General features: G+C 73.9%; 165 protein-coding genes and 2 pseudogenes (1 of these 167 running past the window's edge). 85 read left to right on the top strand and 82 right to left on the bottom strand.

Annotated features, from left to right (window positions below; genetic code table 11):
- The 9 genes and pseudogenes from ABD976_RS11620 to mftA form a co-directional block, all read right to left on the bottom strand.
- A pseudogene (locus ABD976_RS11620) lies at nt 1-280 on the bottom strand (hypothetical protein); the annotation flags it as partial.
- A gap of 6 nt (nt 281-286) precedes the next feature.
- Nucleotides 287-586 (bottom strand): ferredoxin family protein, encoded by a 300-nt coding sequence (locus ABD976_RS11615; protein WP_345361691.1) that lies wholly within the window; start codon nt 584-586, stop codon nt 287-289.
- An 8-nt stretch (nt 587-594) separates the two neighbouring features.
- Nucleotides 595-1,896, bottom strand: coding sequence for an FAD-dependent oxidoreductase (locus ABD976_RS11610; RefSeq protein WP_345361688.1), 1,302 nt, complete (start codon nt 1,894-1,896; stop codon nt 595-597).
- On the bottom strand, nt 1,886-2,896 hold the full coding sequence (locus tag ABD976_RS11605; protein ID WP_345361685.1) for a mycofactocin-associated electron transfer flavoprotein alpha subunit: 1,011 nt from the start codon (nt 2,894-2,896) through the stop codon (nt 1,886-1,888). The genes ABD976_RS11610 and ABD976_RS11605 overlap by 11 nt, the downstream gene beginning before the upstream one ends.
- On the bottom strand, nt 2,893-4,845 hold the full coding sequence (locus ABD976_RS11600) for a mycofactocin system FadH/OYE family oxidoreductase 2 (RefSeq protein ID WP_345361682.1): 1,953 nt from the start codon (nt 4,843-4,845) through the stop codon (nt 2,893-2,895). The genes ABD976_RS11605 and ABD976_RS11600 overlap by 4 nt, the downstream gene beginning before the upstream one ends.
- Nucleotides 4,842-6,818 carry a mycofactocin system FadH/OYE family oxidoreductase 1 gene (locus tag ABD976_RS11595; RefSeq protein WP_345361679.1) on the bottom strand — a complete coding sequence of 659 codons (1,977 nt, stop codon included), beginning with the start codon at nt 6,816-6,818 and terminating at the stop codon, nt 4,842-4,844. The genes ABD976_RS11600 and ABD976_RS11595 overlap by 4 nt, the downstream gene beginning before the upstream one ends.
- The gene (gene mftC / locus ABD976_RS11590) at nt 6,779-7,969 is read right to left on the bottom strand and encodes a mycofactocin radical SAM maturase (RefSeq protein WP_345361676.1); all 1,191 of its coding nucleotides are present in this window, start codon (nt 7,967-7,969) and stop codon (nt 6,779-6,781) included. Before mftC ends, ABD976_RS11595 begins: the two co-directional genes overlap by 40 nt.
- Nucleotides 7,966-8,253 (bottom strand): mycofactocin biosynthesis chaperone MftB, encoded by a 288-nt coding sequence (gene mftB / locus ABD976_RS11585; protein WP_345361673.1) that lies wholly within the window; start codon nt 8,251-8,253, stop codon nt 7,966-7,968. Before mftB ends, mftC begins: the two co-directional genes overlap by 4 nt.
- A gap of 8 nt (nt 8,254-8,261) precedes the next feature.
- Nucleotides 8,262-8,366, bottom strand: a complete 105-nt coding sequence (gene mftA, locus ABD976_RS11580) for a mycofactocin precursor MftA (protein ID WP_345361670.1) — start codon at nt 8,364-8,366, stop codon at nt 8,262-8,264.
- 85 nt (nt 8,367-8,451) lie between these two features.
- Here mftA and mftR point away from each other — a divergent pair, with 85 nt between their 5' ends.
- From mftR to ABD976_RS11560, 4 genes are all read left to right on the top strand, one after another.
- Entirely contained in the window at nt 8,452-9,075 is a 624-nt protein-coding gene (mftR, locus tag ABD976_RS11575) for a mycofactocin system transcriptional regulator (RefSeq protein WP_345361667.1), read from the top strand.
- A gap of 85 nt (nt 9,076-9,160) precedes the next feature.
- Entirely contained in the window at nt 9,161-10,750 is a 1,590-nt protein-coding gene (locus tag ABD976_RS11570; RefSeq protein ID WP_345361664.1) for a phytoene desaturase family protein, read from the top strand.
- 83 nt (nt 10,751-10,833) lie between these two features.
- Nucleotides 10,834-12,123 (top strand): metal-dependent hydrolase family protein, encoded by a 1,290-nt coding sequence (locus ABD976_RS11565; RefSeq protein ID WP_345361661.1) that lies wholly within the window; start codon nt 10,834-10,836, stop codon nt 12,121-12,123.
- An 89-nt stretch (nt 12,124-12,212) separates the two neighbouring features.
- Nucleotides 12,213-13,637, top strand: a complete 1,425-nt coding sequence (locus ABD976_RS11560) for a sugar porter family MFS transporter (RefSeq protein ID WP_345361658.1) — start codon at nt 12,213-12,215, stop codon at nt 13,635-13,637.
- Nucleotides 13,638-13,660: 23 nt separating this feature from the next.
- Here ABD976_RS11560 and ABD976_RS11555 read toward each other — a convergent pair whose 3' ends face one another.
- The 8 genes from ABD976_RS11555 to ABD976_RS11520 form a co-directional block, all read right to left on the bottom strand.
- Complete coding sequence (locus ABD976_RS11555; RefSeq protein WP_345361655.1) at nt 13,661-14,500, bottom strand: SAM-dependent methyltransferase; 840 nt, start codon at nt 14,498-14,500, stop codon at nt 13,661-13,663.
- 343 nt (nt 14,501-14,843) lie between these two features.
- Nucleotides 14,844-15,866: a pyridoxal-phosphate dependent enzyme gene (locus ABD976_RS11550; protein ID WP_345361652.1), complete on the bottom strand. Its 1,023-nt coding sequence runs from the start codon at nt 15,864-15,866 to the stop codon at nt 14,844-14,846.
- Nucleotides 15,779-16,774, bottom strand: a complete 996-nt coding sequence (locus tag ABD976_RS11545) for a GHMP family kinase ATP-binding protein (protein ID WP_345361649.1) — start codon at nt 16,772-16,774, stop codon at nt 15,779-15,781. The genes ABD976_RS11550 and ABD976_RS11545 overlap by 88 nt, the downstream gene beginning before the upstream one ends.
- The gene (locus ABD976_RS11540; RefSeq protein WP_345361646.1) at nt 16,771-17,565 is read right to left on the bottom strand and encodes a Rossmann-like domain-containing protein; all 795 of its coding nucleotides are present in this window, start codon (nt 17,563-17,565) and stop codon (nt 16,771-16,773) included. Before ABD976_RS11540 ends, ABD976_RS11545 begins: the two co-directional genes overlap by 4 nt.
- Nucleotides 17,562-18,278: a methyltransferase gene (locus ABD976_RS11535; RefSeq protein ID WP_345361643.1), complete on the bottom strand. Its 717-nt coding sequence runs from the start codon at nt 18,276-18,278 to the stop codon at nt 17,562-17,564. Before ABD976_RS11535 ends, ABD976_RS11540 begins: the two co-directional genes overlap by 4 nt.
- Nucleotides 18,279-18,303: 25 nt before the next feature.
- Nucleotides 18,304-19,296: an ABC transporter substrate-binding protein gene (locus ABD976_RS11530; protein WP_345361640.1), complete on the bottom strand. Its 993-nt coding sequence runs from the start codon at nt 19,294-19,296 to the stop codon at nt 18,304-18,306.
- Nucleotides 19,293-20,072, bottom strand: coding sequence for an ABC transporter ATP-binding protein (locus ABD976_RS11525; protein ID WP_345361637.1), 780 nt, complete (start codon nt 20,070-20,072; stop codon nt 19,293-19,295). The genes ABD976_RS11530 and ABD976_RS11525 overlap by 4 nt, the downstream gene beginning before the upstream one ends.
- A 1-nt stretch (nt 20,073) precedes the next feature.
- The gene (locus tag ABD976_RS11520) at nt 20,074-21,153 is read right to left on the bottom strand and encodes a FecCD family ABC transporter permease (protein ID WP_425570086.1); all 1,080 of its coding nucleotides are present in this window, start codon (nt 21,151-21,153) and stop codon (nt 20,074-20,076) included.
- A 115-nt stretch (nt 21,154-21,268) separates the two neighbouring features.
- Here ABD976_RS11520 and ABD976_RS11515 point away from each other — a divergent pair, with 115 nt between their 5' ends.
- The 14 genes from ABD976_RS11515 to ABD976_RS11450 all read left to right on the top strand — a co-directional run bounded on the left by ABD976_RS11515 (nt 21,269) and on the right by ABD976_RS11450 (nt 35,521).
- Nucleotides 21,269-22,513, top strand: coding sequence for an MFS transporter (locus ABD976_RS11515; protein ID WP_345361635.1), 1,245 nt, complete (start codon nt 21,269-21,271; stop codon nt 22,511-22,513).
- A gap of 75 nt (nt 22,514-22,588) precedes the next feature.
- Nucleotides 22,589-23,176, top strand: a complete 588-nt coding sequence (locus ABD976_RS11510) for a DinB family protein (RefSeq protein ID WP_345361632.1) — start codon at nt 22,589-22,591, stop codon at nt 23,174-23,176.
- Nucleotides 23,177-23,303: 127 nt separating this feature from the next.
- The gene (locus tag ABD976_RS11505) at nt 23,304-24,155 is read left to right on the top strand and encodes an SMP-30/gluconolactonase/LRE family protein (protein ID WP_345361629.1); all 852 of its coding nucleotides are present in this window, start codon (nt 23,304-23,306) and stop codon (nt 24,153-24,155) included.
- Between the two features lie 69 nt (nt 24,156-24,224).
- A complete protein-coding gene (locus ABD976_RS11500) occupies nt 24,225-25,088 on the top strand; it encodes a class II glutamine amidotransferase (protein WP_345361626.1) in 864 nt (287 codons plus the stop codon).
- Between the two features lie 61 nt (nt 25,089-25,149).
- Nucleotides 25,150-25,572, top strand: coding sequence for a PPOX class F420-dependent oxidoreductase (locus ABD976_RS11495; protein ID WP_345361623.1), 423 nt, complete (start codon nt 25,150-25,152; stop codon nt 25,570-25,572).
- Nucleotides 25,573-25,643: 71 nt separating this feature from the next.
- A complete protein-coding gene (locus ABD976_RS11490; RefSeq protein ID WP_345361620.1) occupies nt 25,644-25,952 on the top strand; it encodes a hypothetical protein in 309 nt (102 codons plus the stop codon).
- A 264-nt stretch (nt 25,953-26,216) separates the two neighbouring features.
- Nucleotides 26,217-27,410, top strand: a complete 1,194-nt coding sequence (locus ABD976_RS11485; protein ID WP_345361617.1) for an ROK family transcriptional regulator — start codon at nt 26,217-26,219, stop codon at nt 27,408-27,410.
- Nucleotides 27,411-27,431: 21 nt separating this feature from the next.
- On the top strand, nt 27,432-28,712 hold the full coding sequence (locus tag ABD976_RS11480) for an ABC transporter substrate-binding protein (RefSeq protein ID WP_345361614.1): 1,281 nt from the start codon (nt 27,432-27,434) through the stop codon (nt 28,710-28,712).
- Nucleotides 28,713-28,717: 5 nt separating this feature from the next.
- Nucleotides 28,718-29,626: a carbohydrate ABC transporter permease gene (locus tag ABD976_RS11475; protein ID WP_345361611.1), complete on the top strand. Its 909-nt coding sequence runs from the start codon at nt 28,718-28,720 to the stop codon at nt 29,624-29,626.
- 101 nt (nt 29,627-29,727) lie between these two features.
- Nucleotides 29,728-30,504 carry a carbohydrate ABC transporter permease gene (locus tag ABD976_RS11470; protein ID WP_345361730.1) on the top strand — a complete coding sequence of 259 codons (777 nt, stop codon included), beginning with the start codon at nt 29,728-29,730 and terminating at the stop codon, nt 30,502-30,504.
- 28 nt (nt 30,505-30,532) lie between these two features.
- Nucleotides 30,533-31,633: a Gfo/Idh/MocA family protein gene (locus ABD976_RS11465; protein WP_345361608.1), complete on the top strand. Its 1,101-nt coding sequence runs from the start codon at nt 30,533-30,535 to the stop codon at nt 31,631-31,633.
- Nucleotides 31,630-32,373, top strand: a complete 744-nt coding sequence (locus tag ABD976_RS11460) for a ThuA domain-containing protein (protein ID WP_345361605.1) — start codon at nt 31,630-31,632, stop codon at nt 32,371-32,373. The genes ABD976_RS11465 and ABD976_RS11460 overlap by 4 nt, the downstream gene beginning before the upstream one ends.
- Entirely contained in the window at nt 32,370-33,482 is a 1,113-nt protein-coding gene (locus tag ABD976_RS11455) for a Gfo/Idh/MocA family protein (protein WP_345361602.1), read from the top strand. Before ABD976_RS11460 ends, ABD976_RS11455 begins: the two co-directional genes overlap by 4 nt.
- Nucleotides 33,483-33,565: 83 nt before the next feature.
- Nucleotides 33,566-35,521, top strand: a complete 1,956-nt coding sequence (locus ABD976_RS11450; RefSeq protein ID WP_345361599.1) for an aconitate hydratase — start codon at nt 33,566-33,568, stop codon at nt 35,519-35,521.
- An 8-nt stretch (nt 35,522-35,529) separates the two neighbouring features.
- Here ABD976_RS11450 and ABD976_RS11445 read toward each other — a convergent pair whose 3' ends face one another.
- The 3 genes from ABD976_RS11445 to ABD976_RS11435 are packed head-to-tail and all read right to left on the bottom strand — an operon-like array spanning nt 35,530 to nt 37,674.
- A complete protein-coding gene (locus tag ABD976_RS11445; RefSeq protein ID WP_345361596.1) occupies nt 35,530-35,754 on the bottom strand; it encodes a hypothetical protein in 225 nt (74 codons plus the stop codon).
- 1 nt (nt 35,755) lies between these two features.
- Entirely contained in the window at nt 35,756-36,817 is a 1,062-nt protein-coding gene (locus ABD976_RS11440; protein ID WP_345361593.1) for a bile acid:sodium symporter family protein, read from the bottom strand.
- The gene (locus ABD976_RS11435) at nt 36,814-37,674 is read right to left on the bottom strand and encodes an isocitrate lyase/PEP mutase family protein (protein WP_345361590.1); all 861 of its coding nucleotides are present in this window, start codon (nt 37,672-37,674) and stop codon (nt 36,814-36,816) included. The genes ABD976_RS11440 and ABD976_RS11435 overlap by 4 nt, the downstream gene beginning before the upstream one ends.
- A gap of 429 nt (nt 37,675-38,103) precedes the next feature.
- On the opposite strand from ABD976_RS11435, the gene ABD976_RS11430 reads away from it, so the two are divergent.
- The 11 genes from ABD976_RS11430 to ABD976_RS11380 all read left to right on the top strand — a co-directional run bounded on the left by ABD976_RS11430 (nt 38,104) and on the right by ABD976_RS11380 (nt 50,737).
- The gene (locus ABD976_RS11430) at nt 38,104-38,238 is read left to right on the top strand and encodes a hypothetical protein (protein WP_345361587.1); all 135 of its coding nucleotides are present in this window, start codon (nt 38,104-38,106) and stop codon (nt 38,236-38,238) included.
- A gap of 171 nt (nt 38,239-38,409) precedes the next feature.
- Nucleotides 38,410-39,696 (top strand): erythromycin esterase family protein, encoded by a 1,287-nt coding sequence (locus ABD976_RS11425; protein ID WP_345361584.1) that lies wholly within the window; start codon nt 38,410-38,412, stop codon nt 39,694-39,696.
- Between the two features lie 228 nt (nt 39,697-39,924).
- Nucleotides 39,925-41,160 carry a cytochrome P450 gene (locus ABD976_RS11420; protein ID WP_345361581.1) on the top strand — a complete coding sequence of 412 codons (1,236 nt, stop codon included), beginning with the start codon at nt 39,925-39,927 and terminating at the stop codon, nt 41,158-41,160.
- A gap of 319 nt (nt 41,161-41,479) precedes the next feature.
- Nucleotides 41,480-42,706, top strand: a complete 1,227-nt coding sequence (locus ABD976_RS11415) for a hypothetical protein (RefSeq protein WP_345361578.1) — start codon at nt 41,480-41,482, stop codon at nt 42,704-42,706.
- 88 nt (nt 42,707-42,794) lie between these two features.
- Nucleotides 42,795-43,550, top strand: coding sequence for a transglycosylase SLT domain-containing protein (locus tag ABD976_RS11410; RefSeq protein ID WP_345361575.1), 756 nt, complete (start codon nt 42,795-42,797; stop codon nt 43,548-43,550).
- Between the two features lie 15 nt (nt 43,551-43,565).
- The gene (locus tag ABD976_RS11405) at nt 43,566-44,684 is read left to right on the top strand and encodes a CHAP domain-containing protein (RefSeq protein WP_345361572.1); all 1,119 of its coding nucleotides are present in this window, start codon (nt 43,566-43,568) and stop codon (nt 44,682-44,684) included.
- Entirely contained in the window at nt 44,681-44,980 is a 300-nt protein-coding gene (locus ABD976_RS11400) for a YbaB/EbfC family nucleoid-associated protein (RefSeq protein ID WP_345361569.1), read from the top strand. Before ABD976_RS11405 ends, ABD976_RS11400 begins: the two co-directional genes overlap by 4 nt.
- Nucleotides 44,977-45,327 (top strand): hypothetical protein, encoded by a 351-nt coding sequence (locus tag ABD976_RS11395; protein ID WP_345361566.1) that lies wholly within the window; start codon nt 44,977-44,979, stop codon nt 45,325-45,327. Before ABD976_RS11400 ends, ABD976_RS11395 begins: the two co-directional genes overlap by 4 nt.
- A 286-nt stretch (nt 45,328-45,613) precedes the next feature.
- Nucleotides 45,614-47,647 (top strand): putative bifunctional diguanylate cyclase/phosphodiesterase, encoded by a 2,034-nt coding sequence (locus ABD976_RS11390; RefSeq protein ID WP_345361563.1) that lies wholly within the window; start codon nt 45,614-45,616, stop codon nt 47,645-47,647.
- Between the two features lie 123 nt (nt 47,648-47,770).
- Nucleotides 47,771-49,375, top strand: coding sequence for a catalase (locus ABD976_RS11385; RefSeq protein WP_345361560.1), 1,605 nt, complete (start codon nt 47,771-47,773; stop codon nt 49,373-49,375).
- 120 nt (nt 49,376-49,495) lie between these two features.
- Entirely contained in the window at nt 49,496-50,737 is a 1,242-nt protein-coding gene (locus tag ABD976_RS11380; protein ID WP_345361557.1) for a PAS domain S-box protein, read from the top strand.
- A gap of 110 nt (nt 50,738-50,847) precedes the next feature.
- Here ABD976_RS11380 and ABD976_RS11375 read toward each other — a convergent pair whose 3' ends face one another.
- From ABD976_RS11375 to ABD976_RS11360, 4 genes are all read right to left on the bottom strand, one after another.
- Nucleotides 50,848-51,618: an aminoglycoside phosphotransferase gene (locus ABD976_RS11375; RefSeq protein ID WP_345361554.1), complete on the bottom strand. Its 771-nt coding sequence runs from the start codon at nt 51,616-51,618 to the stop codon at nt 50,848-50,850.
- 306 nt (nt 51,619-51,924) lie between these two features.
- Nucleotides 51,925-52,200 carry a hypothetical protein gene (locus ABD976_RS11370; protein ID WP_345361551.1) on the bottom strand — a complete coding sequence of 92 codons (276 nt, stop codon included), beginning with the start codon at nt 52,198-52,200 and terminating at the stop codon, nt 51,925-51,927.
- 10 nt (nt 52,201-52,210) lie between these two features.
- A complete protein-coding gene (locus ABD976_RS11365) occupies nt 52,211-52,402 on the bottom strand; it encodes a hypothetical protein (RefSeq protein WP_345361548.1) in 192 nt (63 codons plus the stop codon).
- A 278-nt stretch (nt 52,403-52,680) separates the two neighbouring features.
- Nucleotides 52,681-53,736 carry a LacI family DNA-binding transcriptional regulator gene (locus tag ABD976_RS11360; RefSeq protein WP_345361545.1) on the bottom strand — a complete coding sequence of 352 codons (1,056 nt, stop codon included), beginning with the start codon at nt 53,734-53,736 and terminating at the stop codon, nt 52,681-52,683.
- Nucleotides 53,737-53,938: 202 nt separating this feature from the next.
- Here ABD976_RS11360 and ABD976_RS11355 point away from each other — a divergent pair, with 202 nt between their 5' ends.
- Both ABD976_RS11355 and ABD976_RS11350 read left to right on the top strand, forming a co-directional pair.
- A complete protein-coding gene (locus ABD976_RS11355) occupies nt 53,939-57,115 on the top strand; it encodes an arabinosyltransferase domain-containing protein (RefSeq protein ID WP_345361542.1) in 3,177 nt (1,058 codons plus the stop codon).
- Between the two features lie 61 nt (nt 57,116-57,176).
- The gene (locus ABD976_RS11350) at nt 57,177-57,731 is read left to right on the top strand and encodes a sugar O-acetyltransferase (RefSeq protein ID WP_345361539.1); all 555 of its coding nucleotides are present in this window, start codon (nt 57,177-57,179) and stop codon (nt 57,729-57,731) included.
- 44 nt (nt 57,732-57,775) lie between these two features.
- Here the strand turns inward: ABD976_RS11350 and ABD976_RS11345 are convergent, their stop codons facing one another.
- Nucleotides 57,776-58,648, bottom strand: coding sequence for a hypothetical protein (locus ABD976_RS11345; protein ID WP_345361536.1), 873 nt, complete (start codon nt 58,646-58,648; stop codon nt 57,776-57,778).
- Nucleotides 58,649-58,926: 278 nt separating this feature from the next.
- Here ABD976_RS11345 and ABD976_RS11340 point away from each other — a divergent pair, with 278 nt between their 5' ends.
- Complete coding sequence (locus tag ABD976_RS11340; RefSeq protein WP_345361533.1) at nt 58,927-60,381, top strand: ArnT family glycosyltransferase; 1,455 nt, start codon at nt 58,927-58,929, stop codon at nt 60,379-60,381.
- Nucleotides 60,382-60,454: 73 nt separating this feature from the next.
- Here the strand turns inward: ABD976_RS11340 and ABD976_RS11335 are convergent, their stop codons facing one another.
- The 3 genes from ABD976_RS11335 to ABD976_RS11325 all read right to left on the bottom strand — a co-directional run bounded on the left by ABD976_RS11335 (nt 60,455) and on the right by ABD976_RS11325 (nt 62,921).
- Nucleotides 60,455-60,934 (bottom strand): SRPBCC family protein, encoded by a 480-nt coding sequence (locus tag ABD976_RS11335; RefSeq protein ID WP_345361531.1) that lies wholly within the window; start codon nt 60,932-60,934, stop codon nt 60,455-60,457.
- Complete coding sequence (locus ABD976_RS11330) at nt 60,931-61,254, bottom strand: ArsR/SmtB family transcription factor (RefSeq protein WP_345361528.1); 324 nt, start codon at nt 61,252-61,254, stop codon at nt 60,931-60,933. Before ABD976_RS11330 ends, ABD976_RS11335 begins: the two co-directional genes overlap by 4 nt.
- Nucleotides 61,255-61,316: 62 nt before the next feature.
- Nucleotides 61,317-62,921 (bottom strand): GMC oxidoreductase, encoded by a 1,605-nt coding sequence (locus tag ABD976_RS11325; protein WP_345361525.1) that lies wholly within the window; start codon nt 62,919-62,921, stop codon nt 61,317-61,319.
- A 455-nt stretch (nt 62,922-63,376) separates the two neighbouring features.
- On the opposite strand from ABD976_RS11325, the gene ABD976_RS11320 reads away from it, so the two are divergent.
- Nucleotides 63,377-64,174 (top strand): PIG-L family deacetylase, encoded by a 798-nt coding sequence (locus ABD976_RS11320; protein ID WP_345361522.1) that lies wholly within the window; start codon nt 63,377-63,379, stop codon nt 64,172-64,174.
- On the opposite strand, the gene ABD976_RS11315 is transcribed toward ABD976_RS11320, so the two are convergent.
- The 3 genes from ABD976_RS11315 to ABD976_RS11305 all read right to left on the bottom strand — a co-directional run bounded on the left by ABD976_RS11315 (nt 64,175) and on the right by ABD976_RS11305 (nt 67,133).
- On the bottom strand, nt 64,175-64,570 hold the full coding sequence (locus tag ABD976_RS11315; protein ID WP_345361517.1) for a GtrA family protein: 396 nt from the start codon (nt 64,568-64,570) through the stop codon (nt 64,175-64,177).
- A 2-nt stretch (nt 64,571-64,572) separates the two neighbouring features.
- Entirely contained in the window at nt 64,573-65,589 is a 1,017-nt protein-coding gene (locus ABD976_RS11310; RefSeq protein ID WP_345361514.1) for a glycosyltransferase family 2 protein, read from the bottom strand.
- A 125-nt stretch (nt 65,590-65,714) separates the two neighbouring features.
- The gene (locus ABD976_RS11305) at nt 65,715-67,133 is read right to left on the bottom strand and encodes a glucosyltransferase (RefSeq protein WP_345361511.1); all 1,419 of its coding nucleotides are present in this window, start codon (nt 67,131-67,133) and stop codon (nt 65,715-65,717) included.
- A gap of 184 nt (nt 67,134-67,317) precedes the next feature.
- Between ABD976_RS11305 and ABD976_RS11300 the strand changes: the two genes are divergently transcribed.
- Nucleotides 67,318-69,540, top strand: a complete 2,223-nt coding sequence (locus ABD976_RS11300) for a hypothetical protein (protein WP_345361508.1) — start codon at nt 67,318-67,320, stop codon at nt 69,538-69,540.
- A 112-nt stretch (nt 69,541-69,652) separates the two neighbouring features.
- Here the strand turns inward: ABD976_RS11300 and ABD976_RS11295 are convergent, their stop codons facing one another.
- Nucleotides 69,653-70,729, bottom strand: coding sequence for a class I SAM-dependent methyltransferase (locus ABD976_RS11295; RefSeq protein WP_345361505.1), 1,077 nt, complete (start codon nt 70,727-70,729; stop codon nt 69,653-69,655).
- The gene (locus ABD976_RS11290; protein ID WP_345361502.1) at nt 70,726-73,368 is read right to left on the bottom strand and encodes an HAD family hydrolase; all 2,643 of its coding nucleotides are present in this window, start codon (nt 73,366-73,368) and stop codon (nt 70,726-70,728) included. Before ABD976_RS11290 ends, ABD976_RS11295 begins: the two co-directional genes overlap by 4 nt.
- A 422-nt stretch (nt 73,369-73,790) precedes the next feature.
- On the opposite strand from ABD976_RS11290, the gene ABD976_RS11285 reads away from it, so the two are divergent.
- Nucleotides 73,791-74,684: an alpha/beta fold hydrolase gene (locus tag ABD976_RS11285; RefSeq protein ID WP_345361499.1), complete on the top strand. Its 894-nt coding sequence runs from the start codon at nt 73,791-73,793 to the stop codon at nt 74,682-74,684.
- Between the two features lie 30 nt (nt 74,685-74,714).
- On the opposite strand, the gene ABD976_RS11280 is transcribed toward ABD976_RS11285, so the two are convergent.
- The 5 genes from ABD976_RS11280 to ABD976_RS11260 form a co-directional block, all read right to left on the bottom strand.
- Nucleotides 74,715-75,446, bottom strand: coding sequence for a dienelactone hydrolase family protein (locus ABD976_RS11280; RefSeq protein ID WP_345361496.1), 732 nt, complete (start codon nt 75,444-75,446; stop codon nt 74,715-74,717).
- Between the two features lie 121 nt (nt 75,447-75,567).
- Nucleotides 75,568-76,161, bottom strand: coding sequence for an MSMEG_1061 family FMN-dependent PPOX-type flavoprotein (locus tag ABD976_RS11275; RefSeq protein ID WP_345361493.1), 594 nt, complete (start codon nt 76,159-76,161; stop codon nt 75,568-75,570).
- A gap of 133 nt (nt 76,162-76,294) precedes the next feature.
- A complete protein-coding gene (locus ABD976_RS11270; protein WP_345361490.1) occupies nt 76,295-77,311 on the bottom strand; it encodes an iron-siderophore ABC transporter substrate-binding protein in 1,017 nt (338 codons plus the stop codon).
- Nucleotides 77,312-77,440: 129 nt separating this feature from the next.
- Nucleotides 77,441-78,055, bottom strand: coding sequence for a sigma-70 family RNA polymerase sigma factor (locus ABD976_RS11265; protein ID WP_345361487.1), 615 nt, complete (start codon nt 78,053-78,055; stop codon nt 77,441-77,443).
- Between the two features lie 149 nt (nt 78,056-78,204).
- Nucleotides 78,205-79,002, bottom strand: coding sequence for a hypothetical protein (locus tag ABD976_RS11260; protein WP_345361484.1), 798 nt, complete (start codon nt 79,000-79,002; stop codon nt 78,205-78,207).
- Between the two features lie 437 nt (nt 79,003-79,439).
- Between ABD976_RS11260 and ABD976_RS11255 the strand changes: the two genes are divergently transcribed.
- Nucleotides 79,440-80,099: a fasciclin domain-containing protein gene (locus ABD976_RS11255; RefSeq protein WP_345361481.1), complete on the top strand. Its 660-nt coding sequence runs from the start codon at nt 79,440-79,442 to the stop codon at nt 80,097-80,099.
- 106 nt (nt 80,100-80,205) lie between these two features.
- Here ABD976_RS11255 and ABD976_RS11250 read toward each other — a convergent pair whose 3' ends face one another.
- The 12 genes from ABD976_RS11250 to shiA form a co-directional block, all read right to left on the bottom strand.
- Nucleotides 80,206-80,676: an Asp23/Gls24 family envelope stress response protein gene (locus tag ABD976_RS11250; RefSeq protein ID WP_345361478.1), complete on the bottom strand. Its 471-nt coding sequence runs from the start codon at nt 80,674-80,676 to the stop codon at nt 80,206-80,208.
- Nucleotides 80,677-80,758: 82 nt separating this feature from the next.
- Nucleotides 80,759-81,316 (bottom strand): anti-sigma factor, encoded by a 558-nt coding sequence (locus tag ABD976_RS11245; RefSeq protein ID WP_345361475.1) that lies wholly within the window; start codon nt 81,314-81,316, stop codon nt 80,759-80,761.
- The gene (locus tag ABD976_RS11240; protein WP_345361472.1) at nt 81,313-81,873 is read right to left on the bottom strand and encodes an RNA polymerase sigma factor; all 561 of its coding nucleotides are present in this window, start codon (nt 81,871-81,873) and stop codon (nt 81,313-81,315) included. The genes ABD976_RS11245 and ABD976_RS11240 overlap by 4 nt, the downstream gene beginning before the upstream one ends.
- Before the next feature lie 75 nt (nt 81,874-81,948).
- Nucleotides 81,949-82,824 carry an NAD(P)H-binding protein gene (locus tag ABD976_RS11235; RefSeq protein WP_345361469.1) on the bottom strand — a complete coding sequence of 292 codons (876 nt, stop codon included), beginning with the start codon at nt 82,822-82,824 and terminating at the stop codon, nt 81,949-81,951.
- Between the two features lie 72 nt (nt 82,825-82,896).
- Entirely contained in the window at nt 82,897-83,742 is an 846-nt protein-coding gene (locus ABD976_RS11230; protein ID WP_345361466.1) for an SAM-dependent methyltransferase, read from the bottom strand.
- A gap of 113 nt (nt 83,743-83,855) precedes the next feature.
- Complete coding sequence (locus tag ABD976_RS11225) at nt 83,856-85,586, bottom strand: glycoside hydrolase family 15 protein (RefSeq protein WP_345361463.1); 1,731 nt, start codon at nt 85,584-85,586, stop codon at nt 83,856-83,858.
- Nucleotides 85,583-86,593, bottom strand: coding sequence for an SDR family oxidoreductase (locus ABD976_RS11220; RefSeq protein WP_345361460.1), 1,011 nt, complete (start codon nt 86,591-86,593; stop codon nt 85,583-85,585). Before ABD976_RS11220 ends, ABD976_RS11225 begins: the two co-directional genes overlap by 4 nt.
- Nucleotides 86,590-89,556, bottom strand: coding sequence for an FAD-binding and (Fe-S)-binding domain-containing protein (locus tag ABD976_RS11215; RefSeq protein WP_345361457.1), 2,967 nt, complete (start codon nt 89,554-89,556; stop codon nt 86,590-86,592). Before ABD976_RS11215 ends, ABD976_RS11220 begins: the two co-directional genes overlap by 4 nt.
- 11 nt (nt 89,557-89,567) lie before the next feature.
- On the bottom strand, nt 89,568-90,674 hold the full coding sequence (locus ABD976_RS11210; protein WP_345361454.1) for an enolase C-terminal domain-like protein: 1,107 nt from the start codon (nt 90,672-90,674) through the stop codon (nt 89,568-89,570).
- Nucleotides 90,671-92,467: a thiamine pyrophosphate-requiring protein gene (locus tag ABD976_RS11205; RefSeq protein WP_345361451.1), complete on the bottom strand. Its 1,797-nt coding sequence runs from the start codon at nt 92,465-92,467 to the stop codon at nt 90,671-90,673. The genes ABD976_RS11210 and ABD976_RS11205 overlap by 4 nt, the downstream gene beginning before the upstream one ends.
- 122 nt (nt 92,468-92,589) lie before the next feature.
- Nucleotides 92,590-94,410, bottom strand: a complete 1,821-nt coding sequence (locus ABD976_RS11200) for an asparagine synthase-related protein (RefSeq protein ID WP_345361448.1) — start codon at nt 94,408-94,410, stop codon at nt 92,590-92,592.
- A gap of 346 nt (nt 94,411-94,756) precedes the next feature.
- Complete coding sequence (gene shiA / locus ABD976_RS11195) at nt 94,757-96,073, bottom strand: shikimate transporter (protein WP_345361445.1); 1,317 nt, start codon at nt 96,071-96,073, stop codon at nt 94,757-94,759.
- Between the two features lie 386 nt (nt 96,074-96,459).
- On the opposite strand from shiA, the gene ABD976_RS11190 reads away from it, so the two are divergent.
- Nucleotides 96,460-96,819 carry a hypothetical protein gene (locus tag ABD976_RS11190; protein ID WP_345361442.1) on the top strand — a complete coding sequence of 120 codons (360 nt, stop codon included), beginning with the start codon at nt 96,460-96,462 and terminating at the stop codon, nt 96,817-96,819.
- Here the strand turns inward: ABD976_RS11190 and ABD976_RS11185 are convergent.
- Nucleotides 96,791-97,567 (bottom strand): bestrophin-like domain, encoded by a 777-nt coding sequence (locus tag ABD976_RS11185; protein WP_345361439.1) that lies wholly within the window; start codon nt 97,565-97,567, stop codon nt 96,791-96,793. The two genes, ABD976_RS11190 and ABD976_RS11185, sit on opposite strands and share 29 nt — an antisense overlap.
- A gap of 379 nt (nt 97,568-97,946) precedes the next feature.
- On the opposite strand from ABD976_RS11185, the gene ABD976_RS11180 reads away from it, so the two are divergent.
- From ABD976_RS11180 to ABD976_RS11165, 4 genes are all read left to right on the top strand, one after another.
- The gene (locus tag ABD976_RS11180; RefSeq protein WP_345361436.1) at nt 97,947-99,227 is read left to right on the top strand and encodes a hypothetical protein; all 1,281 of its coding nucleotides are present in this window, start codon (nt 97,947-97,949) and stop codon (nt 99,225-99,227) included.
- Nucleotides 99,228-99,304: 77 nt separating this feature from the next.
- A complete protein-coding gene (locus ABD976_RS11175; protein ID WP_345361433.1) occupies nt 99,305-99,607 on the top strand; it encodes a hypothetical protein in 303 nt (100 codons plus the stop codon).
- Between the two features lie 63 nt (nt 99,608-99,670).
- Nucleotides 99,671-100,933 (top strand): nucleotide sugar dehydrogenase, encoded by a 1,263-nt coding sequence (locus ABD976_RS11170; RefSeq protein WP_345361430.1) that lies wholly within the window; start codon nt 99,671-99,673, stop codon nt 100,931-100,933.
- A 148-nt stretch (nt 100,934-101,081) separates the two neighbouring features.
- Nucleotides 101,082-101,621, top strand: coding sequence for an EF-hand domain-containing protein (locus ABD976_RS11165; protein ID WP_345361427.1), 540 nt, complete (start codon nt 101,082-101,084; stop codon nt 101,619-101,621).
- A 395-nt stretch (nt 101,622-102,016) separates the two neighbouring features.
- Here the strand turns inward: ABD976_RS11165 and ABD976_RS11160 are convergent, their stop codons facing one another.
- The 6 genes and pseudogenes from ABD976_RS11160 to ABD976_RS11135 all read right to left on the bottom strand — a co-directional run bounded on the left by ABD976_RS11160 (nt 102,017) and on the right by ABD976_RS11135 (nt 107,599).
- Entirely contained in the window at nt 102,017-102,436 is a 420-nt protein-coding gene (locus tag ABD976_RS11160; RefSeq protein ID WP_345361424.1) for a DUF6917 domain-containing protein, read from the bottom strand.
- A 5-nt stretch (nt 102,437-102,441) separates the two neighbouring features.
- Nucleotides 102,442-103,356: pseudogene (locus tag ABD976_RS11155) on the bottom strand (Gfo/Idh/MocA family protein); the annotation flags it as partial.
- The gene (locus ABD976_RS11150; protein WP_345361421.1) at nt 103,353-104,456 is read right to left on the bottom strand and encodes an Ldh family oxidoreductase; all 1,104 of its coding nucleotides are present in this window, start codon (nt 104,454-104,456) and stop codon (nt 103,353-103,355) included. The gene ABD976_RS11150 and the pseudogene ABD976_RS11155, both read right to left, overlap by 4 nt.
- Entirely contained in the window at nt 104,453-105,745 is a 1,293-nt protein-coding gene (locus ABD976_RS11145; protein WP_345361418.1) for a M20/M25/M40 family metallo-hydrolase, read from the bottom strand. The genes ABD976_RS11150 and ABD976_RS11145 overlap by 4 nt, the downstream gene beginning before the upstream one ends.
- A complete protein-coding gene (locus tag ABD976_RS11140; protein ID WP_345361415.1) occupies nt 105,742-106,593 on the bottom strand; it encodes a sugar phosphate isomerase/epimerase family protein in 852 nt (283 codons plus the stop codon). Before ABD976_RS11140 ends, ABD976_RS11145 begins: the two co-directional genes overlap by 4 nt.
- Entirely contained in the window at nt 106,583-107,599 is a 1,017-nt protein-coding gene (locus ABD976_RS11135) for a Gfo/Idh/MocA family oxidoreductase (protein WP_345361412.1), read from the bottom strand. The genes ABD976_RS11140 and ABD976_RS11135 overlap by 11 nt, the downstream gene beginning before the upstream one ends.
- A gap of 281 nt (nt 107,600-107,880) precedes the next feature.
- Here ABD976_RS11135 and ABD976_RS11130 point away from each other — a divergent pair, with 281 nt between their 5' ends.
- The 9 genes from ABD976_RS11130 to ABD976_RS11090 are packed head-to-tail and all read left to right on the top strand — an operon-like array spanning nt 107,881 to nt 118,712.
- Nucleotides 107,881-109,095: a DegT/DnrJ/EryC1/StrS family aminotransferase gene (locus ABD976_RS11130; protein ID WP_369774500.1), complete on the top strand. Its 1,215-nt coding sequence runs from the start codon at nt 107,881-107,883 to the stop codon at nt 109,093-109,095.
- A gap of 5 nt (nt 109,096-109,100) precedes the next feature.
- Entirely contained in the window at nt 109,101-110,225 is a 1,125-nt protein-coding gene (locus tag ABD976_RS11125) for a DegT/DnrJ/EryC1/StrS family aminotransferase (protein WP_345361724.1), read from the top strand.
- Nucleotides 110,226-110,241: 16 nt separating this feature from the next.
- Nucleotides 110,242-111,219 (top strand): UbiA family prenyltransferase, encoded by a 978-nt coding sequence (locus ABD976_RS11120; RefSeq protein WP_345361409.1) that lies wholly within the window; start codon nt 110,242-110,244, stop codon nt 111,217-111,219.
- Nucleotides 111,216-112,568: a protoporphyrinogen/coproporphyrinogen oxidase gene (locus tag ABD976_RS11115; RefSeq protein WP_345361406.1), complete on the top strand. Its 1,353-nt coding sequence runs from the start codon at nt 111,216-111,218 to the stop codon at nt 112,566-112,568. Before ABD976_RS11120 ends, ABD976_RS11115 begins: the two co-directional genes overlap by 4 nt.
- Before the next feature lie 11 nt (nt 112,569-112,579).
- A complete protein-coding gene (locus ABD976_RS11110) occupies nt 112,580-114,160 on the top strand; it encodes an AMP-binding protein (protein ID WP_345361721.1) in 1,581 nt (526 codons plus the stop codon).
- 1 nt (nt 114,161) lies between these two features.
- Nucleotides 114,162-115,001, top strand: coding sequence for a methyltransferase domain-containing protein (locus tag ABD976_RS11105; protein ID WP_345361403.1), 840 nt, complete (start codon nt 114,162-114,164; stop codon nt 114,999-115,001).
- A complete protein-coding gene (locus ABD976_RS11100) occupies nt 114,998-116,608 on the top strand; it encodes a CoA transferase (protein WP_345361400.1) in 1,611 nt (536 codons plus the stop codon). Before ABD976_RS11105 ends, ABD976_RS11100 begins: the two co-directional genes overlap by 4 nt.
- Nucleotides 116,608-118,266, top strand: coding sequence for a class I adenylate-forming enzyme family protein (locus ABD976_RS11095; RefSeq protein WP_345361397.1), 1,659 nt, complete (start codon nt 116,608-116,610; stop codon nt 118,264-118,266). The genes ABD976_RS11100 and ABD976_RS11095 overlap by 1 nt, the downstream gene beginning before the upstream one ends.
- Entirely contained in the window at nt 118,263-118,712 is a 450-nt protein-coding gene (locus ABD976_RS11090; RefSeq protein WP_345361394.1) for a carboxymuconolactone decarboxylase family protein, read from the top strand. Before ABD976_RS11095 ends, ABD976_RS11090 begins: the two co-directional genes overlap by 4 nt.
- Nucleotides 118,713-118,760: 48 nt before the next feature.
- On the opposite strand, the gene ABD976_RS11085 is transcribed toward ABD976_RS11090, so the two are convergent.
- Entirely contained in the window at nt 118,761-119,912 is a 1,152-nt protein-coding gene (locus ABD976_RS11085) for a YncE family protein (RefSeq protein WP_345361391.1), read from the bottom strand.
- Between the two features lie 154 nt (nt 119,913-120,066).
- On the opposite strand from ABD976_RS11085, the gene ABD976_RS11080 reads away from it, so the two are divergent.
- Entirely contained in the window at nt 120,067-120,327 is a 261-nt protein-coding gene (locus ABD976_RS11080; RefSeq protein ID WP_345361388.1) for a hypothetical protein, read from the top strand.
- A 20-nt stretch (nt 120,328-120,347) separates the two neighbouring features.
- Here ABD976_RS11080 and ABD976_RS11075 read toward each other — a convergent pair whose 3' ends face one another.
- Both ABD976_RS11075 and ABD976_RS11070 read right to left on the bottom strand, forming a co-directional pair.
- Nucleotides 120,348-121,130, bottom strand: coding sequence for an ion transporter (locus ABD976_RS11075; protein ID WP_345361385.1), 783 nt, complete (start codon nt 121,128-121,130; stop codon nt 120,348-120,350).
- Nucleotides 121,131-122,180: 1,050 nt separating this feature from the next.
- Nucleotides 122,181-123,644 carry an MFS transporter gene (locus ABD976_RS11070; protein WP_345361382.1) on the bottom strand — a complete coding sequence of 488 codons (1,464 nt, stop codon included), beginning with the start codon at nt 123,642-123,644 and terminating at the stop codon, nt 122,181-122,183.
- Nucleotides 123,645-123,740: 96 nt separating this feature from the next.
- On the opposite strand from ABD976_RS11070, the gene ABD976_RS11065 reads away from it, so the two are divergent.
- From ABD976_RS11065 to ABD976_RS11020, 10 genes are all read left to right on the top strand, one after another.
- Complete coding sequence (locus ABD976_RS11065) at nt 123,741-124,436, top strand: TetR/AcrR family transcriptional regulator (RefSeq protein ID WP_345361379.1); 696 nt, start codon at nt 123,741-123,743, stop codon at nt 124,434-124,436.
- 471 nt (nt 124,437-124,907) lie between these two features.
- Complete coding sequence (locus tag ABD976_RS11060) at nt 124,908-126,299, top strand: FAD-binding protein (RefSeq protein ID WP_345361376.1); 1,392 nt, start codon at nt 124,908-124,910, stop codon at nt 126,297-126,299.
- Nucleotides 126,300-126,838: 539 nt separating this feature from the next.
- Nucleotides 126,839-127,843 (top strand): GNAT family N-acetyltransferase, encoded by a 1,005-nt coding sequence (locus ABD976_RS11055; protein WP_345361373.1) that lies wholly within the window; start codon nt 126,839-126,841, stop codon nt 127,841-127,843.
- Complete coding sequence (locus ABD976_RS11050; RefSeq protein WP_345361370.1) at nt 127,840-130,494, top strand: aldehyde dehydrogenase family protein; 2,655 nt, start codon at nt 127,840-127,842, stop codon at nt 130,492-130,494. The genes ABD976_RS11055 and ABD976_RS11050 overlap by 4 nt, the downstream gene beginning before the upstream one ends.
- 2 nt (nt 130,495-130,496) lie before the next feature.
- The gene (locus ABD976_RS11045) at nt 130,497-132,167 is read left to right on the top strand and encodes a thiamine pyrophosphate-binding protein (protein WP_345361367.1); all 1,671 of its coding nucleotides are present in this window, start codon (nt 130,497-130,499) and stop codon (nt 132,165-132,167) included.
- Nucleotides 132,151-132,711 (top strand): hypothetical protein, encoded by a 561-nt coding sequence (locus ABD976_RS11040; protein ID WP_345361364.1) that lies wholly within the window; start codon nt 132,151-132,153, stop codon nt 132,709-132,711. The genes ABD976_RS11045 and ABD976_RS11040 overlap by 17 nt, the downstream gene beginning before the upstream one ends.
- On the top strand, nt 132,708-133,814 hold the full coding sequence (locus ABD976_RS11035; protein ID WP_345361361.1) for a beta-ketoacyl synthase N-terminal-like domain-containing protein: 1,107 nt from the start codon (nt 132,708-132,710) through the stop codon (nt 133,812-133,814). Before ABD976_RS11040 ends, ABD976_RS11035 begins: the two co-directional genes overlap by 4 nt.
- 174 nt (nt 133,815-133,988) lie before the next feature.
- Entirely contained in the window at nt 133,989-134,714 is a 726-nt protein-coding gene (locus ABD976_RS11030; protein WP_345361358.1) for a phosphatidylserine decarboxylase, read from the top strand.
- On the top strand, nt 134,711-135,655 hold the full coding sequence (locus ABD976_RS11025; RefSeq protein ID WP_345361355.1) for a dimethylarginine dimethylaminohydrolase family protein: 945 nt from the start codon (nt 134,711-134,713) through the stop codon (nt 135,653-135,655). The genes ABD976_RS11030 and ABD976_RS11025 overlap by 4 nt, the downstream gene beginning before the upstream one ends.
- 88 nt (nt 135,656-135,743) lie before the next feature.
- The gene (locus ABD976_RS11020; RefSeq protein ID WP_345361352.1) at nt 135,744-136,724 is read left to right on the top strand and encodes a hypothetical protein; all 981 of its coding nucleotides are present in this window, start codon (nt 135,744-135,746) and stop codon (nt 136,722-136,724) included.
- Between the two features lie 4 nt (nt 136,725-136,728).
- Here ABD976_RS11020 and ABD976_RS11015 read toward each other — a convergent pair whose 3' ends face one another.
- The 5 genes from ABD976_RS11015 to ABD976_RS10995 all read right to left on the bottom strand — a co-directional run bounded on the left by ABD976_RS11015 (nt 136,729) and on the right by ABD976_RS10995 (nt 139,607).
- Entirely contained in the window at nt 136,729-137,421 is a 693-nt protein-coding gene (locus ABD976_RS11015) for a type 1 glutamine amidotransferase domain-containing protein (protein ID WP_345361349.1), read from the bottom strand.
- A 22-nt stretch (nt 137,422-137,443) separates the two neighbouring features.
- Complete coding sequence (locus ABD976_RS11010; RefSeq protein WP_345361346.1) at nt 137,444-138,238, bottom strand: SDR family NAD(P)-dependent oxidoreductase; 795 nt, start codon at nt 138,236-138,238, stop codon at nt 137,444-137,446.
- A 74-nt stretch (nt 138,239-138,312) separates the two neighbouring features.
- A complete protein-coding gene (locus ABD976_RS11005) occupies nt 138,313-138,525 on the bottom strand; it encodes a hypothetical protein (protein WP_345361343.1) in 213 nt (70 codons plus the stop codon).
- Nucleotides 138,525-138,707 carry a hypothetical protein gene (locus tag ABD976_RS11000; RefSeq protein ID WP_345361340.1) on the bottom strand — a complete coding sequence of 61 codons (183 nt, stop codon included), beginning with the start codon at nt 138,705-138,707 and terminating at the stop codon, nt 138,525-138,527. Before ABD976_RS11000 ends, ABD976_RS11005 begins: the two co-directional genes overlap by 1 nt.
- Nucleotides 138,708-138,791: 84 nt before the next feature.
- Complete coding sequence (locus tag ABD976_RS10995) at nt 138,792-139,607, bottom strand: SDR family oxidoreductase (RefSeq protein WP_345361337.1); 816 nt, start codon at nt 139,605-139,607, stop codon at nt 138,792-138,794.
- A gap of 203 nt (nt 139,608-139,810) precedes the next feature.
- Between ABD976_RS10995 and ABD976_RS10990 the strand changes: the two genes are divergently transcribed.
- The 3 genes from ABD976_RS10990 to ABD976_RS10980 all read left to right on the top strand — a co-directional run bounded on the left by ABD976_RS10990 (nt 139,811) and on the right by ABD976_RS10980 (nt 142,354).
- Nucleotides 139,811-140,380: a DJ-1/PfpI/YhbO family deglycase/protease gene (locus ABD976_RS10990; protein WP_345361334.1), complete on the top strand. Its 570-nt coding sequence runs from the start codon at nt 139,811-139,813 to the stop codon at nt 140,378-140,380.
- A 35-nt stretch (nt 140,381-140,415) separates the two neighbouring features.
- Nucleotides 140,416-141,408, top strand: a complete 993-nt coding sequence (locus tag ABD976_RS10985; RefSeq protein WP_345361331.1) for a zinc-binding dehydrogenase — start codon at nt 140,416-140,418, stop codon at nt 141,406-141,408.
- 121 nt (nt 141,409-141,529) lie between these two features.
- Nucleotides 141,530-142,354, top strand: a complete 825-nt coding sequence (locus ABD976_RS10980; RefSeq protein WP_345361328.1) for an SDR family oxidoreductase — start codon at nt 141,530-141,532, stop codon at nt 142,352-142,354.
- A 66-nt stretch (nt 142,355-142,420) separates the two neighbouring features.
- On the opposite strand, the gene ABD976_RS10975 is transcribed toward ABD976_RS10980, so the two are convergent.
- The 7 genes from ABD976_RS10975 to ABD976_RS10945 all read right to left on the bottom strand — a co-directional run bounded on the left by ABD976_RS10975 (nt 142,421) and on the right by ABD976_RS10945 (nt 150,818).
- Entirely contained in the window at nt 142,421-143,908 is a 1,488-nt protein-coding gene (locus ABD976_RS10975; RefSeq protein ID WP_345361325.1) for an MDR family MFS transporter, read from the bottom strand.
- A 403-nt stretch (nt 143,909-144,311) separates the two neighbouring features.
- Nucleotides 144,312-145,772: a GntP family permease gene (locus ABD976_RS10970; protein WP_345361322.1), complete on the bottom strand. Its 1,461-nt coding sequence runs from the start codon at nt 145,770-145,772 to the stop codon at nt 144,312-144,314.
- A gap of 57 nt (nt 145,773-145,829) precedes the next feature.
- Entirely contained in the window at nt 145,830-145,973 is a 144-nt protein-coding gene (locus tag ABD976_RS10965) for a hypothetical protein (RefSeq protein ID WP_345361319.1), read from the bottom strand.
- Nucleotides 145,974-145,985: 12 nt separating this feature from the next.
- Complete coding sequence (locus ABD976_RS10960; protein ID WP_345361316.1) at nt 145,986-147,572, bottom strand: aldehyde dehydrogenase (NADP(+)); 1,587 nt, start codon at nt 147,570-147,572, stop codon at nt 145,986-145,988.
- Complete coding sequence (kdgD, locus tag ABD976_RS10955; protein WP_345361313.1) at nt 147,569-148,498, bottom strand: 5-dehydro-4-deoxyglucarate dehydratase; 930 nt, start codon at nt 148,496-148,498, stop codon at nt 147,569-147,571. Before kdgD ends, ABD976_RS10960 begins: the two co-directional genes overlap by 4 nt.
- A gap of 164 nt (nt 148,499-148,662) precedes the next feature.
- The gene (locus ABD976_RS10950) at nt 148,663-150,063 is read right to left on the bottom strand and encodes an MFS transporter (protein WP_345361310.1); all 1,401 of its coding nucleotides are present in this window, start codon (nt 150,061-150,063) and stop codon (nt 148,663-148,665) included.
- Between the two features lie 158 nt (nt 150,064-150,221).
- Nucleotides 150,222-150,818 carry a TetR/AcrR family transcriptional regulator gene (locus tag ABD976_RS10945; protein WP_345361307.1) on the bottom strand — a complete coding sequence of 199 codons (597 nt, stop codon included), beginning with the start codon at nt 150,816-150,818 and terminating at the stop codon, nt 150,222-150,224.
- Nucleotides 150,819-150,960: 142 nt separating this feature from the next.
- On the opposite strand from ABD976_RS10945, the gene ABD976_RS10940 reads away from it, so the two are divergent.
- Nucleotides 150,961-152,526, top strand: a complete 1,566-nt coding sequence (locus ABD976_RS10940; RefSeq protein ID WP_345361304.1) for an acyl-CoA synthetase — start codon at nt 150,961-150,963, stop codon at nt 152,524-152,526.
- An 18-nt stretch (nt 152,527-152,544) separates the two neighbouring features.
- Nucleotides 152,545-153,741, top strand: coding sequence for an acyl-CoA dehydrogenase family protein (locus ABD976_RS10935; protein WP_345361301.1), 1,197 nt, complete (start codon nt 152,545-152,547; stop codon nt 153,739-153,741).
- 6 nt (nt 153,742-153,747) lie between these two features.
- Here the strand turns inward: ABD976_RS10935 and acnA are convergent, their stop codons facing one another.
- The 5 genes from acnA to ABD976_RS10910 form a co-directional block, all read right to left on the bottom strand.
- On the bottom strand, nt 153,748-156,402 hold the full coding sequence (gene acnA / locus ABD976_RS10930; protein ID WP_345361298.1) for an aconitate hydratase AcnA: 2,655 nt from the start codon (nt 156,400-156,402) through the stop codon (nt 153,748-153,750).
- 122 nt (nt 156,403-156,524) lie between these two features.
- Entirely contained in the window at nt 156,525-157,433 is a 909-nt protein-coding gene (locus tag ABD976_RS10925; RefSeq protein WP_345361295.1) for a GntR family transcriptional regulator, read from the bottom strand.
- 47 nt (nt 157,434-157,480) lie between these two features.
- Nucleotides 157,481-158,986 carry a tripartite tricarboxylate transporter permease gene (locus tag ABD976_RS10920; protein ID WP_345361292.1) on the bottom strand — a complete coding sequence of 502 codons (1,506 nt, stop codon included), beginning with the start codon at nt 158,984-158,986 and terminating at the stop codon, nt 157,481-157,483.
- Nucleotides 158,986-159,498: a tripartite tricarboxylate transporter TctB family protein gene (locus tag ABD976_RS10915; RefSeq protein WP_345361289.1), complete on the bottom strand. Its 513-nt coding sequence runs from the start codon at nt 159,496-159,498 to the stop codon at nt 158,986-158,988. Before ABD976_RS10915 ends, ABD976_RS10920 begins: the two co-directional genes overlap by 1 nt.
- Nucleotides 159,495-160,490, bottom strand: coding sequence for a Bug family tripartite tricarboxylate transporter substrate binding protein (locus ABD976_RS10910; RefSeq protein ID WP_345361286.1), 996 nt, complete (start codon nt 160,488-160,490; stop codon nt 159,495-159,497). Before ABD976_RS10910 ends, ABD976_RS10915 begins: the two co-directional genes overlap by 4 nt.
- 278 nt (nt 160,491-160,768) lie before the next feature.
- Here ABD976_RS10910 and ABD976_RS10905 point away from each other — a divergent pair, with 278 nt between their 5' ends.
- From ABD976_RS10905 to ABD976_RS10890, 4 genes are all read left to right on the top strand, one after another.
- Nucleotides 160,769-162,052 carry a cytochrome P450 gene (locus ABD976_RS10905; protein ID WP_345361283.1) on the top strand — a complete coding sequence of 428 codons (1,284 nt, stop codon included), beginning with the start codon at nt 160,769-160,771 and terminating at the stop codon, nt 162,050-162,052.
- 86 nt (nt 162,053-162,138) lie between these two features.
- Complete coding sequence (locus ABD976_RS10900; RefSeq protein WP_345361280.1) at nt 162,139-162,798, top strand: TetR/AcrR family transcriptional regulator; 660 nt, start codon at nt 162,139-162,141, stop codon at nt 162,796-162,798.
- A gap of 94 nt (nt 162,799-162,892) precedes the next feature.
- A complete protein-coding gene (locus ABD976_RS10895; protein WP_345361277.1) occupies nt 162,893-163,696 on the top strand; it encodes a thioesterase family protein in 804 nt (267 codons plus the stop codon).
- A 59-nt stretch (nt 163,697-163,755) separates the two neighbouring features.
- Nucleotides 163,756-164,283, top strand: a complete 528-nt coding sequence (locus ABD976_RS10890) for a GNAT family N-acetyltransferase (protein WP_345361274.1) — start codon at nt 163,756-163,758, stop codon at nt 164,281-164,283.
- On the opposite strand, the gene ABD976_RS10885 is transcribed toward ABD976_RS10890, so the two are convergent.
- Nucleotides 164,249-164,947 (bottom strand): GntR family transcriptional regulator, encoded by a 699-nt coding sequence (locus ABD976_RS10885; protein WP_345361271.1) that lies wholly within the window; start codon nt 164,945-164,947, stop codon nt 164,249-164,251. The genes ABD976_RS10890 and ABD976_RS10885 overlap by 35 nt on opposite strands.
- A gap of 93 nt (nt 164,948-165,040) precedes the next feature.
- On the opposite strand from ABD976_RS10885, the gene ABD976_RS10880 reads away from it, so the two are divergent.
- The 7 genes from ABD976_RS10880 (at nt 165,041) to ABD976_RS10850 (ending at nt 173,502) form a co-directional block, all read left to right on the top strand.
- Complete coding sequence (locus ABD976_RS10880) at nt 165,041-165,472, top strand: VOC family protein (protein ID WP_345361268.1); 432 nt, start codon at nt 165,041-165,043, stop codon at nt 165,470-165,472.
- A gap of 416 nt (nt 165,473-165,888) precedes the next feature.
- Nucleotides 165,889-167,214, top strand: coding sequence for an extracellular solute-binding protein (locus ABD976_RS10875; protein ID WP_345361265.1), 1,326 nt, complete (start codon nt 165,889-165,891; stop codon nt 167,212-167,214).
- 25 nt (nt 167,215-167,239) lie between these two features.
- Entirely contained in the window at nt 167,240-168,148 is a 909-nt protein-coding gene (locus tag ABD976_RS10870) for a carbohydrate ABC transporter permease (RefSeq protein ID WP_345361262.1), read from the top strand.
- Nucleotides 168,141-168,989: a carbohydrate ABC transporter permease gene (locus tag ABD976_RS10865; protein ID WP_345361259.1), complete on the top strand. Its 849-nt coding sequence runs from the start codon at nt 168,141-168,143 to the stop codon at nt 168,987-168,989. Before ABD976_RS10870 ends, ABD976_RS10865 begins: the two co-directional genes overlap by 8 nt.
- 47 nt (nt 168,990-169,036) lie before the next feature.
- Complete coding sequence (gene arfA, locus ABD976_RS10860) at nt 169,037-170,566, top strand: arabinosylfuranosidase ArfA (RefSeq protein WP_345361256.1); 1,530 nt, start codon at nt 169,037-169,039, stop codon at nt 170,564-170,566.
- A gap of 231 nt (nt 170,567-170,797) precedes the next feature.
- Nucleotides 170,798-172,744, top strand: coding sequence for an FAD-dependent monooxygenase (locus ABD976_RS10855; RefSeq protein ID WP_345361254.1), 1,947 nt, complete (start codon nt 170,798-170,800; stop codon nt 172,742-172,744).
- Between the two features lie 119 nt (nt 172,745-172,863).
- Nucleotides 172,864-173,502 (top strand): pyridoxine/pyridoxamine 5'-phosphate oxidase, encoded by a 639-nt coding sequence (locus tag ABD976_RS10850; RefSeq protein ID WP_345361251.1) that lies wholly within the window; start codon nt 172,864-172,866, stop codon nt 173,500-173,502.
- A gap of 48 nt (nt 173,503-173,550) precedes the next feature.
- Here ABD976_RS10850 and ABD976_RS10845 read toward each other — a convergent pair whose 3' ends face one another.
- Entirely contained in the window at nt 173,551-174,924 is a 1,374-nt protein-coding gene (locus ABD976_RS10845) for an L-serine ammonia-lyase (protein ID WP_345361248.1), read from the bottom strand.
- A gap of 116 nt (nt 174,925-175,040) precedes the next feature.
- Here ABD976_RS10845 and ABD976_RS10840 point away from each other — a divergent pair, with 116 nt between their 5' ends.
- The 5 genes from ABD976_RS10840 (at nt 175,041) to ABD976_RS10820 (ending at nt 180,786) form a co-directional block, all read left to right on the top strand.
- Nucleotides 175,041-175,706, top strand: a complete 666-nt coding sequence (locus ABD976_RS10840) for a GntR family transcriptional regulator (protein WP_345361245.1) — start codon at nt 175,041-175,043, stop codon at nt 175,704-175,706.
- A 22-nt stretch (nt 175,707-175,728) separates the two neighbouring features.
- Nucleotides 175,729-176,094: a hypothetical protein gene (locus tag ABD976_RS29610; RefSeq protein WP_369774501.1), complete on the top strand. Its 366-nt coding sequence runs from the start codon at nt 175,729-175,731 to the stop codon at nt 176,092-176,094.
- An 86-nt stretch (nt 176,095-176,180) separates the two neighbouring features.
- Nucleotides 176,181-178,361: an RNA polymerase recycling motor ATPase HelR gene (gene helR, locus ABD976_RS10830; RefSeq protein WP_345361242.1), complete on the top strand. Its 2,181-nt coding sequence runs from the start codon at nt 176,181-176,183 to the stop codon at nt 178,359-178,361.
- 268 nt (nt 178,362-178,629) lie between these two features.
- Nucleotides 178,630-179,622 (top strand): TerC/Alx family metal homeostasis membrane protein, encoded by a 993-nt coding sequence (locus ABD976_RS10825; RefSeq protein WP_369774535.1) that lies wholly within the window; start codon nt 178,630-178,632, stop codon nt 179,620-179,622.
- A gap of 267 nt (nt 179,623-179,889) precedes the next feature.
- On the top strand, nt 179,890-180,786 hold the full coding sequence (locus tag ABD976_RS10820; RefSeq protein WP_345361236.1) for an SAM-dependent methyltransferase: 897 nt from the start codon (nt 179,890-179,892) through the stop codon (nt 180,784-180,786).
- Between the two features lie 46 nt (nt 180,787-180,832).
- On the opposite strand, the gene ABD976_RS10815 is transcribed toward ABD976_RS10820, so the two are convergent.
- Together ABD976_RS10815 and ABD976_RS10810 are read right to left on the bottom strand one after the other, a co-directional pair.
- Nucleotides 180,833-181,207: a nuclear transport factor 2 family protein gene (locus ABD976_RS10815; protein ID WP_345361233.1), complete on the bottom strand. Its 375-nt coding sequence runs from the start codon at nt 181,205-181,207 to the stop codon at nt 180,833-180,835.
- A 52-nt stretch (nt 181,208-181,259) separates the two neighbouring features.
- A complete protein-coding gene (locus ABD976_RS10810) occupies nt 181,260-181,616 on the bottom strand; it encodes an ArsR/SmtB family transcription factor (protein ID WP_345361230.1) in 357 nt (118 codons plus the stop codon).
- A 51-nt stretch (nt 181,617-181,667) separates the two neighbouring features.
- On the opposite strand from ABD976_RS10810, the gene ABD976_RS10805 reads away from it, so the two are divergent.
- The 3 genes from ABD976_RS10805 (at nt 181,668) to ABD976_RS10795 (ending at nt 183,602) form a co-directional block, all read left to right on the top strand.
- Nucleotides 181,668-183,005: an MFS transporter gene (locus ABD976_RS10805; RefSeq protein ID WP_345361227.1), complete on the top strand. Its 1,338-nt coding sequence runs from the start codon at nt 181,668-181,670 to the stop codon at nt 183,003-183,005.
- Between the two features lie 126 nt (nt 183,006-183,131).
- On the top strand, nt 183,132-183,338 hold the full coding sequence (locus ABD976_RS10800; protein ID WP_345361224.1) for a heavy-metal-associated domain-containing protein: 207 nt from the start codon (nt 183,132-183,134) through the stop codon (nt 183,336-183,338).
- A gap of 15 nt (nt 183,339-183,353) precedes the next feature.
- Nucleotides 183,354-183,602, top strand: a complete 249-nt coding sequence (locus ABD976_RS10795; RefSeq protein ID WP_345361221.1) for a CDGSH iron-sulfur domain-containing protein — start codon at nt 183,354-183,356, stop codon at nt 183,600-183,602.
- A gap of 378 nt (nt 183,603-183,980) precedes the next feature.
- Here the strand turns inward: ABD976_RS10795 and ABD976_RS10790 are convergent, their stop codons facing one another.
- Nucleotides 183,981-184,454, bottom strand: partial view of an alkaline phosphatase PhoX gene (locus tag ABD976_RS10790; protein WP_345361218.1) — the end only. It continues 909 nt past the right edge of the window; only the last 474 of its 1,383 coding nucleotides appear in the window; its start codon lies off the right edge, out of view; the stop codon is at nt 183,981-183,983.

Genomic DNA, 184,454 nt, shown 5'->3' with positions numbered 1-184,454 from the left:
GTCGCGGCGCGGCCGCTTCCGCGCGGTGCACCCGCAGCGCCCCGTCGGCGACCGCGGCCAGCGCCGCGAGCAGCGCCCCGGCCGCTCCCGGCGGTCCCACCGACACCGCCAGCACCCGTCCGCCGCAGCGCTCGGCCAGCCGCAGCCCGTGCTCCAGCGCCGCCTCCTCGGCCGGGCCCGGACCCCGGTCCCGCTCGTCGGCGGTCGCCGTCCCGGTCAGCGGGTCCACCGCGACGCGGCGCCACGACCAGCTCAGCGCCACCACGATCAGCGCGGCCACGCTCCCTCACCCCCGCCGGAAGACGACGCCGTCGCCGCCGTCGGGGTAGGACCAGGACAGCGCGCCCTCCCGGTTGCACACCTGGTAGCAGGTGCCGCACTCGAAGCACTGCTCGTAGTTGAACAGCACGCCGCCGTCCGAGGTCGGCACGAACAGGTCCGCCGGGCACGCCGTCACGCACGCCTTGGTGGTGCACGACCGGCAGACCTCGGTGTCGACGGTGATGTGCGGGCGCCGCCCGACGCGGAACTCCACCGAGGCCATCCGGTCGGCGAACGCGATGTCGTCGTAGTGCCGCGAAGCCATCTCTCCTCCTATCCGAAGATCCGCAACGCCCGCCAGGCGTCGGCGGCGAGCCGGGGCAGCCCGATGCCGCGCCGCCGGGCGCCGCGCCGCAAGGACCGCAGCAGCCCGGGTTTCGGCTCGGGGTTGCGCACCGTGAAGACCTCCTGGGCCAGGTCGCAGACCAGACCGGGGTAGGCGCGCTGCACCCGGTCGGAGAGCACGAAACCCGGTGCGCCGCGCAACCGCCGGTGGTCGGCGAGCACGAACGAGTCGGCCAGCCGCGCGCGGTACCCGGCCAGGCCGCGTCGCGAGGTGTCGCCGCCGCCGATCGCCTCGGCCGCCGCGCGGCCCGCCGCCAGCCCGGAGCCGATCGCGAAGTTCACCCCCTCCAGCCAGAGCCCGGCGGCCAGGCACATCGACGCGGCGTCCCCGGCGATCAGCAGCCCGTCGGCCGCCAGCGGCGGCATGGTGCGGTAGCCGCCCTCCGGGATCAGGTGCGCCGAGTGCTCGACGACCTCGGCTCCGCGCACGTAGGGCGCGATCGACGGGTGCCTGCGCAGGTCGGCGACGACCTCCTCCGGGCGCTTGCCGGAGGCGGTGAGGCCCGGCAGCGACAGGACCACGCCGAGCCCGACCGTCTCCCGGTTGGTGTAGAGGAATCCGCCGCCGGGGATGTCGCCGGTGCAGCCGATCATCTCGATGTCCACGCCCTCGTCGCCGCGCAACCCGAACCGCTCCTCCAGCACCGGGCGCGGCAGCGCCAGCGTCTCCTTCACCCCGAGGGTGAGGTGCTCGGGGTCGGTCCGCGGCAGCAGCCCGGCTTCCTTGGCCAGGAACGAGTTCACCCCGTCGCAGGCCACCACGAGGCGCGCGGTCAGCTCGCCGCGATCGGTGCGCACGCCGGTGATCGCGCCGCCGGCGTCGCGCAGCAGTCCGGTGGCGGTGGTCGAGGTGATCAGCTCCGCCCCGGCGGCCACCGCCTTGTCCGCCAGCCAGCCGTCGAAGTCCGCGCGGTAGGCGGTCATCCCGTTGTGCGGTGCTTCGCCCCACGCGGTGCTGCGCACGTCGACCGAGACCGAGCCGGTCGGCGTCATCATCATGGTGCTGCGGCGGGTGACCCAGCGCTGCACCGGCACTTCCTCCCACCAGCGGGGGATCACCTCGTCGAGCACCCGGCCGTAGACGACGCCGCCGTAGACGTTCTTCGAGCCGGGGAACGGTCCGCGTTCCAGCAGCACGACCTCGGCCCCGGCCCGGGCCAGCTCCAGCGCGGCGGCGGCTCCGGCGGGCCCGGCCCCGACGACGACGGCGTCCACGGCGTCAGCGGTCATGGTCGCCTCCCGGCAGGCCGAGCCGGTGCTCCAGTTCAGCGAGCACGGCGGGGGCGTCGGCCACGATGCCCAGGTCCGCCAGGGCCGTCATCGGGCACGACGGGTCGGTGTTCACGCTGATCACGTGGCGCGGCCGGCCCAGTCCGCCGACGTGCTGGGCCGCACCGGAGATGCCGAAGGCGAGGTACAGCTCGGGATTGACCACCACGCCCGTGGTGCCGATCTGCCGGTCGTGCTCGGCCCAGCCGGCGTCGGTGACCACCCGGGTGGCACCGGCGGAGCCGCCCAAGGCGGCGGCGACGGCGGTCAGCCGCGCCATCACCGCCCGGCCGTCCGCACCGGTCGGCACCGCCCCGGCCCCGGCGGCCAGGATCCGCCGCGACTCGGCGAGCTCGGTGCTCCCCGGCTCCGGGCCGAGCACCGCCACCACCTCCGCGTCCACCCCCCGGACGGGTGGTGAGTGCGGGGCACCTTCATCCGGCTTGCTCGGATGAAGGTGCCCCTCACCTGGGTCGACAGCACCTGATCGGGTGAGGTCGGTGGGGTGCGGGGGTGGCACCGGCGGCGGGGTGCCCCGGACCCCGGGGCGCAGGGTCACCACGACCGGACCGGTGAACTCGGCGCGCAGCTCCACCCGGTCGTCCAGCCGGGTCAGCACGGCCTCCTCGCGGGTGCAGCGCACCGCCCCGGCCAGCAGCGGCCGGTCCCACGCCAGCGCCAGGTGCGGGGCCAGATCCCGCCCGTCGGGCGAGGCGGGCAGCACCACCACCGGGACCTCGGCGAGCAGCGGCCGGACCGCCGCGGCCACCGCGTGCGGGCCGGTGCCGCCGAGTTCGAGGCACCACACCTGCCGCGCGGCGGTCAGCGACCGGGCGGCCTCGCCGGTCCCGGTGCCGGTGAGCAGCACCGCGCCGGCGCACTCGGCGGTGGTCTCGTCGGCCCCGGCGGGCAGCTCGCCGTCGCGCACGACCACCAGCGCCACGACCTCCGCCCCGATCACAGCGCCGCCCCGATCCGCTCGCCCTCGACCACCGCGGCGTGCGCGCGGCGCGGCGTGAGGCAGTCGCCGACGCGGTGGACGGCGAACGGCGCGTCGGCGAGCTCCCGCCACAGCGCGTCCTCCGGTTCCTGGTGCGTCGCGCAGACCACCCAGTCGGACCGGACCTGCCGCATGGCCCCGGTGGTGTGGGTGAGCACGTCGAGCACGACCGCGTCGCCGTCGGCCGCCGCGCCCAGGACCACCTCGTCGGTGCCGCCGGTGATGCCCTTGTCGTGCGCGCGCAGCGCGAAGGTCTCCAGGTCCAGCGTCACGCCGAGGTCCTGCCCGACCACCATGCCCGGGGTGCTGATCCGCACCGCGCAGCCGCGGTCGGCCAGCAGTTCGGCGACCGAGGTGGCCTGGTGGAAGCCCAGCTCGTCGACCACCAGCACGGCACCCGCCGGGCGCGCCCGGTCCTCCAGCACGTCGCGGACGTCGACGACGCGCGCCAGCTCGCCCGCCCACCACGGCCGCTGCGGCCGGGCGCCGGTGGCCAGCACCACGGCGTCGGGTCCGGCGGCGCGCAGGTCGTCGGCCGCGACCTCGACGCCGGTGCGGAGCTCGACCCCGCGGCGCAGGCACTCGGCCCGCAGATTCCGCGTCACGTCGAGGAATTCCGCGCGGCTGGGCACCGAGGCGGCGACCGCGACCTGACCGCCGGTGGTGGCGGAGCGCTCGAACAGGGTGACCCGGTGGCCGCGCTGCGCCGCCGTCGCGGCGGCCTGCAGCCCCGCCGGGCCGCCGCCGACCACCAGCACCCGCTTCGGCCGCCGGGGCGCGGGCAGCGGGGTCGCCTCCCGGCCCGCCCGCGGGTTCTCGATGCAGCCCAGCCACCGGTTCAGCCCCATCCGGCCGACGCACTCCTGGTTGCACGACAGGCAGGTGCGGATGTCCCCCGGGTGGCCGGAGCGCGCCTTGGCGGCGAAGTCGGGATCGGCGATCTGCCCGCGGACCACCCCGACCAGGTCGCAGTGCCCCTCGGCGAGAGCGCGTTCGGCCTGGGCCGGGTCCTTGATGCGGCCCACGCCGACCACCGGCAGCCGCACCGCGCGGCGCAGCGCGTTGGCGATGGGCAGCGCGTAGCCGGGCGGGATCGCCATCGACGCCTCGATCATGTACAGCGTCGAGGTCGCCACGCCGACCGAGGTGTTGAGGTAGTCCACCGCTCCGGTGGCCTCGACCAGCCGCGCCACCCGGACCGCCTCGTCGAGCGTGGTGCCGCCGTCGATCAGCTCGTCGCCGCAGAGCCGCACGCCGAGCGCCCGCTCCGGACCCAGCACGTCGCGCACCGCCGCGATGATCTCCAGCAGCAGCCGCGCCCGGTTGGCCAGCGGACCGCCGTAGTCGTCGGTGCGCAGGTTCGTCGCGGGGGACAGGAAGCCCCGCACGATCGAGGAGTGCGAGCACTGCAGCTCCACGCCGTCGAACCCGCCCTCGGCGCAGTGCGCGGCGACGGTGGCGTACCCGGCGACGACCTCGGCGATCTCGGCGCGGTCGACGGCCTTGGGCACCTCGCGGAACAGCGGGTCGGGCACCGGCGACGGCGCCCACACCGGCCGCCGCGAGTACATCGAGGACGCCTGGCCGCCGTTGTGGTTGAGCTGGGCGAACACCGGTACCCCGTGCGCGTGCACCGCGTCGGTGATCCGCCGGTAGCCGGGGATCGCGGCGCGGTCGAAGCCGTGGATCAGCTTCTCGTAGGGCCAGTCGGTCGGATGCGTCGAGTGCTCCTCGGTGATGACCAGCCCGGCCCCGCCCGCGGCGCGGGCCCCGTAGTACGCCGCGTGCTGGGCGCTGGGCAGGCCGTCCTCGGCGTAGTTGGTCAGGTGGGCGGAGAACACGATCCGGTTCCGCGCGGTGACCGGGCCCAACCGCAGCGGGGTGAACAGGTGGCGGTACGCGGCGCTCATCCGGCCGCCTTCCCGGCGGTCACCGGCGCGGCGGCCCCGGCGGCCAGCGCCGCCCGCCTGCCCTCCAGCACCGCTTCGTGCAGCGTCCGGGGCGCGGTGCGGTCCCCGGCCCGCAGCGGTGCGTCCAGCGCCTCGTCGGGCAGCCGGTGTCCGCAGTGGACGACCGCGGCCGCGGGCAGCTCCTCGCGCACCCCGGTGAGCACGTGCTCGGCGAGCACCGCCCCGGCCGTCACCGCGCGCGGCACCGACCGGGTGCGCAACCGAACCCCGGCGCGCTGCAACCGGGCGTTGGCGTCGGCGAGGTCGCCGGTCAGCGCGAGCTGGGTGCCCGCGACCGGGTCCGGGGTGAGCAGCGCGGTGTCCCGCCCGGCCGCCGCGAGCAGCTCGGCGACGCCGACGCCCACCGCGTCGCCGACCGGGTCGAACACCGCGACCGGTCCCGCAGGCAGCACCTCGTCCGCGGTGCCGCCGCGGTCGAGGTGGGCCAGCAGCGCCGCGGCGTCCAGCGCGGTCCCGCCCCGCACCGGGTAGCCGCGCGGCCCCGGTACCGAGCCGGTGGCCAGCACCACCTCGCGGCCGCCGAGGTCCGCCGCCGCGACCGGGGTGCGCAGCGCGATCCGCACGCCGAGCCGCCGCACCTCGGCGACCAGCCAGTCCACCAGCGCCCCGAGCCGGTCGCGGCCGTGCACCCGGGCCGCCCACCGGGCGGCGCCGCCGAGCTGCCCGCCGCGCTCGGCGAGCAGCACGTCGTGGCCGCGCAGCGCGAGCACCCGCGCCGCCTCGAGCCCCGCCGGCCCGCCGCCGACCACCAACACCTCGCGCGGCGCGGGGTCGGTGCCCGACACCGGCGGGTCCTCGGTCTCGTGGCCGCTGCGCGGCTCGCCCACGCAGGACACGACCGGGTTGCGGGCGTCGCGCACCCGGCACTTCTGGTTGCACAGCACGCAGGGCCGCACCCGCTCGGGACGACCGTCGCGCACCAGCGCCACCAGGCGCGGATCGGCGATCTGCGCCCGGGTCATCTCCACCAGGTCGGCGACCCCGTCGTCGAGCGCGCGCTGCGCCTGCTCGGGGGAGACCACGCTGCCCTGGAGCACGACCGGCGTCCGCCCGGCCACCGCGGTCCGGACGTCCCGGCACAGCCCGGTGTTGAACCCGGGCGGGGTGTGCAGGTCGGGCCGGGTGGCCGAGGTGCCCATCGCCGACCCGCGCACCACCACCAGGTAGTCGACGGCGGCGGCGAACTCCGCGGCCAGCTCGGCGCCGCGTTCGGGGGTGATCCCGGCCCACGGCGCGAGTTCGTCGCAGGACAGCCGCAAGCCGAGGACGCCGTCGCCGAGCCGCTCCCGGACCGCGCCCAGCACCTCGCGCAGCAGCAGCGCCCGGTCCTGCCCGTGGGCGTCGGTGCGGTGGTTGGTGAGCCCGGACAGGAACTGCCGCAGCAGCGAGTGCTGCCCGGCGGCGATCTCCACGCCGTCCAGCCCGGCGGCCGACGCGGTGGCCGCGGCCTCGGCGAAACCGGCGACCAGCCGCCGGATCTCGTCCGCTTCCAGTTCCACCGGCAGTTCCCGGGACGCCACGTCGGGCACCCGCGAGGGCGCCCACAGCGCGCGCTGGTGGTACGCCGAGGAACCCTGGGAGCCGGTGTGCCCGAGCCCGGCCAGCACCAGCGCCCCGTGCGGGCGGCACGCCTCGGCCACCGCCGCCCAGCCCGCCGCGCAGTCGGCGGCCAGCGGGGCCCGCTCGTAGGGGTGGTCGGAGGGGTCGACGGAGGCCACCTCGGTGACGATCACGCCCGTCCCGCCCGCCGCCCGCTCGGCGTAGTAGGCGACGTGCCGGTCCGACAGCGCCCGCCCGCGACCCAGGTTCGTCACGTGCGGTCCGAACAGCACCCGGGACGGGGCGGTGCGCGGGCCCAGCCCGACCGGACCGGTCAGCTCCACGTCGCCCCCGACAGCGGGCTGGAGTCGCACGGCTTGGCGGGCACCCGGACCGAGGGCATCCCGAGCCGCACGGGGCGTCCCCGGGAGTGGTCCTGCGTCGGGCGGGGCAGCACCGCGGGGTCCACGGCGGACGGATCGGCACCGCCCCGGACGCACTCGGGATCGGGGCCGTCCAGCGGCAGGCCGGTGAAGAACTTCGCCGCCATGCAGCCGCCCCGGCACGCGTCGTAGGCCGAGCAGGACGCGCAGGCACCGGCCGACGAGGGCCCGCGGAGCTCGGTGAACAGCTCCGATTCCCGCCACACCCGGGCGAACCCGCCCGCGTCGCGCACCGATCCCGCGCGGAACGCGTCGTGGATGGCGAACGGGCAGGCGTAGACGTCGCCGACCGGATCGATCAGGCAGACCACCCGGCCCGCCCCGCACAGGTTCAGCCCGGGCAGCGGGGACGAGCCCAGCGCGTTGAGGTGGAAGAAGGAGTCGCCGGTGAGCACCGAATCGCCGTGCTCGGTCAGCCAGCGGTGCAGGACGTGCTGCTGCTCGGCGGTCGGGTGCAGCTCGTGCCAGACGTCGGCGCCGCGCCCGGAGGGCCGCAGCCGGGTGATCCGCAGCTGCGCCCCGAGGTCGTCGGCGATGGCCTTGAACTCGTCGAGCTGGCCGACGTTGTGCCGGGTCATCACCACCGAGATCTTCGCCCCGGGCATCCCGGCCTCGGCCAGGTTCTCCAGCGCGCGCATCGCCATGTCGTAGGAACCCGGTCCGCGCACCGCGTCGTTGACCTCGCGGGTCGCCCCGTCCAGCGAGACCTGCACGTCCACGTAGTCGGTGGCCGCCAGCCGGGCGGCGCGGTCGCGGTCCAGGCGCAGGCCGTTGGTGGAGAACTTGACGCCGACCTGGTGGGCGACGGCGTAGTCCAGCAGTTCCCAGAAGTCCGGGCGCACGGTCGGTTCGCCGCCGCCGACGTTGACGTAGAAGACCTGCATCCGCTGGAGCTCGTCGATGACGGCCTTCATCTCCTCGGTGCCCAGCTCGTCGGGATCGCGGCGGCCGGAGGAGGACAGGCAGTGCTCGCAGGCGAGGTTGCAGGCGTAGGTCCACTCCCAGGTCAGGCAGATCGGTGCGTCGAGGCCGGAGGTGAAGTGCTCGACGAGGGAGGGCACGCGTTGCGCGGTGGCGGTCATCGGGACTCCTTCGGTCCGTCGCGGACGGGAACGATCAGCCCGGAGTCGGCGAGGGAGGCCAGCGCCCGCCGGAACGCGCCGCGCCGCTCCGGCGGCACGGTCTCCAGCGCGGCGTCGACGCTCGGGTGCTCGCCGAGCCCGCGCACCAGGTCCACCAGTTCGGGGACCTTGAGGAAGGACAGCCGCCGGTTGCCGAAGTGGTAGGCGAGCGCCCCGAACGGCTCGGGGCGCAGCGCCACGTCCGGGCTCAGCCGGTAGCCGGAGCCGGTGTCGAAGGCGGTCATCGGGCGGTTCAGTAGACGCCGCACATGCCGTCGATGGAGACCTCCTCGACCAGCAGCTCCTCGTCGACGGTCGGTTCGGTGTCGGACGTGCGGGCGGTGCTGTCCTCGCTCATGGCGGGCTTCCTCTCACCTGGGGGCGGTGCCGCGGCCGTCGTGGGGGAGAGTATGTGCACCCAGTGCAGGAAGGGAAGGATTCCGTTGCCGCGTGACACGTCCGGCCCAACCGGGCGCCCGGGCCGCCGCCGCGCCACCTCGCGCGCCGAGCTGGAGCACGTCGCCTTCGAGCTGTTCGCCGAGCAGGGCTTCGAGCGCACCACGATCGACGACATCGCCCGCGCCGCCTCGATCGCCCGCCGCACCTTCTTCCACTACTTCGCGTCCAAGAACGACGTGCCGTGGGGCGCTTTCGACGAGCAGTTGCGGTGGCTGCGCGAGGAGCTGGACCGCTACGGCCCGGACGTCCCGCTGATGGAGGTGATCCGGCGGGTGCTCGTCGACTTCAACCGGGTGCCGCCGGAGGAGGCGCCGTGGCACCGCAGGCGGATGGAACTGCTGCTGCGGGTGCCCGCCCTGCAAGCGCACTCCACGCTGCGGTACCAGGCCTGGCGCCAGGTGATCGCCGAGTTCGTCGGGCGGCGCCTCGGCGAACCGGTCGACGCGCTGGCCCCGCAGGCCATCGCCTACGCCGTCCTCGGCGTCGCGCTGGCCGCCTACGAGCAGTGGCTGGACCGGGACGACGCCGAACTCGTCGCGCTGCTGGACACCGCGGTGCGGGCCCTGGCGAGCGGGTTCGGCGCCTCCACCGAAGGCCCGGCCCGGTGAACCGATCCGCTGACGCGGCCGCGGAGGTCCCGTCCGGGTGAGGGCGGCGGTGTAGCGGGCGAGGCGTCCGGGTAGGCCGATCGGCGTGGAGGACTCGGTGGACGCCGTGGTGGTCGGAGGCGGTCCCAACGGCTTGGTCGCGGCGAACCTGCTGGTCGACGCCGGCTGGGACGTCCTCGTGCTGGAAGCCCTCCCGACCCCGGGCGGCGCCGTGCGCAGCGCCGAGCTGATCGAACCCGGGTTCCGCAACGACGTGTTCAGCGCCTTCTACCCGATGGGCGCGCTGTCGCCGTGGGTGGCCGGGATGGGGCTCGCCGAGCACGGGTTGCGCTGGCGGCACGCCCCGGCCGCGCTGGCGCACGTGCTGCCCGACGACCGGTGCGCCGTGCTGTCCCGCGACCTCGCCGAGACGACGTCCTCCCTCGCCGGGTTCGCCGGATCCGACGCGCGGGCCTGGCGCGCGGAGTTCGCCACCTGGCGGCGGATCCGCGACGACCTGGTCGGTGCGCTGTTCGACCCGTTCCCCCCGGTGCGGTCCGGGGCCAAGCTGCTGCGCTCGCTCGGCGCGGCCGACGCGCTGCGGTTCGCGCGGCTGGCCACCACCCCCGCCGCGGCCCTCGGCGCGGAGCGGTTCGCGGGGGAGGGTGCCCGGCTGCTGCTGGCGGGCAACGCGCTGCACACCGACCTCGGTCCGCTGCAGGCGGGCAGCGGGCTGTTCGGCTGGCTGCTGTGCATGGCGGCCCAGGACGTCGGCTTCCCGGTGCCGGCGGGCGGTGCGGGCGAGCTCTCCGGGGCGCTGGTCCGGCGGCTGCTGCACCGGGGCGGCCGGATCGACTGCGGACGACCGGTGGCGCGGGTGCTCACCGCGCGCGGCCGGGCCGTCGGGGTCGCCGACGGCGCGGGCGGGCTGGTGCGCGCCCGCCGCGCGGTGCTGGCCGACGTGCCCGCGCCGACGCTCTACCGGCGGCTGGTCGGCCCGGACGCGCTGCCCGCCCGGCTGCTCGACGACCTGGACGCCTTCCACTGGGACGACGCCACGCTGAAGGTGGACTGGAACCTCGACGGCCCGATCCCGTGGCGCAACCCGGCGGCCGGCCGCGCGGGCACCGTCCACCTCGGCGCGGACCTGACCGGGCTGGCCGACTTCGCCACCCGGCTGGCCACCGGACGCGTCCCGGAGGAACCGTTCCTGGTGCTCGGCCAGATGAGCACCTCGGACCCCGATCGCTCGCCGGCGGGCACCGAGACCGCGTGGGCCTACACCCACCTGCCGCGCGGCGTCCGGTGGACCGCCGACGACCTGCGCCGGGTCGCCGACCGCGTCGAGCGGACCGTCGAGCGGCACGCTCCCGGGTTCGGCGCGCTGGTGCGCGGTCGGCACGTGCAGGGGCCGGCGGACTTCGAGCGGCGCGATCCGGCGCTGGTGGAGGGCGCGCTCAACGGCGGCAGCGCCGCGCTGCACCAGCAGCTCGTCTTCCGGCCGGTCCCCGGGCTCGGTCGCGCCGACACCCCGGTCGACCGGCTGTACCTGGCGGGTGCCTCGGCGCACCCGGGCGGCGCGGTGCACGGCGGCCCCGGGGCCAACGCCGCCCGCGCCGCGCTGGCCCGCGACGGCGTCCTCGGCGAGGTCTACGGCGCGGTCGTGCGCGGGCTGCACGGCGCGCTGCACCGCTGACCCGTTCGCGTGGCGGTGCGGATGCGGTCCGGCGAGCGCGGGCGCAGGCTCCGGCGCGGGCGGCGTTGCGCGGAGGAGGCGGCATGGACCAGCGGCCGGAATCGCTCCTGATCACCGGGGTGCGGGTGTTCGACGGCCTCGGCGACGCCGCGGAGCCGGGGGCGGTGCTGGTCGAGGGCGACCGGATCGCCGCCACCGGGGCGGAGGCGCGGGAGCGGGCGCCGGAACGGGCCGAGGTGCTCGACGGCGGCGGCCGGGTGCTGCTGCCCGGTCTCACCGACGCGCACGTGCACCTGGTCGCGCTGGGCACCGAGCCCGCCGGGCTCGCGACGGCGAGCGCGGGGCTGCCGCACCTGCGGGCGCTGGAGGCCGCGCGCCGGATGCTGCTGCGGGGCTTCACCGCGGTCCGCGACATGGGCGGGGACGTCGCGGCGGTCAAGCAGGTGATCGACGAGGGGCTGTTCCCGGGCCCGCGGCTCTACCCCAGCCAGGCCGCGCTGTCCCAGACCTCCGGGCACGGCGACTTCGGCGCCGTGCACGAGCCGCCGGTGGCGCTGGGCGGGGCGCCCTCGCGGGCCGAGGAGATCGGGTTCATGCGGGTCGTCGACGGTCCCGACCGGGTGCTGGCCGGGGCCCGGGAGCAGTTGAAGAAGGGCGCGAGCCAGCTCAAGGTGATGGCCGGCGGCGGGGTGGCCTCCCGCTACGACCCGCTCGGCACGCTGCAGTTCACCCCGGAGGAGCTGCGGGCGGCGGTGCGCGCCGCCGAGGACTTCGGCACCTACGTCGCGGCCCACGTCTACGGCTCGGCGGGCGTCCGGCGAGCCCTGGAGGCGGGCGTGCGCTGCATCGAGCACGGGCAGCTCGCCGACGAGCGCACGATCGGGATGCTCGCCGAGCACGACGCCTGGCTCAGCACCCAGCCCTTCGACGTCGACGACCACCACTACCCGACGCCGGAGCTCGCCGCGAAGAACACGATGGTGTGCGACGGCGTGGAGCGCACCCTGCACCGGGCGCGGGAGCACGGGGTGCGGCTGGCCTTCGGCACCGACCTGCTCGCTCCCGCCGAGGCGCACCGGCAGGGCGCGATGCTGGCCCGGCTGTCCCGCTGGCTGAGCCCGGTCGAGGCGCTGCGCATCGCCACGTCCGGCAACGCCGCGCTGTTCCGGATGGCCGGGGAGCGGGATCCGTACCAGCAGGTGATCGACGGTCACCCGACGGCTCCGTTGGGGGTCATCCGACCGGGCGCCTTGGCGGACCTGCTCGTCGTCGAGGGGGACCCGACCCGCGACCTCGGTGTGCTCGCCGATCCCGCGGCCAACCTCGCGCTCGTGGTCAAAGGCGGTCGGATCTGGAAGAACTCGCTGGACTGACGCCGGTTTGCCCGCCGGGGCGGCGGACCGCAAGCTGAACCCGTTGCGGACCAGCAGGTCCGGGCCGCGTCGGCACGAAGGGGTGTGGGATGCAGGCGTTCTCCAGCGAACCAGGAACGGAGGGCCCGCTGCGAGCGGTCCCGGGCCCCGCGACGCGCACGGTCTGGATCTGGGCGTCGACGATCGCGGTCGGCGGGTTCCTCTTCGGCTTCGACACCGGCGTCATCTCCGGTGCGCTGCTGTTCATCAAGCGCGAGTTCGGCCTGACCGCCTTCGAGCAGGGCAGCGTGGTGAGCGTGCTGCTGCTGGGCGCGATGGCCGGTGCGCTGGCCGCGGGCTGGCTCGCCGACCGGTTGGGACGGCGCGCGGCGCTGGGCGTCGAGGGGCTCGTGTTCCTCCTCGGCACCGCTCTCGCGGTCACCGCCACCGGGTACTGGACGCTGGTGCTGGGCCGGGTGGTGCTCGGCGTGGCGGTGGGGGCCGCCTCGGCGACCGTGCCCGCCTACCTCTCCGAGATCGCCCCGAAGCGGATCCGGGGCAGGCTGCTGACCCTGAACCAGCTCATGATCACCTCCGGGATCCTGGCCGCCTACCTGGTGAACCTGGCGTTCTCGGCGGGCGGGCGGTGGCGGGAGATGATCGGGGTCGGCGCCCTGCCCGCGCTGGTGCTGCTCGCCGGGGCCGCGTTCTGGCTCCCGGAGGCGCCCGCCTGGCTGATCGCGCGCGGCCGGGTGGACAAGGCCCGCGCGGTGCTCCGGTCGATCGCCCACCCCGAGGAGGTCGACGACCTCGTCCACCGGTACCGGTCCGGGGGTCGGCCCGGGCCGGACGCCGATCCCGGGCGCTCCGGCTGGCGGGTGCTGCTCGCCGCGTCGGTCCGCCCGGCGCTGGTGGTGGGGCTGCTGCTGGCCGCCGTGCAGCAGTTCGGCGGGATCAACACGATCATCTACTACGCGCCGACGGTCATCGAGGGCACCGGGATCAGCGCGGGCAACTCGATCTTCTGCTCGGTGTTCATCGGCGTCATCAACCTGGTGATGACGCTGGTGGCGATCCGGTTCATCGACACCCGGGGCAGGCGCCGGCTGCTGCTGGTGTCGCTGGCCGGGATGACGGTCTCGCTGGTGCTGCTGGGGCTGTCCTTCGTGCTCGTCCTGGACCCCGCGCTGTCGCTGGTGTTCATGGTGCTCTACATCGCGGCGTACTCGGCCGGGCTCGGCCCGGTGTTCTGGGTGCTGATCGGCGAGGTGTTCCCGCCGCACGCGCGGGCGGTGGGCTCCGCCGCGTCCACCACGGTCAACTGGCTGGCCAACTTCGTGGTCAGCCTGACGTTCCTGACCGTGGTGAACTCGGTCGGCACCGGTCAGACGTTCTGGCTGTTCGCGGTGGTGTGCGCGTTCGCCCTCTGGTTCGTCGCCCGCTACGTCCCGGAGACCGGGGGGCGGGAGTTCGACGAGGTCGACACCGCGCTGGCCGAGCGGTTCGGCAGGCGCCGGCCGCAGCGGACCGCCTGAGCCCCACGGCGCGTCCGATGTGGTCAGCGGGGGTCGATCCGGCGGAATCCCAGCAGCGCGACGGCGGCGGTGCCGGAGTGCAGGGCGTCGAGCTCGTGGCGCAGCACCCGCTCGTACCCGGTCACCAGGTCGTGGCCCCAGCGCCGGTGCAGCTCCTCGCGCTGCCCGGTGAGCCGTCGCAGCCACTCCCGGTGGGTGCGCACCGCGTCGTCGCGCAGCAGCACCGAGTGGGTGGGCTGCCAGAGCCCGAGGCAGCTCGCGCCCAGGTCGCTCGGCCGCACGAAGCAGCGGTGCCCGCCGACGCCCTCGATCAGCCGCTGCTGGGCCGGGGACGGGGTGGACCACCGGACGTCGGGCATCGCCAGCACTTCCAGCGCGAGCTTGGCGCCGCGCCGGGTCCAGTCGTGCAGTCGCTGGAAGAAGTCCCGGTAGCGCTCCAGGTGCCGGCCCGCGCGCGCCTCGGAGTAGCGGGTGGTGTGCTCGAGGAGCTGGGCGCAGACCACCGCGTCGAACCGCTCGGCGGGCGCGTAGTCCCGGTAGTCCGCGCACTCCACGTCGATCACGCCGGACCGGGACGCCGCGTCCCGGCAGTAGCGCGCGGACCGGTCGACGCCGACCGCCACGGCGTCGCGCCGGACCGCGAGGTATTCCAGCAGTCCGCCGGAGCCGCACCCCACGTCGAGCACCCGCGCGCCGGAGCGGACCCCGGCGAGGTCGGCGAGCCGGGCGAACTTGGCGGTGTGCGCGGCGCCGAGGTCGGTGGCGTCCTGCCACAGGCCGCAGCTCGTCGTGGCGCGCTGGTCGGTCCAGGCGCGGAGGAACGCGGTGTCGACGTCGTCGAGCGCGGTGGACATCTCGGGCATGGGTTCTCCTGGTGTTTCAGCCCGTCGGGAGTTCCGCGGCGACGGCCGCTGGGTCGATTCAGAACCGCAAGCTAGCAGTCCTGCCGCCGCCGGTGCGGGCGCGCGCGCAGCGTCACTCGAACGCCACCGGTACCCCCGGGTTTCCATGCCAATGAGTTAAATCCGATCGTGTTGCCCGAGTGCGCGGACCATTCTCTTCGCCTGAAACCGGTTGTAAAGTAGGCAGAATCCAGCGCAATCGACAATTTTTCCCGCTGTCCGAAGGGGAATGGTCACCCGAGGGCGGCGACACCGCGCTGGAGGGGAACGTCGCGGGGGCCGTGCGGCGCACGGCCCCCGCGCGTCATCCGGCCAGGAGCGGCTCGACGGCCCCGGGAGGGGCGGGCGCGCGGTTCCACGCCATCCGCGACCACGGCCGCGCCAGCGCGGTGAGGTCGCCGATCCGCTTCGGCGCGAGGTCCTCCGGCGCCGCGGCCTCGGCGTGCCGCGCGAACACGCCGTCGACGTAGCGGTGGCCGGTGTCGGCGGCGACGAACACCGCGGTGCGGGCCGGGTCCTGCTCGCGTTCCCAGCGCGCGGCGAGGTAGGCGGCACCGGAGGACAGCCCGGCGAACACCGCGTGCTCGCGCAGCAGCGCGACGCTGCCCGCCAGCGCGGCCTCGAAACCGACCCAGTGCAGCAGGTCGTAGCGCTCGTGCGCCACGTTGCCGAACGGGATCGAGCTGCCGATGCCCGCGATGATGATGTCCGGGTCGGCCACGTGCTCGCTGCCGAAGGTCACGCTGCCGAACGGCTGCACGCCGACCAGCCGCACGTCCCGCGAGCGCTGCCGCAGGTACCCGGCCAGCGCGCCGGTGGAGGCCCCGGACCCGACCCCGCCGACCAGCAGCAGCGGGCCGGGCACCTCGGCGGCGATGCGGTCGGCCACCGCCCGGTAGCCGAGGTAGTGCACGTCGTCGTGGTACTGCCGCATCCAGTGGTAGTCCGGGTGCTCCCGCAGGATCTCCTCGATGCGGGCGACCCGCCTGCTCTGGTCCAGCCGCAGGTCGGTGGACGGCTCCATCTGCTCCAGGTCCGCGCCGAGCACCGCGAGCTGGGTGCGCAGCGCGCGGTCGATGGTGGTGGACCCGACGATGCGGCAGCGCAGCCCGTAGCGGTGGCAGGCCAGCGCCAGCGCGTAGGCGTAGATGCCGCTGGAGCTGTCCAGCAGCGTGTCACCGGGCCGCACGGTGCCCGCGTCGAGCAGCCGGCGCACCGCGGCGAGCGCCGAGACCACCTTCATCGTCTCGAATCGGAGGCAGACGACGCCGGAACCGGTCCGCACCAGGTCCGGCCTGCCGATGGCTTCGGAGATGTGCTCGTCCACGCTCGTCCTCCGCTCGCGCGTTGCTGGGCCCGGAAGACCCGGGTCGCGGTGATGCCTTCGCGCCGCAGCCCGCGCACCCCGGCGCGGACCCTGCGGTCGAAGTCGGGGGTGGTGGCGTCGAACAGCAGGCCCGCCACGTTGCCGCTGTGCGCCACCTGCACGCCGACCGCGCCGACGTGCTCGGCCAGCCGCTCCAGCGCGGGCAGCTCGGCCTTGGCCAGCACCCGCTGGTTGAGCCGGGCGCTGGCGGTGCTGACCCGCCCGAGCAGCGCCGCGTCGCCGTCGGCGACCGCCGTCCGCAGCGCACCGCGCAACCGCTCGTAGCCGGCCACGTCGGCGGCCCGGTCCGCGGCCAGCGCCAGGGTGTCCACCGGCCGCCCGCCGCCGGTGAGGCACCCGACGACGGCCAGCGGCGGCAGCGCCGCGCCCAGCTCCTCCAGCACCTCGCCGTCGCGCTGGGCGAACAGCAGCGGTCCGCCGCCGAGCATCAGCGGATCGCACGCGCGCTCGGCGCGCACCGCGATCCGCGCCGTGGTGCCGGGGTCCGCGACCAGCCCGAAGGCGGCGAACACCGCGCGCACCGCGGCGATCACGTCGCTGGTCGACGACCCCATGCCCAACCCGACCGGCACGCCCGCGCCGAGCTGGAGCCGCCCGCCACCGGGCGGGCAGCGGCGCCGCCGGGCGCATTCCCAGAGCGCCAGCTCGGCGGCCCGCCGCGCCTTCGCGCGCTCGCCGGGCACCGCGAGCAGCGGGCCGCCCTCGGTGCGGGTGAAGTGGGCCCGGGTGCCGGGCCCGGTCATCGGCAGCGTCACCAGACCGCGCCGGGTGGCCCCGGTCGCGTCGCGGAAGAAGCCCTGGAGGAGCTCGCCGTGGTGGCAGGGCGCCCAGCCGATGCCCTCGGTCATGCGGCACCCGCCGAGCGGTACCGGTAGAGCACCGTCGGGTCGGCGCTGAACTGGGAGAACGGGAACGGTTCCGCGGACAGCGCGGTCACCCCCGAGCCGAGGAACGCCCGCGCCACCGCCGCCGCGGACTGGGCGTAGACGATCAGCGGCAGGCCCCGTTCCCGGCAGGTCCGCAGGATGGCGTCGAAGGTGCCGTTGCCCAGCGTCATGCCGGTGGCGACCACCGCGTCGGCCGCGGCCAGCACCTCGGCGGACTCGCGGGCCACCGGCTCGCCCCACCGGGTCTCGCGCAGGTTCAGATCGCACGGCAGGCATCGCCCGCCGCGCTCCCGGATCGCCGCGACCAGCGGGTTCACCACGCCGATCAGCGCCACCGCAGCGCCCGGCGCGACGTCCAGCAGCCCGGCGACGGCCGCGTCCCGCGCGGCCGCCCGCACCTCCGGGGTGCCCGCGGGCAGCGTCACCGGTTCGGCCTCGGGGGAGTCGCGGTGCGGGCGGCGATGCGCCAGGTGGGCGTCGAGCGCGGCGATGCGCAGCGGCAGCGGTGCGTCGGCGAGCAGCTCGGCCAGCGGTGCGCCGGAGGCCTCCGCGCACACCGCCGGATCGAGCTCGCCGGTCTCGAAGGCGCAGGCGCCGAAGGAGTCGCCGACCCGGACCAGCACGTAGCTGTTCCGGTAGGTGGTGCCGGACCCGGCCAGCCGGGTGCCGTGGTGCAGCCAGAACGCGCTGGTCGCCACCACCTCGCCCGCCTCGTCCCGGGCCGCGTCGAGCAGTTCGGCCACGCCGGTCATGCGGCACCTCCCCGGTGCAGCCGGAACAGGTAGGTCAGCACGCCGTCCTGCCAGTCGTGCCGGTGGTGGACCTCGGCGGTGAACCCGTGCTCGGCCGCGTCCCCGACGATCCGCCGCAGGTCGGCGGTGTTGGAGGCGACGAGGAAGACCTCGCCGCCGGGGGCGAGCAGGTCGCGTCCGGCGAGCTGGCGGAAGAACTCGGCCAGCAGCGGCGCACCGGCGCACACGTTGCGCACCACGTCCGGGTCGTCGCTGACCGGTTGGCTCACCGCGGGCGGGTTGAAGGTGACGACGTCGAAGGCGGCGCCGTCCGGGACGCCGTCGAAGACGTCGGCGACGACCGGGACCAGCGGCGGGCGGTCGCCGACCAGCGCGCGGTAGTGCCGCGACGTGGTGGCCACGCTCTCGGCGTGCACGTCGATCGCGTGGATCTCGCGGGCTCCGCGCACCCCGGCGGCGACCGCCTCGACGCCGAGGCCGACGCCCATCGCGGCGTAGCGCCGGTCGCGGACCTCGATGTCGCCGTCGAGGATGCGCTGGTGGATCATCCGGCTGGTCGCGCCGGGCAGGAACACCCCCGGCGGGACCTCGAAGGTCCAGCCGTTCCACTCGTGGTGCCGGGTGGTGCGCAGGTCCTGCTTCGGCCGGTTCAGCGCGACGATCCGGTCGGCGGGCAGCGGGGGCGGGAGTTCGGTGAGCGGCGTGCCGGGCACGGGGGGCTCCTTTCCGGTGGGTGGGTCAGCGCCCGATCGAGCGCAGGTAGGCGGCGAGGTCCTCGGCGGCGTCGATGTTGCGCGGGCCGCTGACGGCCTCGCCGTAGTCCATGACGTGGAACCGGTCGTGGCGCACCGCGGGGGTCGAGGCCAGCGGCGGGAAGGACTTCAGGAACGCGATCTTGTCCTCGACCGGCTGGTCGCCGTAGTCGACGACGGTGATGACCTCGGGCTGCGCGGCCACGACCGGCTCCCAGCCCACGGTGGTCCAGCGCTCGTCGAGGTGGCCCATCACGTTGCGCCCGCCCGCCAGCGAGACGATGGCGTCGGGCGAGGCCTGGCGGCCGGAGGTGAACGGTTCGGTGGTGCCGGAGTCGTAGATGAACACCCGCGCCGGTTCCCCGGCCGGTCGCGAAGCGCGCAGCGCCTCGGCCCGCTGCCGCAGGTCGGCGACCAGCGCGGCGGCCCGGTCCTCGACGTGGAAGATCCGGCCGAGCTGCTCCAGGTCGGTGTAGAGGGCTTCCAGCGGCGGCACCCGCACCGGGTTCGCGCCGTAGTTGAAGCAGCTCTCGGTGTGCTGGAAGCTCTTGATCCCGAGCTCGGCCAGCTTGGCGGGGGTGATGCCGCGGTCCTCGCTGAAGCCGGAGTTCCACCCCGCCAGCACCCAGTCGGCCCCGGCGGCCACCACGGTCTCCAGCCCGAGGACGTCGGTGGACAGCGTCTCGACCGAGCGGTAGTCGTCCAGGTACGGGGAACGTTCGACGGCCGGGTCGGCGGTGCTGGGCATCACGATCCCGCGCATCCGGTCGGCCAGCCCGAGCGCGAACATCTTCTCGGTGCTGCTCATGTCGTAGGCCACGGCCCGCTCCGGCAGCGGGTAGGTGATCCGCTGGCCGCAGTTGTCCACGGTCACCGGTTCGGGGCCGCGATCGGTCCGCGGTGCGACGGTGGCGCCGCAGGCGGTGGCGAGCAGGCAGCAGGTGAGCGCGGCGGCCAGGGCCGCGCGGCGGTGTGTCACGGTCGGTCTCCTCCGGGAAGTGCGTAGAGCAGTTGGGGGGCACCGGTGTGCGGGTGGCGCACCACGGTCGGCCGCACGCCGAACACGTCCTCGACGAGCTCGGGGGTGAGCACGTCGGCGGGCGCGCCGGTGCCGACCAGCCGGCCGTCGCGGAGCACGGCGATCCGGTCGCAGGTGGCGGCGGCGAGGTTGAGGTCGTGCAGCGCCACCAGGACGGTCAGCCCGCAGTCGCGCAGCAGCGCCAGCAGCGCGACCTGGTGGCGGACGTCGAGGTGGTTGGTCGGTTCGTCGAGCACCAGCACCCGGGACTCCTGGGCCAGCGCGCGGGCGATGAGCACCCGCTGCCGCTCGCCGCCGGACAGCGACAGCACCCCGCGCTCGGCCAGGTGCTCGACGTCGGTGCGCCGCATCGCCTCCGCGCACACCGCGCGTTCCCGCTCGCCGAGCCGGTGGCCGCCGCGCTGGTGCGGGTAGCGGCCGAGCGCGACCACCTCGGCGACGGTGAAGTCCAGCTCGGTGTGCTGCTCCTGGGTCACGGCGGCCACCGCGCGCGCCCCGTCGCGCGGGGACATCGCGGCGAGCTCGGTGCCGTCCAGCAGGACCGCGCCGGTGCTGGGGCGCAGCGCGCGGTAGGCGCAGCGCAGCGCCGTGGACTTGCCGCTGCCGTTGGGTCCGACCAAGCCGACCACCTCGCCGGGCCCCGCGGTCAGCACCAGGTCGCGGACCAGCGTCGTCCCGGCGATGTGCACCGAGACCTGGTCGAGCTCCACCCGCATGTCAGCGACCTCCGAACAGGTAGCCGCGGCGGCGCAGCAGGAAGACGAACACCGGCACCCCGATCAGCGCGGTGATCACCCCCAGCGGCAGCTCCCGGGGCGCGAACAGGGTCCGGGAGGCGAGGTCGACCCAGACCAGGAAGATCGCGCCGATCAGCGGGGCGAGCGAGAGCACCCGCCGGTGGTCGGCGCCGACCAGGATCCGCACCAGGTGCGGCATCACCAGCCCGACGAACCCGACGGCACCGCTGACCGCGACCAGCGCGCCGGTGACCACCGCGGTGAGCAGGAACAGGCCCCGGCGCAGCGCGGCGGCGTCCAGGCCGAGGCTCGCCGCGGTCTCGTCGCCCATCGCCAGCACGTCCAGCGAGCGGCTGTGCCGCAGCAGCAGGGCGATCGCGCCGGCCACGGCGGCGGCCGCGATCGGCAACGAGCCCCACGCCGCACCGCCGAGGCTGCCCAGCAGCCAGAACAGCACCGACCGGGCCGCCTCGCCGAACGGGGCGAAGAACACGATGACGCTCATCAGCGCCTGGAACCCGTAGGCCAGGGCGACCCCGATGAGCACCAGCCGCAGCGGGGTGAGCCCGGCACCGCCCCGGGCGGCGAGGTAGACCAGCGCGGAGGCCAGCAGCGCGCCGAGGAACGCCGCGGCCGACAGCGCGTAGATGCCCAGGCCCGCGAACAGGCCGAAGGACACCACCGCGCTGGCGCCGACGGATGCGCCGGAGGACACGCCGAGGACGAACGGGTCGGCCAGCGCGTTGCGCACCATCGCCTGCACGGCGACCCCGATCGCGCTGAGCCCGGCGCCGACCACGGCGGCGAGCAGCACCCGGGGCGTGCGGACCTGCCAGACGATCGAGTACCCGGTGACCTCCTCGGCCCCGATGGTGCCGCCGGTGAGCGCGGCGCCGAGGTAGCGCAGCACCTCCGGCAGCGGCACCGTCGCGGGACCCAGCGAGATGCCCGCGATGGCCGACCCGGCGAGCACGACCGACAACCCGGCCACCGCCCAGGGCAGGCGGCCGGTCCGCGTCGTGGTGCGGGTCGGGGGTGGCGCCGTGCCAACCGAAACCACAGCTACCTCCACAGTGGATGGTCAGGGGGACGTTCGAGGGGGGCGGTGCCGACCGACCGCCCGGCGGGAGCGATACTACAAATGAAAACCATTATCGTCTAGCGTGGTGGAGATCATGCCCGGACCAGCAGAGGAGAGCGAGCCCGTGACCGCACCGCCCGCCCGCGCACCCGCCCGGCACGTCCTGCGCGACCCGTCGTTCCTGCGCTTGTGGTCGGGCAGCACCGCATCGGGCCTGGCCACCTGGGCGCTGCCCTTCGTGCTCGGGCTCGCCGTGCTCGACCGCGACCTCGGCGCCGCCGGGCTCGGCCTGGTGCTGGCCGCGCGCACCGCCGGATTCCTGGTCGCGGTGCCGATCAGCGGGGTGCTGGCCGATCGCTACTCGCGTCGCGCCGCCGTGCTGTGGGCCGGTCTCGCCGCGGCGGTGGCGACCCCGCTGGTGGCGCTGGGGCTCGGCCGGTCGGTGGCGCTGATGGCGGTGGCCGCCGCGGTGGTCGGAGCCGGGCAGGGCGCCTGCCGCCCCGCGTTCCAGGCGCTCACCGCCGAGGTCGTCGACGAATCCCGGCGCCAGCGGGCCAACGCCGCGATGACCTTCGCGGTGCGGGTCACCACCCTGGTCGCCCCCGGGCTGACCGCGCTGCTGGCGACCGCGCTGAGCACCACGGCGCTGCTGCTGCTCACCGCCGCGCTCTGGCTGGTCACCGCCCTGCTGCCGCCCGCCGGGCGACCCGGCCCCGCCGGACCGCACCACCGGGTGCCGTTCCACGTCGAGTTCGCCGAGGGCGTCCGCGAAGCGCGGCGGCACCCGTGGTTCCTCGCCGGGCTCGGCGCGCTCACCGCCGTCATCGCCACCGGCTACTCCGCCACCGGGGTGCTGCTGCCGCTGATCAGCCGCGACACCTTCGGCACCGAGGCCGTGCTGGCCGCCGCGCTCACCGCCTACACCGCCGGAGCCCTGCTCGGCGCGCTGGTCGTGGCCCGGTGGCGGCCGCGGAACCGGGGCTGGGCGGCGCTGGCCGGGCTCGCCGCGTACGGGTTCGCCCCGCTGAGCCTGCTGCTGCCGGTGCACCCGGTGCTGGTGGTGGCGGCCTACGTGATCGCGGGGATCGGCATCGAGCTGTTCAACGTGCCGTGGTTCACCGCCGCGCAGCGCGAAGTGGCCCCGGACAAGCTGGCCCGGGTGTCCTCCCTGGACTTCCTGCTGTCCTACGGGCTCGCGCCGCTCGGGCTGGCGCTGATCGCCCCCGCGGTGGACGTGCTCGGCCCGGTCGCCGTGCTCGGCGGCTGCGCGGTGCTCTGCTTCCTCGCCCCGGCGCTGGCCGCGCTGGTCCCCTCCAGCAGGCGCTTCTCGACGAGCTGAACGACTGCGGGCGGGGCCGGTGGCGGAAACCGCCGTTCCCGCCCGGCTGTCGGTGCCCGTCGGCAGGATGTCGGCATGACCGAACCGAAGGCGGACCTGCACCGCTACCTGCAACAGGCCCGTGACGTGCTGCTGTGGAAGCTGGAGGGCCTCTCCGAGTACGACCTCCGGCGTCCGCTGACGCCGACGGGCACCAACCTGCTGGGCCTGATCAAGCACGTGGCCAGCGTCGAGCTGGGCTACTTCGGCTTCTCCTTCGGGCGCCCGCCCGAGGAGCCGATGCCCTGGCTGGCCGAGGACGCCCCGCTGAACGCCGACATGTGGGCCACCGCGGAGGAGTCGCGGGAGGACCTGGTGGCGCTGTACCGCCGGGCCGCGGCGCATTCCGACGCCACCATCGAGGCGCTGGACCTGGACTCGCCCGGTCGGGTGCCCTGGTGGCACGAGGGCAAGGCCGACGTGACGCTGCACCACATCCTGGTGCACGTGATCGCCGAGACCCACCGGCACGCCGGACATGCCGACGTGGTCCGCGAGCTGATCGACGGGCAGGTCGGGTTGCGGCGGGACAACGACAACATGGCGCCCGGGGACGCGGCGTGGTGGCGGGACCACCACGCCGAGGTCGAACGCGCCGCGCGGGACGCCGCCGGGCGGAGCTGACCGGGCGCCGGCCGGCTCCGTTCTTGACGCGCGCCCCGCCATCGCCAACACTGGCTGCCCGCGGGCCCGCCCCCCGCGTGGTCCGAAGTGGACGGACCGGCGGGTCGGGCGGCGCGGAGGAGGTCCGGTGGAGGTCGAGCAGGTCACCGATCCGTGCGCGCACCACGGCGAGGGCCCGGTGTGGCACCCGGCGTGGCCCGGGCTGCGCTGGGTCGACCTGCTCGCCGGCGACGTCCTCACCCTGGACCGGGGGACCGGCGAGGTCCACCGCGCGCACGTCGGCCGGGTGGTCGCGGCGCTGCGGCCCCGGCGGTCCGGTGGCGCGGTGCTGGCGCTGGAACGCGGCTTCGCGCTGGCCGACGACGACCTCACCGACGTCCGCCCGCTCGGCGACCTCTGGGACGACCCGACCGTGCGGATGAACGACGGCGGTTGCGATCCCGAGGGCCGCTTCTACTGCGGGTCGATGTCCTACGCCGAGGAGGCGGGGCGCGGAGCGCTGCACGTGCTGGAACCCGACGGCCGGGTGCGGACCGCCCTCGACCGGGTCACGATCTCCAACGGTCTCGCCTGGAGCCCGGACGGCGCCACCGCCTACTACGTCGACACCGCCACGCGCCGGATCGACGCCTTCGACCACGGGGGCGCGGCGCTGCGCGCCCGGCGGCCCGCGGTGCGCATCGACGCGGACCTCGGGGCGCCCGACGGGCTCACCGTCGACGCCGAGGGGCACCTGTGGGTGGCGCTGTGGGGCGGCGGAGCCGTGCACCGGTACTCCCCGGCGGGCGAGCTGCTGGACCGGATCGAGGTCCCGGCCTCGCAGGTGACCGCCTGCACGTTCGGCGGTCCCGCGCTGCGCGACCTCTACATCACGACCTCCGCGGTGGATGCCGACCGGCGACGCCATCCGGAGTCCGGAGCGCTGTTCCGGGTCCCCGGTGCGGGGCTCGGGATGCCGGTGGCGGCGTACGCGGGATAGTTCCGCACCGCTCGGGAGTTCCCCGCGGCGGCGCCTTTGGGTGCGGCCCGGACCGGGTATCCCACCGGCATGTGCCGGTTGTTCGGGATGTCCGCCGCCCCGCGCCGGGTGCGCGCCACCTTCTGGTTGCTGGAAGCGCCGGACAGCCTCGCGCGGCAGAGCAGGCGGGAACCGGACGGCACCGGGCTGGGCACCTTCACCGCCGCGGGCGCCCCCGAGGTCGACAAGCACCCGGTGGCCGCCTACCAGGACCGCGCGTTCGTCGAGGACGCCCGGCAGCGGGCGTCCACCACGTTCCTCGCGCACGTCCGCTACGCCTCCGCGGGCGCGGCCGTGCCCCGCGACACCCACCCGTTCCAGCAGCGGGGGCGGCTGTTCGCGCACAACGGCGTGATCGGTGACCTGGCCGCGCTGGACGCCGAGCTCGGCGAGCACCGCGACCTGGTGGTCGGCGACACCGATTCGGAGCGGTTCTTCGCCCTGATCACCCGGCGGGTCGAGTCGCGGGGCGGTGACGTGGCCGCGGGCATCGCCGACGCGGTGCGCTGGCTCGCCGACGCGGTGCCGGTGCTGGCGCTGAACCTGGTGCTCACCACGGCCACCGAGCTGTGGGCGCTGCGCTACCCCGAGACGCACGGGCTGCACGTGCTGGCGCGCACCCGGGGCGGGCCGCACGGCGATCGCCACTTGGACCACGCGAGTCCGGCGGGCCGGATCCGCACCCGCTGCGGTGAGCTGGCCCGGCACCCGGCGGTGGTGGTGGCCAGCGAGCGGATGGACGAGGACCCGGGCTGGCGGGCGCTGCGGCCCGGCGAGCTGCTGCACGTCGACGAACGGCTGCGGGTGCGCAGCCGCGACGTGCTCTCCGGTGCGCCTCGGCACCGGCTCACCCCGGAACAGCTCGACCCCCGCGCGGCGGCCTCGCAGGCGTGAGGTAAGCAGGAGCCGGGTACGGCGGGGTGGAGACCACGTCCGAGCTTGAGGAGGTTGCGGGATGCCCAAGGCACCTGTCCCGGCGGAGGTCGACGCGTTCCTGCGCGCGGCCAACCCGGCGGTGATCACGTCCGTGCGCCCGGACGGCCAACCCGTCTCGGTGGCGACCTGGTACCTGTGGGAGGACGGGCGGATCCTGGTCAACATGGACGAGGGCCGCAAGCGCTTGGAGTACCTGCGCGCCGAGCCGCGCGTCACGCTCACCGTCCTCGACGGGACCGACTGGTACACCCACGTCAGCCTGCAGGGCCGGGTGGCCGAGCTGCGCGACGACCCGGACCTGGTGGACATCGACCGCCTCGCCCGGCACTACACCGGCGGGCCCTACCACGAGCGCGAGCGCCACCGGGTCAGCGCGCTGATCGACGTGGCGCGCTGGCACGGCTGGGGCGCCCACGAGAACAAGGACGTCCACCACCACTGATCCCCGCGACCCGGGTGCGGGCGTACGGTGCGGCGAGGTCGACGCGGGCGCTGTCGCGCGCGGAGGGGGGCGTGGTGGAACGGGACGAGGTGGTCGCCGCGGCCGAGGCGCTGGAGCGCGCCGCCGCGTCGTCGACCGCCGGGGACTGGCGGCTCGGCGGGCTGCTGGCGAGCCGTCCCGAGGTGATCGCGCACCGCGCCGACGGCGGTACCGAGCACGTCGCGGAGGCCCGCACCGCGAGCGCGCGGTGGATCGCGGCGATGTCGCCCGCGCTGGCCGGACCGCTCGCCGCGTGGCTGCGGTCGGCGGCGCGCGTCGAACCGGTCGATCCCGCCGCCGTGGCGGTGGCCCGGGCGCTGCGCGACCGGCTGCCCGGCTGACCCGCCCGGCCGAACCGCGCCCGACGGAACCCCGGCCGACCGAACCCCTGACCGAACTCGGCCCGGCCCGCGCTCGGGGAACGTCCCGCGCCCGGCCGTTCGGGCGGCCCGGCGCGCTTCCGCTCGGCTGAGCGCGTTGCGACGACTTCGACCTGGGAGTGGTCGAAGTCGGTGAATTCGTGCGCAGAAGTCCTTCCGCACCGGGCCGAAGTCGCCTACTGTCCCCGATCGACGCGTGAGCTCGATCACGACGAGGTGGGTGCGGTGGGGACCAGGGTGCGGAACCGGGACCAGGCGGAACTGCTGCGCCTGCTGCGCGACCGCGGTCCGCTGTCCCGCGCCGAGCTGACCGACGGGCTGGCGCTGTCGAAGTCGAAGGTCGCCGTCGAGCTGGAACGGCTGGGCGGCACCGGACTGGTCGAGGACGCGGGTCGGGCCGCCTCGCGCGGCGGTCGTCCGTCGTCGTTGGTGCGGGTAGGCAGCGACCTGCGCTTCGCCGGGATCGACATCGGCGCCACCTCCGTCGACGTGGCCGTGACCGACGGGGCGCTGCGGGTGCTGCGGAAGGTGCAGCACGGGATCGACGTGCGGTCCGGCCCGGAGGAGGTGCTGGGCACCGCCACCGCGCTGCTGCGGGAGCTGTGCCGGAGCACCGGGACGACCGCGCTGGCGGGGATCGGCGCCGGGGTCCCCGGGCCGGTCAGCTTCGCCGACGGGGTCGCGGTGGTCCCGCCGATCATGCCCGGCTGGGACGAGTACCCGGTGCGCCAGCGGCTCTCCGCCGAGTTCGACTGCCCGGCCCTGCTCGACAACGACGTGAACCTGATGGCGGCCGGCGAGTTCCACGCCGGGGCGGCCCGGGGCCTCGGCACCTTCCTGTTCGTCAAGCTCGGCACCGGCGTCGGCGCCGGGATCGTCGTCGACGGCCGGGTGCACCGCGGTGTCGACGGCTCGGCGGGCGACATCGGGCACATCCAGGTGCACGACCAGGGACCGGTGTGCGCGTGCGGGAACGTCGGGTGCCTGGAGGCGTTCTTCTCCGGTGTGGCGCTGCGCCGCGACGCCACCACCGCCGCCGAGGCCGGGCGCTCGCCGTTCCTGGCCGAGCGGCTCACCACCACCGGGGTGCTGACCGGTCGGGACGTCGCCGACGCCGCCGCGGCGGGCGATCCGGTGGCCACCGGGCTGATCCGGGAGGGCGGCAGGCACGTCGGCGAAGTGGTGGCCAAGCTGGTCAGCTTCTTCAACCCGTCCCGGATCGTCATCGGTGGCGGCTTGGCGAACCTGGGGGACCTGCTGCTGGCCGAGGTCCGCAGCACGGTCTACCACCGCTCCCTGCCGCTGGCCACCCGCAACCTGCCGGTGGTGCTGACCGGGCTCGGCGACGCCGCCGGGGTGCTCGGTGCGGTGCGCATGATCAGCGACGACGTGTTCTCCCCGAACCCGGTGGCGGGCTGACCCGAGCAGGAGGGATCGCCGATGGAGCCGACCCGACCGACCCGCGCGCTGGTGCCCGCGCTGGCGCTGGTGCTGACCGGATGCGCGGTGGAGCTGCCGACCGCACCGGCCGACGTGGGCGCCCCCGAGGTGCGCGTCGTCGACCCGGCCGCGGCCGTCGGCGCCACCGGCGAGGTGACGGTGTGCGGACCGCGCGACACCGGCGTCTACACCACGCTCGTCGAGTCGTTCACCGCGAGCCGACCGGGGTTGTCGGCCCGCTACGTCGAACTCGGCGCCGACACCGACTACACCCGCACGCAGGCCATCCAGCGCCTCGAAGGCGGCTCCGCCGAGTGCGACATCTACGTGATGGACGTGACCTGGGTCGGGGAGTGGGCCTCCCAGGGCTGGGTGCTCGACCAGAGCGAGCTGGTGGCGGCCAACCGGCACGGCCTGATCCCCACCACGCTGGACACCGCGTTCTTCGACGGGCGCTACTGGGCGACGCCGTTCCACACCAACGCCGGTCTGCTGTTCTACCGCCGCGACCGGGTGCCGCCGCCGACCACCTGGCGGCAGGTCTACGCCGAAGCCGCCCGGGAACCGGGCAACCGGCTGGAGATGCAGGCCAAGCCCTACGAGGGGCTGACGGTGAACTTCCTCGAACTGCTGTACTCCGCGGGCGGCTCGGTGCTCTCCGACGACGGGGAGGTGACCGTCGATTCGCCGCAGACCCGCGAGGTGCTGCGCACCATGACCGGCGCGCTGCGCGACGGCGCGATCGACCGGGCCTCGCTGACCTACGAGGAGGACAACTCCCGGCGGGCCTTCGAATCCGGGGCGGCGGGCTACCTGCGGCAGTGGCCCAGCGCCCACGCGCTGATCGAGGAGACCGACGTCGGCGACTCGGTCGCCGTCGCCCCGCTGCCCGCGTTCGACGCCGGGGCCGAACCCGCTTCGGTGCTCGGCGGCTGGAACATGGCCATCGCGGCCCGCAGCACCAACGTCGGCGGGGCGGTGGCGCTGATCGACCACGCGACCGGCCCGGAGTTCCAGAAGCGCATCCTGCTGGAGCACTCCCAGGCGCCCGCGATCTCCGCGACCTACCGCGATCCCGAGGTGCTGGCGCGGGTGCCGTTCGCCGCGCAGCTCGCCGAATCGGTCGCCAACGCCCGGCCGCGGCCCCGGTCGCCGGTGTACGCGCAGCTCTCCCGGGCGATCTACACCAACGTCCACGACGCGATCTCCGGACAGTCCGATGTGGAATCGGCGGTGCGCCGGATGGTCGAGGACCTCGAAGCGGCGCAGGAGACCTTCTGATCACCATGGCAGCGACACGACGCGGGATCGGCGAGCAGCAGCGGCACACCGCGCGCTGGATGCTCGCACCGTCCCTGGTGCTGATGTTCCTCGTCTCGGCGGTGCCGATCGGCTACGCGATCTGGCTCTCGCTCAACGCCTACAGCGTCCGGCAGGCCGACCTGTCGGTGTTCGTCGGCCTCACCCACTACCTGAACGCGCTGGTGTCCCCGGAGTGGTGGGAGGCGTTCCGCCAGACCTTCTTCTTCGCGGTCGTCTCGGTGGGGCTGGAGGTGGTGCTCGGCGTGCTGCTGGCGCTGCTGCTGGACCGGGCGTTCCGGGGCCGGGCGCTGCTGCGCTCGACGGTGCTGCTGCCCTACGCGGTGCTCACCGTGGTCAGCGCGATCACCTGGCAGACCATGTTCGAACCCAACTTCGGGCTGGTCACCGGGGTGCTCAACGCGCTCGGCCTGCCCGGCGGCGACCTGGTGTGGCTGGGCGAACCCGGCTACGCGATGGCGGTGATCATCGCCGCCGACGTCTGGAAGACCACGCCGTTCGTGGCGCTGCTGGTGCTGGCCGGGCTCCAGGTCATCCCGCGCGACACCTACGAGGCCGCCGCGCTCGACGGTGCCTCCCGGTGGCAGGCGTTCCGGCGCGTCACGCTGCCGCTGCTGCGCCCGGCGATCGCCGTCGCGACGCTGTTCCGGCTGCTCGACGCGCTGCGGGTGTTCGACCTGCCGTTCGTGCTGACGCGGGGCGCCAACGGCACCGAGACCATGTCCATGCTGGCCTACCAGGAACTGCGCGAGGGCAGGCTGATCGGCCAGGGCTCGGCGCTGTCGATCCTGACGTTCCTCACCGTGATGGCGGTGTCCCTGCTCTACATCCGCTACGCCGGTGGCAACATCCGCGACGTGGCCGAGGAGAAGTGATGGCGACGATCCCGCTCGGCCCGGCGCGCGGCGGCACCGCCGCGCGCCGCGGCGAACCGGCCCGGCTGCACCCGGTCACCTGGGTGTTCGTGCTGCTGGCGATGCTGGTGTCGCTGGTGCCGTTCCTGTGGCTGCTCGGCACCTCGCTGCGCACCGGCGACGACCTGTCCAGCGGATCGCTGGTCCCGGCGAACCCGACCCTGCGCAACTACGCCGACGTGCTCCGCGACGGCGAATTCCTGGTCGCCCTGCTGAACTCGGTGGTCGTCGGGGTGAGCACCACCGCGCTGGCGCTGCTGTTCGCCTCCTTCGCCGCCTACGCGCTGGCCCGGCTCACGTTGCGCCGCAAGGGGTTGATCCTCAGCCTGGTGCTGTCGGTGACCACCTTCCCGGTGATCGCCATCGCCGCGCCGATCTTCACCATCTGGAGCGAGATCGGGCTCTACGACACGCTGATCGGGCTGATCATCCCGAAGCTGACCTTCGCGCTGCCGCTGGCCATCTTCACCCTCACCTCGTTCTTCCGCGAGATCCCGGCGGAACTGGAGGAATCGGCCTACATCGACGGCGCGAGCCCGTTCCAGGCGTTCCGGCGGGTGATCCTGCCGCTGGCGGTGCCCGGCATCGCCACCACCGCGATCCTGGTGTTCATCTCGGTGTGGAACGAGTTCCTGCTCGCCGTGACGCTGACCTCCACCCCGTCGGCGCGCACCGTGCCGATGGCCATCGCGTTCTTCACCGGCGTGAGCGAGTTCGACAAGCCGATCGGCGCCATCAGCGCGGCCTCGGTGCTCGTCACGATCCCGCTGGTGGTCGTCGTGCTCATCTTCCAGAAGCGGATCGTCTCCGGCCTGACCTCCGGGGCGATCAAGGGATGACCCGCCACACAACGAGGGAGGACCGTCCATGACCGGACCAGAGCAGTCCACCGCACCGCTGCGGGTCGGCGTCGTCGGCGTCGGCTGGGCGGGTAGGCAGCACCTCGCCGCCTACCACGAGCTGCCCGGCGTCGAGATCGCCGCCATCGCCGGGCAGGAACCCGACTTGCTGGCCGAGCTCGGCGAGCGCTACGGCGCCGAGCGGTTGCTGGAGCGCTGGGAGGACCTCCTGGAGGTACCGGACCTCGACGCGGTGAGCATCGCGGTCCCCACCTTCCTGCACGCACCGGTCGCCATCGCCGCGCTCAAGCGCGGGCTGCACGTGCTCACCGAGAAACCCCTGGCGCGCAACGCGGTCGAGGGCGCCGAGATGGTCGGCGCCGCCCGCGACGCCGGCCGGGTGCTCGACGTGGTGTTCAACCACCGGCTGCGCGGCGACATCCAGGAGCTCGGGAAGGTGATCGGGCGCGGTGACCTCGGGCGGCCCTACTACGCGCGGGCGTCCTGGATGCGCCGCCGCGGCATCCCCAAGCTGGGGAGCTGGTTCACCAACCAGGAGATGGCGGGCGGCGGTCCGCTGGCCGACATCGGCGTGCACGTGCTGGACTACTCGCTGTTCCTGCTCGGCGAGCCGAAGGTGACGTCGGTGACCGCGGTGACCTACGCCGAACTCGGCCCGCGCGACCTGGGCGGCGATCCGCGGGTGACCGCCGACCGCAGCAGCTCCGCCTTCGAGGTGGAGGACTTCGCCTCGGCGTTCATGCGGTTGTCCACCGGCGGCACGCTGGTGCTGGAGACCTCGTGGGCGGCGTTCCGGGACCCGGTCGACCTGATCGACTTCCGGGTGATGGGCACCGAGGGCGGCGCCGAGCTCAAGGCGGTCGGCGCCACCAAGGCCAAGGTCGCCGAACTGGTCGTCTACACCGACGAGGACGGCGAGATCGCCGACTACGCCCCGCCGGCCGGGCCCGGCACCGACCACGCCGGGGTGGTCGGCAACTTCGTGCGCGTGCTTCGCGCGCCGGAGCTGTGGTCGGCCAACGACGGAACGCTGGCGCTGGAGCGGGCCAAGGTGATCGACGCCTGCTACCAGTCGGCGGCGGAGAAGAAGGAGATCGCAGTCGGATGAACCAGCAGCAACTCCGGGTCACGGTGTGGAACGAGGGCGTCCACGAGGCCCTGAACGACCCGCCGGGCATGGCCGAGTACTACCCCCGCGGCATCCACGGCGCGCTCGCGGAGGCGCTGCACGAGCAGCTCCCCGGCGCTACCGTGCGCACCGCGCTGCTCGACGACCCGGGCCACGGGCTCGACGAGGAGGTGCTGGCCGCCACCGACGTGCTGCTGTGGTGGGGGCACAAGGCGCACGACCGGGTGGCCGACGAGGTGGTGGACCGGGTCCAGCGGCACGTGCTGGGCGGCATGGGACTGCTGGTGCTGCACTCCGGTCACTTCTCGAAGGTCTTCACCCGGCTGATGGGCACCACCTGCTCGCTGTTCTGGCGCAACAACGCCGAGCGGGAGCTGGTGTGGACGGTGGACCCGACGCACCCGATCGCCGAGGGCGTGCCCAACCCGATCATCATCCCGGAGCAGGAGACCTACGGCGAGCACTTCGACATCCCGGCGCCCGACGAGCTGGTGTTCATCAGCGGGTTCAGCGGTGGCGAGGTGTTCCGCTCCGGCGCGACCTTCCACCGCGGCAAGGGGCGGATCTTCTACTTCAGCCCCGGCGACGAGCGCTACCCGGTCTACCACCACCCGGAGGTGCGGCGGGTGCTGGGCAACGGGGTGCGCTGGGCCGCGCGGCCGGGCGTGCCGCGGGAGCAACCGCGGGTGGCCAACGCACCGCAGGACTGGTTCGCGTGAGCCGCGGGGCGGCGATCCTCGGCGGCGGGATGATCGCCGCGGTGCACCGGCGGGCGGCCCTGCTCGCGGGGGCCGAGGTGGTGGGGGTGCTGGCGTCCACCGCGCAGCGGTCCCGGGAGGTCGCGCGGGACTGGGGCGTGCCCACCGGCTACCCCGACGTCGAGGCGGTGCTGGCCGACGACCGCGTGGACGTGGTGCACGTGTGCACGCCCAACGCCACCCACGCCGCGTTCGCGGAGCGGGCGCTGGCCGCGGGCAAGCACGTGATCTGCGAGAAACCGCTGGGCGTGTCGGTGGCCGAAGCCGAGCGGATGGCCGCCGCGGCCGACCGCAGCGGTCTGGTGGCCGCGGTGCCGTTCGTCTACCGCTACCACCCGATGGTCCGCGAGATCCGCGAGCGCAGGATCGCCGGGGAGCTGGGCGAGCTGGCCCTGGTCCACGGCAGCTACCTGCAGGACTGGATGCTGTCCCCGGACGCGTCGGGCTGGCGGGTCGATCCCGAGCTGGGCGGGCGGTCGCGCGCCTTCGCCGACATCGGCTCGCACTGGTGCGACCTGGTGGAGTGGGTGTCCGGCCACCGGATCGAGGAGCTCGTCGCGGCCACCTCCATCGCGGTCCCGGACCGCCCCGCCACCGGCGGCCCGGCCTTCTCCGGGGCCGGCAGCGGCGAGCGGGTGCCGGTGCGCACCGAGGATTCCGCGGCGCTGCTGTTCCGCACCGGCGGCGGCGTGCTCGGGTCGACCACCGTGTCGCAGGTCGCGGCCGGGCGGAAGAACCGGTTGTGGTTCGAGCTCGACGGGGCGCTGGGCAGCGCGGTGTTCGACCAGGAGGACCCGGAACGCGCGTGGTTCGGCGGCGTCGCCGGGAACCGCGTGCTGGTCCGCGATCCCGAGCACGGCGGGGCCGAGCAGCGGCGGCTCTCGCACCTGCCCGCCGGGCACCCGCAGGGCTACGCCCAGTGCTTCGAGAACTTCGTCGCCGACAGCTACGCCGCCGTCGACGGCGAGGCCCCCGACGGGCTGCCCACCTTCGCCGACGGCCTGCGCTCGGCCCGCCTCGTCGAGGCGGTGCTCGCCGCCGCCCGCACCGGTTCCTGGACGCCGGTGTGACCGGACCCCCGCTCGGCGTCGCCGTTTCGCCCGGCGCCGAGCGGGGTATCCGAGGTGGCCGCCGACCGTAGTGGAGGGCCGACATGCCGCGGACCGTCGCGCACCAGCTCATCGCGTCCCACCTGGTCGACGGCGAGCTGAGCCCGGGGGAGGAGATCGCGCTCGCGGTCGACCAGACCCTGACCCAGGACGCCACCGGCACGCTGGTGATGCAGGAGCTCGAGGCGCTGGGGCTGGACCGCACCCAGGCCGAGGTGAGCGTGCAGTACGTGGACCACAACCTGCTGCAGACCGACGAGAAGAACGCCGAGGACCACGCCTTCCTGCGCTCGGCGGCGCAGCGCTACGGGATCTGGTTCTCCAAGCCCGGCAACGGCGTCTCGCACCCGACGCACATGCAGCGCTTCGGCCGTCCCGGCACGACGATGGTGGGTTCGGACTCGCACACCTGCGCCGCCGGATCGCTGGGGATGCTGGCGATCGGCGTCGGCGGCCTGGAGGTGGCGATGGCCATCGCCGGGCGCCCGCTGCGCATTCGGATGCCGGAGATCTGGGGGGTGCGGCTCACCGGGGAGCTGCCGCCGTGGGTTTCGGCCAAGGACGTCGTGCTGGAGATGCTGCGCAGGCACACCGTGCGCGGCGGCGTCGGGCGGATCATCGAGTACCACGGCCCGGGACTGGCCGGGCTGACCGCGATGGACCGGCACGTGATCGCCAACATGGGCGCCGAGCTGGGCGCCACCACCACCGTGTTCCCGGCCGACGACGCGGTCCGCGACTTCCTGCGCGCGGAAGGCCGGGAGGACGACTTCACCGAGCTGCGCGCCGAGGACGGCGCCCGGTACGACGTGCACGACGAGATCGACCTGTCCGCCCTCGAACCGCTGATCGCGCGGCCCTCGGCGCCCGACGACGTGGTGCCGGTCCGCGAGGTCGCCGGGGAACCGGTCAGCCAGGTCGTCGTGGGTTCCTCGGCGAACCCGGGACTGCGGGACTTCGCGGTCACCGCCGCGATGGTGCGCGGTCGCCAGACCGACGCCGCGGTCAGCTTCGACGTGAACCCGACCTCCCGGGAGATCCTGGAGGACCTGACCCGGATGGGCGCCACCTTCGACCTGATCGCCGCCGGCGCTCGCATCCACCAGGCCGGGTGCATGGGCTGCATCGGGATGGGGCAGGCGCCCGCGGTGGGGCAGAACTCGCTGCGCACCTTCCCCCGGAACTTCCCCGGCCGGTCCGGGACCGAGGAGGACTCGGTGTGGTTGTGCTCGCCGGAGACCGCCGCCGCGGCGGCGCTGACCGGGCGCATCGGCGACCCGCGCGACGTCGCGGCCGAGCACGACATCCCGGCGCCCCGGTTGGCGCTGCCCGAGCAGGCGTCGGTGAACACGGCCATGCTGGTGCCGCCGCTCCCCGTCGAGCAGGCCCGGGAGGTGGAGCTGGCGCGCGGGCCGAACATCTCGGCGCTGCCGGACTTCCCGCCGCTGCCGGACCGGATCGAGGCGCCGGTGCTGCTCAAAGCGGGCGACAACGTCTCCACCGACGAGATCTCGCCCGCCGGGGCGCAAGCCCTGCCGTACCGGTCGAACGTGCCGAAGCTGGCCGACTTCACCTTCACCCGGATCGACCCGGGATACCCCGAGCGGGCCCGCGAGGTCCGCGACGGCAGCGGGCACCTCGTGGTCGGCGGGGAGAACTACGGCCAGGGCTCCTCGCGGGAGCACGCGGCGATCACGCCCCGCTACCTCGGGCTGCGCGCCGTCCTCGCGCGGTCCTACGCCCGGATCCACTGGCAGAACCTGGCCAACTTCGGCATCCTGCCGCTGGAGTTCGCCGAACCCGGCGACTACGACCGGATCGGCACCGGTGACGTGCTGGTCCTCGACGGCGTGCGGGAGGCGCTGGAAAGCGGTGACCGGATCACCGCGCGCAACGCCTCCCGCGACGAGGAGTACCCGGTGCGGCATTCGCTGTCGCCGCGCCAGGTCCGGGCCGTGCTCCACGGCGGGCAGATCCCGCTGCTCGCCGCGGAGGGCTGAGCCTGCGCTCAGCCGCCGTCGTGGTCGGCCCCGGCGCTGCCCTCGCCCGAGTCGAAGTTCAGCACCCGGTCGAACTCGATCAGGCTGTCGCCGTTGTTGCTGAACTGGATCAGGGCCAGGCCGCGCAAGGCGCTGCTGCCCTCATCGCTGGCCCCGGCGTGCGCCGGGGCGCTCGTCGCGGCGGAAGCGGCCAGGAAGGCGGCGACCCCCGCCGCGGCGCGGATTGCCCACATGTCAACGTCCTCCTCGTTCGAGTTGTGCCGCGGCGACCGGAGCGACCGCCTCGGCCGCCGGCTCCGCCGACCGGGCGAACCGGCGCGCCATCCAGGCGCAGGTGATGAGTTGCATCTGGTGGTAGAGCATCAGCGGCAGCACGATCAGGCCCGCGTTCGCGCTGCCGGCGAACAGCACGGTGGCCATCGGCAACCCGCTGGCCAGGCTCTTGTTCGACCCGCAGAGCACCAGCACGACCCGGTCCTGCCGGGCGAACCCGCACCACCTGCCGAGCAGCCCGGTGCCGAGCAGCACCGCGGTCAGCAGCACCGCGCACACGGCGAGCAGCACACCGATGTCGCGCGGCGACAGCCGGTCCCAGATCCCGGCCGCGGTACCCCGGCTGAACGCCAGGTACACCACGACCAGGATGACGCCCCGGTCCAGCAGGCCGAGGACGCCGGCGTGCTTGCGCAGCCGGGGACCGACGACCGGCCGCAGCAGCAGCCCGGCGGCGAACGGCGCGAGCAGCAGCACCACGACGTCGCGCAGCGCCCCCGGCGTGATGCCGCCACCGGAGGACAGCACCAGCAGTCCGGCCAGCAGCGGGGTCAGGAAGACCCCGAGCACGTTGGAGAACGAGGCCTGGCAGATCGCCGCGGCCACGTTGCCGCGGGCCACCGAGGTGAAGGTGATCGCGGACTGGACGGTCGACGGCAGCACGCAGAGGAACAGCACGCCCAGGTGCAGTTCCGGTGCCAGCACCGAGGGCACCAGCACCCCCAGCGCCAGGCCCAGCATCGGGAACACCGCGTAGGTGATGAGCAGGACCAGGCCGTGCAATCGCCACTGCCGCACGCCGTCCCAGGCGGCCGAGGGCGAAAGCCGGGTGCCGTACAGGAAGAACAGCAGCCCGATGGCGACCTTCACCGCCACGCCGAGGACTTCCGCCGGTGCGCCTCGGACGGGCAGCAGCGCGGCGACGCCCGCGGCGCACAGCAGCGCCACCACGTAGGGGTCCAGGCGCAGTCGCGCGAGGAGCCGGGAGGGGGAGAGCACGTCGCTGCTTCCGCTCGGGCTCACGCGTGCGCGGAGACGGACCGCGGGTGGTTGCGGCTGATGTTGCGCTCCAGCAGTTCGAGCGCGTCGGCGATGCCGCCCCGACCGTCGATCACCTCGGGCAACCTGCCGTCGGCCAGCCGCAGCTCGCTCAGCGCGGTGTCGATGGCGGTGTGCGCCGCGAACAGGCACGGGGTGCTGTAGATCGCCACGTTCACGTCGAGGTCCTGCAGCTCCGGCAACGACACGCGCGGCGACTTGCCGCCCGCGATCTGGTTGAACAGCAGCGGCTTGTCCCCGATCACCGAGCGCACCTTGCGGATCCAGTCGATGCTGCGCACGCCGTCGACCAGCAGCACGTCGGCGTCGGTGGCCGCCAACGCCTCGGCGCGCCGGAGGATCTCGGATTCCTCGGTGGCGTCGGTGCGGGCGACGACCACGAGATCGCGCCGGGTGGCCAGGACCAGTTCGAGCTTGTCGAGGTACTCGTCCAGCGGCAGGACCTGCTTGCCGTCCACGTGCCCGCAGCGGCGCGGGCGCTTCTGGTCCTCCAGGATGACGCCGGAGGCGCCGACCAGTTCCAGCTGTTCGACGACGTGGCAGGCGACTTCCGGGTCGACGTAACCGTCGTCGATGTCGACCAGCAGGTGTTGCCGCGGGAAGGCGAGCCGCAACCGCTGCACGAAGGCGACGATGTCCGGCCAGGCGATGAACCCGATGTCGGGCAATCCGTAGTGCGACGCCGCGAAGCCGAAGCCCGAAATGAACATTCCCGAATAGTGCTTCGCGGTGATCGACGCGGAGAACATGTCGTAAACACCGATGAGGGGGGTGATCTGCGGGGACAGGATTTCGTCGCGCAGTGCGGTCCCGTGCTTCAAAGCTTCTCCCAATGGGGGCAGTGCGGGGGTGTGCTTCTTCGATGAGAACCGGATTCGGCGGGAACGGACCGCTTCGCGGCATTGCGGGCGGCCGTAATTGATTCCGCACGAGCATGAGGCGCGGCTCTCGGCTCGATACCCTAATGAACGGTGCGGGTCCCGATCAAATCGCTATCGGGTGTATTTGCGCGAACACGAAGGTGTGCAAAATGAGTCGTAACGCGTCGGAATTCGCGAACTGATTTCGCCTCGGCGCGGGATCGCTCCGGCGTCGCCGCGGCGATTCCGTGGGGGTGGCGCGCCGCGGAATCGGGCGCAGCGGACGAATCGTCGCCGCCGGCCGGCTCGGCACCCGGCGTGAACCACGTTTGGCGCGAACACTAGGGTGGATGGTTTCAGCACCCCGGTTCCCGCCCGTAGGCTGCGGACGTGGAGCCCGACGACGAACCCGGTGGCGACCCGGTGTGCTGGGCCGCGCGGGTCTGCCCGGAGTGCGGCGCCTTCGCCGAGGCGGAGCCGCCGACCCGCTGCGCGCGCTGCGGCGCGGAGATCCCGGCGTCCTGAGCCGCCCCGGGCGAGCTCGGCGCTCCGGGTAGGCTGGGCGGCATGGCAGTGGGCAGCCTCTTCCTCTGAATCGCTCCGCGTCGAGCCGCACGACACCCCGGCGACGCCGGGGGCTTCGCGCGCGCTCGCCGGGCCGCTGACACCCACCCCGCGAACCTGGAGCGATCGACCATGACTGCCCCGCACCTCGACCCCTTCGCCGCGTGGCTGCGCGAGCACGCCGGCACCTTCGGCGGCCTCGACCCGGACGCACCGCTGGACGACCTGGAACCGCTGCGCGACCTCATCGGGGACGCGCGGATCGTCGGGATCGGCGAAGGCGCCCACTTCGTCGACGAGTTCACCCGGCTGCGCCAGCGGGTGCTGCGCTTCCTCGCCGAGCGGTGCGGTTTCACCGTGCTGGCCTTCGAATTCGGCTTCAGCGAGGGCTACGCCCTGGACCGCTGGCTGCGCGGCGCCGGGGCGGACGCGGACCTCAGCGGGCTGAGCGGGACCACCGCGGCCGGTGCGAACCAGGGCTTCGCGCGCTGGCTGCGCCGCCACAACGCCACCAGCGGGCACCCGCTGCGCTTCGCCGGTGTCGACGTCCCGACCGCGGCCGGATCGCTGCGCCCGGCGCTGGAGCCGGTCGTCGACTACCTGCGGGACGTCGACCCGGACCTGGTGCCGCTGGCGCGGCGGGCTCTCGAGCTCGGCGACCGGTGCTCGGCGGACTCCGTGGCCGCCGCCGCACCGCTGTGGGCGGAGCTCGGCACCGCCGAGCAGGACGCGCTCACCGCGTCGCTGTCCCGGCTGCTGCTGCGGCTGCGCTCGCTGGAACCGCGCTACGTCGAGCGCAGCGACCAGGACCGCTACGACGTGGCGCGGCGCAGGCTGGAGGCGGCGTGGCACACCGACTACATGTTCGGCGCGATGCGGGACCTCTTCGCCGGTGGCGGGATGCCGGGCGACACCACGGTCCGGGAGCGCTACATGGCCGAGTCGGTGCGCTGGCACCTCGACCGCCTCGAACCGGCCGACCGGGTGGTCCTCGCCGCGCACAACAACCACCTCCAGCGCACCCCGATCAGCTTCGACGGCGAGCTGCTGGCCCTGCCGATGGGGCTGCACCTGCACCGGATGTTCGGCGAGGACTACCGGCCGCTGGCGGTGACGCACACCGCCGACCACGTGCCCGAGATGCATCCGGACGGAGTCGGTGAGCTCGGATACACCATCGCCGAAGCATCGTTCGGCCCGCCGGAGCCGGGCAGCGTCGAGGCCGGGGTGGTCGATGCCGGGTTCGGCGCCGCCTGCACCATCGCCGACCTGCGCCAGGCCCGCCAGGAGCTGCCCGCCGAGGTGCTGCCCGATCGCATCCGCGCGCAGGGCGCTCACGTGCGCACCGCGGTGGCCGAGGCCTTCGACGGCGTGCTGATCACTCCGACGGTCACCACCGACGCCACCGTGGGCTTCTAGGGCCGCTCCCGCCCGTGGCGTGCGTGGCGGTGCCGGGCCGCACCGCGAACGCCGCCTCCTGAGTCGGAGTTCCCGCGCCGGGGTGGTGTTGCGGCAACAGGCGCCCGCGGCCGGGTCCGATCGGTCCGTCCACTGAGGACGGTGGCGCGCGATCACCGGTTCGTGTCTCTTGTCGACGGGTCGCGGCCGGTCGGAGACTGGCAGCACCGACCGGCCGGGGAGGACCGAGTGCTGGACGAACTGCGCACCGCGTTCGCGGGCCGCCACCTGGGGACCCCGGACGAGCTCGACCGGCTCCGGCGGGAACGCCCGGCCGTCCGCGTCGACGGCGGGACGGGGCCGCGGACGTGGCTGCTGACCCGTCGCGAGGACGCCGCCGCGATGCTGCGCGACCCCCGGCTCAGCCGCGTCGCGCCGGTGGCCAGCGCCTATCCCGCGCACGCGGTGGAGATGCTCTCCGGCATCGACGCACCCCGGCACACCGCGCTGCGCCGCGCGGTCGCGGCGGCCTTCTCGGCCGGTGCCGTGGAGCAGCGCCGCCCGGGGATCGAGGCGGACGCCGCCCGGCTGCTGGACGGGCTCCTCGACCGGGGCGGCCCCGCCGACCTCTACGCGGAGTTCTGCCTGCCGCTGGCGACCCGCGCCACCTGGCGGATCACCGGTCTCCCCGAGGAGTTCCAGAAGGACAACGTGCGGTGGACCTACGGCTACCTGGGGATGACCGAGTTCACCCCGGCGGCCTGCGCGTCCTCCGCCGCGGCGCAGGCGCAGCTCGTCGCCGCCGTCGTGGACGCCAAGCGCCGCTGCCCCGGTGACGACCTGGTCAGCGCGTTGCTGGCCCGCCCGGACGTGCCGGAGGCCGACCTGTCCGTGCTGGTGGCCTCCCTGCACGTCAGCGGGCACGTCAAGACGGCGGTGCAGCTCGCGTCGGCGCTGCTGGTGCTGCTGCGTCGCCCCGAGCTGCTCGCCCGGTTGCGGGCCGAACCCGCGTTGGTGCCGGAGGCGGTGGAGGAGGTGCTGCGGTTCGCGCCGGTGCCCCAGGTGACGCACTCGCGCTACGCGACCGGGCCGATGCGGCTCGCCGGGGTGGACCTGGGGCGCGGCGACACCGTCTTCGCCGCGATCGCTTCGGCCAACCACGACGAGCGCGGTTGCCCGGAGCCGCACCGGATCCGGCTGGACCGCACCGCCCCGGTGTCGCTGACCTTCGGCCACGGCAAGCACTCCTGCCTCGGTGCGGTGCTGGCGCGGACCCTCCTGCACGTCGGGGTCGGCGCGTTCCTGGCAAGGAGCGACCGGCTGCGCGGGACCGCCGGACCGGCGGAACTGCCGTGGCTGGACGGGTTCCTCGCGCGGGGGCCGATCGGGCTGCCGGTGGACGTCGCGCCTGCCGCCGGGTCGGTGCGGCCCGACGCGGGCGGGTTTCCCGCGCCGTCCGGCGGAATCGCCTCGGGAACCCGGTAGGGGGCGCGGCTCCGGTGGTGCGCCCGTTGCTCCGTCCGGGGCGCGGCGGCCACGAAGGTGGAATTGAGCGCGGTCGTGCGTTCGCGGCATTCTCGGAGGTGGGAAGCAGGGTTCCGCGGCCCGGGGCTCCCGGTCCGCGGACCGGAGGAGGTGCGTCGATGTCGAAGCCCGGAACCGACCCGGTGCCGGGGTGCGGCGTGGTGCTCCGCCGCCGGGACGACCCCGGACCGGTGCCGGGACCGCGAACCTCGGCGAGGCCGGGAGACGGCGGTGGGGCCGCCGCCGATCCGAGCCGGGCTCCCGCTGCCGCAGGATTCCGATGAACCTGGCCCACCGCGCGTGCCGGGTGCGCGCGCCGTACCGGGTCGAGGTCGGCGCGGTGTTCTCCCGGGACGGCGTCGAGCGCGGTCCGCACGTGCTGACGGTGCTGCGCGACGGCCGGTGGACGCTGCGCCGCGCGGGGCCCGCCGAGCACTCCGGTCCGCCGGTGGCGGTCTCGCTCCCGGACGCCGTCGTCGCCCCGGCGCTGACCGACGCGCACGTGCACCCCCATCCCGGCATGGACTTCGGCGCGTTCCTCCGCTACGGGATCGCCCGCATCCGGGATCTGGGCTCGCTGCCGGACGCCGTGCCCCCGCTGCGGGGTTGTGCCGTGCCGGTTCCCGAGGTGGTCCGCTGCGGAGCTCTGCTGGACAGCCCCGGCCCGCCCCGGTTCTGGCTCGCGACGCCGTGGCGCAACGCCGACGACCTGCCCGGCGTGCTCGACGCCGCGGTCCGGCGGGACGGCTCCTGGCTCAAGCTCTACGCCGGGTTCCCACCGGAGCTCTACGGCGTCGTCGTGCCGCTCGCCCACGAGCGCGGCCTGCGGGTCGCGCTGCACCCGGCGCCCGGGACGGTGGAACCGGCGCTGCGCGCCGGGGTGGACGAGATCGAGCACCTCGGCTGCCTGGTCCCGGGTGAGCTCGGCGGGCCGCGGGGCACCCACCACGCCAACCGCGTGTGGGCGGCGCGGTCACCGGAGGACACCTGGCCGGTGCTGCCGCCGGGAACGGTGCTGTGCCCGACCCTGGTCGTCCAGCGGCGGCTGGTCGTGCACGCGGCCGAGCAGTGGGCCTTCACCGGCATCGAACCGGGGCTGGCCGCGTTCTGGCGGCGGATGGCGGTGGCGTCCCGGCCGTGGACGACCGCCGAGCTGCGCGCGGCCGAACGCGCGGAGAAGGAGATGGGCGCGGTGGTGCGGCGGCTGGTCGAATCGGGCGTCCGGTTGGTGGTCGGCAGCGACACCCCGAATCCCGGCGTGCTGCCCGGCGCCGGGCTGTGGGAGGAGCTCAACCTGCTCGGCGCCGCCGGGCTCGATCCGGCCCGGCTCTACCGGACCGCGTCGGTGACCGGCGAGGGGCTGGCCACCGCGGGGACCGAATCGCTGGCCTTCCTGCCGCTGACGTCGTTCAACGCCTTCCTGCGCGGCCACCCGTACCCGGTCGAACCCGTCACCGCGACCCTGTTCGGCGGCTGCCTGTTCACCCCGCCCGCCGCGAGCGGTTGAGCACCGGGCGCGGCCACCCGGCGGAATCGGCGGACGAGCTGTGCGAAACCGCCCATTCCGCGCGTGTCCCGGGGGCATACTCCTCGACGTGACCACACTCTCACCGGAGCAGATCGCCCAGCACGCCTACGATGCCGGCTTCCGCGGCGATGCCCTGGCCACCTCGGTGGCCGTGGCGCTCGCGGAGTCGGGCGGCAACACCGATGCGCACAACGACCAGCCGCCGGACGACTCCTACGGCCTGTGGCAGATCAACATGCTCGGGGACCTGGGGACGGCCCGGCGGGAGCAGTACGGGCTCGGCTCCGACGACGAGCTGCTGGACCCGGCGGAGAACGCCGCCGCCGCGTTCGAGATCTCCGGTGACGGCAAGGACTTCGGTCCGTGGACCACCTACGCGGACGGCAAGCACGAGAAGTACATGGACGAGGCGGAGAAGGCGGCGCGGGCGGTGTCGAGCGGCGGCGGGGGCAGCGGCGGCTCGGGCGGCGGCTCCGGTGGTGGCGGCGGAGGCGGTGGTGGCTTCTCCGTGGCCCCCGATCGCCTCACGACCTACACCCGGGAGGCCGAGCGGTTCGCCGACAACCTGGAGAACGTCGGGAAGAAGACGCTGAACTCGGTGCGCGGGATCGCCGCGGACAGCTTCGGCAAGGTCGGCGAGGAGACCGGGTTCTCGGCCGCGCTCGGCGATTTCGGCAAGAGCCTGGAGAACCAGGTCAAAGCCGTCGGGTCGAACGCCCGCAAACTCGGCGCGGCGACCTCGGAGGCCGCCAAGACCTACCGGGAGACCGACGAATCGGCGGCCAAGGAACTCACCAGCCTGCTCGGCCGGCTGACCAAGTGATCGGGGGAGCCCGCAGTGGACGTGCAAGGACTGGCGGATCGGTTCGCCGGTGAGCTCAAGGCCCACCAGGGCAAGCTCGAAGGCAAGCAGAACGAGGCGCGCACGGCGCAGGAAGCCCTGGAGTCGGCCGCCAAGGCGATCCAGGACCAGCGCGACGCCCAGCGCAAGGCGGCGGACACCCTGCTCGCGCACTGGGACAGCGAGGCGACGCCGGGTTTCGAGAAGAAGGTCGCCCGGTTCGACGCGGACCTCGACGCGACCGCCGAGGCCAGCCTGCGAGGCGCCCGGATCGTCGCCGAGGTGAGCAAGGCGCTCGACGGCAGGCACAGCGCCGTCGGCAACCTGATCGACGACTTCGCCGGCAAGGCCGGGCAGTTCATCCAGGCCGGGCTGGCGCTGGCCGGGGTCGCCGCCCCCGCCGGGCTGATGAAGGCGATCGCGGGCATCAGCGACCTGGCGCAGAGCTACCTCAAGGAATCCGGCGGGCAGCTCAAGGACGCCCGGGACGAGATGGAGGAGGCCGCGCGCAAACTGCGGGCGCTGCTGCGCGAGGTCGACACCGACGGCATCGCCGACCCGAAGCAGCCCGGCGACGGCAAGCCGGACCGGGAGGGCCAGGGCGGCGGCAAAGGCCCGGGCGGCAAAGGCCCGGACGGCGGCGGTGACGGCGGCGGAGGTGACGGCGGCGAGCAGGACGGCGCCGGGTCGGGTACGGCCGAGGAGATCCTGGACAACGCCCGCCAGCACCTCGGCTTCCAGGAAGGCCCGAACAACCAGAACAAGTGGGGACCCACCGGGCAGCCGTGGTGCTCCTACTTCGCCACCTCCATGTGGCGGGAGGCCGGGGTCGACATCGACAAGCTGGGCTTCACCGGCGACGTCTACAAGTGGGGCCAGGAGCAGGGCACCGCCTACGGCCAGGGCGACATCGCGGAGCAGGCCAAGCCCGGGGACGCGTTGCTGTTCGGCACCGGGCCGTCCTACGGCAACAGCACCCACATCGGCATCGTCGAGAAGGTCGAGGGCAACACGATCACGACCATCGAGGGCAATTCCGGCGACCAGGTGCGGCGGCGGACCTACACGTTCCCGCAGGACGCCGGCGAGTTCTACGGAGGGGTGCACCCGAAGTGATCATCACCGGGAATGCCGAGCGCGGCGGCGTCTCGATCGGCGTGGCGCCCGGCGGCGCGCTGCGGTCGGTCGAGCTGGAACCGGAGGCGCTCCGGCTCGGTCCGGCGGCGCTGGCCGCGACCATCACCGCCCTGGTCCGGGAGGCGACCAGGAACGCCAACCGGGCCGCCGAAGAAGCGATGCGCGACCGGCTCGGCGGCCTGACCGACGCCGACCTGGCCGCGTTGGGGCTGGCCCAGGACGACCCGCTGATCGAGGACGACGAGGAGCCCGGAACCGAGGGGTGGCGGCAGTGAGCGACGACCCGCGCAGCATCGACGACCTCATCGCGCTCGCCGAGGAGCTCCCCGCCTCGCGCGGTCTGGCGGCGGGCATGGACGCCATCCGCGGCCTCGCGCGCGGCGAGGGCATCAGCATGGCGGTGGACCTGCAGGGGATGCTGGTCGACCTGGAGCTGGACGAGCGGGCGCTGGCGCTCGGCCCGGAGGGGCTGGCCGCCGAGCTGTCCCGGCTCAGCGGCCAGGCCTGCTCGGACGCCCTGGAACAGGGGTTGATCGCCCTCGAGGCGTTGTGCGGGACCGAGGTGGCCGACGCGGTCAGCGGTGCCACCGGCGTCGACGTGGACGAGTCGCCGCGCGGCTGAGCACCCGCGCCCCGCCCGTGGCGGCGGGCGTGGCGAGCGGGCGGCCACGGCGTCGGCGAAGGCGGCCGGTGCGGGCCACCGCGGGGCGGCTCCCCCGAACGTCCAGCTCCGCGCGCCCGGGGCGGCTCCGCTGCACGGTCGCCCGGCGAATTCGGGGCGAGCACCTCACCCCTTCGGCGGGACGGGTGGCCGGTGGGGCGGGCCCGGGTTTGGGCGGTCCCGCCCGGGGCTATGCCGAGGACGGCACCGGAGGCTGTCCGGTCCGTCGTGCCTCGGAGGTGGCGTGGTGGTCGGTGACCTGTGGGTGCGCCGGGCCGCGGACCTGCCGCTGCCCGGCGCACCGGCCGTGCTGAGCGCCCCGGGCGGCGTCATCGTGCGGGTGACCGATGCCGCCGTGGACCTGGTCGGGGTCGATTCGGCGGCCGAGCTGATCGGACTGGACCTGGGCGAACTGCTGTCCCAGGAGGATGCGGTGTGCCGGGTGCCCGGCGGTGCCGTGGTCCGACCGGTGAGCTGGCCGCACGTCGTGGAGCCCCGGCTGCTCGTCACCCTGCTGGTCGAGGTTTCGGACCTGGTCAGCCCGCTCGGGGAACTGCCCGCCGAGCTGCGCGGGTGGCCGCTGGAGCTCCAGCGCTTCGCCCGGGTCGGTGCCTACCCGCTGCGGGACGCGCAGCGCCAGGCCAAGATCGGCACCTGGGAGTGGGATCCCACCACCGGCGCGATGTGGCTGTCGGAGCTGCTGCGCGAGCTCATCGGGGTTCCCACCGGGGAGCCGTTCAACCTCGACGACTTCCTCCGCGGGATCCACCCTGAGGACCGGGAACGGGTCCGGACGGCGCTGACCGGCCTCATCGAACGCGACCACAACCTCGTCGTCGAGTTCCGGATGCTGCTCCCGCAGGAACGCGTGTTCCGGGTGCACGGTACGGCGATGCGGCTGTCCGGAGAGCCGTTCGCGCTGGTCGGCACCGCCCAGGACGTGACCGAGCAGCGCAGGCCCGAGCAGGGCGAGGAGGAGCAGCCGACGCGGGACGAGGTCACCGGGCTGCTCGACCGCACCGCCGCGCTCGGAGAGATCGCCCGCCTCGACGCCGATCCGCGCGCCGACGCCGCCGTGCTGTGCTGCGGGATCGACAACTTCAAGCGGGTGACCATCTCGCTCGGCGGGCACGAGGCCGGGGACGAGCTGCTCGCCGCGCTGGCCCGCCGGTTGCAGGACGGCGTGCCCGACGGCTGCGCGGTGGTGCGCGGATCGGGCGAGGACGAGTTCGTGATCTTCTGCCCGGACGTCGCCGCGGTCGGTGGGCTGGGGGAGCTGACCGGCCGGGTGTCCGGGTTGCTGCGCACCACCGTTCCGGTGCACGGCCACCTGATCCAGGTCTCGGCGGCCATCGGGGTCGCGGTCCGCGGTGCCAACGCGACCAGCGGCGCCGACCTGCTGCGCTTCGCCAACGCCGCGATGGTCGAGGCCGAGGGCAAGGGCGGTGCCGGGCAGGTCGCCTTCGCCGGTCCCGCGACGATGGCGGCGGCGGACTGGCAGCTCCCGCTGGAGGAGCGGCTGCGGGAGGCGTTGCACGAGGACGGCCTCGAACTGCACTACCAGCCCCTGGTCGCCGCGGACGGGACCATCCTCGGTGCCGAGGCGCTGGTGCGCTGGCACTACCCGGAGCACGGACCGGTGAGCCCGGCGACGTTCCTGCCGGTCGCCGAGCGCGGCGGACTGCTGCGGGACCTCGACCGGTGGGTGCTGCGCACGGCCCTGCGGGAAGCCGCCGGGTGGCGGCTGCCGGACGGGGGCGGACCGCTCATCGCGCTCAACCTGGCCGAACTGGTGCCCGGCGATGCCGACTTCGTCGGCGTGGTGGAGTCGGTGGTGACCGAAGCCGGGATCGACTGGCACCGGATCATCCTCGAACTCGTCGAGTCCGACCTGGTGGACCTGCGACCGAGGGCGCGGGGCGGGATGCGCGAGCTCGCCGAGCGGGGGGCGCGGTTCGCCATCGACGACTTCGGCACCGGCTATTCCTCGCTGGGCCGGTTGAAGGAACTGCCCGCCCAGATCATCAAGATCGACCGCCGGTTCGTGGCGGCCGTCGAGCAGGACACGGCGGACTTCGCGGTGACCCGGGCGATCGTGGACATGGCGCGCGCGATGGGGCGGTGGTGCGTGGCCGAAGGGGTGGAGACGGCCTCGCAGGTGAGCATCTTGTCCGCCCTCGGGGTGGAGTTCTACCAGGGCTGGGCGTTCTCCCCGGCGGTGCCCGCCGAGCGGTTCCGCGAGCTGCTCGCCGATTCGGCGCTGCCGCCACCGGAGCGGTGATCACAATGGACTGTTCACCCGGACGTGCCGAACTCCCGATCGGTGCGATTTTCCGTCCGGACTGCCGGGTACGTCCGGGGCATGAGCGAGCGCGAGTCCTCTTCGGAACATGATCGTCCTCGGGTGCTGACCAACCGCCAGGGGCACCCCGTCTACGACAACCAGAACCAGCGAACGGTCGGCAAGCGCGGCCCGGCGACCCTGGAGAACTACCAGTTCCTGGAGAAGATCAGCCATTTCGACCGGGAGCGGATCCCGGAGCGGGTGGTCCACGCCCGGGGGTTCACCTCGTTCGGGTACTTCGAGTCCTACGGCGCGTGGGGCGATCGGCCGATCGGCGAGTTCACCCGGGCCAGGCTGTTCGCCGAGCGCGGCAAGCGGACCGACGTCGCGGTCCGGTTCTCCACGGTCATCGGTGGCCGGGATTCGGCGGAGACCGCCCGCGACCCGCGCGGCTTCGCGGTCAAGTTCTACACCGAGGACGGCAACTGGGACCTCGTGGGCAACAACCTCGCGGTGTTCTTCATCCGCGACGCCATCAAGTTCCCGGACGTGATCCACGCGCTGAAACCGGACCCGATCACCTTCCGCCAGGACCCGAACCGGATCTTCGACTTCATGTCGCAGACGCCGGAGAGCATGCACATGCTGGTCAACCTGTTCAGCCCGCGCGGCATCCCGGCGGACTACCGGCACATGCAAGGTTTCGGCGTCAACACCTACAAGTGGGTCAACCAGGCCGGTGACACGGTGTTGGTGAAGTACCACTGGATCCCCACGGCGGGCGTCAAGAGCATGACCGAGGCGGATGCGGCGCAGATCCAGGCCACCGACCTCGGTCACGCCAGCAAGGACCTGTACGAGGCGATCGAGCGCGGTGACTTCCCCGAGTGGGAGCTGCGGGTGCAGATGATGGAGGACCACGAGCACCCGGAGCTCAACTGGGACCCGCTGGATGACACGAAGGTGTGGCCGGAGAACGAGTACCCGGCGCAGCCGGTCGGCCGCATGGTGCTCAACCGCAACGTGGACAACAACTTCGCCGAGAACGAGCAGATCTCGTTCGGCACCGGCGTGCTCGTGGACGGGCTCGACTTCTCCGACGACAAGATGCTGGTGGGGCGCACCTTCTCCTACAGCGATACGCAGCGCTACCGGGTGGGGCCGAACTACCTGCAACTCCCGGTCAACCAGGCCAAGCAGGCGACCGTGCACACCAACCAGCGGGACGGCCAGATGGCCTACGACCAGGACCAGGGCGGGCGCAACCCGCACGTCAACTACGAGCCCTCGATCAACGGGGGACTGGTCGAAGGCGAGTACCCGACGCACGACGAGCAGGGCCCGGAGATCCGCGGCCGGATCACCCGGGCCCGCATCGAACGCCCCGACGACTACGAGCAGGCCGGTCAGCGCTACCTGCTGATGGAGCAGTGGGAGCGCGACGACCTGGTGCGGAACCTGGTCGAGAACCTGTCGCAGTGCGCGCGGCCCATCCAGGAACGGATGGTGTGGCACTTCCTGCTGTGCGAGGACGACCTGGGCCTGCGGGTCGGTGAAGGCCTGGGCATCGCCCCGGCCGACGTCGCGGGTCTGGAACCGCTGCAGCAGCAGGACCTCTCCGAGGCGGATCGGCGGCGGCTGGGCAATCTCGGCGGCAACGGTCCGCGCGAGGTCGGCGACCTGGTGATGACCCACTGCGTGCCCGACGAACGGATGTCCGGTTGAGATCGCGACCGTCGTGCCCGGCCGGTCGGCGGCCCGCGTCGTCCGGGGATCGACGCGGGCCGCCCCCGTGCGGTGGTGCGGCGCGGGGCCCGGGCCGGCGTTGACCGCGGGATCGAAGCCGTGAACGTGGACGGGATCGCCGCGAAGGCCTGGGAGACGCTGTGGGAGCAGCTCGCCGGGCCCATGGCGTTCGTCGACCTGCAAGGGCGCCACCTCGACGTGAACCCGTCCATGTGCCGGATGCTCCGCTACGACCGGGCGGAGCTGATGGAGCTGCGTCCGGCGGACGTCACGCACCCCGGTGATCCGGTGCTCGACAAGGCGTCGATCGCCAGGCTCATCGCCGAGGGCGGCACCCTCTCCTCGGTGGAGAAGCGCTTGGTGCGCTCCGACGGCACGATGGTCTGGGTGCTGATCAACAGCTCCCTGGTGCGCGACGAGGTCGGGAATCCGCTGCTCATCGTGTCCCAGTTCCACGACATCACCGCTCGGCGGCAGTCGGAGATGCTGTGGCACCAGACGCTGGCCAACGCGCCGATCGGGATGGCCCTGATGGATCTCGACGGGCGGTGGATCGAGGTCAACGAACGGTTGGCGTCGCTGGTGGGCTACCGCCGCGAGGACATGGTCGGCCGCCCGTCGCACGAGACCATCTACGACGGGTATCGGCACGATGCCGAGCGGGTGCTGGACGATCTGCGGGAGGGCAGGCGGACCGCCGGGGCGATGGAGATCTGCCTGCGCCACCGCGACGGGCACCCGTTCTGGATGCTGACCCGGTACGGCGTGGTGCCCGGTGCCGACGACCGGCCGGCGTACCTCGTCTCCCAGTTCGAGCCCCTCGGCGATGACCTCGCGATGAGCCCGGAGCGGCTCACCGAGCTGACTCGGATGGCCTTGCGCGACCCGCTGACCGGGCTGGCGAACCGGGCGCTGCTGATCGAGCGGTTCCAGCAGGAGGTGGCGGCGCTGGGCGAGCAGGGGGGCGGGCTCGCGGTGCTCACCGTCGACCTCGACGGCTTCAAGCCGGTCAACGACCGCTACGGGCACCACGTCGGCGATGACCTGCTCCGGGTGGTGGCCGACAAGCTGGTCACCGTGGTGCGCTGCGCGGACACCGTCGCCAGGGTCGGCGGCGACGAGTTCGTCGTGCTCGCCCTGGTCCGGGATCGCGCCCACGCCGACGACCTCCGGGAGCGGGTGGTGCGGCAGGTCAACGCCGACGTGGTCGTGTCGGGCCGGGCCATCGCGCTGCGGGCCAGCGTCGGCATCGCCCACACCGACGACCCCGCCGTGGCGCCCGCCGACCTGATGCGCCGCGCCGACCAGGACATGTACGGGCGCAAGGAACGCGCCCGCTGATCGGAGGTGCGGACGTCGCCCGCGAGCGGTGGTCGCGAGCGACCGCTCCGCGAGCACGCCGGTCCGGAGGCGCTCCCGACGGGGACGGGGCACCGCACCGGCGCGGTCGGTCAGGCCCGGGCGCCCGCGGAACGGGGAGCGGCCGCGATGCCACCGCCGTGCCGGTGGTGGGCCCACCGCGCGGCGGCGTCCCGGAGCTGGTGCGTCCAGCCGCTCGGGTGCTCCTCGGCCGTGGCCCGCCAGAGCCCGGCCTGCGCGGTCGAGAACAGGTTGAGGTCCGCGGCCGACGCGCTCGACCACGAGGGCACCCCCGCGGCCCACCGCTCGGCCTCGCGCGGGTGGTGGCCGGCGGAGATCAACCAGACCACCCAGCACGCCGGGTCGATCCACGCCGCTCCCCGGGTGGCCCAGGCCCAGTCGACCAGCCGCGCGATCCCGCGGTGCCCGGTGCGGGCGATGAGCACGTTGGTGTGGTTCAGGTCGGTGTGCAGCAGCGCTTCCCCCGAGAAGGCCACGGCATCGGCCGGCTCGTCGAGGTAGGTGGCCCACCGCCGTGCCGCGTCCTTGAGCTCGACCTCCGGGCAGCGCAGTCGGCCGAGCGCGGTGAGCAGGTCCACCACGAGCGGGAGGTCCGTCGACCCGGGGCGGAAGTCGGCGCCCCGGCCGGCGAGGTGTTCGAACCCGAGCAGGTCCCAGCCCGCGCTCGTCACCCGCCAGAGCAGGGCGGCGCTCACCGGCCGCACGCGCGGGTTGACCGCCGCCTCGCGCGCCTGCGTCCACGCCCGCGGGTGGTCCTGGCGCAGGCCCTTGACGAAGACCGGCCCGCTGGCGGTGTCCAGGGTGGCGGCGACCTGGCTGTTGAAGCCGTGACGGGTCGACACCGCGCCACGGACCGCGCCCGTGCGTTCGTGGACGGCGGCGCGGAGGGACGGTGGCAGGTCTGCCCAGCTTCGACTTGGTGGCACGCGGTGCAGCATAGGGAGCGGGCGTGCCCCGATCCGGTCGACACGCGAGCGGGCCCCGGCGGTGCGCTGCCGCGATGACCCGGCCGTGCGACCCGGCGGCCCCCGCTTCGCCGTCGAGCAGAGCGCCTCCCGATGCCCATGCCGCGGCCGCCCGCAGCGCTCGGCGCAGCAGCGGCAGCGCAGCCCGCGACCACCGCGCGACCTCGGTCTTCCACCCACCCATCACCTGCTCCTTCCGACCTGGTCAGCGTGCCCACCGGCGAGCACCCGCCGGATCGGCCGAACGGCCGGGAAACCCCCGCCCGCCTCGGCCGACAGGCCGGGTTCCCGGGCACCCACCTGGCCGGGAGGACGACCCCCCGGCGTGTCCGACGCACGTCGTCGAGCGGGCATCGCCCGGGCGGTGGCCATGGGGGAGGACGTGATCGCGTGCCTGCCGCTGGCCCGGCGGGGCTGTCCACCGGCCTCGCCGAGCTGGAACGCCTGCTCGACGGGCATCCGCAGCCGGTCACCTGGTGCTGGAACCCCGCGCGGCACCGCGGCCGCCCGGCAGCTGCTGCGCGGGCTGCTGCGTCTGCTGGGGCTGGAGGTGCCGTTGCTGCTGCTGTCCGACGACCTCTCGCCGGTCGGGGCGCTGAGCTTCGGCGCGCTGGCCGGGGCGGTGGGCCTCCCCGGCGGGCGCGAACTGCTGGTCGGGCACACCCTGTCCGGGCACCATGAGGAGGACGTCGCCGCGCCCGTCCGGCGCACACCGGACGACGACCACCTGTGGCGCTGCCCGTGCGACGTGTGCGCGGGCACGCGGCTCGACCGGTCAGCCCGTCGTCGCCCTGCCCCGGTGCGGTGCCGACCCGGGCGCCGGAAGAACCGTCCACAATGGAACATGCGCCGGTCGGTGCTGAGCACGCCTCCGGGGCGCAGCGTGCAGGTGCGCGAGCGAGCCGCCGAGGCAGCTGATCGCGTCGCGCACGCCCCGGCTCAGCGCGGGGGCGCGGTGCTGTCCCTGGAGACCAGTTCGGTCGGCAGCAGCAGTCGCTTGCCGGTGCCCCCGCGCATCACCTCGACCAGCATGTCGGCCGCGCGGCGCCCCTTCTCCACCAGCGGCTGGGAGACCGTGGTGAGCCCGGCCGTCGCGGCGGCGGGCAGGTCGTCGAAGCCGGTGACCGAGATGTCCTCGGGCACCCGCGCCCCGCGTTCGGCGAGCACGTCGAGCGCGGCGAGGGCGAGCACGTCGGTGCTGGCGAGCACGGCGGTGAACCCGCCCTCGTCGAGCAGCGTGCGGGCGGCGCGCAGCGACAGCGCCCGGTTGAACCCGCCCGCCTCGACGACGGTGGTCCGGCCGAAGTCCAACCCGTGCGCGGCGAACGCGGACCGGTAGCCGCCGATGCGCTCCCGGGCCACGCGGTCGCGGATCCTCCGGAACCGACCGCGCGGGACCACGCCGCGCCGCCCGTCGGGGGCGAGGCGGTCGACGAGGACGCCGATCCGGCGGTGCCCCAGCTCGAGCAGGTGGCGGGCGGCCTGCTCGGCGCCCCGGCGGTCGCGGATGCCCACCGACGGCACGCCGGGCAGCAGCGGGGAGTCGATCACGACCATCGGCGCGCCTCGCCTGCGGACCGCGTCCAGGGCCGGGTGCCGGTCGGGCATCGCGTAGGCGAGGAACCCGTCCACGGCGCTGCGCAGCGCCACCCGCGCGGCGTGGGCGTCGCGCTCGTCGGCGGACCGGGCGATGTCCGCGGCGGGGAAGGGCAGCAGCGTCAGCGCGACCTCGGCGAGCTCGCCGACCTCGGCGATGCCGCGCAGCAGGTACGTGGTCGCCGGGTCGTCGAAGGCGAGCGCCAGCGAGTCGGTCATCATCAGGCCCAGCGCTCCGAAGTGGCCGGTGCGCAGGTTCTGGCCGCCGGGATTCGGGCCGGCGTAACCGATCTCGTCGGCGATGCGCAGCACGCGGTCGCGCAGGGCCGAGGAGATCTTCTCCGGCCGGGTGTAGGCGTAGGACACCGTTGCCTGGGACACCTGTGCGACCTGCGCCACGTCCTTCATGGTGACCAAGGCAACACACCCCCAGCGCGGTGACGCGGTGGTTCCCGCCACCGCGCAGCGCACTGTAGTCCGCACCGCCGCGGCGGGTGCTACCAGGCCGGTTCTGGCGCTGCCGACCCCGGTTATACGTTTCGACGCGTCCTTCCCTACGCTCTTCGGGTCGTAGTTCACCGCACGGATGGGATTCGATCGCGTGGCTCTTCGGTCGCGCCCGGTCGCCGACCGGGACGTATCGCCGCGGACGAGGAAGGCCCGGTGGTGGGCGGCACTGCTCGGGCTGGCGGGTGCGCTGCTCGCGGTGGCGGTGCCCTTCCTGCCGGTCAAGCACGACGTGACGACGCTGCGGTGGCCGACCTCGCACGGCACCGAGTCGGTCGAGGCGCCGCTGGTGACCTACGCGCCGCTGTGGCTGGACGCCGAGGTGCCGTGCGCCGCCGCGCGGGACCTCGACGCGCGCACCACCGGCCCGGCCGTGCTGCTCAGCACCAACGCCCCCGACTCGCCCTACGGCGCGCTGTCCGGGCTCAGCGCCACGATCGACGGCGGGCAGGTCTCGCTGTTCTCCAAGGGGGAGCTCACCGGGACCGCCCCGCTGCCCGCCGGGAACTGCTCGCTCACCGTCCACGCCGACGCCGAGGGCACCGAGGCCGCGGTCGGCGGGGAGCAGCTGGCCGCGCTCACCGGTGATCAGCGCCCGCAGCTCACCGGCGTCTTCTCCGACTTCGACGACGCGGTGGACGACGTGCGGGGCATGTCGGTCGAAGCCCGCGTCGACGACCGGTTCGCCAGCTACGCCACCGGGCTCAAGCTCGCCGTGATGGCGCTGGCGGTGCTGTGCTTCCTCGGTTCGGTGTTCGCGCTGCGGCGGCTGGACGACCGCGGCGGCCGCCGGGCGCCCCGGCTGGCCCCGTCCCGCTGGTGGCGGCCGACCGCGCAGGACACCGTGGTCGTCGGCGTGCTGCTGGTCTGGTGGCTGATCGGCGCGATGACCGCCGACGACGGCTACATCCTGACGATGGCGCGCTCGGCCGAGAGCGCGGGCTACGTCACCAACTACTTCCGCTGGTTCGCCAACCCGGAGTCGCCGTTCGGCTGGCACTACGAGCTGCTCGCGCTGTGGGTGCAGATCTCGACCGCGACGCCGTGGGTGCGCCTGCCCGCGCTGCTGATGGGCATCGGCTCCTGGCTGCTGATCAGCCGGGGCGTGCTGCCCCGGCTCGGCCGCCAGGTCCGGCGCAGCGGGGCGGCGGTGTGGGCCGCCGCCATGGTCTTCCTGGCGTCCTGGCTGCCCTACAACAACGGCATCCGCCCGGAGCCGGTGGTGGTGCTGTTCACGCTGCTGTCGCTGTGCCTGGTGGAGCGCGCGGTGGCCACCCGGCGGTTGACGCCGGCGGTGCTGGGACTGGTCGCGGCGGCCTTCGGGCTGGGCGTGAACCCGCACGGCATGGTCGCGGTGCTGCCGTTCGTGGTGGCGATCAAGCCGCTGCTGGCGATGGTGCGGGAGCGGATCCGCCAGTTCGGCGTGCTGCCGGTGCTGGCGCCGATCGCGGCGTCCGGCCTGGTCCTGCTGGTGGCGGTGTTCGCCGACCAGACCTTCCGCTCCGTGCTGGAGGCCGTCGAGCTCAAGCAGATGTTCGGCCCGAACGGCAAGTGGTACGAGGAGCTCAGCCGCTACACGCTGCTGTTCAGCGGCGGCCAGGACGGCTCGCTGAGCAGGCGGGTGCCGGTGCTGCTGCTGATCCTGTGCGTGGTGACCACCGGTGCGGTGCTGCTGCGGCGCAACCGGATCCGGGGTGCCGCGCTGGGGCCGAGCCGGCGGTTGCTGGCGATGGCCGCGCTGTGCTTCGTGGCGCTGGCGCTGACCCCCACCAAGCACACCCACCACTTCGGCATCCTCGCCGCGGTGTGCGGTGCGATGGCGGCGCTGACCGCGCTGGCCACCAGTTCGACGGTGCTGCGCTCCCGCCGCAACCGCACCGGGTTCTTCGCTTGCCTGATGGTGGTCTGCGCCTTCGCGGTGACCGGGCCGAACGCCTGGTGGTACGTGTCGGGCTGGGGCGTGCCGTGGTTCGACAAGCCGCCATCGCTGGACGGGCGCACGCTGAGCACGGCGTTCCTCGCGGTGGCGGCCGTGGCCGGGATCGTCGCGCTGGTCGAGCACCTGCGCCTGGACGACAACGGCGCGGGCGAGGGACGCGGCCGGGCGCTGCGGCGCGGCACGGCCTCGCTGACCATCGTGTGCTCGCTGCTGGTCGCGGGTGAGGTCGCGACGTTCGTCAAGGGCATCCACAAGCAGTGGGGCGGCTACAGCCTCGGTGCCGACAGCGTCGAGCAGATCGCCGGGGCCAGCTGCGGGTTGTCCGACCACGTCGAGGTCGAGGCGGACCCGAGGGCGGGCGTGCTGACCCCCTCGGCCCGGCAGCCCACCGTCGCGGCGCCCTCGGTGCGGCCGACGCGCACCGAGACCGCCGACGAGTACTTGGCGCCGCGCACCCAGGGCTTCGCCCGCGACGCCCTGCCCACCGGTGACAGCAGCATGCCGGGGCAGCTCGACTGGGATTCGCCGGCCGGGTTCGGCGGTGACGACGCGCCGCTTTGGGGGACCTACCGGCACGGCGACGGTGTCGGCGAGCTCCGCACGCCGTGGTACGACCTGCCCGAACGGGCGGCCAGCGGTGAGCTGCCGGTGGTGCTGGCCTACGCGGGCTCGGCCAGCGGGACCAACCGCCTCACCGTCGAGTGGGGACGGCAGACGGCCGACGGGTTCGAGATCGTCGAGCGCTCCCGGGTCGACGAGGACTCGCCGGACCGGTGGCGGGACCACCGGGCGCAGGCCGAAGGCGCGACCCAGGTGCGCCTCGTCGCCGAGGACCGGTCCGTGGGCCAGCAGGCGTGGCTGGCCGTGAGCGCGCCCCGGGTCCCCGAGTTGACCTCGATGACCGAGCTGGTCGGGGAGTCGACGACGTTCGTGGAGTGGCCGGCCGCGCTGGTGCACCCGTGCCTGCGGATCTCGGAGCTGCGCGGCGGGATCGCCGAGATCCCGGAGTACCGGGTCTCGGGCGGCGGACCGGTGCGCGACATCGGGCAGGGCTGGTCCTCCTCGGACGCCGGCGGCCCGTTCGGCTGGCTCAACGTCACCAGCAGCGTGCGGGAGCTGCCGACGTACCTGCGCGGCGACCTGGACCGGGACTGGGGTTCGCTGTACCGGGTGGAGTCGTTCGCCCCGGAGGCGCTGCCCGCCGAGGCGGCGCTGGAGGTGCACACCGAGACCCGCAACGGCCTCTGGTCGCCCGGACCGCTGGCCACCCCGGTGACGCTGCCCGCCCGCGCCCCGCAGACCTCCGACCGGGACGACCCCGCCGCGGAATGACCGGAGCGCGGGAGCGCGGGGTGGTCGCCGGGGGTGCAGGATCGGACGCGGGAGGTGCCGGATGAGCGGGCAGAAGGAGCGGATGCTGGCCGGTGAGCTGTACCGGGCCGACGATCCGGAGATCGCCGCCGACGCCCGGCGGGCGGCCGAGCTCAGCGAGCGGTTCAACAACTCGTCGGTGTCCGACCTCGTCGCCCGGCGCGCGGTGCTCGCCGAACTGCTCGGCGAGCTGGGCGAGGGCGCCGAGGTCCGGCCGCCGCTGCACGTGGACTACGGCTACCAGATCAGCCTGGGCGCCGGTTCGTTCGTCAACTTCGGCGCGGTGCTGCTGGACGTGGGGCGGATCTCGATCGGCGCCCACGCCCAGTTCGGCCCCCGGGTCCAGCTCCTCACCGCGACGCACCCGCTGGATGCCGAGCAGCGGCGCGCCGGGTGGGAATCGGCCCGTCCGATCACGCTCGGCGACAACGTCTGGCTCGGCGGCGGCGTCATCGTCTGCCCCGGCGTGACCATCGGCGACAACACCGTGGTGGGGGCCGGGGCGGTCGTCACCCGCGACCTGCCCGCCGACGTCGTGGCGGTCGGCAACCCGGCGAAGGTCGTGCGCGAGCTCTGAGCGGTCCTCGGCGGGCGCGCGGTCCGCCCGCCGAGGACCGGCCATCAGCTCGCCGGGACCGAGCAGGTCGTACCGCCGAGGATGAGCACCGAGGTGTCCAGGTCGGTGCGGACGCCGTCGACCAGGACGTAGCTGGCGACCTCCACGCGCCATCCCGAGGTGGCGTTGACGTCCCCGGTCCGCCACTGGTCGGTGGGCACCAGGTCCGCCGCGTCGGTCACCCGGCGCACCGAGATGTCCGCGTACTGCGGCAGGTTCTGGTGCTCCATCGTGGTCCGCGGCAGCCGCAGCGGAACGTCCCGCACCTCGTAGCTCTCGCCCGCGGCGGGCACCGGGACGGCCGCCAGCCCGCGGTCGGGCTGCCGCACCCACATCCCGGAGGCCGCCGTCGATGCCGAGACCCGTTGCGGGGAGCGGCATTCCGCCTCGCTGCGCACGTCGTCGAGGTACAGCCAGCGGTGGTCCTCGGCGGAGTCGCCGAGCGCGTTCTGGGCTTCCAGCAGGTAGTCGGCCGAGACCGTCGCGCTCGGCGTTCCGTCGCCCCGCATCGCCGCGCTGGACTCGAAGTGCGCATCCGCCGTCGCACCGCTGGGCGGGGTGTCGCCGAACACCCCGGCATCGGCGTTGACGTGGATGAACCAGGCGGTGCCGGTGGACATCGGGCCGACCGGGAGGAAGTCCTCAGCGGACTCGGCGGACGGCGGGACGACACCGTTGACGCCGCGCTGCTCGGGGGAGCCGAACACCTCCGCGAAGCGTTCCTGCTCCGCTTCGAACGCGGGGACGTGGTAGGCGCCGGTGAAGGCGTAGGCGACGGGTCCCTCCGTCGTGGCCAGCGCCGGCCCCGCGGCGCCGAGCAGGAGGGCGGCGGAGGCGCCCAGCGCGGCCCACCCTCCGAAACGAGATGCATCCAACACGCTGACTCCTTCAGGACTGCTCCCGGAACGGCTCGCTGGGCCGGTGCGCGGCGGAAGATCCAGGCGTCGCGAGCGGCTTCGCCGCTGTCCGGGAGGACCCTCGATCGATGACAGCCCTGAACACGGTGCGCCACCGGGGGTGGTTGTCCCCCTCTCGCCGAGATCACCCGAGCGGAGCAGTCCCCGGCCGAGCGGGGCCTATGGAATGGGTCACACCGGTGCGCCGACTTCGCGAATCGCCCCTCCCCGCGCGGGGGTCGGCTCATTACAGTCCCCGCGTGCTCCCGAGACCTTTCGCCCGCGGCCCGGTGTGGGCCGTCGCCGCCGCGACGTTCCTGCTGCTGGTGCTGCTCAGCGGTCGGTACGGCTACCTGACCGACGAGCTGTACTTCCTGGCGGCGGGGGCGCTGCACCTGGACTGGGGGTACATGGACCAGCAGCCGCTGGTGCCGCTGCTGGCCGCCGGGCTGGACGCGGCGTTCCCCGGTTCGCTGCTGGCGCTCCGGTTGCCCGCGGCGCTGTGCACGGCGCTCGGGGTGGTGGTCACCGGGCTGATCGCGCGGGAGTTCGGCGGCGACCGGCGGGCGCAGGTGCTGGCCGCGGCGGCCTACCCGCTGTCGCCGTGGGTGCTGCTCAGCGGGCACTGGCTGGCCGCGGCCACGGTGGAGCTGCTGCTGTGGGTCCTGCTGCTGTGGCTGGTGATCCGCTGGGTCCGCACCCGCCACGACGGGCTGCTGCTCGCTGCGGCGCTGGTGGCCGGGGTGTCGGTGCAGACCAAGTTCCAGGTCGTGGTGCTGTGCGCGGCGCTGCTGGTGAGCTGCGCGGTGGTCGGACCGCGTCGGGCGCTGGCGCGGCCGCTGCTGTGGCTCGGCGCGGGGATCTCCGCGCTCGCCGCGGTGCCGACCCTGCTGTGGCAGGCCAGCCACGACTGGCCGGCGGTGCGGATGGGCGCTGTCGTCGACGCGGAGAACAGCAGGTTGTTGCTGTTGCCGACCGCGCTGGTCTACTCCGGTGCCGTGGTCGGCGCCTTCCTGTGCTGCTACGGGATCGTCCGCCTGCTGCGCGGACCGGAGCTGCGGCCGTACCGGTTCGTCGGCTGGGCGGTGCTGGGCGTCGTGCTGTTCTTCCTGGTGACCAGCGGGCGCCCCAACTACCTCATCGGGCTCTGCGGACCGCTGTTCGCGGCCGCCGCGGTCGGGTTGCAGCACCGCCGCGAACGCAGCCCGCGCCCGCGCGGCCGGTGGCTCGCCTGGCCGGCCTACGCGGTGTCGCTGGTGCTGCCGCTGGCGGTGCTGCCGGTCTACCCGCTGGACTTCCTGGCCGAGCACCCGGCGTGGCCGAACCCGTCCCGGCTCTACGAGACCGGGTGGGACGATCTGGTGGACGCGGTCGCCGGGGAGGTCGCCGCACTGCCCGCCGAGCAGCGCGCGCGCACCGCGATCATCGGCGAGACCTACTACCTCACCGGTGCGCTCGACGTGCTCGGCCGCGACCTGCCGCCGGTGTTCAGCCCGCACCGGGGCTACTGGTACTTCGGCGCGCCACCGGAGCGGATCGACACCGTGCTGCACGTGGGCACCGACGACCGGCTCGGGCCGCACTTCGCCGCGCGGCGGTCGCTGGGCACCGTGCGCAGCGAGCACGCCAACATGGCCCAAGGCGTCTCGCTGACCCTCTACGAGGACCCGCTCGACGACTGGGCCGCGTTGTGGCCGCGCCTGCGCACCCGCTGACCGGACCTCGCCGACCGATCGCTCGGGGAACGCCGGCGCAGCGGGTCCCCCGAGCGGGCTCCCGCCGGTGTCCTCAGACTCCGAGCGTGCTCCGGTAGTGGGCGATGAGCTCCTCGTCCGGGCCGGTGTGCGGGGCGGGGCTGCGCCCGTCGAGGACCTCGGCGAGCGCGTCGAAGCAGGTCGTCCAGCCCGCTGCCGTGTTCGCCGTCCAGTCGGTGTCGGCGATGGTGTTGGTCAGCCGCAGCACGCAGCCCTGGTCGTCCTCCTCGAGGGTCCACCGCAGGTGTTCACCGGACCAGGTGAAGGCCAGCGCCGACGGCGGGCTCAGCTCGGTGATCACCGCGACGTCGGGTTCGGGTTCACCGGGGAAGCGGAGGGTGAGCGTGCCGCCCTCCCGCAGGTCCACCTCCACCGAGCAGGGGAACCACCGGCTGAGCTGCTCGGGGTCGGTCAGCGCGGCCCACACCCGGTCCCGCCGGTGCGGGTAGTGGCGTTCCAGGCGCAGCACCGGTTCCGGTGCGAGGTCGAAGGAGGCGGTGGTCGTCGCGGTCATGGCCCCTCCTCGGGGTAGGTCCGGTCCAGGTGAGCGGCGAGATCGTCGAAGCGGCGCTCCCAGAACGCGCGGTGCGGGGCCAGCCAGTCCTCCACTTCGCGCATCCCTCCCGGCCGCAGCAGGTAGCGGCGCTGCTGGCCTTCGACGAGCGTGGTGACCAGCCCCGCGTTCCGCAGCACCTTGAGGTGCTTGGAGACCGAGGTCTGGGACAGGCCCAGGCGTTCGACCAGTTCTCCCACGACGCGCCCGTCGCGGACGCGCAGCTCGTCGAGGATCGCCCGGCGCGCCGGTTCGGCCAACGCATCGAAAACGTCTCGCACGACCCGAAGTATGCCCGCGAAGGAATATGCTCGTCAAGGCATGTTTCCTGATCGAGTGGTGCTCAGCGGATGTCCTCGGCGAGGATCCGCTCGACGTTGCGCTCGGCGAGGGCGGTGATGGTGACGAACGGGTTCACCCCGGTCGAGCCGGGGATCAGCGCGCCGTCGTTGACGTAGAGGTTGCGGTGGCCCCGCACCCGGCCGTAGGCGTCGGTGGCGCGACCGAGCACCAGGCCGCCGAGCGGGTGGTAGGTGAACCGGTCCTCGAACGCCCGGGTGTCGCCGAACAGGTCGTGCCGGTAGACGGTGCCGTTGGCGTGGTTGACCCGGTCGAACAGCCGCCGGGCAGCGTCGATGGACGGCCGGCCCTGCGCGCTGTCCCAGTGCAGGCGGGCGGAGTCGGTGTCCGGGTCGTAGCTGAAGTGCCCGCGTTCGGGGTTGCGGGTGATGGCGAGGTAGACGCTCGCCCAGGTCTCCAGCCCGGCGGGCACCGGGGCGATCTCGGCGAACACCGGGTGCCGCGGATCGTCCCAGGCGTCGATGCCCATCGCGGGCATGCACGAGGCGAGCGCTCCGGTGGGATCCCAGATGTGGTTGGCGCGGCCCAGCATGACGTTGCCGTTCGGCCCCCAGCCCTGCCCGACCTCCTCGCCGAGGCCGGGCAGCGCACCGGTGTCGCGGGCGCGCACCAGGAGTTCGGTCGAGCCGAGGCTGCCCGCGCCGAGGAACAGGTGCCGGGTGCCGATCCGCTTGGTGGCCAGCACGGTGCCGTGCTCGTCGATCTCGCGGACGGTGAGCAGGTAACCGTCCGACTGCGGCACGATGTCGCGCACCTCGTGCAGCGCGTGGATGGTGACGTTGCCGGTGCCCAGCGCGGCGGCCAGGTAGGTCTGGTCCAGCGAGCGCTTGCCGTGGTTGTTGCCGTAGATGACCTCGGAGGCCAGCGCCGAGCGCGGTACCAGCTCGGCCTCTTCCCGCTCCATGTAACCGAAGTCGTAGACGCTGGGCACGAACGCGGTGGACAGACCGGCGCGCTCGGCGTGCGCCGCGGAGACCCGCGCGTAGCGGTAGCTCTCGGCGGTGCGGAACCACCGCCGGTCCACGTGGTTGGTGCCGAGCGCGGCGTTGGCGCGCGGGAAGTAGGTCCGGTACATCTCGTCGGCGTCGACCTCGGGCAGGATCTCCTCGAAGTAGGAGCGCTTCGGCACCACCGCCATCGCCCCGTTCACCAGGGATCCGCCACCGACGCCGCGCCCGAGGTAGACCGACATGTCGCCGTGGTGCACGCGATCGAGGACCCCCGCGTAGGGCTCGATGTCGCGGTTCACCAGGTCGAGCCACAGGAAGGTGGACAGCGGTGCCTCGGTGCGGGTCTTGAACCAGGTGGAGCGCTCGTCGGGCCGGATCATCCCGGGGAAGATCGTGCCGTCCGCGCCGGGCGTGTCCCACAACCGGCCCATCTCCAGCATGACGGTGGGAATCCCGGCCTCGCCGAGCCGCAGCGCGGTCACCGCCGCGCCGTAGCCGGTACCGACCACCACGGCGGGCGAGAAGTCCGAGGAGCGCGCCGCGGCGGAGCCGGTGGAGATCGTCGTCAGGCCGAGTGCGGCCGCCGTGCTGAGGGCGCTCGCGCCCAGGAAGCGCCGGCGGGACAGGGAGGTCGACATAACGCGAATGATACTCACAGTAACTTCGCGTGCACGAGGCGTTCGCGGCAAGCGGTTCCGCCGGGTGCCGCCGCCGTGCTGCCCCTCCCGGCGGTGGTCGGGGCGCATCCGGCCGAGGAGCGCAAGGGGTCATCCGGGAAACGGCTGACCGATCAGCCGACCGGCTGATCCGCTCCGGGATCTCCGACGCGGCGCGGCGGCGAGCCACGCACACCCGCGCTGAAGCCGCGCCCGCGCGGGCGAACCCGGAACGGGTTTCGCGAGGCGCAGCACCGGGTCGGGCCGACGGCCGCGCGCCCCCAGGTGCGCGCGGGAGCGCATTCCCGAACCGGAACGCCGCCCCGCACGGCGAGATCCACTGCCATCCTGGCCGCGTCGCCGCCGGATCGCGGCGGTGCCGATTCCCCGAACACCGGCACGAGCACCGGGAACCTCGGGGTCCGGAGGGGGAGATCATGGCCGTGTCGTTCTTCGTCGCCGCGCACCCGGACGACGCACTGCTGTTCCGGGGCGATTTCGCGTTCACCGACATGCGCTGGTCCGGCGCGAAGATCGTCGTGATCGACACGACGGCGGGCGACGACGGGATCGGGGACGCGTGGTGGCGGGCCAGGGAACGCGGCCTCGTCGACGCCTGCGCCGCGGCGCGCCCCTCGCTCCGGATCAGCGAGGACGCCCCCGTGTTCGCCGGTCGCGCGGTGCAGCGCTACCGAGGGGAGAACTGGACGTGCTACTTCCTTCGGCTGCCGGACGGGAATCTGGGGGGCCAGGGCTTCCCGTCGCACGGGAACCAGAGCCTCCAGAAGCTGCGGGCGGGCCAACTGCCGGGCGGCATGACGACGGTCGACGGTGCCGCCACGTACCCGGACTGGTCGGCCGTCCTGGAATCGCTGCGGCTGATCGTCGACCAGGAACGGCAGGGCGAAGCGGGCACACCGTGGGTCAACGCCTCGGACTGGAACGCCGCCGAGAACCCGGACGACCACTCCGACCACTACGCGACCGGATACGCGATCCGGGACGCGCTCGGCCCGAACGAGTTCAACTTCGCCTGGTGGAAGTCCTACTGCACCCGGGACGACAACCGGTTCCCGCCGAACCTCTCCGGAGTGGTGCTGTCGTCCAAGCGGTTCCTCTTCTACACCTACGCGTGGCGCGTGCTGCCCGCACGTCCCGGCTACCAGGGCGTCATCGACGGCGAATGGGCGCAATGGGGCGCCAAGTCGTACGCGCGGACGGTCACCGCGGGCTGATCATTCCGGTGCCGTGCGGGCGGGTTCGGCCTCGCGCGGCGCCGGGCGGACCAGGATCGCCCGGGACACCAGGAAGGTCGCGGGCACGGCGACGACCCCGCCGACCAGGGTGGCGATCCGGGAATCGACTCCGAAGCCCTCGACCAGCGCCCACACCGCCGCCGTGCTCAGCGCCAGGTTCGTGACGTTGGACAGCGGGTAGAGCAGGAACTTCCGCAACGTGGGCCGGACCCCGAAGGTGTAGCGGCAGTTGAGCAGGTAGGACACCGACATCGCCACCGTCGCCGCGATGAGGTGCGCCACCAGGTAGGGCGTCCACAACCACATCACCAGGTAGACGGCGTAGTGCACGACGGTGTTCGGCACGCCGACGACGATGAACTTGAGGAACGACACCGCTACAGCGCCCCGCTCACCGGCAGTTGGCCGTCCCCGCGCCACCGCTGGTCCGGCGGTGCGACCGTGCTGAACGTGCGGGGCCGGGGCACCGCTTCGGGTTCCGGGGTGCTGTCCTTGACCAGGAACAGCGGTCGCCGCTTGGATTCCGAGTAGATCCGGCCCAGGTACTCGCCGATCACGCCGAGGAACAGCAGGTTGATGCCGCCGATCCCGACCACGCTGACGATGATCGTCGCGTACCCCGGCACCCCGACGCCGTGCAGCAGGGTCTGCGCCACCACGAACCCCGCGTAGCAGAACGCGAGCGCGGTGATGATCAGCCCGAGGTAGATCGACGCGCGCAGCGGTTTGCTGTTGAACGACACGATGCCGTCGATGCCGTAGTTGAGCAGCTTCGGGAAGGAGAACTTGGACTTCCCGGCCGCCCGGGTGGCGTTGCGGTAGCTGATCGTCGCGGTGTCGAAGCCGATCCAGGCGAACAGGCCCTTGGAGAACCGGTTGCACTCCGGCATGGACAGCAGCGCGTCCACCGCTCGCCGCGAGAGCAGCCGGAAGTCGCCGACGCCGTCCTGCAGCGGCACGTCCACCAACCGGTTCACCGCGCGGTAGTACAGCTTCGTCACCAGCGACCGGATCGCCGACTCGCCCTTGCGGTCGCGCCGCGCGACCACCTGGTCGTAACCGGAATCCAGCAGCGGCACCATCCGCGCGAACAGCTCCGGCGGGTGCTGCAGGTCGGCGTCGATGATGCCCACCCGGTCGCCCCGCGCGTGCGTGAGGCCGGCGATCAGCGCCGCTTCCTTGCCGAAGTTGCGGCTCAGCGAGAGCACCCGGTACGCGGGGTCCTCCTCGCTGAGCCGGTGCGCCTCGGCCAGCGTCGCGTCGGAACTGCCGTCGTCGACCAGGATCACCTCGTACTCGTCGGACACCTCGGGCAACACGTGCTGCAAGGCGTTCCGGAGCCCTTCGAGGTTGTCCTGCTCGTTGTAGCAGGGCACCACGATCGACAAGTCCATGCTGCTTCCCCCCTCCGTCCTGCCGCGCGCAGCCGGGTCGCGGCGGGATGGCACCGCACCGACTGTAGGACCGCGCAGCGGGTGCCGCTCGGCGTGCGCCGCCGCCGGAACACGCGTTCGGACCGTCAGCCGCGCACCGCTGAGCACGGCACCACCACGGAGAACTCCGGTGGTCCGGCCGGGTTCAGCGGAGCGATGGCGACGGTGCGCTCGTCCGGTCCGGGCACCAGCGGAACCGAGCCCGCACCGTGGTTCTCCCCGATCGGTGACACGGGTTGCGGGGCGCGCTGCGCCGGTGGCAGCGCGCAGCCCGCCGCCGCGGTCCGCAAGCCCTCGGCCCAGGTGGGCCCGCCGGTGCGCACGCTCGGTGCGGCCCAGTCGCCCAGCAGTTGCGCGCCCAGGAAGCAGCTCAGCGCCACCCAGACCACCGGTGGCCGGGCGGTGCGCGGTGCTGCGGGCACCGCCGCGTCCAGCAGCACGACCACCGCCGCCCACAGCAGGAGCAGCGGAACGATCGTGTAGCGCGAGCCGCCGAGCCCGAAACCGTCCCGTCCCAGGAATCCCTCGGTGCCGCGCAACCCGACCGGCACCACGAGGTAGGCGATCGAGATCAGCACGGTGACCACGGCGAGCACGCCGGTCCGGCGGGGCACCCGGGTGAGCAACCCGGCGAACCCGGCGGCGAAGGCCAGCACGGCCACGACCACCACCGCCATCCCCCACGTCGGGTACACCGCGCCGAGCATCCGGTCGCCGGTGAACGCGCTGAGCACCACGCGCAGCGCGTAGATCTGCGGCAGCTCGCCGACCACCGTCGGGCTGACCCGGTACATGTCCGGGTGCGCCCACCGGACCCAGCCCTGCACCGCCAACGCCAGCACCATCGCCGTCGGCGCCAGCAGCGCGATCCGCCGCCGCACCGCCAGGTAGCCGAACACCGCGGCGGGCAGCACCAGCGCGGTCAGCGGGTCCGACAGCGCCGCCAGCACCACGACCGCCGCCGCGCCGAGCTGACCGCGCAGCGTCGTCGGGGCCGCCAGCAACACCCAGAACGCCGCGCAGGCCAGGTACCAGTGCAGGTCGTTGACCGCCGCGTTCACCTCGTAACCGGCCTGCGGCAGCAGCGGGACCAGCGCGGTCAGCAGCGCCCGCGCCCACCGGGACCGGACCACCCGGGCGCTGGCGAACCACACCAGCACCGAGATCAGCGACACCACGACGGCGGCGACGGCGGCGAACCACAGCGCCGCCCAGGACAGCGGCAGGTGCGCCGCCGGCTGCGCCAGCATCCGGCCGATCACCTGGAAGTACCCCGCGTGCGGTGCGAACAGGTTGTGCCACAACGAATGCCGCAGCGCCTGGTTGAGGAACACGGCACCGTCCTCGGCCCACAGCACGGCAGGCGCGCGGTACCCCGGCCCGCGGATGAGCTGGAGGTAGGTCGCCGCCAGCACCCAGCAGGCGGCCAGCGCGGCGATCGACGTGGTGCGCTTCCGGGCCGGTGCGGCCGGAGCTGCCCCGGCCCGCATCACCTGGTCGGTCACGACGCGCTCCTCTCACCCCTCCGCGCTCACCGGGCACGCGCGGATCCGCGTCGTCATGGTTGGGCTCGTCGCGGTGGGGGGCGAGCCGGGCAGCGCACCGGCCACCCGAACAGATGATGCCCGCGGTGGCGGTCCACCGAGTGCGCTTTCATCTGCTGTGGCGGAGAAGGAGGAGGGGAAGCCGATGCTCAGCACGCCCGCGCGCGCACGTCCCGGCCGGCTGCGCGGGGTGCTGCCGCCGTTGATCGCCTGCGCGCTGGTCGCCGCGCTGGCCCAGCTCCCGCTGCTGCGCAACCCGTGGATCTACTTCTACGACGACGCCGCGATCCAGATCCTGCCGGTGTGGCACCGCCTGGGCGAACTGGTGCTGGCCGGCCGCTGGCCACCGCTGCTGGACGTGGACGGCTGGATGGGCGGCAACTTCGCGGTCGAATCCCTCCACGGGGTGTGGAACCCGGTCTACCCGCTGGTGTGGATCGGCACCGCGCTGGCCCCGGACCTCGCGGTCGCCGGGGCGCTGGTCCGCACCCTCGGGATGGTCGCGCTCGCGCTCGGCGTCCACCTGCTGTGCGCGGAGTACGGCGCCCGGCGTTCGGTCGCCGCCGCGACCGCGGTGGCGGTGCCGCTGGCCGGATCGCTGTACTTCCTCGACACGGTCCTGTGGCCGGCCGCGCTGCTGGCCTGCGCGTGGGTGCCCTACGTCTGGTGGGCGGCCCGGCGGATGGCGCACGGTCGGTCCAGCGCGCTGTGGGCGTTCCTGCTCGGCGGGCTCGGGGTGGCCGCGGGCAATCCCTACGGCATGCTGGCGATCAGCCTGGTGCTGGTGGCGCTGGTGGTGGAGTCGGCGGTGCGGGCGCGCTGGCGCGCGGTGCGGGACCTGGTGCTGCTCGGTGCGGCGGTCGCGGCGGTGGTGCCCCTGGTGTACCTGCCGCTGCTGCTGAGCTCGTCGGTGACCTGGCGGGCCGCGGACGGTTCGGCGATCGGCGACAGCGGCGTGATGGCGCCCGCCCCGCTCGACCTGCTCGGCTCGGGCCTGCCGCACCACGTCCCGGACATCACCGGGCTCGGCGGGGCCGCGCTGGCCGTTCCGGCGGTGTACACCTGCTGGTTCGCGGTGCCGCTGCTGCCCTGGCTGGACTGGGGCGTGCTGCGGCGCCGGTGGCGGGAGCTCAGCGGCTGCGCGGTGGTGGCCGCCGGCTTCCTGGCGCTGGCGATCGGACCGTCGGAGCTGTGGATGTTCCGGTGGCCGCTGCGGGTGCTGCACTACGGGTTCCTCGCGCTGGCGGTGGTGCTGGCGGTGCTGCTGTCCGGCGGGCTGCGGACCGGCCGGGCGCCGGTGCGGGCGGTCGCCTCGGTCGTCCTGCTGCTCGCCGCGTGCGGCGCCACCGGTGCGCTGGAACCGGCGCGGCTGCCGCGCGGCGCGATCGCCGTGCTGTTGGTCGCGGGGCTCACCGCGCTGGCCCTGCTGGCGTTCCGGCTGCGCGGGACGCGGTGGCTGGCCGCCGCGCTCCAGCTCGGCACCGCCGTGGTGTTCGCCGCGCAGGTGACGTGGTTCGTCGGCCCGCCCGGGACCACCACCGCCCACCTGCCGTCGTCGGTGGCCGAGCTGCGGGAGCGGTTCGAGGACCGCTACCGGGGCACCACGTTCCAGATCGCGGTGCCGCACTGGCGGCCCGGCGACGAGCCCGGGGCCGGGGTGTGGCGCGACCTGCTGCCGGGCAGCATGTACCCGGTCGCCGGGGTGCGCAGCATCAACTCCTACACCGGCATCGGTTTCCAGCGGTTCTCCGACACCTTCTGCTTCAGCTACGACGGCGGGGCCTGCCCGGACGCCTACGCGGCGTTGTGGCGCGAACCGGCGGGCACCGGCACCCCGCTGGCGGACCTGCTCCGGCTGGACACCGTCGTGGTGCAGCGGGAACTCGTCCCGGAGCCCGACGTCCCGGCGGGCTGGTCCGCCAGCGAGCGCTCCGACGAGGTCACCGTGCTGCACCGCGACTTCCGGACGCGGTGGCCGCGCGGGACGCTCACCCACGTCGACGGTGCGCGGATCCGCTCGGCGGTCGCCGAAGGCACCTCCGAGGTCGTCGAGTTCGCGCGGGAAGGGCGCGGCCCGGCGCGGCTGCTGTTCGCCCGGCTGGCCTGGCCGGGGTACCGCGCCACCACCGCGGACGGGGTGGAGCTGCCGGTGAGCGCGGGACCGGCCGGGTTGCTGCGCGTCGACCTCCCGCCGGGGCAGGCGGCCGGCGAGGTGCGGCTCACCTGGGCGCCACCCGGTTCGGCGTTCGGTGCGGCCTCGGCCGCCCTCGGGTGCGCGCTCGCGCTGGGACTGGCGTGGGCCCAGCGCAGGCGGCGGCGGAGCCCGCGCCCCCGCGAGCACGACGCCACCCCGGTGCCGGTGTCCTGAACGGCCGGAAGGCCGCCGACCCCTGAAGTCCCCGCTCCTCACCCGTTCGGGAGCTGAGTGCGGGGCACCTTCATCCGACCATGCCGGATGATGGTGCCCCTCACCCAGTCCGTCAGGAGCGGAAGCGGCGTTGCACGGTCGCGGCGGCGGTGCTCGCGAGGGCGCGCAGCAGCTGGCCGACCCGCTGCTCCTCGGCCAGCTGCTCGGTCAGGCGCCGGTTGGTCTCGCGGAGCCGGGCGACCTGCTCGGCGTGCCCGGCGATGACCCAGTCGAGCTTGTCGCGCAACGCCGCGATCTCGGCCTGCTGGGTGCTGACCGTGCCCGCCAGCCGGTCGGCGTGCGCGGCGGCCTCGTACTGCAGGTGCAGCACCTGGGTGTAGAGCGCCAGCCGGTTGTTCTCCATCGCCGCCAGCAGCGACGACCGGCTGTACGGCCGCAGCGCCCGGACCAGCCCGTCGGCGGCGGTGCCGCGGCGGGGCACCAGCACGCCCAGGCCGAACACCGCCGGGACCAGTTCCAGGTGCCAGGATTCGTCGTCATCGGCCAGCGCGTCCTCCACGGCGGTGAGCACGCCGTTGCCCTCGCCGCCGGCGGTCTCGGCGCAGCGGAACGCACCACAGCCCACGAAGCCCGTCGGGGTGAGCTCGTCGTGCCAGATGGTAGGACCGTCCTCGGTGGAGGGTAGCTGGTCCTCCTCACCGAGCTGCGAGGGCTGGTAGTACAGGTCGCGCCGCCCCCACGGCCACAACAGGTCGTGGAACACCACGACGGCCTCCGGCGCGTGGGCCAGGATCCAGTCGAGTTCGGCGCGCACCGTCGCGTAGTTGTGGTCGCCGTCGAGGACGTACAGGTCGGCGGCGGGGAGCTCGGCCAGCGCGGCGGGGGAGGGGCGTTCCACCAGGTGCAGGGCATCGTGCTCGGCGAGCGTCGCGCGCAGCTCCTCGGTCGGGTGCGGCTCCACGCAGTGCACGGCGGTCGCGCCGAGTTCGGCGTAGAGCCCGCTGACCTGCCCCGATTCCACCCCGACCTCGACGACGGTGCGGATCTCGCGGTGCGCGAAGACGATCTCGAACACCTCGCGGAACAGCCCGGTGGAGTGCAGCAGCAGGGGTTGTCGGCGGGCCTCGCGGGCCTGGGCGTGCGGATCGGCACGGGTGCCGATCCCGTTCGGGGTACCGACCAGACTCATGGACGTCCTCTCAATCGGCGGATGGCGATCCGGGCCGCTCCCGCGGCCACCCCGGTCACCCCTCGGCTGCGGTACTCCGCGTGGGCGCGACCGGCGAGCCGGACCAGGCGGGGACCGGTGGGCATCCTGGGTGCCAGCCCGGAGGCCGACTGGGGCAGCATCGCGAAGGCGATGGTGATCTGGCCCGAGGTGACCGGCGTGTCCGCACCGGCGGCCAGCGGGATCCACAGCGCCGAGTGCGGGGCGTGGAACTCGACCATCGTCCCGCCCAGCCAGGTGCACTCGGCGAAGGTGAGCCCGGCGAAGTCCTCGGCCGCTTCCCAGCGCAGCACCCTCGGGGCCGGATCGTCGCCGTGGAACACCTTCGCCTCGATCCAGTCCACCCGCACGATCGCGGCCTGACCCGGGATGGCCAGGGACACGTCCGTCGCCCCGTCGGACTCGAAGCCCAGCCGGGCGAAGGACAGCCCGTTGTGGTTGATCCGCACCCGCTGCCGGGGCCCGTCCCACCACTCGTCGTCGGCGGTGCGCACCCGCAGCCGCGTTTCCCGCGCGGGGCCGGAGGATTCGAAGGCGTCCGGGTTGATCGTGCCGTTGTGCAGCGCGCGCACCGCCGAGCTCAGGTGCCGGTCCGAGGCGGCCAGCAGCGCGGGCCAGAACGCATCGCGCATGTGCAGGTCGTCGAGGTCGTGCGGGGACAGGTACGGCACCGCGGACACCAGGTCCTCGGGCAGGATGCGGGTCACCACCGAGGAACCGAAGTTGTCCTCGTGGCTCCAGTTGCCGAAGACCGCGGCCTCCTCGTCGGTGGGCGCGCGCAGCGCCGAGCCGAGGATGCGGGCCAGCCGGGGCGCCGCCGATTCGTCCAGCAGCGGCCACTCGCCGTCGGCGCCCAGCGCGTACCGGTTCCAGCACTCCTGGAACGCCGCGACGCCTTCCTGCACGGCCTGCCGCTCCAGCGCCTGCGACCGGCTGCTGCCGGACGGGCCGAGCACCGGGGCCCCGTCGGCGTCGAAGTCGACCAGCGAGCCGCACAAGGCGCTGGCGCACTGCTCGACCACCTCGGGACTGCGGCACAGCGCGTCCACGATGTCGCGCGGGTGGCCGGACTGGCCGAGGTAGCCCTCCGCCCGCAGCCCCGCCAGCGCGATCCGGTTCGCGGCCCGCTCGTCGGTGGCCAGGTAGAAGCCGCTCGGGCGGACGCCGGTGCGGCTGCGGTGCAGCACCTGGTGGAGCTGCCACTGGATCGTCCCGCCCCAGCCGAGGTCGACCAGCGGGAGTTCGGGGCGGGCCAGCGCCCCGGCTTCGTGCAGCGACCGCAGCAGCCGCTCCCGCGCGGCGGTCACCGTGGCGGCGAGCCTGCTGCGCAGGTGCGGGGTCTCGGTCAGCGCCAGGGTCACCTGGTCGGCGGTCGTGCTGTCGCTGAGCGAAGCGTCGAGCTGGTGGGCCAGGCAGGGCACGTCGCCCGGGCGCAGCTTCAGCGAGTCGAGGAGCTGGGCGACGGTGAGCCGGTAGCTGCGGCGGATCAGGTCGCGCACCGAGTCGTGGTCGAAGCAGTCCAGCGCGGCGATGGACGTGACGTGCCGGGACAACCAGACCGGTTTCGCGGTGACGTCCCAGCCCCGGGTCCGGGCGGCGTTGTTGACCAGCTCGGAGAGCAGCTCGCCCTCGCGCATCGGGCACCACACGACCGGGTGGCCCGCGATGTGCGCCCGGTGCGCCACCCATTCGGCGAACGCGGTCAGCGGCGGGCCCAGCACCGCCGCCCCGAAGCGCCACGACGTCCGGGCCGAGGTGCCCATCCCGCGCGGTGCCGACTGGAGCACCTTCGCGCGCAGGCTGGTCAGCCCGTGATCGCCGTGCCGGGTGTCCACCGGCAGCGGCCCGGGGTGGTCCTGCGGTTCGCGCTCGCGCTCCAGCATCCGGGCGAATCCCGGGTCGATCCGGGTGTAGTGGATCGTGCGCACGCCGAGCTCGGCGGGCACCGCGCCGTCGGCCTCCTCGTTGTCGCCGAGGTGCACGACCTGCTCGGGGCGCTTGCCGAGCTCCTGCAGCACGATCTTCCAGAGGCCCGAAGCCTTGTCCAGCCCGTGCTGGTGGGAGCGGAAGATCCGGGCCTCGGCGAGCGGTTCCAGCTCCGGGCGGTCCAGCAGGTGGGAGAGCTGGGCCTCGGTGAAGTAGGTGTCCGAGACGAGCACGATCGGCACGCCGTTCTTGTCGGCGACCGCGACGAGGTCGGCGATGTCGAGGTCGACGATGGTCAGCTCCCGCTCCAGCTCGACCTCCTGCCGCACGAGATCGCCGAGCGCCACGTCGCCGAACAGCGGCATCTCCCGCCAGATGTCGAACAACGAGACCTCGTGGGTCGCGCTGCGCCGCCGCGCCCGGTGCTCGGCCTCGATCCGCATCCGGCGGAACGTGGCGTCGGTGATCCACGACGGGTACCAGCCCCGTTCGCGCAACCGGGAGCCGAGCATCCCGAACGCGTCGGTGGGGCGGGGTACCCGCCGCCACAGGACCGTGTCGAACACGTCCAGCGACAGCACGGCGCACGACCTGTCGCTGACCAGTCGCAAGGCCAGCTCGATCTGCCTGTTCGGTGAAGCCGGTTCGGCCCGCACCTCTTCCAGAGTTGGCAAGGATTTCGCCTCCACTCCGCCACGTGGATCGCGGTGTGCGCCTCCAGCCGGCGCGCCCCGAGCATAAGTCCGCGGCATCGAGCGCGATCCGTACCGCCGAGGTGTTCACGCGAATGTGGTCGCACAGCGAAAGATCCGCCGAAGTCTATGGATCTTTCCGTTGCGCACCAAGGATCGTCGTTCGCCGAGGCGTTGACACGGGTGTGGCGGAAGGGCAGGATGAGGTGTGCGACGCCGCGTGCGTCGGGTGTGCCGGGAAGTCTGGTCGGCGAGTTCGGTGAACCATCGACCCCGGGGGTGCACATGACCGCTTCCCGCTTCCACCGCCCCGCGGAGCCGCCGCGCGGCGGTGTGCCGAGAGCCTCGGAGCACGCGGGGGTGCCGCCCGCCGCGGGCACCACCGGCCGCCACCGGAGGGTGTCGTGAGCGTGCGAGCCCCGGTGACCTCCGGGAGCATCTACCGGTCGCCGGGCCGCCGCCGCGCCGTGCACGACTGGTGCCGAGGGGCCTGGGACACCTGGCCCGAGCTGCGGGTGCAGCCGGTCCGGCGGACCGGTCTCGGCGCCACGGCCACCTGCTCCGCGCCCGGCGGGCCGGGCACGCCCGTCGTGCTGCTGCCGGGAACGAACTTCAACGCCGCCACCGCGCTCCCGCTGGCCCGCGAGCTGGCCGCGGACCGGACCGTGCACCTCGTCGACCTGCCCGGACAACCGGGGCTCAGCGCGGGTCGGCGTCCCACCGGGGACCGGACCGCCGCCTACGGCGCCTGGCTGGACGAGCTGCTGCCGCAGCTCACCGATCGACCGGTGCTGGTGCTGGGCCATTCGCTCGGCGCGGCCATCGCGCTGGCCGCCACACCAGGACCTCTGGTCGCGGGGATGCTCCTGGTCAACCCGGCCGGTTTGGCGCGGGCCCGGATCAGCGCGGCCCTGCTCGCGGTCACGGCGCCGTGGCTGCTGGCGCCGGGGGAGCGCACCGCCGCGCGGCTGTTGGGGTTTATGAGCGGACCCGGCCACCACCCCGGGCCCACCGACTCCCGGGCGAGGTGGCTGGCGCTGGTCGGCGCGGCGTGCCGCACCGCCCTCGCGCCCGGTCCGCTACCGACCGACGCGCTGCGCCGGTGGGCCGGGACCCCGGTCGGGGTGGTCACCGGGACGCACGACCGGTTCTTCCCGCCGGAGCGGCTCGCCCGGGGTGCTGCGGCGCTGGGTACCGAGGTGACCGCGCTCGACGGCGCCGGGCACCTGGCCCCCGACGAACGACCGGAGGAGGTGCGCGCGCTGCTCACCGCGCTCGCGGCCCGGGCGGCCCCGTGATGCCCGGTGGGGGGCGGCCGGCGGGGGCGCTCACGCGTCGGGAGCGCGGAGCCGGGCGGCGACGTCGAGGAACGCGGTGGTCTGCGGCCAGGACAGGGCCCAGGCGTCGGCGTTGGCGCGCTCGCCGTGGCGGCCGCGGTCGCTGAACCCGTGCTGGGCGCGGGGGTAGAGGTGCACCACGGTCGCCGCGCTGGTGGCGCGCTCCTGCAGCGCCGACTGCAGGGCGCTGAACCGGTGGTGCGGCACGATGGAGTCCTCGCCGGGGTAGTGCACCATGACCGGCACGTCGAGCGTGCGCGCCGCCGCGATCGCGTCGCGGGTGTGGTTCGGCGGGGTCTCACCGGGGATGGTGGGGTGGTAGGCCACCACGCTGGAGACCCGGTCGTCGTGCGCGGCCAGCAGCAGGGCGAACCGGCCGCCGAGGCACCACCCGATGACCCCGACGTGCTCGACGCCGTGCTCGGCGACGAGGTGGTCGACCAAGGTGCGCTGCTCGGCCAGCGCGGCGTCGTCGTCGAGCCGTCCGAGCATCCCGTGCAGCTCCTCGACCGGGGTGTCGTCGGAGCTCTTGCCGTGCCACGGATCCCAGCACAGCGCGACCGCACCGGTCTCCTCGACGATCAGCCGGGCGTACTCCCGCACCTGCTCGCCGATCCCGGTGATCATCGGCAGCAGCAGCACGGCTCCCGTCGGCCGGCCCTCGGGCGCGGTGACGTGCGCCCGCAACCCGTCCACCTCGAGGTAGGAACTCCGCTCAGCCACCGCGCGGCCACCTCCCCGCGAGGTCGGCACGCCCGGCCGGACCCCGCCGTCGTCGATCACCTTCCACCGCGGCGGACGCTACCACGCACCCCCACCACCGCCGCCGGCTCCGCAGCCCGCCTCAGGTGCGGGCGGTGTCGCGGGCTGCGGCCTGGCTGCTGAACAGGGTTCCCACGCTGGGGACCTCGGCGGTGTCCGGCCAGCTCTCCGGGCGCCAGAAGCGGGACCGGTTCAGCGATTGGCCGCAGTGGACGAACACCTCCCGGACGTGGACCACGACGGCCAGGTGCGGGCGGGTGCCCGCGTCGGCCATCCGGTCGAAGAAGGGGCCGTCGTGCACGACGGTGGCCGTGCCGTTGACGCGCAGCGTCTCCTGCACTCCCGGGACGAGGAAGATCAGCGCCGCGCGGGGGTCGCGGAGCAGGTTGCGCATGGTGTCCAGGCGGCGGTTGCCCCGGCGGTCGGGGATCGCGAGGTCGCGGCCGTCGTCGGAGACCAGCACGCTGCCGGGCGGGTCGCCCCGCGGCGAGACGTCGATGGTGCCGTCGTCACCGGTGGTGGCCACCAGCACCAGCGGTGAGGCCGCGATGAACCGGCGCGACTCCGCGTCGACCAGGGGTGCGGCCTTGTCGGCGATCGCCGGGTGCGGTGTCTCGACGAACTCCCGCAGGTGGGTCTCGTCGGTCACCGGGCGCAGGTCGTGCCAACCGCTCATCTCGTCTCCGCTCGCACGTGGTGGATGCCCCGCGGCCGGACCGCCCCGGGGACAGCGGTGCGCGCGCCGCCCTCCGATGATCGCCGGAGGCCGCCGCGGCGCGGCCACCCGGGTGCGGTCTCCGCGCCCGGCATCACGGGGCCATCGCCGCGGCGAGCCGCGGGACCACCGCGTCCAGCGCGTAGGACAGGCCGTGCACCGAGGCGCTGGCGAAGGCCTGCGACACGGTCGGGTCGTCGAGCACCACGGAGCGCCCCGCCCGCACCGAGGGGACCGCCTGGAACAGCGGGTCGGCCGTGATCTCGGAGGGCTCCACGCCGATCGCGGTCGCCACGGTCAGGTCGGCGTCGAGCAGGCCGAGGCGCTCGTTGGAGATCGGGACGAAGAAGTTACCCGCGGCGAGGTCCTGCACGGCGGGGGAGTTGCGGAAGCCGAGCGCGCGCAGGAAGTCCACCCGCACGTCCCCGTTGACGTAGGCGCCGTAGCCGGAGGTGCTGCGCGCCGCGACGACCGCGGTGGCGTCCTGGAAGGCCGGGTTGGCCTCGGCCGCCCGGCGGAACTCGGCGTCGAGCTCGGCGTGCAGCCGGTCGGCCTCCTCGGTGCGGCCCAGCGCCTGGCCGATCATGGCGAGCTGGTCCTGCCACGGCGTCATGTAGGCGGCGGCGCCCGCCGGCACCCCCACGACCGGGACGCCGAGCGCGCTGAGCCGTTCGTGGCGCGCCGGGTCGCCGCTGGACCGCGTGTCCAGGATGAGGTCCGGTTCCAGGGCCGCGACCTCCTCCAGGTCGAGCTCGGTGGTGCCGAGCATCTTCGGCGGGTTCCGGTACGACAGGCCGGCCTCCTTGGCCCACGGGCCGAGGCCGTCACCGCCCACCGGCAGCCAATCCGCCGCGCCGACCGGCTCGACGCCCAGCGCGAGGGCCGTCTCCGCGTCGCTCCACCCCAGCGCCACCACGCGCTGCGGCTGCTCCGGCACGGTGACCGGGCCGAACGCGGTCTCGATGGTCACCGGGAAGGCGCCGGAGGGGTCCGGCGGCGGGGCGGCGGGTTCGGGGGGCGTGGAGCCGCATCCGGTCAGCAGCACCGCCACGCCGAGCAGGGCGACCAGCGCACCCCGCTTCCGCCGCGGCAGGGATCGAACAGGACGCATGGGCACTCCCCGGGCAGATCGTCTCAGGCTTAGCTGTGCCTACCCTAACTTCAACGTCCGCGCCGGTTGCCATGAGAGGTGTCACCGCCGCCGGACGACCGCGTGGCGCACCCGGCCGGTCGCGGGGCGTCACGGTGGCGGTTCGAGCAGGTCGCGGCGCAGCGCGTGCAGCGCTCCGCGCACGCGGGTCTTGAAGGTGGCGCGGGGAATCCCCAGGAGCGCGGCGGCCTGCGCGGTGGTGCGGCCTCGGCCGTAGGTCAGCAGCAGGGCTTCGCGCTGGAGATCGCTGAGCGCCGCCACGCGGCGCCGCAGCTCCGCGCGTTCCGCGGCGTCGAGCACCGACTCCACCACGTCGTCGAACGGCCTGCCGGGGTGCAGCGCGCCGTAGCGGAGCTCGCGCCGGGCGGCGGCGCGCACCGAGCGCACCCGGTCCACCGATCGGCGGCGGGCCACCGTGAGCACCCAGGTCCGGACGCTCCCGCGTTCCTCCCGGTAGCGGTCGGCGGTGAGCCAGACCTCGACGAAGACCTCCTGGGCGACCTCCTCGGCCTGCGCCGGGTCGCCCACCACCTGCCCGGCCGCGTCGAGCACCTCGTCCCAGAGCAGGTCGTAGAGCCGCACCGCGCCCCGGTCGTCACCGCGGGCCAGCGCGGCCAGCGCCGACGCGAGCTGCGCGTGGCGCGCGGGGGAGGCCGGCAGCGCCCGGTCCGGCCGTCCGGGGGGTGTGCCCGGGAAGGACCGCATACCACCGGTTCGAAGCGGTGGGCGGTCCGGTTTGGTCGTTCCGGCGACTTTCCCCCATCGGTGCGATGCGGTCCCGGCCGAGGACCTGGGTGAGGGGCACCTTCATCCGGCCATGTCGGATGAGGGTGCCCCTCACCTGGTCGCGCGGGTCAGAGGCCGAGGCCGCCCGCCAGGTCGCCGACGGTGGAACCGACGGCACCGACCGGGCCCTCGGCGCCGGTCACCGGAGCGGTCAGGTCGCCCTGCGGGGCGAGCTCGCCGACGACCTCGGTGGGCAGCGCGCCGGTGACGTCGCCGACCTCGGGCACCACGTCGCCGACGCCTTCGAGGCCACCGGTGATGTCACCGCCGCCCACGATGTCACCGACCTGGCCGGTGACGCCCGTGTCGGCCACGACGTCCTCGACGCCGCCGACGACGTCGGTGACGCCGTTGCCCGCGACGTTGCCGAGGTTGAGGTCACCGGCGACACCGGTGACGTCCCCGGTGCTGATGTCGCCGACCAGGCCCTCGGCCTGGATGTCGTTACCGGAGCCGACGGGGTTGTTCGAACCGGTGGTGTCCTCGCTGGAGGACGCCTCGGTCCCCGCCGAGGGCAGCACCGAGTCGACGTCGCCGAGGGCGGAGAAGAGTTCAGGGGTGGGCATGTCGGAAAGCTCCGTATCGTCAGCACCGTTCAGCACGAACGGCATCGGGTAGGTCAGGGCCACGTGCTGACCGCCGACGAGCCGGTCCAGGCCCGGTTGCAGGGCGGCGACGTACTCGTCGACGACGTCGATCGGCACGTGGTCCAGCGACAGCGACGCGGCCTGCGCCACGTCGGCATCGCCGAGCCCGTCGAATCCGGCCGCGTCGAGCAGTCCCCGCGGATCGGCGGTGAACGCCGAACGCGTCTGCGCGTCGACCACGAGTCGGTACAAGAACTCGTGCACGGTCGGCGTGGACATGGTCGCTCCCGCGATGCCGGACTCGATGGGCGGGCGAACGCCGGAACGGATCCCGCCGCGTTCGCCGCTGCCCGGCACCGTAGGGGCGCACCGGCGCGGAACGGCTCGGGGAAGATCCCGCAATCCGCGCGGCTCTATTGGGGGGAGCGTAGGGGGATTCCGCCCGACCGGGCGGAGAATCGCTGGTCGCGGGCCGGTTCGCGGTTCGGTCCGCTGAGGACGGAGCGGTACCGGTGTGCGGTGGAACACGGGACCGCGCGGATTCACCCGCCCGCTCGGGAAAAAACTACCCGACCGACCAATCCAGGTCCAGTCCGGCTCCGAAAGGAGGAGGCTCCGCCCGGGGCGGAAAGTTCCGGCGATCCCGACCAATCCGCCCGGCCCCGGGCGCCGAATCACCGAGGACGAAAGATCGCACCGAGGAGGAACCGATAGCCATGAGGACCAGTCGACTCACCGCGCTGGCGGGCGCCGTCGCCACCTCCGCCGTCCTGCTGGCCGGGTGCGGCGGCGGGATGCAGAGCGCGCCCGAGGAGCCGCCGCCCCCGCCCGCGCCGAGCGAGCCGGAACCGGCCATGGGGCAGGGCGTCACCACCGCCGAGGACGTGTTCGGGCCCGGCTGCGCGCAGGTGCCCACCGATCCCGCCGACGAAGGCTCCGTGCAGGGCATGATCGACGATCCGGTCGGCACCGCCGCGAGCAACAACCCGCTGCTCACCAAGCTGACCGGTGCGGTGCAGGCCGCCGGATTGGTGGACACGCTCAACGACCCGAACGCGCAGTACACCGTGTTCGCGCCCGCCGATCCGGCCTTCGACGCGCTGCCGCCGGAGCAGCTCGACGCGATGCTCACCGATCCGGCGCAGCGGGGCATGCTCACCGACGTGCTGACCTACCACGTCGTGCCGCAGCGGATGGACGCCGAAGCGCTGGCCCAGGCCGGGACGCTGGACACGGTGCAGGGTGGCCAGGTGACCATCGAGGGTTCCGGCGAGGACCTGGCGGTCAACGGCGCCAACGTGCTCTGCGGCAACGTCCCGACGGCCAACGCGACCGTCTTCGTCGTCGATCAGGTGCTGATGCCGCCGCAGCAGTGACCCGATCGCCGATTCCCGGTCGCCGCGCCCGGTGACCGGGAATCGGTGCGTGCATCCCGTCCGTCCACGGCGGACTCCCATCCGTCCACAGCGGACCGGGTCCGGGTCACTGGACCCGGGACGTGCCGGGCTCGGCTTCTTCGGTGGGCAGGTGGATGTCGTTCACCGCGATGTTGACCTCGATGACCTCGAGGCCGGTCATCCGCTCCACGGCCGTGATCACGTTGCGCCGCACCGCTCGCGCCAGGTCCACGATGGACGCGCCGTAGTCGACGACCATGTCCAGGTCGATCGCCGCCTGCTTCTCGCCGACCTCCACCTGGACGCCGGAGGACGTCGACGTGCCGCTGCCGCCGGGGATGCGCTCGCGCAACGCCCCGAAGGTGCGCGACACGCCGCCGCCCATCGTGCGGACGCCGTCGATCTCGCGCGCGGCGATCCCGGCGATCTTCTGCACCACGGTGGCGGCGATCGTCGTGGTGCCGACCGACGAGGGGTCGGCGAGCCGGGCCGGGGTCGATCCGGTGCCCTCCGGTGCGGCCTCGGCCGCGTCGTGGTTCGCGCTGTCGTGCGCCATGAGGTGTCCTTTCGCGGTTCTCGTGCGCGGGTTCCCGTAGGACGCGGGGCGGTCCGGGAACCTCACGCCCGTGTGGTGCGGATCACTCCGGTTCGAGCACGTCGCCGACGCGGACCGACAGCACCGGGGTCGCCGCGCCGAGCGAGCCCTCCAGCCGTTCGGTGATCTGCTCCCGCACCGATTCGGCGAGCACGACCGCCTCCAGCCCGTAGCGGACCGCGATGGTCAGCTCGACCCACCGATCGCCGCCGTGCAGCCCGCGCAGGTGCACGCCGGGTCGCTCCCGGAGCACGTCGGTGGCGACCTGCCGGACGAGCAGCAGCAGCGGCCGGGGCAGGATGCGCAACCGCCCGCCGGGCTGGGCGAGCTCGACCGGTTCGGCGGTGCCGCGCAGTCCGCGCACGGTCTCCAGCGCCCGGGACACCAGGCCCTCGGGCACCTCCACCGGCGCCGCGGCGGCCTGCCGCACCGCCTGCCACTGGCGGTCCAGCGCGGCGAACTCGTCGGTGCAGAACCGGCAGCCGCGGACGTGCTCGCGCAGTTCCGGGTCGGCTTCGGCGGGATCGCCGAGCAGCGCCACGAGCGCCGCGGCCGGACGCCCGCAGGGGAGCACGCGCTGTGGTTCGGCAGGGCCGCTCATCGCAACTCCTCCAGCCTGGCGAGCAGGGTCACTCTGGCGCGGGACAGCCGGGACTGCAACGCGGGCACGCTCACCTGCAGCACTTCGGCGACCTCGGCGTAGCTCAAGCCTTCCAGTTCGTGCAGGACCAAGGGCACCCGCTGGGACGGTTCGAGGGTGGCGATCGCCCGGTGGACCGCCGCGGCCCGCTCGTTGCGCAGCGCGATGGCCTCCGGACCGCTGCGCGGATCGACCCACTGCGCCGCCGGACCACCGGGCTCGGTCGGGTCGACCGGCACCGCGGGTCGGCGGCGGCGCAGGTGGCCCAGCGCGGCGTTGGTCACCACCCGGTACAGCCAGGTCGACACCGCGGCGGAGCCGCGGAAGCCGGACAGGCCGCGCCACGCCTGCACCCAGGCCTCCTGCACCACGTCCTCGGCCTCGACCGGATCGCCGACGATGCGCAGCGCCACCCGGTACAACCGCACGGTGTGCCGCCGCACCAGCGCGTCGAACGCCGTCGCGTCGCCGTCGGCCGCGGCGGCCAGCAGGGCGTGCTCGCTCCCGGGCTCGGTCATCGTCGCTCGCGATGCCCACGCAACGCCATCATGGCGCCAGCCTAGAACCCGTCCGATCGGCGCGGCGGGCCCGGATCAGGTCCACGCCCGGTCGCGGAACCGCCACGCGCTGTCCCGCAGGTACTCGGCCAGGCCGGTGGGCGGGCGGCCGAGCAACCGGGTCACCTCGTCGGTGACCGGGGCGTTGCGGCCCAGCCGGGTGAGCGCGTAGACGATGGACATGAACCCGATGCTGTCCCAGCCCACGCCGCGGCGGCGGAGCCGGGCGGCGAACCGCGGCGGGCTCGGGCGGGTGTAGCGCACCGGACGGCCCAGGGCCTCGGTCAGCTCCTCGGCGACCTGGTCCATCGTCAGGGGCTCCGCGCCGGTCAGGTGGTGCACGACGTCGCGGTGGCGGCCGGGGTGGCGCAGCGCGTCGGCGGCGACCGCCGCGGCGTCGCGGGCGTCGAGGAACGTCGTGCGTCCTCGGCCGGCCGGGATGAACAGCTCACCGCGCTCGGCGATGTCGACGCCGTGGGTGGAGATCCGGCGGTGCAGGTTCTGCGCGAAGAACCCGCAGCGCAGCACCGTCCAGGTCATCGTGCTCGCGCGCAGCGCCGCTTCGACCCGGTGGTGCGGGATGACGGCCGAGCGGTCCGCGCCGACCACCGAGACGTAGACCACGTGGCGGCAGCCCGCGCGCTGCGCCGCCTCGACGAACGGGACGATCGCCTCCCGCGCGGCCTTGCCGCCGGGCAGCGGGAACAGCAGGAACAGCGCCTCCACCCCGGACAGCGCGGCCTGCCACGTGCTCCGGTCGAAGAAGTCGAACGCGACGGTCTCGGCGCCGCTGCCCCGCAGGCGTTCCGGGTGGCGGGAGGCCACCCGCCACGCCACTCCGCCGGAGTCCCGCGCGAGCAGGTCCACGAGTTCGGCCCCGACGTTGCCGGACGGCCCGGTGATCAGCAGCATCGTCCCTCCACCTCCGCGTACGACGACGCGGACGAGCCTAAGGTGTGCTGCCGGAGCCGCAGCGCGGGCGGTCTAGCGGGTGGCGACGCCCGCGGCCAGGATCGCGTCCACGGGCTCGGCGGGCGGATCGGTCGGTTCCGGGCGCCACTGCGCGGGTTGCACCAGGCCGGGTTCCAGGAGCGACCAGCCGCCCGCCTCGATCAGCGCGGCGATGTCCGCGCGGGAGCGCGGGAACATCGGGTTGGCGGTGCGGGCGTAGACCTCCTCCGCGTTGCGGAGTTCGGCCTGCTGCTCGGCGCTCGCCCCGTCGTGGGTGAGGTGGGTCAGGACCAGCCTGCTGCCCGGCGCGAGCCGGCTGCTGAGCTCGCGCATCGTCGCGTGCGGATCGTCGCCGTCGGCGAGGAAGTGCCACAGCGCCACCGTGAGCAGCGCGACCGGCCGGGACGGATCGAGCAACCGGCGCGTTTCGGGCGCGTTGAAAACCGCCTCCACGTCGCGGAAATCCGACTGCACCATGCCCGCGTGCCGCTGGACGCCCTGCTCCTCGATGGTGATCGTGCCGTGCGCGCAGGCGACGTGCTCGTAGTCGACGTACACGACCCGGGTCCGGTCGCCGACGATCTCCAGGGCCTGTTCGTGCACCGTCCGCACGCTGGGGATCCCGGCGCCCAGGTCGAGGAACTGGGTGATCCCGGCGCGGGCGGCGTCGCGCACGGCGCGCAGCAGGAACGTCCGGTTCGACCGGGCCAGCTTCGGCGCTCCGGGCACCGCTTCGATCGCCTTCTCCGCGGCGACGCGATCGGCCGCGTAGTTGTTGGTGTCGCCCAGGAATACGTTGTACATCCGCGCCGCGTTGGGCTTGCTGACGTCGAGCCGGGCCGGTGCGGGCGGTGCGTGGCGGGTGGCGTGCTCGCTCATCGCTGTGGCTCCCCGAGGTCGTAGCGGGTTGCTGCGTACCGTATCGGTTCGCGGAGGCGGCTCAAAGGGCTGACGCGAAACCGGTTCGCACCCCGACCAGCGGGTTCCCGTGCTCACCGCATCCGGCCGGCGCATTCGAGCAGCATGGCGTGCACGAAGGCCTGGGGGAGGTTGCCCCGGAGCTGGCGCTGCTCGACGTCGTACTCCTCGGCGAACAGGCCCGGCGGGCCGCAGGCCGCGCGGTTGCGCTCGAACCAGCGCAGCGCGTCGGCCGGTTCGCCCTGCTGCCACTGGGCCAGCGCCATGACGAAACCGCAGAGCAGGAAGGCGCCTTCGAACGAACCGAGCGGGTGCGGGTCCTGCGGGAACCGGTAGACGTAGCGGTCCACGGACAACCGGGACCGCACCTCCGCGACGGTCCGCCGGGTGCGCGGGTCGTCGGCGCGCAGCGCGCCCCGCACCGGGGGCAGCAGCAGCGCGGCGTCCGGACCGGTGTCGTGCGGGGTGCGCTGCCAGTGCCCGCGCGGGTGCAGGCAGCGCCGCGAGGTCTCGGCCAGGATCGCGTCGGCGAGGGCGAGCATCTCGTTCGCCTCGTGGGCGGTCGGGCTGACCTCGGCCGCGGCGCGCAACCCGGCGGTGCAGGACAGGCGGGAGTGCGTCCACCAGTCCTCGCCGAGCTCCCAGATGCCCGCCTCCGGGCTGCGCCAGTGCTCGGCGACGGCGTCGGCGGCGACGCCGATCGCGCGCCACCCGTCGCCGTCGAGCACGTCGTGCCGCGCCGCGGCGGCCAGCAGTTGCAGCAGTTCCCCGAAGGTGTCGAGCTGGAGCTGCCCGCGCACCCAGTTGCCCTTGACCACGTCCTGACCGCCGGGATACCCGGGCAGGTCCAGCGCCTCCTCCGGCGGCACGGGCGCGCCGTCGACGGTGCAGGCGGGGCTGAGCGAGGTGCCCTCGCGCAGCAGCAGCCCGGTGAGGAACGACGTGCTGTCCGCGAGCACCGAGCCCGGGCCGTGCGCGGCGACCCCGATCCCGGCGTAGCACTGGTCGCGGACCCAGGTGTACCGGTAGTCGAAGTTGCGGCCCTGCTCCGGGCGCTCCGGGAGCGACATGGTGGGTGCGGCGACCATGCCACCGCCCGGCGCGGTCAGACCCCGCAGCACCGCCGACGCCTGCTGGGCGTCCCGGGGGGCCAGGGTCCCCGCCATGCTCGGCACGGCGTCCCGCCAGCTCGCGGCGGTGGCCCGCCACGCCGAATCGGCGTCCACCGCCGGACCGGGCGCGCCGTCGCCGAGTTCCAGCACGAGGTCGTGCTGCCCGCCCGCGGGCACGGTCAGCTCGGCGACCAGCGCACCGTCCTCGGCCACGACCGCCTCCGGCGCACCGGACCAGCGCACCCGCAGGTCGCCGGTGGTGGCGTGCCACCGGCCGGCGGCGTCGCGGTGCGGTGCGCTCATCGGCACCGCGCCGAACCGGGCGCGCGGATCCAGCCGCACCCGCAACCGCACCTCGCCCTCGACCGCCTCGATCCGGCGCAGCAGCACCACCCGGCGCGGGTCGCCCGGGTAGGCCAAGGCGTCGCGGCACTCCACGGCGGTGGACGTGGTGACCCAGCGGTGCCGCCAGATCAGCGAGCGGTCCTCGTAGCTGCCGCCCCAGACGTAGCGCTCCACCGGCGTGATCGAGTAGCCGCCGTCGCCGCCGAGCAGCGCGGTGAACACCGCGTCGTCGTGCCAGCGCGGCGCGCACATCCAGACGATCGCGCCCTGCGGGCCGCACAGCGCACCGCGCTGCCCGTCGGCCAGCAGGGCGTACTCCCGGAGCACCTGCGGCGGGAAGCGGGTCATCGGCGGCCCCCGAGGCCGACCGCGACCCCGGCGGCCACGGCGGAGGCGGTCGCGGCCGCCAGCAGCCGGCCGCGCCGCTGCGACAACCACATCTGGAGGCTGCGCGACCGCGCGGTGCTGGTGAAGACCCCGTGGGCGCCGTAGTCGCGCTTGCCGGGGCCGTCGGCGGGCTGCCAGAGGTTCGCCGCTCGGTGCGGGTCCCGCACCGAGCGGTTCTGCTGCGAGTCGTAGCCGTTGCGGGCGAGGTAGCGGTCCAGCAGCCCGGGGACCACCGCGTTGGCCAGCAGCGTGCCCGCGGTGCTCCCGCCGACCCAGTACTCCCGGCGCCCCGGGTGCTCGGCGGCGTGCAGCACCGCGCGGGCCGCCACCTCGGGCTGGTAGATCGGCGGCAGCGGTTGCGGGTGGCCGGGCAGCCGCGACAGCACCCAGGAGAACTGCGGGGTGTTCACCGCCGGGAGCTGCACCATCGTGGTGCGCACCTGGCTGCGCTCGTGCAGCAGCTCGCTGCGCACCGACTCGGTGTAGCCCTGGATCGCGTGCTTGGCCGCGCAGTAGCCGGCCTGCAGCGGCACGCCCCGGTACGCCAGCGCCGAACCGACCTGCACCACCGCGCCCCGGTCGCGGGGGCGCATCCGCCGCAGCGCCGCGAGGGTGCCGTGCACGTAACCCAGGAACGTCACCTCGATCATCCGCCGGTACTCGTCCGGGGTGATCTCGGTCGCCGGGGCGAAGACCGTGGTGAAGGCGTTGTTGATCCAGACCTCGATCGGGCCCAGCTCCCGTTCGGCCCGCTCGGCGGCGGCGTCGACCTGGTCCGGGTCGGCGACGTCGACCACGATCGGCAGCGCCTCGCCGCCGTAGCGGCGGACCTCCTCCGCCGCGCCGCGCAGTCCCGAGATCCCGCGCGCCAGCAGCGCGACCCGGTCCCCGCGCTGCCCGCAGCGGCGGGCGATGGCGCGACCGACACCACCGCTGGCGCCGGTGACGACCACGACACGTCCGCTCATCGGTGCACCTCCGCGGCCAGCACTTCGGCGAGGTGCCGGGCGCGGCGGTCGCTGCCGTGCGCGATCTGCGTCCGGCAGCTGAAACCGTCGGCCAGCACCAGGGTTCCCGGGTCGGTGCGGCGCAGCGCGGGCAGCAGGGCGTGCTCGGCGCAGGCCATGGACACGTCGTAGTGCCCGCGCTGGAAGCCGAAGTCGCCGGCCAGGCCGCAGCACCCGGAGTCGAGCACGTCCGCGTCGATCCCGGCCCGCCGCATCGCCTGCCGGTCCGCGTCGAAGCCGAGCACCGCGTGCTGGTGGCAGTGGGTCTGCACCACCGCGTCGGCACCCAGCTCGGGCGGTCGCCAGCCGCCGGGGGAGCGCTCGGTGAGCAGCTCGGCCAGCGTGTGGAACTGCTCCCGCAGCCGCGCGGCGTCCTCGTCGTGCGGCAGCAGTTCGCGGGAGTCGGAGCGGAACACCGCCGTGCAGGACGGTTCCAGGCCGACCACCGGGGTGCCCGCCTCGATCCACGGGCGCAGCACCCGCATCGTGCGCCGCAGCACGCGCGCCGCGACGCCGAGCTGCCCGGTGGACACCCAGGTCAACCCGCAGCAGACCGGCTGCTCCGGCACCGCGACGGAGAACCCGGCGTGCTCCAGCACGGCGACCGCGGCCCGGCCGATCCGCGGGTCGAAGTGGTTGGTGAAGGTGTCCGGCCACAGCACCACGGCGTTCGGGTCGCCGGGCCGCGGTGGGGCGCTGCCGCGCCGCCGCCACTGGTGCTGGAAGTCCCAGCGGGCGAACCGGGGTGCGTCCCGCTCCGGCGCGACCCCGGCGGCCCGCTTGGCCAGCTCGCCCAATCCCGGGGTGTGCAGCGCGGCGTTGACCGCCCGCGGGGCGAGTCCGGCGACCTGCGCCAGCGCGGGCAACCAGCCCAGCGAGTAGTGCGCCACCGGGCGCAGCCGGTGCCGGTAGTGCTGGGCGAGGAACTCGGCCTTGTAGGAGGCCATGTCCACCCCGGTCGGGCAATCCGACTTGCAACCCTTGCACGCCAGGCACAGGTCCAGCGCGTCGTGCACGGCGGTGGAGCGCCAGCCGTCGGAGATCGGGGAGTCCGCGTGCCCCTGGAGCATCTCGAACAGCAGCCGCGCCCGGCCCCGGGTGGAGTGCTCCTCCTCGCCGGTGGCCCGGTAGGACGGGCACATCACGCCGCCGGAGGAGCTGCGGCAGTTGCCGATGCCGACGCAGCGCAGCACGCCCTGGTGGAAGCTGCCGCCGTCGTCGGGGTAGCCGAGGAACGTGGCGTCGGTGCGGGGCCGGTAGTCGGGCCCCAGCCGCAGGTCCGAGTCGAGCCGCCGGGGCCGCACCACCTTGCCGGGGTTCATCCGGTCGGACGGGTCGAAGAGGTCCTTGACCTCGCCGAAGGCCCGCACCAGGTCGCCGCCGAACATCCGCACCAGCAGCTCGCCGCGCGCCTGCCCGTCGCCGTGCTCGCCGGACAGCGACCCGCCGTAGGAGACCACGAGGTCGGCCGCGCGGCGCAGGAACCGGCGGAACGCCAGCACCCCCGGCTCGGTCTTGAGCCGGAAGGGGATGCGGACGTGCACGCAACCGTGCCCGAAGTGCCCGTAGAGCGCCGGTCGTTCGTAGCCGAACTCGGCGAACAGCGCGAGCAGGTCCCGCAGGTAGTCGCCGAGCCGTTCCGGCGGGACGGCCGAGTCCTCCCAGCCGCTCCAGCTCTCCGGCATGTCCGGCGGGTTGGCGGTGGCCCCGAGGCCGGCCTCCCGCGCGTGCAGCATCCGCTTCTCGCGAGCGGGGTCGTCGGAGATCGCCACGTCGTCGTCCTGCTCGGACTTGCCGATGCCGGACAGCAGCCGCCGGACCTGCTCGTCGGCCTCTTCCCGGGTCTGCCCGCCGAACTGGGCGTAGAGCCAGCTCGATCCCCGCGGGAGCAGCCGCAGCGAGCCCGGGAACATGCCCTCTTCCCGGATGAAGTGCGCGAGTTCGCCGCCGACCGCCTCCAGCATCAGCGGATCGCAGTGCGCCCGGAGTTCCGTCGCCGCGTCGGCCGCCGCGGCGACGTCGGGGTAGCCGATCACCACCAGCGCCTTGTGCGGCATGGTCGGCACCAGGTCCAGCTCGGCGTGCAGCACCGTCGCGAGCGTTCCCTCGCTGCCCACCAGCAGCGCCGCCACGTCCATGCCGTCCTCGAGCGCCAGCGAGTCGAGGTTGTAGCCCGAGACGCGGCGCGGGATGTCCGGGTAACCCGCGCGGATCCGCTCGCGGTAGCGGTCGCGCACCTCGCGCAACCGCCGGTGCAGTTCGCCGCGCTCGCCGCCCCGCTCGATCACCGAGGTGAGCTCCTGCTCGCTCAGCGGCCCGACCCAGCAGCGCAGCCCGTCGTAGGTGAGGATCTCCAGCCGCCGCACGTTGTCCACGGTCTTGCCGAAGGCCTGGGCGCTCGCTCCGCAGGAGTTGTTGCCGATCATCCCGCCGAGCGTGCAGTGGCTGTGCGTGGACGGCGCCGGCCCGAACCGCAGCGAGTGCCGGGACAGCTCCGCGTTGAGCCGGTCGAGGACGATGCCCGGTTCCACCACGCAGGTCCGGCGTTCCGGATCGCACGAGATCAGCGCGTGGCAGTACTTCGACCAGTCCAGCACCACGGCCGCGTTGGTGCCCTGCCCGGCCAGGCTGGTGCCCCCGCCCCGGGAGAGCACCGGGGCGCCGTGCTCCCGGCACACCCGCACCGCCCGGACCCCGTCCTCGACGGTGCGGGGCAGCACGACCCCGATCGGCACCTGCCGGTAGTTCGACGAATCGGTCGCGTAGGCGCCCTGGGACCCGGCGTCGAACCGGACCTCGCCGTCCACCTCCCGCCGCAGGTCCCGTTCCAGCGCCGCGGTGTCCACCCGGTGCGCGGTGACCGACCAGGTCTGCCCGTCGCGGAGGTCCGCCGCGCCCCGTCCTCGGGTGTGCTGGGTCGCCATCTCTCCTCCGTTCACCGCACCCGGTAGCGTTCGTCGTCCGGTTCCTTGAGGGTCATGCCGTGACCGGGTGCCGAGACGTCCGGCCGCACCACGCCGTCCTCCGGTTCGAGCGCCCCGTCGAACAGCGCCGACTCGATCCGCTCGTGGTCGTGGAACCACTCCAGGTGCCGGACGTTGGGCGTGGCCGCCGCGACGTGCGCGGCCAGGTTCTGCGCGCAGTGCCCGGACACGTCGAGGTTGCGGGCCGCGGCCAGCGCGGCCGTCCGCAGCCACTCGCCGAACCCGCCGCACCGGGTCACGTCCACCTGCAGGCAGTCCACCGCGTCGTCGGCCAGCATCGTCGCGAAGTACGGCAGGTCGTAGCCGTACTCCCCGGCCGCGACGTCGGCGGCGGTGGCGTCGCGGACCCGCCGCAGCCCGGCGCGGTCGTCGCTGGACACCGGCTCCTCGTACCAGGTCACCCCCAGCGCGTCGAGCTCCCGACCGACCCGCACCGCCTGGCCCGCCGAGTAGGCGCCGTTGGCATCGGTGAACACCGCCGCGGGGCCGGCCGCCTCGCGGGCCACCCGCACCCGCCGCAGGTCGCGATCGACCCGGGTGCCGCGCGCCTCGCCGATCTTGAGCTTCACCGCGGGGGTGCCGAGCCGGTCGGCCCACCAGGCGAGCTGGGCGCGCAGCCGCTCGTCGTCGTAGCTGGTGAAACCGCCGCTGCCGTACACCGGGACGGTCTCGTGCGCCCGGCCCAGCAGCGTGCTCAGCGCCAGCCCGCAGACCCGCGCCGCGGCGTCCCACAGCGCCGTCTCCACCGCCGACAGCGCGCACGACACCAGGCCGGGCCTGCCGTTGTTGCGCTCCACCGCCCGCATCGCCTGCCAGGCCGCGGGCACGTCGGTGACCTCGCGGTCCAGCACCGCCTCGCGCAGCTCGCCGCGCACCAGCTCGACGCAGGCCTGGTGCCCGTAGGTCCAGCCCACGCCGACCACGTCGGCGGCGTGGACGGTCACCACGACCGCGGTCGTGGCCGACCACGCGAGCGTGCCGTCGGCCTCCGGCGCGTCCGTCGGGATCCGGTAGGCCCGGGCCCCGACGTCGCGCACCGGGTGGCGCGCCGCGCTCATCGCCGGTCGGATCGCTTCGGCAGGTACTCCTGCGCCTTGGACTTGACGCCTTCCTTGACCACCGACCACGCCTCCGGGTCACCGCGCAGCAACGCCTGGCTGACGTTCTGGATCTGCTCCCAGTTGGCCTCCGGCGGGATCGGCGGCACCGCGGGATCGGTCACGAACTCCACCAGGCAGGGCCGGTCCGACTCGATCGCGCGCTGCCACGTCGAGGTGATGTCGCCGGGGGCGTCCACCTTCATCCCGCGCAGCCCGAGCAGTTCGGCGTACCCGGCGTAGTCGAAGTCGGGCAACCGCTGCGACGGGATGAACTGCGGCGAGCCCGCCATGGCGCGCAGCTCCCAGGTGACCTGGTTGAGATCGCCGTTGTTGAGCACCCCGATCACCAGCCTGGGGTCCGCCCACTCCCGCCAGTAGTGCGCGATGGTGATCAGCTCGCTGATCCCGTTCATCTGCATCGCACCGTCACCGACCAGCGCGAACACCGGTCGGTCCGGATGCGCCCACTTCGCCCCGGTCGCGTAGGGCATCCCCGGCCCCATGGTGGCCAGCGTGCCCGACAGCGAGCAGCGCATCGTGCCCCGGATCCGCAGGTGCCTGCCGTACCAGTTGGCGACCGAGCCCGCGTCGGTGGTCATGATCGCGTCGTCGGGCAGCAGCGGGGACAGCTCGTGGAACACCCGTTCCGGGTTCACCGGGTCGGCTTCCACCTGCGCCCGCTGCTCCATGGTGTCCCACCACTGGCGGACGCCCGCCTCGATGGAGGCCCGCCAGGACCGGTCGTCCTTGCGCCGCAGCATCGGCAGCAGCTCGCGCAACGTCGCCCGCGCGTCCCCGACGAGGTTCACCTCGAACGGGTAGCGCATGCCGATCAAGGTCGGGTCGATGTCGATCTGCACGGCCCGTGCCTTGCCGAACTCGGGCAGGAACTGGCTGTACGGGAAGTTCGCGCCGATCATGAGCAGCGTGTCGCAGTCCCGCATCATCTCCCACGACGGCCGGGTGCCCATCAGGCCGGACACCCCGGTGACGTAGGGCAGGTCGTCGCTGAGCACGTCCTTGCCCAGCAGCGCCTTCGCGACGCCCGCGCCGAGCACCTCGGCGATCTCGGTGACCTCGGGCACGGCACCGCGCGCCCCCTGGCCGATCATGATCGCGACCTTGCTCCCGGCGTTGAGCACCTCGGCGGCGTGCCGCAGCTCGTCGGCCTCGGGCACCACCGTGGACGCGGACATCCCGAGGCTGGAGGGCACCATCTTGAAGGCGTGCGAGGGCGCGGTGTACTCCATCTCCTGCACGTCGCCGGGGATGATCAGCGCGGTGACCGTGCGCCGGGCGATCGCGGTCCGCATCGCGCGGTCGAGCACGTTCGGCAGCTGCTCCGGCGTCGTCACGGTCTGCACGTAGTCGCCCGCGACGTCCTTGTACAGCGAGTGCAGGTCCACCTCCTGCTGGTAGGCCCCGCCCAGCGAGGTGCTGCCCTGCTGCCCCACGATCGCCACCACCGGGACGTGGTCGAGCTTGGCGTCGTAGAGGCCGTTGAGCAGGTGCACCGCACCCGGGCCGCCGGTCGCCGCGCAGACCCCCACGCGCCCGGAGAACTTCGCGTACCCGACGGCTTCGAACGCCGCGAGCTCCTCGTGCCGCGCCTGGATGAACCGGGGCTCGTCCTCGGCCCGCTGCCACGCGGACAGCAGCCCGTTGATCCCGTCACCCGCGTAGGAGAAGACCCTGTCGACGTCCCACTCCCGGAGTCGGCGCAGCAGGTAGTCGGACACCTTTTCGGCCATCGTCAGCTCCTCCTCACGGCGTGGTCGCTCTCCTCGTGGGGTATGCCGCGCGTCGCCGCGCTAAACCCGGTCGATCGACACCTCCTCCGGGGAGGTGGGGGAGCGACCACGCCGCGGGCGGATCAGCCGGTGCCCGCCCGCAGGTCCGGTCGCCGGGGAACGGGACGGGAGGCCGTGGTGCCGCGCAGCCACGTCTCGACGCCGAGCAGGTCCTCCAGGGCGGTGGCGGTCGCGGTGTCCGGGCGGGCGGTGAGCCGCTCGCCGAGCCGATCCACGTCGATCAGCCCCCGGGCGGCCAGCTCGGAGTCGGCGAACAGCTCCACCAGCGCGGACCGGTTCCGGTGGATCCCGGCGCGGACGTCGTCCTCCGGGCCCGCCGAGGAGACCCGCTCCAGCACGGCGGCGGGCACGATCCCGCGCATCGCCTCGAACAGCAGCCGCTCGTCCTGGCCCGGACCGCGCTCCTGCGGTCGCACCGCGAGCACGGCCTCGGCGATGCGGTCGTCGTAGAACGGCAGGTCCAGGTCGAGGCCGGAACCGGCGTAGAGCTGGCGCAGCATCCGGTGCCTGCTCGCCGCGCTCCGCAGCGCGAGCAGGCTCTGGTGCTGGCCCGGGTCGGCGGCCAGCGGCGCGGCGTGCTCGGCGGTCCGGCGCAGGGCGTCCCGGGCCTGGTCGGTGCACGCCCCGGTCACCCAGCCGGGAGCGCGCAGCGGTCGCGGTCCCCAGCCGGAGCCGGGCGGCTCCGGGCCGGTGAGCTGCTCGGCCTGCGCGTGCCACCACGCCGCCGCGGATTCCGGCCGGGCCAGCCGCCCCAGCGCGTCCCACAGCGACCAGCCGCCGGTGGCCCGGTAGCAGCGGACGTGGCGCAGCGCGGTGAGCGGGTGGCGCCGCAGCAACCGGTGCAGGTAGCCGGGGTGCACCTGCAGCAGCTCCGCGGCCCCGCCGCCGCTGAGGTGCCGCCGCGATCCGTGCCGGGCCAGGAGCTGCGCGGTGTAGTGCGCCTGGGCGGTCGTGCGGGCGAACGGGTACGGCTCCTCGGTCCCGGCCGGGACGTGCGGATCGGTGAACGCGGCGGGCAGGTCCCGGCGGGCGGCGCTGAGGTGCTCGGCGTCCTCCAGGCTGCGCACGGCGTGCACGGCGAACGCGGTGTCGCCCCGGTCGTCGGCGGTCGGCCGCCAGCGCAGGGTGAGCAGGTCCGGGGTGTGCCGGTCGGCCAGGAAGCACAGCGACGTGGCGGCGAGGTCGCCGGACAGCTCGGCGCTCAACCGCCCCTGGGCGGGCGCCCGGTGCTCCAGGCCCGCGGTCAGCGCCGCGCGCACCGCGCGGGCCCCCTCGGCCGGTGGGCGCGTCGGCGCCGGGGCGTGCCACCAGCGCCGCTCCTGCGCGTCCTGCCGGTGCCACACCAGGCAGTGGTCGGGGGCCAGCGCCTCGATCCCGGCCCAGGGGGAGCGCTCGCCCAGCGGGGGGATCAGCAGACCGCCGCACGCCACCCGGGCCGCCAGCAGCTCCTCGTCGACCCCGGCGCCGGTCATCGCGGCCAGCACGTCGGCCCGGTCGGCCGCCAACCGCACCGCGCCGACCCGGGCGTGGAAGACCCGCCGCAGCCCGGTCGCGCTGCCCTGGGCGCGGACCTGGCCGTGCACCGAGGCGATCACGTGGCACGAGCCGGGCAGCGCGGCGGCGAACGCGTCCACATCGGAGGTGGTCCGGATCCGCGCGGCCAGCTCCGCGAGCCGCGTGGTGGTCATCGGGCAGAACCCGATCACCGCCACGCGCACCGGGCCCGCGTCGGCCAGCGCGAACCGCCCGGCCGGCCACCGGCCGACCAGCCACGGTCGGCCGGAGGGGTGGGCGATCACGTCGGGGGAGTCCAGCGGGACCACCGCGCGGGCCAGCGACGCCGCGTCGGTGTCGGGCAGGACGACGAACCCTTCGCACCACATCGCGCGGCCCTCAGCGGTTCCGGCCGCGGTGCTGGCGCGCGACCGGGGTCGCTCCGCGTGACTGGTCGTCCATCACAACCTCCTCGACGCCCACGTCGTAGCCGGACGACTACGGGGAACAAGGATCATTGGCCGCGCGCCGGGGCCGGGTCAACGGCCCGGGCGCGACGGTCACCCGCTTTGCGCACCAACGTCAGCCGTACCAGTGAGCCGCGGGCGTGTCCGGAGGTGCGGGAGATCGCGTGGTGCCACCGGGTTTCGGAATCGATACAGCCGGGGTCCGCTGTGGACACGCGACGCGCCTCGCTCCCTTGTGGACGATCGCGGGGCGGGGCGACCGCTCGGGTCAGACGCGCTCGGCGGCGGGGTGCGGGGTGCGCGCGGGGGCCCGCAGGGTCAGCGCCACCGCCGCCGAGACGGCGCAGCCGACGGCGAGGTAGGCGGCCACCCAGTACCACCGCCCGCCGCCCAGCACGACCAGGGCGGTGGCGATGAACGGGGTGAACCCGCCGCCGAGGGCGGCGGCGACCTGGTAGCCGAGCCCGGCGCCGCTGTACCGGTACTCCGCGCCGAACATCTCGGTGAACAGCGGTTGCTGGACGCTGACGACCATGTCGTGCGCGATGTTGACCAGCACCACCGAAGCGACGACGACCAGGACCTCCGAGCCCGCTTCCAGCGCCAGGAAGTACGGCACCGCGGCCAGGGCGCCGATCACCGCGCCGCCCAGGAACACCCGCTTGCGGCCGTAGCGGTCCGAGAGCCAGGCGAACAGCGGGATGGTCACGATGCCCAGCGCGCCGACCAGCAACCCGATGGTGAGCATGAAGCCCTCGTCGAAGCCGTGCTCGGTGGTGGCGTAGGACAGGGCGAAGGTCGTGACGATGTACATGCTCAGCAGCTCGGCCAGCCGCATCCCGATGATCCGGAAGAACGCGCCGGGGTGCTCGCGCAGGGCCCGGACCACCGGCAGCCGCCGCTTCCGCGACGGCTGCTCCTCGACCTCGTCGGTGAACACCCGCGTTTCCGGAACACCCGAGCGGATCCACAGCGCCACCGCCACGAACACGATGCTGAGCAGGAACGGCAGCCGCCACCCCCAGGTCCGGAACGCCTCGTCGCCGAGGACGGGTTCGAGCAGCGCCACCACGCCGGTGGCCAGGATCAGCCCCACGGAGTAGCCGACCTGCACGCCGCTGCTGTAGAAGGCCTTGAGCTTCGGGGGCGCGCTCTCCACGGCCATCAGCGCCGCGCCGCCCCACTCGCCGCCGACCGCGAAGCCCTGCACGGCGCGCAGCAGCACCAGCAGCAGCGGTGCGAGCCAGCCGATGCTCCCGTAGGTCGGCAGCAGGCCGATCAGCGCGGTGGCGCCGCCCATGATCGCGACCGTCCACACCAGCATCCGCTTGCGGCCGATCCGGTCGCCGAAGTGGCCGAAGAACAACCCGCCCAGCGGGCGGCAGACGAATCCGATGCCGAAGGTGGCGAAGGCGGCCAGCGTGCCCGCGACCGGGCTGAACTCCGGGAAGAAGGCCTCGTCGAACACGATCGCCGCGACGATGCCGTAGAGCAGGAAGTCGTACCACTCCACCACGGCGCCGACGAGGCTCCCGGCTGCCGCCCGCCCCGGTCTGGTCGTCGCGGGCCCGGCCGCGTGGGTCATGGAAACCTCCTGTGCGCTCTGCGCACATCCGTGCGCAATTCTGCGGAATGGTGCCTGTCCGCATCGAGGCGGTCAACGCCCACCAGCAGGTGGGACGCCGAGCCGACCGGAGGTGGTGGGGGCGGCTGCCGTTCGGGGCGCGCAGCGCCCGGCCGTGGCGGGACCCGTCGCGACCGGTGCGATGAGGGTAAACACCCGTTCCCCCGCGCGAGGCCCCCGCGGGACCTCGCCTGAGGCCCGGACCACTAGGCGTCCGGCGGGGGACTCGGACGGCGGGGGTTTGGACGGCGGGGGCTCGGACGGCGGGGGCTCGGACGGGTGTTCCGAGGAGGCGGCTCCCGGCGAGCTCGGGAACGGGTGTCGGGTCCGGATGGCAGGCTGGTGGCATGTCTGCCTCCGCACCGGACGATTCGCTGGCGGGCGTCCTGGCCTCCGTCGCCTCGGCCGCGGCGACCCGCTTCCGGGGTCGCAACCTGATGATCCGCACGCGCGGGACGGTGCACGCCGTGATGTGGGCGCCGTGGATGGGCGGGTGGGAGCTGCCCGCGCCCGCCTGCCACGTGGGCGTGTTCGGCTGGGTCGTCGACGACCTGCACCCCACCGCCGACCCGGTGACCTGCAAGCTCTGCCTGCGCGGCAACGGCGGTGCCGGAGCCCGGGCGGGAGCTCAGCAGCTCGCCCTGGACCTCGACACCGCCGGCGCGGGCGCGGAGCCGGTCACGCCCCCGACGTCGTCGTCCGGCTGAAGCCCTCCAGCGTCGTCCGGAACGGGTCGGGGTCGATGCCGAACGGCCCGCTCAACGGGTGCATCAGCGCCGTCGACAGGTAGAGGACGAGTCCCAGGGTCGACGACAGCAGCACCATGCTCGCGATGTTGGCCGGCCGCATGCTCAGCCCCACCAGGAGCGGGAAGGCGATCATCAGCGCCGCGCCGAGGGCGCTGCCGGCCAGCAGCACGGTGTTGAACGTCTTGCTGTCGGTGGCGATGTCGACCCGTTCCCGGTGGCCCTCGTCGATCTGGCGGATGCTCTGCAGCGACTGCTCCCGGGCCGACTTCACCGCCTCGTCGTCGGCGGGCAGGGCCAGGACCTCGCCGCGCAGCGCGTTGAGCAGCCGGTCGACCTCGGGATCGGTCCGGCTCTCGTCCAGCGCGGCCCACTCGTGGTCGACGACCCGCTCCGCGTACTGCTCGGTCAGCGACTGGATCGCCGCTGCCTGCGGGGCCGGCGCGACGGAGGCCTGCCAGTAGATGTCGGTGAGCGCGTTGGCCTCCTGCTTGGCGGCGCTCTCGATGTCGTCGCCGTTCTGCCACGCGAACACGATGTAGAACGCCAGCACCACGGTGAACAGCGCGTTGAGGACGCCGCCGACGAACGACTGCGAGTCGGAGTCCGATCCGCCGTCGGCGACCGCTTTGCGGCGGGCGATCAGCAGCGTGATGCCGGCGACCACCAGCGCCAGCAGTCCGACCGAGACGATGCTGAGGATGCTCAAGGGATTTCCCGTTCCTGGATTGCGAGAGGGTTGCGCGAAGGGGGGGCCGGGGCGACGAGCATGCCCGCACGGATCCCCGGCCGACTGTAGCGAGGTGGATTTCGCTTCGGCAGGCGGTTTTCGTTCCTCACCGCCGAGTTCACCGGATGTGGTGATCTTGACGCGCGGTCCGGCGGCGCCGCGCCGGTCCTCCGACGCTGAAGCCGGTCGCCGTGCGGGTGCAAAGCGCAGGTCACGGGCTCCCAATGGACACTGTGGAGTGTGCTCGAACCCGCCGGGGGCGCTGTTCGGGTGCTGCTACGGTTCCTTCCGCCGTCGCCGCGATGAAGCGGCTTTCGGGAATATTCCGCAAGAAAATCCAGGGAGGAGGTGGACCGTCGTGCGCATCCGGAACACGTCGCGATGGGTGGCCGGGCTGCTGGCCGTGCTGGCGCCGCTGCTCACGTCCGCCTTCGTCCCGCTCGCCGCGCGCACCGGGGCGGCACCGTCCTCGGGTGCGGGGACGACGGGCACGGTGACGGTCGGGGCCGAGTCCGCGGGCGACCGCTCGTCTTCGGTGCTCGACCTGCCGGCCGGTGCGCGGATCGTGTCGGCGGAGCTCCGGTGGAGCAGCGCCGGACCGGCGTGGTGCTGGTTCGACGGTGGCGCCGTGGTGATCCCGGACCTCTGGGCGGGCGCGGTTGCGATCACGGCCGACCGGGTGGAACCCGGCGAGCACGGGGCGACCGCGCGGGCGGACGTCACCGAGCTGTTGCCCGCCATGCTCGGTGCGGACGGCGAAACGCTGTCGCTCACCGGGTTCGCGGCGAGCGCCGACCAGGAGTGCTGGGCCGAGTGGGCGCTGATCGTGGTGTGGTCGCGGGAGAATCCCGCCATCGCGGTGGACAGCACCGTGGCCCCCGCGGTGGCCCGTCCGGGGCAGCGGGTGCGGCAGAGCGCCGTGGTGGGCAACACCGGTGATGTCGCGCTGCGCGACGTCACCGCGACCTTCGCCGGATGTCGCCGCGAGCTGGCACTGCTGCAACCGGGCGACCGCGCCGAGGTGCGCTGCGAACTGCCCGCGCCCGCGTCGGGCGAGCTGCCCGTGGAGGTCAGCGGCACCAGCCCGGCCGGTGAGGTGGTGACCGCGCGGACGTCCGGCGCGGTGCGCGCTCCGGCACCGGAACCCGCGCCCTCCCTGCAGATCCACGTCGACGGGACGCCCCACCCCACCCGTCCGGTGACGGCCGTGGTGCGGGTGTCCAACACCTCGGCGGTGCCGGTGCACGACGTGGCGGTCACCGGATCGCCCGCGTCCTGCGCGCACCGGATCGGTGAGCTGGCCCCCGGCCGGACCTCGGTCCACCGGTGCCGCGTCGGACCGGGCGAATCGATCGACCTGGTGGTCTCCGGCCGGTCCGCGCACGGCGTGGTGGCCACCGCCGAACTGGTGGTCGCCCCCGAGGGCGAACCCGGAACCGCCGTCGCGGCGCCGCCGAGCAGACCGCCGGCACCGCCACCACCGCCCCCGGAAGCGCCGGTCCGCGCCGCGGAGCTGACCGAGGTCGGTCTCGTGCGCGAATCCCCGGCTCGGGCAGCGGGTTTCATCGCCGTGCTCGGCGTGCTGGTGATGATGGTCAGCGTGGGCGCGCTGTCCGCCGCGACCCGCGTCGGCCGGTGACCTCACGCCGGAACGGCAGAACTTCCGTGCTCCGCACGGATTCGCATGACGACAACGATGACAAGGATGTGCCGGAAATGCGTCTTCTCCCCACCGCCACCGCCCTCGCCGCGGGAGCGTTCGCGATGCTCGTGTCCGCCGGTGCGGCTTCCGCGGCCACCGGTGAGGTCGTGGTGTTCGAGACCGAGGTCCAGCAGGCCACGACCTGGGCCAACCCCAACGGGTGCCAGAAGCTGCCGTTGGCCGCCCACGTGCTGGTCAACCAGACCGACCAGCCGGTGCGCATCTACGGCGACCCGTTCTGCCTGACCCCGTCGCTGACCGTGGAGCCCGGATACGGCGCGCACGTCATGCCCGGCAGCGGCAGCTTCTCGGCCTGACGTCCCGGTCACCTCGGTGGCGGGGTGACCCGTCCGCTGTCCCGAATGCAGGAGGAGGTGCGCATGTCCGTCGACCTGGTCGTGGTCGGCCTCGGCTACGTCGGATTGCCGTTGGCCGCCCGGGCCTGCGAAGCGGGGCTCAGCACCGCCGGGCTGGACGTTTCCGGCGAGGTGGTGGCCGGGCTCGTCGCGGGCCGCTCGCACGTCCGGGACGTGCCGGACGCGGTCGTGGCGGACATGGTGGCCACCGGGTTCACCGCGACCACCGATCCGGCCGTGCTCGGCACCGCGGACACGATCGTGCTGTGCCTGCCCACCGGGTTGTCCGGGGTCGGCGAACCCGACCTCTCCGCGGTGCGCGCGGCGGCCACCGAGGTGGCCGCCCGGCTGCGGCCGGGCACGCTGGTGGTGCTGGAGTCGACGAGCTTCCCCGGTACGACCGAGGAACTCGTGCGGCCGATCCTGGAGCGGGGCAGCGGACTGCGGGTCGGGGCGGACTTCCACCTCGCGTACTCGCCGGAGCGGATCGACCCGGGCAACGAATCCTTCGGGATGCGCAACACCCCGAAGATCGTCAGCGGGTGCACGCCGCTCTGCGCGAAGTACGCCACGGCGTTCTACGACCGGCTGGTCGACTCCGTGGTGGTCTCCCGGGGCACCCGGGAAGCGGAGATGGCCAAGCTGCTGGAGAACACCTACCGGTACGTCAACATCGCCCTGGTGAACGAGATGTCGTTGTTCTGCCACCAGGTCGGCATCGACGTCTGGGACGTGCTGCGGTGCGCCGCCACCAAGCCGTTCGGGTTCACCTCGTTCCAGCCGGGGCCCGGGGTGGGCGGGCACTGCATCCCGATCGACCCGGTGTACCTGGAGAGCAAGGCGACCACCGAGGGATTCGCGTTCCGCACGCTCGCCGCCGCCCGGTCGGTGAACGAGGGGATGCCCGCGCACGTCGCGGAGCGGGTCCGCGGTGCGCTCGCCGAACGCGGCGCACCGGTGGTCGGTGCGCGGGTGCTCCTGCTCGGCGTGTCCTACAAGCGGGACTGCGACGACACCCGGGAGTCGCCGGCGTACCCGGTCACGCGCGACCTGCTCGCGGCCGGTGCGGTGGTCGGCTACCACGACCCGCACGTGCCGGAGTTCGCGGTGGACGGGGCGCCGCTGCCCCGCACCGAGGACCTGACCGCCGCCCTCGCGGCGGCGGACGTGGTGGTCCTCATGCAGGACCACCACTGCTACGACGCGGCGGCGCTCACCGCGTCGTGCCGCGCGCTGGTCGACACCCGGGGCATGACCTCGGGTGCCGAGGGGGTGGCTCCGAGCTGAGCCACCGGAAGAGTTCCGCCGGAGGTCGGCCGACTACCGGCGGGGACCGCGCTGGACGCCCCTCACGTCCCGCGCGAAGGTCGCGGCGGTGCCTGACGTGGCCCGCCCGACCGGCAAGGAAGTGTGCACAACTGCGAAGGAGATCATCATGACCGCGGCTACCGACATCGCGAACGAGCGGCTGCGCAAGCGCTTCGCCCGCTGGGACCAGAACAGCAACGGCACCCTGGAGCAGGCGGACTTCGAGAAGGAGGCCGCGCAGATCGCGCGTGCCTTCGGCAAGAGCGCCGACAGCGCCGAGGCGCAGGCGCTGCACGCCGCGTTCGCCGGGATGTTCCGGCACCTCGCCGTCGAGGCGGGTGCGGGTGCTGACGGGATGCTGTCCGAAGAGGACTTCGTCCGGGTGACCCAGAAGCTGATGTTCCAGGACGGCGAAGAGGCCTTCAACACCGTGCTCGGCCCGGTGATGCGGTCCATCGTCGGCCTGTGCGACAAGAACGCCGACGGCCAGATCAACGCCGACGAGTTCGTGGCGTGGCTGGGCGCCGTGGGTGTCGACTCGACCCAGGCCGCCGACGCCTTCCGCCAGGTGGACACCAACGGCAACGGCGAGCTCTCCATCGAGGAGCTGCTCGAGGCCGTGCGGAACTTCCACTTCGGCCGTCTCGAGGTCGAGCTGCTCGGCTGACACCAGCCGTTCGGATCCGGTGGCCGGGGACCTCGACGAGGTCCCCGGCCACCGCGCTGTTCCCGGGCGAACCGCGGAACCGAGGAGCCGACCAGGTGAGGGGCCCGCGTCCGAGCGAGGACCGCTTTCGCCAATGACCTGCGTGGCGGTGCGGGGGCGGAATATCAGCGGCCTTCTCGCTCCGGGAGCCTCTCCTGACGTACCGAACACGTGCACGGTGTCACGGCTGTCCTCCCGTCGTTGGTACATCAGGAGGCGATCCCGCAGCGAGGGGATCGCTGAGGTTCCGCTACCCGCACCGCCACGCAGGCCATTCTGAAAGCGTTCCCATGTTGGACAAGGGGGCCCCTCACCTGGCTCCCCCACGGGTGGTCGGGGAGGTCCGCAGCAGACGGTCAGCGGACCGGTACCCGGGCCGGGTGGAAGCCCACCGGCATCTCCGGGAGCAGGTCCAGGTCCGCGCCGGTGACCGGCACCGGGGCGTGGACGATGATGTTGTAGTGGTTCGGGAAGTGGCAGGCGTCGAAGCCGAGCACGGTGCCGACCAGCCGCTCGCCGATCCGGAACTCGTCCCCCCGGTCGATCACCCCGGCGCAGCCGATCTCGGCGAAGCCGAGGAAAGCCACCCGGTCGATCCGCGCGCCGGGCGCGGTGTCCCGGTGATCGGTGGTGAGCAGCTCGTGCACCTCGCCGCGGCGCACGCACCGGCTGGCGTGCGGCTCCAGCGACATCCCGCGTTCCTCGCGGCGGTGCACCAGCACCTTCACCAGCGTGCCGTGCAGCGCCCGCTTGGGGCCGTCCTCCTCGGGGTTCACGCCCGCTCACCTCCCGGTGCCATCGCCGGCTCGCGGCGGTAGACCTCGTCGACCAGTTCCAGCGCGGCGAGCCCGCCGTCGCGGTGCCCGGGTCCGGCGTCGATCGCGGCGGCGAAGGCGTCCAGGACGCCCACGTACTCGTGCCACAACGACGATTTGAACCCGCGGTGCCCGGCGAGCAGATCCGCCCGGTGCACCGCGCCGTCGGCCAGCCGCACCTCGACGTCCTTGGTCTCGCCCGGGTAGGACCAGTCCAGCTCGACGGTCGCCTGCGCTCCGGCGGCGGTGTCCAGCCGCACCACGGCCTGCCGGTCGGTGCCCCGCTCGTCGCGGGTCACCTCGGCCGCCACCACGGCGCAGTCGCCGAGGAACAGCCGGACCAGGTCGAAGGCGTTCGGGCCGTTGTCGGCGACGCATCCGCCGCCGCAGCGGTCCGCGTCGAGGTACCAGGTGTCGCCGCCGATGTGCTCCTCGATGCGTTCCAGGTACCGCACGGTCAGCGCTGCGATGCCCGTCGGCGGCCCGATCCGGTCGCGCAGCCGCAGCGCGTTGTCGTTGTAGCGGCGGTGGAACGCGGTGAACAGCACGGGACCGCCGAGCTCCGCCAGCGACCGGCCTTCGGCGGCGGAGAGGCCGAGGGGCTTCTCCACGCACACCGGCAGTCCGGCCAGCAGCGCGTCCCGGCACAGCGCGGCGTGCGCGTCGTTGGGCGCGGTGACGACCACGGCGTCGAGCGCGGCCTCGCGCAGCAGGTCGCGGTGGTCGGCGTAGCAGGGGACGCGGTCGGCGTGCGGGGCCAGCGCGTCGGGGCGCAGGTCGCACACCGCGCCGAGTTCCCAGCCGGGCATCCGGTCGATCGCGGCGAGGTAGTACCGGGCGATGGTGCCCAGGCCGATGATCCCGATCCGTCGCGGGCTCACGCGCCTGCCCCCAAACCGAGCTCGACGAGCTCGCGGTGCACCTGGGGCAGCAGCGGCACCCCGGTGCGGTGGCATTCGCGGGCGCGTTCGGCCTCCCACCACCCCGGGTAGCGGACCTCGCCGCCGCCGGCCGCGGGCGGGCAGTCCACCAGGGTGCCGAACAGGGTGCGGGCGTCGGCGGCGAACTCCCCGTCCGGGCGCAGCAGGTCGGGTGCGATGGCGAGGACGAAGAACCCGATGTCGTCGTCGGTGCCGTGCGGTCCCCCGGTGCCCTCCAGCGCGGCGGGCGCCGGGCCGAGGCCCGCGCCGGGCAGCAGGGCGGAGAGCAGTTCGACGACGAGCCCGAGCCCGTAGCCCTTGTAGGCGCCGGTGGCCGGGTCGCCGCCCAGCCAGCGCAGGTGGGCGCTGCCCGCGTCGAACCGGGCCGGATCGGTCACCGCGCCACCCGCGTCGTCGGACAGCCACCCCGCCGGGACGGTCTCGCCGCTGCTCGCGGCGGTGCGGACCTTGCCGGTGGGGACCACGGTGGTGCTCATGTCCAGCAGGAACGGATGGTCGTCGAGGGCGGGGGCGGCGACGCTGAGCGGGTTGGTGCCGAGCATCGCCAGCGCCCCCAGCGGTGGCCGGGCGATGCGCTGCCCGCCGCAGTTGCTCGCGACGACCCCGATCATGCCGCGTTCGGCGGCCCGCAGCGCGTGGAACCCGGCGCAGCCGAAGTGGGTGGCGCCGCGCACCGACACCAGCCCGATGCCGTGCCGGGCCGCGCGGTCGGTGGCCGAGTCCATCGCCTCGGCCGCGGCCCAGAGGCCGAGCGCGCGGCGGGCGTCGACCAGCGCGCAGGCGCCGAGGTCGGTGCGGACGACCGGCTCGGCGTCCGGTGCGGTGCGGCCGGAGGCGAACAGCGGCAGGTACAGGCGGGTCAGGTTGAACGCGCCGTGCGAGTCGAAGCCGCACAGGTCCCCGTGGCAGAGCGCGGCGGCGGCGGTGGCGGCCCGGTGGGGTGGCGTGCCGCGCTCGGCGAACAGGCCCGCGATCAGCGCGTGCAGCTCGGCGTAGGGCACCGCGATCCGTTCCCGCAGATCGTCGGTCAGCAGCGTCATGGTGTGGTGGTTCCCCTTCCGGCACTCCGGTGCCATGCGGCGAATTCGGTGAGCAGGGCGGACACGGCCGCGGCGAACTCCCGCAGCTCGTCCAGGTCGGCGTACTCGCCTTCGGCGTGGGCGTTGTTGGTGTCGAGGCTGCCCGGGCCGAGCACCGCGGTGGCCGCGTCGGCGACGCCGTCCATCCAGATCGCGTCGCAGGTGAACGCCGGTTCGTCGGCCGGCCAGCGGGCGATCCCGGCCCGGTCCAGCAGCGCCTCCAGCCACGGGTCGCCGCAGTCGAGGCTGGGCAGCCCGCTCTTGAGCCACTCCACGCTGGTCAGCGCGTCGGCGCGGGCTGCGGTGCGGGCGAATTCCCGGGTCCCGGCGAAGGTCCGGGCGAACTCGGCGATCCCGGTGCGCACCGCCGCGGTCAGCGCCCGCTGCGCGCCCTCGCCTTCGGCGGAGGAGGCGTAGGAGAGGTTGAGCAGCAGCTCGCCGCTGCCGTAGACCCGGTTGTGCCGGTCCCCGGTGCGCAGCCCCGCGACGCAGCAGCGGCCGGGCCGGTGCGCCGGGTCGAGCGCGCGGGCGAGGTGCTGGGCGAGGAAGCCCAGCAGCACGGAGGCGTTGTCCCCCGCGTCGGGCCGGTCGTCGATCGCGCCGTGCCCGTCGACCCGGACCCGGGCGGTGGCCGAGGCGGTCGCGCGGGACAGGTGGCGCAGCCCGGTCGGTTCGCAGAAGACGTTGAGCCGTCCGACGTAGCCCGCTTCGACCAGCGGTCGCGTGCCGTAGGTGCCCATCGCGCCGCCTTCCTCCCCGGCGACGGCCTGGACCAGCACGGTGAGGTCGCGCCCCAGCGCGGGCTCGCGGGCGACCGCGTCGCGGATCCCGGCCAGCAGCGCCACCGCCGGGCCCTTGGCGTCGATGGCGCCGCGGCCGGTGATCCGGTCGCCGCGCCGGTCGACGGGTTCGAGCCCGGCCACCGTGTCCAGGTGCACGTTGAACATCGCGGTGGCGGCGCGCGGTGACCGCGGACCGAGCCGCAGCACCTGGCTCGGCTGCGCGGTCAGGAAGTCCTCGCGGGCGGCGGCGCGGTGCACGGCCGCGGGAACGTCGTCGCGGCGCAGCACCGCGCGCGGCGGGGCACCGCGGTGCACCACTTCGAAGCCGAGCTCGCGGGCGGCGCGGGCGTAGGCGCGCTGCGCGCGGTCCAGCTCCGCCGGTGGATCGCCCGGATCCGCTTCCAGCGGGTTCACCGTGGGGATGCGCAGCAGGTGCAGCAGCAGCGCGACGTCGTCGTCGGTGATCACGCGGGCACGCTCCCGGCGAGCTCGTGCAGCAGCGCCTCCAGCCGCCGTCCGGCGCGCACGAACGGCTCGGCGTCCTCGGCGCGCACGCCGTCGTGCGGGCGGGTCGCGAGGTGCGGTTCCAGGGACAGGGCGCCGGTGTAGCCGGAGTCCAGCAGCAGGCGCAGGCAGTCCGCGACGCGGGCCGAGCCGTCGCCGGGCAGCACGTAGCGGGCCTGGCCGGGGCCGCCGACGGCGTCCTTGACGTGCACGTGGGCCACGTGCGGCAACAGCGGTGGCAGCAGTTCGGCCGCGTCGTAGCCGTGGTCGACGCCGTTGCCGGTGTCGAACAGCAGGCCCAGCCCGTCGGCCGCGTCGAGGAGCTGGCGCATCCGGTCGGCGTCGGCACCGGCCCACCCGGCGCAGTTCTCGTGCAGCAGCACCACGCCGCGCCGCGCCGCGCGCTCGGCGAGCCGGGCGGTCCGGTCCAGCACGCGGTCCCGCCAGTCGTCGGGGGCGAGGCCGCCGTCCGGGTAGGACATGATCCGGACGTAGCGGGTGCCGAGCGCGCCGCAGCGGTCCGCGAGCACGTCGAGCTCGTGCAGGTCGTCGGCGAACGGCGCGGTGACCGGCCGGGCCCAGTTGCCGATCCGCGAGGCCGCGCACACCACGTCCAGCCCGGCGTCGCGCAGCGCGGTGCGGACCCGGGCGAAGGCGGCGTCGGTGAGGTCGGCCAGCGCGGTGCCGTCCACCGAGCGCAGCTCGACGTGCCGCCACCCGAGCCGCTGGATCGCGGCGATCTGCCCGGCCACCGAGGTGGCCGCTTCGTCGCCGATGCCGGCGAGCGCGCGGGGCGGGGGATCAACCGGCATGCTGGTGCCTCCGGTGCAGGTCGGGGAGTGCGGTCAGGCAGTGCTGCTTGGCGGCCGAGACCAGCCGGAGGATCTCGCCGTGCAGCGCGAAGGTGCCGTCCGGTCCGGGATCGGGGTGCAGGAAGTGCCGGTAGGCGCGGAGCACGAAGGCGGTGAGCGCGTCGTCGCGGAACACCCGCCGCACCCGGTCGCCGGTCGTGGTGAGCTGGGCGTGGTCGTCGTGCTCGCTGAGCGGGAAGTGGCCGGTCGCCCGGCCGCGCTCGAAGTCGAGGGAGATCCGGCGCTCGCGGACCGGAGCGGTGAGGTCGGAGCTGATCTCGCTGAGCACCCCGCCGCGGTGGCGCAGCACCAGGCGCGCCCCACCCAACCGGGGGAGCGTGAAGTCCTCGCTGCGCATGTCGGTCCACTCGGCGTCGAGCAGCTCGGCCGGTCCGGCCAGCCGCAGCACCACGCCGAGCGCGTGCGGGATCTCCACGTCGAACGCGGTCGGGTGGCCCTCGTCGAGGGTGGACCGCTGGAACCGGGGCTTGTCCTGGGTCACCGAGATGGAGCGCAGGTCGCCGAACGCGCGGCGCATGGTCAGCGCCTGCAACCGGTGGGTGAGCTCGGCGTCCAGCCAGTGCGTCACCACGGCGGGGGCCAGGCCGTGCTCGTCGCACGCGCGGCGCACCGCGGCGTACTCGTCGAGTCCGGTGGCCAGCGGTTTCTCCACGATGATCCGGCGGAATCCGAGGTCGCCGAGCTCACCGAGCAGCGCGGCCCGGTCGACCGGCGGGGTGCACAGGTGCACGACGGTGTCCTCGGGCGGGAGCAGGGCGGCCGCGGCGCGCACGGATTCCACGACGGTGACCCCGGGTCGCTCGCCGCGCGCCTCGGGTGCGGGGTCGCACGCGACGACGGGTCCGGGGTGGAACAGTTCGCCTGCGGCGGCGCGTGCCTGGGCCAGGACTCGCAGGTGCAGTCCCGCTCCCGCACGGCCGAGGCCGACCACGAGTGATTGCAGCATCGTACTCCGTAGTGCTTTGTGGACAGGAACTGGCGTCGGAATCGGCCTGGAATCGCGCCATTTCTCCGGATTCCCGCCAGGCGGATCGCGCGGTCCTGCTCGCACACTAACCATTCGGGATCACCCGACCGAAGTCGGGGGAGCACAACGGTTTCCGGTGATCACCGTAAAGGGTGAAACTTTCTCGGGAACGACGTTCGAGCTTTCGGGTGGACCTGATCGTCGGCTAAGTTCTGCGGCCGTCAGCCCCGTTCACCCGTTCTCCCTGGAGCGTAATCATCGTGTCCTCCGGCGCGGATTCCACCAGGACTTGGGAAGACTTACCGGTACCGGCCGCCCCTGACGCCGCGTCGATCCCGTTCTTCTCCCAGGCCCGCACTTTCGACCGGCTCTGGTCGACCATCAGCGCCCGCGTCGGCGAGGTCTTCGACAACGGGAAGTTCTCCCACGGCGCGCAGGTCGCCGAGCTGGAACGCCGCCTCGCCGAGTACACCGGCGCCGCCCACGTGGTCGGCGTCAACAGCGGCACCGACGCGCTGGTGCTGCTGCTGCGCGCGCTGGGCCTCCGCCCCGGCGACGAGGTCGTCGTGCCCGGCTACTCGTTCGTCGCCACGGCCACCTCGGTGGTCCTCGCGGGCGGTACGCCGGTCTTCGCCGACATCGACCCGGACACCTACGCGCTGGACCCCGCCGCGGTCGAGCGGGTGATCACGCCGCGGACCCGGTTCGTGATGCCCGCGCACCTGTTCTGCCAGATGGCCGACATGGCCGCGCTGTCCGGCGTCGCCGAGCGCCACGGGCTGATCCTGGTGGAGGACAGCGCCGAGGGCATCGGGATGAGCCAGGGCGGCAAGCACGCCGGGCGGCACGGTGCCGGCGGGGTGCTGTCGTTCTTCCCGAGCAAGACGCTGGGCGCCCTCGGGGACGCCGGTGCGGTGCTCACCGACGACGCGCGGGTGGCCGAGCTGGTGGCCGGTCTGCGCCACCACGGCCGGTTCGGCCGCACCCTGGACCACTTCCCGGGGATCTCCAACGAAACCGCGCTGGTCGGCACCAACAGCAAGATGGACGACCTGCAGGCCGCCGTGCTACTGGCCAAGCTGACCGCGCTGGACCAGGAGATCACCCGCCGCTCGGTGCTCGCCGAGGCGTACCGGCTGGGGCTCTCCGGAATCCCCGGCGTCGTCCGGCTGCCCAAGGTCGTCGACGCCGGCTCGACCGGGGTGTACTACGTCTACCTGATCGAGGTGGAGCACCGCGACGAGCTCGTGGCGCACCTGGCCCGCAACGGCATCGGCACCGAGACCTACTACCCGGTCCCGCTGCACCTGCAACCCTGCTTCGCCGGACTCGGCCACGCCCCGGGCGACCTCCCGGTGGCCGAGGCCGCCGCGGCGCGGGCCGTCGCCCTCCCGCTCTACCCCGACCTGACCCTCGCCCAGCTCGACCGGGTGTGCTCGGCGGTGCGCGAGTTCTGCTCCCGGAGGTGTGGCTGATGCCGATCGACGTGCCGTTCTTCCCGCCGGACCTGTTCGAGGACGACCGGAAGGTGATGCTCGACCTGATCGGCGAGATCGGTCGCGCCCCGGAGCAGAAGTTCATCCTGGGCGAGCGCACCAAGGAGTTCGAGGAGCTGCTGCGCGAGTCGCTCGGTGCGGCCGACGTGGTCGCCTGCGGCAGCGCCACCGCCGCGCTCGGCCTGGTGCTGCGCGCGGTCGGCGTCGGGGCGGGCGACGAGGTCGTGGTGCCCGCCTTCGGCTGCGCCCCGCTGGCGTCCTCGGTGCTCGAAGCCGGTGCCACGCCGGTGTTCGCCGACATCGACCCGCACCGGCTGGTGGTCGACCCCGAGGACGTCGAGCGCCGGATCACCGCGCGCACCAAGGCGATCATGCCCGCGCACATGTTCTCCATCATGGCCGACATGCCGCGGTTCGCGGCCCTCGCCGAACAGCGCGGCCTGCGGCTGGTGGAGGACTCCGCCGTCGCCCAGGGCGCGGAGCTGCGCGGTGTCCCGGCCGGGCTGTGGGGCGAAGCGGGGGTGTTCTCCTTCGTCCAGGTCAAGTCGTTCGGGATGCCCGGTGAGGGCGGCGCGGTCGTGACCCGGGACCCCGAGATCGGCGCGCGGGTGCGGATGCTGCGCAACCACGGCCAGGGCGCGCAGCGCTTCGTGCACGAAGTCGTCGGCCGCAACAGCCGGTTCGACGAGATCCAGGCGGCGTTCCAGATCCACCGGTTCCCCGGCTTCGCCGCCCGGCTGGAGCGGCGGGCGGCGATCGCCGACTTCTACACGCGGCGGTTCGCGCCGCTGGCCGACCGGGGCGTGGTGGCTCCCCCGCCGGGGCGGGAGGGACGCTGCTACTACGTGTACTGCGTGCTGGCCGACGACCGGGACGGGCTGCGCGACCACCTGGCGGCGCGCGGCATCGCCTCGCACGTCTACTACCCCCAGCCGCTGCCCCGGCAGGCGGCCTTCGCCCCGTGCGCCCCCGCGGACGGCCGCTGGCCCCACGCCGAGCTGGCCAGCCGCCGCATCCTGGCGCTGCCGATCTACCCGCACCTGACCGACGCCGAGGTGGAGCGCGTCGCCGACGCCGTGTGCGCCTTCGCCGAGCGCGCCCCGCAGTGAGGAAGTGACCCCCGAGATGACCAGTGACCTGCACTCCGCGCCCCGGGGCGCGGCGGTCACCCGACCCGAGAGCAAGGCCCGGAGCTACGTGCGGCTGGGCAACCTCGACGTCTACGACTACTACCTCAGCATCCTCGTGGTGGCCTCGGCGGTGCTGGTGCCGCTCTCGGCGGCCCGCCCGGGCACCGTGCCGATGCTGCTGCTGTTCCTGCTCGGCGCGCTCGGCACCATCGTCGCCATGGTGGCCTTCGACGACCTCACCGGCTACCGCGACGGCAGCGACGTCGTCAACTACGGCCCGAACGACCCGCTGCGCAAGAAGCTGCGCAAACCCCTGGTCGCGGGCACCCTCACCGAAGCGGAGGCGCTGCGCTTCGGCTGGATCACCGCGGCCGCGGGCGCGGTGCTGTGGACCGGTGCGGTGCTCGTCGCGCCGGCCGCGCCGCTGTGGACGGTGCTGCTGGTGGCCGCCACCTTCGTCATCGCCCTGCAGTACTCCTACGGGATCAAGCTCAGCTACCGCGGTTTCCAGGAGCTGTTCCTGGTGGCGTTGGGCGTCGCGCTCGTGCTGGCCCCCTACGGCCTGGCCACCGGGCGGTTCTCGGAGTTCGTGCTGGTGCAGGCGGTGCTGTTCGGCATGGGACCGCTGATGTTCGGGGTGTACTCCAACACCAACGACGTCGAGGGCGACCGCGGCGTGGGCCGGGTGACGGTGGCGGCCCTGACCTCCCCGCGCGGCAACGCGCTGTTCATCGGCGCCCTGTCGCTGGCCGAGTTCCTGATCGGCGCGGTGGCCTCGGCGACCGGGCTCGCCCCGTGGTGGTTCGTCCTGCTGATGCTGCCCGCCAGCGCGTTGCGGGCGCGGCAGTACCACCTCGGCTTCCGGGTCGGCGACATCATGCGCGCCCGGCGGGTCGGGTTCGCCGTGCACCGGCTCTGCGTGGCGCTGCTGATCGTGGCGAACCTGCTGGTCGGGCTCGGGGTGGCCGGGTGAGCCCCGATCTGGACGTCGCCGTGGTGGGCGCCGGGATGGCCGGGCTCACGGCCGCCTCCGAGCTGGCCGCCGCGGGGCTCGAGGTGCGGGTGTTCGAATCGGATCGGCAGGTCGGCGGCCGGATGGCGGCCTTCCGGCACGGCGGGTACACGGTGGACACCGGCGCCGAGCAGATCTCCCCGCACGGCTACCGGGCCACCTGGCAGCTCCTGGAACGGCTCGGCGTCAGCGCGGGCGAGGTGCCGGTGATCGGCAGGCCGCTGGCGGTGTGGCGGGACGGGCGCGCGCGGCCGGGAGCGGCCGAACCGCGCGCGCTGCTCACCGGAGCCGGGCTCTCCCGCCGCGCCCGCCTCGACCTCGCCCGGTTCCAGGTGTGGGCGGCCCGCCGTCGCCGCCGGTTCGACACCGACCGGCCCGAACGCGGTCCGCTGGCCGACCTGACCGTCGCCGAGTTCGCCCGGCGCTACCACCCCGACCTGCACGACTACCTGTTCCAGCCGGTGTCCGGGGCGTTCTTCGGCTGGGACACCGCGCGGTCGTCGGCGGCCGTGATGGTCGGCCTGCTGCTCGCGGTGGGCGACGCCGCGGACTGGCGCACCTACCGCGACGGCATGGACACCCCCGCCCGGTTGCTCGCCGAGCGGCTCGACGTGCGCACCGGCCGCCGGGTCCGGGAGGTCGTCGCCGACGGCGACGGCGCCCGGCTGGTCGTCGGCGACGACACCGTGACCGCCCGCGCGGTGCTGCTGTGCGTGCCCGCCCCGGTGGCGCGGCGGCTGCACGCGAACCCGGCCCCCGTCGAAGCCCGCTACCTGGACGCCTGCACGTTCACCCCGGCGCTGAAGGTGAGCTGCCTGCTGGACCGGCCGATCGCCCCGCCCGGCGAGTCCGCGCCGTACCTCGTGCTCACCCCGCACGTCGAGGAGGACGTGCTGTCGGCGATCATCGTCGACCACCGCAAGCACCCCGGGCGGGCGCCCGCGGGCAAGGGCCTGCTGAGCCTGATGCCCCGGGCCGCCACCACCGCAGACCTGATCGACGCCCCGGACCGGGAGATCGTCGGCAGGCTCACCGCGGCGGTCGAGCGCTACGTGCCCGGCTTCGGCTCGGCGAACCGGGAGAACTTCGTGCACCGCTTCCGCTGCGGGCTGCCCGAAGCCACCCCCGAGGCGCTGCGCAGGCGCCCCGCCTTCACCGCGCGCGAGCTCAGCCCCGTCGATTACGCGGGGGACTGGGTGAGCCTGCGCCCGGCGAGCGAGGGAGCCGTGCGATCCGGCGCGCTCGCGGCCTCGCGGGTGCTGAGCAGGCTGCGCGCAACCCGGCGATCCGGCCTAGGAGTTCCGCTGTGAAACCACATGACATGGGCGTGCTGTTCGACGAGTGCGCCGCCCGCCGCACCGGTACCCGGGTGCACCTGGACCGGCCGTTCGACATCGCCCCGGACGGCGGCACCGAGCACGGCGTCGACGACCTCGCCCGGCTGGTCCGCGACGCGGCCGGGTGGCTGGCCGGGGCCGGTGCCGCCCCCGGTGAGCGGGTGGCCGTCGTCAAGGACAACCACTGGGACTACGACCTGCTGGCCTGCGCGGCGGTGCGCATCGGCGCGGTGCCCGCGCAGCTCTCCGCGCACCTGTCCGGGGAGGCGCTGGCGGCGCTGCTCAAGCGCCTGGACGCGGCCGTCGTGGTCACCACGTCCGGGGTGCTCGACCGCGCCGCGGCGGAGGGCGTGGACCTGCGCGCGTTCGCCCGCACCACCGTGGTGCTCGACGGCGGCGTGCCCGGGGCGCAGACCCCCGCGGAGCTGCGCGGCCACCCGGCGCCGTCCCCGCACCGGCGCGGGCGCGACGCCCCGCTGGTGATCAACCACACCTCGGGCACCACCGGGATCCCCAAGCTGGTGGTGCATTCGACCGCCACGCTGGTCGGCGCGCTGGCCCGGTTCGAGGCCACGCGACTGCCCAAGATCGGCATCCGCCGCGACGACGTGCTGGCCAACGCCAACGCCTACGCGCACGGCCGGACCTTCTGCTGGACCGCGGTGGTGCTGAGCATGGCGCCGCGCGATCTGGTCGTGCTCAGCGACGACGACCCGGACCGCGCGGATCCGCTGCTGCGGCAGCACCCGCCGACCTACCTGGAGGCGCTGCCCGCGACGTTCGTGCGCTACCGGACGCTGACCACCCGGCTGGACAACCCGTTCCGGCGGGTCCGCGTGTTCCTCAGCACCTACGACGCGATGCACCCGCCGACGATCCGCGCCTACCTGCGGGCCAGCGCGCGCCGGTCCCCGGTGTGGATGCAGGGCTGGGGTCAGACCGAGACCGGGCCGCTGACCTTCCGCTTCCACACCCGCCGCTCGCTGGCGGGGGAGCGGCGCGGTCGGTCCTCGGCCCGCGACCTCGGGCGGCCGGTGCCGTTCAAGACGCGCCTGCGGGTGGTCGATCCCGAGACGTTCGCGCCGGTGCGGCGCGGTCGCCCCGGCCTGGTGCTGGCCCGCACCGCGGCGCTCTGCCTGGACTACCTCGGCGAGTCCGAGCGCTGGGCGGCCAAGCGCACCGGTCCGTGGTGGAGCACCGGTGACATCGGCGTGCGGCGCCGCGACGGCGCGGTCCACCTGCTCGACCGCGAGGTGGACAGCGTTCCCGGCCTGAGCTGCCTGGAGACCGAGGACCTGCTGGAGGACCGCTTGCCCCAGGTGCAGGAGTGCGTGGTGCTGGCCCGTCCCGGGGCGGATCCGCTACCGGTGCTGATCACCGAGGACGGCGGGTTCCCGGAGCAGGCGTGGGCGCGCGCCACGCGCGGGCTGCCCGCCATGCAGGAGCCGGTGGTGCGGTCCTGGGACGCGGTGCCGCGCACCGGCACCGGCAAGGTGCGCCGGCTGGCGCTGCTGGAGCAGCTCACCGGCAGCACCGAGGTGCCCGGGACCGGCCGGTGGACCTGAGGTGGACCGCGACCCGACGATCCCGGAGGCAGGCCCCGAGCCGATGACCGATGTCCGCACCGACTACGTCTTCGACAACGCCCACCCGCAGGCGGTCCGGCAGCACCGGTACCTCGCGGAGGCGCACGACCCGCTGACCCTCGCGCGGCTCGCCGAGACCGGGGTCGGACCGGGCTGGCACTGCCTCGACGTGGGCACCGGCGGCGGCAGCGTGGCCGCCTGGCTGGCCGACCGCGTCGCGCCCTCGGGCAGCGTGCTGGCCACCGACGTCGATCCCGGGCACGTCCGCCCGCGCCCGGGCCTGACGGCGCTCGCCCACGACATCGCGACCGACCCGCTGCCCGAGGCGAGGTTCGACCTGATCGTCGCCCGGCTGGTGCTGCGGCACCTGCCGGACCGCGCGGCGGTGCTGGACCGGTTGGTGCGGGCGCTGGTCCCCGGAGGCTGGTTGCAGGTCGACGAGTTCGACACCACCTACGAGCCGCTGCTGCTGGCCCCGGACGAGAGCACCGCGCACCTCTACCGGAGGTTCCTGGCGGCCAAGGACGCCGTGATGCGGGCCGGTGGCGTGGACCCGGCGTGGGGCAGGCGGGTCCCCGAGGCGATGCGGGCGGCCGGGCTGGTCGACATCGATCCCCGGCCGCACGTGCAGCTCCGGCACCCCGGGGCCGCCGACCTGCTGCTGCTGGAGCACCACACGCACCACCTGCGCGACGGGCTGCTGGCGGCCGGGATGACCGAGGCGGACCTCGGCGCGCTGCGGTCCGCGCTGCGCGAGCCGGAGCTGCGGGCCTGCTCGTCGGTGATGTACTCGGTGCACGGCCGGAAGCCCGCCCGGTGAGCGCCCCGGTGTCGGCCCGGCCGGGGACGGCCGAGGCCGTCGCGACCGCGCTGCTCCGCGAGGTCGGCGAGGACCCGGGGCAGGTGCGCCGCGAGCTGGACTGGTCCGGCCCGGTGGAACTGCCGTTGCCCGACGAGGCCGCGGTGCAGGCCGCCTGCGGGATCATGCAGGTGCACGGGCGCAGCGCGGGCCGCCCGGTACCGCTGGGCGTGCCCTACGCCTCGACGGTCGCCGGGGTGCTGCTCGCCCAAGGCGCCCTGGCCGTGGCGATCGACCGGGCGCGGGGTGGCCGGATCGATCGGGTGCGCACCTCGGTGGCGCAGTCGGCGCTGCTGGCGGTGCAGCAGTACCTCGCGGTGGCCGGGTGCGCCGAGCCGGAACCGCCCGCCGACCCCGGCGCACCGCCGCCGCTGCGCACCGCCGACGGCGTGCGCTGCGAGCTGGAGACGCTGACCGCGGAGCACTGGCTGGCGTTCTGGACGGCGCTCGGCGTCGAGCGCGGCCCGGTGGCCCGCGGGTGGCGGCCGTTCCAGCAGCGCTTCGGCACCGCGACCTGCGCGCTGCCCTTCGAGCTGCACGCCGCCGTCCGCGCCGCCGGTTACGCCGACGTGCTCGACGCGGCCCGCGCCTCCGGGGTCAGCGTGCTGCCGGTGCGCACCGATCCGACCCCGCCGCTGGACCTGCCCGCCTGCGAGCTGGCGCCGCTGCCCGGGATCGCACCGCGTCCGCTCGGCGCGCCCGGTGCGCTGCCGCTGAGCGGGATCGTGGTGGTGGAGTCGACCCGCCGGGTGCAGGGCCCGGTCGCCGGTCAGGTGCTGCGGATGCTCGGCGCCGACGTGGTGCGCGTCGAGCCGCCGGGCGGCGATCCGATGCGCGGGGTGCCGCCGATGGCGGGGGACTGCTCGGTCCGGCACCTGGCGCTCAACGCGGGCAAGCGGGTCGTCGAGGTGGACATCCGGACCGCGGCCGGGCGCCGGGAGCTGCACGAGCTCGTCGGGGGTGCCGACGCGTTCGTGCACAACTGGGCGCCCGGCAAGGCCGCCCGGCTCGGCCTCGACGCGGCCCGCCTGGCACCTCCCGGGCTCAGCTACGCGTGGGCCTCGGGGTGGGGCGACGCGCTCGGGCCGGAGCCGCCGCTGGGCACCGACTTCCTGGTGCAGGCGCACAGCGGGCTGGCCGCCGCGGTGCGCCCGGGCCGGCCGCCCGCGCCCTCGCTGCTCACCCTCACCGACGTGCTGGGCGGCCTGGTGTGCGCCTTCGGCGTGCTCGCCGCGCTGCTGCGCCGGGTCCGCACCGGTTCCGGGTCCGCGGTGGACAGTTCGCTGCTGTCGGCGTCCGGTGTGGTGCCGCGCGCGCCGCTGCGGACCCCCGTGCTGCGCACGGCCGACGGCCACCTGGTCGTGTCCGGCGACCACGACGCGGTGTTCGGCGGAGCCGATCCGCTCGCGGAGCCCTCGCGGCACTGGGTCGAGCGCGCCGCGCGCGCCGGTGCGGTGGCCACCCCGGTGTGCACCGACCTGCGCGAGCTCGTCGACGACCCGCGGTTCGGCGCGGCGCTGGGCCGCGGCCGGTACGTCTTCCCGCACCCCCCTTGGGAGTTCGGCTGATGTGGACCTCGACCTCCGACCTCGCGATCGGCGACCGGGTGCCGCCGGAACTGCGCGCGGAGTGGGTGCGGCGCGGCGACTGCCCGGGCCGCGACGTGCACGCGCTGTTCACCGACGGGGTGCGGCGGCACCCCGACCGGGCCGCGGTGGTCGACGCCGACGGGGTGCTCGACTACGCCGGGCTGGACCGCGAGGTGCGCCGGGTGGCCGCCGCGCTGACCCGTGCCGGACTCGGGGAGCGCGACGTCGTCGGCATCCGGCTGCCCAACGGCAGGCGCATGGTCGTGGCGGAGCTGGCCGTCGCCGCGATCGGTGCGGTCGCGCTGCCGTACCCGGCGGGCCGGGGCAGCCGCGACACCACCAGCCTGCTCGGCCGGTCCCGGGCGACCGGGGCGATCTTCGGCGCGCGCGACGACGCGGCCGATGCCGCGGCGCTGCCGCACCTGCGCGCGGTGCGCACCTTCGGGGCCGGGCCGGGGGACTGGCCGGAGCTGGACGCGGCGCCCGAGGCACCGGACTGGCGGGCCGCCCCGGTCGATCCCGAGGCGCCGGTGCGCATCCTGGTCACCTCCGGGTCGGAGGCCGAGCCGAAGATGATCGCCTACTCGCACAACGCGATGGTCGGCGGCCGGGCGAACTACGTGCGCGCGCTGCACCAGGACGGGCCGATGCGGGCCCTGGTGCTGATGCCGCTGGCGTCCTCGTACGGTTCGCTGGCCAGCCACGTGGGCATCGCCGCGCTCGGCGCCACGATCGTGCTGCCGGAGCGCTTCGACCCGGCGGCGGCCCTGGCGCTGGCCGCCCGGCACCGGATCACCCACCTGTTCGGCGTGCCGACCATGCTGCGCCGCCTCGCCGAGCACCCGGACGTGCCGGAGCTGCCCGCGCTACGCGCGGTGGTGTCGAGTTCGGCGCCCCTGCCCGAGGTCACCGCGCGCCGCTGCACCGAGCGCTTCGGCCGCCCGGTGATCAGCGTCTACGGCTCCTCCGACGGGATCAACTGCCACACCGCGGCCACCGGTCCGGACCCGGCGGCGGGCACCGGTCGGCCCGATCCGGCGGTCGCCGAGATCCGCGTGGTCGATCCGGCCGGGCGCCCGGTGCCGCCCGGTGAGCCCGGCGAGATCCAGGCGCGCGGGCCGATGACGCCGCTGTGCTACGTGGCCGCGCCGGAACTCGACGCCCGCTACCGCACCGGGGACGGCTGGGTCCGCAGCGGGGACCGGGGACTCCTCGACGAGCGCGGGCGGTTGCACGTGCTGGGCCGGATCAAGCAGGTGGTGGTGCGGGGCGGCTACAACATCAGCCCGGCCGAGGTGGAGCGGGAGATCGGCGCGCACCCGGCGGTGGTCGAGGTGGCCTGCGTCCCGGTGCCCGACGAGGACCTGGGCGAGCGGCTGTGCGCCTGCATCAGCCAGGTCGAGGGCACGCCCGAGCTGACCCTGCCCGAGCTCACCGCGTTCCTGGAATCCGAGCGCGGGCTGGAACGCCGCAAGCTGCCCGAACTGCTCCTGCTGCTGCCCGGGCTGCCGGTCGCCCCGACCGGCAAGGTGTGCCGCCGCACCACCGCGGCGCTCGCCGAGCAGCACACCACCGAACAGGGCGCCACCGCAGAGCGCACCGCCGAAGAGCGCACCACCGCGAAGGGAACGACATGACCACCGCACCGAACCTCGACCTGGCCCGGGTCACCCCGGACAGCTTCGCCGCGCTGCACCGGCTGGCCGCCGACACCGGCGCTCGCGCGCAGGACGCCGGGCTGGCACCGGGGTTGGTCGAACTGGTCCGGCTGCGCGCCTCGCAGCTCAACGGCTGCGGGTACTGCCAGGCGCTGCACACCCGGCAGGCCGCGGAACTGGGGGAGGACGAGCAGCGGGTGGCGGACCTGGCGCGGTGGCCGGAATCCGCCGCCTTCACCGACGCCGAGCGCGCGGCGCTGCGGCTCACCGAGGCGCTGACCCGAGTGGACGGACGCGGCGTCGACGAGGAATTCCGGGCGGCGGCCGAGCACTTCGGCGAGGCGGAGCTCGCCGGTCTGCTGTGGACGATCGCGGTGATCGGGGCCTACAACCGCCTCGCGATCGGCTCCGGGCTCACCGGCTGAGGCCGGGTACGGCCGTCCGGCAGGTGGGATGCCGGACGGCCGGGCGGATCACCGGATGTTGCTGGTGTGGCCGAGGGAGTAGCGGCCGGGCTGGGGCATGTAGGTCAGGCCGTGGGGGCCGTTGCCGACCGGGATGCGGGCCAGCAGCTCCCCGGTGCGGGTGTCGAACACGTAGACCTCGCTGTCGTAGCGACCGGCGAGCCAGAGCTGCGTGCCGTCGGCGGACACCGCGCCCATGTCCGGGCTGCCGCCCCCGGGGATGTGCCACTTGTCGATCGGCTGGTGCGTGGCGGTGTCCAGCACGGTGACGCTGCCTTCGCCGCGGTTGGCGATGAAGGCCCGCTGGGAATCGCGGGAGAAGTAGATCCCGTGCGCGCCCTTGCCGGTCGGGACGAAGCCCTTCTGGTGGGTGGCCTGGCCGTCGAACAGGTAGATGCCGTTGGCGTGCATGTCGGCGACGTAGAACGTCTCGCCGTCCGGCGCCAACCTGCTGTCCTGCGGCATCCCGTTGGGCACCTGGTGGAGGTCGAAGGTGCGCACGTGCTTGCGGGCCTCGACGTCGAGCACGATCATCCGGTTGGCGAACTCGCAGGTCACCAGGGCGATCTTGCCGTCGGTGCTGAAGTCCATGTGGTTGATCCCGGCGCACTCCGGGATGGACAGCGACTGCTGCTGCTCCCACGTCCGCGGGTCGTAGAAGTCCAGCCGCTTGTAGGCCTCGGCGACCACGATCGCGGAGCTGCCGTCCGGGGTGAAGTACAGGTTGTACGGGTCCTGGACCTGGATCGGCTCGCCGGGCTTGCCGGTCTTGGGGTCGATCGGCGTCAGGGTTCCCGCGGGCACCATGTCCGCCGTGACGTACAGCGTCTTGAGGTCGTAGGAGGGCACCACGTGCTGCGGCTCGTCCCCACCGGGGAAGGTGTCGATCACCTCGAAGGTGTTGGGGTCGATGACGGAGACGGTGTCGTCCTGGCTGTTGGGCACGTAGACGAGGTTGCGCACGCCCTCCATCGCGGGGGAGAGCATCCCCGCCCGGGTGTGCGCGTAGACGTCGGTCTGCTCCGGTGGCGGGGGCGGGGTGTCGGAGACCGGTGGCGGGGCCGCTTGGTCCGAGTCGGCGGTCAGCTCCGCGCCGCAACCGGCGAGCAGCAGGCTGGTGACGCCGAGCAGCGCCGCGAGGGGAAGGCCACTTCTGTGCATGGCGCCGGACGCTAGCAGCGGCCCTCCGCGCTGACGTCCATCAACACCGCAGGTCAGAGGATTGCGCCCGTGTGGGTTATGGGGCCTCCGATGTTGCCGTCCCGGTGGGTGGCGGACGACGATGTCCGCGGGAGCGGAGTGGAGGTGGCGTCCGGTGAGCGGTGGACTGCCCGCGAAGGACCGGCCGGGGCGGCAGGCGTGGCTCGGGCCGATCGCGCTGGGGATCGGCCTGGTGAGCTGGCTGGTGCCGGGCGGCATCCCGGTGGCGCTGGTGGCGGTGGCCTGCGGCGCGTGGTCGGTGCGGACCCGGGGCCCGTACCGGATCGACGGCACCGCCGTCGCCGGGGCCGTCGCGGGCGGCCTGCAGGTGCTGTTCTCGCTGCTGCTGCTCGCCGCGGACTCGGCCGGGCGCTGAGGCGCCACCCGGCGTCCCGCCTAGCCGACCCCGGTGCCCTCCCCGCGCACTTCGGCGCGCAGCGCCCGCACTTCCTCGACGAGCTCGTGCAGGACGAGGTCCTCTTCCTCCTGGTCCTCCTGCCGGACCCGCGCCTCCATCGCGTTCACCGCCACCGCGATGAACAGGTTGAGCACGGTGAACGTGGTGGCCGCGATGTAGACGATGAAGAACACCCAGGCCAGCGGTTCCTCGGCCATCACCTCGCGGGCCACCTCCGACCACGCTTCGCCGGTCATCACCTGGAAGAGGGTGAACAGCGACGCGCCGAGGTCGCCGAAGTACTCCGGCGAGACCGTCCGGAACAGCGTGGTGGCGATGACCGCCGCGATGTAGAGGAGCAGCGCCAGCAGCGCCGCGATCGAGGTCATGCCCGGCACGGCCGCCAGCAGCGCGCTCACCACCCGGCGCATGCTCGGGATCGACGAGACCAGCCGCAGCGCGCGCAGCACGCGCAGCGCCCGCAGCACGGCGAACGCCCCGGTCGCGGGCAGCAGCGCGATCCCGATGATCACCGCGTCGAAGCAGTTCCACGGATCGTTGAAGAACCGCGCGCCGTGGGCGTAGATCTTCGCGGCCAGCTCGACCGCGAACACCGCGAGCGCGATCCGGTCCACCGCGTGCAGCACGGCACCGTACTCGGCCACGAGGTCCGGATCGGTCTCGCAGCCCAGCGTGAGCGCGTTGAGCAGGATCAGGGCGATGATCAGGCGCTGGCAGGTCGGTGCGTCGATCACCGCGCGGACGCGTTCGCGCGTGTTCACCACTGAGCTCCCGGTTGACGTCGGTTCGGTGGTGATCAACCTACCGGGTGGCCACCGCGCTGCGTCACGGGACATCAGCGCGCGGTGACCGACCCCGTCCCGGGTGGTCCACCGGGCGCGCGGACAGGTGGCGTTCGACGGGGCCGAGGAGCGCGCGCGACCGTTCCGGGGCGTCGGCGGGCAGCGGCAGGTCGTCGAGGTGCCGCTGGGAGGTGCCAGGTCAAGCGACGGGTTCGGCCGGTGGTTGGCCGCGGTGCGTTCGGAACGGTGTTGCGCCAACGCGACGTTCCACGGTGGACGCGAACACGGCCGTTCCTCGGTGCGGAGGAACCGCATTCCGCACCACGGCCGCGCGCAACCGCTTTTTCCGGGTTCGGCCGCGCGCGGAATGCGCGGGAAACGCGCTCCTCTCTCACTCGGAGGTGCTCTTGATCGACGGCCCGGCGGTGCCGGACACTGGAAATCGCCTGAGGGTGCTCCCGGGACGGAGCAGAACGAAGGAAGCAATGTCCACCACGCACACGACGCGGACCGGGCCGGTGCGGCGGAACGACCTCGATTCCGCCGCACGGCGCCCCGGTCGCCGCTGAGGAACAGGAGGGACGTGGGTCCACCGCATCGACCGCCGCCGACTCGCCGGCGGTCGGGTGCTCGGTCGTTCCGGCGTACCTCACCAGCGATGACACCTCTCCCGCGATCGGCTTCCCCGCCGTCCTCGGCCCGATCCGGGTGAAGGACCGTCGGTCCGGCCTCTCCGGCCGTCCGGTGCCGTCGTCGCGCTGGTGCCGGACTCCGTTGCGGATCCGCCGCGCCCCGTTCGGGAGGGCGGACCGTCGAAGGGATGATTCCGTCGTGAGATAGCCGCGTTTCCCGTGCTCGATTCCGAATCCTTATTCGTGACAACCGAATTCGCCATCCGCGGAGGATGAGCAGCGATGTGGTCCCGCCGCGCCGGGTTTCCGGCGGGTGAAGCGGGACGGGCAGCCCGGGCGATCCGCCGGTACACCGGATCGCCCGGGCCCGCCGCGCGGCGGGTGCGTCGGGCCCGGATCACCGCAGGGATTCGCCCCGCGGTTCCGCGGCGGAGTCCCGCGCCCGGAGCACGGCCAACGCCACCGCCGCCCCGGCGAGGGCGCACAGCGCCGCGGCCAGCATGGTGGCGCTCTGCGCGGAGGTGAACGCGGTCCGCGCCGGACCGCTCAGCGCCGGATCCGCCAAGGCGTCGGCGAGCGGCCGGTCGGGTGCGGGGGAACCGGCGCGGTAGCGCGCGGCGAACAAGCCGCCCAGCGCGGCGACGCCGAGGGCGAACCCGAGCTGCTGGTGGGTGTCGTTGAGGGCGGAGCCGAGCCCGGCGCGCGCAGGCGGTACGGAGCCGAGCACGGTGCTGGTGGTGGCGGGCCCGGCGAAACCGGTCCCGGCCCCGGCGAGCAGCAGGCCGCACGCCAGCACCGGGTACGGGCTGGTCGGGGTGAGCGCGGCGAGGACGGTGAAACCCGCTGCGGCGACGGCGAATCCGAGCGCGATCGCGGCCCGGGCCCCGATCCGGCCGGGAGCCCGGCCGCCGACCGCCGAACCCAGCACGGTGCCCGCGGCCAGCGGGATGACGGCGATCCCGGCGGCGAGCGCGGAGTGGCCGCGCACCAGTTGCAGGTACTGGGTGAGCACGAACAGCACGCTGCCGGTGCCCAGGGTCAGCAACGCCGCCGCCGCGCTCGCCCCGGCGAACCGGCGGTCCCGGTACAGCGCGAAGTCGATCATCGGTGCGCCGTCGCGCCGTTGCCGGTGCGCGAACCACCCCAGCGCCGCGACGGCGACCGCGAGCGCCCCCGGCGCGGCGGGGGACTCCCACCCGCGTTCCCCGGCGATGATCAGCGCGGTGATCAGCGCGCCGGTGCCGAGGATCACCAGCCCGGCCGCGACCGGATCGAGCCGGTGGGCCGCGGGCGCGCGGAATTCCGGCACCAGCCGCGCCACCCCGGCGAGGGCGGCGGCGACCAGCGGCACGTTGATCAGGAAGATCCCCGACCAGCTCCACGCCTGGACCAGCGCGCCGCCCAGCACCGGGCCGAGGGCCATCGCCACCGAGGCCACCGCCGTCCAGACGGCGAACGCCTTCGGCCGCTCCTCGGCCGGGAACACGTGCACCAGCACGGCCAGCGTCGAGGGCATGACCAGGGCCGCTCCCGCGCCCATCAGCGCGCGGGCGAGCAGCAGCCACCACGCCGACCAGGCCAGCGCCGCGGCCACCGAGGCGAGCCCGAACAGGAGCAGCCCGGCCAGCGCGGCCCGGCGGTGCCCGTACCGGTCGGCGGCGGCTCCGGCGGCGACGAGCAGACCGGCGAAGACGACCACGTAGGCGTCGACGACGCCTTGGAGCAGCGCGGTGGAGGAGCCGAACGCCCGCCCGATCGCGGGCAGCGCCACCGACAGCACGGTGTTCTCCACGACGACCAGCAGCAGCGCGGCGCACAACGCCACCAGGATCGACCACCGCCGGGGATGTCCCCGTTCCACGTCCGCCTCCTCTCCGGTCCTACGGCGTAGGACGCGCATGGTCCTACAGTGCAGGACCACCTGGGACGGGCGCAAGCCGCCGCTAGGATGTCGCCCATGAGTCCGAAGCGCGCCGACACCGGCCCGGCCGTGCCGGGGGCGATCTGGCTCCGCGAACGCGCGCCCGGTCGCGGCGGCGGGCTCACCCGGGAGCGGATCGCCGAGGCAACGGTCGCGCTGCTCGACGCCGACGGGGCGGCGGGGCTGAGCCTGCGCCGCCTGGCCGAGGCGCTCGGCGTCCACGCCACCACGCTCTACTGGCACGTGGCCACCCGGGACGACCTGCTCGACCTCGCGCTGGACGCGGTCTTCGGCGAGATCCCGGAGGCGGGCGGCCCGGGGGCGGACTGGACCGGCGACATCACCGGGTACATGCACGGACTGCGCCGCGCGCTGCTGCGCCATCCGTGGTCCGCGGCGCTGGCGGGCAGTCGACCGCTCACCGGTCCGAACGCGCTGGCCCGCGCCGAATCCGTGCACGTCGCGCTCACCGGCGCGGGATTCCGGGGCGCCGAGCTGTCGGCGGCGGCCGCGGCGATCTCGAACCTGGTCATCGGCTCGGTGGCCGTCGAGACCTCCTGGCAGCACGAGGGCGAGGCACCGGCGCGCCGGGCCGTCGACGAACACCTGCGGCGCCACGCCGAGCGCTACCCGACGCTGGCCGCGCACGCCCCGACGCTCGACGACGCCTGGGACGACCACTTCGACCGGGCGGTGCGCTTCCTGGTCGACGGGCTGGCCGCCGCCCGCTGACGGCGTCCGCGGGACTCCGGGTCCACCGGTCACGCCAGGTCATGATCGACCTGCACGGTCGGACCAGCAGGGGGTTCCACGTCGCCGTGGAACTCGTAACGGCCTGGTGTTACGCGTACACGGCCGTTGGTCCACTTCCGCAGGGAAGAGATCGCCCTGCGTGACATCGGTGTCCGATTGATCCGGGAAATCCCGCGATGTTGCTCCGAACGGGAAAGGTGAACGTCGAACCACCTCACCGCCCGTGTCTTTTCGGTGTTCCGGCGCCGAAGGGGTGACATGACGCGCGGTAACGATCGGAGGAGTGCGCAACCCGCCTTCCGGGTGTCACGCTGAACCCGGAAAGCGCCGGTGCGCAGGGGAGAACGACCCGGGAAGTCCCCGGGGGACGCGCCTGTCGGGTGCCGCGCCGGCGCGGTCCGAGCGCGGTCGGCCCGCTCGAAGCCGGCCACGCCGAGGGAGGGGTGCGACGTGACGCGGAACGTGGATGGTTTCGGAGTCCCTCACTACGACGCGGTGCGCGACCGGTGGTCCGGGACGCCGCCGCTGCCCGACGGCGGCGAACTGCTGCTGGACCTCCTCGCGCGGGACCGGGACGCGACGGACCTGGGCAACATCGTCGAAGCCCGCCCCGGGGCGGTGCTGGTCCCCGGTGGTGCCGGCGACGTCGAGGTGATGGTCGCGTGGTGCGCCCGGCGGGGCATCCCGGTGCGGGCGCGCGGCGAACGGCACTCGGTGGGCGGGCAGGGGCTCACCGCGGGCGGTCTGCACATCGACATGCGCGCGTTGCGCTCGATCCGCGCGGTGGGGCCCGAGGGGATCGCGGTCGAGGCGGGCGTCACCCTGCGCCAGGTCGTCGAAGCGGCGTGGGCGCGCGGGCTGCGGCTGGCCTCCGGACCGACCGGATACCTGCGGCTCTCGGTCGGTGGCGTGCTTTCGGTGGGCGGGATCAGCAACCTGCCCGCGGCGGGATCGATCGCCGACTCGGTCAGCGAGCTGGAACTGGTGACCGCCACCGGGGAACGGGTGCGCTGCGGCCGGACCGAGCGGCCCGAGCTGTTCCGCGAGGTGCTCGGCGGTCTCGGGCGCCGAGGCGTCATCGTCAGCGCGGTGCTCGACGTCGTCCCGGCGCCGGCCCGGGTGCGCGGCTGGGTGCTCGACTACGACTCGGCGACCAGCACCCGGGCGCTCGTCGAGGACGTCCGGACGCTGATCGCCGAAGGGCGCACCGACGAGGTGTCGGTGCGGTTCGCGCAGCCCGACGTGCGGACCTACCGGCTGCACCTGGCGAGCTACTACGACGCGGCGCCCCCGGACGCCCCCGCGGTGCTCGACGGGCTCAGCGGTGCGGTGTCCGCGGAGCACGACGCGGACTACCTGGCGCACGTGACCGCCGTCGACCCGCTCTACGACCAGGCGCTGGAAGCGGGTTGGGACGCGGTGCACAAGCCGTGGACCGACCTGTTCCTGCCGGACGGGTCCTTCGTGGACTTCGCCGAAGCGGCGATGACCGTGCTGCGCGACCGCGATGTCAGCCCGATGGCCTACGGCCTGTGGTTCCCGCACCGCCGGGACCGCTTCGGCACCTCCCTGCGGCTGCCGGAGGGCGGGGAGCTGGTGTGGTTGTGGGACCTGCTGCTGGATTCGACGGGGATGCCCCGGCCGAAGCAGTGGCTCGGCGAGATGCTGCGCCAGTGCGGCAGGTTCGCCGACCTCGCCGTGTCCATGGGCGGCATGGTGTACCCGATCGGCGCGCCCGCGAGCCGGGCCCGGCGGCACTGGCCGGCTTCGGAGGGCCCGGCACCGGAGAACGGGGTGTTCGGCGACGGGCCCCTGCTGCCCGCGCCGCGTCCGCGAGGCTGAGCGCACTTCCCGAGCGCGGGGCGCCCTGGTCACCGGGGCGCCCCGCGCCCGGCTTTCCGGAGTCGCCGCGGAATCCGGTAGAACGGATGCGCCGCGTTGAATTCGGATCGCGCATCCGGCATTCCAGAGGGGTTCCCGTCCATTCGGGACGCTTCGATTGCGTCCCCGTTCACCGATGAACGCATTGCCGCGGCGAAGGCTCGTCACCATTTCCGACCGGCTCGCCGCTTTCGCGTCGACACGTCCGTTTCGAGTGCGTCAACGCAGGTCACGGCGCCGAACAGTCCCTGGTTGAGTGATCGGGGGCGGTGCGAAAGGGCCGTTCAGGTGATGTGCGCTGACGGTTCCCGCTTTCGATCTGCGGGGTGTCGCTGAATGGTGTAGAGACCAGTGCGCCCGTTTCCTCGGTTGCCGTACGTTCGGAGCACAGGCCGAATGCGAACTTCGGTGCTCAATTCGTCTGACAGGACGGTGGAGTTGTGCGCGAATGCCTTCCCGACCAGGATCCCCGCATTCCCGCTGCCCGGCAGGAACGTCCCGTGCGCCACCCCGACGGCATCCGAGCGGCCTACGAGTGGCGACCGCTGAGACCGGAGGACGCCGCCTGCTGGGAGAACCTGGTCTACGACTTCGAGGCGGACGAACGGCCGGTCGCCGAGAACAGCGCGGACCAGTTCGTCGCGGTGCTGGCCCAGGAGGTGACCGACCCGGAGCTGGACACCCTCGGCGTCTTCGAGGGCGACGACCTGATCGCGTACTCGATGGTCCGGACCGGTCGCCACTACGACGTCGAGGGCTGCGTGCACCCGGACTTCCAGCGGTGCGGGCTGGGCACCCGGCTCCTCGCCTGGGGCTGCGCGCGGGCCGAGGAGCGCGCCGCGGCAGACGGGCGCCCGGCGGAGCTGCGGGTCTGGTCGGCCGAGAACGACGAGGTGCTGCGCGGGATGCTCGACGGCCTCGGACTGCGCGCGTTCAAGTGGTACTACGAGATCTTCTCCGAGCTGGCTCGGACGCCACCGCTCGCACCGGTGCCGCTGCAGCCCGGCTGGCGGCTCGGGACCTACGATCCCGCCCGCGACGACGAGGTGCGCGAACTGCACAACCGCTCCTTCGCCGGACAGCACGAGGACGGCGATGTCGACGCCGAGCGCTGGCGGCGGGAGTTCACCGGCGGGGCGGATTTCCTGCCGGAGCTGTCGTTGCTCGCCTACGACGACGCCGACCGCGTGGTCTCGCACCTCCTGTCGTACGCCGTGCGCCCCGAGGAGGAGGAGACCTGGCCCGACGACAAGGACTTCTCGGTGGGCTACATCGGGACCCCGCCGGAGCACCGCGGGCGGAGCCTCTACCGGGCGCTGCTGGCCGAGAACGACCGGTTGGCCCGGGAACTCGGCTACACCGGCAGCACTTTCAGCGTCGACCTGGCCAACCCCACCGGGGCGTTGCGGTTGTTCGAGCGCCTGGGCGTCTGCGATCCGACGCGCGACGACATCTCCTGCTGGGTCTGCTACCGGAAGGAACTCGTGCCGGAGGAGCGGCGATGAGCGCTCCGGGTCTGCTGGCACCGGGGGCACCGCCGCTGGACCGGGCGGCCGCGGGCCGCCGGGCCGTCGGCGTCGCCGACGCGCTGCGGGCGCGCGGCGTGCGACCGGCGGACCGGGTGATGGTGCTCGGCGACAACTCCGCGGACTACGTCATCGTCCTGCTCGGCCTGATGCACCTGGGCGCCTCGATCGTGCTGCTCGACCACCGGCAGACCGCCGCCGAGGTGCGCCGCGCGGCGGCCTTGGCCGACGTCCGCTGGCTGGTCGCCGATTCCCCGGGGGCCCCGGGCGAACCGCTGCGCAGGCTGGGGCTCGGGGAGCTCGCCGGTTCCGCGCCCTCGTCCGCCGGGCAGGTGTCGCTGCGCGCGTGGCGGGACCGGGCGGACGCGTTGATCACCTGGTCGTCGGGGACGGAGGGCCCGGCCAAGGGGATCGTCCGGTCCGGCGGGTCCTTCGTGGACAACATCGACCGCAGCAGGCGCCGGATGCGGTACCGCACCGACGACGCGCTGCTGCCGCTGCTGCCGTTCTCCCACCAGTACGGGCTGTCCGTGGTGCTGCTCTGGTGGCGGGTCGGCTGTTCGCTGCTGGTGGCGCCGTACCACCGGGTCGACCACGCCCTCGAGTTCGCCGCGCGCGGCGGGGCGACGGCCGTCGACGCCGCACCGATGACCTACCACACCGCGCTGAACCTGATGCGCAACCGCCCGGCGCTGCTCGAGGCGCTGCGCTCGGTGCGGATGTGGTGCGTCGGCGGGAGCCCGCTGGGTGCGGCGCTGGCCGAGCGGTTCCGCCGGGTCACCGGACGTCCGCTGCTGGACGGTTACGGCAGCACCGAAACCGGCAACATCGCCTTGGCCGCGCCCGACGACCCGGTGGGGTGCGGGCGTCCGCTGGACGGCGTGCACGTCACCGTGCTGGACGAGGCCGGGGCGCCGGTTCCGCCCGGCGTGCTCGGCGAGGTGGTGCTGAGCTCGCCGGACCTGACCTCCGGGTACCTCGAACCGGGTGGCGGCGTCCGACCGCTGCCCGAAGGCCCCTACCGGACCCGCGACCTCGGCCACCTCGACGAGGCGGGCCACCTGTTCGTCGTCGGCCGGGCCGCCGCGGTGCACCGGATGGGGCACGTGCTCTACCCGGAAGTGCTGGCGACCAAGGCCGCCGAGTGCGGTGCGCCGGTGCGGGTGGTCCCGGTCGAGGACGAGCGCCGCGGCTGCCACCTCGTGTTCGTCGTCGCCGATCCGCAGCTGCGCGAGCCGCGCTTCTGGCGCAGCCGGATCGATGCCCTGCTGCCCTCCTACGAGCGTCCCAACCGTGTTGTCGTGGTGGAGGAAATCCCGTTGAACAGCAATGGAAAGCCCGATACCGGCGCGCTCGACCGGCTGGTCCGCCGCAGCACCGGGCACCGCTCGGTGGGGGAGCAGCTCCCCGCGGTGCCCTTCCCGCAGCGGATCGGGGCGCTGCGGGCGGTGGCCGACTTCCTGCGCGACCACCGGGCGGAGGTGCTCGACCTGCTCTGCGAGATCTCCCCGCGCAAGGCCGTGGAGACCGAGCTGGCCAGCTCGCTGGAGGCGCTCACCGGGGCCTGCGAGGAGATGGAGACCTACCGGCCGGGGCGGGTCGGGCGGATGGCGGTGTTCATGCCGTCCAACGTGCTCTGCTACTCCTACGTGCTGTACCTGCTGATCCCGGCGCTCTACACCGAGCGGCTGGTGTTCCGGCCCTCGGCGCAGGTGGCCTCGCTGACCCGCCGGCTGCACGCGATGCTGGCCCCGGTGCACGGGCTGCCCCTGGAACCGAGCGGGCTGAGCCAGCGGCGGTTCGTCGAAGGACCGGTCCCGGAGTCCGACGTGGTGGTGTTCACCGGGACCTACCAGAACGTCGAGCAGATCCGGACCCAGCTCCGGCCCGAGCAGCTCCTGCTGTTCTTCGGCCAGGGCGTGAACCCGTTCGTGGTCACCGAGGGCGCCGACCTCGACATCGCGGTCGCCGACGCCATCCGCATCCGGATGCTCAACGGCGGCCAGGACTGCTTCGGCCCGGACGTGTTCCTGGTGCCCGAGGACGCCGCCGACCGGTTCGTCGAACTGCTGGTGAAGGAGATCGGCGAACTGCGCTACGGCGACTACCGCGACGAGGACGCCGACTACGGGCCGCTGTACTACGACTCGGCGTTGCAGCGGGTCACCGACTACCTGCGCAAGCACCGCGAGCACATCGTGTTCGGCGGTCGGCTGGACCTGCGCGAGCGGCACCTGCACCCGACGGTGCTGCTGCGCCCCTACAGCGAGCGGATCACGCTCGAGGAGATGTTCTCCCCGGTGTTCAACATCGTGGTGTACCAGAACGACCAGCAGCTCAGATCGGTGCTGCGGATGCCGTTCATCGACGACCGGGCGATGGCCGCGATGGTCTACGGCGAGCACCCGGAGCTGGTGGAGATGCTGTCCCGCAGGCACCAGGTGTGCGTCAACCGCACGGTCCTGGACGAGGAGAACGGCAACCGGCCCTTCGGCGGGCACGGGATGGTCGCCAACTTCGCCGCCTACCGGGGCAAGCGGGTCGCCGAACCGCTGCTGATCTCCAAGGCCGTCGCCCAGCACATGACCACCGCGGCCCCGGAAGCCGACGACCGGGCCGGGGGGTGCTGACCGTGGACTGCTTCCCGAGCGCCTGGCACGCCGTCGTCGACCACCTCGGCGCCGCGGGCGTCACCGTCCTGTTCGGACTCCCCGGTGACGACCTGGCGCTGCTGCCCGCGCTCGACGCGGGCGGTCCCCGGCTGGTGCTGTGCCGGGACCAGCGCAACGCGGTGTTCATGGCCACCGGGTACGCGGTGCAGTCCGGTGCACCCGGCGTCTGCGTGCTGGGCAAGGGGCCCGCGGTGGCCAACGCGGTCACCGGCCTGGCCGAGGCGCGCAGCGGGAGCGCTCCGCTCGTGGTGCTCTCCGGTGGCATCCCGGCCGAGCACCGGGGCAGCGGGGCGTTCCAGGAACTCGACCACCTCGGCCTGGTCGCGCCGGTGGTGAAGTGGGCGCACCGGGTGGACCATCCGAGCCGGGTGCTGCCCGCGCTGGAGAAGGCCTTCCTGGTCGCGCGCTCCGGGGCGCCGGGCCCGGTGTACCTGGAGATCCCCGACGACCTCGGCTCGATCGAGGTCCCGGCGCGCCCGTGGTCGCCGCCTCCCGTCCTCGCCCGGTCGGTCCCGCCGCGCGAGGACGGCGCGCTCGACGCGGTGCGCGCCGCCGAACGCCCGGTCGTGCTGGTGGGCGGCGGGATGCGGCACCGCGCCGCCGACGGCGTGGTGGAGCGCTTCGCCGATGCGCTCGGCGCGGCGGTGGTGTGCACGGCGTCCGGGCGGGGCGCGGTGCTGGAGGACCACCCGTCGTTCTGCGGGCTGTCCGGGCTCTACGCGCCCGCCGCGATGGCGCCGCTGTGGGAGACGACCGACCTGGTGATCGCGGTGGGCAGCAGGCTGGAGGAGACCGCCACGTTCGGCTGGCGGCCGGACCTCCCGGTGGTCCAGGTCAACCGCGACGCGGCGGAGCTGTCCACCGAGCACCCCTGTGCGCGGATCGTCGGGGACGGCGCGGACGTGCTCGACCGCTGGACCCGGGCCGTGGCCGACCGCCCGCCGAACGCCGACTGGCGGGCGGCGATCCGCCGCTGCCGCGAGGACCTGCACGCCGGAGCCGAGGCGGAGCTCGCCCGGATGCGCGCGGACCCCCGGTTGCACGTGGCCGAGGTGCTCGCCGCGATCGACGCCGTGGTCCCGCCGTCGCGGGTGCTGGTGCAGGAGAACGGCTTGCAGGACATGTGGTCCTACGCCTTCCCGTACCACGTCTGCCGGTCCCGGGGCGGCAGCGTGGTGCCCTCCGAGCAGACCTCGCTCGGCTTCGGCGCGGCCGCCGCGGCCGGAGTGCGGCTGGCGGCACCCGACCGCCCGGTCATCGCCTTCGTCGGCGACGGTGCCTACACCCTGTTCCGCTCCGATGTGGACACGGTGCGGCGCGAGGGCATCGGCGTGGTCTACGTGGTGCTGTGCAACGGCGGCTACGGCTGGTTGCACGCCCAGCGCGCGGGCCGCGGACTCGACGCCCAGCGCTACCCGTTCGCCGCCGACCCGCCGCCCGACGGCCCGGTGATCACCGACCGGGCACGGCTGGAGGACGCGCTCCGGGAGGCGGTGGTGACCAGCGAGCGGCGCGGGGTCGTGACGGTGCACGTCGCCGTCGAGCTCACCGACACCCCACCCGGGATCGATGAGCCGGACGGCGACTTCGCCGCCGCGGCGGGAGGGACCGGCCATGCCGTCCAACGCTGACCCCGCGCTCGGCCCGGTGCTGGGCACGACCGCCCGGGCCGACGAGTTCGCCACCGCGGCGGCGCGGGTGCGCGGCGGTTACGACTCCACCGCGGCGGCGGTCGTGGACACCCTCGGCGCGGTGCTGTCCGCCGACGACCCGTTGCCGCTGCTGCTGCACGCCGACGCGTACAGCAGGTGGGCGGCCCGCCGGTTCGCCGCCCGCTGCACCGAGACCAGCAGGCGGTTGCGGCCGTCGGACTCGGTCGGGATGGAGACCTCCGAACTGGTCCGCAAGTTCGCCATCGCCAGCGGGTGGCGCGGTCCCTGCTACCTGCTCGGCGGGGTCAGCGCGCGGCGCTTCCTGCGCATCGCCCGCCGGTTCGCCGCCCGCGGACCCGTGGTGCTGTGCGACGTGCTGCCGCTGGACCCCGACGCGCTGGACGACCCCGGGTGCGCGGTCACCGCCGTGCTGCTCGGCGGACCGGAACCGCTGCGCGTCACCGGTCGCCAGCGGGTCCCGCTGCTGCGGGCGCTCGCCGAGGAGCGGGGGCCCCGGTCATGAGCACCGTGATCACCGGGCTCGGCCTGGTCAGCCCGTTCGGCGTCGGGGTCGGGGCGTTCTGGAACGGGTTGCGCTCGGGCGGCAGCGCGCTGGCGTCCGCCCGCCGGTTCACCGGCACCGCGGAACCGGTGGGCGAGGTGCCCGACGACCTCGGCGCGCCGCGCAAGCGGGCGTACCTGACCCGCGCGCTCGGCGAAGCGCTGGTCGACGCCGGGCTCTCCGGCGTCCCCGACGACGCCCTGCTCGTGCTGGTCGGCCAGGCGCCGTGGGAACCGGGCGAGCTCCCGGACTGGGACGAGTTCGTCGGGCCCGCCGCGCCGGAGACGCTCGGCGAGCGGACCAGCTACCTGACCCACGCGTGCGCGTCGGCGGGCTTCGGCGTCGGGTTCGCCCGGGAGGCGATCCGCTCCGGGCTGACCGACACCGTCGTCGTCGCGGGCGCGACGGCGCTCAACCGCTACGAGTACGCCAGCATGAGCGCGGTCCGCGCGGTCAGCGGTGCCGCGGCGCGCCCGTTCGACCGCGCCCGCGCGGGCATTTCGATCGGGGAGGGCGGGGGAGCGGTCGTGCTCGAATCCGCCGAGCGCGCCGCGGCCAGGGGAGCACCCCGCGACGTCGCCGTCGCCGGGGTCTGCTGCCGGGTCGGCACCGGCAAGTCGGCGGCCTCGGACCCGGAGCTGATCGAGGACTGCGTCCGCGACGCGCTCGCCGACGCCGAGGCCGACCGGCTCGACTACGTGCACGCCCACGCCACCGGCACCCCGCAAGGCGACCAGGCCGAACTCGTCGCGCTGGAGTCGGTCGCCGCCGACTGCGGCAGCACCGCGCTGCCGGTGGGCTCGCACAAGGGCGCCGTCGGCCACCTGTTGCACACCTCGTGCCTGCCGGGGATCACCGCGGCGGTGCTGGCCCTGCGCACCGGCGAGGTGCCGCCGACCGCGGGCCTGACCGATCCGGAAGCCACCGCGCGGCTGCGCCTGACGCCGACGCGGCTGCCGGTGGACCGCCCGACGGCGGCCGCGGTGACCAGTTTCGGCTTCGGCAGCAACAACTGCGCGCTGCTGCTCACCCGGGATCCCGGCGCTTCCGGAGGACGGCGGTGAGCGCGGTGCCCGCGCACCGGCACCACCGCGGTCGGGACCACCGGTGGTGCCTCATCCGGGCGTTCCGGCGCCGGCTGCGGCACCGGATGTCGGTGACCTACCACCATCGCCGCCGACGTCGCCCCGGTTCCCAGCACACCTCCGCAACCACTTGGACGAGGCATGGTCAAAGCATTGAGGGAATGGATCGCCGACGACGTCCTGCCGGTACGGGACAAGTCGGTGGAATGGCTGTCGCAGTTCCACTTCTTCCGCGATCCGATCAGACCCATCTACATCGACCCCGACTACTTCTTCGCCCCCGCCGACGGGGTCATCCTCTACCAGGAGGTCGTCGACCCGGAGCACTCCGTGATCGACGTGAAGGGCAGCGCCTACACGCTGCGGGAGGCCCTGCGTGACGACACCTTCTCGCAGCGGTGCCTGGTCATCGGCATCTTCATGACCTTCTACGACGTGCACATCAACCGGGTGCCCTACTCGGGACGGCTGCGCTACCGCGAACTGGACGCCATCGACACGGTGAACCGCCCGATGCTCGACGTCGAGCACGAACTGCTGCACCAGCTCCGGGTCCCGGCGAAGGGCTGCGAGTACCTCCGGCACAACCAGCGCGTGATCAACCGCATCGACGTGCCGGACCTGCACCTGTCCTACTACCTGCTCCAGATCGCCGACTACGACGTCGACTGCATCATGCCGTTCGAGCTGGGGCAGAACAACTACGTCGACCAAGGGCACCGCTTCTCGCAGATCCGCTACGGCTCCCAGGTCGACCTCATCATCCCGCTGTCCGACCGGTACGAGTTCACCACGCTGTGCGAGCCGGAGGAACACGTCGAGGCGGGCATCGACCCGCTCGTGCACATCACCGAGACCACGGAGGAGAAGAACCGATGACCACGGCCGCCCGTCCCGCGCACCCGATCAACCCGACCCAGCACGAAGGCCCGGCGTACCTGCTCAACGCGCCGTTCTCCTTCTCCACCGAGGTGGCCAACAACGTCTGGATGGAGGAGATGCCCCTCGACGAGCGCCGCCCGGACGCGCGCAAGGCGATGGCGCAGTTCCTCCGGTTCTACGGGCTGGTGGCCTCCGAGAGCCTGGTGTACCTGCTGCCCACGCCGCGCCCGGACGGGCTGCAGGACCTGGTGTTCACCGCGAACATGGGCGTCGTGCTGGAGCACCTGCCCGAGCGCGACACCGTGGTCATCTCGAACTTCACCTCCCCGCCCAGAACCGGCGAGACCGAGATCGGCGTGCGCTTCTTCGAGTCGATGGGCTACCGGGTCGTCGTGCCGGAGACCAAGTTCGAGGGCGAGGCCGAGCTCAAGCACCTGTACGACGACGTCTACATCGGAGGGTACGGGCTGCGGTCGCAGCGCGAGACCTACGAGTGGCTCGAGCGCACCTACGACATGACCGTGCTCAAGCTGGCCGAGACCGACCCGTACCTCTACCACCTGGACTGCACGGTCTTCCCGATCACCAAGGAGCAGACCCTGGTGTGCACCGCCAAGTACGAGCCGGAGGAGCTCAGCCTGCTGGAGAAGCACACCGAGGTCATCGACGTCTCCAGCGCCAGCGCGATGGCCGGGCTCTGCAACTCGATGCGGATGAACAACCTCATCGTCAACGCGTCCGACGTCCACGACCTGCGGGCCGGCACCGAGGACTACCAGATGGAGGTGGCGAAGAACCGCGAGCTGGAGGACATCGCCGGACGGCTCGGCTTCGAGGTCGCCCACATCAACCTCAGCGAGTTCACCAAGGGCGGGGCGCTGCTGTCCTGCATGGTGATGCACCTCAACCGGTACTCCTACGAGTTCAGCCTGCTCTGACCACCCGGTGCGGCCGGGACTTCGCTCCCGGCCGCACTCCGCCGGAAACGGGTGGTGCCACCGCCGGTCCGGCTCCTAGGGTCGCCGGATGGGCTCGTTCGCCGATGTGCTGCTGTCCGGACCGCGCGGACGCCGGTTGTGCTGGTGCGCCGCCGGCGGGCGGCTCGACCCCGGCGCGGCCGATGCGGTCCTGCACCGGGACGTCGAGGTCTCCGACCTGCTGGTCGCCTTCGCCGATTCGGTGGCGTGCGCGATGTACTGGCAGGAGCCCGACGACGTGGACCTGGCGCTGGCCGCGCCGGAAGCGGTGCGCGAGCTGCGGCCCGCCGCCGAGGCGGTCGCCGCCGCCTCCGGCACCGGGTGGTGGTTCGAGCCGATCGGCGCGGACCAGCGGTACGTGCGGTGGGTGGATCCCGTCGTCCCCGCCCCGGAGCTGACCGGTGCGGCGGACCGGCTCGCCCGGTGGCGCGCGGCGACCGTCGAGCTGGAGGCGGCCTGCCGCGCGCGCGACGTCGCGCTGGACGCGCCGGTCAGCGGAACCTGGTGGTCCACACCGAACCGGATGGAGATCGTGACCACCACCCGACCGCTCCCCGGTCTCGGGGCGGCCGGCCTCGGGGCGGTCGGGCTGGTGCTGGACGAGGACTCGCTCGGGGTCCCCGAGGCGATCTGCCACCCGCTGCGCCCGGCGCGGGAGTCCCGCGACCACGAGATCCGGATACACGAGATCCGCGGCGCCGCGGACTGGTGCGCGCTGGTCGAACGCTATCCGCTGGAGGTGACCGCGTCCCGGCGCCACGACTGGTGGCGCGCCACGGGGACCGACGCGCGCTGGCTCATCCCGGACTACGCGGCGGTCGCCGCCGACCACGACGCCGTGCACCTCACCGCCGCCGCGTACCTGGAAGCGGCGGGCCGGGCGCTGCCGGTCGGCGACGCGGCCACCGTCCTGGCCGGGTGGAACGCGGACGAGACCTGGTGGCTGACCGACGTCCTCGGCCCCGCGGGCGCCCCGGAGCGCTGGTGCGAGGACGAGGACGACCCGGTGGGCTGGGCCCACACCTCCTGACCGGTCAGGCCAGCGCCTTGACCAGCTCGGTGGCCAGCGGGGCGGCCGAGGCCGGGTTCTGCCCGGTGTGCAGGGTGCGGTCGATGACCACGTGCGGCGACCAGGGCTGGCCTTCCTGGAAGTCCGCGCCGAGCCGCACCAGCCGGTCCTGCAGCAGCCACGGCGCGCGGTCGGCGAGCCCGGTCTGCTCCTCCTCGGCGTTGGTGAAGCCGGTCATCCGGTACCCGGCGAACGGCGTGCCGCCCGAGTGCTCGGTGGCCAGCAGCGCGGCCGGGGCGTGGCAGACCACGCCGAGCGGCGTGCCCTCGGCCAGCGCCTCGTCGAGCACCCGTGCCGAATCGGCATCGCAGGACAGGTCCTGCATCGGGCCGTGCCCGCCGGGGTAGAACACCGCGTCGTAGTCGCCGACGTCGACGTCGGCCAGCGCGATCGGCTCCTCCAGCTCGGTGAAGGAATCGAGGCCGCGGGCGATGTCCTCGGCCTGCCGCTGGCCGCCGTTGGCGTCGGCGGTGAGGCTGCCGCGGTCCACCGGCGGGACCACGCCGCCCGGCGTGGCCACGGTGACCTCGTGGCCCGCCGTGCTGAACACCCGGTAGGGCGCGACCGCTTCCTCGGCCCAGAAGCCGGTCGGATGGGCGGTGCCGTCGACCAGCGTCCAGTGGTCGGCTCCGGTCATCACGAACAGGATCTTCGCCATCGGTGGTCCTCCTGGATGCCGCTCAGCGCTCGCCGGAGCCGGGCCCGGCGAGCTGCCGGTGCGCGGCCGCCTTGGCCCGGTCGGGCACGACGTGCCCGGCGGCGGCCTGCGCCTTGGTCCGCATCGACCCGGCCACGACCTTGCCCCGGCCCGCCAGCAGGGCGCGCAGGCCCTGTTCGGCGACTTCGGCCGGGTCGTCCTTGGTCGACCGGCCGATCCGGGTGTCGTCCATGCCCGCGCGGTGGAAGAAGTTCGTCTCGGTGGGTCCGGGCATCAGCGAGGTGATCGTCACGCCGGTGTCCTTGAGCTCCTCCTGCACCGCCTCGGCGAACGACTGCAGGAACGACTTCGAGGCGTTGTAGACGGCCTGGTAGCTGCCGGGCACCATGGCCCCCACCGACGAGCTGATCAGCACCTTGCCCGCGCCCCGGCGCACCATGTCCGGCAGCAGCAGCTTCGCCAGGTGCAGCGTCGAGCGGATGTTGAGGTCGACGACGTCCATCTCGTCGGTCAGCGCGTTGTCGACGAACGCCCCGCCCTGGCCGACCCCGGCGTTGAGCAGCGCGACCGCCACCGGGCGCCCGGTGGCCCGGACCGCGCCGTGCAGCTGCTCGACGCCGTCGGCGGAGCGCAGGTCGGCGCGCACCGACCGCACCGTGGTGCCGGTGCCGGCGAGCCGGCCCGCCGCCGGTTCCAGTCCGCTGTCCTCGGCGTTGACCAGCAGGTCGTAGCCCTGCTCGGCGCACTGCTTGGCCAGTTCGAACCCGATCCCGCTGGACGCGCCGGTCACCAGCGCGAGTTCTCGCTCCTCACCCATGCACGTCGCTTACCCGATCGGGTCGCCGACCACACCCGGTCACCTGCCGCGCCCCCGCACCGCCACGCCGGGGATCACACCGGAGGTCGGAGGCCGGGCAGCAGGCCGGCCCCGTCGCACTGCGGGCAGGGCCGCCATTCGCCCATCGTCATGCCGGTGGTGAGCTCCTCGGTCGCCTGGATCTCGTACAACCGGGGTTCGCTGATCTTGCGGAACCCGCCGCAGCTGTAGCAGACGGTGTTGCGCCCGCGCTCGAAGGCGGAGCCCTCCGGCTGTTCGGACGGCATCAGCCGGTCGCCCCGCGCTCGCGCGGCTGGTCCGGGCGTTGCCGGCAGTGGCGGCACCGGCCGTCCCCGGCCACCGTCGAGACCTCCCCGCTGCTGGACAGGTACAGGCGCGGGCGGGACACCCGGCCCGTCCCGCGGCAGGCCCGGCAGGGCACCGTCGGGCCGTTCTCGTCGCTGGTCACCGGACACCTCCTGTTGCGGACCGGTGGGCCAGCTTGCCGGACCCGTCCACCGGCCCGCAATCCGGGCCCCGCCCGCCGCGCCGGTCAGGGGACCAGCACCGTGGGCTGCGCCTCCGGGCGCATGACCGCGTCCGTGCCGCCGTCCACGACGAGCACCGCGCCGGTGGTGAAACCCGCTTCCGGGCGCAGGAACTGGTGCACCCAGAACGCGATGTCCTCGGGCCGCCCGAAGCGGCCGACCGGCAGCGGCGTGGCGAATTCGTCCGGGTCCTGCGCCGCCGCGTCACCGGTCGACCCGAGCATGAGCGGGGTGAGCACGGCGCCCGGCGCGATCGCGTTGAGCACCACTCCGCGGCGGGCCCACTCCGGGGTGACCGCGGTCCGGCGCACCCACCGGGCGAGGGCGAACTTCGACGACGCGTAGGCCGCGATGCTCGGCGCGGCCCCGGACGAGGTGGCCCGGGTCGTCGCGGCCCGCTCGCGGGCCCCCGCCTCGTCACCGGCCAGGGCCAGCCGGACCAGTTCCTCGTCCACCGCGGGCACGGTGGTGGCGGAGTTGGACCCGATCACCACCGCGCGTCCCGCGCCGGAGCGCTCCAGCGCCGGTCGCAGTCCGTCGAGCAGGGCCACCGGGCCGAAGTGGTTGATCGACACCACCGCCGCCGCGTCCGGCAGGTCCGGGCCCACCCCGGCGACCGCCGCGACCCCGTCCAGGACGCCCCCGGCGAGCGACAGGACCTCCTCGACCGCGTGCCGCCGACCCGATTCGGTGCCCAGGTCGGCGACCACGTCGGCATCGCGCAGATCGACGCCGAGCACGGTGTGCCCCGCCGCGCGCAGCTCCGCGGCGCTGGCCGCACCCATTCCCGAGGCCGAGCCGGTGACCGCGAACGTTCCCATGTTCCTCATCCCCCGTGGTTCTCGAACGACTCCGGCCACCAGTCAACCAGGGCCCGGGCGCCCACCGCGCAGCGCTGCGTCGCGCGGTGGGCGGCGTTAGCGTGGGATCTCCGCCGGGACGGGGTGCCGCCCGCGGTCCCGGCGCGGAACCCTGCCGGAAGCCAACGGTCTCGCGGTGCCCGCGAGGCGGGGAGGAGCGCGGCATGGCCGACGCGGACGTGACCGGAGGACGGGTGCTCGCCGTGGTGAGCAATCACGGGGTGGAGCAGGACGAGCTCGTCGTGCCGGTGAACCACCTGCGCGAGCGCGGTGCGCTGGTCGACGTGTGCGCGATCACCGGCGATCCGGTCCGGACGCTGGTCGGCGACCAGGACCCGGGGCAGGTGGTCGAGCCCTCGAACGAGCTCGCGTCGGTCGATCCCGGTGCCTACGACCTGCTGCTCGTCCCGGGCGGCACGCTCAACGCCGACGCGCTGCGCCAGCAGGCCCGCGCGGTGGAGATCGCGCGATCCTTCGCCAGGACGGGGCGGATCATCGCCTCGATCTGCCACGGACCGTGGTTGCTGGTCGAGGCCGGGGTGCTCGACGGCAAGAACGCGACGTCCTACGGGTCGCTGGCCACCGACATCCGCAACGCGGGCGGGCAGTGGGGCGACGACGCCGTGGTGCGCGACGACGCGGCCGGGTGGACCCTGATCACCTCGCGCGGGCCGGACGACCTGCCGGACTTCCTCCGCGAGGTCGAGGCGGCCCTCGGCGCCGCCACCGCGTGAGACCCCCGTCCCGGCCGGTGGCCTAGCCTGGCGGGATGAGCAACGGAGGAACGGACATGCGGGCCGCGCTGCTCGACGGACCCGGCGCGCTGCGGATCGGTGCGCTGCCGGTCCCCGACCCCGGGCCGGGGCAGGTGCGGGTGCGGGTCGAGGCGTGCGGGCTGAACCCGGTGGACTACCAGGTCGCCGCCGCGGCTCCCGCCGACTGGACGTTCCCGCACGTGCTCGGCCTGGACGTGGTCGGCGTCGTGGACGCCGCGGGCGAGGACGTGCCCGACGTCCGGCCGGGCGAGCGCGTCGCCTACCACGGTGATCTGCGCAGGCGCGGCGGCTTCGCCGAGTTCGCGCTGGCCGACGCCGCCGTCCTGGCGCCGGTGCCCGCCGGGGTGGACCCGGTCAGCGCCGCCTGCCTGCCCGCGGCCGGGATGACCGCGTACCAGGCGCTGGTCCGCCGCCTGCACGTCGGCGCCGACGACGTCGTCCTGATCACCGCGGCGGCCGGCGGGGTGGGCGGTTTCGCCGTCCAGCTCGCCCGGCTGCTCGGGGCCCGCGTGCTGGCCACCGCCTCCGAGCGCAATGCCGAGCACGTGCGCCGGCTCGGCGCCGACGAGGTGATCGACTACCGGGTCGAGGACGTCGCCGCCCGGGTGCGGGAGCTGACCGGTGGGCGCGGGGTGGACGCCGTGGTCGACACCGTCGGCCCCGAGTCGGCCACCGCCAACCTCCGGCTGCTCGCCCACGGCGGTGGCCTCGCCGCCGTCGCCGGGCGGCCGGACCCGACCGCGGTCGCCCCGTTCACCCTCGCGCCCTCGATCCACGAGATCGCCCTCGGGGCCGCCTACAGCAGCGGTGACGAGCGTTCCCGCGCCGACCTGCCGGTGATGCTCGCCGAACTGCTCGGGCTGCTCGAAGCAGGGCGGGTGGAGCCGATGCTCAACCGCGCGGTCGACCTGGCCGACCTCCCGGCCGCGCTGGACGAGCTGGCCGGTCGCCACGTGCGGGGCAAACTGGTGCTCGCCTTCGGCTGAGCGCGGCGGGTCAGTCCGGGCTGGGCTCGGCGGTCCGCGGTTCGTGGGGCGGTCACCCGTGCAGCGTAGGCTCGCCGACAACCGTCGGGTGATCGACAGGTGTTGACGAAGGAGCGGGCGCATGGGGCAGCAGGTCGTCGTGGTCGTCGGGGTCGGCGGGATGGGCGTGGCGATCGCCCGGCGCCTGGGGTCCGGGGCGCGGCTGCTGGTGGCGGACGTCGACCAGGAGACCTTGGGCGCCGCCACCGGTGAACTCGAGGGCGAGGGCTACGCCGTGACCGCGGCGCCCGTCGACGTCTCCTCCCGCGATTCCGTCGCGGCGCTGGCCAGGCAGGCCGCGTCGCTGGGCGAGGTGCGGACGGTGGTGCACACCGCCGGGCTCTCGCCGGTCCAGGCACCGGTGCCCGCGATCCTGGCGGTGGACCTGCTCGGGGTCGCCCTGGTGCTGGACGAGTTCACCGAGGTCATCGCCTCCGGCGGGGCCGGGGTCGTGATCGCGAGCATGGCGGCGCACGGACACCCCGGCTTCTCCCCGGAGCAGGCCCGGGAACTGGCCACCGCGCCGGCCGACCGGTTGCTGTCCCTGCCGGTGGCGGCCGAGTCGCAGTTCCCGCACGCCGGTGCGGCCTACGGCTTCGCCAAGCGCGCCAACCTGCTGCGCGTCCAAGCGGCGAGCGCCACGTGGGGGGCGCGGGGCGCGCGGATCAACTCGATCAGCCCCGGCGTGATCGCCACGCCCATGGGCCGGACCGAGCTCAGCGGTGAGCACGGCGACTCGATGCGGATGATGATCGAGGCTTCCCACGCCCAGCGCCCGGGAACGCCCGCCGACATCGCCGAAGCCGCCGCCTTCCTGCTCGGACCCGCCGCGAGCTTCATCTCCGGCACCGACCTGCTGGTCGACGGCGGGGTCACCGCGGTGGGAGCCGCCGGCCGGCTCGGCTGAGCCCGCACGCGACGGCCCCCGGGCGAGAGCGCCCGGGGGCCGTTCAGCTGCGCCGAGGGGCGCCCGTCACTCGGACGCCGCGCGGCTCGGCTCCCGCTCGGCCCGGCCGGTGTCGACGGTGCGCGGGGTGGCCGCGGCCGGTCGGCGGACGAACAGCGACGTGACGAACGCCAGCACCCCGATCCCGCCCGCGACGAGGAACGCCAGGCGCAGCCCCGACGCGTCCGGAGCCCCGGACGGATCCGTCGTGCCCAGGGCGGCCACCGTGACGAACACGGCGGTGCCGAACGCGCCCGCGACCTGCTGGAGCGTGGACAGGATCGCGCTGCCGTGGGAGTAGAGGTGGTCGGGCAGCGCGCTGAGCGATTCGGTCATCAGCGGGGTCATCATCAACCCGAGACCGGCCATGAGCAGCACGTGGATGCCGATCACCGAGGCCAGCGAGGAGTCCGTCCCGAGGGTGGCGAACAGCCACAGCGACACCGCCATGGCCAGCGATCCCGGGATCACCAGCGGACGCGCGCCGAAGCGGTCGAACAGCCGACCCACCGGCCGTCCGAGCATGCCGAGCACCAGCCCACCGGGCAGCAGCGCCAGCCCGCTGACGAACGTGCTCGTGCGCAGGACCGTCTGCAGGTACAGCGGCAGCAGGATCGACGCGACGCCCAGCAGGCACAGGAACAGCAACGCGGTCAGCACCAGGGCGACGCTGAAGGAGCGGTGGGTGAACGGCCGCAGGTCGAGCAGCGCGCGGTCCTGGCGTTGCAGGCGGATCTGGCGCAGCACGAAGGCGCCCAGCGCGACGAGCCCGATCACGATCGGCGCCCACGGCGGCACCGCGTGCTCGCCGCCGCCGGATTCCCCGATGGAGGACAGGCCGTAGAGGATGCCGCCGAAGCCCAGGGCCGACAGCACGACCGAGACCAGGTCCAGCGGCACCGCGCGGGTCTCGCCGTCCAGGCGCATCAGCACCGCCCCGGTGGCCAGCGCGGCCAGCGCCAGCGGCAGGACCAGCCAGAACATCCAGCGCCAGCCCAGCGAGGCCAGCACCGCCCCGCCGACCGTCGGTCCCACGGCGGGGGCGACGGCGATGACGATGCTGATCGTGCCCATCGTCGCGCCGCGCTTGTCCCGCGGCACCAGGCGCATCGCCGAGGTCATCAGCAGCGGCAGCATGACGGCGGTGCCGCACGCCTGCACCACGCGCCCGACCAGCAGCACGGCGAATCCCGGTGCGAGTGCGCTGACCAGCGTGCCCGCGCTGAACAGGATCAGCGAGGCGAGGAAGACCTGGCGCGGGGTGAACCGCTCCAGCAGGAAGCCGGTGGTGGGGATGACCACGGCCATGGTCAGCAGGAAGCCGCTGGTCAGCCACTGCACGGTGGTGGTGGGGACGCCGAGGTCGACGCTGAGGGCGCGCAGCGCCACGCTCAGGATCGTCTCGTTGAGGATCATCACGAACGCCGAGATGACCAGCACGCCGATCAGCACGGGAGCGCGCGGCGGTGCGGTGCCGTGGTCGGACGCCGCGGTCGCGGGTCTCGCGTGGGGCATGGTCGGGAACACCTCGCAGGAGTGGTTCGGTTCGGCCGCCGGAGCCGGTCGGCTGATGCGTTCGGCAGGGACGTGCGGGCCGGGTGTCGCCGGTGACACCGGTGCTGCGTCCGCCGCTGCGGGAGGGCGGGTGTCCAGCCGCGCCCTTGCGGCCCCGAGCAGGCGATGGCGCCACCCAGGCGCACCGAACCCCACCCGCGTCCGGGCGGGTGGGGTTCGGTGGCCCTGCGTCGTTCGGTCGCCGTCGTGCTCGGGGCCCCCAGCGCCGTGGCGCAACGCGACGAGGCGTTGCGCGGCAGGCGCACCCCGCACCGCAGAATTGTACTGGCCGGGCCGACAGCGCGGCTCGTCATTTTCCGCGGGGGTCCTCCGGGCACATCGGATGCGCCGGCGGCCGGGTCGATCAGGTGAGCGCGAGCACGCCGCTGAGCGCCGCGGCGATCAGGAAGGCGAAGGTCCCCATGAGGGTCTCCATCATCGTCCAGCTCTTCAGCGTGGTCTTGATGTCGATGTCCATGTAGCGGTTGAACAGCCAGAACCCCGAGTCGTTCACGTGCGACAGGACGGTGCCGCCCGCGGCGATCGCGATCACCACCAGCGCGATCTCCGGCTGGGACAGGGCGTTCTGCTGGATCAGCGGGGCCACGATCGGCGCGGTGGTGACGATGGCGACCGTCTTCGACCCGAGCGCGACGCGCAGCGCCGTGGCGATGAGGAAGGCGAGCACGATCAGCGGCAGCGCGGTCGCGCCGAGGAGGTCGGCGAGCGCCCGGCCGGCCCCGGTCTCCTCCAGGACCGCGCCGAAGATGCCGCCCGCGCCGGTGACCAGCAGCACGAGCGCCACGGGGCCCAACGAGGCGGAGGCGGCCTTCTCGATCTTCGCCATGCTGGCGCCGCCCCGGATGCCCAGCACCCAGAACGAGAGCAGGGTCGCGACGGTCAGCGCGACCACGGGCGCACCGATGAACTCGACGGCGCTGCGCACCGGACCTTCCGGCAGGACGAGCGCGGCGAAGGTGTGCAGCATGATCAGCACGACCGGCAGCGTGATGACCAGGACCGTGGTGCCCAGCGAGGGCGGCGCCTGGGTCGTGACAGCGCCGCCCCCGGTCGAGCCGCCCCCGGGCGCCTCGTCCGGTTCGTCGCCGGACAGGCCCGCCGGGGCCGGGATGCCCAGCCGGTCGCCGATCTTGACGCCGAACACGTAAGCGCCGAAGAACCACGCGGGCAGGCCGCAGACCAGGCCCATGACGGCGACCCAGCCGAGGCTCGCGCCGAGCAGGCTCGCCGCCGCCACCGGACCGGGGTGCGGGGGCAGCACCGCGTGCATGATCGCCAGACCGCCCACCGCCGGGAGCGCGATGGTGATCACCGAGCGGCCGGAGCGGCGGGCGACGGCGTAGATCAGCGGCAGCAGGATGATGAAGCCGACGTCGAAGAACACCGGGATGCCGAACACCAGCGCGGTCAGCCCGACCGCCAGCGGAGCGCGCTTCTCGCCGAACGCCGCGAGCAGCCGCTCGGAGAGGACCCCGGCCGCGCCGGATTCCTGCATCATGCGGCCGAGCATCGCGCCCAGCGCGACGATGATGGCGATCTCGCCCAGCGTCGACCCCATCCCGTCCTCGAGCACGGCGGGCAGCTCCGCCGGGGAGATCCCGGCGGCCAGCCCGACGACCCCGCTGACGAGGAGCAGTGCGACGAAGGCGTGCAGCTTGACCTTGACCACGAGCACCAGGAGCAGCGCGATGCCCCCGGCGACGATCAGCAGCAGCGCCCAGGGCGGCAGGCTCGCCGCGGGCGCCGCTTCGTGGGCGGCGAGCAGGCCGTTCCCGAGCGGGGTTTCGTTCCCTCTCGCAGGCATCATTGCCTCCTGTGGGTATGCGGGGGCCCGGCGGCGGGTGAGTCGCCGCCGGGCCCGTCAGGTCTGGTCGAGGGCCGGGCGCTCGCGGTCGGAGGTCCGGCCGGGGGTGCGGTACCGCGTCGCGGCGCCCGCGCCGGTGCGCCGGCCGCGGGTGACCAGCGGTGCGCGGGCGCCGGCCACCACCGGAGGTGCGGTGGTCATGCGGTCGCCCCTTCAGCGGGTGCCGAGCTCGCCGTCCACGTGGCGCCGGATGCCGTCCGGGTTGCCATCCGCGATCGCGCTCGGCAGCAGGTCCGCGGGGACGTCCTGGTAGGCCACCGGCCGCAGGAAGCGCTCGATCGCGAGGCTGCCGACCGACGTGGTGCGGGAATCCGAAGTGGCCGGGAACGGTCCACCGTGGACCATCGCGTGCCCGACCTCGACCCCCGTCGGCCAGCCGTTGAACAGGATCCGCCCGGCGATGCGCTCCAGCACCGGGAGCAGCTCGGCGGCTCCGGGGTGGTCCGGCCCGTCGGCGTGCACGGTGGCGGTGAGCTGCCCTTCCAGCGCCTCGGCGAGGGCGCGGACCTCGGTGGCGTCCGAGCAGCGGACCACCAGCGCGCTGGCCCCGAAGACCTCCTCGTGCAGCGCCGGATCGGCGGCGAAGCTCGCGGCGTCGGTGACGTGCAGCGCGGGTCGGCAGCCGTGCGGCTGGTCCGCATCGGAACCGCGGGCGAGCACGTGCACCGCGTCGTGGTCGGCCAGGGCGGACACGCCTTCGGCGTAGGAGCGGGCGATGCCCGGGGTGAGCATCGGAGCGGCCGCGGCTCCAGCCAGCTCGGCGGCCGCGACCTCCTCGAACCGCCGCAGCCCGGGGCCGTCCACGGCGATCACCAGGCCGGGGCTGGTGCAGAACTGGCCGGCCCCGAGGGTGAGCGAGCCGACGAAGCCGCGCGCGATCTCCTCGGCCCGCTCGGCCAGCGCTGCGGGCAGCGGGAACACCGGGTTGGTGCTGCTCATCTCGGCGTACACCGGGATCGGGCGCGGTCGCGCGTTCGCCGCCGCCAGCAGCGCGGTCCCCCCGGAGCGGGACCCGGTGAACCCGACGGCCCGGATGCGCGGGTCCGTCACCAGCCGGACGCCGAGATCGGGGCCGCGGCCGAACAGCATCGAGAAGGTGCCCGGGTCGAGACCGCAGGAGGCGATGGCCTCGGCCACCGCACCGGCGACCAGCTCCGAGGTGCCGGGGTGGGCGTCGTGGCCCTTGACCACCACCGGGCAGCCCGCCGCCAGGGCCGAGGCGGTGTCGCCACCGGCGACCGAGAAGGCCAGCGGGAAGTTGCTCGCGCCGAACACGGCCACCGGCCCGAGCGCGATCCGGCGCTGGCGGATGTCGGCGCGGGCCTGCGGCCGGCGTTCCGGCTGGGCGGGATCGATGCGGGCCCCGGCCCAGCTCCCCTCGGCGGCGACCGACGCGAACAGCCGGAGCTGACCCGTCGTGCGGGCCCGCTCCCCGGTCAGGCGGGCCACCGGCAGCCCGGTCTCGGCGTGGGCGCGTTCGATCAGCGGGTCGCCGATCGCCTCGATGCCGTCGGCGATCGCCGACAGCAGCCGCGCCCGCTGCTGCCCCGTGGTGTTCCGGTAGCTGCGGAACGCCTCGTCGGCCGCCGCGCACGCCCGCGCGACCTCGTCGGCGCCGCCGTGGGCGAACTCGGGCTCCAGCGGCTCGCCGGTGCTCGGGTCGACGGCCCGGTACCGCGCGCCACCGCCGAGCACGGGCTCTCCGGCGATCAGCATGCGGCCGGTGGGTGCGGTGCTCATCGACGCCCTCCTTCCGGCAGCGCGGCGACCAGGTCGGCGAGCATGGCGAGTTCGGCGTCGTCGAGGTCCACCAGCGGACCGCGCACCGGCCCCGCCGGGCGGCCGACGACCTTCATCCCGGCCTTGACGATGCTCACCGCGTACCCCGCGCGCCGGTTGCGGATGTCGCAGTACGGCAGGACGAACTCGTCGAGGTAGCGGTACACCGCGGCGCGGTCGCGCTCCCGCACCGCGGTGTGGAACCGGAGGGCGAACTCGGGGACGAAGTTGAACATCGCCGAGGAGTAGGTGCTCACGCCCAGTTCGAGGTAGGGCAGCGCGAAGGTCTCCGCGGTGGGCAGCCCGCCGATGTAGAGCAGGCGGTCACCGAGGCGGGTGTACAACCGGGTCATCTTCTCGATGTCGCCCACGCCGTCCTTGAACCCGACCAGGTTCGGGCACTCGTCGGCCAGCCGGGCCACGGTGGTGTCCTCGAAGACCGCGTTGGCCCGGCTGTAGAGGATCACGCCGAGGTCGGTCGCCGCGCACACCGCCCGGACGTGCGCGGCCACCCCCTCCTGGGGCGCCTCGGTCAGGTAGGGCGGCAGCAGGAGCACGCCGTCGGCCCCCGCCCGCTCCGCGGCCCTGGCGAGCTCCACCGCCGTCGCCGTCCCGTAGCCCGCCGGGGCGATCACCGGCAGGTCCGCCGGGGTTTCCCGGACGGCGGCGGTGACCACCGCCGACACCTCGTCCGGGGTGAGCGAGAAGAACTCGCCGGTCCCCCCGGCGGCGAACAGCCCGGCCGCGCCGAATCCGCCGAGCCAGCCGATGTTCTCGCGGTAGGCGGGTTCGTCGAAGCTCAGGTCGTCGCGGAAGTGCGTCACCGGGAACGACAGCAGCCCGGAAGCCAGTCGCTGCGCGACTTCGGGCGCCGAAAAGCCTGGCATGGCTCGGTTCTCCTCACTGGGTGCGTCGCGGCTCGCGTGGCGCGGCCGGTGTGCGGTGACACTAGGTCCGGTGATCGATGCACGTCCAACTCCGAAGTGGCATCGAGCGATGCCGACGAGGCATCGTCCGCGTGGTGCCCCGCCGAGCTCCCGCCCGCGGGCGGTCACGATTCGCGGGAGCCGCCCTGCAGGTCTTCGAGGCTGCGTCCGGCCGTCCGCAGGCCCCAGAGCGTGAGCACGACCGCGCCCGCCGCCAGCAGACCGCCCAGCATCGCGAACACCCCGCCGAAGCCGAGCCCGGCGTGGAGGTAGCCGATCGCGACGGGGGCCGCGATGGCGCCGAGCCGCGCGATCGCGCTGGCCACGCCCATGCCGCTGGCCCGCAGCGCCGTCGGGTAGATCTCCGCCGTGTAGGCGTACAGCGGCGAGGCGACACCGTGCAGGCAGAAGGACAGCGCGACGGTGCAGGTGAACATCGCCGCGGCGCCGTCGGCCGCGCTGAGGCCCGCCGCGCACCCGACGCTGGCCGCCATGAACAGGACGATGGTCCACTTCCGGTCGAGGTGCTCGCTGAGCATCGCCGCGAGGTAGTAGCCCGGGATCTGGGCGAGCGCACCGGCCAGCGCGAAGCCGAAGCTGGTGGCGAGGGTGAACCCTTCGAGGACCAGCAGGGTGGGCAGCCAGGTCCCGTACCCGTACTGCGCGGCCTGGAAGGTGAACCACAGCAGGCACACCACCGAGCTCCGGCGCGCCATGCCCGGTCGCCACAGGGCGGCGAGCCGGCGCAGCGGCCCGGCGTCGTGCGTGCGCTCCTCGACGGGCTCCCCGGTCGCCGCCGGGGCGGCGACCACGGGGTCCCCGGCGGCCGCGGTCTCCCGCTCGAACCGCGCCACGATCCGCTCCGCCTCGGCGAGACGCCCCTTGCCGATCAGGAACCGGGGCGATTCCACCATCTGCCGCCGCCACCACAGCAGGCACAGCGCGGGCAGGACGCCGAGGACGCACGCGATCCGCCATCCCGACTCGGGGTTCGGGCTGATCACCAGCACCGAGGTCAGCGCGGCCAGCGCGTGCCCGACGCCGAGGAACATCATGGTCCGGCCGATGCTGCGACCGCGGTGGCGTTGCGGGAGGAACTCCGACACGTACGGGACGATGGCCGTCGCCTCGGCGCCGAGCCCGATGCCGCTGAGCACCCGCCACAGCGCGAGTTCGCCGGGGCCGGAGGCCGTCGCCGCGAGGACGGTGAACACGACGTAGACCAGCAGGGCCCACATCAGCACCCGGCGTCGTCCGAGCCAGTCGGCGAGCACCCCGGCGATCAGCGCGCCGATGAGGAAGCCGACGAAGACCGAGGCGAGCAGCCACCCGGACGTGGCGGGATCCAGCGCCCACAGGGCGACCACCGCCGAGGCGGCGTATCCGAGCAGCACGCCGTCGAAGGATTCGAACAGGAAGCCCATGCCGCCCTGGAAGACCAGTCGGCGGTGGGGCTTGGACAGGGGCAGTCGATCGAGCCGGGCGATCAGCTCGGTACCGGTGGACCTCGGGGGCGATGCGGGCACGGGCCGCTCCTCACTGAACGACGATGTCCAGACCGGTCGCACCAAGAAAACAGACAGCATGTCCATTAGGCGACCGTGAGTACAGGACTGTAAGCGGCCCGGGCAGAGCGGCTCAAGAGCTCCACCGGAAGTGCGGCGAACGCCGGGGCGGTGACCGGTCAGTCCGGGGCGTCGAACCCGCTGGCCCAGTAGCGCCCGCGCACGGCGAGTTCGAGCAGCATGCGCGCGACCTCCTCGGCGGGCATCGGCGCGACGTCGTCCGCCGTCCACCACCGCAGGACGGCGACCTGCTCGCCGACCCACACCCGGGCCAGCAGGTCCGCGTCGATGCGCGGCGTGACGCCGTTGCGCTCCGCGCGCAGGCGGAACTCCTCGGCGGTCGCCTGCGCGCAGGTGTCCAGGAACAGCTGCAGGGGTTTGCCGTCGCCCTCGCCGCGCAGCACGATCCGGTACCGGTCGCGCTCCTCGCGCGCGTGCCGCAGCAGTTCGAGCAGCGGCTTGCCGGTGAACCCGACCGCGCTGCCGCTGATCGCCGGGCGCATCCGCGCCCCGAGCTCGGCGAGCAGGTCGGCGGTCACCGTGGCGAACAGGTCCTCCTTGCCCTGGAAGTGGCTGTAGAAGGTGGCGCGCGCGACGTCGGCGCGTTCGGCGATGTCCTCCACGGTGAGCGCGGTGAACCCGCGTTCGAGCACCAGCGCCACCAGCGCGTCGTGGAGCGCCCGCCTGGTGCGCTTGGTCCGCCTGTCCTCGGCCATCGCTGCCCTTTCCGTCCTCGGTCGTCGTGGCGCCGTTGTCGCGCGCGGTCAGTGTAGAGACCCCTTGACACCCGGAACGTTCATGGACACTGTGTCTGCAAATGGTCACTCTGTCGTATGGATCGCCGTGGAGGTCCGCCCCATGAACCTCGGTACCTACCTCGCGCGCAGCGCGAGGCACTGGCCCGACCGCACCGCCCTGGTCTGCGGGGAACGCACGTGGACCTACCGGGAGCTCGACCAGCGCACCGACCGGCTCGCCGCCGCGCTGATCGACGGGCTCGGCCTGCGCCCCGGTGACGCCGTCGCGTCGCTGGCCTGGAACTGCGGTGAGCTGGTCGAGATCGAGTTCGCGCTCTACAAGGCCGGCCTGGTCCGGGTCCCGGTCAACGCGCGGTTGGGTGCGGAAGAGCTCCGGCACGTCCTGCGGGACTCCGGTGCGCGGGTGCTGGTCCACGACGCGGCGCACGACGACGACGCCTCCGCCGCGGCCGGTCCCGGCCAGGTCCGGGTGCTCCTCGACTCCCCGGGCGGCCACCGCGCCGCGGAGACCCCGGTGGGCTACGACGACCTCGTCGCGGGAGGTGACCCCCGGCCGGTGGCCGTCGAGGTCGGTGCGGACGACCCCGCGGTGCTGAACTACACCAGCGGATCGACCGGCGCGCTCAAAGCCGCCGTCCAGACCTTCGGCAATCGGCTCGCCAACATGCGCAAGCAGCTCATGAGCCCGGAGTCGCGGCCGCGCCCGGACACCCGCTACCTCGCGTGCGGCCCGATCACGCACGCCACGGGCATGGTGCTGCTCAGCGGGGTCTTCGGCGGATCCACCACGCACGTCCTGCGCTCCTGGAGCCCGGCGGCGTTCCTGGACGCGGTGGAACAGGAGCGGATCACCGCCACGTTCCTCGTCCCGGCGATGCTGACCGCCGTCCTCGACCACCCGGGCGCGGCCGAACGCGACCTGTCCAGCTTGACCAGCGTGCGCATCGGCGGAGCGCCGGTGCCGCCGCAGCGCCTGCGCGCGGCGGTCGCCCTGTTCGGCCCCGTGGTCGCGCTGGGCTACGGGCTCGCCGAGACCACGAGCGTGGTGGCGGGGCTGGCCGGGGACGAGCTCGCCGCGGCCGTCGAGGGGGACCCCGAGCTGCTGCGCTCGTGCGGGCGCGCGGCCTACGACAGCGAGGTCCGGGTCGTCGGCGAGGACGGTGCCGACCTGCCGCCCCGGGAGATCGGCGAGATCGTCGTCCGGGGACCGGACTGCGTCACCCGGTACTGGAACGAACCGGAGCTGTCGGCGAGCGCGTTCCGCGACGGCTGGGTCCACACCGGGGACCTCGCCTGGATGCGGGAGGACGGCTACCTGTTCATCGTGGACCGCAAGAAGGACATGATCATCTCCGGTGGCTTCAACATCTACTGCACCGAGGTGGAGGCGGCGCTGCACGAACACCCCGCGGTCCAGGAGGCCTGCGTCGTGGGCGTGCCCGATGAGCGTTGGGGCGAGGCGGTGCTGGCGGTCGTGGTCCCGCGCCTCGGCCACCGGCCGACCGAGCAGGAGCTGATCGCGTTCTGCGCGGAACGCCTCGGGCGGTTCAAGAAACCGCGGTCGGTCGAGTTCGTCGCCGGGCTCCCGCTCAACCGCAACGGCAAGCTCGACCGCAAGGCGGTGCGCGAACCCCACTGGGCGGGCGCCGACCGCCGGGTGAACTGACGGGAACCGGAGTCGACGATGACCTTTTCGCTGCAACCCACCTACGCCGACCCGGAGCTGTCCGAACTGGTGCACGGGCTCCGCGACTACCTGGACGGGGAACTCGCCGAGTACGAGCAGGAACGCGGCCTCACCCGCTGGGGCCGCCTCACCCGCGCCGACTTGGAGCCGGTCTGGCGCCGCAGCCGGGAACTCGGCTTCTACGGCGTCCACCTCCCCACGGCCTTCGGCGGTCGGGGGCTGTCGCGCTCGGCGCTCGGCGCCCTCAAGGAGGAGATCGGAGCGAGCGCCCGCGTCCTCGGGCACAGCGTGCTCGGCGACATGGGCGGCCCGCTGCGCGCGGGTGACGTCCTGGAGCAGGCGACCGAGCAGCAGCTCCACCAGTACCTGCTGCCGGTGGTGCGCGGGGAGCGGGCCTGCTGCTTCTCGCTGACCGAAGCCGACGCCGGTTCCGACGTGCGGTCGATGCGGACCACCGCCGCGAAGGTGCCGGGGGGCTACCGGATCACCGGGCACAAGGTCTTCAGCTCGGCCGGCCCCTTCGCCGACTTCGCCATCGTGGTGGCCCGGATGCACGACCGCGAAGCGGCGTTCTCGGCCTTCCTGGTCGATCTGGACAGCGCGGGGTGCGAGGTCGTCGACGGGGCGACGCCGATGTCCGGTGAGCACGTCGAGAGCGACATCGTGCTCCGCGAGTGCTTCGTGCCCGAGGCGAACCTGCTGGGCGAGGAGGGCGAGGGCATGCGGATCGCGCTGGGCCGGGTGACGACCAACCGGCTCCTGCACTGCCCCTCGGTGCTCGGTGCCGTCCGCCGGATCATCGCGCTCACCCGGGAACGCGTCCTCACCCGGAAGGTCGCCGGCGGGCGTCCGCTCATCGAGCTGCAAGCGATCCAGCACAAGCTCGCCGACATGGCCACCGGGTACTACGCGGCCCGGTCGATGACCCGGGCGGCGCTGGAGGCGCTCGACGCCGGGGCCGACGTGCGCACCGAGGCGTTCATGTGCAAGTTGTTCGTCGCCGAGACGGCCTTCCGCATCGCCGACGAAGCGGTGCAGGTCTTCGGCAAGGACGGGCTCACCCAGGGCACCGAGATCGAGTTCCTGTTCCGGAAGATCCGGATGTTCCGGGTGCTGACCGGGACCTCGGAGGTCCAGCGCAACGGCATCGCCAAGGAGCTCGTGCGCGGTGCGCAGGAGCGCACCGGCCGGTGACCGCGGTCAGGTGAGCGCGCCGCGGACCACGTAGGGCAGGGTGCCGCCGTGGTGCAGGTAGTCGAGCTCGCTGCGGGAGTCCAGGCGCAACCGCGTGGTGAGCGACCGCTGCGCACCGCCCTGCCCGGTGATGGTCATCGTGACGTCGTTGTGCCCCACGACGAGCCGGTGCGGGACGGACAGCGCGATCTCGTCGTCGGCGCGAAAACCGTGGTCGTCGGCCGATTCCCCGGGCGCGAACAGCAGGGGCAGCACGCCCATGCCGATCAGGTTGCTGCGGTGGATCCGCTCGAAGTTCTCGGCCACGACCGCGCGCACGCCCAGCAGCGCCTGCGCCTTCGCGGCCCAGTCGCGGCTCGATCCGGCCCCGTAGTTGCGGCCCGCGACGACCACGAGCGGGATGCCCGCCTCGCGGCAGGACATCGCGGCGTCGTGGACGGGCAGCACCCGTTCGCCGGAGGCGTCGTGCGCCCGTCCGCCGAGACCGGGTTCCGCGGTGGGCAGCAGCCGGTTGACCACGGCGCGGTTGGTGAACGCGCCGCGCAGCATCACCTCGTGGTTGCTGCGGCGGGTGGCGTACTGGTTGAGGTCGTGCGGCTGCGTCCCGCGGTCGCGCAGGTAGCGCCCGGCGGCGCTGTCGGCGGGGATGGCCCCCGCCGGGGAGATGTGGTCGGTGGTGACGTCGTCGCCCAGCCACAGCAGGACCCGGCCGTGCCGGAAGCCGAGCTCGGTGCGGGGCGTGCGGGCGAGTCCGGTCAGGTACGGGGGCCTGCGGATGTAGGTGGACCCCTCGTCCCAGGGGAACCGGGTGCCGCTCGGCGCGGACAGCGCTCGCCAGTGCTCGGTGCCCTCCCGCAGCCTGCCCGTGTTGGCCCGGAACAGCTCCGGCCGCACGTGGTCGGCGACCACCTGCCGGACCTCGTCGTCGGACGGCCACAGGTCCGCGAGGTGCACCGGCGCTCCGGTGCGGTCCCGGCCGATCGGGGTGGTCGTGAAGTCGTGCAGCACCGAACCGGCGAGGGCGTAGGCGACGACCAGCGGGGGAGAGGCGAGGTAGGCGAGCGGCACCTTGGGGTTGACCCGTCCGGCGAAGTTGCGGTTGCCGGACAGCACCGCGGTCGGGACGAAACCCCGCTCGACCAGCTCGTCCATCCCGGGGTGCAGCGGCCCGGAGTTGCCGATGCAGGTCATGCAGCCGAACCCGGCGAGGTGGAAGCCGGTCCCGGCCAGCGGCGCGAGCAGCCCGGCGGCGTCGAGGTAGTCGCTGACGACCCGCGATCCCGGCGACAGCGAGGTCTTCACCCAGGGTTTCGCCCGCAGTCCCCGCTCCAGCGCGCGCCGCGCCAGCAGACCCGCCTGCACCATCAGCGTCGGGTTCGCGGTGTTGGTGCAGCTCGTGATCGAGGCGACCGCGATGCCGCCCGCCGGGACCGGCTCGTCGAAGCCGCCCGCCGTCGCGGCCTGCTCGCCGACCGCCGCGCGGAAGGTGCTCGGGACCTCCGACAACCGGACGCGCTCGTGCGGCAGCCGGGGGCCCGCCAGGCTCGGCTCCACGGCGTCGAGGTCGAGGGTGACCACCTCGTCGTAGTCGGGATCGGGTTCGGCACCGGTGCGGTGCAGGCCTTGCGCGCGCAGGTACTCCGCGACCACGTCGCGGTGCGCGGGTTCCCGCCCGGTCAACGCGAGGTAGTCCAGCGCGTTGTCGTCGAACGGGAAGAACGCGCAGGTGGCGCCGTACTCCGGGGCCATGTTGGCCACCGCGGCGCGGTCGGCCCACCCGAGAGCGGTGGCCCCCTCGCCGAAGAACTCGACGAACTTGTCGATCACCCCGTGCGCGCGCAGCACCTCCGTCGCGGTGAGCGCGAGGTCGGTGGCCGTGACGCCGCGGCGCAGCCGCCCGCGCAGCCGCACGCCGACCACGGTCGGGAACGGGATCACGACCGGCTCGCCCAGCATCGCCGCCTGCGCCTGGAGCCCGCCCACGCCCCAGCCCACGACGCCGATCGAGTTGATCATCGGGGTGTGGCTGTCGGTCGCCACCAGCAGGTCCGGGTGCAGCACCGGCGGTGTCCCGCGGGTGTCGGTCCAGACCACCCGGGCCAGCGACTCCATGTTGACCTGGTGGATGATCCCGGTGCCGGGCGGCACCACCCGGAAGTCCGCCAGGCTGCTCTCCGCCCACTTGATGAACTCGTAGCGCTCCCGGTTGCGCCGGAAGTCGATCAGGAGGTTGTTCCGCGCCGCGCTCGCGGTGCCGTACTCCTCGGCGATGACGGAGTGGTCCACGGTGAGGTCCACCGGGATCGCGGGCTGGAGCCGCGCGGGATCACCGCCGAGTTCGGCGACGCCGTCGCGCATCCCCGCGAAGTCGGCCAGCGCGGGCAGGCAGGTGGTGTCGTGCAGCATGATCCGGTTCGGGTGCACCGGCACCTCGCACTGCGCGGTGGGGTCCTGCGCGGTCGGGCGCTGCCCGGTGCGTTTCCGCGCCCGCCGCAGCACCGCCGGGAGCGCGTCGGGAGCCCGCCGCGCGACGTTCTCCAGCAGGACGCGGACCGCGTACGGCATGGCCGCCAGCTCCTGCTCGGAGGCGAGCCCGGCCAGCGGGAGGTACCGGTAGGTGCGTCCGCCGACGACGAGTTCAGCGGTCCTGGCGATGTCCATGACATGATTGTACTTGCGAGCGGACTAGTACAAAATGCGATGCGGATCGCGTTCGGCGCCACCGGCGGTCGGTGCGGTGGAGCTCGGGGCGCTCTCGACGTCCGGAGCGGTGCGCGGGCGGGCTAGGAATCCGCGCCGGGCAGCCCGGTCTTGCGCGCCCGGACCTCGTCGAGGTGGCCGTGCAGGAAGCGCGCCGCCGCCTCGCGGTCACCGCGCTCCAGCAGGTCGAGCAGCGCGAGGTGCTCCTCGGCCTGGCGGACCAGGCGTTGCCGGTCGGTCTGGTGCCGGTATTCGATCAGCCGCCGCACCCGGTTGACCCGGCACACCGACTCCAGCAGGTAGGCGTTCCCGGCGCACCCCACGACCATCTCGTGGAACTCGGCGTTGATGCGGAACAGCTCCCCGCGGGGCAGCAGCAACGCGTCACCTCGCAGCAGGGCTTCCTGCTGCCCGCGGTGCAGCGCGAACTTCTCGGCGTCGACCCGGAAGTCCGGTTCCAGCAACGCGGCCGGCTCCACGATCATCCGGAACCGGTAGCTCTGGTCGTGCGCGGCCGGGGTGGCCAGGGCGTGCTGGAACGCCCAGCCCCGGCCCGGCCTGCGGCGGACCAGGTCCTCCCGCTCCATCCGCCCGAGCACGCGCTCGGCCTCGCGGGTGGTCAGCCCGTAGCGGCGGGAGACCTCGGCGGTGGTGAACTCGCCGCCGAACCGGCCGGTCAGGTGGTCGTCGCCGATCCTGAAGTAGGCGGCCTCCTCGGCGTCCACCTCGGCCGCCAGGTCCACGTGGGCCAGTTCGCCCGCGGCGCGGTTGAGGAAGTAGCCCCGGTTCGGTTCCCGGGTGACCAGGCCGAGTTCGGCGAGGTAGGCCAGCGCCTTGCGGACCGGGGAACGGGAGATCTCCAGCGAATCCGCCACCCACTGCTCCCGCACGTGCGCGCCCCGGTCCAGACCGGAACGCCGGACCAGATCGATGACCTGCATCGCGATGGTGGGGGCCATGGTCTCCTCGTCGCGCTCGTCGCCGTGGGCCATGCTAATCGGCCGCGGCGGACCGGGGCCCGCCGCGGCCGGTCGAGCGCTCACGCCCGGGTCGCGCTCCGCCTCGCGCGCAGCCGCAGGACGAGCAGCACCGCCAGCACGAGGAGCAGGACCGAGTACATCCCCGCGGCGATCGGGCTGTCGAGCAGGACCAGCGGGTCGCCCTGCCCGACGGCCATCGCCCGGCGCAGCTCCTGCTCGGCGAGGGGACCGAGGATCACGCCGATGAGCACGGGCGCCAGCGGCACCCCGGTGCGCCGGAGCAGATAGCCCAGCAGGCCCACCGCGCAGACCAGCACCACGTCCGAGAGCGCCAGCTTCGCCGAGTAGGCCCCGAGCGAGGCGAACACGGCGATCGCCGCGTAGAGGTGGTGCCGCGGGAGGCGCAGCAGCTTCGCCCACACCGGCGCGAACGGCAGGTTCAGCACCAGCAGCAGCACGTTGCCGATGAACAGGCTCGCGAGCAGCGCCCAGACCAGTTCGCCCTCGTCCTGGAACAGCAGCGGCCCCGGTTGCATCCCGTACTGCTGGAAGGCGCCGAGCATGATCGCGGTCGTGGCCGAGGTGGGCAGGCCCAGTCCCAGCAGCGGGACGAGGGAGACGGCCGTGGTCGAGTTGTTCGCCGCTTCGGGCGCCGCCACGCCTTCGATCGCGCCGCGGCCGAACTCCGAGCGCCCCCGCCGCCGGGCCAGGCGCCGCTCCAGGCCCAGCGACAGGAACGTGGGGATCTCGGAGCCGCCGGCCGGGATCGCGCCGAACGGCAGACCGATCGCGGTGCCGCGCAGCCACGGCAGGGACGAGCGGCGGACCTCCGCCCGGCCCAGCCACGGGCGGCCGGTGCCGATGTCCTGCGGTCGCTGCACCCCGCGCGCCCCGGCGGCGACGTGCAGCACCTCGCCGAGGGCGAGCAAGCCGACCGTCACGACCACCACGCTGATCCCGTCGAGCAGGTGGCTCGAACCGAGGGTGTACCGCGCCACCCCGGTCTGCTGGTCGATGCCGACGACCCCGAGGGCCAGCCCGATCCCGAGGGCGGTCACGCCGCGCACCGCGGAGTCGGCCACCACCGCCGCGGTGGCCACGAACGCGATCAGCGCGAGCGCGAAGTACTCGGCCGGCCCGAAGCGCAGCGCGAAGCCCACCAGGAAGGGCGCGCAGAACACGACGGCGACGCACGCGATGGTGCCACCGACGAACGAACCGATCACCGAGGTCGCCAGCGCCTGCGGCGCCCGGCCTCGCCGCGCCATCAGGAAGCCCTCCTGGGCCGTGGCCATCGAGGACGACTGCCCGGGCGTGTTCAGCAGGATCGCGGTGGTCGCGCCGCCGAACTGCCCGCCGAAGTACACCCCGGCGAGCATGATGAACGCCCCGGTCGGCTCCAGCCGGAAGGTCAGCGGGACCAGCATCGCCACGGCCATCGAACTGCCCAGTCCGGGCAGCACCCCGACGGCCGTGCCCAGCACGACGCCGACGAGGCACAGCAGCAGGTTCAGCGGTGTCAGCGCCTCGGCGAACCCGCCGAGCAGCAGCGTCCAGGTGTCCATCAGCGCACCTCCAGCAGCATCCCGACGGGCAGGGCGATGCCGAGCCCGGTGGAGAACGCGACCTGGACGGTGCAGGAGAACACCACCGCGACGCCTGCGTCGAACAGCGGGCGACGGCTGCCCAGCGCCCGCGAGACGCCCCAGAACAGCACGGCGCCCGCCGGGATCCAGCCCAGCAGCCACAGCCCCAGCAGGTGCGCGGCCAGCGACGCCACGACGAGGCCGAGGGCGCGCCGGTCGGTCGCGGGCGCCTCGCCGGTCGCGTCGCCGACGGGCCTGCGCACGGCCTGCACCACCAGCGCGGCGGCCAGCGGCAGGAGCAGCGCGCCCACCGCGATGGGGAACCACTGCGGTCCGAGGTGGCCGACGTCCAGCGGCAACGGCAGCCGCAGCCCGCGTCCGATCAGGAACGCGCCGACCGCGAGGACCAGCCCCGCGAGCAGCCAGTCGGCTCCGGTGGAACCGCCGAGCCGGAGCGGGGATCTCCGCCCGGAAGCAGCCGTTTCGGTCATGCCAGCCCCAAACTCGTCGTGATGCCGCGGATCAGTTCGGCTTCCGCCCGCAGGGTGCGGTCGAACTCCGCACCGGTCTGGAAGGCGTCGACCCAGTTGTTGCGCCGCAGCGCGTCCTGCCACTGCGGGGTCGCGACCAGCCGGCCGACGAAGTCCAGGATGTCGCGCGCCTGCCGCTCGTCGATGCCGGGTGCGGCGACCAGGCCCCGCCAGTTCGACAGCACGATGTCGAAGCCGCTCTCCCGCAGCGTGGGCGCCTCGGGCAGGTCGGGCGTGCGGTGCGGCGCGGAGACGGCGAGCGCGCGCAGTTCGCCCGCCGCCACCTGGTCGCTGATCTCGTTGGTGTTGCCGACCCCGACGTCGAGGTGACCGCCCAGCAGCGCGGCCACCATCTCGCCGCCACCGGAGTAGGCGATGTAGTTGAGCCCGCCGGGCCCGGCTCCGGCCGCGCCCGCCGCGGACCCCGCGAGCAGGTGGTCGAGGCTGCCGATCGAGCCGCCGCCGACCGCGACCGCGCCCGGGTCGTCCGCCCACCGCCGCATCAGGTCGTGGATCGAGCGCAGCGGGGAGTCCGCGGGCACCACGATCGCGTCGTAGTCCTCGGTGATCTTGGCGATGGGCGTGGTGTCCGAGACCTGGTGCGGTGTCCCGTTGATCGCGACGGCGCCGAGCATCGTGGTGCCGGTCAGCATCAGGGTGTTCGGGTCGCCGGACCGGTTCACCACGCGCGCCAGCCCGATCGTGCCGCCCGCCCCCTCGACGTTGAGCACCTCGACGGACTCGCTGAGCGCGTTGTCCTGCACCGCGCGCTGCAGCTCCCGGGCCGTGGTGTCCCACCCGCCACCGGGCGCGGCCGGTGCGATGATCTTCAGCTTGTCCCGCACCCCCGCCCCGGCCTGCGCGGATTCGTAGGCCTGGGTCAGGCCCGCGCAGACCAGGAGTGCGCTGACCGCGGCCGCGCCCACCCGGGCGGCGAGCACGCCGGCCCTCACGCGTCCGCTCCGTCCGGGCAACGATCGACGGTGATCGCCATCTGCGCTCCTGCGTCGTCGAGGCTCCCGGTCGGTGCGCCAGACATCCATCGGGAGCGATTGGTTGTACTAAAACGTGCGTCGAGACAATATTTGCGCGCCCGGGTGCGGTCAACAGTCGAGGTCCTCGGACGTCCGAAACTTGCACTTCATGCATCGATGCACGAAGTGCAAGTTCAGCGGTAGCCTGGCGCTCCCGCCGCGTGCCGCGGCGCCGAGACCACCGGGAGGACGTGCCGATGAGCAGCAGCGACGAGCAGGCCGGGATCAGCGCACCCGCGGAGAGCCCGACGGCGATGCGCCGGGTGCTGCCCGAGGACATGGTGGAGCGCGGCCGGTGCCCGTTCGACCCGCCGCCGGGCCTGGCGGCGCGGCGCGGTGCGGGGGCGGTGCAGCCGCTGCCGCTGCTCAACGGCGCGCGGTCGTGGCTGGTGACCGGCTTCGACGAGGCCCGCTCGGTGCTGGCGGACCAGCGGTTCAGCTCCGACCGGATGCGCTACCGGGACGCGACCCAGTTGCAGCCGGGGGAGGTGGCGGAAGCCGCGCCCCCGACCGGCGCCGCGCAGCCCCGCGAGGACGGCATGTTCGTGTTCATGGACCCGCCCGAGCACACCCGCCTGCGGCGGCTGCTCACCGGCCAGTTCACCGTGCGGCGGATGAAGGCGCTGGAATCGCGGATCACCGAGATCGCGGTCGAGCACGTCGAGGCGATGCGCGCCGCGGGCACCGAAGCCGACCTCGTCCCCGCCTACGCGCTGCCGCTGCCGTCGCTGGTGATCTGCGAGATGCTCGGCGTCGACTACGCCGACCGCGCGGAGTTCCAGGAGAACACGGCGACCTCGCTCAACGTCACCAGCAGCGACGAGGAACGCGCCATCGCCGGTGCGGCGCTCTACGAGTTCATCCAGCGCCTCGTGGCCGACAAGCGGGCCCACCCCGCCGACGACATGCTCTCCGGGCTCGTCCACGACGCCGATCCGCCGCTGACCGACGCCCAGGTCGTCGACATGGCCCTGGTCCTGCTCGGCGCGGGCCACGAGACCACCGCCAACATGCTGGGGCTGGGCACCTTCGCGCTGCTGGAGAACCCCGACCAGCTCGCGGCGCTGCGCGCCGACCCGGGCCTGATCGACGCCGCCGTCGAGGAGCTGCTGCGGTACCTGAGCATCATCCAGCTCGGGGTGACCCGGGTGGCCACCGAGGACGTCACCCTCGGCGGCGTGGACATCCCGGCCGGCTCCACGGTCGTGCTCGCCACTCCGGAGGCCAACCGGGACCCGCGATCCTGGGCCGAACCCGACCGGCTCGACCTGCGCCGCGCCCGGACCCCGCACCTCGCCTTCGGGCACGGTGTGCACCAGTGCCTGGGGCAGCAGCTCGCCCGGATCGAGATGCGCGTCGGGTTCGCCGAGCTGTTCGGGCGGCTTCCCGGGCTCCGGCTCGCGGTGCCCGCCGAGGAGGTGCCGCTGCGCAACGACATGCTGATCTTCGGCGTGCACTCGCTGCCGGTCACCTGGGCCTAGCCGTCGTCGACGGCCGCCGCCGACCGCTCCCGCGCGTGGGATGATGTGCCGCGCAGACGACCAGGTGCGCGAACGCAGGGGGTGGCATGGCTCGTCCCGCGTCGCCGGATGCGCCCGGCGGTGCCGCCTCGGCGATGGGTCGCCGGGAGCGCAAGAAGCGCGCCACCCGGGCGGCCGTGGGCGAGGCGGCGCTGCGGTTGTCGGTCCGCCACGGCGTCGAGCACGTCACCGTCGAGCAGATCGCGGCCGAGGCGGACATCGCCCCGCGGACGTTCTTCAACCACTTCTCCAGCAAGGAGGAGGCGGTGCTGGCCGCCGCGGCCGCCGGCGCCGAGGCGCTGATCGCCGAGTTCCGGGTGCGGCCGCGCACCGAATCGGTGCTGCGGGCGCTGCGCGAAGCGGTGCTCGTCGTCCTGGACCGGGACGACGCGGCCAGCCGCGACTACGTCGAGGCGCTGCGGCTGATCCGCGGCGAACCGTCGCTGCTCCCGCACCAGCTGGCCGTGATCACCGCCCAGGAGCAGGCGCTCGCCGACGCCATCGCCGACCGCATCGGGCCCGACGCCGAGCGGGATCGCCCCGCCTACCCGGCGCTCTGCGCGGCCTCGGCGTTGGCGTCGCTCCGCGTGATCCTGGACCGGTGGCTCGGCCGCGGGGGCGAACCCGGCGCCCTCGACGCGCTGCGCCCGGAGATCGACCGGGCGATCGGCGAGCTCGCCGCGGGCCTCGACCGGCCCGGCCGCTGAGGTTCCGCCACCCGCACCGCCACGCAAGCCATTGGCGAAAACAGTCCTTATAGAGTGCTTCCCGGCCCGCCGAACCACCAGCCAGGAGGCACCCGTGGACGCCAGTGCTTCGAGCAGCTACTTCGAGCGCATCGACGAGCACCGGTACAAGCCGACCCCGCACGCCGGTGGCGCGTGGGATCGCGCCGAGCAGCACTTCAGCCCGCTGGGCGGCCTGCTGGTCCACGCCATCGACGGCTACCGGGCCGGTCGTCCCGACGACGGCATGGTGCTCGGCCGGATCAGCTTCGACATCCTCGGGCGGCTGGCCGCCGACGAGTGCGAGATCCGGGTGGAGACCGTCCGTCCCGGGCGCACGATCGAACTGGTCGAGGCCACCGCGCTCATCGCCGGGCGCCCGGTGGTGCGGGCCCGCGCCTGGCTGCTGGCGACCCTGGACACCGGGCCGGTCAGCGGCGGCGGCGCGCACCGCCTCACCCCGCCCGACGCGCTCGCGCCCTGGCCGATGAGCTCGCTCTGGCCCGGCGGGTTCATCGCCTCCCTGGACGTCCGGCCGCTCGCCGAGCCGCAACCCGGTCGCACCACCGCCTGGATCTCCACCGAGCTGGACCTGGTCGCCGGGGAGGCGGCGAGCCCGCTCGCGTCCTACCTCGCGCTCGTCGACACCGCCAACGGGATCGCCGTCCGCAGGGACCCGACCGAGTGGATGTTCCCCAACGTCGACCTGACCGTCCACCTGCACCGCCTGCCCGAGGGCCGCTGGACCGGGCTGGACACCACCGTCGTGTTCGGCCCGGCTGGCCAGGGCGTGACCAGCACCGTCCTGCACGACATCACCGGCCCGGTCGGGCACGCGCAGCAGATCCTCACCGTCCGGCCGCTGCCCGCCGCGGACTGACCGGCGGCGCGCGGAAATTCCCTTGACCTCCGCCGACGGCGGCGGTGACAGTGCGCGGCGTGCCCCTCCGCTTCCCGCTGCGCAGCGCGCGGCTGCACGTCCGGCCCTTCCGCCCGCAGGACCGCCCCGCCATCCACGAGGTGTACGGCGACCCCGCGGTGATGCGCTACGTCGCCTGGGGCGACCCCGCGACCGAGGACGAGAGCGCGGCGATGGTGCACGAGCACATCGAGCACCAGCGGGTCCACGGCTACGCCTGCTGGGCAGTGGTCGAGAATGCGACCGGCCGCCTCATCGGTGACGCCGGGTTCGAGGCGCGCGCGGAGGGCGCCGAGTTCGGCTACACGCTGGCCCGCCACCGCTGGGGGCGGGGGCTCGCCACGGAGGTCGGGCGGCTGTGCGTCGACGCGGCGTTCCGGGAGCTGCGCCTGCCGCTGCTGACGGCGGTCGTGGACCCGGCGAACCCCGCCTCGGCCCGGGTGCTCGACAAGCTCGGGTTCCGGTTCACCGGCGCCCGTCCGGAGTACGGCCGGACGCACCACGAGTACCTGCTCACCGGTCCGGACCACCGCGCCGCGCGGAGCTGATCCGCGGCGCTTCGTCGCTGAGCACCTCGAACGCGTGACGGCGGTGGTCGGCGAAGAGGTCCAGCGCGGACTCGGCATCACCGGCGCGGAGCGCGGCCAGCAGGCCGCGGTGCTCGGCGGGGACGTGGGCGAGGTAGCCCTCGCTGCTGCGGTTCACGCGGGTCAGCAGGAACAGGTGCACCTGCTCGCGGATCGCCTGCCACGCCTCGGTCAGGCGCCGGTGGTGCGCCGCGGCGTAGAGCGCGTCGTGGAAGGCGATGTCGCAGGCGACCATCTCGTGCGGCGTGGCGGCCCGTTCCATCGCCCGGACGGCGTCGTCCACGGCGGCCAGGTCCGGCTCCTCGGCGCGGGCCAGGACTTCGCGCACGGCGAGCTGTTCGAGCGCGCCGCGGAGGCTGTCGAGCTCGCCGACGTCGTCCGGGGTCAGTTCGGTGACCGTGGCGCCCCGGTGCCAGGCGCTGCGCACGAGCCCTTCGCGTTCCAGCCGGACCAGCGCCTCGCGCACCGGGCCGCGGCTGACGTCCAGCGCCGCGGAGAGCTCGGTCTCCCGCAGTTGGGCGCCCGGGGCGTAGGCGCCGCTGAAGATCGCGTCGCGGATCCGGTCGGCCACCTCCTCGGCCAGTCCTCGGCGGCGGGCGGGGCGGACGCGGTTTCGGTCGGTCATTGCTCCTCCTGGCGATGATGTCCTAATGTTAACATTCAGACATCGCGGAGCCGGATGAGCGGGTCCGCGGCCCACAACGGCGGAAGGTGTCCCATGGCGGTCCTGGATTCCCCGATCCCGCGCTTCCACCTCGCGGTCCCGGTCGACGACCTGGCGGCGGCGCGCCACTTCTACGGCGAGGTCCTGGGGCTGGAGCAGGGGCGCAGCGCGCCGACCTGGGTGGACTGGAACCTCCGGGGGCACCAGTTCGTCACCCACGTGGCGCCCGAGCGCGCCCGGCGCATCCACAACCCCGTCGACGGCCACGACGTCCCGGTGCCGCACTTCGGCCTGATCCTGACGATCCAGGAGTTCCACGAGCTCGCCGACCGGCTGCGCGCGGCGGGCACCGAGTTCGTCATCGAGCCCTACGTCCGCTTCGAAGGCGAGCCCGGTGAGCAGTGGACCATGTTCCTGCTCGACCCGGCGGGCAACGCCCTGGAGTTCAAGGCCTTCGCCGACGACGACCAGGTCTTCGCGCGCTGACCGCGTTCGCGTCGCCCGGACCCGCCGGTCGGCGGGTGGCGGGGGGCTGAGCCGACGACGGGAGGCGGCTCGGCTCCCCGCGGCGGCCGGGGATGTGCTCCGACCGGCGCACGCCCCGTCCGGGATTCGGCCGCTCGCCGACGATGTGACTTGACCCACGGCGGCATCGCGCCGTAGCGTCCGGTCGCACCGCGATGTTAGCGCTCACATCCACGACGACGCGGCCACCGCGGAAGTGGTCGCTCGTGCGGCGTCGGCCCCAGCGCCGCGCCGGAAGGAACTCGTTCGCCGGCCCACGAAGCGACCCGCCCGCCGAGAACCCGCGCCGCGTCCTCGCAGCGGTGCCGGACCACCTGCGCGACCCCCGGAACGAACCGGAACGGGACGCGGAGCCAGGTTCGACCGAGGAGACGACGATGCCTCTTCCTCCCGACCCCGCCGCCATCGCACCGCTGCCCCGCCGCCGGTTCCTGCGCCTCGCGGGCGGTTTCGCCGCCTCGACGACCGGACTGGCCGCGTGCGGCACCGCCGATCCCGGTTCGAGCCTGCGCTACTGGAACCTGTTCAGCGGCGGCGACGGCGAGACGATGGCGCGGATGCTGGCCGGGTACCGCGCCCGCAACCCGCACGTCGACCTGGACGAAGTGACCCTGGAATGGGGCGACCGGTACTACACCAAGCTGGCGATGGCGGGCGCGGCGCAGCGCGCACCGGACGTGGCGATCCTGCACCTCGGGCGGTTGCCCGCCTTCGCACCGGGTGGGCTGCTCGACCCGCTGCGCCCGGACCTGCTGGCCCGCGCGGGCATCGGCGGCGCGGACTTCCCGGCCGGCCTGTGGCGGCGTTCCCACCACGACGGTCGACTGTTCGCGGTCCCGCTGGACACCCACCCCTTCGTCCAGTACTACAACGTCGAGGTGTGCCGCGAAGCCGGACTGCTCGACGACCGGGACCGGCTGCCGCCCCTCGACGGCCCCGAAGCGGTGCGCACCGCGCTGCGCGCGGCCCGGCGGGTCACCGGAACCCCCGGCCTGCTGGTGGAGACCGCCGGGGAAGGGGTCACGCCGTGGCGGCTGTTCTGGTCGCTGTACCGGCAGGCCGGAGGTGACCTGCTCACCCCGGACGGCACCCGCTCGGCCCTCGACGACGCCGCGCTGACCGGGGTGCTCGGGTTCCTGCAATCGCTCAGCGACGAGGGCCTGGCCTCGACCGGGCTGAGCGCCGACGGCGCGATCGCGCTGTTCAGCAGCGGCCGGGCCGGGTTCTTCTGGCACGGGGAGTGGGAAGTGCAGACCTTCCTGAACTCCGGCCTGCCGTTCAGCATGACCCGGTTCCCCGGCGTGTTCGGGCCGCCGCTGGCCGAGGCCGATTCGCACGCCTTCGTGCTGCCCCGGCGCCCCGACCGCAGCGCCGAGGAGCACCTGCTGGCCTACGAGTTCATCGCCGCCCTGCTCGCGCGCAGCGCCACGTGGGCGGAGGGCGGCCACATCCCGGCCTACCTCCCGGTGGCGCGGAGCCCGGAGTACACGCGGATGCGCCCGCAGTCGCTGTACCGCTCGGTGATCGACGACGTGCAGCTCGATCCGGAGGTGTGGTTCGCCGGATCCGGTTCGCGGCTGTGGTCGGAGATGACCGCGATCCTCGGCCCGGTGATGGACGGGCGCACCTCGGTGCCGCGCGGGGTGGCCCGGATCCACCAGCTCGTCCAGGACCTGCTCGACACCCCCAACCCGGTCTCGTGAGCACGCCACCACGGAGGTCCGCGCCATGCCCTCGTCCACCGCGGCGCCCCGCCGCTCGCGCGACATCACCGGCTCCGGGCTCGCCTTCGTGGCCCCCTTCCTGCTGGTCTACGCGCTGTTCCTGGTGGTCCCGCTGGGGATGGGCCTGATCAACGGGTTCACCGACGCCAGCCTGGTCGGCGGGGACCGCGAGTTCGTCGGCGCGGCCAACTTCGCCGAGGCGCTCACCGATCCCGCCCTGTGGCGCTCGCTGGGCGTCACGGTGGTGTTCACGCTGGCCAGCACGCCGCCGCTGATCGCGGTCGGGCTGCTCATGGCGCTGCTGACCCACCACCTGGCCCCGGCGCGCTGGCTGTGGCGGCTGGTCTTCTTCGCGCCCTACGTGCTGCCGTCCTCGGCGATCGCGCTGATCTTCGTGTGGATCTACCAGCCCGGGTTCGGGCTCGCCGATGCGCTGCTGGAGATGGTGGGAGCCGAGCCGGTGGGCTGGTTGTCGCGGCCGGTCGCGGCGATGCTGGGCGTGGTGCTGGCGACGGTCTGGTGGACGGCCGGTTTCAACTTCCTGCTCTACCTCGCCGCGCTGCAAGCCATCCCCGGCGACCTCTACGAGGCCTCGTCGCTGGACGGGGCGAGCCGGGTGCAGCAGTTCTTCGGCATCACCCTGCCCATGCTGCGGCCCACCACCGGGCTGATCGCGGTGCTGCAGCTGCTCGCCTCGCTGAAGGTGTTCGACCAGTTCTACCTCATCACCGGCGGCGGACCGCAGCACTCGACCCGGCCGATCCTGCAGTACGTCTACGAGCACGGCTTCACCAACTACCGGATCGGCTACGCCTCGGCGGTGTCCTACGTGTTCTTCGCGCTGGTGCTGCTGCTGACCGCCGCGCACCTCAGCATCCGACGACGTCGAGAGGGGCGCCTCGGCCATGCCTGAACGTCCGCTGACCCGTTCCCGGGCGCGCGCCGGCAACGCGGTGCTGCTCCTGATCGCGATCGCGCTGGCGGTGGTGTGGGCCTTGCCGCTGGTGTGGGCCGTGCTGACCTCGTTGAAGCCGGAGAGCGAGACCACCGAGATCCCGCTGCGCTGGCTGCCGCGCGAGGTCACCGCGGAGGCCTACCGCAGCGTGCTGGCCACCGAGGAGATCTGGTACTGGCTGGCCAACAGCGCGTTCACCGCGAGCGCGGTCACCGCGCTGGTGCTGCTGCTGTCGAGCACCGCGGCCTACGGCTTCTCGCGCACCCGGTTCCGCGGGCGCGGCGCGCTGTTCGCGCTCGTCCTCGCGGGCGTGCTGGTGCCCACCGAGATCCTGATCGTGCCGCTGTTCCAGGAGATGGTGTTCTTCGGCCTGGTGGACACGCCTTGGGGCGTCATCCTCCCGCAGGCCGTCCTGCCCGCGATGGTCTACATCCTCAAGGTCTTCTTCGACGGGGTGCCCCGGGAGCTGGAGGAGGCCGCCCTGATGGACGGTGCGGGCCGGTGGCGGGTCTTCTGGCGGATCGTGCTGCCGCTGTCGCGCCCGGTCCTGGCCGCGGTCGGCATCTTCACCTTCATCACGACGTGGAACAACTTCCTCTGGCCCTTCATCGTCACCGCCAGCCCCGAGTCGATGACGTTGCCGGTCGGGCTGGCCACCGTCCAGGGCAGCTACGGCGTGCGCTACGCCGAGATCATGGCCACCGTGGTCCTCGCCGCGCTGCCGCTGCTGATCGTCTTCGTCCTGTTCCAACGGCACATCGTCCGCGGCATCGCCCACACCGGGCTGGGCGGCCGCTGAGCGGCGCCGCGGATCCCGGCACCACGAGACCAGCAGGAGGGGAACGCATGACCAGCTCCAGCGACGCCGAACGGGCGGGGGCCGCCCTGACGATCGACCCGGACTTCGCGGTGGGGGAACCGAATCCCCGGTTGTTCGGCTCGTTCGTCGAACACCTCGGCCGGTGCGTCCACACCGGACTCCACGAGCCGGACCACCCGGCGGCGCGCCCGGACGGGCTGCGGCAGGACGTGCTCGACCTGGTGCGCGAGCTCGGCGTGACCCTGGTCCGCTACCCGGGCGGCAACTTCGTCTCCGGCTACCGCTGGGAGGACGGCGTGGGCCCCGTCGGCGACCGCCCGCGGCGGCTGGACCCGGCGTGGCGGTCGGTCGAGACCAACGAGTTCGGGCTCAACGAGTTCATGCGGTTCACCGAAGCGGCCGGGGTGGAACCGATGATGGCGCTGAACCTCGGCACCCGCGGCCCGCAGGAGGCCCGCGAGCTCCTGGAGTACTGCAACCACCCCGGCGGCACCGCCTGGTCGGACCTGCGGCGCGCGCACGGGGTGCCGGACCCGCACGGGATCCGGTTGTGGTGCCTGGGGAACGAGATGGACGGGCCGTGGCAGATGGGCCACAAGACCGCCGAGGAGTACGGCCGCGTCGCCGCCGAGACGGCCCGCCTCATGCGCATGACCGACCCGGACCTCACCCTGGTGGCCTGCGGCAGCTCGAACTCGTCCATGCCGACGTTCGGCTCCTGGGAGGCCACCGTCCTGGAGCACGCCTACGAGCACGTCGACCACATCTCCTGCCACGCCTACTACGAGGAGTCCGACGGCGACGTGGACAGCTTCCTCGCCTCGGCGCAGGACATGGAGCACTTCATCCGGTCCGTCGTGGCCACCTGCGACCACGTCCGCGCCGTGCGGCGCAGCCCGAAGGAGCTGGAGCTGTCCTTCGACGAGTGGAACGTGTGGTACCGCCGCCTCCGCGACCCCGAGGCCGAACCCCGGTGGGAGGTCGCCCCCCGGCTGCTCGAGGACCACTACACGGTCACCGACGCCGTCGTGGTGGGCAGCCTGCTCGTCACGCTGCTGCGGCACTGCGACCGGGTGACGGTGGCGTGCTTGGCCCAGCTCGTCAACGCGATCGCCCCGATCCGGACCGAACCGGGCGGCCCCGCCTGGCGGCAGACCACCTTCCACCCGTTCGCGGACGCGGCGCGCTGGGGCCGCGGCCGGGTGCTGCGCGTCGAACCGCGCTCCGACCGGCACGCGACGGCGCAGCACGGCGAGGTGGACCTGCTGCACTGCACCGCCGTCCAGCAGGAGGACGACGCGGTGGTGCTGCTGGCCGTCAACCGGGCCACCGACCGGCCGCTGGACCTGGTCGCCGACGTGCGCGCGCTGGGTGAGACCCGGGTCGTGGAGCACCGCGCGCTGGCCGATGCCGACCGCCACGCCCGCAACAGCGCGCTGCACCCGGACCGGGTGAGCCCGCGAGCGGTTCCCGGCGCGGCGGTGCGGGACGGCGCGCTGACCGCGCAGCTCCCGCCGCTGTCCTGGAACGTGCTGCGCCTGCACCCGGTGCGCTGAGAGCCGACCCGGTGGCGCGGGGGAGGAACGGCTCCCCGCGCCACCGGTTCCCCAGTCCCGCTCGATCCGGTCGGCGCGGCACGAGGTTCCGCATAGAAGAACGGGCTGTCCCGCAGGGCGCAACTGCCGCACGATGGCACGGACCACCCGGTACGTCCGCGGCGGGGCCGCGCCGCCCCCGCGCTTCCCCCGGCGCCGCCGGGCAGTTCGACGCCCAGAGGAGCCAGACCAGTGCAGTTCTACCTCGACGGTTACCAGCCCGGCGACCCGTTCGTCGCCGAGCCCCACCCGTCCCTGGCCGAGCGTCCCAGCGGCCTGCCGGAGACCGCAGACGTCCTGATCATCGGCTGCGGTCCGGCCGGGCTGCTGCTGGCGGCCCAGCTCGCCGAGTTCCCCGAGATCCGCACCGTGATCGTCGACCGCCGGGACGGGCCGCTCGAGGTCGGCCAGGCCGACGGCGTCGCGTGCCGCACGGTGGAGATGTTCGAGGCGTTCGGCCTGGCCGACCAGCTCGTCCACGAGGGGTACCAGGTCAACGAGGTGACCTTCTGGCGCCCGGACCCCGAGGACCGCTCCTCGATCGTCCGCACCGGGCGCATCAACGACGTCGAGGACGACCTCTCCGAGATGCCGCACATGATCGTCAACCAGGCGCGGATGCTGGCCTACCTGCGCGACCACATGCGTCGCTCCGCCACCCGCGCCGAACCGTTCTACGGCCTGCACGCCACCGAGGTCCGGGTCGACCCCGACACCGCCGCCGAGCACCCGGTCGAGGTCACGCTGCAGCACGTGGCGGACTTCGAGCCGACCGGCGAGGTCTCGACCCTGCGCGCCCGGTACGTCGTCGGCTGCGACGGCTCGCGCAGCGCCACCCGCGAGTCCATCGGCCGCCGCCTGGAGGGCGACACCACCAACCAGTCGTGGGGCGTGCTGGACGTCCTCGCCACCACCGACTTCCCCGACATCCGGCTGAAGTCCGCCATCACCTCCGAGCAGGGCAGCATCCTGATCATCCCGCGCGAAGGCGGGTACCTGGTCCGGCTCTACATCGAGCTCGACAACGACCGCGACGCCGAGATGCTGCGCGACCGCAGCGCGACCCCGGACGAGCTCGCCGCGGTCGCCAACCGGATCCTGCACCCCTACAGCATCGACGTGCAGCAGGTCGGTTGGTGGGCCGTCTACGAGGTCGGCCAGCGCCTGTGCGCGCGCTTCGACGACGTCCCCGACGACGAGGACGGTACCCGCCTGCCCCGGGTCTTCATCGCCGGCGACGCCTGCCACACGCACAGCGCGAAGGCCGGGCAGGGCATGAACGTCTCGATGGCCGACGCCTGGAACCTCGGGTGGAAGCTCGCAACGGTGCTCCGCGGCACCTCGCGGCCCGAGGTGCTGCGCACCTACTCCGAGGAGCGGCAGGAGGTCGCCCGCGAGCTCATCGACTTCGACCGGGAGTTCGCCGCCCTGTTCAGCGAACGGCCGGACGGCGACGAGGCGGACGACCCGACGCGGTTCCAGCGCTACTTCCGCGAGCAGGGCCGGTTCACCGCCGGGGTCGCCAACCGGTACCGGCCCTCCCTCCTCACCGCGGCGCCGACCCACCAGCACCTGGCGGAGGGCTTCCAGGTCGGGATGCGGTTCCACTCCGCGCCGGTCATCCGGATGGCCGACGCCAAACCGGTGCACCTCGGTCACGCGCACCGGGCCGACGGCGCCTGGCGCCTCCACGCGTTCGCCGACCCGGCCCACCCGGGCGCCCCCGGTTCCCGGCTGCGCGCGCTCGCCGAGTTCCTGGCCTCGGCGGACTCGCCGATCGCCCGGTTCACCCCGCCGGGCGCCGACCCCGACTCGGTGATCGACTTTCGCGCCGTGCTCCAGCAGGGGCACCGCGACGTCACGGTCGAGGACCTGCCGCCGGCCCTGCTGCCGCGCAAGGGGCGGTTCGGGCTGGTCGACTACGAGAAGGTCTGCTGCCCGGACCCGGCCCGCGACGTCTTCGAGCTGCGCGGCGTCGACCGGGACGCCGGAGCCCTGGTGGTCGTCCGGCCGGACCAGCACGTCGCGCACGTCCTGCCCCTCGACGCCCGCGACGAGCTCGTCGACTTCCTCCGCGGGGCGCTGGTCGAGGCCGGGACGCCCACCGGCCGCGGGCCCGGCGCGGCGGCCAACCTCTGATCCGGCCCCGGTCGACGAGCGGTTCCCACCGTCGTCCGGCGGCACCCTGACCGGCTGTGCCGTGCGGCGGACCGCGGCCAGGTTCCGCGGTGGTCGCGGCGGGGCGGGAGAATCGTGGCATGACCCGACTCCGGCACTGGCCGTCCTTCCCCGCGCAGCTCCCGCCCTTCGACCCGGGTGCGGTGCCGTCCGCGCCGCACGTGCTGTTCCGCGCGTGGCTGGAAGAGGCGGGGGAGCAGGTGCTCGCCCCGCACGCGGTCACGTTGTCCACGGTGGACGCGGAGGGCGCGCCTGATGCCCGCGTGGTGATCCTGAAGGAGGTCGACGAGTCCGGTTTCTTCGTCGCCAGCAGCGCGCGGAGCCCGAAGGGGCGGCAGCTGGCGGTGAACCCCCGGGCGGCGTTGACCTTCTTCTGGCCGGCCCTGGGCCGTCAGGTCCGGGTGCGGGGATCGGTCAGCGCGTGCGGTGCGGAGACCTCGGCTGCGGACTTCCGCGATCGCCCGCCCGCCTCCCGCGCCGAGGCGCTGATCGGGCGGCAGTCCGAGGTGCTCACCGACCCCGGCGAGCTGGTCCGCGCGGCCGAGGACGCCGACCGGCAGGTGCAGCAGGACCCCGACCTGGTGCCGGACTCCTGGACCCGCTACGTCGTCGAACCCGGCACCGTGGAGTTCTGGCAGGCCGACCACGACCGGCGGCACGTCCGGCTGCGCTACCGCCGTGCCGGAGTCGGCTGGACGACCGAACGGCTGTGGCCGTAGACCGCGTCGAGGTGCTCGTCCGCCGCACCGGCGGGGTGGGGCCGGCGCTCAGCATTCGACGATGTTGAGCGCCAGTCCGCCGCGAGCGGTCTCCTTGTACTTGTCCTTCATGTCCGCCCCGGTCTCGCGCATCGTCTTGATCGCCTTGTCGAGCGAGACGAGGTGCTGCCCGTCGCCGCGCACCGCCATCCGCGCGGCGGTGATCGCCTTGACCGACGCCACGGCGTTGCGCTCGATGCAGGGGATCTGCACCAGCCCGCCGACGGGGTCGCAGGTCAGGCCGAGGTTGTGCTCGATGCCGATCTCCGCGGCGTTCTCCACCTGCTCCGGGCTGCCGCCGAGGATCTCGGCGAGCCCCGCCGCCGCCATCGCGCACGCCGAGCCCACCTCGCCCTGGCAGCCGACCTCCGCTCCGGAGATCGAGGCGTTCTCCTTGAACAGCACGCCGATCGCGGCGGCGGTGAGCAGGAAGCGCACGGCCGCGTCGTCGGAGAACGACGGCAGGAACTTCCGGCAGTAGTGCAGCACGGCCGGGACGATCCCCGCTGCGCCGTTGGTCGGTGCGGTCACGACCCGGCCGCCCGCGGCGTTCTCCTCGTTGACCGCGAGCGCGTAGAGGGTGACCCACTCCATCGCGCGCAGGGCGTCGCCGTCGTCGGCGGCCGACTCCAGGTGCGCGCGCAGCTGCCCGGCCCGCCGCCGCACCCGGAGCCCGCCGGGCAGGACGCCGTCGGTGCGGGTGCCGCGCTCGACGCACTCCTGCATCACCGACCAGATGTGCAGCAGCCCGGACCGGGTCTGCTCCTCGGTGCGCCAGGAGAGTTCGTTGGCCAGCATGACGTCGCTGATCCGCAGGCCGGATTCGCGGGTGCGGCCGAGCAGTTCGTCCCCGGTGCGGAACGGGTGGCGCACGGGGGTCTCGTCCTCGACGAGGACGCGCCGCCCGGTCTCGTCCTCGTCCAGGACGAAGCCACCGCCGACCGAGTAGTACTCGCGGCGGTCGAGCCGGTGCCCGGTGCCGTCCAGGGCTTCGAAGACCATGCCGTTGCTGTGGAAGTCGAGGCGCTTCCCGCGGTGCAGCACGATGTCGTCGTCGGCGGAGAAGGCGATCCCGCGTTCGTCCCCGAGCACGAGGCGGCCCTCGTCGTGCACCGCCCGCACCCGGGGTCGTGCGGCCACCGGGTCCACGAGGTGCGGCTGCTGCCCGGACAGGCCGAGGATGACCGCCGCGACGCTGCCGTGGCCGTGCCCGGTCGCGCCGAGCGAGCCGAACAACTCGCAGCGCACCCGCTCGGTGCGGGGCAGGAGCCCGGCGTCGCGCAGCCGTGCCACGAAGAGGTGGGCGGCCCGCATCGGGCCGACCGTGTGCGAGCTGGAGGGGCCGATACCCACTGTGAACAGGTCGAACGCGGAGAGGGTCATGGACGCTCCAAACCGGGCTGCGAGGGAGTCGACCTGAATACGCGACTAATATATCAAAGGGGGGTCTGCTGCGGGTTGGCCGGGGTCCGGCGGGGCGGGGGCTTAGGATTGACGGCGTGACCGCTACCTCGCAGGAGTCCGAACGCGCGCCCCTCTCGCTGGCCGACCGCGCGTACTCCGCGATCCAGGAGCTGCTGATCATGCTGGACATCCCGCCGATGGCGCCGATCGACGACGGCGCGCTGAGCAGCACGCTCGGCATCGGCCGGACCCCCGTCCGGGAAGCGCTCAAGCGGCTGGAGGTGGACCGCCTGGTCGTCTCCTACCCGCGTCGCGGCACCTTCGCGACCGCGGTCGACATCACCGATCTGGCCTACATCTCGGAGATCCGGGTGCCGCTGGAGCCGCTCGCCGCCCGCCGGGCGGCGCGGATGGCGAGCCCCGAGATGAGTGCCGAGCTGGTCGAGCTCGCGGATCGGATCGAGGCCATCGACGTGCGGACCATCGAACGCGGCCAGCTCATGCGGTGGGACCTGCGCGTCCACCGGACGATCTACCAGGCCGCCGGGAACCCGCACCTGCAGGACACCCTGGTCCGCTACCACAACCTCGCCACCCGCATCCACTGCCTGTTCGTCGACCGGATGTCCCATTTGGACCGGCACATCAGCGAGCACGTCGATCTGCTCCGGGGTATCGCCGCGGGAGAGGTCGACGAGGTCGGCGAACTGGCCCACGAGCACGTCATCGGCTTCGAGAAGGCCATCCGCGCGCTCACCTGACCCCCGGCGACCTCGCCGCTACGTGGACCTCGCGCGCGACGCGACGGTCGCCGATCTCCGCGGGGCCGTCGGGGCGGGGCTGACCTCCGCGGAGCACATCGAGCGCTGCACCACGATCGGCACCGCCCACGACCAGGGCAAGACCTCGGGAACCCGGTCGACGGGAGCCATCGCCGACCCGGTCCGGGTCACGCGTGCACGACCGGCACGTCGAGCGGGGGAGAGCGCCGATCCACGGCGGATGATCGGGGAGGGCACTTCCTCCCACTCCCAACGTATAGCGCACCCGGGGGCTTGCGGCAAGACCCGGGTGCTGCCGCAGAATCGCCGAACCGAGCCGGGAGCCGCGGGAACGGAAGTGCTCTCGGCCGGTCGGCACGTGCGCTGACGGACGCGCCGGTTCTCCGGGGCCTCGGGGAGCGGGTGTCGGCCGCGCTCCCGGACCCATCACCTGTTCAGCCACTGCGAGGGAATGTGTCGACTCGAGATCATCAGGACGAGCTGCGGTCGGAGCGGGACTACGTCGCCGGGCTCTACGCGCGGCTCGACGCCGAGCGCGCGCGGGTGCAGCGCGAGCGCACCGCGGCGTTGCGGGGCCGCGGCGGGACGGCCGTGGAGCGGGACGTCGAAGTGCGGGCGCTGGCCCGGGAAGCCGAGCGGCTGGACGTGGCGGACAACGGGCTGTGCTTCGGCAGGCTGGACACCGCCTCCGGCGACCGGGCCTACATCGGCCGGATCGGCCTGTTCGACGAGGACGACGAGTACGAGCCGGTGCTGCTCGACTGGCGGGCACCGGCGTCGCGGCCGTTCTACACCGCCACCGGCGCGAATCCGGAGAACATGCACCGACGCCGCCAGTTCCACACCCGCGGGCGCCGCGTGCTCGACTTCACCGACGAGGTGTTCGGTCGCCCCGGGGGTGACGAGCGCGGTGACGCGGCGCTGCTCGCAGCGGTCGACGCGCCGCGTGGTGCGGGGATGCGCGACATCGTGGCGACGATCCAGGCGGAGCAGGACGCGATCATCCGGCTCGACCACCCGGGCGTGGTGGTGATCGAAGGCGGCCCGGGCACGGGCAAGACCGTGGTGGCGCTGCACCGGGTCGCGTACCTGCTCTACACCCAGCGGGAGCGGATGGAACGCCACGGCGTGCTCGTGGTGGGGCCCAACCCGGCGTTCCTGGACCACATCGGCCGGGTGCTGCCGTCGCTGGGCGAGTCCGAAGTGGTGTTCCGCACCACCGGCGATCTCGTCCCGGGCCTGCGCGTCACCGCGGAGGACTCCCCGGCTGCCGCGCGGCTCAAGGGGTCGCTGCGGATCCTCGACGTGCTCGCGGCGGCGATCGCCGACCGGCAGCGGCTGCCGGAGCACCCGCAGCCGATCGAGCTGCGCGACGTCGTGGTGCGCATCGACGCCGAGACCGCGGAGTGGGCCCGGGAGGAGGCGCGCGCGAGCGGCCTGCCGCACAACGAGGCCCGCGCCGTGTTCACCGAGATCGTCACCTACGTGCTCACCGAACGGGCGATCGCCCGGATCGGCCGGGGCTGGCTGACCCGGGACGACCGCGAGGCCTGGGAGCAGCTCCGCGCGGACCTCCTCGTGGAGCTCGCCGAGCACGACGCGTTCACCGCCGCGCTCGACCGGCTCTGGCCGGTCCTGACGCCGGAGGCGCTGCTGGCGGGGCTGTACGAGTCCCCCGAGCGGCTGCGCGCGGCGGGCACCGGCGAGGTGCTGCTGCGCGCCGACGGCGCCGCCTGGACGGTCTCGGACGTGCCGCTGCTCGACGAACTGGTCGACCTGCTGGGCCGCGCCGAGCCCGCCGACCGGACCGCCGAGCGCGAGCGCGAGGCCGAGGCCGGGTACGCCGCGGGCGTGCTGGAGATCCTCAACGTGGAGCGCCACGACCTGATGGACGACGAGGACCACCTGCTCGCCCAGGACCTGCTCCACGCCGAGGACCTGGCCGAGCGCTTCGTCGAGCGCGACACCCGCGACCTCGCCGACCGCGCCGCCGCGGACCGGGACTGGACCTACCGGCACGTCGTGGTCGACGAGGCCCAAGAGCTGTCCGAAATGGATTGGCGGGTGCTGATGCGGCGCTGCCCGAGCCGGTCCTTCACGGTGGTCGGCGATCTGGCGCAGCGCCGGTCGGCGGCCGGGGCGACCGCCTGGGGCGCGATGCTGGACCGGTACGTCCCCGGTCGCTGGGCCTACCGGTCGCTGTCGGTGAACTACCGCACGCCCGCGGAGATCATGGCCGTCGCCGCGGCGTTGCTCGCCGAGTTCGCGCCCGGCGTCCGGCCACCGGAGTCGGTCCGCGCGTGCGGGGTCGAGCCGTGGTCCCGGCACGTCACCGAGGGCGCGCTGCCCGCCGCCGTCGAGGAGTTCGTGCGGGACGAGGCCGGGCGGGACGGAACGAGCGTCGTGATCGGTCCACCGGACGTGCCCGGCGCGGTCCCCGCGTCGAGGACGAAGGGCCTGGAGTTCGACGCGGTCCTGGTCGTGGAGCCGGGGCGGATCCTCGCCGACGGCCCGAGCGGCGCGGCCGAGCTCTACGTGGCCCTCACCCGCGCCACCCAGCGCCTCGGCGTCGTGCACCGCGACCCGCTGCCACCGGTCCTGCGCGGTCTCGCCACCGGCGCCCGGCCCGGGTAGCGATGACCCGGGTACCCGGGGCGGGGCGGCGCGAAACCGGGTGCCGGGACGCGTCTGCGGGCTCCGGGGGTGACGGTGGTAACACTGCCGCCCCCGGGTTGCCGATGGTCCGGAGATTCCTCCACACTCGATCGTGAGGGGAGTACTTCCTCGGGCCGGCCCCGGTCAGTACGGGCACGCACAGGTGCCCCCGGGTGGCCACCCCGCGCGGGTGAAGGAGACCTCGGCCGATATGAGGTTCGAGGAGACGCCTGTGTCCGATTCCACGATGGTTCTCGCCGCCCCGGAGCAGTCGATCGGTTCGCCCTGGCTGTGGGGGATCAGCATCGCCGTGCTGCTGGCGCTGCTGGTCACGGACTTCCTGGTGACCCGCAAGCCCCACGAGGTCTCGATCCGCGAGGCCGTGGGCTGGTCGGTGTTCTACCTGGCCCTGCCGTTCGTCTTCGCCCTGGGTCTGTGGGCGTTCTTCGGCGGCGGTCAGGCGCTGGAGTTCACCACCGGGTTCGTGGTCGAGAAGTCGTTGTCCGTGGACAACTTGTTCGTGTTCATGCTCATCCTGTCCGGCTTCGCCGTGCCGTTCGCGTTGCAGCAGCGCGTTCTGCTGTACGGCATCGTCGGAGCCCTGGTGCTGCGCGGTGTTTTCATCGCCGCGGGTGCGGCTCTGCTGCAAGCCGGCACGTGGGCGTTCCTGGTGTTCGGCGTGATCCTGTTCATCACGGCGGCCAAGATCATGCACGAGGCGGTCCGCGGGTCCGCGTTCGACAAGGACGTCTCGGAGATGCGGTCGGTGCGGTTCCTGCGCCGGCTGATGCCGGTCACCGAGGACTACCGCGGTACCCAGATGACGGTGCGCGAGGGCGGGCGACGCGCCCTGACCCCGCTGGCCGTGGTGGTCGTGGCGATCTTCGCCACCGACGTGGTCTTCGCCGTCGACTCGGTGCCCGCCATCTACGGGATCACCGAGGACCCGTACCTGGTGTTCGCCACCAACGCCTTCGCCCTGCTGGGGCTGCGGGCGCTGTACTTCGTGCTGCACCAGGCGCTGTCCAAGTTGGTCCACCTCAACCACGGGCTCGCGCTGATCCTCGCCTTCATCGGCGTGAAGCTGGTGCTGCACTGGGCCCACGGGGTCTGGCCCGCCGTGCCGCAGGTCCCCACGCTGCTGTCCTTGGCGGTCATCGTGGTGATCCTGACGACCGTCACGCTGACCAGCCTCCACGCCCGCCGCAGCGCGAAGGAACCCGCCACCTCCGGGAGGTGAACCATGCTCACCGACGTGCTCGTCGACGTAGGCACGATCGCGCTGGTCGTGGCCGCGCTGATCATCACCTGCGCTGCCCTGTCGGACGCACGCCCACCCCACGGGCGCCAGCACTAGCCGACGGGACGGCCGGGCCCGGGGACGCCCGTTTCGGGCGCCCCCGGGCCGCTGTCGGCGTGACGCAGCGCACAGCGCGGTGCGCGCCCGGGGTTCCGGCGGGTTGTCCGCCGCGCATCGTGCGGTAGCCTACCGGGCAGTATCGTGATCATGGCTTTCGTGAAGGGCGCGCGCATGCACACCCCGGAATCACCGAGTTCAGGCCGCTTCGACACGTGGAGCGCCGCGGTGGACCCGACGGTGGCCAGCGTCGCCCGGATCTACGACTACGCGATCGGCGGCAAGGACAACTTCAAGGTCGACCGGGACGTCGCCCACGCGCTCGTCGCCGAGGTGCCGGAGGCGTTGCTGTTCGCCCGGGAGAACCGCTCGTTCCTCCGCAGGGCGGTGCGCTTCCTGGCCGCCGAGTGCGGGATCCGGCAGTTCATCGACCACGGCAGCGGCCTGCCCACGGCGGACAACGTGCACCAGATCGCCCAGCGCTCCGAGCCGGGGTCCCGCGTCGTCTACATCGACAACGACCCGGTCGTGCTCGCCTACGGGCGGGTGCTGCTCGCCGAGGACGGCAACACCGCGGTGCTGCACGCCGACATGGGCGCGACGGAGTCGATCCTCGCCGAGGAGCGGACCCGGCAGCTCATCGACTTCACCGAACCGGTCGCGGCGCTGTACGTGTCGGTCCTGCACTGCATCCCGGACGACGCCGATCCCGCTGCGGTGGTGGCCCGGATGCTCGAGGCCGTGCCCTCCGGCAGCTACCTGGTGCTGTCCCACATCGTCAGCGACGACGAGCGGGCCGCCGCGCACTTCACCGAGTTCATGACCAGCAGCACGACCTGGGGCCGGGTGCGCAGCCCGGAGGAGGTCGCCGGGTTCTTCACCGGCCTGGAGCTGGTGGAACCGGGACTGGTCGACGTCGTGAACTGGCGTCCCGACCCCGACGATCCGGTGTGGTCGGTGACCGACTCGCCCTTCGGCGAGTTCCCGCCCGACCCCGCGGGGCCGAAGAAGCTCTGGGAGCTGGGCGGCATCGCCCGCAAGCCCTGAGCGGACGGTCGCGGGGCAGGCCCGGAGGTGGGCCTGCCCCTGTCGATCAGCGGATGTCCGACGGTCCCCAGTAGGCCCACATGCGGGTGATCCGGTGCGCGTCGTTGATCTCGAAGACGTCCACCGAGTTGACGCTGCTGGTCGTGCCGTCGATCGTCGCGCTCACCACGATCGGCAGCGCGACGAAGGTGTCCTCGTGGCTGCCCCGGGGTTCGCCGGGCTCCACGCGCGACCGGTAGTTGTCGACGATGTTGCGGTAGTAGTCGCGCAGCGCCGCGTGACCGGTGACCGGGCCGGTGCCGACCGGGTCCTCGATCACCGCGTCCGGTTCGAAGAGCTCCAGGACGGCCTCGACATCTCCCGCGGTGACCCGTTCGCAATAGGCGACGGCGACTTCCTTGCGTTCCTGCTCGGTGGGCATGGCGCCAGTGTGTCGGATCCGGACCGCGGCAAGATCGCCGGGTGCGGGGTGTTCAGTCGTGGTCCGGGGCCTGGGTGAGGTGGTGCTCGGCGGCGTCGACGGCTTCGGTGAGCAGTCGGCGGACGTGGCCGCCGCGGGCGCTGTAGAGGGCCCGGCGACCGTCGCGGCGGGTGGTCACCAGTCCGCTGAGCCGGAGCTTGGCCAGGTGCTGGGAGACCGCGGGTCGCGCGATGCCGACGTGCGCGGCCAGGGTGGTGACGTCCTGCTCGCCGCCGCACAGCAGCCACAGCATGCGCAACCGCGTGGGATCGGCGAGCAGGCGGAAGGCGTCGGCGGCGGCGGTGACCTGCTCGGCCGGAGGCAGCTGCTGCCAGCGTTGCGCACTTGCACCGTTGTCGTGTGCGTACATGGGAACCTATTGTGGCGCCCCGACCGCTTCACCCGCCCGAGGGGGCCGTTGATGCTCGGCGTGCTGCGCCACCGCACCTACCGGCGGCTGTTCGCCGCCCAGGTCATCGCCCTGCTCGGGACCGGGCTGAGCACGGTCGCCCTGGCGCTGCTGGCCTACCGGATGGCCGGACCGCAGGCCGGGATCGTCCTCGGCACGGCGCTGGCGATCAAGATGACCGCCAACGTCCTCGTCGCCCCGGTGGCCACCGCCGTGCTCGGCCGCTTCCCCCGGCGGACGGTCCTGGTCTGCCTGGACGTCGTGCGCGCCGCGGCGGCGTTCCTGCTTCCCTGGGTGGACCGGATCTGGCAGGTCTACCTCCTGGTGTTCCTGCTGCAAGCCGCGTCCGCGGCCTTCACGCCGGTCTTCCAGGCCACCATCCCCGACCTGCTCGACGACGAGGACGACTACACCCGCGCGTTGTCGTTGTCGCGCCTGGCCTACGACCTGGAGCGGCTGCTGTCCCCGGCGCTGGCCGCCGGGGTGCTGGCCCTGGTCGGCCTCGGCAGCCTGTTCCTCGGCACCGCCCTCGGATTCCTCGCGTCCGCCCTGCTCGTGCTCCCGGCCGTGCTGCCGAGGCCCGACCGGGAGGCGGGAACGCTGCTGCACCGCGCCACGGCGGGGGTGCGCCGCTACTGCGGCGTCCCCCGCCTGCGGGGTCTGCTCGCCCTGCACCTGGCGACCGCTTCGGCGGGGGCCGTCGTGCTGGTCAACACCGTCACCACCGTCCGCGGGGAACTGGGCGGGGCGGAGGCGGACGTCGCCTGGGCGCTGGCCTGCTACGGCCTCGGCTCGGCACTGATCGCGGTGACCGCGCCCCGGGTGCTGCGCCACGTGCCCGAACGCCCGCTCATGCTCGGAGGCGGCGCGCTCAGCGCGGTGGTCCTGCTGCTCACCACCGCGATCCCCGCCGGCGCGGGTCCGTGGCGCTGGCCCGCGCTGCTGGCCGCCTGGACGTTGCTCGGCGTGGCGGGATCGCTGGTGCTGACCCCGGCGGGGAGGCTGCTGCGCCGCAGCGGCGATGCCGCCCGGCGCCCCGCCCTCTTCGCCGCCGACTACGCGCTCAGCCACGCGTGCTGGCTGCTCACCTACCCGCTCGCCGGGTGGCTGGCCGAGGCCACCACCGCCTCGACCGCGTTCGTCGCGCTGGCCGCGCTGAGCGCCGCGGGCACCGTCCTCGCCGCGCACCTCTGGCCTGCCCGCGAACCCGACGAGCTGGAACACGACCACCACGGCCTCGATCCGCGCAGCGAGCACCTCCGCGGCGCCCGCCCGGGAAGGACCGCGGGGACGTGGCGCCACGCGCACCGCTACCGGCTCGACGAGCTGCACCCGGCCTGGCCCCGCTGACGGACCGGCGTCCGCTGTGGACCCGCGCGGCCCGCCGGGAGCGTCCTGACGGGGAGATTTGTGCTGCCGCGGATTTCCTCCTACGCTCATACCCTACGGGGGTAGCGTATGAAGGAAGGAAGTTCCATGGGTGAGAGCACCTACATCGTGAAGGGCATGACGTGCTCCGGGTGCATGAACAAGGTGACCGGTGCGGTCACCGGCGTCGCCGGGGTCACCGAGGTCGATGTGGACATCAGCGACGGTCGGCTCACGGTGGTCGGCGACTCCTCGGTCGATCCGGAGGCCATCCGCCGCGCGGTCGGCGAAGCCGGCTACGAGCTGGCGAGCTGACGGGGGACTGGGCGAGTGCCGAGCCAAGACCCGTCCCCGGACGAGCCGCCGGTGGTGATCAAGGCCGTGGACAACGGGCCGTACCAGGTGAAAGTCCCGGTCCGGGTGATCGACCACGAGAACAACGCGTACGACCTCGGTCCCGGCCGGACCCGCCTGCTGTGCCGATGCGGGTTGTCCGCGACCAAGCCGCTCTGCGACGGGTCCCACGCGCGGGGAGGTTTCGCCGCGGCCGAACGGGCCGACGGCGCCGGGGCGGACTGATCGGGCGGTGGTCGGTGGTGGTGCGCGGATCGCGCCACCACCGGCCCGTCACCGCCGGTGGCAGTGCGGCAAAGCCGAGGCCGCGAGCCGGAGGACCAGTTCGCCGGTTCCGCCCCTCCGCCGGACCTCCGCGCTGATGGCGGGGACGAGCCGGTGGCAGCACACGTGCACCGCGGCGGTCCATCCGGCGCGCACCGCTCTCCCGCCGTGCGCCTGTTGCAGGTGCAGCACCCGTCGCATCGGAATCCCTCCCGGCTGCCGAACGTCCGGTCGCGGCAAGGTTGCATTACCCCGGTAGGGTATACGAGTCCGTTGCGTCTCGTCGCGTGCGCGGGCCGGATGGCCGAGCCGCCGCGCGGCGGCTCGGCCGGGCCGGTGTCAGAGGGAGCCGGTCCGCCAGGGGCCGGTGATGGCGAAGGTGATGCCGGGCGTCTGGAGGTTGACGAACAGCCAGTTGCCGTTCTTCGGCTCGAACGTCACGCCGCACCACTCGGAGCCGCGGTAGTCGCCGGGCGGGACCGACTTGCCCGGCGCGCCCCCGACCGGCACGACCACGTCGTTGCGGGCGAACGGGAACACCACGCCATCGGTGGTCAGGCCGTGCACGTATTCGCCCTCGCTGCCGTCCTCGCACAGCACGATCCCGCCGCGCGGGCTGACCGCGAGGTTGTCCGGGTTGTTCAGGACCGCGGCGTCGGGGGAGGCGAACAGCACGCGCATGGTCTCGGTCTCCGGGTCGTACTCGAAGACCTGGCCCTGCCCGGTCGGCCCGCCGTCGGTGGAGACGAGGTAGGCGCGGTCGTTGCCCCACCACGCGCCCTCCAGCCTGCTGAACACGGCCGCCCCCTTGGC

The sequence above is a fragment of the Saccharopolyspora cebuensis genome, assembly GCF_039542665.1.
GTDB lineage: Bacteria > Actinomycetota > Actinomycetes > Mycobacteriales > Pseudonocardiaceae > Saccharopolyspora > Saccharopolyspora cebuensis.
Note: the sequence above shows the minus strand (reverse complement) of the source record. Positions and strands in the feature narration are given on the sequence as shown.

Bases quoted from the DNA above. Each gene is read 5' to 3' on its own strand.
- ABD976_RS11085 (WP_345361391.1), bottom strand. From the start codon at position 119,912: ATGCACAGAAGTGGCCTTCCCCTCGCGGCGCTGCTCGGCGTCACCAGC.
- ABD976_RS11560 (WP_345361658.1), top strand. From the start codon at position 12,213: ATGCAGGCGTTCTCCAGCGAACCAGGAACGGAGGGCCCGCTGCGAGCG.
- ABD976_RS11015 (WP_345361349.1), bottom strand. From the start codon at position 137,421: ATGGCGAAGATCCTGTTCGTGATGACCGGAGCCGACCACTGGACGCTG.
- ABD976_RS11300 (WP_345361508.1), top strand. From the start codon at position 67,318: ATGCTCAGCACGCCCGCGCGCGCACGTCCCGGCCGGCTGCGCGGGGTG.
- ABD976_RS10990 (WP_345361334.1), top strand. From the start codon at position 139,811: ATGGCCGACGCGGACGTGACCGGAGGACGGGTGCTCGCCGTGGTGAGC.
- ABD976_RS11110 (WP_345361721.1), top strand. From the start codon at position 112,580: ATGGGCGTGCTGTTCGACGAGTGCGCCGCCCGCCGCACCGGTACCCGG.
- mftB (WP_345361673.1), bottom strand. From the start codon at position 8,253: ATGACCGCCTTCGACACCGGCTCCGGCTACCGGCTGAGCCCGGACGTG.
- ABD976_RS11270 (WP_345361490.1), bottom strand. From the start codon at position 77,311: ATGCGTCCTGTTCGATCCCTGCCGCGGCGGAAGCGGGGTGCGCTGGTC.
- ABD976_RS11150 (WP_345361421.1), bottom strand. From the start codon at position 104,456: ATGACGCTGCTGACCGACGATCTGCGGGAACGGATCGCGGTGCCCTAC.
- ABD976_RS11465 (WP_345361608.1), top strand. From the start codon at position 30,533: ATGACCGGACCAGAGCAGTCCACCGCACCGCTGCGGGTCGGCGTCGTC.
- ABD976_RS11370 (WP_345361551.1), bottom strand. From the start codon at position 52,200: ATGCCCGTCGAGCAGGCGTTCCAGCTCGGCGAGGCCGGTGGACAGCCC.
- ABD976_RS10805 (WP_345361227.1), top strand. From the start codon at position 181,668: ATGCTCGGCGTGCTGCGCCACCGCACCTACCGGCGGCTGTTCGCCGCC.
- ABD976_RS11235 (WP_345361469.1), bottom strand. From the start codon at position 82,824: ATGCTGCTGATCACCGGGCCGTCCGGCAACGTCGGGGCCGAACTCGTG.
- ABD976_RS11175 (WP_345361433.1), top strand. From the start codon at position 99,305: ATGCGTCTTCTCCCCACCGCCACCGCCCTCGCCGCGGGAGCGTTCGCG.
- ABD976_RS11250 (WP_345361478.1), bottom strand. From the start codon at position 80,676: ATGGCGCACGACAGCGCGAACCACGACGCGGCCGAGGCCGCACCGGAG.
- ABD976_RS11555 (WP_345361655.1), bottom strand. From the start codon at position 14,500: ATGCCCGAGATGTCCACCGCGCTCGACGACGTCGACACCGCGTTCCTC.
- shiA (WP_345361445.1), bottom strand. From the start codon at position 96,073: ATGACCCACGCGGCCGGGCCCGCGACGACCAGACCGGGGCGGGCGGCA.
- ABD976_RS10985 (WP_345361331.1), top strand. From the start codon at position 140,416: ATGAGCAACGGAGGAACGGACATGCGGGCCGCGCTGCTCGACGGACCC.
- ABD976_RS10850 (WP_345361251.1), top strand. From the start codon at position 172,864: ATGACCCGACTCCGGCACTGGCCGTCCTTCCCCGCGCAGCTCCCGCCC.
- ABD976_RS11445 (WP_345361596.1), bottom strand. From the start codon at position 35,754: ATGTGGGCAATCCGCGCCGCGGCGGGGGTCGCCGCCTTCCTGGCCGCT.
- ABD976_RS11035 (WP_345361361.1), top strand. From the start codon at position 132,708: ATGAGCACCGTGATCACCGGGCTCGGCCTGGTCAGCCCGTTCGGCGTC.
- ABD976_RS11480 (WP_345361614.1), top strand. From the start codon at position 27,432: ATGGAGCCGACCCGACCGACCCGCGCGCTGGTGCCCGCGCTGGCGCTG.
- ABD976_RS11245 (WP_345361475.1), bottom strand. From the start codon at position 81,316: ATGAGCGGCCCTGCCGAACCACAGCGCGTGCTCCCCTGCGGGCGTCCG.
- ABD976_RS10800 (WP_345361224.1), top strand. From the start codon at position 183,132: ATGGGTGAGAGCACCTACATCGTGAAGGGCATGACGTGCTCCGGGTGC.
- ABD976_RS10965 (WP_345361319.1), bottom strand. From the start codon at position 145,973: ATGACCACCGCACCTCCGGTGGTGGCCGGCGCCCGCGCACCGCTGGTC.
- ABD976_RS11040 (WP_345361364.1), top strand. From the start codon at position 132,151: ATGCCGTCCAACGCTGACCCCGCGCTCGGCCCGGTGCTGGGCACGACC.
- ABD976_RS10905 (WP_345361283.1), top strand. From the start codon at position 160,769: ATGAGCAGCAGCGACGAGCAGGCCGGGATCAGCGCACCCGCGGAGAGC.
- ABD976_RS10875 (WP_345361265.1), top strand. From the start codon at position 165,889: ATGCCTCTTCCTCCCGACCCCGCCGCCATCGCACCGCTGCCCCGCCGC.
- ABD976_RS11010 (WP_345361346.1), bottom strand. From the start codon at position 138,238: ATGGGTGAGGAGCGAGAACTCGCGCTGGTGACCGGCGCGTCCAGCGGG.
- ABD976_RS10920 (WP_345361292.1), bottom strand. From the start codon at position 158,986: ATGGACACCTGGACGCTGCTGCTCGGCGGGTTCGCCGAGGCGCTGACA.
- ABD976_RS10885 (WP_345361271.1), bottom strand. From the start codon at position 164,947: ATGACCGACCGAAACCGCGTCCGCCCCGCCCGCCGCCGAGGACTGGCC.
- ABD976_RS11525 (WP_345361637.1), bottom strand. From the start codon at position 20,072: ATGCGGGTGGAGCTCGACCAGGTCTCGGTGCACATCGCCGGGACGACG.
- ABD976_RS11025 (WP_345361355.1), top strand. From the start codon at position 134,711: ATGACCACGGCCGCCCGTCCCGCGCACCCGATCAACCCGACCCAGCAC.
- ABD976_RS11210 (WP_345361454.1), bottom strand. From the start codon at position 90,674: ATGAGCGCGGCGCGCCACCCGGTGCGCGACGTCGGGGCCCGGGCCTAC.
- ABD976_RS11200 (WP_345361448.1), bottom strand. From the start codon at position 94,410: ATGTGGTGCGAAGGGTTCGTCGTCCTGCCCGACACCGACGCGGCGTCG.
- ABD976_RS11610 (WP_345361688.1), bottom strand. From the start codon at position 1,896: ATGACCGCTGACGCCGTGGACGCCGTCGTCGTCGGGGCCGGGCCCGCC.
- ABD976_RS10870 (WP_345361262.1), top strand. From the start codon at position 167,240: ATGCCCTCGTCCACCGCGGCGCCCCGCCGCTCGCGCGACATCACCGGC.
- ABD976_RS11545 (WP_345361649.1), bottom strand. From the start codon at position 16,774: ATGACCGAGGGCATCGGCTGGGCGCCCTGCCACCACGGCGAGCTCCTC.
- ABD976_RS10915 (WP_345361289.1), bottom strand. From the start codon at position 159,498: ATGACCGAAACGGCTGCTTCCGGGCGGAGATCCCCGCTCCGGCTCGGC.
- ABD976_RS11310 (WP_345361514.1), bottom strand. From the start codon at position 65,589: ATGGACTTGTCGATCGTGGTGCCCTGCTACAACGAGCAGGACAACCTC.
- ABD976_RS11510 (WP_345361632.1), top strand. From the start codon at position 22,589: ATGACCGAACCGAAGGCGGACCTGCACCGCTACCTGCAACAGGCCCGT.
- ABD976_RS11600 (WP_345361682.1), bottom strand. From the start codon at position 4,845: ATGAGCGCCGCGTACCGCCACCTGTTCACCCCGCTGCGGTTGGGCCCG.
- ABD976_RS11065 (WP_345361379.1), top strand. From the start codon at position 123,741: ATGAGTCCGAAGCGCGCCGACACCGGCCCGGCCGTGCCGGGGGCGATC.
- ABD976_RS11230 (WP_345361466.1), bottom strand. From the start codon at position 83,742: ATGAGCGAGCACGCCACCCGCCACGCACCGCCCGCACCGGCCCGGCTC.
- ABD976_RS11350 (WP_345361539.1), top strand. From the start codon at position 57,177: ATGAGCGGGCAGAAGGAGCGGATGCTGGCCGGTGAGCTGTACCGGGCC.
- ABD976_RS10820 (WP_345361236.1), top strand. From the start codon at position 179,890: ATGGCTTTCGTGAAGGGCGCGCGCATGCACACCCCGGAATCACCGAGT.
- ABD976_RS11325 (WP_345361525.1), bottom strand. From the start codon at position 62,921: ATGTCGACCTCCCTGTCCCGCCGGCGCTTCCTGGGCGCGAGCGCCCTC.
- ABD976_RS11470 (WP_345361730.1), top strand. From the start codon at position 29,728: ATGCTGGTGTCGCTGGTGCCGTTCCTGTGGCTGCTCGGCACCTCGCTG.
- ABD976_RS10825 (WP_369774535.1), top strand. From the start codon at position 178,630: ATGGTTCTCGCCGCCCCGGAGCAGTCGATCGGTTCGCCCTGGCTGTGG.
- ABD976_RS10880 (WP_345361268.1), top strand. From the start codon at position 165,041: ATGGCGGTCCTGGATTCCCCGATCCCGCGCTTCCACCTCGCGGTCCCG.
- ABD976_RS10845 (WP_345361248.1), bottom strand. From the start codon at position 174,924: ATGACCCTCTCCGCGTTCGACCTGTTCACAGTGGGTATCGGCCCCTCC.
- ABD976_RS10970 (WP_345361322.1), bottom strand. From the start codon at position 145,772: ATGCCTGCGAGAGGGAACGAAACCCCGCTCGGGAACGGCCTGCTCGCC.
- ABD976_RS10980 (WP_345361328.1), top strand. From the start codon at position 141,530: ATGGGGCAGCAGGTCGTCGTGGTCGTCGGGGTCGGCGGGATGGGCGTG.
- ABD976_RS11240 (WP_345361472.1), bottom strand. From the start codon at position 81,873: ATGACCGAGCCCGGGAGCGAGCACGCCCTGCTGGCCGCCGCGGCCGAC.
- ABD976_RS11165 (WP_345361427.1), top strand. From the start codon at position 101,082: ATGACCGCGGCTACCGACATCGCGAACGAGCGGCTGCGCAAGCGCTTC.
- ABD976_RS11135 (WP_345361412.1), bottom strand. From the start codon at position 107,599: ATGCTGCAATCACTCGTGGTCGGCCTCGGCCGTGCGGGAGCGGGACTG.
- ABD976_RS11140 (WP_345361415.1), bottom strand. From the start codon at position 106,593: ATGCCGGTTGATCCCCCGCCCCGCGCGCTCGCCGGCATCGGCGACGAA.
- ABD976_RS11515 (WP_345361635.1), top strand. From the start codon at position 21,269: ATGCCCGGACCAGCAGAGGAGAGCGAGCCCGTGACCGCACCGCCCGCC.
- ABD976_RS11500 (WP_345361626.1), top strand. From the start codon at position 24,225: ATGTGCCGGTTGTTCGGGATGTCCGCCGCCCCGCGCCGGGTGCGCGCC.
- ABD976_RS11415 (WP_345361578.1), top strand. From the start codon at position 41,480: ATGAACCTGGCCCACCGCGCGTGCCGGGTGCGCGCGCCGTACCGGGTC.
- ABD976_RS11260 (WP_345361484.1), bottom strand. From the start codon at position 79,002: ATGTCCACGCCGACCGTGCACGAGTTCTTGTACCGACTCGTGGTCGAC.
- ABD976_RS10995 (WP_345361337.1), bottom strand. From the start codon at position 139,607: ATGGGAACGTTCGCGGTCACCGGCTCGGCCTCGGGAATGGGTGCGGCC.
- ABD976_RS11565 (WP_345361661.1), top strand. From the start codon at position 10,834: ATGGACCAGCGGCCGGAATCGCTCCTGATCACCGGGGTGCGGGTGTTC.
- ABD976_RS11095 (WP_345361397.1), top strand. From the start codon at position 116,608: ATGTGGACCTCGACCTCCGACCTCGCGATCGGCGACCGGGTGCCGCCG.
- ABD976_RS11120 (WP_345361409.1), top strand. From the start codon at position 110,242: ATGACCAGTGACCTGCACTCCGCGCCCCGGGGCGCGGCGGTCACCCGA.
- acnA (WP_345361298.1), bottom strand. From the start codon at position 156,402: ATGGACATCGCCAGGACCGCTGAACTCGTCGTCGGCGGACGCACCTAC.
- ABD976_RS11475 (WP_345361611.1), top strand. From the start codon at position 28,718: ATGGCAGCGACACGACGCGGGATCGGCGAGCAGCAGCGGCACACCGCG.
- ABD976_RS10945 (WP_345361307.1), bottom strand. From the start codon at position 150,818: ATGGCCGAGGACAGGCGGACCAAGCGCACCAGGCGGGCGCTCCACGAC.
- ABD976_RS11295 (WP_345361505.1), bottom strand. From the start codon at position 70,729: ATGAGTCTGGTCGGTACCCCGAACGGGATCGGCACCCGTGCCGATCCG.
- ABD976_RS11050 (WP_345361370.1), top strand. From the start codon at position 127,840: ATGAGCGCTCCGGGTCTGCTGGCACCGGGGGCACCGCCGCTGGACCGG.
- ABD976_RS10935 (WP_345361301.1), top strand. From the start codon at position 152,545: ATGACCTTTTCGCTGCAACCCACCTACGCCGACCCGGAGCTGTCCGAA.
- ABD976_RS11205 (WP_345361451.1), bottom strand. From the start codon at position 92,467: ATGGCCGAAAAGGTGTCCGACTACCTGCTGCGCCGACTCCGGGAGTGG.
- ABD976_RS10960 (WP_345361316.1), bottom strand. From the start codon at position 147,572: ATGAGCACCGCACCCACCGGCCGCATGCTGATCGCCGGAGAGCCCGTG.
- ABD976_RS10865 (WP_345361259.1), top strand. From the start codon at position 168,141: ATGCCTGAACGTCCGCTGACCCGTTCCCGGGCGCGCGCCGGCAACGCG.
- mftC (WP_345361676.1), bottom strand. From the start codon at position 7,969: ATGACCGCCACCGCGCAACGCGTGCCCTCCCTCGTCGAGCACTTCACC.
- ABD976_RS11020 (WP_345361352.1), top strand. From the start codon at position 135,744: ATGGGCTCGTTCGCCGATGTGCTGCTGTCCGGACCGCGCGGACGCCGG.
- ABD976_RS11460 (WP_345361605.1), top strand. From the start codon at position 31,630: ATGAACCAGCAGCAACTCCGGGTCACGGTGTGGAACGAGGGCGTCCAC.
- ABD976_RS11220 (WP_345361460.1), bottom strand. From the start codon at position 86,593: ATGAGCGGACGTGTCGTGGTCGTCACCGGCGCCAGCGGTGGTGTCGGT.
- ABD976_RS11225 (WP_345361463.1), bottom strand. From the start codon at position 85,586: ATGACCCGCTTCCCGCCGCAGGTGCTCCGGGAGTACGCCCTGCTGGCC.
- ABD976_RS10815 (WP_345361233.1), bottom strand. From the start codon at position 181,207: ATGCCCACCGAGCAGGAACGCAAGGAAGTCGCCGTCGCCTATTGCGAA.
- ABD976_RS11190 (WP_345361442.1), top strand. From the start codon at position 96,460: ATGTCTGCCTCCGCACCGGACGATTCGCTGGCGGGCGTCCTGGCCTCC.
- ABD976_RS11615 (WP_345361691.1), bottom strand. From the start codon at position 586: ATGGCTTCGCGGCACTACGACGACATCGCGTTCGCCGACCGGATGGCC.
- ABD976_RS11540 (WP_345361646.1), bottom strand. From the start codon at position 17,565: ATGACCGGCGTGGCCGAACTGCTCGACGCGGCCCGGGACGAGGCGGGC.
- ABD976_RS11320 (WP_345361522.1), top strand. From the start codon at position 63,377: ATGGCCGTGTCGTTCTTCGTCGCCGCGCACCCGGACGACGCACTGCTG.
- ABD976_RS10940 (WP_345361304.1), top strand. From the start codon at position 150,961: ATGAACCTCGGTACCTACCTCGCGCGCAGCGCGAGGCACTGGCCCGAC.
- ABD976_RS10975 (WP_345361325.1), bottom strand. From the start codon at position 143,908: ATGCCCCACGCGAGACCCGCGACCGCGGCGTCCGACCACGGCACCGCA.
- ABD976_RS10810 (WP_345361230.1), bottom strand. From the start codon at position 181,616: ATGTACGCACACGACAACGGTGCAAGTGCGCAACGCTGGCAGCAGCTG.
- ABD976_RS11335 (WP_345361531.1), bottom strand. From the start codon at position 60,934: ATGACCGCGACGACCACCGCCTCCTTCGACCTCGCACCGGAACCGGTG.
- ABD976_RS11090 (WP_345361394.1), top strand. From the start codon at position 118,263: ATGACCACCGCACCGAACCTCGACCTGGCCCGGGTCACCCCGGACAGC.
- ABD976_RS11255 (WP_345361481.1), top strand. From the start codon at position 79,440: ATGAGGACCAGTCGACTCACCGCGCTGGCGGGCGCCGTCGCCACCTCC.
- ABD976_RS11170 (WP_345361430.1), top strand. From the start codon at position 99,671: ATGTCCGTCGACCTGGTCGTGGTCGGCCTCGGCTACGTCGGATTGCCG.
- arfA (WP_345361256.1), top strand. From the start codon at position 169,037: ATGACCAGCTCCAGCGACGCCGAACGGGCGGGGGCCGCCCTGACGATC.
- ABD976_RS10925 (WP_345361295.1), bottom strand. From the start codon at position 157,433: ATGGCCCACGGCGACGAGCGCGACGAGGAGACCATGGCCCCCACCATC.
- kdgD (WP_345361313.1), bottom strand. From the start codon at position 148,498: ATGCCAGGCTTTTCGGCGCCCGAAGTCGCGCAGCGACTGGCTTCCGGG.
- ABD976_RS11450 (WP_345361599.1), top strand. From the start codon at position 33,566: ATGCCGCGGACCGTCGCGCACCAGCTCATCGCGTCCCACCTGGTCGAC.
- ABD976_RS11265 (WP_345361487.1), bottom strand. From the start codon at position 78,055: ATGCGGTCCTTCCCGGGCACACCCCCCGGACGGCCGGACCGGGCGCTG.
- mftA (WP_345361670.1), bottom strand. From the start codon at position 8,366: ATGAGCGAGGACAGCACCGCCCGCACGTCCGACACCGAACCGACCGTC.
- ABD976_RS11275 (WP_345361493.1), bottom strand. From the start codon at position 76,161: ATGAGCGGTTGGCACGACCTGCGCCCGGTGACCGACGAGACCCACCTG.
- ABD976_RS11425 (WP_345361584.1), top strand. From the start codon at position 38,410: ATGACTGCCCCGCACCTCGACCCCTTCGCCGCGTGGCTGCGCGAGCAC.
- ABD976_RS11215 (WP_345361457.1), bottom strand. From the start codon at position 89,556: ATGGCGACCCAGCACACCCGAGGACGGGGCGCGGCGGACCTCCGCGAC.
- ABD976_RS11495 (WP_345361623.1), top strand. From the start codon at position 25,150: ATGCCCAAGGCACCTGTCCCGGCGGAGGTCGACGCGTTCCTGCGCGCG.
- ABD976_RS11005 (WP_345361343.1), bottom strand. From the start codon at position 138,525: ATGCCGTCCGAACAGCCGGAGGGCTCCGCCTTCGAGCGCGGGCGCAAC.
- ABD976_RS10900 (WP_345361280.1), top strand. From the start codon at position 162,139: ATGGCTCGTCCCGCGTCGCCGGATGCGCCCGGCGGTGCCGCCTCGGCG.